The sequence below is a fragment of the Streptomyces alfalfae genome, from assembly GCF_004127445.1.
GTDB lineage: Bacteria > Actinomycetota > Actinomycetes > Streptomycetales > Streptomycetaceae > Streptomyces > Streptomyces alfalfae.
The window spans coordinates 1-228,858 of record NZ_QEXM01000041.1 but is presented as its reverse complement, the minus strand read 5'-3'; the positions used below and the strand labels follow the sequence as shown (position 1 = coordinate 228,858).

Annotated in this window: 200 protein-coding genes, 7 tRNA genes, 1 rRNA gene, 1 pseudogene and 1 riboswitch (1 of these 210 only partly in view); of the genes and pseudogenes, 139 read left to right on the top strand and 70 right to left on the bottom strand. The window is 72.4% G+C overall.

Features of this window, described 5'->3' with window-relative positions; genetic code table 11:
- From pheS to DCW30_RS20525, 5 genes are all read left to right on the top strand, one after another.
- On the top strand, positions 1-143 hold the 3' portion of the coding sequence (gene pheS / locus DCW30_RS20545; protein WP_076687060.1) for a phenylalanine--tRNA ligase subunit alpha. Its footprint begins 991 nt before the window's first position; only the last 143 of its 1,134 coding nucleotides appear in the window; the start codon falls outside the window, past its left edge; its stop codon occupies positions 141-143.
- Entirely contained in the window at positions 143-2,677 is a 2,535-nt protein-coding gene (pheT, locus tag DCW30_RS20540; RefSeq protein ID WP_076687061.1) for a phenylalanine--tRNA ligase subunit beta, read from the top strand. The genes pheS and pheT overlap by 1 nt, the downstream gene beginning before the upstream one ends.
- A gap of 275 nt (positions 2,678-2,952) precedes the next feature.
- Positions 2,953-4,035 (top strand): PP2C family protein-serine/threonine phosphatase, encoded by a 1,083-nt coding sequence (locus DCW30_RS20535; protein ID WP_373569049.1) that lies wholly within the window; start codon positions 2,953-2,955, stop codon positions 4,033-4,035.
- A 274-nt stretch (positions 4,036-4,309) separates the two neighbouring features.
- Positions 4,310-5,659 carry an NsdA family TPR-like regulatory protein gene (locus tag DCW30_RS20530; protein WP_076687062.1) on the top strand — a complete coding sequence of 450 codons (1,350 nt, stop codon included), beginning with the start codon at positions 4,310-4,312 and terminating at the stop codon, positions 5,657-5,659.
- Between the two features lie 122 nt (positions 5,660-5,781).
- Positions 5,782-6,324 carry an NUDIX hydrolase gene (locus DCW30_RS20525; RefSeq protein WP_062779382.1) on the top strand — a complete coding sequence of 181 codons (543 nt, stop codon included), beginning with the start codon at positions 5,782-5,784 and terminating at the stop codon, positions 6,322-6,324.
- 6 nt (positions 6,325-6,330) lie between these two features.
- On the opposite strand, the gene DCW30_RS20520 is transcribed toward DCW30_RS20525, so the two are convergent.
- Both DCW30_RS20520 and DCW30_RS20515 read right to left on the bottom strand, forming a co-directional pair.
- A complete protein-coding gene (locus tag DCW30_RS20520; RefSeq protein WP_076687063.1) occupies positions 6,331-6,588 on the bottom strand; it encodes a hypothetical protein in 258 nt (85 codons plus the stop codon).
- Between the two features lie 275 nt (positions 6,589-6,863).
- On the bottom strand, positions 6,864-7,724 hold the full coding sequence (locus DCW30_RS20515; protein ID WP_062779737.1) for a 3-hydroxybutyryl-CoA dehydrogenase: 861 nt from the start codon (positions 7,722-7,724) through the stop codon (positions 6,864-6,866).
- A 181-nt stretch (positions 7,725-7,905) separates the two neighbouring features.
- Between DCW30_RS20515 and DCW30_RS20510 the strand changes: the two genes are divergently transcribed.
- A complete protein-coding gene (locus DCW30_RS20510; RefSeq protein ID WP_076687064.1) occupies positions 7,906-9,141 on the top strand; it encodes a glycoside hydrolase family 10-like protein in 1,236 nt (411 codons plus the stop codon).
- A 15-nt stretch (positions 9,142-9,156) separates the two neighbouring features.
- Here DCW30_RS20510 and DCW30_RS20505 read toward each other — a convergent pair whose 3' ends face one another.
- Positions 9,157-9,351 (bottom strand): DUF1918 domain-containing protein, encoded by a 195-nt coding sequence (locus DCW30_RS20505; RefSeq protein WP_062779388.1) that lies wholly within the window; start codon positions 9,349-9,351, stop codon positions 9,157-9,159.
- Between the two features lie 96 nt (positions 9,352-9,447).
- Positions 9,448-10,401 (bottom strand): DMT family transporter, encoded by a 954-nt coding sequence (locus DCW30_RS20500; protein ID WP_076687065.1) that lies wholly within the window; start codon positions 10,399-10,401, stop codon positions 9,448-9,450.
- Between DCW30_RS20500 and DCW30_RS20495 the strand changes: the two genes are divergently transcribed.
- Positions 10,400-11,836, top strand: a complete 1,437-nt coding sequence (locus DCW30_RS20495) for an aminotransferase-like domain-containing protein (RefSeq protein ID WP_076687066.1) — start codon at positions 10,400-10,402, stop codon at positions 11,834-11,836. The two genes, DCW30_RS20500 and DCW30_RS20495, sit on opposite strands and share 2 nt — an antisense overlap.
- Here DCW30_RS20495 and DCW30_RS20490 read toward each other — a convergent pair.
- Genes DCW30_RS20490 through DCW30_RS20475 form a run of 4 tightly spaced genes read right to left on the bottom strand, consistent with a single transcriptional unit; the run spans position 11,833 to position 15,535 of the window.
- On the bottom strand, positions 11,833-12,285 hold the full coding sequence (locus tag DCW30_RS20490) for a DUF6314 family protein (RefSeq protein ID WP_062779396.1): 453 nt from the start codon (positions 12,283-12,285) through the stop codon (positions 11,833-11,835). The genes DCW30_RS20495 and DCW30_RS20490 overlap by 4 nt on opposite strands.
- Before the next feature lie 42 nt (positions 12,286-12,327).
- On the bottom strand, positions 12,328-13,317 hold the full coding sequence (locus DCW30_RS20485; RefSeq protein WP_062779739.1) for an aldo/keto reductase: 990 nt from the start codon (positions 13,315-13,317) through the stop codon (positions 12,328-12,330).
- Positions 13,314-14,942: an MFS transporter gene (locus tag DCW30_RS20480; RefSeq protein ID WP_076687067.1), complete on the bottom strand. Its 1,629-nt coding sequence runs from the start codon at positions 14,940-14,942 to the stop codon at positions 13,314-13,316. The genes DCW30_RS20485 and DCW30_RS20480 overlap by 4 nt, the downstream gene beginning before the upstream one ends.
- Positions 14,939-15,535, bottom strand: coding sequence for a TetR/AcrR family transcriptional regulator (locus DCW30_RS20475; protein ID WP_076687068.1), 597 nt, complete (start codon positions 15,533-15,535; stop codon positions 14,939-14,941). Before DCW30_RS20475 ends, DCW30_RS20480 begins: the two co-directional genes overlap by 4 nt.
- 129 nt (positions 15,536-15,664) lie before the next feature.
- Between DCW30_RS20475 and DCW30_RS20470 the strand changes: the two genes are divergently transcribed.
- Positions 15,665-17,884, top strand: a complete 2,220-nt coding sequence (locus tag DCW30_RS20470; protein ID WP_076687069.1) for an NADP-dependent isocitrate dehydrogenase — start codon at positions 15,665-15,667, stop codon at positions 17,882-17,884.
- A gap of 85 nt (positions 17,885-17,969) precedes the next feature.
- Here the strand turns inward: DCW30_RS20470 and DCW30_RS20465 are convergent, their stop codons facing one another.
- Complete coding sequence (locus DCW30_RS20465) at positions 17,970-18,713, bottom strand: LysR family substrate-binding domain-containing protein (protein ID WP_076687070.1); 744 nt, start codon at positions 18,711-18,713, stop codon at positions 17,970-17,972.
- A 58-nt stretch (positions 18,714-18,771) separates the two neighbouring features.
- Between DCW30_RS20465 and DCW30_RS20460 the strand changes: the two genes are divergently transcribed.
- Positions 18,772-19,188, top strand: a complete 417-nt coding sequence (locus DCW30_RS20460; protein WP_076687071.1) for a DUF5997 family protein — start codon at positions 18,772-18,774, stop codon at positions 19,186-19,188.
- A gap of 41 nt (positions 19,189-19,229) precedes the next feature.
- Here DCW30_RS20460 and DCW30_RS20455 read toward each other — a convergent pair whose 3' ends face one another.
- On the bottom strand, positions 19,230-20,765 hold the full coding sequence (locus DCW30_RS20455; RefSeq protein ID WP_079250190.1) for a SpoIIE family protein phosphatase: 1,536 nt from the start codon (positions 20,763-20,765) through the stop codon (positions 19,230-19,232).
- Positions 20,766-20,964: 199 nt separating this feature from the next.
- A complete protein-coding gene (locus DCW30_RS20450) occupies positions 20,965-21,576 on the bottom strand; it encodes an FMN-dependent NADH-azoreductase (RefSeq protein WP_076687072.1) in 612 nt (203 codons plus the stop codon).
- Positions 21,577-21,731: 155 nt separating this feature from the next.
- On the opposite strand from DCW30_RS20450, the gene DCW30_RS20445 reads away from it, so the two are divergent.
- From DCW30_RS20445 to DCW30_RS20420, 6 genes are all read left to right on the top strand, one after another.
- The gene (locus DCW30_RS20445; protein WP_076687073.1) at positions 21,732-22,130 is read left to right on the top strand and encodes a winged helix-turn-helix transcriptional regulator; all 399 of its coding nucleotides are present in this window, start codon (positions 21,732-21,734) and stop codon (positions 22,128-22,130) included.
- A gap of 107 nt (positions 22,131-22,237) precedes the next feature.
- The gene (argC, locus tag DCW30_RS20440; RefSeq protein ID WP_076687074.1) at positions 22,238-23,266 is read left to right on the top strand and encodes an N-acetyl-gamma-glutamyl-phosphate reductase; all 1,029 of its coding nucleotides are present in this window, start codon (positions 22,238-22,240) and stop codon (positions 23,264-23,266) included.
- Entirely contained in the window at positions 23,263-24,414 is a 1,152-nt protein-coding gene (argJ, locus tag DCW30_RS20435) for a bifunctional glutamate N-acetyltransferase/amino-acid acetyltransferase ArgJ (RefSeq protein ID WP_076687075.1), read from the top strand. Before argC ends, argJ begins: the two co-directional genes overlap by 4 nt.
- A complete protein-coding gene (gene argB / locus DCW30_RS20430; RefSeq protein ID WP_076687076.1) occupies positions 24,411-25,343 on the top strand; it encodes an acetylglutamate kinase in 933 nt (310 codons plus the stop codon). Before argJ ends, argB begins: the two co-directional genes overlap by 4 nt.
- Positions 25,340-26,548 (top strand): acetylornithine transaminase, encoded by a 1,209-nt coding sequence (locus DCW30_RS20425; RefSeq protein WP_076687077.1) that lies wholly within the window; start codon positions 25,340-25,342, stop codon positions 26,546-26,548. The genes argB and DCW30_RS20425 overlap by 4 nt, the downstream gene beginning before the upstream one ends.
- Positions 26,549-26,555: 7 nt before the next feature.
- On the top strand, positions 26,556-27,098 hold the full coding sequence (locus tag DCW30_RS20420) for an arginine repressor (protein ID WP_062779421.1): 543 nt from the start codon (positions 26,556-26,558) through the stop codon (positions 27,096-27,098).
- Positions 27,099-27,199: 101 nt separating this feature from the next.
- On the opposite strand, the gene DCW30_RS20415 is transcribed toward DCW30_RS20420, so the two are convergent.
- Together DCW30_RS20415 and DCW30_RS20410 are read right to left on the bottom strand one after the other, a co-directional pair.
- Positions 27,200-28,201 (bottom strand): bile acid:sodium symporter family protein, encoded by a 1,002-nt coding sequence (locus tag DCW30_RS20415; RefSeq protein ID WP_205576625.1) that lies wholly within the window; start codon positions 28,199-28,201, stop codon positions 27,200-27,202.
- 56 nt (positions 28,202-28,257) lie between these two features.
- Complete coding sequence (locus DCW30_RS20410) at positions 28,258-28,908, bottom strand: pyridoxamine 5'-phosphate oxidase family protein (protein ID WP_079250428.1); 651 nt, start codon at positions 28,906-28,908, stop codon at positions 28,258-28,260.
- Between the two features lie 193 nt (positions 28,909-29,101).
- Between DCW30_RS20410 and argH the strand changes: the two genes are divergently transcribed.
- The 4 genes from argH (at position 29,102) to DCW30_RS20390 (ending at position 33,727) form a co-directional block, all read left to right on the top strand.
- Positions 29,102-30,529, top strand: coding sequence for an argininosuccinate lyase (gene argH, locus DCW30_RS20405; protein WP_076687079.1), 1,428 nt, complete (start codon positions 29,102-29,104; stop codon positions 30,527-30,529).
- Positions 30,530-30,608: 79 nt separating this feature from the next.
- A complete protein-coding gene (locus DCW30_RS20400) occupies positions 30,609-31,586 on the top strand; it encodes an aldo/keto reductase (RefSeq protein ID WP_076687080.1) in 978 nt (325 codons plus the stop codon).
- 54 nt (positions 31,587-31,640) lie between these two features.
- Positions 31,641-32,192: a TetR/AcrR family transcriptional regulator gene (locus tag DCW30_RS20395; RefSeq protein WP_062779429.1), complete on the top strand. Its 552-nt coding sequence runs from the start codon at positions 31,641-31,643 to the stop codon at positions 32,190-32,192.
- Positions 32,189-33,727, top strand: a complete 1,539-nt coding sequence (locus DCW30_RS20390; protein ID WP_076687082.1) for an MFS transporter — start codon at positions 32,189-32,191, stop codon at positions 33,725-33,727. Before DCW30_RS20395 ends, DCW30_RS20390 begins: the two co-directional genes overlap by 4 nt.
- Positions 33,728-33,899: 172 nt before the next feature.
- On the opposite strand, the gene DCW30_RS20385 is transcribed toward DCW30_RS20390, so the two are convergent.
- Positions 33,900-34,589 carry a lysophospholipid acyltransferase family protein gene (locus tag DCW30_RS20385; RefSeq protein WP_076689524.1) on the bottom strand — a complete coding sequence of 230 codons (690 nt, stop codon included), beginning with the start codon at positions 34,587-34,589 and terminating at the stop codon, positions 33,900-33,902.
- 374 nt (positions 34,590-34,963) lie between these two features.
- Here DCW30_RS20385 and DCW30_RS20380 point away from each other — a divergent pair, with 374 nt between their 5' ends.
- The 3 genes from DCW30_RS20380 (at position 34,964) to DCW30_RS20370 (ending at position 37,286) form a co-directional block, all read left to right on the top strand.
- Complete coding sequence (locus tag DCW30_RS20380; protein ID WP_062779435.1) at positions 34,964-36,142, top strand: glycerophosphodiester phosphodiesterase; 1,179 nt, start codon at positions 34,964-34,966, stop codon at positions 36,140-36,142.
- A gap of 75 nt (positions 36,143-36,217) precedes the next feature.
- Positions 36,218-36,742, top strand: coding sequence for a sigma-70 family RNA polymerase sigma factor (locus DCW30_RS20375; protein ID WP_062779437.1), 525 nt, complete (start codon positions 36,218-36,220; stop codon positions 36,740-36,742).
- A gap of 40 nt (positions 36,743-36,782) precedes the next feature.
- Positions 36,783-37,286, top strand: coding sequence for a GNAT family N-acetyltransferase (locus tag DCW30_RS20370; protein WP_076687083.1), 504 nt, complete (start codon positions 36,783-36,785; stop codon positions 37,284-37,286).
- A gap of 27 nt (positions 37,287-37,313) precedes the next feature.
- Here DCW30_RS20370 and DCW30_RS20365 read toward each other — a convergent pair whose 3' ends face one another.
- The gene (locus DCW30_RS20365; RefSeq protein ID WP_076687084.1) at positions 37,314-37,757 is read right to left on the bottom strand and encodes a hypothetical protein; all 444 of its coding nucleotides are present in this window, start codon (positions 37,755-37,757) and stop codon (positions 37,314-37,316) included.
- 1 nt (position 37,758) lies between these two features.
- Complete coding sequence (locus DCW30_RS20360; protein ID WP_076687085.1) at positions 37,759-38,118, bottom strand: hypothetical protein; 360 nt, start codon at positions 38,116-38,118, stop codon at positions 37,759-37,761.
- Positions 38,119-38,710: 592 nt separating this feature from the next.
- Between DCW30_RS20360 and DCW30_RS20355 the strand changes: the two genes are divergently transcribed.
- From DCW30_RS20355 to DCW30_RS20315, 9 genes are all read left to right on the top strand, one after another.
- Entirely contained in the window at positions 38,711-39,769 is a 1,059-nt protein-coding gene (locus tag DCW30_RS20355) for a methionine ABC transporter ATP-binding protein (protein ID WP_076687086.1), read from the top strand.
- On the top strand, positions 39,766-40,512 hold the full coding sequence (locus DCW30_RS20350; RefSeq protein ID WP_076687087.1) for a methionine ABC transporter permease: 747 nt from the start codon (positions 39,766-39,768) through the stop codon (positions 40,510-40,512). Before DCW30_RS20355 ends, DCW30_RS20350 begins: the two co-directional genes overlap by 4 nt.
- A 71-nt stretch (positions 40,513-40,583) precedes the next feature.
- Positions 40,584-41,420, top strand: coding sequence for a MetQ/NlpA family ABC transporter substrate-binding protein (locus tag DCW30_RS20345; RefSeq protein WP_062779448.1), 837 nt, complete (start codon positions 40,584-40,586; stop codon positions 41,418-41,420).
- 2 nt (positions 41,421-41,422) lie between these two features.
- Positions 41,423-42,244 carry a MetQ/NlpA family ABC transporter substrate-binding protein gene (locus tag DCW30_RS20340; protein WP_076687088.1) on the top strand — a complete coding sequence of 274 codons (822 nt, stop codon included), beginning with the start codon at positions 41,423-41,425 and terminating at the stop codon, positions 42,242-42,244.
- A 164-nt stretch (positions 42,245-42,408) separates the two neighbouring features.
- Complete coding sequence (locus DCW30_RS20335; RefSeq protein WP_076687089.1) at positions 42,409-43,080, top strand: GNAT family N-acetyltransferase; 672 nt, start codon at positions 42,409-42,411, stop codon at positions 43,078-43,080.
- Positions 43,081-43,232: 152 nt separating this feature from the next.
- Positions 43,233-44,447: a precorrin-6y C5,15-methyltransferase (decarboxylating) subunit CbiE gene (gene cbiE, locus DCW30_RS20330; protein WP_076687090.1), complete on the top strand. Its 1,215-nt coding sequence runs from the start codon at positions 43,233-43,235 to the stop codon at positions 44,445-44,447.
- Between the two features lie 358 nt (positions 44,448-44,805).
- A complete protein-coding gene (cobT, locus tag DCW30_RS20325) occupies positions 44,806-48,588 on the top strand; it encodes a nicotinate-nucleotide--dimethylbenzimidazole phosphoribosyltransferase (RefSeq protein WP_129299905.1) in 3,783 nt (1,260 codons plus the stop codon).
- Positions 48,589-48,841: 253 nt separating this feature from the next.
- Entirely contained in the window at positions 48,842-50,074 is a 1,233-nt protein-coding gene (gene cobA / locus DCW30_RS20320) for a uroporphyrinogen-III C-methyltransferase (RefSeq protein ID WP_076687092.1), read from the top strand.
- Positions 50,075-50,186: 112 nt separating this feature from the next.
- Positions 50,187-51,005 carry a TrmH family RNA methyltransferase gene (locus DCW30_RS20315; protein WP_062779458.1) on the top strand — a complete coding sequence of 273 codons (819 nt, stop codon included), beginning with the start codon at positions 50,187-50,189 and terminating at the stop codon, positions 51,003-51,005.
- A 66-nt stretch (positions 51,006-51,071) separates the two neighbouring features.
- On the opposite strand, the gene DCW30_RS20310 is transcribed toward DCW30_RS20315, so the two are convergent.
- Positions 51,072-52,490: a serine/threonine-protein kinase gene (locus DCW30_RS20310; protein ID WP_076687093.1), complete on the bottom strand. Its 1,419-nt coding sequence runs from the start codon at positions 52,488-52,490 to the stop codon at positions 51,072-51,074.
- Between the two features lie 625 nt (positions 52,491-53,115).
- Here DCW30_RS20310 and DCW30_RS20300 point away from each other — a divergent pair.
- From DCW30_RS20300 to DCW30_RS20290, 3 genes are all read left to right on the top strand, one after another.
- Entirely contained in the window at positions 53,116-53,319 is a 204-nt protein-coding gene (locus tag DCW30_RS20300) for a hypothetical protein (RefSeq protein ID WP_076687094.1), read from the top strand.
- A gap of 240 nt (positions 53,320-53,559) precedes the next feature.
- On the top strand, positions 53,560-54,492 hold the full coding sequence (locus DCW30_RS20295; RefSeq protein ID WP_076687095.1) for an aminoglycoside phosphotransferase family protein: 933 nt from the start codon (positions 53,560-53,562) through the stop codon (positions 54,490-54,492).
- Between the two features lie 114 nt (positions 54,493-54,606).
- Positions 54,607-54,924, top strand: a complete 318-nt coding sequence (locus DCW30_RS20290; RefSeq protein ID WP_076687096.1) for a TFIIB-type zinc ribbon-containing protein — start codon at positions 54,607-54,609, stop codon at positions 54,922-54,924.
- A gap of 84 nt (positions 54,925-55,008) precedes the next feature.
- Here the strand turns inward: DCW30_RS20290 and DCW30_RS20285 are convergent.
- From DCW30_RS20285 to DCW30_RS20265, 5 genes are all read right to left on the bottom strand, one after another.
- Positions 55,009-55,083 (bottom strand) — tRNA-Val (locus DCW30_RS20285).
- 61 nt (positions 55,084-55,144) lie between these two features.
- Positions 55,145-55,216: transfer RNA gene (locus DCW30_RS20280), tRNA-Val, on the bottom strand.
- 49 nt (positions 55,217-55,265) lie between these two features.
- Positions 55,266-55,337 (bottom strand) — tRNA-Val (locus tag DCW30_RS20275).
- A gap of 1 nt (position 55,338) precedes the next feature.
- Positions 55,339-55,412, bottom strand: a tRNA-Cys gene (locus tag DCW30_RS20270).
- 39 nt (positions 55,413-55,451) lie between these two features.
- A tRNA-Gly gene (locus tag DCW30_RS20265) sits at positions 55,452-55,524 on the bottom strand.
- Positions 55,525-55,669: 145 nt separating this feature from the next.
- Between DCW30_RS20265 and DCW30_RS20260 the strand changes: the two genes are divergently transcribed.
- The 3 genes from DCW30_RS20260 (at position 55,670) to DCW30_RS20250 (ending at position 58,492) form a co-directional block, all read left to right on the top strand.
- Complete coding sequence (locus DCW30_RS20260) at positions 55,670-56,737, top strand: chorismate-binding protein (protein ID WP_237283458.1); 1,068 nt, start codon at positions 55,670-55,672, stop codon at positions 56,735-56,737.
- On the top strand, positions 56,734-57,555 hold the full coding sequence (locus DCW30_RS20255; protein ID WP_076687097.1) for an aminotransferase class IV: 822 nt from the start codon (positions 56,734-56,736) through the stop codon (positions 57,553-57,555). Before DCW30_RS20260 ends, DCW30_RS20255 begins: the two co-directional genes overlap by 4 nt.
- 112 nt (positions 57,556-57,667) lie before the next feature.
- Positions 57,668-58,492, top strand: coding sequence for a GNAT family N-acetyltransferase (locus DCW30_RS20250; RefSeq protein WP_076687098.1), 825 nt, complete (start codon positions 57,668-57,670; stop codon positions 58,490-58,492).
- 32 nt (positions 58,493-58,524) lie between these two features.
- On the opposite strand, the gene DCW30_RS20245 is transcribed toward DCW30_RS20250, so the two are convergent.
- Positions 58,525-59,040 (bottom strand): DsbA family protein, encoded by a 516-nt coding sequence (locus DCW30_RS20245; RefSeq protein ID WP_103557529.1) that lies wholly within the window; start codon positions 59,038-59,040, stop codon positions 58,525-58,527.
- A gap of 207 nt (positions 59,041-59,247) precedes the next feature.
- On the opposite strand from DCW30_RS20245, the gene DCW30_RS20240 reads away from it, so the two are divergent.
- The gene (locus DCW30_RS20240) at positions 59,248-59,694 is read left to right on the top strand and encodes a hypothetical protein (protein WP_076687100.1); all 447 of its coding nucleotides are present in this window, start codon (positions 59,248-59,250) and stop codon (positions 59,692-59,694) included.
- A 172-nt stretch (positions 59,695-59,866) separates the two neighbouring features.
- The gene (locus DCW30_RS20235) at positions 59,867-60,067 is read left to right on the top strand and encodes a hypothetical protein (RefSeq protein ID WP_062779477.1); all 201 of its coding nucleotides are present in this window, start codon (positions 59,867-59,869) and stop codon (positions 60,065-60,067) included.
- 46 nt (positions 60,068-60,113) lie between these two features.
- On the opposite strand, the gene DCW30_RS20230 is transcribed toward DCW30_RS20235, so the two are convergent.
- Entirely contained in the window at positions 60,114-60,671 is a 558-nt protein-coding gene (locus tag DCW30_RS20230) for a CGNR zinc finger domain-containing protein (protein WP_076687101.1), read from the bottom strand.
- Positions 60,672-60,888: 217 nt separating this feature from the next.
- Complete coding sequence (locus tag DCW30_RS20225; protein WP_003959770.1) at positions 60,889-61,302, bottom strand: SsgA family sporulation/cell division regulator; 414 nt, start codon at positions 61,300-61,302, stop codon at positions 60,889-60,891.
- Between the two features lie 191 nt (positions 61,303-61,493).
- Here DCW30_RS20225 and DCW30_RS20220 point away from each other — a divergent pair, with 191 nt between their 5' ends.
- From DCW30_RS20220 to DCW30_RS20205, 4 genes are all read left to right on the top strand, one after another.
- A complete protein-coding gene (locus tag DCW30_RS20220; RefSeq protein WP_062779482.1) occupies positions 61,494-61,928 on the top strand; it encodes a TIGR02611 family protein in 435 nt (144 codons plus the stop codon).
- Positions 61,929-61,994: 66 nt separating this feature from the next.
- Positions 61,995-62,066, top strand: a tRNA-Val gene (locus tag DCW30_RS20215).
- 251 nt (positions 62,067-62,317) lie between these two features.
- On the top strand, positions 62,318-62,869 hold the full coding sequence (locus tag DCW30_RS20210; protein ID WP_076687102.1) for an SRPBCC family protein: 552 nt from the start codon (positions 62,318-62,320) through the stop codon (positions 62,867-62,869).
- A tRNA-Val gene (locus DCW30_RS20205) sits at positions 62,860-62,931 on the top strand. The genes DCW30_RS20210 and DCW30_RS20205 overlap by 10 nt, the downstream gene beginning before the upstream one ends.
- 52 nt (positions 62,932-62,983) lie before the next feature.
- Here DCW30_RS20205 and DCW30_RS20200 read toward each other — a convergent pair.
- On the bottom strand, positions 62,984-63,709 hold the full coding sequence (locus tag DCW30_RS20200) for a 3'-5' exonuclease (RefSeq protein WP_076687103.1): 726 nt from the start codon (positions 63,707-63,709) through the stop codon (positions 62,984-62,986).
- A 168-nt stretch (positions 63,710-63,877) separates the two neighbouring features.
- On the opposite strand from DCW30_RS20200, the gene DCW30_RS20195 reads away from it, so the two are divergent.
- The 4 genes from DCW30_RS20195 to DCW30_RS20180 all read left to right on the top strand — a co-directional run bounded on the left by DCW30_RS20195 (position 63,878) and on the right by DCW30_RS20180 (position 68,520).
- Entirely contained in the window at positions 63,878-64,465 is a 588-nt protein-coding gene (locus DCW30_RS20195; protein WP_062779747.1) for a DUF4365 domain-containing protein, read from the top strand.
- Positions 64,462-65,685, top strand: a complete 1,224-nt coding sequence (locus DCW30_RS20190) for a hypothetical protein (RefSeq protein ID WP_076689528.1) — start codon at positions 64,462-64,464, stop codon at positions 65,683-65,685. Before DCW30_RS20195 ends, DCW30_RS20190 begins: the two co-directional genes overlap by 4 nt.
- Before the next feature lie 157 nt (positions 65,686-65,842).
- Positions 65,843-67,825 carry a threonine--tRNA ligase gene (gene thrS / locus DCW30_RS20185; RefSeq protein WP_076687104.1) on the top strand — a complete coding sequence of 661 codons (1,983 nt, stop codon included), beginning with the start codon at positions 65,843-65,845 and terminating at the stop codon, positions 67,823-67,825.
- Positions 67,826-67,953: 128 nt separating this feature from the next.
- The gene (locus DCW30_RS20180) at positions 67,954-68,520 is read left to right on the top strand and encodes an HIT family protein (RefSeq protein WP_062779490.1); all 567 of its coding nucleotides are present in this window, start codon (positions 67,954-67,956) and stop codon (positions 68,518-68,520) included.
- Positions 68,521-68,526: 6 nt separating this feature from the next.
- On the opposite strand, the gene DCW30_RS20175 is transcribed toward DCW30_RS20180, so the two are convergent.
- A complete protein-coding gene (locus DCW30_RS20175; protein ID WP_076687105.1) occupies positions 68,527-70,182 on the bottom strand; it encodes a hypothetical protein in 1,656 nt (551 codons plus the stop codon).
- 213 nt (positions 70,183-70,395) lie between these two features.
- Positions 70,396-72,612, bottom strand: coding sequence for an elongation factor G-like protein EF-G2 (locus DCW30_RS20170; protein WP_076687106.1), 2,217 nt, complete (start codon positions 72,610-72,612; stop codon positions 70,396-70,398).
- 212 nt (positions 72,613-72,824) lie between these two features.
- Between DCW30_RS20170 and pgsA the strand changes: the two are divergent.
- The 15 genes and pseudogenes from pgsA to DCW30_RS20095 form a co-directional block, all read left to right on the top strand.
- Positions 72,825-73,537, top strand: a pseudogene (gene pgsA, locus DCW30_RS20165) (phosphatidylinositol phosphate synthase); the annotation flags it as partial.
- On the top strand, positions 73,534-74,454 hold the full coding sequence (locus tag DCW30_RS20160) for a phosphatidylinositol mannoside acyltransferase (protein ID WP_076687108.1): 921 nt from the start codon (positions 73,534-73,536) through the stop codon (positions 74,452-74,454). The pseudogene pgsA and the gene DCW30_RS20160, both read left to right, overlap by 4 nt.
- Entirely contained in the window at positions 74,451-75,614 is a 1,164-nt protein-coding gene (locus DCW30_RS20155; RefSeq protein WP_076687109.1) for a glycosyltransferase family 4 protein, read from the top strand. Before DCW30_RS20160 ends, DCW30_RS20155 begins: the two co-directional genes overlap by 4 nt.
- Positions 75,615-75,798: 184 nt before the next feature.
- Positions 75,799-76,350, top strand: coding sequence for a LemA family protein (locus DCW30_RS20150; RefSeq protein ID WP_198502170.1), 552 nt, complete (start codon positions 75,799-75,801; stop codon positions 76,348-76,350).
- Positions 76,351-76,520: 170 nt separating this feature from the next.
- Positions 76,521-77,435, top strand: coding sequence for a pyridoxal 5'-phosphate synthase lyase subunit PdxS (gene pdxS, locus DCW30_RS20145; RefSeq protein ID WP_076687110.1), 915 nt, complete (start codon positions 76,521-76,523; stop codon positions 77,433-77,435).
- On the top strand, positions 77,432-78,040 hold the full coding sequence (pdxT, locus tag DCW30_RS20140) for a pyridoxal 5'-phosphate synthase glutaminase subunit PdxT (protein WP_103557530.1): 609 nt from the start codon (positions 77,432-77,434) through the stop codon (positions 78,038-78,040). Before pdxS ends, pdxT begins: the two co-directional genes overlap by 4 nt.
- 86 nt (positions 78,041-78,126) lie before the next feature.
- Positions 78,127-78,879 (top strand): YebC/PmpR family DNA-binding transcriptional regulator, encoded by a 753-nt coding sequence (locus tag DCW30_RS20135; protein WP_062779511.1) that lies wholly within the window; start codon positions 78,127-78,129, stop codon positions 78,877-78,879.
- 103 nt (positions 78,880-78,982) lie between these two features.
- Complete coding sequence (gene ruvC, locus DCW30_RS20130) at positions 78,983-79,585, top strand: crossover junction endodeoxyribonuclease RuvC (protein WP_076689530.1); 603 nt, start codon at positions 78,983-78,985, stop codon at positions 79,583-79,585.
- A complete protein-coding gene (ruvA, locus tag DCW30_RS20125; RefSeq protein ID WP_076687112.1) occupies positions 79,582-80,193 on the top strand; it encodes a Holliday junction branch migration protein RuvA in 612 nt (203 codons plus the stop codon). Before ruvC ends, ruvA begins: the two co-directional genes overlap by 4 nt.
- A gap of 80 nt (positions 80,194-80,273) precedes the next feature.
- A complete protein-coding gene (ruvB, locus tag DCW30_RS20120) occupies positions 80,274-81,371 on the top strand; it encodes a Holliday junction branch migration DNA helicase RuvB (protein ID WP_076687113.1) in 1,098 nt (365 codons plus the stop codon).
- Positions 81,372-81,581: 210 nt separating this feature from the next.
- On the top strand, positions 81,582-82,043 hold the full coding sequence (gene yajC / locus DCW30_RS20115; protein WP_076687114.1) for a preprotein translocase subunit YajC: 462 nt from the start codon (positions 81,582-81,584) through the stop codon (positions 82,041-82,043).
- Between the two features lie 165 nt (positions 82,044-82,208).
- Positions 82,209-83,987, top strand: coding sequence for a protein translocase subunit SecD (gene secD / locus DCW30_RS20110; RefSeq protein ID WP_076689532.1), 1,779 nt, complete (start codon positions 82,209-82,211; stop codon positions 83,985-83,987).
- A 2-nt stretch (positions 83,988-83,989) separates the two neighbouring features.
- Positions 83,990-85,114 carry a protein translocase subunit SecF gene (gene secF / locus DCW30_RS20105; RefSeq protein WP_076687115.1) on the top strand — a complete coding sequence of 375 codons (1,125 nt, stop codon included), beginning with the start codon at positions 83,990-83,992 and terminating at the stop codon, positions 85,112-85,114.
- Positions 85,111-85,659, top strand: a complete 549-nt coding sequence (locus DCW30_RS20100) for an adenine phosphoribosyltransferase (protein ID WP_076687116.1) — start codon at positions 85,111-85,113, stop codon at positions 85,657-85,659. The genes secF and DCW30_RS20100 overlap by 4 nt, the downstream gene beginning before the upstream one ends.
- Before the next feature lie 306 nt (positions 85,660-85,965).
- The gene (locus DCW30_RS20095) at positions 85,966-88,506 is read left to right on the top strand and encodes a RelA/SpoT family protein (RefSeq protein ID WP_076687117.1); all 2,541 of its coding nucleotides are present in this window, start codon (positions 85,966-85,968) and stop codon (positions 88,504-88,506) included.
- Between the two features lie 112 nt (positions 88,507-88,618).
- On the opposite strand, the gene DCW30_RS20090 is transcribed toward DCW30_RS20095, so the two are convergent.
- A complete protein-coding gene (locus tag DCW30_RS20090; RefSeq protein WP_076687118.1) occupies positions 88,619-89,851 on the bottom strand; it encodes a DUF349 domain-containing protein in 1,233 nt (410 codons plus the stop codon).
- A 135-nt stretch (positions 89,852-89,986) separates the two neighbouring features.
- Positions 89,987-90,811, bottom strand: a complete 825-nt coding sequence (locus tag DCW30_RS20085) for a peptidylprolyl isomerase (protein ID WP_076687119.1) — start codon at positions 90,809-90,811, stop codon at positions 89,987-89,989.
- Positions 90,812-90,962: 151 nt separating this feature from the next.
- On the opposite strand from DCW30_RS20085, the gene DCW30_RS20080 reads away from it, so the two are divergent.
- The 5 genes from DCW30_RS20080 (at position 90,963) to rpsD (ending at position 96,087) form a co-directional block, all read left to right on the top strand.
- Positions 90,963-91,676 carry an MBL fold metallo-hydrolase gene (locus tag DCW30_RS20080; protein ID WP_062779529.1) on the top strand — a complete coding sequence of 238 codons (714 nt, stop codon included), beginning with the start codon at positions 90,963-90,965 and terminating at the stop codon, positions 91,674-91,676.
- A gap of 13 nt (positions 91,677-91,689) precedes the next feature.
- On the top strand, positions 91,690-92,952 hold the full coding sequence (gene hisS / locus DCW30_RS20075) for a histidine--tRNA ligase (RefSeq protein ID WP_076687120.1): 1,263 nt from the start codon (positions 91,690-91,692) through the stop codon (positions 92,950-92,952).
- Between the two features lie 130 nt (positions 92,953-93,082).
- Positions 93,083-93,724: a vitamin K epoxide reductase family protein gene (locus tag DCW30_RS20070; RefSeq protein WP_103557531.1), complete on the top strand. Its 642-nt coding sequence runs from the start codon at positions 93,083-93,085 to the stop codon at positions 93,722-93,724.
- A gap of 53 nt (positions 93,725-93,777) precedes the next feature.
- Positions 93,778-95,136 carry a replication-associated recombination protein A gene (locus DCW30_RS20065; protein WP_076687121.1) on the top strand — a complete coding sequence of 453 codons (1,359 nt, stop codon included), beginning with the start codon at positions 93,778-93,780 and terminating at the stop codon, positions 95,134-95,136.
- A 336-nt stretch (positions 95,137-95,472) separates the two neighbouring features.
- Complete coding sequence (rpsD, locus tag DCW30_RS20060) at positions 95,473-96,087, top strand: 30S ribosomal protein S4 (RefSeq protein ID WP_055563995.1); 615 nt, start codon at positions 95,473-95,475, stop codon at positions 96,085-96,087.
- Here the strand turns inward: rpsD and DCW30_RS20055 are convergent.
- Positions 96,075-98,207: an ATP-binding protein gene (locus tag DCW30_RS20055; RefSeq protein ID WP_237283459.1), complete on the bottom strand. Its 2,133-nt coding sequence runs from the start codon at positions 98,205-98,207 to the stop codon at positions 96,075-96,077. The genes rpsD and DCW30_RS20055 overlap by 13 nt on opposite strands.
- Positions 98,208-98,369: 162 nt before the next feature.
- On the opposite strand from DCW30_RS20055, the gene DCW30_RS20050 reads away from it, so the two are divergent.
- The 13 genes from DCW30_RS20050 (at position 98,370) to nusB (ending at position 111,556) form a co-directional block, all read left to right on the top strand.
- Positions 98,370-98,828: a DUF948 domain-containing protein gene (locus DCW30_RS20050; RefSeq protein WP_076687122.1), complete on the top strand. Its 459-nt coding sequence runs from the start codon at positions 98,370-98,372 to the stop codon at positions 98,826-98,828.
- Positions 98,829-98,835: 7 nt separating this feature from the next.
- Positions 98,836-99,198, top strand: a complete 363-nt coding sequence (locus DCW30_RS20045; RefSeq protein WP_062779540.1) for a DUF6167 family protein — start codon at positions 98,836-98,838, stop codon at positions 99,196-99,198.
- Entirely contained in the window at positions 99,198-101,867 is a 2,670-nt protein-coding gene (alaS, locus tag DCW30_RS20040; protein WP_062779542.1) for an alanine--tRNA ligase, read from the top strand. Before DCW30_RS20045 ends, alaS begins: the two co-directional genes overlap by 1 nt.
- Positions 101,868-101,878: 11 nt before the next feature.
- Entirely contained in the window at positions 101,879-102,343 is a 465-nt protein-coding gene (ruvX, locus tag DCW30_RS20035) for a Holliday junction resolvase RuvX (RefSeq protein WP_062779758.1), read from the top strand.
- A gap of 124 nt (positions 102,344-102,467) precedes the next feature.
- Positions 102,468-104,327, top strand: a complete 1,860-nt coding sequence (gene mltG / locus DCW30_RS20025) for an endolytic transglycosylase MltG (protein ID WP_076687124.1) — start codon at positions 102,468-102,470, stop codon at positions 104,325-104,327.
- Entirely contained in the window at positions 104,324-105,154 is an 831-nt protein-coding gene (locus DCW30_RS20020; RefSeq protein ID WP_076687125.1) for a shikimate dehydrogenase, read from the top strand. The genes mltG and DCW30_RS20020 overlap by 4 nt, the downstream gene beginning before the upstream one ends.
- 158 nt (positions 105,155-105,312) lie before the next feature.
- Positions 105,313-106,497 carry a chorismate synthase gene (gene aroC / locus DCW30_RS20015; protein ID WP_076687126.1) on the top strand — a complete coding sequence of 395 codons (1,185 nt, stop codon included), beginning with the start codon at positions 105,313-105,315 and terminating at the stop codon, positions 106,495-106,497.
- Between the two features lie 44 nt (positions 106,498-106,541).
- Entirely contained in the window at positions 106,542-107,024 is a 483-nt protein-coding gene (locus DCW30_RS20010) for a shikimate kinase (RefSeq protein WP_062779760.1), read from the top strand.
- A complete protein-coding gene (aroB, locus tag DCW30_RS20005) occupies positions 107,021-108,130 on the top strand; it encodes a 3-dehydroquinate synthase (RefSeq protein WP_076687127.1) in 1,110 nt (369 codons plus the stop codon). The genes DCW30_RS20010 and aroB overlap by 4 nt, the downstream gene beginning before the upstream one ends.
- 182 nt (positions 108,131-108,312) lie before the next feature.
- Positions 108,313-109,263: an AAA family ATPase gene (locus DCW30_RS20000; protein WP_119271290.1), complete on the top strand. Its 951-nt coding sequence runs from the start codon at positions 108,313-108,315 to the stop codon at positions 109,261-109,263.
- Positions 109,264-109,384: 121 nt separating this feature from the next.
- Complete coding sequence (locus tag DCW30_RS19995; RefSeq protein WP_076687129.1) at positions 109,385-110,491, top strand: M24 family metallopeptidase; 1,107 nt, start codon at positions 109,385-109,387, stop codon at positions 110,489-110,491.
- 61 nt (positions 110,492-110,552) lie between these two features.
- Complete coding sequence (efp, locus tag DCW30_RS19990; RefSeq protein WP_062779556.1) at positions 110,553-111,119, top strand: elongation factor P; 567 nt, start codon at positions 110,553-110,555, stop codon at positions 111,117-111,119.
- Between the two features lie 2 nt (positions 111,120-111,121).
- The gene (gene nusB / locus DCW30_RS19985) at positions 111,122-111,556 is read left to right on the top strand and encodes a transcription antitermination factor NusB (RefSeq protein ID WP_062779558.1); all 435 of its coding nucleotides are present in this window, start codon (positions 111,122-111,124) and stop codon (positions 111,554-111,556) included.
- Between the two features lie 279 nt (positions 111,557-111,835).
- Here nusB and bldD read toward each other — a convergent pair whose 3' ends face one another.
- A complete protein-coding gene (bldD, locus tag DCW30_RS19980) occupies positions 111,836-112,336 on the bottom strand; it encodes a transcriptional regulator BldD (protein WP_055698930.1) in 501 nt (166 codons plus the stop codon).
- 225 nt (positions 112,337-112,561) lie between these two features.
- Here bldD and pyrR point away from each other — a divergent pair, with 225 nt between their 5' ends.
- From pyrR to DCW30_RS19910, 14 genes are all read left to right on the top strand, one after another.
- Positions 112,562-113,134, top strand: a complete 573-nt coding sequence (pyrR, locus tag DCW30_RS19975) for a bifunctional pyr operon transcriptional regulator/uracil phosphoribosyltransferase PyrR (RefSeq protein ID WP_076687130.1) — start codon at positions 112,562-112,564, stop codon at positions 113,132-113,134.
- Positions 113,135-113,231: 97 nt separating this feature from the next.
- Positions 113,232-114,212 (top strand): aspartate carbamoyltransferase catalytic subunit, encoded by a 981-nt coding sequence (locus tag DCW30_RS19970; RefSeq protein ID WP_076687131.1) that lies wholly within the window; start codon positions 113,232-113,234, stop codon positions 114,210-114,212.
- Entirely contained in the window at positions 114,212-115,498 is a 1,287-nt protein-coding gene (locus tag DCW30_RS19965) for a dihydroorotase (protein WP_076687132.1), read from the top strand. The genes DCW30_RS19970 and DCW30_RS19965 overlap by 1 nt, the downstream gene beginning before the upstream one ends.
- Positions 115,495-116,064: a PH-like domain-containing protein gene (locus tag DCW30_RS19960; protein ID WP_076687133.1), complete on the top strand. Its 570-nt coding sequence runs from the start codon at positions 115,495-115,497 to the stop codon at positions 116,062-116,064. Before DCW30_RS19965 ends, DCW30_RS19960 begins: the two co-directional genes overlap by 4 nt.
- Positions 116,061-117,197 carry a glutamine-hydrolyzing carbamoyl-phosphate synthase small subunit gene (carA, locus tag DCW30_RS19955; RefSeq protein ID WP_076687134.1) on the top strand — a complete coding sequence of 379 codons (1,137 nt, stop codon included), beginning with the start codon at positions 116,061-116,063 and terminating at the stop codon, positions 117,195-117,197. Before DCW30_RS19960 ends, carA begins: the two co-directional genes overlap by 4 nt.
- A complete protein-coding gene (gene carB / locus DCW30_RS19950; protein ID WP_076687135.1) occupies positions 117,190-120,498 on the top strand; it encodes a carbamoyl-phosphate synthase large subunit in 3,309 nt (1,102 codons plus the stop codon). The genes carA and carB overlap by 8 nt, the downstream gene beginning before the upstream one ends.
- A 61-nt stretch (positions 120,499-120,559) precedes the next feature.
- A complete protein-coding gene (locus DCW30_RS19945) occupies positions 120,560-121,666 on the top strand; it encodes a quinone-dependent dihydroorotate dehydrogenase (RefSeq protein WP_076687136.1) in 1,107 nt (368 codons plus the stop codon).
- Positions 121,663-122,508, top strand: a complete 846-nt coding sequence (gene pyrF, locus DCW30_RS19940; protein ID WP_076687137.1) for an orotidine-5'-phosphate decarboxylase — start codon at positions 121,663-121,665, stop codon at positions 122,506-122,508. Before DCW30_RS19945 ends, pyrF begins: the two co-directional genes overlap by 4 nt.
- A gap of 337 nt (positions 122,509-122,845) precedes the next feature.
- Entirely contained in the window at positions 122,846-123,169 is a 324-nt protein-coding gene (locus tag DCW30_RS19935; protein WP_005319887.1) for an integration host factor, read from the top strand.
- Positions 123,170-123,207: 38 nt separating this feature from the next.
- Positions 123,208-123,801 carry a guanylate kinase gene (gene gmk / locus DCW30_RS19930; RefSeq protein WP_076687138.1) on the top strand — a complete coding sequence of 198 codons (594 nt, stop codon included), beginning with the start codon at positions 123,208-123,210 and terminating at the stop codon, positions 123,799-123,801.
- Between the two features lie 59 nt (positions 123,802-123,860).
- On the top strand, positions 123,861-124,133 hold the full coding sequence (gene rpoZ, locus DCW30_RS19925) for a DNA-directed RNA polymerase subunit omega (RefSeq protein WP_005319902.1): 273 nt from the start codon (positions 123,861-123,863) through the stop codon (positions 124,131-124,133).
- A 97-nt stretch (positions 124,134-124,230) separates the two neighbouring features.
- Positions 124,231-125,436 (top strand): bifunctional phosphopantothenoylcysteine decarboxylase/phosphopantothenate--cysteine ligase CoaBC, encoded by a 1,206-nt coding sequence (coaBC, locus tag DCW30_RS19920; RefSeq protein WP_237283460.1) that lies wholly within the window; start codon positions 124,231-124,233, stop codon positions 125,434-125,436.
- A 365-nt stretch (positions 125,437-125,801) separates the two neighbouring features.
- Positions 125,802-127,010 (top strand): methionine adenosyltransferase, encoded by a 1,209-nt coding sequence (gene metK, locus DCW30_RS19915; RefSeq protein WP_062779582.1) that lies wholly within the window; start codon positions 125,802-125,804, stop codon positions 127,008-127,010.
- Between the two features lie 102 nt (positions 127,011-127,112).
- The gene (locus DCW30_RS19910) at positions 127,113-129,290 is read left to right on the top strand and encodes a primosomal protein N' (RefSeq protein WP_076687140.1); all 2,178 of its coding nucleotides are present in this window, start codon (positions 127,113-127,115) and stop codon (positions 129,288-129,290) included.
- A 468-nt stretch (positions 129,291-129,758) separates the two neighbouring features.
- Here DCW30_RS19910 and DCW30_RS19905 read toward each other — a convergent pair whose 3' ends face one another.
- A complete protein-coding gene (locus DCW30_RS19905; RefSeq protein WP_076689536.1) occupies positions 129,759-130,328 on the bottom strand; it encodes a hypothetical protein in 570 nt (189 codons plus the stop codon).
- 263 nt (positions 130,329-130,591) lie between these two features.
- Between DCW30_RS19905 and fmt the strand changes: the two genes are divergently transcribed.
- From fmt to DCW30_RS19865, 8 genes are all read left to right on the top strand, one after another.
- Positions 130,592-131,536 (top strand): methionyl-tRNA formyltransferase, encoded by a 945-nt coding sequence (gene fmt / locus DCW30_RS19900; RefSeq protein WP_076687141.1) that lies wholly within the window; start codon positions 130,592-130,594, stop codon positions 131,534-131,536.
- Between the two features lie 56 nt (positions 131,537-131,592).
- A complete protein-coding gene (locus DCW30_RS19895) occupies positions 131,593-133,065 on the top strand; it encodes an RsmB/NOP family class I SAM-dependent RNA methyltransferase (RefSeq protein WP_062779589.1) in 1,473 nt (490 codons plus the stop codon).
- 533 nt (positions 133,066-133,598) lie between these two features.
- Entirely contained in the window at positions 133,599-134,285 is a 687-nt protein-coding gene (gene rpe / locus DCW30_RS19890; protein WP_076687142.1) for a ribulose-phosphate 3-epimerase, read from the top strand.
- Positions 134,286-134,364: 79 nt separating this feature from the next.
- Positions 134,365-135,417, top strand: a complete 1,053-nt coding sequence (locus DCW30_RS19885; RefSeq protein WP_062779595.1) for a sugar-binding transcriptional regulator — start codon at positions 134,365-134,367, stop codon at positions 135,415-135,417.
- 56 nt (positions 135,418-135,473) lie between these two features.
- Complete coding sequence (locus DCW30_RS19880) at positions 135,474-135,812, top strand: barstar family protein (protein ID WP_076687143.1); 339 nt, start codon at positions 135,474-135,476, stop codon at positions 135,810-135,812.
- Between the two features lie 174 nt (positions 135,813-135,986).
- Complete coding sequence (locus DCW30_RS19875) at positions 135,987-137,429, top strand: GuaB1 family IMP dehydrogenase-related protein (protein WP_062779599.1); 1,443 nt, start codon at positions 135,987-135,989, stop codon at positions 137,427-137,429.
- A gap of 300 nt (positions 137,430-137,729) precedes the next feature.
- Positions 137,730-139,184, top strand: coding sequence for an amino acid permease (locus DCW30_RS19870; protein ID WP_129299904.1), 1,455 nt, complete (start codon positions 137,730-137,732; stop codon positions 139,182-139,184).
- A 10-nt stretch (positions 139,185-139,194) separates the two neighbouring features.
- Positions 139,195-139,650, top strand: a complete 456-nt coding sequence (locus tag DCW30_RS19865; protein ID WP_062779603.1) for an Lrp/AsnC family transcriptional regulator — start codon at positions 139,195-139,197, stop codon at positions 139,648-139,650.
- 4 nt (positions 139,651-139,654) lie between these two features.
- On the opposite strand, the gene DCW30_RS19860 is transcribed toward DCW30_RS19865, so the two are convergent.
- Entirely contained in the window at positions 139,655-140,299 is a 645-nt protein-coding gene (locus DCW30_RS19860; RefSeq protein ID WP_079250192.1) for a Repetin, read from the bottom strand.
- Between the two features lie 336 nt (positions 140,300-140,635).
- Here DCW30_RS19860 and DCW30_RS19855 point away from each other — a divergent pair, with 336 nt between their 5' ends.
- A complete protein-coding gene (locus DCW30_RS19855; RefSeq protein WP_076687145.1) occupies positions 140,636-141,433 on the top strand; it encodes a carbon-nitrogen hydrolase family protein in 798 nt (265 codons plus the stop codon).
- Positions 141,434-141,494: 61 nt separating this feature from the next.
- Positions 141,495-143,189 carry a flavin monoamine oxidase family protein gene (locus DCW30_RS19850; protein ID WP_076687146.1) on the top strand — a complete coding sequence of 565 codons (1,695 nt, stop codon included), beginning with the start codon at positions 141,495-141,497 and terminating at the stop codon, positions 143,187-143,189.
- Positions 143,190-143,205: 16 nt separating this feature from the next.
- On the opposite strand, the gene DCW30_RS19845 is transcribed toward DCW30_RS19850, so the two are convergent.
- The 4 genes from DCW30_RS19845 to DCW30_RS19830 form a co-directional block, all read right to left on the bottom strand.
- Complete coding sequence (locus DCW30_RS19845) at positions 143,206-143,910, bottom strand: DUF5995 family protein (RefSeq protein ID WP_076687147.1); 705 nt, start codon at positions 143,908-143,910, stop codon at positions 143,206-143,208.
- A 16-nt stretch (positions 143,911-143,926) separates the two neighbouring features.
- Positions 143,927-145,174, bottom strand: coding sequence for a Cmx/CmrA family chloramphenicol efflux MFS transporter (locus tag DCW30_RS19840; RefSeq protein WP_076687148.1), 1,248 nt, complete (start codon positions 145,172-145,174; stop codon positions 143,927-143,929).
- Positions 145,175-145,406: 232 nt separating this feature from the next.
- Entirely contained in the window at positions 145,407-146,825 is a 1,419-nt protein-coding gene (locus tag DCW30_RS19835; RefSeq protein ID WP_076687149.1) for a uracil-xanthine permease family protein, read from the bottom strand.
- A 127-nt stretch (positions 146,826-146,952) separates the two neighbouring features.
- Complete coding sequence (locus DCW30_RS19830; RefSeq protein WP_076687150.1) at positions 146,953-148,164, bottom strand: MFS transporter; 1,212 nt, start codon at positions 148,162-148,164, stop codon at positions 146,953-146,955.
- 97 nt (positions 148,165-148,261) lie between these two features.
- On the opposite strand from DCW30_RS19830, the gene DCW30_RS19825 reads away from it, so the two are divergent.
- Positions 148,262-149,416 (top strand): ROK family transcriptional regulator, encoded by a 1,155-nt coding sequence (locus DCW30_RS19825; protein WP_076687151.1) that lies wholly within the window; start codon positions 148,262-148,264, stop codon positions 149,414-149,416.
- Positions 149,417-149,507: 91 nt separating this feature from the next.
- Here DCW30_RS19825 and DCW30_RS19820 read toward each other — a convergent pair whose 3' ends face one another.
- On the bottom strand, positions 149,508-151,832 hold the full coding sequence (locus tag DCW30_RS19820) for a chitinase C-terminal domain-containing protein (protein ID WP_076687152.1): 2,325 nt from the start codon (positions 151,830-151,832) through the stop codon (positions 149,508-149,510).
- A 311-nt stretch (positions 151,833-152,143) separates the two neighbouring features.
- Positions 152,144-152,274, top strand: a riboswitch (FMN riboswitch).
- 236 nt (positions 152,275-152,510) lie between these two features.
- Between DCW30_RS19820 and ribD the strand changes: the two genes are divergently transcribed.
- The 10 genes from ribD (at position 152,511) to DCW30_RS19770 (ending at position 161,000) form a co-directional block, all read left to right on the top strand.
- Positions 152,511-153,566 carry a bifunctional diaminohydroxyphosphoribosylaminopyrimidine deaminase/5-amino-6-(5-phosphoribosylamino)uracil reductase RibD gene (ribD, locus tag DCW30_RS19815; RefSeq protein ID WP_076689540.1) on the top strand — a complete coding sequence of 352 codons (1,056 nt, stop codon included), beginning with the start codon at positions 152,511-152,513 and terminating at the stop codon, positions 153,564-153,566.
- A 1-nt stretch (position 153,567) separates the two neighbouring features.
- On the top strand, positions 153,568-154,209 hold the full coding sequence (locus DCW30_RS19810; protein ID WP_076687153.1) for a riboflavin synthase: 642 nt from the start codon (positions 153,568-153,570) through the stop codon (positions 154,207-154,209).
- 44 nt (positions 154,210-154,253) lie between these two features.
- Positions 154,254-154,853, top strand: a complete 600-nt coding sequence (locus DCW30_RS19805; protein WP_076689542.1) for a nicotinamide mononucleotide transporter family protein — start codon at positions 154,254-154,256, stop codon at positions 154,851-154,853.
- Positions 154,850-156,148, top strand: a complete 1,299-nt coding sequence (locus DCW30_RS19800) for a bifunctional 3,4-dihydroxy-2-butanone-4-phosphate synthase/GTP cyclohydrolase II (RefSeq protein ID WP_076687154.1) — start codon at positions 154,850-154,852, stop codon at positions 156,146-156,148. Before DCW30_RS19805 ends, DCW30_RS19800 begins: the two co-directional genes overlap by 4 nt.
- 44 nt (positions 156,149-156,192) lie before the next feature.
- Entirely contained in the window at positions 156,193-156,678 is a 486-nt protein-coding gene (gene ribH / locus DCW30_RS19795; protein ID WP_062779628.1) for a 6,7-dimethyl-8-ribityllumazine synthase, read from the top strand.
- Positions 156,679-156,713: 35 nt separating this feature from the next.
- Positions 156,714-156,986 (top strand): phosphoribosyl-ATP diphosphatase, encoded by a 273-nt coding sequence (locus DCW30_RS19790; RefSeq protein WP_055564821.1) that lies wholly within the window; start codon positions 156,714-156,716, stop codon positions 156,984-156,986.
- A gap of 50 nt (positions 156,987-157,036) precedes the next feature.
- Entirely contained in the window at positions 157,037-157,894 is an 858-nt protein-coding gene (gene hisG, locus DCW30_RS19785; RefSeq protein ID WP_062779630.1) for an ATP phosphoribosyltransferase, read from the top strand.
- A gap of 19 nt (positions 157,895-157,913) precedes the next feature.
- Complete coding sequence (locus DCW30_RS19780; protein ID WP_076687155.1) at positions 157,914-158,354, top strand: PH domain-containing protein; 441 nt, start codon at positions 157,914-157,916, stop codon at positions 158,352-158,354.
- Positions 158,355-158,571: 217 nt separating this feature from the next.
- Complete coding sequence (locus DCW30_RS19775) at positions 158,572-159,912, top strand: hemolysin family protein (RefSeq protein WP_062779635.1); 1,341 nt, start codon at positions 158,572-158,574, stop codon at positions 159,910-159,912.
- The gene (locus tag DCW30_RS19770; protein ID WP_076687156.1) at positions 159,909-161,000 is read left to right on the top strand and encodes a hemolysin family protein; all 1,092 of its coding nucleotides are present in this window, start codon (positions 159,909-159,911) and stop codon (positions 160,998-161,000) included. The genes DCW30_RS19775 and DCW30_RS19770 overlap by 4 nt, the downstream gene beginning before the upstream one ends.
- Positions 161,001-161,027: 27 nt before the next feature.
- Here the strand turns inward: DCW30_RS19770 and DCW30_RS19765 are convergent, their stop codons facing one another.
- Entirely contained in the window at positions 161,028-162,944 is a 1,917-nt protein-coding gene (locus DCW30_RS19765) for an AAA family ATPase (protein ID WP_076687157.1), read from the bottom strand.
- 446 nt (positions 162,945-163,390) lie between these two features.
- On the bottom strand, positions 163,391-164,068 hold the full coding sequence (locus DCW30_RS19760) for a uridine kinase family protein (RefSeq protein WP_076687158.1): 678 nt from the start codon (positions 164,066-164,068) through the stop codon (positions 163,391-163,393).
- Between the two features lie 234 nt (positions 164,069-164,302).
- Between DCW30_RS19760 and DCW30_RS19755 the strand changes: the two genes are divergently transcribed.
- The gene (locus DCW30_RS19755) at positions 164,303-165,658 is read left to right on the top strand and encodes a peptidase C39 family protein (protein ID WP_076687159.1); all 1,356 of its coding nucleotides are present in this window, start codon (positions 164,303-164,305) and stop codon (positions 165,656-165,658) included.
- 64 nt (positions 165,659-165,722) lie between these two features.
- Here DCW30_RS19755 and DCW30_RS19750 read toward each other — a convergent pair whose 3' ends face one another.
- Positions 165,723-167,210 carry a M1 family metallopeptidase gene (locus DCW30_RS19750; protein WP_079250194.1) on the bottom strand — a complete coding sequence of 496 codons (1,488 nt, stop codon included), beginning with the start codon at positions 167,208-167,210 and terminating at the stop codon, positions 165,723-165,725.
- A gap of 199 nt (positions 167,211-167,409) precedes the next feature.
- Here DCW30_RS19750 and DCW30_RS19745 point away from each other — a divergent pair, with 199 nt between their 5' ends.
- A complete protein-coding gene (locus tag DCW30_RS19745) occupies positions 167,410-167,556 on the top strand; it encodes an SCO1431 family membrane protein (protein WP_103557532.1) in 147 nt (48 codons plus the stop codon).
- A gap of 109 nt (positions 167,557-167,665) precedes the next feature.
- On the opposite strand, the gene DCW30_RS19740 is transcribed toward DCW30_RS19745, so the two are convergent.
- On the bottom strand, positions 167,666-168,910 hold the full coding sequence (locus tag DCW30_RS19740) for a glycoside hydrolase family 18 protein (protein ID WP_062779647.1): 1,245 nt from the start codon (positions 168,908-168,910) through the stop codon (positions 167,666-167,668).
- Between the two features lie 408 nt (positions 168,911-169,318).
- On the opposite strand from DCW30_RS19740, the gene DCW30_RS19735 reads away from it, so the two are divergent.
- A complete protein-coding gene (locus tag DCW30_RS19735) occupies positions 169,319-170,491 on the top strand; it encodes an acyl-CoA dehydrogenase family protein (RefSeq protein ID WP_076687160.1) in 1,173 nt (390 codons plus the stop codon).
- Here the strand turns inward: DCW30_RS19735 and DCW30_RS38250 are convergent.
- The gene (locus DCW30_RS38250) at positions 170,454-170,867 is read right to left on the bottom strand and encodes a hypothetical protein (RefSeq protein ID WP_418347321.1); all 414 of its coding nucleotides are present in this window, start codon (positions 170,865-170,867) and stop codon (positions 170,454-170,456) included. The two genes, DCW30_RS19735 and DCW30_RS38250, sit on opposite strands and share 38 nt — an antisense overlap.
- A 160-nt stretch (positions 170,868-171,027) precedes the next feature.
- The gene (locus DCW30_RS19725) at positions 171,028-171,456 is read right to left on the bottom strand and encodes a hypothetical protein (protein ID WP_062779653.1); all 429 of its coding nucleotides are present in this window, start codon (positions 171,454-171,456) and stop codon (positions 171,028-171,030) included.
- 258 nt (positions 171,457-171,714) lie between these two features.
- On the opposite strand from DCW30_RS19725, the gene DCW30_RS19720 reads away from it, so the two are divergent.
- The 4 genes from DCW30_RS19720 (at position 171,715) to fxsA (ending at position 175,835) form a co-directional block, all read left to right on the top strand.
- A complete protein-coding gene (locus DCW30_RS19720) occupies positions 171,715-172,155 on the top strand; it encodes an Lrp/AsnC family transcriptional regulator (protein WP_062779655.1) in 441 nt (146 codons plus the stop codon).
- A 64-nt stretch (positions 172,156-172,219) separates the two neighbouring features.
- Positions 172,220-173,881 carry an amidohydrolase gene (locus DCW30_RS19715; protein WP_076687161.1) on the top strand — a complete coding sequence of 554 codons (1,662 nt, stop codon included), beginning with the start codon at positions 172,220-172,222 and terminating at the stop codon, positions 173,879-173,881.
- A gap of 491 nt (positions 173,882-174,372) precedes the next feature.
- Positions 174,373-175,164 (top strand): polyprenol monophosphomannose synthase, encoded by a 792-nt coding sequence (locus DCW30_RS19710; RefSeq protein WP_062779659.1) that lies wholly within the window; start codon positions 174,373-174,375, stop codon positions 175,162-175,164.
- Between the two features lie 92 nt (positions 175,165-175,256).
- Positions 175,257-175,835 (top strand): FxsA family membrane protein, encoded by a 579-nt coding sequence (fxsA, locus tag DCW30_RS19705; protein WP_076687162.1) that lies wholly within the window; start codon positions 175,257-175,259, stop codon positions 175,833-175,835.
- A gap of 123 nt (positions 175,836-175,958) precedes the next feature.
- Here fxsA and DCW30_RS19700 read toward each other — a convergent pair whose 3' ends face one another.
- The 4 genes from DCW30_RS19700 to yczE all read right to left on the bottom strand — a co-directional run bounded on the left by DCW30_RS19700 (position 175,959) and on the right by yczE (position 179,460).
- Positions 175,959-176,333 carry an RNA polymerase-binding protein RbpA gene (locus tag DCW30_RS19700; protein ID WP_030360404.1) on the bottom strand — a complete coding sequence of 125 codons (375 nt, stop codon included), beginning with the start codon at positions 176,331-176,333 and terminating at the stop codon, positions 175,959-175,961.
- A 256-nt stretch (positions 176,334-176,589) separates the two neighbouring features.
- Positions 176,590-177,936, bottom strand: a complete 1,347-nt coding sequence (locus DCW30_RS19695; protein WP_076687163.1) for an MFS transporter — start codon at positions 177,934-177,936, stop codon at positions 176,590-176,592.
- Between the two features lie 43 nt (positions 177,937-177,979).
- The gene (locus DCW30_RS19690; RefSeq protein ID WP_076687164.1) at positions 177,980-178,747 is read right to left on the bottom strand and encodes a glycerophosphodiester phosphodiesterase family protein; all 768 of its coding nucleotides are present in this window, start codon (positions 178,745-178,747) and stop codon (positions 177,980-177,982) included.
- Positions 178,744-179,460, bottom strand: a complete 717-nt coding sequence (yczE, locus tag DCW30_RS19685) for a membrane protein YczE (protein WP_237283461.1) — start codon at positions 179,458-179,460, stop codon at positions 178,744-178,746. The genes DCW30_RS19690 and yczE overlap by 4 nt, the downstream gene beginning before the upstream one ends.
- Positions 179,461-179,562: 102 nt before the next feature.
- On the opposite strand from yczE, the gene DCW30_RS19680 reads away from it, so the two are divergent.
- On the top strand, positions 179,563-181,062 hold the full coding sequence (locus DCW30_RS19680; protein ID WP_076687165.1) for an SCO1417 family PLP biosynthesis transcription factor: 1,500 nt from the start codon (positions 179,563-179,565) through the stop codon (positions 181,060-181,062).
- Positions 181,063-181,075: 13 nt separating this feature from the next.
- On the opposite strand, the gene DCW30_RS19675 is transcribed toward DCW30_RS19680, so the two are convergent.
- Both DCW30_RS19675 and DCW30_RS19670 read right to left on the bottom strand, forming a co-directional pair.
- Positions 181,076-182,653, bottom strand: a complete 1,578-nt coding sequence (locus tag DCW30_RS19675; RefSeq protein WP_076687166.1) for an ATP-binding protein — start codon at positions 182,651-182,653, stop codon at positions 181,076-181,078.
- Positions 182,654-182,693: 40 nt separating this feature from the next.
- Complete coding sequence (locus DCW30_RS19670; RefSeq protein ID WP_062779671.1) at positions 182,694-182,888, bottom strand: hypothetical protein; 195 nt, start codon at positions 182,886-182,888, stop codon at positions 182,694-182,696.
- A gap of 273 nt (positions 182,889-183,161) precedes the next feature.
- Between DCW30_RS19670 and DCW30_RS19665 the strand changes: the two genes are divergently transcribed.
- Positions 183,162-183,554 carry an ankyrin repeat domain-containing protein gene (locus tag DCW30_RS19665; protein WP_076687167.1) on the top strand — a complete coding sequence of 131 codons (393 nt, stop codon included), beginning with the start codon at positions 183,162-183,164 and terminating at the stop codon, positions 183,552-183,554.
- Positions 183,555-183,853: 299 nt separating this feature from the next.
- Positions 183,854-185,272, top strand: coding sequence for a HEAT repeat domain-containing protein (locus DCW30_RS19660; protein ID WP_076687168.1), 1,419 nt, complete (start codon positions 183,854-183,856; stop codon positions 185,270-185,272).
- 31 nt (positions 185,273-185,303) lie between these two features.
- Here the strand turns inward: DCW30_RS19660 and DCW30_RS19655 are convergent, their stop codons facing one another.
- Genes DCW30_RS19655 through DCW30_RS19635 form a run of 5 tightly spaced genes read right to left on the bottom strand, consistent with a single transcriptional unit; the run spans position 185,304 to position 189,688 of the window.
- Entirely contained in the window at positions 185,304-186,173 is an 870-nt protein-coding gene (locus tag DCW30_RS19655; RefSeq protein WP_076687169.1) for a 5-oxoprolinase subunit C family protein, read from the bottom strand.
- The gene (locus DCW30_RS19650) at positions 186,170-186,796 is read right to left on the bottom strand and encodes a 5-oxoprolinase subunit B family protein (protein ID WP_076687170.1); all 627 of its coding nucleotides are present in this window, start codon (positions 186,794-186,796) and stop codon (positions 186,170-186,172) included. The genes DCW30_RS19655 and DCW30_RS19650 overlap by 4 nt, the downstream gene beginning before the upstream one ends.
- Positions 186,793-187,557 carry a LamB/YcsF family protein gene (locus DCW30_RS19645; RefSeq protein ID WP_076687171.1) on the bottom strand — a complete coding sequence of 255 codons (765 nt, stop codon included), beginning with the start codon at positions 187,555-187,557 and terminating at the stop codon, positions 186,793-186,795. The genes DCW30_RS19650 and DCW30_RS19645 overlap by 4 nt, the downstream gene beginning before the upstream one ends.
- A gap of 29 nt (positions 187,558-187,586) precedes the next feature.
- Positions 187,587-188,390 (bottom strand): putative hydro-lyase, encoded by an 804-nt coding sequence (locus tag DCW30_RS19640; protein WP_076687172.1) that lies wholly within the window; start codon positions 188,388-188,390, stop codon positions 187,587-187,589.
- Entirely contained in the window at positions 188,387-189,688 is a 1,302-nt protein-coding gene (locus tag DCW30_RS19635) for an MFS transporter (RefSeq protein ID WP_076689550.1), read from the bottom strand. The genes DCW30_RS19640 and DCW30_RS19635 overlap by 4 nt, the downstream gene beginning before the upstream one ends.
- Positions 189,689-189,987: 299 nt before the next feature.
- On the opposite strand from DCW30_RS19635, the gene DCW30_RS19630 reads away from it, so the two are divergent.
- The 4 genes from DCW30_RS19630 to DCW30_RS19615 all read left to right on the top strand — a co-directional run bounded on the left by DCW30_RS19630 (position 189,988) and on the right by DCW30_RS19615 (position 197,967).
- Positions 189,988-190,692: a GntR family transcriptional regulator gene (locus DCW30_RS19630; RefSeq protein WP_076687173.1), complete on the top strand. Its 705-nt coding sequence runs from the start codon at positions 189,988-189,990 to the stop codon at positions 190,690-190,692.
- 93 nt (positions 190,693-190,785) lie between these two features.
- On the top strand, positions 190,786-192,312 hold the full coding sequence (locus tag DCW30_RS19625; RefSeq protein ID WP_076687174.1) for a hypothetical protein: 1,527 nt from the start codon (positions 190,786-190,788) through the stop codon (positions 192,310-192,312).
- 70 nt (positions 192,313-192,382) lie between these two features.
- A complete protein-coding gene (locus DCW30_RS19620) occupies positions 192,383-193,276 on the top strand; it encodes a hypothetical protein (RefSeq protein ID WP_076687175.1) in 894 nt (297 codons plus the stop codon).
- A 77-nt stretch (positions 193,277-193,353) separates the two neighbouring features.
- Positions 193,354-197,967, top strand: coding sequence for a hypothetical protein (locus DCW30_RS19615; protein WP_076687176.1), 4,614 nt, complete (start codon positions 193,354-193,356; stop codon positions 197,965-197,967).
- On the opposite strand, the gene DCW30_RS19610 is transcribed toward DCW30_RS19615, so the two are convergent.
- The 5 genes from DCW30_RS19610 to DCW30_RS19590 form a co-directional block, all read right to left on the bottom strand.
- Complete coding sequence (locus tag DCW30_RS19610) at positions 197,924-199,081, bottom strand: aromatic ring-hydroxylating oxygenase subunit alpha (RefSeq protein ID WP_076687177.1); 1,158 nt, start codon at positions 199,079-199,081, stop codon at positions 197,924-197,926. The genes DCW30_RS19615 and DCW30_RS19610 overlap by 44 nt on opposite strands.
- 14 nt (positions 199,082-199,095) lie before the next feature.
- On the bottom strand, positions 199,096-200,250 hold the full coding sequence (gene solA / locus DCW30_RS19605; RefSeq protein ID WP_076687178.1) for an N-methyl-L-tryptophan oxidase: 1,155 nt from the start codon (positions 200,248-200,250) through the stop codon (positions 199,096-199,098).
- A gap of 10 nt (positions 200,251-200,260) precedes the next feature.
- Positions 200,261-202,720, bottom strand: a complete 2,460-nt coding sequence (locus tag DCW30_RS19600; protein ID WP_076687179.1) for a GcvT family protein — start codon at positions 202,718-202,720, stop codon at positions 200,261-200,263.
- Between the two features lie 41 nt (positions 202,721-202,761).
- The gene (locus DCW30_RS19595; RefSeq protein ID WP_062779702.1) at positions 202,762-203,847 is read right to left on the bottom strand and encodes an S-(hydroxymethyl)mycothiol dehydrogenase; all 1,086 of its coding nucleotides are present in this window, start codon (positions 203,845-203,847) and stop codon (positions 202,762-202,764) included.
- Between the two features lie 625 nt (positions 203,848-204,472).
- A complete protein-coding gene (locus DCW30_RS19590; RefSeq protein WP_232626631.1) occupies positions 204,473-205,303 on the bottom strand; it encodes an IclR family transcriptional regulator in 831 nt (276 codons plus the stop codon).
- A gap of 189 nt (positions 205,304-205,492) precedes the next feature.
- On the opposite strand from DCW30_RS19590, the gene DCW30_RS19585 reads away from it, so the two are divergent.
- Both DCW30_RS19585 and DCW30_RS19580 read left to right on the top strand, forming a co-directional pair.
- Positions 205,493-205,816, top strand: coding sequence for a bifunctional 3-phenylpropionate/cinnamic acid dioxygenase ferredoxin subunit (locus DCW30_RS19585; protein WP_076687180.1), 324 nt, complete (start codon positions 205,493-205,495; stop codon positions 205,814-205,816).
- Between the two features lie 20 nt (positions 205,817-205,836).
- Positions 205,837-207,042, top strand: a complete 1,206-nt coding sequence (locus DCW30_RS19580) for an NAD(P)/FAD-dependent oxidoreductase (protein ID WP_076689552.1) — start codon at positions 205,837-205,839, stop codon at positions 207,040-207,042.
- 46 nt (positions 207,043-207,088) lie between these two features.
- Here DCW30_RS19580 and DCW30_RS19575 read toward each other — a convergent pair whose 3' ends face one another.
- A complete protein-coding gene (locus DCW30_RS19575; protein WP_373569043.1) occupies positions 207,089-207,589 on the bottom strand; it encodes a hypothetical protein in 501 nt (166 codons plus the stop codon).
- 437 nt (positions 207,590-208,026) lie between these two features.
- Between DCW30_RS19575 and DCW30_RS19570 the strand changes: the two genes are divergently transcribed.
- The 4 genes from DCW30_RS19570 (at position 208,027) to DCW30_RS19555 (ending at position 212,593) form a co-directional block, all read left to right on the top strand.
- Positions 208,027-210,978: a sensor histidine kinase gene (locus DCW30_RS19570; RefSeq protein WP_076687182.1), complete on the top strand. Its 2,952-nt coding sequence runs from the start codon at positions 208,027-208,029 to the stop codon at positions 210,976-210,978.
- A complete protein-coding gene (locus DCW30_RS19565; RefSeq protein WP_062779710.1) occupies positions 210,975-211,415 on the top strand; it encodes a roadblock/LC7 domain-containing protein in 441 nt (146 codons plus the stop codon). The genes DCW30_RS19570 and DCW30_RS19565 overlap by 4 nt, the downstream gene beginning before the upstream one ends.
- 9 nt (positions 211,416-211,424) lie before the next feature.
- A complete protein-coding gene (locus DCW30_RS19560; RefSeq protein ID WP_079107575.1) occupies positions 211,425-211,886 on the top strand; it encodes a DUF742 domain-containing protein in 462 nt (153 codons plus the stop codon).
- Positions 211,887-211,987: 101 nt separating this feature from the next.
- Positions 211,988-212,593 (top strand): GTP-binding protein, encoded by a 606-nt coding sequence (locus DCW30_RS19555; RefSeq protein ID WP_076687183.1) that lies wholly within the window; start codon positions 211,988-211,990, stop codon positions 212,591-212,593.
- 73 nt (positions 212,594-212,666) lie between these two features.
- Here DCW30_RS19555 and glpK read toward each other — a convergent pair whose 3' ends face one another.
- From glpK to DCW30_RS19530, 5 genes are all read right to left on the bottom strand, one after another.
- Positions 212,667-214,187 carry a glycerol kinase GlpK gene (gene glpK, locus DCW30_RS19550; RefSeq protein WP_076687184.1) on the bottom strand — a complete coding sequence of 507 codons (1,521 nt, stop codon included), beginning with the start codon at positions 214,185-214,187 and terminating at the stop codon, positions 212,667-212,669.
- Positions 214,188-214,229: 42 nt separating this feature from the next.
- Entirely contained in the window at positions 214,230-214,985 is a 756-nt protein-coding gene (locus DCW30_RS19545; RefSeq protein ID WP_076687185.1) for an MIP/aquaporin family protein, read from the bottom strand.
- 448 nt (positions 214,986-215,433) lie between these two features.
- A complete protein-coding gene (locus DCW30_RS19540) occupies positions 215,434-216,624 on the bottom strand; it encodes a lipid-transfer protein (protein WP_076689554.1) in 1,191 nt (396 codons plus the stop codon).
- Complete coding sequence (locus DCW30_RS19535; RefSeq protein ID WP_076687186.1) at positions 216,621-217,067, bottom strand: Zn-ribbon domain-containing OB-fold protein; 447 nt, start codon at positions 217,065-217,067, stop codon at positions 216,621-216,623. The genes DCW30_RS19540 and DCW30_RS19535 overlap by 4 nt, the downstream gene beginning before the upstream one ends.
- Before the next feature lie 94 nt (positions 217,068-217,161).
- Positions 217,162-217,968, bottom strand: a complete 807-nt coding sequence (locus tag DCW30_RS19530; protein ID WP_076687187.1) for a M15 family metallopeptidase — start codon at positions 217,966-217,968, stop codon at positions 217,162-217,164.
- A 51-nt stretch (positions 217,969-218,019) separates the two neighbouring features.
- Here DCW30_RS19530 and DCW30_RS19525 point away from each other — a divergent pair, with 51 nt between their 5' ends.
- On the top strand, positions 218,020-218,574 hold the full coding sequence (locus DCW30_RS19525) for an NUDIX domain-containing protein (protein ID WP_373569115.1): 555 nt from the start codon (positions 218,020-218,022) through the stop codon (positions 218,572-218,574).
- A 113-nt stretch (positions 218,575-218,687) separates the two neighbouring features.
- Here the strand turns inward: DCW30_RS19525 and DCW30_RS19520 are convergent, their stop codons facing one another.
- Complete coding sequence (locus DCW30_RS19520) at positions 218,688-221,048, bottom strand: glycoside hydrolase family 31 protein (RefSeq protein ID WP_076687188.1); 2,361 nt, start codon at positions 221,046-221,048, stop codon at positions 218,688-218,690.
- A gap of 215 nt (positions 221,049-221,263) precedes the next feature.
- Between DCW30_RS19520 and DCW30_RS19515 the strand changes: the two genes are divergently transcribed.
- Positions 221,264-223,249, top strand: a complete 1,986-nt coding sequence (locus tag DCW30_RS19515; RefSeq protein ID WP_076687189.1) for an acetoacetate--CoA ligase — start codon at positions 221,264-221,266, stop codon at positions 223,247-223,249.
- Between the two features lie 85 nt (positions 223,250-223,334).
- The gene (locus tag DCW30_RS19510; RefSeq protein ID WP_076689558.1) at positions 223,335-224,228 is read left to right on the top strand and encodes a hypothetical protein; all 894 of its coding nucleotides are present in this window, start codon (positions 223,335-223,337) and stop codon (positions 224,226-224,228) included.
- 62 nt (positions 224,229-224,290) lie between these two features.
- On the opposite strand, the gene ptsP is transcribed toward DCW30_RS19510, so the two are convergent.
- Together ptsP and DCW30_RS19500 are read right to left on the bottom strand one after the other, a co-directional pair.
- The gene (ptsP, locus tag DCW30_RS19505; protein ID WP_062779729.1) at positions 224,291-225,961 is read right to left on the bottom strand and encodes a phosphoenolpyruvate--protein phosphotransferase; all 1,671 of its coding nucleotides are present in this window, start codon (positions 225,959-225,961) and stop codon (positions 224,291-224,293) included.
- A gap of 77 nt (positions 225,962-226,038) precedes the next feature.
- Positions 226,039-226,488, bottom strand: a complete 450-nt coding sequence (locus tag DCW30_RS19500; RefSeq protein WP_062779731.1) for a PTS sugar transporter subunit IIA — start codon at positions 226,486-226,488, stop codon at positions 226,039-226,041.
- A gap of 692 nt (positions 226,489-227,180) precedes the next feature.
- Here DCW30_RS19500 and DCW30_RS19490 point away from each other — a divergent pair.
- A 16S ribosomal RNA gene (locus DCW30_RS19490) occupies positions 227,181-228,708 on the top strand.
- Positions 228,709-228,858: the final 150 nt, after the last annotated feature.

The following is a 228,858-nucleotide window of genomic DNA, read 5'->3' as shown; positions in this document are numbered from 1 at the left end:
GCGTCGACCCCCAGAAGTACAGCGGATTCGCCTTCGGGTTCGGCATCGAACGGATGCTGATGTTCCGCCACAACGTCGAAGACATGCGAGACATGGTCGAGGGTGACGTCCGGTTCACCCGGCCGTTCGGGATGGAGATCTGATGCGGGTCCCGCTTTCCTGGCTGCGGGAGTACGTGGACCTCCCCGCCACCGAGACCGGCCGTGACGTGCAGGCCAAGCTGATCGAGGTCGGCCTCGAGGTCGAGACCGTCGAGCAGCTCGGCGCCGGCCTGAAGGGCCCGCTCGTCGTGGGCAAGGTCCTCACCATCGAGGAGCTGGAGGGCTTCAAGAAGCCCATCCGCTTCTGCACCGTCGACGTCGGCTCCGCCAACGGCACGGGTGAGCCGCAGGAGATCGTCTGCGGCGCCCGCAACTTCGCCGTCGGCGACAAGGTCGTCGTGGTCCTGCCCGGCGCCGTCCTGCCCGGCGACTTCGCCATCGCCGCCCGCAAGACGTACGGCAAGACCTCGCACGGCATGATCTGCTCCGGCGAGGAGCTGGGCATGGGCGACGACGGCTGGGGGTCCCCCCGGACGGAGTCTGGGGGAGGCATCATCGTGCTGCCGCCCGAGCACGAGGCCGGCACCGACGCCATCGAGCTCCTCGAGCTCGTCGACGAGGTCCTGGACATCGCCGTCACCCCCGACCGGGGGTACGCGCTGTCGATGCGCGGCGTCGCCCGCGAGACCGCCACCGCGTACGGGCTGCCGCTGCGCGACCCGGCGCTCCTCGACGTCCCCGCGCCGAACTCCTTCGGCTACCCGGTCAAGATCGACGACCCGATCGGCTGCGACCGCTTCACCGCGCGCACGGTCACGGGCCTGCGGCCCGAGGCCCGCTCGCCGATCTGGCTCAAGCGGCGCCTGCAGAAGGCCGGCATGCGCCCCGTCTCGCTCGCCGTCGACATCGCGAACTACGTGATGCTGGAGCTGGGCCAGCCCCTGCACACGTACGACCGCTCCCAGATCCAGGGGACGATCGGCGTGCGCCGGGCCGGGCAGGGCGAGAAGTTCACGACGCTCGACGGCGTCAAGCGGGTCCTCGACGCCGAGGACCTGGTGATCACCGACGACCGCGGGCCCATCGGCCTCGCGGGCGTCATGGGCGGCGCCAACACCGAGATCGCCGACCACGACTCCGAGGGCGCCACCACGGACGTCGTCATCGAGGCCGCGCACTTCGAGGCGCTCTCCGTCGCCCGCACCGCGCGCCGCCACAAGCTGGGCTCCGAGGCCGCCAAGCGCTTCGAGCGCGGCGTCGACCCGCAGGCCGCGTCGGCCGCCGCGCAGCGCACCGTCGACCTGCTGGTGCTGCTCGCGGGCGGCACCGCCGAGGCGGGCGTCACCGAGGTCATCGCGCCGACCGCGCCGCGCACGATCACCATGCCCGCCGACCACCCCGACAGGGTCGCCGGTGTGGTCTACGGCAGGGAGACCGTCGTACGCCGTCTCCAGCAGGTCGGCTGCGACGTGTACGGGCAGGACGACCTGACCGTCACCGTGCCGTCCTGGCGGCCCGACCTCGCCGAGCCGAACGACCTCGCCGAAGAGGTCATCCGCCTGGAGGGGTACGAGAACCTGCCCTCCACGCTGCCCAAGCCCCCCGCGGGCCGCGGCCTCACCGAGCGGCAGCGGCTGCACCGCAGGGTCGGCCGCGCGCTGGCCGGGGCCGGTTTCGTGGAGGCGCTGAGCTACCCCTTCATCGGCGAGGGCGTCTTCGACCAGCTCGGCCTGGCCGCGGACGACCCCGCGCGCCGCGTCGTGAAGCTGGCCAACCCGCTCTCCGACGAGGAGCCCGCCCTCCGTACGACGCTGCTGCCGGGGCTGCTCTCCGCGCTCCGCCGCAACGACGGCCGGGGCAGCCACGACCTCGCCCTGTTCGAGACCGGGCTGGTCTTCCTGCCCCGCGAGGAGCTGAAGGTCGCGGGACGGCTCCCCGTCGACCGGCGGCCCACCGACGAGGAGATCGCCTCCCTCACCGAGGCGCTGCCCGTCCAGCCCCGGCACGCCGCCGTCGTCCTCGCGGGCGCCCGCGAGCAGGCCGGCTGGTGGGGCAAGGGCCGCCCCGCGGACTGGGCGGACGCCGTAGAGGCGGCGCGTACCGTCGCCCACGAGGCGGGCGTCGAGCTCATCGTGGAGCAGGGGCAGTACGGCCCCTGGCACCCGGGCCGCTGCGCGGAGCTGCAGGTCGTCGTCGACGGCGCCGCCGTCCGCGTCGGCCACGCCGGTGAGCTGCACCCGCGCGTCGTCAAGGCGCTCGGCCTGCCCGCGCGGACCTGCGCGATGGAGCTGGACCTGGACCGGGTGGAGCAGGCCGGCGACGGCGTGCTCCGGGCGCCGCGGATCTCCACCTACCCCGTGGCCACCCAGGACGTCGCGCTGGTCGTCGACAAGGACGTGCCGGCCGCCGTGGTCGAGCGCTGCCTCACCGACGGCGCGGGCGACCTCCTGGAGTCCATCCGGCTGTTCGACGTCTTCGAGGGCGAGCAGCTCGGCGCGGGCAAGAAGTCGCTGGCGTACGCGCTGCGCTTCCGCGCGGCCGACCGCACGCTGACCGTCGACGAGGCGTCGGCGGCCCGTGACACGGCCGTCGCCCTGGCGGCCGAGCGCACGGGCGCGGTGCTGCGCGGAGCGTAGCCACCGCACGCACCGCGAGACGCGCGCCAGGCGCTAAGAGGGGCTTATCCGCACTGCCGGATAAGCCCCTCACTCATTTGAGTGACTACAGAACGCACTATGGCTCGATAGGCCCATCCGATGGTCAGAATCGATCCGGCCGTGGGGGCCTACCTGCGCGCCGTACACGGTCCTGATGAGGGGGCGTCGGCATGATGCGGATCAAGGCTGGGTCTCCCTGCCGGGCACTGCTCCGGGCCGGGGCGAAGGGTGCGCGCCGGGGAATCCGCCGCAGGGTGCGCCGCACGGGCGAGACCGCCGTGGCCCGGCCGCTCACCGAGGACCGGCGGTCACGGCCGCGATGGGTGCGTGGCCTCGGCCTGCCGACCGGCTGGGGCGCCGTCGCCGTCACGTACAAACTGGCCTGTCCGCTCGCCCAGCAGGACGGTCTCGAGGCGCGGATCGTCAGCAGCGCCGTCTTCCTCGCCGTCGGGACCGGGCTCGTCGTGCACGTCCGCAGGGCGCTGCTGCGGGAACTGCGGGAGCTGCGCGAGGTCGCGGGCGCCGCGCAGAACGTCCTCCTCCGGCCGCTGCCGGCCCGCGTCGCCGGGCTCGCCCTGGCCGCGGGCCGCCTCTCCGCGTCCCGGGGCGCCACGGTCGGCGGTGATCTGTACGAGGTGGCCGCCACCGACCACGGCGTCCGCGTCGTCATGGGCGACGTCCGGGGCCACGGCCTCGCCGCCATCGGCACCGTCGCCGCCGTCCTCGGCAGCTTCCGCGAGGCCGCGCACGACGAACCCGAGCTGCCGCTGGTGATGCGGCGCCTGGAGCGGACCCTCGGCCGCCATCTCAGGGAGAAGGCACGCGCCGAGCATCCCGCGAGCGGCGGCCCCGCGCCGGAGGTCCCGCCTGCCGAGGACTTCGTCACCGTACTGCTCATGGAGATCGGCAAGGACGGCGAGATCTCCGTGCTCAACTGCGGGCACCCCTGGCCGCATCTGCTGAGCGGACACGCGCGGCCCCTCGTGGAGGCCGATCCGCTGCCGCCGCTCGGCCCCTTCCCGCTCCCCGCCGAGCTGGCCGCGCTCTACGCGGGCCGGCTGCTTCCGGGGGAGACGCTCGTCCTGCACACCGACGGCATGGAGGACGCGCGGGACGCGGCGGGAGCCTTCTTCCCGCTGCGGGCGAAGCTCACCGAGGCCGCCCGCGCCAGACCGCTCACCCCGCAGAGCCTCGTGCAGGAGGTCTACGCCCAACTCCTGCGGCACACCGGCCGGTTGCCGTGCGACGACGTGACGCTGCTCGCCCTGCGCAACGACCGCACGAGGGTGCCCGCGCAGCATCCGGAGCCCGGACGGCACGCCGGCACCCTGCGGTGACCCGTCGGGCGAGGGGAGACGGCGCGCGCCGCCCGCCCCGCCATGGAGTTGTCGGGCAGACGGCGGGACGGACGGCGCCCATGGGGGCCGCCGCACTGTACGAGGGGGGAGCCGGCGGCCCGGCCGGCCTCCTCAACTGACGAGGCACCTCAGTCAAGCGAGCCCACACGGCATGCGGCAGAGCGCACACCCCCCGGACGCGGGCACTCCGTTCACACCCCGTGTGAAGGCGCCTCGACTAGTCTGGACGGGACCGAGCCATCGGAGGGCATCCATGCAGCCCAACACTCTGCTCGACGCGATCCTCGACGAAGCCGCCATCTCCCACGCGGGGCTCGCCGCGCATGTGAACCAGGCCGGCAAGTCCCGGGGCCTCGCGCTGCGTTACGAACACACGGCCGTGTCCCGCTGGCTGAAGGGGCAGCGTCCGCGGGGCCAGGTGCCCGACCTGATCTGCGAGGTGCTCGCCGCCCGGTTGCAGCGGCCCGTCACCCTGGACGACATCGGCCTCGGGGTGCCCGGCGTCCCCTCGGCCCGCGTCGGCTCGGCGGCCACGACGCTCTCCGGCTTCGTGGAGCGGGCCACCGCGCTGTGGCGCTCGGACGAACAGCAGCGCCCGCACCTGCTCGGCGCCCCCGCGGTCACCGGCACGCCCGCGGTGATGCCGGTCTGGGAGTGGGAGAACCCGCCGGACGACGTCGACGTCTCGCGCGGCGGCCGGCATCCCGTCAGCACGGCGGACATCGAGATGATGCGGGCCGCCCGCGCGCACTACGAGCAGATGTACCGGAAGACCGGCGGCGTCGCGACCCGCACCCGCATCGTCGGCTTCCTCAACGCAGAGGCGGCGCCCCTGCTGCGCGGAAGCTACACGGACGAGATGGGCCGCCAGCTGCACCGCTCCACGGGCGGCTTGGTGGCGATAGCGGGGATCTGCGCCTACGACTCCGACGCGCACGGCCTCGCCCAGCGCTACTTCCACCAGGCCCTGCGGCTCGCGAAGGCCAGCGGGGACATGGGGCTCGGGGCGTACGTGATCGCGCTGCTCGTCAACCAGTCGCTGTTCATGCGGGAGTACCGCCAGGCGGTGGCGTTCGCCGAGGCGGCGCTGCGGGCCGCGGGCCGTGACCTCACCCCGGCGCTCGCATCGGATCTGTACGCCATGCAGGCCAAGGCGTACGCGCACCTGGGCGACGGCAGGAGCGCGCTGTCGTGCATCAGGCGTGCCGAGGCCGCGGCCGACCGCATCCTGCGCGGCCGGGAGCCGGACGAGACGGGGTATGTGCAGCCCGGCCTCGTCAACGTACAGGTGGCGGAGGCACTGCTCAGCCTCGGGGATCTGACCAGTGCCCGGGAGCACGCCGCGGCGGCCGTGGACACCCCGGCGCACGACCGGGGCCGGGTCCACCGCCTCGCGATGCTCAGCCAGATCGAACTGCGCCAGGGAAACACCGACCGAGCGGTGGCCACGGCCGTCGAAATGGCGGAACAGGCGCGGGGCATGGAGTCGCAGCGGCTGCGCGACCGGCTGCGCGCGGTCCGCGAGCACCTGGTGCGCAGCGACTGCGCGGGTACCGCCGAGGCGGCCGAACTCATCGCGGGGGCGCTGCGCGTCCCGCTGTGACGCGCCGGTGGCGGCCCGGCTCCCGGGGCGTGCCGTCCACACCTCTCCGTGCCTCACACACTCTGCTCCGACCTTCCGCCTGCTGCGATATTGCCAGCAACTCGGCGGAAGGTGGCAGAACCGTGCAATGGACGAAACGAAACGAACAAACTGTATATGGCAATCGGTGGTTCACGGTCAATCTCGCGGATGTCGAACTGCCCGACGGCCGGCATCTGGACCACTTCCTCATACGGATGCGGCCCGTCGCCGTGGCCACCGTCGTCAACGAGGCCAACGAGGTCCTGCTCCTGTGGCGGCACCGCTTCATCACCGACAGCTGGGGATGGGAACTCGCGGCGGGCGTCGTCGAGGACGGCGAGGACATCGCGTACGCGGCGGCACGTGAGATGGAGGAGGAGACCGGTTGGCGGCCGGGCCCGCTGCGGCACCTGATGAGCGTCGAGCCCTCCAACGGGCTCACCGACGCCCGGCACCACATCTACTGGTCCGACGAAGGGACGTACGTGGGCCATCCGCAGGACGACTTCGAGTCGGACCGCCGTGAATGGGTCCCTCTCAAACTCGTGCCCGACATGGTGGCCCGCGGGGAGGTCCCGGCCGCCAACATGGCCGCGGCGCTGCTCCTCCTGCACCATCTGCGCCTCGGCCAGGACGCGCGCTAGCGTCGGCTAGCGCCCGATGGCCTGCCAGACCGCCACGGCCAGTGTCGCGACCGCCGCCAGGGCGACGATCGCGGGCAGCGGCCAGCGCGTGTGCTCCAAGGCGGCGACCCGGGTCTCCAGGGCCTGCACCGTCTTGGCGTTCTGGTCGTCGTGCTGTGTGAGCAACGCCAGCCGTCCGTCGACGCGGGCCAGACCCACGTCCAGGCTACGGCGTAACTCGGCGAATTCTTCCGGGACCACGGCACTCTCGCCGTCGGTGGTCACGAGTGCACTCCTCTCTGTAGTGGCGCGTCCCCCCTTCATCCGCACCGGTAGTGAACTCTCCTGGTGGACAGGGCGGGAGAGTGTGCGATGGGCATATGCGAGCCCGCTGCGCACACGGCGTGTGAACGCCGCGGGCCCGGCACTCGAAGGAGTGCCGGGCCCGTCGGGCACAGCCCGTGCGCGTACGGGGAGTGAATCGCTCCGGATGTCCGGCGCGCGCGGGCCGAACATCCCGGACGGAGCCGGAGAAGCCCCGGACGCGGGGGCAGCGGGCCTCAGACGTAGGTGTAGAAGCCCGAGCCCGACTTCCGGCCCAGGCGGCCCGCGTCGACCATCCGCTGGAGCAGCGGGGGAGCGGCGTACAGCGGCTCCTTGTACTCGGCGTACATCGAGTCGGCGACCGAGGCGACCGTGTCGAGGCCGATCAGGTCGGAGAGCTTGAGCGGGCCCATCGGGTGGGCGCAGCCCATCTCCATGCCGTTGTCGATGTCCTCGCGGCTGGCGATGCCCGACTCGAACATCCGGATCGCGGAGAGCAGATACGGGATGAGCAGCGCGTTGACCACGAAGCCCGAGCGGTCCTGGGCGCGGATCGCGTGCTTGCCGAGCACCTTCTCCACCATGACCTGGGCCCGGCTGATGGTGCCCTCGGACGTGGTGAGCGCGGGGATCAGCTCGACGAGCTGCTGCACCGGCGCCGGGTTGAAGAAGTGGATGCCGATGACCTGGTCGGGACGCGAGGTCGCGACGGCCAGCTTCACCAGCGGGATGGAGGAGGTGTTGGAGGCGAGAATCGCGTCCTGCCGGGTCACCACCTGGTCGAGCACCTGGAAGATCTCGGTCTTGACCTGCTCGTTCTCCACGACGGCCTCGATGACCAGGTCACGGTCGGAGAACTCGCCGAGGTCGGTGGTGAAGCTCAGGCGGGCCAGCGTCGCGTCGCGCTCCTCCTCGGAGATCTTGCCGCGCTCGGCCGCCTTGGAGAGCGAGTTGTACAGCCGCGTACGGCCGATCTCCAGGGCCTCACCGGTGGTCTCCGCGACCTTCACGTCAAGACCGGAGCGGGCGCAGACCTCCGCGATCCCGGCGCCCATCTGGCCACAGCCCACCACTCCGACGCGTGCGATATCGGTCATGGAGTCGGTCACCTCGTGCCTTTCGCTGATTACGGGGCCGGCAGGAACCCCCCGTTCGGACGCGGCGCCTGCCTCGGCCGTGAACGTTACTCCGCGACACGGGGTCCATGGCGTGCCGGGTCGGGCATGCTGTGCGCAACCGGCGACGGAGCCGGACGGATGCGAGCTCAGGGGCGTAACGATGAGGCATATGTCACGTCGGGGATTCTCGGTGCTGGCCGCGGCGACGGTCGCGGGCCTGACGTCGGCGGGGAGCGCGGCGGCGCATCCCGGCCGGCGTCCGCACAAGGGCCGCGAGCTGCGCGGCATGTGGCTGGCGACGGTGGTCAACCGCGACTGGCCCTCGAAGCCGGGGCTCACCGCGCAGGCGCAGCGCGGCGAGCTGCTCGCCTTCCTGGACTCCGCGGTGAACCGCAGACTCAACGCGGTGGTCTTCCAGGTGAGGCCCACCGCCGACGCGCTCTGGCCCTCGCCGCACGAGCCGTGGACGGAGTACCTCACCGGGGTCCAGGGCAAGGACCCGGGCTGGGACCCACTGGGCACCGCGGTGAAGGAGGCGCACAAGAGGGGCCTGGAGCTGCATGCGTGGTTCAACCCCTTCCGCATCGCGAATCACACCGACCCCTCGCGCCTGGTGGCCACCCACCCCGCACGCGTGCACCCCGACTGGGTCGTGCCGTACGGCGGGAAGCTCTACTACAACCCGGGCCTGCCCGAGGTGCGGCGCTTCGTGCAGGACGCGATGCTCGACGCGGTGCGGCGCTACGCCGTCGACGCCGTCCACTGGGACGACTACTTCTACCCGTATCCGGTGGCGGGGCAGGTCTTCGACGACGACGACGCCTTCGCCCGCCACGGCAAGGGATTCCCCGACCGCGCCTCCTGGCGGCGCGACAACATCGACCAGCTGGTGCGCGAGATGTCCGCCCGGGTGAAGAAGGCGCGGCCCGGCACCCGGTTCGGGGTCAGCCCGTTCGCGGTCTGGCGCAACATCGCGACCGACCCGACCGGGTCGGACACCAGGGCCGGGGTGCAGACGTACGACGACCTGTACGCGGACACCCGCGGCTGGGTGAGGAAGGGCTGGCTGGACTACATCGTCCCGCAGGTCTACTGGAACATCGGCTTCGCCGCCGCGGACTACGCCAAGCTCGTCCCGTGGTGGAACGAGGTCGTGCGGGGCACGGGCGTGAACCTGTACATCGGGGAGGCCCTCTACAAGGCGGGCGACCCGGCGCAGCCCGCGCCCTGGCAGGACCCGGCCGAGCTGTCCCGGCACCTCACGTTCGCCGAGCGGTACCGCGAGGTGCGCGGGCACGTCTACTTCTCCGCCAAGGAGGTCGGCGTCGACAAGAACGGCGCGATGGCGCGCGTGGTCGCCGACCACTACCAGAAGCCGGCGAAGCCGCCGCGCTGACGGTCTTGCGCCGAGCTAGCTCGCCGGGTCCTCGTGCCGTACGACGGTGTCGGGGCCCGGCGACAGCAGCGTCTCGTGGCCGTCCTCGAACCGGACGCGGTACGGCGGGCCGCCGTCCGCGCCGAGCACCTCGACGACCTCCGCGGTCCGGTCGTGCTGCCCGACGGTCCTGCCGTGCAGGACCAGCATGTCCCCTACGGTTGCGCGCATCTGGAGTACTCCCTCGTCCCGCTCTGCGGTCGCGATCCGTGGCGTCCAGTCTATGCCGGGAGGCGGCGGCAGGCGCCCGGCCGGACGCCGGACGAGTCAGCCCCGGGCCCTCTGGGTGACGGCGATGCAGACCAGCACGGCGGCCGCCGTGACGGGCGCGGCGACGGGCAGGTGCTCGCCCAGCAGGAACACCGACCAGACCAGCGTGAGCAGCGGCTGGGCGAGCTGGAGCTGGCTGGCCTTGGGCACCCCGATGGCCGCCATGCCCCGGTACCAGACGACCAGGCCGAGGAACTGCGAGCCGATCGCGGCGTAGAGCAGGCCCGCCGTGCTGTGCCCGGTGAGCTGGAACGACTCGTGCCGGAGGGCGACGAACGCCCCCACGGCGTTGAGCGGCAGGCAGAGCATCAGGCCCCAGCCGATGACCTGCCAGCCCGGCATCTCGCGGGCCAGCCGGCCGCCCTCGGTGTAGCCCGCCGCGCAGATCAGGAGCGCGCCGAAGAGGTAGAGGTCGGCGCCGGTCAGGGCGCCGCCGCTCTGCTGCACGGTGAAGGCGATGACGGCGGCGGCCCCGGCGAGCGCCGCCACCCAGAACGTCCGCGAGGGGCGCGCCCCGGTGCGCAGCGCCGACAGGACGGCGGTCGTCAGGGGGAGCAGTCCCACGACGACGGCGGCGTGAGCGGTGGTGGAGGTCTGGAGCGCGAGCGTGGTGAGCAGCGGGAACCCGACGACGACGCCGGCGCCGACCACCGCGAGGCCCGGCCAGTGGCGGCGGTGCGGGACCGGGACGCGCAGGGCCAGCAGGCAGCCGCCGGCGATGAGCGCGCTCAGGGCGCCGCGCAGCGTCACCAGGCTCCAGGGGCCGATGCCCTCCAGGCCCCAGGCGGTGGCGGGGAAGGTGAGCGAGAAGGCGACGACGCCAAGGGCGGCCATCAGGGTGCCGGTCCGGCGTTGGCCGGTGGCGTCGGTGACCGCCGGGCGGTCGGCGGGGCCGGTCGCTGGGGTGACCGCTATCCGCTCCGGGCGGGTAGCGCTATCCTGTGCTGTCATGCATGACGGTAGCAGTGTCGATGAACTGGCGAAACAGCTGAAGAAGGAGCTGGATCGCTACTCCCCCGGTGGAAAGCTGCCGTCGAGCCGGGCGCTCGTCGAGCGGTTCAGGGTGAGCCCCGTGACCGTGTCGCGCGCCCTGGGGCAGCTCGCCGCCGAAGGCCTCGTCGTCACCCGCCCCGGCGCCGGGGTCTTCCGCGCCGAGCCGCAGGCCTCCGCCGCGCCCGCCGGCGACACCTCGTGGCAGGAGGTGTCCCTGAGCGCCGACGCCACGGCGGAGCTGGTGCCGCGCGCCGTCGACGCCTCCGGGGTGCTCGCCACGCTCGCCGCGCCCGCGCCCGGCGTCATCGAGTTCAACGGCGGCTATCTCGACCCCGCCCTCCAGCCCGAGCGCGCGATGGCGGCGGCGCTCGCGCGGGCCGGGCGGCGGCCGGGAGCGTGGGGCAGGCCCCCGATCGACGGGCTCCCCGAGCTGCGGGAGTGGTTCGCGCGCGGCATCGGCGGGGCGATCACGGCCGCGGAGGTGCTGATCACCGCCGGCGGCCAGAGCGGTCTCACCACCGCGCTGCGGGCGCTCGCGCCGCCGGGGGCGCCGGTGCTCGTGGAGTCGCCCACCTATCCGGGGATGCTGGCCATCGCCCGCGCGGCCGGGCTGCGGCCCGTGCCGGTGCCGGTCGACACGGACGGGGTGCGCCCGCATCTCCTGGAGGCCGCCTTCCGGGCCACCGGCGCGAAGGTCTTCGTCTGCCAGCCGCTCTTCCAGAACCCGACGGGGGCCGTGCTCTGCGCCGAGCGGCGCCCGGAGGTCCTGCGGATCGCCCGCGCCGCAGGGGCGTTCGTCATCGAGGACGACTTCGTGCGCCGCCTGGTCCACGAGGACGCGGGCCCGCTGCCGCGCCCGCTCTCCTCCGACGACCACGACGGCGTCGTCGTCCACGTCTGCTCGCTCACCAAGGCCACGTCGCCGAGCTTCCGGGTGAGCGCGCTCGCGGCCCGCGGTCCGGTCCTGGAACGGCTGCGCGCCATCCAGGTCGTCGACCACTTCTTCGTGCCGAGGCCGCTCCAGGAGGCGGCACTCGAACTGGTCGGCTCCCCGGCCTGGCCGCGCCACCTGCGCGCCGTCTCGGGGGAGTTGCGGGTCCGCAGGGACGCCATGGCCGCGGCCCTGCGGCTGCGCGTCCCCGACCTTGCGGTGCCGCACATCCCGGCGGGCGGCTACAACCTCTGGGTGCGGCTGCCCGACGGCGTCGACGAGACGGCCCTCGCCTCGGCGTCCCTGCGCGCGGGCGTGGCCGTGGCCCCCGGCCGCCCCTACTTCGCGGCGGAACCCCCGGCCGCCCACGTCCGCCTCAGCTTCGCGGCGGTCGCGAGCGTCGCCGAGATCCAGGAGGGCGTACGGAGGCTGCGGGCCGCCTGCGACGAGGTGGGCGGCTAACCGCGCACGTAGTCCGTGACGAGCAGGAGGTCCTTGGCCGGACCGCCCACCCGCCAGCGCGAGCGCCAGCGGTCCCGGTCGTACACCTCGAACTCGCCGCGGTAGAGGTCCCGCGCGCACGGGTGGTCGACGGTGTGCCGGCCCGCGCGGAGGTCGAGGCCGTGGAAGAAGCGTCCGTCGGCGAACTCCACGCGGACGGTGCCCGGCTCGTCACCCGCGAGGAACCGCAGGGTCCGCTCGGCGGGGCGCGCGACGCCGCGCCAGGTGAAGGTCCCCGACTCCCGGTGCAGGAGCCCGCTTCCGCCGACGCCGGGCAGCGCGGAGAACACCGTCGTACCGGCGAAACGGCCCTCGGACCCGTCCCCGAGATCGACGACGTCACGGGTGACGAGCCACTCGCCCGCGAGGTGGGCGAGGGCGTCGGGGACGGGGTGGAAGACGGGCGGCATGACCGCAGATTACGCGGCCCGGCCCGCTGGGGCCGCGGGGGCCTAGCTGTCCACCACCGCCATGCTGCGGTCGTCGTACCGGGTACCGGCGACGCGTTCCGCGGGGGCCGCCGCGTCGATCGCCGCGAGGTCGGCGGCGGTCAGTTCCAGGGTGGCCGCCGCCACGTTCTCCAGCAGGTACTTCTCGCGGCGCGTGCCGGGGATCGGGACGACGTCGTCGCCGCGGTGCTGCACCCAGGCGAGCGCGAGCTGCCCGGCGGTGACGCCCTTCTCGGCGGCGAGCGCGTTCAGGGCGTCCACGATGGCGAGGTTCCGCTCCAGGTTGCCGTCGGCGAAGCGGGGCTGCGTGCGCCGCAGATCGTCCTCGGGGAGCCCGTCGAGCGAGGTGTAGCGGCCGGTGAGGAAGCCGCGCCCGAGCGGTGAGAACGGGACGAGGCCGATGCCCAGCTCGCGGCAGACCGGGGCGATCTCCGCCTCCAGGTCCCTGGTCCACAGCGACCACTCGCTCTGCAGCGCGGCGATCGGGTGCACGGCGTGCGCCCGGCGGATCGTGCGCGCACTGGCCTCGGAGAGCCCGAGGTGGCGCACCTTGCCCGCCGCGACCAGCTCGGAGAGCGCGCCGACGGTCTCCTCGATCGGCACGTCCTTGTCGACGCGGTGCACGTAGTACAGGTCGATGTGGTCGACGCCGAGCCGCCGCAGCGAGGCGTCGCACGCCTCGCGCACGTACGCCGCGTCGCCCCGGATGCGCAGCGGTTCGCCGAGGCGGTTCGCGAAGCCGAACTTCGTCGCCACGACGGCCCCCTCGCGCCGCGAACCGGCGAGGGCACGGCCGATGAGCTGCTCGTTGTGGCCGCTGCCGTAGAAGTCGGAGGTGTCGAGGAGGGTGACGCCGAGGTCGAGGGCCCGGTGGATCGTCGCGATCGACTGCGCGTCGTCCGACGTGCCGTAGCCGTGGCTCATCCCCATGCATCCGAGCCCCTGCGCCGAGACGGTCAGCGCGCCGAGCCGACGCGTGGGAAGGCTGCTCATGGTGTACCTCCTGGCTGGTGCTCCGTGGTCGGTCCCGACCCTAGGAGCTGGAGCGGACTCCAGGTCAAGGCGGCGGCCGTACGGGGCTTGCCACAGGGCGGTTGACCGGTCGGCCACCGTGGTCCCGGGCCCGGCCGGAGACGTCGTCCCGCGGGGCGGGAAGCTGCCCGCCACCGACGTGACCGGCGCGAAGCCGAAGGCCCTGCGCCGACGGCGCCCCCGGCGCGGGCGAGCCGTTCGGCGGGGGACGCGCCCCGCGGGAGCCGCCACCCCGCCAGCGCCCCCAGCGCCGCCACCGCCGCGAGGGCCGTCAGCGTCGGGCCCATCGCCGCGAGGAACGCGGCTTCCGGGCCGGTGGCGGGCGGGGCGAAGGCCGTCATCAGGGTGGTCGCCGTGGCGATGCCCAGGACCGGGCCCACGTTCATCGCCGTCTGCTGGAGGCCGCCCGCCACCCCGGCCCACTCCGGCGGGGCCTGCCGGACCACCACCGCCGTCGCGGCCACCATCACCGTGCCGAAGCCCGCGCCGGCCAGCAGGAATCCGCCGCAGGCCGGCACCGCCCCGGAGCCCTCGTCCAGACGGGAGAGGGTGAGGACGCCCAGTGTCAGCAGCGCCATCGCCGTCGTGACCGTCCGCCGCGGGCCCTGCCGCCGCAGCACCACCGCCGCGAGCGGCGCGCTCACCACCATCATGGCCGCGAGCGGCAGCGCCCGTACCGCGCTGTCCAAGGGGTCGAGCGACAGGACGTCCTGGAGGAAGTACGTCGCCACGAAAAGCGTGCCGAACATCGCGGCGGACGCCGCCACCAGGACGGCGAGGGCAGGTCCCGCCGCCGTCGGGCCGAGGAGGCGCGGCGGCACCAGGGGGCTCGCCGTCCGGCGCTCGCGGCGCGCGAACGCCGTGCCCGCCGCCACGGCCACCAGCGCCCCGGCCGCGGTGGCCGCCGTCCAGCCGTGTTCCGGGACGCCGACCAGCGTGTGCACGAGGCAGGCCAGCGTCACCGCGAGGAGCCCGGCCCCCGGCAGGTCGAGGGCGGAAGCGGGGCCCTCGCGCGGCGGTTCCGGCACGCGGACCAGCAGCGCGAGCAGCCCGATCGCCAGCGCGGGCGCCACGCTCAGGAAGAAGACCGAACGCCACCCGAGCCAGGTGGCGAGCGCCCCGCCGAGCAGCGGCCCGGCGGCAGCCGCGAGGCCGATGGCGCTGGTCCGCAGCGCGAGGGGCATGCCGAGCCGCTCCGGCGGGAACGCCGCCCGCAGCATCCCCAGCGTGGCCGGCTGCGACAGCGCGCCGAAGACGCCCTGGGCGACGCGCAGCCCGATGACCCAGCCGACGCCGGGCGCGAGGCCGACGCCGGCCGAGGCGAGCGCGAAGCCGAGCGTGCCGACGGCGAAGAGCCGCCGGTGGCCGTACCGGTCGCCGAGCCGCCCCGCGAAGACGAGCAGGCTCGCCACGGCGATCAGATAGCCGGTGCTGGTCCACTGGACCTCGGCGAACGAGGCGCCCAGATCGCGTTGCAGGGCCGGCTGCGCGACCGTGAGCACGGTGCCGTCCAGGGCGACGACCACGGCGCCGAGGACACCGCACGCCAGGGTCAGGTTCCGCTGGGCCGAGGTGGGCGCGGTCATGGCCGCGCCGGGCCGACGTGCGCGTCCAGCGCGGCGTCGATCAGCGGCTCCACGTCCGCGGCCCCGGAGGCGAGCGCGAGGCTGCCCCAGACCCAGAGCTGCGCGATGCCGTGCAGGTTCGCCCACAGCGCCCCCGCGGCGACCCGCGGCCCGACGCCGTGGCCGCCGGCCTGCGGGCGCGCCTCGGCGACCAGGCCGACCAGGACGTCGAAGAGCGGCAGGCTGGTCTCCCGCAGCCCGAGCCCTTCGCTTTCGAGCAGGTCGTGGCGGAACATCAGCTCGAACATCCCCCGGTGCGCCCCGGCGAAGCCGACGTACGCACGGCTCAGCGCCTTCAGCCGCGCGCGGGCGTCCCCGCGGCCCTTGCCCCCGGCCGCCCGCTCCACCTCCGCCGCGAGATCCGTGAAGCCCCGGCGGGCGATCGCGGAGAGCAGCGCCACGTGGGTGGGGAAGTGGCGCCGGGGCGCCCCGTGCGACACCCCCGCCCTGCGGGCGATCTCCCGCAGGGTCAGCGCCTGCACCCCCTCGGCCTCCACGAGGTCCACGCCGACGTCCACCAGCCGGGCCCGCAGCCCGGAGTCCTGTTCACTCATAGACACTGTCTACCGCACCGCGTAGACAGTGTCTACCAAGATTCGGGCCCCAGGGGCACTGTCCGTGAGGGGGGAGGTACGAGATATCTTGATGTCGAGCAATGTTGCAGACGCGGAGCGGAGCACCCGGTGACTGACTCGACCATCATCTACACCCACACTGACGAGGCCCCGGCCCTGGCGACCCATTCGTTCTTGCCGGTGGTCCAGGCCTACGCCTCGACGGCGGGTGTCAGCGTGGAGACCCGCGACATCTCGCTCGCGGGCCGCATCATCGCGAGCTTCCCCGAGCGTCTCGATGAGGGCCAGCGCATCAACGACGCCCTCGCCGAGCTCGGCGAACTCGCCAAGACGCCGCAGGCGAACATCATCAAGCTGCCGAACATCTCGGCCTCGATCCCGCAGCTCAAGGCCGCGATCGCCGAGCTGCAGGGCCAGGGCTACGCGCTCCCCGACTACCCGGACGACCCGAAGACCGACGAGGAGCGCGACATCCGCGCCCGCTACGACAAGGTCAAGGGCAGCGCCGTCAACCCGGTCCTGCGCGAGGGCAACTCCGACCGCCGCGCCCCCGCGTCGGTCAAGAACTACGCCAAGGCCCACCCGCACCGCATGGGCGCCTGGACGGCCGACTCCAAGACGAACGTCGCCACCATGGGCGAGAACGACTTCCGCTCGACCGAGAAGTCCGCGGTCATCTCCGAGGCCGGCTCCCTGCGCATCGAGCTGACCGGTGACGACGGCTCCACCACGGTCCTGCGCGAGTCCGTGCCGGTCCTCGCGGGCGAGGTCGTCGACGCCTCCGTGATGCGCGTCGCCGCGCTCCGCGAGTTCCTCAAGGAGCAGGTCGCCCGCGCCAAGGCCGAGGGCGTCCTCTTCTCCGTGCACCTCAAGGCCACGATGATGAAGGTCTCCGACCCGATCGTCTTCGGCCACGTGGTCCGTGCCTTCTTCCCGAAGACCTTCGCCGCGTACGGCGACGTCCTCGCCGCCGCCGGCCTGACCCCGAACGACGGTCTCGGCGGCATCTTCAAGGGCCTGGACTCGCTGGCCGACGGCGAGAAGATCAAGGCGTCCTTCGAGGCCGAGCTGGCCGAGGGCCCCGAGCTCGCCATGGTCGACTCCGACAAGGGCATCACCAACCTGCACGTCCCCAGCGACGTCATCGTGGACGCCTCCATGCCGGCCATGATCCGCACCTCCGGCCACATGTGGGGCCCGGACGGCGCCGAGCACGACACCCTCGCCGTCCTCCCGGACAGCAGCTACGCGGGCATCTACCAGGTCGTCATCGACGACTGCCGCGCCAACGGCGCCTTCGACCCGTCGACGATGGGCTCGGTCCCGAACGTCGGCCTGATGGCGCAGAAGGCCGAGGAGTACGGCAGCCACGACAAGACCTTCGAGATCCCGGCCACGGGCACCGTGCGCGTCGTCGACGGAGCGGGCGAGGTCGTCCTGGAGCAGACCGTCGCCGCCGGTGACATCTTCCGCATGTGCCAGACCAAGGACGCGCCGATCCAGGACTGGGTGAAGCTCGCCGTCACCCGCGCCCGTGCCACCGGCAGCCCGGCCGTCTTCTGGCTGGACGAGAGCCGCGCCCACGACGCCGTGCTCATCGGCAAGGTCGAGCGCTACCTCGCCGACCACGAGACCGAGGGCCTGGACATCCGGGTCATGTCGCCGGTCGAGGCCACCGCGTTCTCCCTGGAGCGCATCCGGCGGGGCGAGGACACCATCTCCGTCACCGGCAACGTCCTGCGCGACTACCTCACGGACCTCTTCCCGATCCTGGAGCTGGGCACCAGCGCCAAGATGCTCTCGGTGGTCCCGCTGATGAACGGCGGCGGCCTCTTCGAGACGGGCGCGGGCGGCTCGGCCCCGAAGCACGTCCAGCAGCTCGTCAAGGAGAACTACCTGCGCTGGGACAGCCTGGGCGAGTTCCTGGCCCTCGCGGTCAGCTTCGAGCACCTGGCCACCACCACGGGCAACGCGCGCGCCCAGATCCTGGCCGACACCCTGGACCGCGCCACAGCCACGTTCCTGGAGAACGACAAGTCGCCGAGCCGTCGCCTCGGCGGCATCGACAACCGCGGCAGCCACTTCTACCTCGGCCTGTACTGGGCGCAGGAGCTGGCCAAGCAGACCGAGGACGCGGAGCTCGCCGAGGCGTTCGCCGCCCTCGCCAAGACGCTCTCCGAGCAGGAGCAGGCCATCGTCGACGAGCTGATCGCGGTGCAGGGCAGCCCGGCCGACATCGGCGGCTACTACCAGCCCGACGCGGCCAAGGCCTCCGCGGTCATGCGCCCGTCCGCGACGCTCAACCAGGCGCTGTCGATCCTGGGCTGACGTCCGCGCGCACCGAGGTCCTCGGTACGTGAGAAAGGGGGCCTCCCGCCGACCGGCGGGAGGCCCCCTCCACGTGCGTACGGGGCTACGAGCGCCGGCGGGGCCTGCCGCGCTTGGCGGCCTTGGGGCGGGCCACGGGCTTCTTCTTCGGCTGGGCCGCGCCCCTGGGCTTGGCCTTGGCCTTGTCCTGCGGCTTCTCCTGCGTGGCCGGGGCCTGCGCACGGCCGCGCGAGCTGTTGACGGTGCGGCCGCGGACGATGCCGATGAAGTCCTCGACCTGGTCCGTGGTGGCCGCCTCCGGCCACGACAGGGCCACCCGTGACTCCGGGGCGTCCGTGACGGGGCGGTAGGTGAGGTCCTTGCGGTGGTGCAGCCGGGCGAGGGACTGCGGGACGACGAGTACGCCGATGCCCGCGGCGACCAGTTCGACGGCGTCCTCGGTGGTGGCGGGGCGCTCGTGCGCGGGCAGGCCGGGGCGTCGCTCCCAGGTGAGCGTGTCGTCGAGGGGGTGGAGCACGACCTCGTCGGCGAGGTCCGCCGCGGAGACCTCGTCGACCGCGGCGACGACGTGGTCCTTGGGGATTACGACGACCGTCGTCTCGGTGTAGAGGGGGATCGCGCTGAGGTCCGTACGGTCGACGGGCAGCCGGACGAAGCCGGCGTCGGCGTCGCCCGCCCGCAGCACGTCGGGTGCTTCGGCGGCGGACACCTGCACGAGGGTCAGCGGGACGTCGGGCAGCCGCTCGTTCCAGATCCGCACCCACTTGGTGGGCGTCACCCCCGGGACGTAGGCGAGCCGGAACGAAGGGGTTGTTTCCGAGCCTGTCACGTCGCCAGGCTACCCGCCGTGGTCAGCGGCGGCGCACACGCTCGATACCCTTGACCCCATGACGTCGCACCAGACCACCCAGACCATGAAGCCCGCGACCGCGGCGAAGAAGCTGGGTGTGTACCTTCCGGCCACCCCCGCAGAGTTCCAGGAGGGCGTGGTCTCGCGCGGCGAGCTGAACGCGCTCCAGGCCGACCCGCCCGAGTGGCTGCGCGAGCTGCGCCGCACCGGACCGCACCCCCGCCCCGTCGTCGCCGCCAAGCTCGGCGTCTCCATCGCGGGCCTCGCCCGCGGCGGGGTCACCGAGCCGCTCACCACCGAGCAGATCGAGGCCCTGAAGCAGGAGCAGCCCGGCTGGCTCCGCCAGGAGCGCGCCGTCCAGGCCGACGTCCGCAAGGAAGCGGTGCGGATCAAGGAGAAGCGGGCCGAGCAGGCGGAGCGGGACGCGGCCCGCGAGGACGCCCCCCGCGCCTGAGAGCCCGAGACGCGGGGAGGCCTCCGGCCGGGCCCCGCGGCTCAGCGGTCGCCGGGCTCCGGCTCGTCCGGCCGGACCAGCAGGGTGAACCAGACCGTCTTGCCGGCGGTGTCGGGCCGGGTGCCCCAGGCGTGGGCGAGGGCGTCGACCAGGAGCAGGCCCCGGCCGTCTTCCTCGGTGCTCTCCGCGAGCCGGGCCCTGGGCCGGGGCGTGCTGTGGTCGGTGATCTCCACGCCGAGTTCGCGCGCGCTGTGCCACAGGCGCAGATGCAGCGGCCCCCGCGCGTGACGGACCCCGTTCGTCAGCAGCTCGGAGGTGAGGAGCAGCGCGGAGTCGGTCAGTTCGGCCAGGCCCCACTCGGTGAGCTTCTCGCTCAGGAAGCGCCGCCCGGCGGGGACGGACACGGGCTCGCACGCCAGCTCCCGCGCCGCGATGTCGAGCGGCGCGGTGGGGAACCCGACGAGCAGCAGCGTCACGCCGTCGGCGTGCGACGCGGTGTCGGGGAGCAGGGTGCGCAGGACGTGGTCCGCGGCCCGCTCCAGGTCCTCGGTGGTGTCGAAGACGCCCTCAAGGGCACTGGTCAGCCGGTCGAGCTGCTGGTCGATGTCGGTGCTCGACGTCTCCACGAGGCCGTCGGTGTAGAGGGCGAGGGTCGTCCCCGCCCGCAGCGGCAGCCGCACCTGCTGGTGCGGCACCCCGCCCACCCCCAGCGGCAGCCCCGTCGGCACCGGGAGCTCGCGGACCTTGGAGTCCGGATCGACGAGGAGCACCGGCAGATGACCGGCCGAGCACACGGTGATCTCGCCCTGGGTCGGGTCGGCCTCCAGGTAGAGGCACGTGACGAATGGCTCGGGCAGATCGCGGGTGAACGCGTCGAGGGTCTGCATCAGCTCGCACGCCGGGAGCCCGGCCAGCGCCAGGGCGCGGCCCGCGGAGCGGAGCTGCCCCATCACCACGGCCGCGTCCATGCCGCGCCCCATGACGTCGCCGATGAAGACCCCGACGCGGCCGGCCCCCAGGTCGATCAGGTCGAGCCAGTCGCCGCCGACCCCCTGGCCCTGGGTCGACGGCAGATAGCGGCTCGCGGTGCGGGCGCCCGGGATGCGCTTGGCCGACCCCATGAGGTTGAGGGCCAGCGCGATCTGCCGCTGCTGGGCGTACAGCTCGGTGAGCTCCGCCTCGGCCCTCTTGCGTTCGGTGATGTCGCGCATGACGGAGCAGGCGGTGGTGATGGCGCCGTCGGCGCTGCGGATGGGCCACAGGGTGACGTCGATGTCGAGGACGCGTCCGTCACTGGTGGTCCGGCGGGTCTCGTAGTGCTCGATGCGGATGCCGCGGGCGATCCGGGAGAGGAGATGCGCTTCCTCGTCCTGGAGATCGGGGGGTACGAGCAGGCCGACGTGGCTGCCGATGGCTTGTGCGGGGGTGTATCCGTACAGGCGGTGCGCGGCGGCGTTCCAGAAGGTGATCTCGCCGTCGAGCGTCTTCATGAGAATGGCGTCCTGTGAGGACTCCACCAGCTCCCTGAACAGCTCATGCCGGCCCTCGGCGCCCCGCACGGTTTCCACAGACGTCATCGGTGCCTCGTTTCGCGTGCCTCCTGCCCCCTTGGGTGGCATGAGCGCTACTCCAGCACACGCGCCGCCGCCGGCCCGGGCCTGCGAGAAATTCGCCGTTATCGCTTCGCTGTTGTCGCTTTGTGCACGATGCGGACGGGGTCGGTGCCGCATCGGGACTGCGGGGCCGTGCCCCGCCCCGCAGCCCCGGACCCGTGCTTCAGGCCAGGAGCGCGGCGTGCTCCCGCGCCGACTCGGCGGCCCGCTCCAGGGACTGCCGCGCCGACTCCTCGGCCTGCGGCACCAGCTCGGCCATGGCGGGGTTGACGGCGGCCATCGTGAGCTCGCGCGTGATGACCTCGACCTGGAGGCCGAGCCCGTCGCCGAGCACCTTCTCCAGGTAGTTGGTGTCGAACTCGAAGCCCGCCCGCGGCGTGCCGGGGCGGTAGGAGCCGCCGCGCGAGGACGCGACCACGGCCCGCTTGCCGGACGGGGCCACGTCCGGGCCGAACGTCCGCCCCGCCAGGATGACGTGGTCGAGCCACGCCTTGAGGGTGGAGGGGATCGTGAAGTTGTACATGGGGGCGCCGATGAGGACCACGTCGGCCTTCTCGAACTCGGCGATCAGCTCCTCGCGCAGCGGCGGGACGGACGCGGCGGTGACGGTGGCGGCATCCAGGTGCGGCACGGGGGCGGCGGCCAGGTCGCGGTAGACGACGCTGCCCTGCGGGTGCTCCTCCTCCCAGGCCTTGCGGAAGGCGTCGGTGAGCCGGCGGGAGCCGGAACGCTCCAGGGGGGACAGGGACGAGTCGATGTGCAGCAGAACGGCCATGAGAGGTGCTCCTCGGTGGTGGGCGCGCGTGGCGCGCGGTATGCGGTGGACCGGCGCACGGGAGCGGCGCCGCTCACTGACTTCGTAAGCTGCTTACGAAGTAACAGTAGCGCACTTTTTGTTAGTGACTAAGTGGTAGGCGGTATCATGAAGGCATGGCAGAGGAGTGGCGGGACACGGGGCAGTGCGCAGGAGTGGGTGACGCGGTCGAGCGCGTCTTCCTTCTCCTGGGCAAACGCTGGAACGGCGTGATCCTCGCCAGCCTGATGAGCGGCCCCGGCCGCTTCGCCGAGCTGCGCCGCGCGGTCAACGGGATCAGCGAGCGCATGCTCTCCGACCGCCTCGCCGAGCTCGGAGAGGCCGGCCTGGTCGTCCGCGAAGTGGACGCGGGCCCGCCGCTGCGCGTCTCCTACCGGCTGACTCCCGCGGGCGAGGCCCTGCGGCCGGCCCTGCGGGAACTCGGCGACTGGGCCGAGCGGTTCCTGGGCGCGTCCGAGCGCGGCGGCTGCCCCTCCATGCGGCAGCCGCGGCCCGCGGACGCGCGGAACGCCTAGCGCCCCGGGCAGGCGCGGGGCCTGTCGCCCGGCCCTCGTTGAACAGATCTTCAATTGCATAAAAGTGCGGCTATGCGTATAGTCATGCCATCCAAGAGGAGGGTTCCATGGCGGTACGCGCAGCAGTGGCAGGGGCGAGTGGGTACGCGGGCGGCGAGCTGCTGCGTCTGCTGCTCGTCCACCCCGAGGTGGAGATCGGCGCCCTGACCGGGAACTCGAACGCGGGGCAGCGCCTGGGCGGCCTCCAGCCGCATCTTCTTCCGCTCGCCGACCGCGTCCTCGAACCGACGACCCCCGAGGTCCTCGCGGGCCACGACGTCGTGTTCCTGGCCCTGCCGCACGGGCAGTCCGCGGCCGTCGCCGAGCAGCTCGGCCCCGACGTCCTCGTCGTCGACATGGGCGCCGACTTCCGGCTGGAGGCCGCGGCGGACTGGGAGAGGTTCTACGGCAGCCCGCACGCGGGCACCTGGCCCTACGGCCTGCCCGAACTGCCCGGCCGCCGCGCCGCCCTGGCAGGCGCCAAGCGCGTGGCCGTGCCCGGCTGCTACCCCACCGCCGTCTCGCTCGCCCTCTTCCCCGCGTACGCCGCGGACCTGGTGGAGCACGAGGCGGTGATCGTCGCCGCCTCCGGCACCTCCGGCGCGGGCAAGGCCGCCAAGCCGCACCTGCTCGGCTCCGAGGTGATGGGCAGCATGTCGCCGTACGGCGTGGGCGGCGGGCACCGGCACACCCCCGAGATGGTCCAGAACCTCAGCGCCGCGGCCGGCGCCCCCGTCTCCGTGTCCTTCACGCCGACGCTGGCGCCGATGCCCCGCGGCATCCTCGCCACGTGCAGCGCGAAGGCCAGGGAGGGCGTCACCGCCGACAGCGTGCGGGCCGCGTACGAGAAGGCCTTCGCCGACGAGCCGTTCGTCCGGCTGCTGCCCGAGGGGCAGTGGCCCGCGACCGCCGCGGTGTACGGCTCGAACGCCGTGCAGATCCAGGCGGCGTACGACGAGAGCGCCGGCCGCGTCATCGTGATCAGCGCCATCGACAACCTCACCAAGGGCACCGCGGGCGGCGCCCTGCAGAGCATGAACATCGCCCTCGGCCTCGACGAGGCCACCGGGCTCACAACGATCGGAGTCGCGCCGTGAGTGTGACGGCAGCCAAGGGATTCACGGCGGCGGGCATCGCCGCCGGCATCAAGGAGAACGGCAACCCCGACCTGGCCCTCGTGGTCAACACCGGGCCCCGCCTGGCCGCCGCAGGAGTCTTCACCTCCAACCGCGTCAAGGCCGCCCCCGTCCTCTGGTCGGAGCAGGTGCTCAAGGGCGGCCTCGTCTCCGCCGTCGTCCTCAACTCCGGTGGTGCCAACGCCTGCACGGGGCCGCAGGGCTTCCAGGACACGCACGCCACCGCCGAGAAGGTCGCCGAGACGCTGTCGCTGAACGCGGGCGAGGTCGCCGTCGCCTCGACGGGGCTCATCGGCGTGACGCTCCCCATGGACAAGCTCCTGCCGGGCGTCGAGAAGGCCGCCGGTGAACTCTCCGCGCACGGCGGCGAGAAGGCCGCCATCGCCATCAAGACCACCGACAGCGTGCACAAGACCTCCGTGGCCGCCAGGGACGGCTGGACCGTCGGCGGCATGGCCAAGGGCGCGGGCATGCTCGCCCCCGGCCTCGCCACGATGCTCGTCGTGCTCACCACCGACGCCGACGTGGAGGCCGGTCTCCTGGACACGGCGCTGCGCGACGCCACCCGCGTCACCTTCGACCGGGTCGACTCCGACGGCTGCATGTCCACCAACGACACCGTCCTGCTGCTCGCCTCCGGCGCGTCCGGAGTCACCCCGGAGCACGCCGAGTTCGCCGACGCCGTCCGCGAGGTCTGCGCGGACCTCGGCCGCCAGCTCATCGGGGACGCCGAGGGCGCCAGCAAGGACATCAAGGTCGAGGTCGTGAACGCCGCGAGCGAGGCCGACGCCGTCGAGGTCGGCCGGTCCATCGCCCGCAACAACCTCCTCAAGTGCGCCCTGCACGGCGAGGACCCCAACTGGGGCCGGGTGCTCTCCGCCATCGGCACGACGTCCGCCGCCTTCGAGCCCGACCGGCTCAACGTCGCCATCAACGGCGTCTGGGTCTGCAAGAACGGCTCCGTCGGCGAGGACCGCGACCTGGTCGACATGCGCTACCGCGAGATCGTCGTCACCGCCGACCTCGCGGCCGGCGCCGAGACCGCGACGATCTGGACCAACGACCTCACCGCCGACTACGTCCACGAGAACAGCGCGTACAGCTCATGAGCGCGCGCAAGCACACCGCGCTGCCCAAGGCGCAGATCCTCGTCGAGGCGCTGCCCTGGCTGACCCGGCACCGCGGCAAGACCGTCGTCATCAAGTTCGGCGGCAACGCCATGGTCGACGAGGAGCTGAAGGCCGCCTTCGCCCAGGACGTGGTCTTCCTGCACCACGCCGGCCTCAAGCCCGTGGTCGTGCACGGCGGCGGCCCGCAGATCAGCAAGGCGCTGGACCGGCACGGCATCGTCAGCGAGTTCAAGGCGGGCCTCCGCGTCACCACCGAGGACGCGATGGACGTCGTACGCATGGTGCTCGCGGGACAGGTGCAGCGCGAACTGGTCGGCCTGCTCAACCGGCACGGCCCGCTCGCCGTCGGGCTCACCGGCGAGGACGCGCACACCATCACCGCCACCAAGCACCAGCCGCGCATCGAGGGCGAACTGGTCGACATCGGCCGTGTCGGCGAGATCACCGAGATCGACACGGGCGCCATCGAGGCGCTGCTCGCCGACGGCCGCATCCCGGTGGTCTCCTCGATCGCCCGCTCCGAGGACGACGGACATGTCTACAACGTCAATGCTGATACGGCGGCTGCGGCACTCGCTGCGGCGCTTGGCGCCGAGACCCTGATGGTCCTGACCGACGTCGAGGGGCTCTACGAGGACTGGCCCGACTCCGACGAGGTCATCAGCAGGCTCACCGCGCTGGAGCTCGAAAGGCTCCTGCCCGAGCTGGCCAGCGGCATGGTCCCCAAGATGGAGGGCTGTCTGCACGCCGTGCGCAACGGCGTGAACACCGCCCGGGTCATCGACGGGCGCGTCCAGCACTCGATCCTGCTGGAGATCTTCACCGACGAGGGCATCGGCACCATGGTCGTGCCCGACCGGATCGAGCCCGACCAGGCAGAGCCCGACCAGGCAGTGGGGGAGTCATGAGCAACCAGGAGCTGACCGCGCGCTGGCAGGGCGCGCTCATGGACAACTACGGCACGCCCAAGCTGCCCCTGGTGCGCGGCGAGGGCAGCAGGCTGTGGGACGCCGACGGCAACGCGTACGTCGACTTCGTCGGCGGCATCGCCGTCAACGCGCTCGGCCACGCCCACCCGGCCGTCGTCGAGGCCGTGAGCGCCCAGATCGGCGCCCTCGGCCATGTGTCGAACCTCTTCGTCGCCGAGCCGCCCGTCACGCTCGCCGAACGGCTGCTCCAGCTCTTCGGCCGTGCGGGGCGCGTGTACTTCTGCAACTCCGGGGCGGAGGCCAACGAGGGCGCCTTCAAGATCGGCAGGCTGACGGGCAGGCCGCACATGGTCGCCACCCAGGGCGGCTTCCACGGCCGGACCATGGGTGCGCTCGCCCTCACCGGACAGCCCGGCAAGCAGCAGCCGTTCGTCCCGTTGCCCGGCGAGGTCACGCACGTCCCGTACGGTGACGCCGAGGCGCTGCGGGCGGCGGTCACCACCGACACCGCCTTCGTGATCATCGAGCCGATCCAGGGCGAGAACGGCGTCGTGGTGCCACCCGCCGGGTACCTGAAGGCGGCCAGGGAGATCACCAGGGCCACCGGGACGCTCCTCGTCCTCGACGAGGTGCAGACCGGGATCGGGCGGACGGGGCACTGGTTCGAGCACCTGGCGCACGAAGGCGTCGAGCCCGACGTCGTCACACTCGCGAAGGGTCTCGGCGGCGGTCTGCCGCTCGGTGCGACCGTGGCGTTCGGCGCCGCGGCGGAGCTCTTCAGGCCCGGTCACCACGGCACGACGTTCGGCGGCAACCCCGTCGCGTGCGCCGCGGGGCTCGCCGTCGTCGACACCATCGCCGCGGAGGGGCTGCTGGAGAACACCAAGCGGGCCGGGGAGAAGCTGCGGGACACGATCGAGTCACTCGGTCACCCGCTCGTGAACCACGTCAGGGGCGCGGGCCTGCTGCTGGGTATCGTGCTCACCGAGCCGCTCGCGCCACGGGTGCAGCAGGCGGCTCAGGACGCCGGCTTCCTGGTGAACGTGCCCGCCCCCGATGTCGTACGGCTGATGCCGCCGCTGAACGTGCGCGACGACGAGGTGGACGCGTTCCTCCGGGCGCTGCCCGGCGTACTGGACAAGGCCGCCGAGACGGCCCACGGGGACGGACGATCCGGAGAATGAGACGACGATGAGCCAGGCGCAAGGCAACGAGCACGTCGACCACGCGGGTCCCGCCGTGCCGCAGACCCGCACGGCACGCCACCGCCGGATCGTGGACATCCTCAACCGGCAGCCGGTGCGCTCCCAGAGCCAGTTGGCGAAGCTGCTCGCGGACGACGGTCTGACCGTCACGCAGGCGACGCTCTCGCGGGACCTGGACGAGCTGAACGCGGTGAAGATCCGCAACGCCGAGGGCGACCTCATCTACGCGGTGCCGAGCGAGGGCGGATTCCGCACGCCGCGCGCGCCGCTCGGGGAGTCGGCCAAGGAGGAGCGGATGCGGCGGCTCTCCGCGGAGCTGCTGATCTCGGCGGAGGCGTCGGCGAACCTGGTCGTCCTGCGGACGCCGCCGGGGGCCGCGCAGTTCCTGGCCTCGGCGATCGACCAGGCCGAACTGCACGACATCCTCGGGACGATCGCGGGCGACGACACGCTCATGCTCATCAGCAGGGAACCGGCAGGGGGGCAGGCCCTGGCCGACCATCTCCTGCGGCTGGCCTCGAACGAATAGCGGACCCCTGGCGCTGGGTAGGCGCCTGACCTTGGGCGGGCCCTTCCCCTGGGCGGGCCGGCCTCGGGCGGGGCTCCTCGCCGGCTGCGCCCGGCTCGTCCTCAAAGCCCGGACGGGCTCGATCCGGCTGCCTGGGGTCCGGCCGGCCGGCGGGCCATCCAGGCCGCCACCAGCGCTCCCGACACGTTGTGCCAGACGGAGAAGACCGCCGCGGGGAGCGCGGCCAGCGGGCTGAAGTGGGCCGTGGCCAGCGACGCCGCGAGGCCGGAGTTCTGCATGCCCACCTCGAAGGCCATGGCGCGGGACGCCGGCGGGCCGAGGCGGGAGAGCTTGCCTGCGCCGTAACCCAGGGCCAGGCCGAGGCCGTTGTGGAGGACGACGGCGAGGAGGACCAGGGCCGCTGCCGACTTGATGGCCGCCGCGCTGCCCGCCACGACGATCGTGACGATGGCCGCGATCGTCAGCGCCGACAGCCACGGCAGCGCGCCGAGCACCCGGTCCACGTACCGCCCGAAGAGCAGCCGTACGAGCAGTCCGGCGATGACCGGGAGCAGCACGGTCTTGAGGATGTCCGTGACCATCGAGCCCGCGTCCACCGGCAGGTACTCACCCGCGAGCAGCAGCGTCAGCGGCGGGGTGATCAGGGGCGCGAGCACGGTCGAGACCGTGGCCACCGAGACCGAGAGCGCCACGTCGCCGCGGGCCAGGTACGTCACCACGTTCGAGGCCGTGCCGCTCGGCGCGCAGCCCACCAGGATGACGCCCGCGGCCAGTTGCGGCGAGAGCCCGAGCGCGTGGGCGATGAGCCAGCCGAGCCCGGGCATGATCACGTAGTGCGCGACGAGCCCGAGCGCGACGGCCCAGGGGCGCTTGACCACGCCCTGGAAGTCCAGCGGGGTCATGGTCAGGCCCATGCAGAACATCACCACGCCGAGCAGGTACGGGACGTTCGTGCCCCAGCCCTCGAAGGTTCCGGGCGCGAGGAGGCCGAGGGCGCCGGCCGCCAGGACGAGGACGGGGAAGACCGTGACGGCGCGGCGGGCGGCCTTGTCGGCGGCGCCCGGCGCCTCGGCCGGGTCGTGGAGCTTCTGTTCGGGTTGCACGGCGCGATGCAACGCCCCGGCCGTCCCGCACGCAACCCCGTCTCGGTATGTGGTCGCTACACGGAACCGGTCGGCTCCGGGGCGGCCGGTTCGGTGGCGGCGGGTTCGGGGACGGTCACCCCCGGCGGGGTGGGCGGCAGGGGGAGCGGGAGCCCCGGCAGCCCGTCGATGCTCCGGGCGATGTGCTCCTTCTTCTCGAAGTACGCGTTGAGCGACGCGTCGTCCTCGCGCGCGAACCGCTTGGCGTGCAGATCGCGGTCCTCGTCGTACGACATGAACGGCACCGCGTAGCCGCAGGTGTCGCGGATGAGGTCCGCCGTCACGACGATGACGGCCCGCAGGCCGTGCTGGTCGGGGCCGCTGTCGGGGAAGTGGCCGAGGAGCCCCGGGAAGCGCGGGTCGTCGCGGAAGACGGGCTCGCCTCGGCCGTGCACCCGGACGATGTTGGGCGGGCCCTGGAAGGCGCACCACATGAGGGTGATGCGGCCGTTCTCGCGAAGGTGCGCGATGGTCTCGGCGTTGCTGCCCGCGAAGTCCAGGTAGGCGACGGTCAGTTCGTCGATGATGGCGAAGGAGCCCTTGAGGCCCTTGGGCGAGAGGTTGATCGTGCCGTCGTCGGCGAGGGGCGCGGTCGCCGTGAAGAACATCGGCTGCTCCTCGATGAAGGTGCGCAGCCTGCCGTCTATGCGTTCGTAGGTCTTTCCCATGTCCACGGATTATTCGCCCTGGCTCGGCGGATGTCCGACGACTTCGGTCGACACGTGCCGGCGCGTTCGACCGACGCACGCGGCCGGTCGTCGTCGATTGACGAATCATGCAGAGTTCTGCATACTCATGCATGCATGGTGAGGGGCGGCGTACGAGCCGCCGTGGAGAGCCCGCGCTTCGAAGGAGCACGTAGTGAGCAGCAACAGCGGTGACGTCCGGCTCTGGGGCGGACGGTTCGCCGACGGCCCCGCCGAGGCCCTGGCGAAGCTGTCCGCGTCCGTCCACTTCGACTGGCGCCTCGCGCCGTACGACATCGCCGGGTCCCGTGCCCACGCGCGCGTCCTGCACAAGGCGGGCCTGCTCACCGAGGACGAGCTGACCCGCATGCTGGCCGGGCTGGACCAGCTCGAAGCGGACGTGGCCGACGGTTCGTTCGTCGGCGCCGTCGCCGACGAGGACGTGCACACCGCCCTGGAGCGCGGCCTCCTCGAGCGGCTCGGCCCCGATCTCGGCGGCAAGCTGCGGGCCGGACGGTCCCGCAACGACCAGGTGGCGACGCTCTTCCGGATGTATCTGCGGGACCACGCGCGGATCATCGGCGGTCTCATCGCCGACCTTCAGGGCGCGCTCGTCGGCCTCGCCGAGGCGCACCCGGACGTCGCCATGCCGGGGCGCACGCACCTCCAGCACGCGCAGCCGGTCCTCTTCGCCCACCACGTCCTGGCGCACGTCCAGTCCCTCTCCCGGGACGCCGAGCGGCTGCGGCAGTGGGACGCCCGCACGGCCGTGTCGCCGTACGGCTCGGGCGCGCTCGCCGGGTCGTCCCTCGGGCTCGACCCGGAGGCCGTCGCCAAGGAGCTGGGCTTCGAGCACGGGAGCGCGGGCAACTCCATCGACGGCACCGCCTCGCGCGACTTCGCCGCAGAGTTCGCCTTCGTCACCGCGATGATCGGCGTGAACCTCTCCCGGATCGCCGAGGAGATCATCATCTGGAACACGAAGGAGTTCTCCTTCGTCACCCTCCACGACGCCTTCTCGACCGGTTCCTCGATCATGCCGCAGAAGAAGAACCCGGACATCGCCGAGCTGGCGCGCGGCAAGTCGGGCCGCCTCATCGGCAACCTGACGGGCCTGATGGCCACCCTCAAGGCCCTCCCGCTCGCCTACAACCGCGACCTCCAGGAGGACAAGGAGCCGGTCTTCGACTCCTGCGACCAGCTCGAAGTGCTGCTGCCCGCCTTCACCGGCATGATGGCCACGCTCACCGTCAACCGCGAGCGCATGGAGGAGCTGGCCCCGGCCGGCTTCTCGCTCGCCACCGACATCGCCGAGTGGCTGGTCAAGCAGGGCGTGCCGTTCCGCGTCGCGCACGAGGTCGCGGGCGAGTGCGTGAAGGTCGCCGAGGCGGAGGGCAAGGAGCTCGACGCCCTCACCGACGAGCAGTTCGCGAAGATCTCCGAGCACCTCACCCCCGAGGTCCGCACCGTCCTGAACGTGCCGGGCGCGCTCGCCTCCCGCGACGGCCGCGGCGGTACGGCGCCCTCGGCGGTCGCCGTACAGCTCGCCGAGGTCAAGGCGGACCTGGCGGCCCAGCGGGAGTGGGCGAACGCCCGTACGTGACGTGAGGTCACGGGCGTCGCGGGCCCCGCGGGTTACGTTGTCGGGAACGCCCGTACGACCACCCTCCGAGGAGTCCGCGATGCCCTTCGCCCGGCTGGCCGCAGCCACGACCCCGACCGCGCACCTGGGGCTCGGCCTCGCCGCCGTCGGCAGGCCCGGCTACATCACCCTGGGCAGGGAGGGCGACCTGCCGGTCGCCCGCAGCGTCGAGGCCCTGCGCGAGCGCACCTTCGAACTGCTCGACGCCGCGTACGCGACGGGCGTCAGGTACGTCGACGCCGCCCGCTCGTACGGCCGCTCCGAGGAGTTCCTCGGCGAGTGGCTGCGGGCCAGGCCCGACGCGCGGGACGTCGTCGTCGGCAGCAAGTGGGGCTACACGTACACGGCGGACTGGCGCATCCACGTCGAGGGCCCGCACGAGGTCAAGGACCACGGCGCCGCCGCCTACGACCGTCAGCGCGCGGAGACGGCCGGACTGCTCGGCGACCGGCTCGACCTCTACCAGGTCCACTCCGTCACGCCCGGGAGCCCGGCGCTCGCCGACAAGGAGCTGCACGCCCGGCTCGCCGCGCTGGCCGCCGAGGGCGTGACCGTCGGCCTCTCCGTGAGCGGCCCCGACCAGGCGTCCGCGATCCGCGCCGCCCTCGCGGTGACGGTCGACGGGGAACCGCTCTTCCGCACCGTCCAGGCCACGTACAACCTCCTGGAGACCTCGGCGGGCCCCGCGCTCGCCGAGGCCCATGACGCCGGGCTCACCGTCATCGTCAAGGAAGGCGTGGCCAACGGCAGGCTCGCCGCCGCCCCGCACGCGCCCGCCGCGCTGCGCGAGGCCGCCGAGCGGACGGGGTACGGCTGCGACGCCGTGGCGCTCGCGGCGGTGCTGCGCGAGCCGTGGTCGGGCGTGGTCCTGTCCGGCGCGGCGACCTCGGCCCAGCTGGTGTCGAACCTGCACGCCGCCGCGGTCGACCTCGACGCGGACACCGCCGAGCGGCTGAAGGGGCTCGCGGAGGAGCCGGGGGAGTACTGGGCGCGGCGCGCGGAGCTGCCCTGGCACTGAGAGGCGCACCCCCGTGGTGAGACGTCACTGTCTCACATGTTCTATGGTTGTCTCATGTCAGTCGATCGCGACCAGGTCCTGCGCAGCGCCGCCGCCCTGCTCACCCGCAAGGCCACGTCCACCATGGACGAGGTCGCCCGCGCCGCGGGCATCAGCCGGGCCACCCTGCACCGCCACTTCGCGGGGCGCGACGCGCTCGTCCGCGCGCTGGAGGAGCTGGGACTCCAGGAGTGCGAGGCCGCCCTCGACCGGGCCGAGCTGGACGCGGGCGGTGTGCCGGACGCGCTGCGGCGCCTGGTCGAGGAGATCGAGCCGGCCGCCGGGCTCCTCGCGTTCCTGTACACGGAGAACCAGCTCTTCGAGGGCGACACCCAGCACGACGGCTGGGCCCACATCGACGCCCGCCTGGCCGCGCTCTTCCGCAGGGGCCAGGAGAGCGGGGAGCTCCGCATCGACCTGACGCCCGCCTGGCTCACGGAGGCGTTCTACGGCCTCATCGGCTCCGGCGCCTGGGCCGTGCAGGACGGCCGGGTGGCCGCCAAGGACTTCTCGTACATGATCGCCGAGCTGCTGATCGGCGGCGCACAGCGGAGAGTGGACTCATGACCAGCATCAAGGAGCGGACCAGGCCGGACGCGGAGCGCGGCGCGGCCCGCTGGCTCGCGCTCGCCGTGCTCGTCCTCGCCGTCCTCCTGGTCGCCGTCGACGCGACCGTGCTCGGCCTGGCGACGCCGTACATCAGCGAGGACCTCGAACCCTCCGGCACGCAGCTGCTGTGGATCGGTGACGTCTACTCCTTCGTCATCGCGGGCCTGCTCGTCTCCATGGGCAGCCTCGGCGACCGGATCGGCAGGAAGAAGCTGCTGCTCTGCGGAGCGGTGGCCTTCGGCGCGGTGTCCGTCCTCAACTCCTATGCCACGAGCCCGGAGCTGATGATCCTGGCCCGTGCGCTGCTCGGCGTGGCGGGCGCGACCCTGATGCCGTCCACCCTCGCGCTGATCCGCAACATCTTCCACGACCCGCGCGAGCGGAGCCTCGCCGTCGGCATCTGGGGCGCCATGGCCTCGGCGGGCGCGGCCGTCGGGCCCGTCGTCGGCGGCTTCCTGCTCGAACACTTCTGGTGGGGCTCGGTCTTCCTCATCAACCTGCCGGTGATGGCGGTTCTCGTCCTGGTCGGCATCAAGCTGCTGCCCGAGTCGAAGAACCCGGCGCCGGGCCCCTGGGACCTGCTGAGCGTCCTGCTCTCCCTGGTCGGCATGATCGCCGTCGTGTACGCCATCAAGGAGGCGGCGGCGCACGGGCTCCGCTGGGACGCCGTGGCGGCGGCGGTGGTCGGTGTGGCCGCGCTGACCTGGTTCGTACGCCGTCAGCTCACGCTGCGCGCACCGCTCCTCGACATGCGGCTCTTCAGCAACCGCGGCTTCTCCGGGGCGGTCCTCGCCGACCTGCTGACCGTGCTCGGCCTCTCCGGCCTGGTCTTCTTCCTCTCCCAGTTCCTGCAACTCGTGCAGGGCAGGAGGCCGTTCGAGGCCGGCCTCGCCGAACTGCCCGCCGCCGTGGGGGCGGTCGCCGCGGGCCTGATCGCGGGCGTGGTGGCCCGGCGGTTCTCCGTACGGATCGTGGTCGCGGGCGGGCTCGCGGCGGTGGGGCTCTCGCTCGCCGTGCTCACGGGGCTGAGCCAGCACACCGGCTATCCGCTGCTCGGCGCCTCGCTGCTGGTGGTCGGCATCGGCGCGGGCTTCTCGTTCACCGTGACGGCCGACGTGATCCTCTCCAGCGTGCCCAAGGAGCAGGCGGGCGCGGCCTCCGCGGTCTCGGAGACGGCGTACGAACTGGGCGCGGCCCTCGGCATCGCGCTGCTCGGCTCCATCGTGACGGGCGTCTACCGCGACTTCACGGCGCCGCCGGGCACCCCGTCCGACGTGGCGTCGGCCGCCCACGAGTCACTGGGCGGCGCGGTCGAATCGACGCGGGACCTTCCCCCTCACGAGGCGGAAGCGCTCCTGCACGCGGCCCAGACGTCCTTCGTGGACGGCCTGCGGTTCGCCTCCGGCGTGGGGGCGGTGGTCCTGCTGGCCACGGCCGTGGTGGCGTGGTTCCTGCTGAAGGGCCAGGAACTGGAGGACGGCGTCGAGCACTGAGCGGCCGGGGGCGCGGGGCTCAGTGCCACGAGGCGACGCCCGGGGCAGGGGTTCAGGGGCGCGGGGAACCGCGCGACCAGCGACGACGAACTGGCGGGCGAAAACCGGGCCCGCGAAAACCGGGCCCGCGAAAACCGAAAACCGGGGACGGAGCCGCTCAGGCCCCGCGGGTCTACGCCGCCTTCGCCTTCGTGGCGTACATGTCCACGTACTCCTGGCCCGACAGCAGCATGACCTCCGTCATCACGGAGTCCGTCACGGCCCGCAGCACGTAGCGGTCGCGGTCCATGCCGTCGTACCGGGAGAACTCCATCGCCTCGCCGAAGCGGACCGTCACCTTGCCGGGGCGCGGCACGCCCTTGCCGCCGGGCTGGAGCTTGTCCGTGCCGATCATCGCGAAGGGGACGACGGGCGCGCCGGTCATCAGGGTCAGCCGGGCGATGCCCGTGCGGCCCCGGTAGAGCCGCCCGTCGGGGGAGCGCGTGCCCTCGGGGTAGATGCCGAAGACCCTGCCGTCGTCGAGGATGCGACGCCCCGTCATCAGCGCGGCCACACCGCCGCGGCCGCCGTCGCGGTCCACCGGGATCATGCCGACGCCCGTGAAGAACCACGCCATGAGGCGGCCCTTGAGGCCCTTGCCGGTGACGTACTCGTCCTTGCCGATGAAGTACACCGGGCGGTTGGTCACGAGCGGCAGGATCATCGAGTCGATGAACGTCAGGTGGTTGCCGGCCAGGATGACCGGTCCGGTCCCGGGGATGTTCTCGGCGCCCTCTACCCGTGGACGGAACATCAGGCGCAAGATCGGTCCGAGCACTGCCTTGATGAGCGCTAGACGGGACAACGAGCCCTCCGGGTTCAACGGGTCGACGAGGTGAATGACGGGTAAGTGCAGGTGAGTACGGTACTCGCGGGTCACCGTCTCTCGCACATCGGGTTCACGCCTTCGACACGCGGCGATGACCCGGCCCCGTGCGAAGCCGCCCGGGAGCGTGGCCCTCGCGAAGACGGTATCCCCGTGCGGCGGGTGTGGCCCGAAGCAGTGGTCCTTGTCACGCACACACTTCTCTCCGCGTAGCGAAGGTTCCGTACGCCTGCCCCCTCCATCGTGCGCCCATTCGCCATATCGCGTCATCCTGACGTTCCGTCCAGGGTCTCCCTCTGGTCACTCCCGGCCACCTACGATCAGTCCCGCTTTGTCAGGTGCAAGGCAGCGGTACATCGGGAGGAGCGCCAATGGCGACGCAGGAGTCGGGTCAGCAGCAGCCGGGGACGAACCGGGGTCGGCGAGCGGTACTGGGGGCGGCGGTCCTCGGCGCGGGCGCCGCCGCGATCGGACTGCCCGGCGTGGCGAGAGCCGAGGCGCGGCACGGACACGGGCACGGCGGGGGCGGATACAAGAGCCTGCCGAAGCCGACCGTCGTCGCGCACCGGGGCGCCAGCGGCTACCGGCCCGAGCACACGCTCGGCGCCTACCAGCTCGCCCTGGACATGGGCGCGCACGTCATCGAACAGGACGTCGTGCCCACCAAGGACGGCCACCTGGTGTGCCGTCACGAGAACGACATCACCGCGACCACCGACGTCGCGGCACACCCCGAGTTCGCCTCCCGCAAGACCACGAAGTCCGTGGACGGCGCCTCGCTCACCGGCTGGTTCACCGAGGACTTCACCCTCGCCGAGCTGAAGACCCTGCGCGCCAAGGAGCGCATCCCGGGCACGCGCCGGAACAACACCCTCTACGACGGCCGCTGGGCGGTGCCCACCCTGGAGGAGGTCTTCCGGTGGGCCGAGAAGGAGGGCCGCAAGCGGGGCAGGGAGATCTGGCTGCACATCGAGACCAAGCACCCCACCTACTTCCGCAAGCTGGGCCTCGGCCTGGAGGAGCCGCTCGCCAAGCTGCTGCGCCGCTACGGCCGGCACACGAAGAACTCGCCGAACTTCCTGCAGTCCTTCGAGCCCAGCAGCATCCAGCGCCTGGCCAAGCTGGTCTCCGCGCCGCGCGTCGTCCTGCTGTCCGGTGCGAAGACGCGCCCCTGGGACTTCGTGGAGGCGGGCGACCCGCGCACCGTCGCCGACCTGATCACGCCCAAGGGCCTGCGGTGGATGGCCGGCTACGCGCAGGGCATCGGCCCGACCCTCGACCTGGTCATCCCGCGCACGTCCGACGGCGCCCTCGGCGCCCCGACCACGCTCGTCGAGGACGCGCACGCCGCACGGCTGATCCTGCACCCGTACACGATGCGCAACGAGAACACCTTCCTGCCGGTGGACTTCAGGAAGGGCGCCGACCCGAGCGCCTACGGCGACGCCTTCGGCGCGTTCAAGGCCTACTTCGAGACGGGCATCGACGGCATCTTCTCCGACAACTGCGACACCGCGCTCCTCGCGGCCGCGGACTTCGTCAACGACTGACCGTCCGCACCCCGGTCGGGGTGAGGAAACGCCGCCCCGGAAACCTCCGTCCGGGAGCGGCGCGTCCCGCCGTGCATGACGTACGAGGCCCTGCCCACGCTCATCCTCGCCCTGCGGCCGCTGCTCGCCGCCGAGGCGTCCGCCGAGACCCTCGGCCCCGGCGCCGACCCCGGCGACCTGGAGCAGACGGTGTGGCTGCGGCTCCTGGAGCGCCTGGCGGCCGAGGGGCCGCCCGCCGACCCGGCCCTGTGGCTGCGCGGCACGGTCCGGGCCGAGGCGCGCCGCAGCCGCCGTACCGCCGGACGGGAGACCGCCTACGCGGCGGAGCCCGCCGACGACCACCGGCGCGGCCCCGAGGACCGCGTCCTGGGGGCCGACCGGCGCGCCGCCCTGCACGCGGCGGTCCGCAGACTGCCCGGCCGCTGCCCCCGCCTCATGGCCGCGCTCCTGTCCCCCAGGGACCTCACCTACCGGGAAATCGCAGGAGCGTTGGGAATGTCACAGGGGAGTCTGGGGCCGGAACGTTCCCGCTGCCTGGGATGCCTGCGCAGAATGCTCGCGGCAGAGGTTGCGTCTCCCGGCCCGTGGGGAAGGGAGTGAGGGACAACCGGTGGAGCAGGTGAGCGGGAGGCATGCACACATGGGCATGAGCGTGACCATCTCGGAGGCGGCCGAAGCGGACGCCGAACAGATCCTCAAACTGCAGTACCTCTGCTACCAGAGCGAGGCGGAGCTCTACGGCGACTACTCGATCGAGCCGCTGACCCAGACCCTCGACTCCATCAAGGCCGAGCTGACCTCGGGGACGGTGCTCGTGGCGCGCCTCGGCGACGAGGTGGTGGCCTCCGTGCGCGGCACGGTCGACGCGGACGGCACGGCCCGTATCGGAAAGCTCATCGTCCACCCGCGCATGCAGCGGCACGGTCTCGGCGGGCGGCTCCTCGACGCGGTCGAGCGGCGCCTCGGCGCCGCGGGCGCCGCGAAGTGCTTCCAGCTCCTGTCGGGCCACCGCAGCGAGCAGAACCTCCAGCTCTACCGGAAGCACGGATACGCCCCCGTGGGCACGCAGTACGTGAACGAGCGGCTCACCCGGATCACGCTCGCCAAGGACATCCCGGCCGACGCCTTCGTGACCAGCGCCTAGCGCTCCGCCGCCGGTGTCCCCGCGTCCCTACCGGGGCGCGGTCCGGCGGGCCCTCCGCAGCCAGAAGATCGCCGTCACCGGCAGGATCACCGGGATGAACAGGTACCCCATCCCGAAGTCCGACCAGACCGTGGCGTCGGGGAACGCGGAGGGCTCCGCGAGGGTCCAGGCGCCGACGCCCAGCACGCCGACCAGCTCGGCGGCGCAGCACACCAGCGCCGCCCTGCGGGCCGTGTCCCCGCCACGCACCAGCGAGTACGTGATGAAGCCGTAGACGAGGCCCGCGAGCGCGGAGAGCGAGTACGCCAGCGGGGCCTTGCCGAAGTCCGTGGAGATCTGCACGGCGGAGCGCGACACCGCGCCGACGACCATCACGCCGTACAGCCAGACCAGCAGGATGCCGGGGCCGGTGATCAGCTTCTGCCCGCGGCCCGCGGGCGCCTCGTTCTCCTCGGGCTCGGTCACGGTCATCTCAGCCACCCCAGATGTCGTAGAGCCGCACTTCGAGCACGGCGAGGACCACGCCGCCCGCGGCGACCGTCGCCGAGCCCCAGCGGGTGCGCTCGGCCAGGGACATGAAACCCGCGGCGGGGACGCAGGCGAAGGAGCCGAGCAGATACGCCACGAAGATCGTCGCGCCCTGCTCCGGGTCCTCCCCGCGAGCCAGCCGGACGATGCCCACGATCAGCTGCGCCAGGGCGAGAACGGTCACCACGCCCATGCCGATGAAGTGCCAGTCCTTGGTCGGCTGGTCGCGGTAGGCGGCGAAACCGCACCAGGCGGCGAGGGCGAGCGCGGCCACCGCGGTCGCGATCGTCAGGGCGTCAAGCATGCCCGTGACTTTATTACGGCCCCTTTGACCCGATGCGCGTGCCCCCGGGGTCCCCGGCGGGCCGACCGTGGCGTTGACCACAACGCGCCACGCCCCGAGCCGCCGGCGGACGAGGCCGTCCGGGGCCCTCTCCGCCGCATCGGCGCAGGCCACGGCGGACCGGGCGGGGATCGCGCCCGCCGGACGGACCGCCCGCACCGGTCGTCCGCGCCCGTCCCACGCCTGTCCGCATTCCGGACAGCGGTGGCGGCCCGGCCTCTCACGCGTGTTTTACTTGGCCCATGACCACGACGAGCAGCCGCACCCTTGCGACCGAGGCGATGACGACGCCCGGTGCTCGTTGTATGTGTCGAATGTGCGCCTTCTGAGGGCCCCCGCACCACCTCTGAGCCTCGCGCCCCGAAGCGAAGCCGCTGTGCCGCGCCCCTGCACGACGTACGCGATGTAAGCCGTACCGACGCAGGAAGCGAGCCCGCCCCGCGCACACGTCCTCCGGTTCACCTCGCCACCGCGAGAACCGTGCCGCGTTCCGAACGAATGCCCCGTGCCCGGCCACATCCGCGCCGCGCACTCGACAGTGACGGAATCCCCTGTGATCACCACTTCCGGCCTCACCAAGGTCTACCGCTCACGCGGTCGTGAAGTAACCGCTCTCGACGGAGTCGACCTGCACGTCCGCGAGGGTGAGGTGTACGGCGTCATCGGCCAGTCAGGCGCCGGCAAATCCTCCCTGATCCGCTGCGTCAACCTCCTGGAGCGCCCCACCTCCGGCACCGTGACCGTCGCCGGTCAGGACCTCACCGCCCTCGCCGGCCGCGGCCCGCGCGCGGGCAAGGAGCTGCGCGAGGCCCGCAGCCGCATCGGCATGGTCTTCCAGCACTTCAACCTGCTGTCCTCGCGCACCGTGCAGGACAACGTCGAGCTGCCGCTCGAAATCCTCGGCCTCTCCGGCCAGGCACGCTCCCGCAAGGCCCTCGAACTGCTCGACCTGGTCGGCCTCGCCGACAAGGCCCGGTCCTACCCGGCGCAGCTCTCCGGCGGCCAGAAGCAGCGCGTCGGCATCGCCCGCGCGCTCGCCGGCGACCCCAAGGTGCTGCTCTCCGACGAGGCCACCAGCGCCCTCGACCCGGAGACCACCCGCTCCATCCTCCAGCTCCTGCGCGACCTCAACCAGCAGCTCGGCCTGACCGTCCTGCTCATCACCCACGAGATGGACGTCGTCAAGAGCGTCTGCGACTCCGCCGCCCTCATGGAGAGCGGGCGGATCGTCGAGTCCGGCACCGTCAGCGAACTGCTCGCGACGCCCGGCTCCGAGCTGGCCGCCGCGCTCTTCCCGGTCAGCGGCGACACCACGGGCGACGACCGCACCGTCGTCGACGTGACGTTCCTCGGCGAGGCCGCCACCCGGCCCGTCATCTCCCAGCTCTCCCGCACGTACAACATCGACATCTCGATCCTGGGCGCCGCGATGGACACCGTCGCGGGCAAGCAGGTCGGCCGGATGCGCATCGAGCTGCCCGGCCGCTTCGAGGACAACGTCGTGCCCATCGGCTTCCTGCGCGAGCAGGGCCTCCAGGTCGACATCGCGGGCGAGGACCCCGCGCCGACGCCGGAGAGCGAGCCGCAGCTGGTCAAGGAAGGTGCCAAATGACCTGGTCGGAGATGCAGCCCCTGCTGGAGCAGGCCTGTTGGGACACCCTCTACATGGTGGGCTGGTCGACGCTCATCGCCGTCGTCGCCGGACTGCCGCTGGGCGTCCTGCTCGTCCTCACCGAGCGCGGCGCGCTCCTCCAGAACGCCGTGCTCAACAAGGTCATCGGGCAGGTCGTGAACATCGCCCGCTCGATGCCCTTCATCATCCTGATGGTGGCTCTCATGGGCTTCACCCGCTGGATCACCGGCACCACCATCGGCCGCGAGGCCGCCCTCGTGCCGCTGGCCGTCGGCGCCATCCCGTTCTTCGCGCGCCTGGTGGAGACCTCGATCCGTGAGGTCGACGGCGGTCTCGTCGAGGCCGTGCAGTCGATGGGCGGCTCCACCTGGACCGTCGTGCGCAAGGTCCTCGTCCCCGAGTCGCTGCCCTCGCTGATCTCCGGCGCCACCACCACGATCGTCGCCCTCATCGGCTACTCCGCGATGGCGGGCACGGTCGGCGGCGGCGGCCTCGGCGACCTCGCGCTGCGCTACGGCTACCAGCGCTTCGAGACCGAGCTGATGTGGATCACGGTGGCGATCCTCGCCGTGGTCATCTCGATCATCCAGTTCGTCGGCGACTACACCGCCCGCAGGCTGCACAAGCGCGGCGGCGGCTCGGCCCCGCTGCTGCTCTTCCGGCCGCTGCGCGGCGCGCTGCCCGGCACCGCCACCGCCGAGACGCCCACCAAGACCGGCTGACCGGGGGCGACCCCGCAGTCTTCCCCGCCCACCCGGCGGGGCCGCACCACCCATGGAGAAAGGCACTTTTCGTGCGTAACACCGCCAAGATCACCACCGCTGTCCTCGCCGCCGGAGCCCTCACCCTCGGGCTCACCGCCTGCGGCTCCGACAAGGGCGCCGCCGACAAGGACGGCCCGCTCATCGTCGCCGCCACCCCGACGCCGCAGGGCGAGATCCTGTCGTACGTCCAGAAGAACCTCGCCAAGAAGGCGGGCCTCGACCTCGAGGTCAAGGAGTTCACGGACTACGTCACCCCGAACACCGCCGTCCAGCAGGGCGAGGTCTTCGCCAACTACTTCCAGCACAAGCCGTACCTGGACGACTTCAACAAGAAGAACGGCACGGACATCGTGCCCGTCGCGGGAGCCACGGTTCACCTGGAGCCGCTCGGTGTGTACTCCAAGAGCCTCAAGAAGCTCGGCGACCTGAAGAACGGCTCCACCGTCGCCGTCCCGAACGACACCACCAACGAGGCGCGCGCGCTCAAGCTCCTCGCGGACAACGGCCTCATCGAGCTCAAGAAGGGCGTCGGCTACGAGGCGACCCCCAAGGACATCGCGAAGAACCCCAAGAACCTGAAGTTCAAGGAGCTGGAGGCCCCCACGCTGCCCCGCAGCCTGGGTGACGTCGACGCCGCGGTGATCAACGGCAACTACGCCCTGGAGGCGAAGCCCGCCCTCAGCCCCGCCAAGGACGCCATCGTCGCCGAGAAGGCCAAGGGCAACCCCTACGGCAACTTCCTCGCCGTCAAGAAGGGCGACGAGGACGACCCGCGCGTGAAGAAGCTCGCCAAGCTCCTCACCTCGCCCGAGGTCAAGAAGTTCATCGAGGACAAGTACGACGGCGCCGTCGTCGCGGCGTTCTGACCATGCGTACGTCCCTCATCGCCGCCGCGGCCGGGTCCCTCGCCCTCACGCTGGGGCTCACCGCGTGCGGCGCGGACACGGGCGGCGGCTCGGGCGACACGCTCGTCGTCGGGGCCACCCCGACCCCGGCCGGCGAGGTCCTCGCGTACATCAAGGACAACCTCGCCGAGAAGGCGGGCCTCGACCTGCGGATCACGGAGTTCACGGACTACGTCACGCCGAACACCGCGCTCCAGGAGGGCTCCCTCGACGCCAACCTGTACCAGCACACCCCGTACCTCGAGGACTTCAACGCGTCCAAGAAGACGGACCTGGTCCCGGTGACCGAGGTGTACCTGCCGCCCATGGGCGTGTACGCGAAGAAGACCAAGGACGTGCGGGCGCTCCGCCCCGGCGCGACCGTGGCCGTCCCCAACGACACGACCAACGAGGGCCGCGCGCTCCAGCTCCTCGCCTCCCGGGGCGTCATCGGGCTCAAGAAGGGCGTCGGCGGCGCCGCCACGCCCGGGGACATCACGTCCAACCCGAAGAAGCTGGACATCAAGCCGCTCGACCCGGCGCAGCTCCCGCGCTCGCTCGACGACCTCGACGCGGCGGTCATCAACAACAACTACGCGCTGGACGCCGGGCTCAGCCCCAAGAAGGACGCCATCCTCCTGGAGTCCCCGAAGGGCAATCCCTACAACAACGTCCTCGCGGCCAAGAAGGGCGAGCAGGACGATCCGCGGATCGCGAAGCTGGCGGAACTCCTGACGTCGCCCGAGGTGGAGAAGTTCATCGAGGACGAGTACCAGGGTTCCGTCCTGCCCGTCGCGGGGCGCTGAACGGCGTCCCGCGCGCGGGACGCCCGCACCGCGGCCGCGGGGTCCCCTCCCGGCGAAGGAGAGGACCCCGTGGTGCGTCTGCGCCTGTGCATGCTGCATGCTGGGCACTTCGGAAGGCCTGAAGGTGAAGGTCCTCGAGGTCTAAGACGGTTATGGAGCGGCGCATGACAACAGCCTCCTCGGGCTCCTCCGCACATCAGGTGTTCCCCGACATCTCCATCAGCACGGAGCGGCTGGTGCTGCGCCCCCTCGAAGAGGCGGACGTCCCCGCGTACGCGGAGATGATGAACGACGAACTCGTCACGGCCTGGACCTCCGTGCCCGAGCCCTACACCGAGGAACACGCGCGCACCTGGATCACCCGCCTCGCCCCCGCCGAGCGCACCGAGGGCCGCGGCATCGTCCTCGCCGTCACCGAGTTCCTCACCCAGCGCCTTGTGGGCATCATCCAACTCCGCGCCACCGACTGGCGGGTGCGCTCGACGGAGCTGAGCTACGTCGTCGCCCCCTGGGCCCGCGGCGAGGGCTACGCCTCCGAGGCCGCGCTCGCCACCGCCGAATGGCTCTTCCGCGACCGCGGGTTCGAACGCGTCGAACTGCGCACCGCCGCCGACAACACCGCCGCCCAGCAGGTCGCCCAGAAGATCGGCTGCATCAGCGAGGGCGTCCTGCGCGGCGCCTGGATAGCCCGCGTCAGGAACGGCGGCGACCCCTTCGGCGGCTGGCTCGACGCGCGCACCGACCTCATCGTGTGGAGCCTCCTCCCCGAAGACCTCGAAGGCGTCTCCGAGAGCCTCGCCGAGAGCGGCTTCTCCGCCTTCTCCGACTGGAACTGAACCGGGGCCGCCCCGGCGCACCCGACCCACCCCCGCCACCCGGCGCACACGCTGCGCAGCAGGTACGCTCGCCCCTGGCCGCGTGCGCGGTCGCACCCCGCGTCACCGCCCCCGCACACACGACCCGCGAGAACCCAGGAGACGAAACGACGATGGCCGACCGGGTCACGGTGATCGGCTGGGACGGTACGCCGCTGACCGCCGCGGCACGTTCCGCGCTCAGCGCCGCCACGCTCGTGGCGGGCGCCGCCCACCACCTGGCACTGGACGAGGTCCCCGCCCGCGCCGAGCGGATCCGCCTCGGCAGCGTGAGCCTCGCCGCCCGCCGCATCGCCGCCCACCGCGGCACCGCCGTGGTCCTCGCCGACGGCGACCCCGGCTTCTTCGGAGTCGTACGCACCCTGCGCGCCCCCGAGTTCGGCCTGGAGGTCGAAGTGGTGCCCGCCGTCTCCTCCGTCGCCCAGGCGTTCGCCCGCGCGGGCATGCCCTGGGACGACGCGGAGGTCGTGGTCGCCCACCGCCGCACGCTGCGCCGCGCCGTCAACGTCTGCCGCGCCCACCCCAAGGTCGCCGTCCTCACCTCGCCCGGCGCGGGCCCCGCCGAACTCGGCCTGCTGCTCCAGGGCGTCCACCGCACCTTCGTGATCTGCGAGGAACTCGGCACCGACCGCGAACAGGTCTCCGTCGTCACCTCGGACAAGGCCGCCGACCACTCCTGGCGCGACCCGAACGTCGTCATCGTCATCGGGGGCACCGCCGCCTCGCCCGACACCGGCTGGATCGCCGGGCGCGAACCGGCCACCTCGCCGCGCGGCTGGGCGCTGCCCGCCGCCGAGTACGGCGGTGACGTCTGGCTCGGCGAGGGGGAGAACGACCGGCTGCGCGCCGCCCAGCTCGCCCGCCTCGGGCCACGCCCGGGGGACCTCGTCTGGGACATCGGCTGCGGCAGCGGCGCCTTCACCGCGGAGGCGGCCCGCTTCGGCGCCGCCGTGATCGCCGTCGACCGGGACGCCGACGCCCTCGGCCGCACCACCGCCGCCGTACGCCGCTTCGGGGTCCAGGCGCAGACCGTGCACGGCGTCGCGCCGCACATCCTGGAGGACCTGCCCGAACCCGACGTCGTCCGCGTGGGGGGCGGGGGAGCGGCCGTCGTCTCCGCGGTCGCCGACCGCCGCCCCGAGCGCATCGTGACGCACGCCGCGACACGCGACGCCGCCGAACTCATCGGCAGGGATCTGAGCGAACACGGGTACGGCGTGGAGTGCGCCCTGCTGCAGTCCGTGGAGCTCGACACACGGGCCTGGCGGGAAGAGAAACGGACCGTTGCGTTCCTGCTCACGGGCCGTCTGCAGGACCGTTCCCCGTGACCCTGCCGCACATCGGCGCGGGGTAGGCTGGCCGATCGTTGTACCGCACTCGGGTGCCCGGCGGTCCGTCGGTCGAGGGTCCGGAAAATCCACCCGTATTGGGGGGTGCGTGTGGTACGGCGAGCACCGGGGGACGCGCAACGTGGCGCAGTCCACAGCAGGCCGTGGCCGATCACGCTGCCATGACGGCGGACCGACCGGGACAATACCTCTGTCCGGTGAGCGGTTCGTGCCGCTCGGCGCACACGCTCGTTGAAGGTGACGGGCGGATGGTGCGCCGCTCCGGGCGATGGGGCCTCCCCGGCCGAAGGCGGCGGGGCGGTCGAAGAAGCACTAACCGATGGGCGAGGGGTTACGCATGACCGACACCGGCCAGGTCCCGGGCGAGGGGCTGCCGGAGGGCGCAGGCAACGGTGTGCCTTCCGGGCCCGTGCAGGGCATGGGGGCGCAGCAGCCGGGCGTTCCCGCACCGGGTGCGTATCCGTTCACGGCTCCGGCCGACCCCTCCGCTTCCACCGCCGATGACGACGACCTGCTGTTCATGCCCGGCTCCCAGGGCGCCTGGAGCGAGGCGCAGGCCCGGCCGCAGCCCGCCCACGCCCCCGGCCCGCACGAGACGGCCGGCAGGGACAGCGGTTCCGTCGACCTGAACGGGGTCCGTATGCCCGACGCCGCCTCCCACCCGGGCGCCGCCCGCCGTCCGCTCCACCACGGCCCGACCGGACCGGCGGTGCCCGACGCCACGGCGGGACCGGTGCGTTCGCTCGCCGACCGGGGCCCCGCCGCGCCGACGCGCCCCGCGGGACCGCCGGCGACCGGCCCGGAGTACCTCGACACCCCGCGTGACGACGCCGCCCTGCCCGGACCGCAGCTCGGCGAGGTCCCGCCGCAGGCCGGTACGCCCTGGGGCCCGCCGGAGCCGCAGCCTTCCGCCGCGCAGGAGCAGCCGGAGCAGGCGGCCCAGCCGCAGGCCGAGACCGCCGCTTCGGCGACTGGAGAAACGGTCGTCCCGGACGCCGCACAGGCCTCGTACGACGCTCAGGGCGCGCCGCTCCCGGGCGAACAGCAGCCCGAGCCGTTCCCGGGGGCGGTGCCCGCCGCCGGGCAGCCCGCGTTCGCCGTCGCGTCGGCGCAGCCGTGGGAGAGCGCGCAGGCCGCGCACGTCGAGGAGACCGGGGTCGCCCAGGCCCCGCAGGCACAGGCCGACGGGTTCGGCGCGCAGCCCGGCCTCGCGCCGGAGGGCGGCCACCCGGCCGAGGCCCCGCAGGACTCCTGCGCGCCGGTCGAGGGGACGCTCGGCGGCGCCCAGCCGGCCATGCCGATCGGCGAGTTCGTCCCGGTCGAGGGCACGGTGCCGACCACGCCGCACTTGGCGCCCACGCCTCCGCAGCCGATCGTCGTACCGCAGGAGGAGGCCGCGGCCGGGCCCGCCCAGGAGACGCCCGCCGCCCCGGAGCCCGCTGCCGTGCCGGAGGCTGCCGCCGCTGAGGCTCCCGTGCCTCCGGAGACGCCTGTGGCCGCCGAGGTGCCTGTGGCTGCCGAGGTGCCTGTGGCTCCGGAGGCCGAGCCCGTTCCGGCGGCCGAGCCTGCCCCGACGGCCGAGCCCGCTCCCGCTGTCGAGCCCGCGCCGGAGGCTGTCGTCGCGCCCGAGGCCGTAGCCGCACCGGAGGTTCCCACCGCACCGGAGGCCACCGCCGCCCCCGAAGCCGTAGCCGCCCCGGAGGCCCCCGCCGCCCCCGAGGCTCCGGCCGTTCCGGCAGCCGAGATCACGCCGGAGACCCAGCCCGCCCCCGCAGCCGAGCCCGCCCCGCAGGCGGCAGCCGCCCCAGAGGCCCCTGCCCCGGAGACCGCCCCGCCCGGCGCCGAGCCGCCCGTGGCCCAGCAGGCGCCCCGGCCCGTGGCCGACGCCCCGGAGCAGGACGGTGTCCCGGAGCAGGACGGCGTCCCCGCCTTCGCGCCGCCCGTGGACGCGGCACAGGCCCCCCAGTCCGAGGGCGCCCCGGAGAACCCCGTGGCCGCCGACGACACCCCGGAGACCCCGCGGCCCGCCGTGACCGTGCCGGGACCGCGCGACGGCGCCGAGGCCGAGGCGGGGGCCGAAACCGTCGAGCCCGCCCAGGACCCGGCCGCCGCCGTGGCCCCGGCCGTGTTCCCGGCCGCCGCGGGCGCGGCCGACCAGGCCGAAGAGTTGGACGAGGCCGACGACGTCATCTCGTTCGAACCGATCGAAGCGAACGAAGTGACTGAAGTGACCGAAGTGGCCCAAGCAGCACCCCAGCATGCCGAGGAGCCCGCGGCAGCCGCGACGAGTGAGGCCCCCGAGGCCGTCGCCGCACCGGAGTTCCCCGAGGCGGCGGAGGCGGCAGCCCCCGCACCCCTCGTCGTCGACGAGGAAGCGGCCGAGCCCGGCCCCGCCGCGCCCGGCTACGACGACGCCGAGCGCGAGGCCGTCCTGCGCGTCATGCGCGAGCGCCGCGACATCCGCAACGGCTTCCGCTCCGACCCCATCCCGCACGAGGTGCTGCTGCGCGTCCTCGAGGCCGCGCACACCGCGCCCTCGGTCGGCCACTCCCAGCCCTGGGACTTCGTCGTCATCAAGTCCGCCGAGACCCGGCGCTCGATGCACGACCTGGCCATGCGCCAGCGCGACGCGTACGCCAAGTCCCTGCCCAAGGGCCGCGCGAAGCAGTTCAAGGAACTGAAGATCGAGGCGATCCTCGACACCCCGGTGAACATCGTCGTCACCGCCGACCCCACCCGCGGCGGCCGCCACACCCTCGGCCGGCACACCCAGCCGCAGATGGCCCCGTACTCCTCGGCGCTCGCCGTCGAGAACCTCTGGCTCGCCGCCCGCGCCGAGGGCCTCGGCGTCGGCTGGGTCAGCTTCTTCGACGAGCGCGAGATGGTCCGCGCCCTCGGCCTGCCCGAGCACCTCGAAGTGGTCGCGTACCTCTGCGTGGGATACGTCGACGAGTTCCCCGACGAGCCCGAGCTGATGCAGGCGGGCTGGTCCAAGCGCCGCCCGCTCTCCTGGGTCGTGCACGAGGAGACGTACGGCCGCCGCGCTCTGCCCGGCGAGGACCCGCACGACCTGCTCGCCGAGACCGTCACCAACATCCGCCCGCTGGACGCCAAGGCGCTCGGGGAGGCCTGGGAACGCCAGAAGCGGATGACGAAGCCGCCGGGCGCGCTCGGCATGCTGGAGATCATCTCCGCGCAGCTCTCCGGCCTGTCCCGGATGTGCCCGCCGCCGATCCCGGAGCCCGCGGCCGTCGCGATCTTCGCGGGCGACCACGGTGTGCACGCCCAGGGCGTCACCGCCTGGCCCCAGGAGGTGACCGCGCAGATGGTCGCCAACTTCCTCGGCGGCGGCGCGGTCTGCAACGCCTTCGCCAACCAGGTGGGCGCCGAGGTCTGCGTCATCGACGTCGGCGTGGCCTGCGAACTCCCGGCCACGCCGGGCCTGCTGCCCCGCAAGGTGCGCGCGGGCACCGCCGACATGACCACCGGCCCCGCCCTGACCCGCGAAGAGGTCAAGGCGGCCATCGAGGTGGGCATCGAGACGGCCCGCGACCTCGTGGCGGCGGGCAACAAGGCGCTGCTCACCGGCGAGATGGGCATCGCGAACACCACCGCGTCCGCGGCCCTCATCTCCGTCTACACCGACACCGACCCGGCTGAGGTCACCGGCCGCGGCACCGGCATCAACGACGAGATGCACACCCGCAAGATCGAGGTCGTCCGCCGCGCCCTCGACTTCCACCAGCCGGACCCGGCTGACCCGATCGGCGTCCTCGCGGCCGTCGGCGGCCTGGAGCACGCGGCCATGGTGGGCCTCCTGCTCGGCGGCGCGTCCCTGCGCACGCCGGTGATCCTGGACGGCGTGAGCGCCGGCGCCGCCGCCCTGGTGGCCCGCGCCATCGCCCCCGAGGTCCTGGCCGCCTGCATCGCGGGCCACCGCAGCGCCGAGCCGGGCCACGTGGCGGCCCTGAACAAGCTGGGCCTGCGCCCCCTGGTCGACCTGGACCTCCGCCTCGGCGAGGGCACGGGCGCGCTCCTCGCGCTGCCGGTCGTGCAGAGCGCGGCCCGCGTGATGCACGAGGTGGCCACGTTCGACTCGGCGGGCGTCACCGAGAAGTAGCGCCGCCCGGCGCGGACGCCCGTACCGCCGTGCCCCCCGTTTCGAGGGCGGGCACGGCGAACGGGCGGGCACAGCACGGCCCGAGGCCCGCGGACCACGAGGGCCCCGGGCGCCCGCCGTTTCCGGGCGGGCGCGGCCCAGGGGAACGACACCCCGATCCGCCCGGCCATACTGAACCCGCACGTCACCCCCATCCGCCGCTCCACCGTCGCAGCGGCAGCCGCAACGCCCCCGCACGAGGAGCCGCAGAGCCATGGCCGAACACCCCGCCTACCCCGTAGGTCTCCGCCTCGCGGGACGCCGCGTCGTCGTCCTCGGCGGCGGCCAGGTGGCCCAGCGCCGCCTGCCGGCCCTGATCAAGGCAGGCGCCGACGTCCTCCTCGTGTCCCCCTCGGCGACCCCGTCCGTGGAGGCGATGGCGGACACGGGCGAGATCACCTGGGTCAGGCGCCGCTACGAGGACGGCGACCTGCGGAACGCCTGGTACGCCCTGATCGCCACCAGCGACGACGAGGCGAACACCCGCGCCTCGGCCGAGGCGGAGGCGCACCGCGTCTGGTGCGTCCGCTCCGACGACGCCGAGGCCGCCACCGCCTGGACCCCGGCCACCGGCCGCTCCGAGGGCGTCACCGTGGCCGTCCTCTCCAGCGACGTCCAGGACCGCGACCCGCGCCGCACCGCCGCCATCCGCGACGCGGTGGTGGAGGGCCTGCGCGACGGCAGCCTGGTCGCGCCGCATCACCGCATCCGCACGCCCGGTGTGGCCCTCGTCGGCGGCGGACCCGGCGACCCCGACCTGATCACGGTCCGCGGCCGGCGGCTGCTCGCCGCCGCCGACGTCGTCATCGCCGACCGCCTCGGCCCCCGCGACCTCCTCGACGAGCTGCCGCCGCACGTCGAGATCATCGACGCCGCCAAGATCCCGTACGGCCGTTTCATGGCGCAGGAGGCGATCAACAACGCCCTCATCGAGCACGCCAAGCAGGGCAAGGCGGTCGTCCGGCTCAAGGGCGGCGACCCCTACGTCTTCGGGCGCGGCATGGAGGAGGCCCAGGCGCTGGCCGAGGCGGGCATCGCCTGCACGGTCGTCCCCGGCATCTCCAGCTCGATCTCGGTCCCTTCGGCCGCGGGCATCCCGGTCACGCACCGGGGCGTCGCCCATGAGTTCACCGTGGTCAGCGGCCACGTGGCCCCGGACGACGAGCGCTCCCTGGTCGACTGGGCGGCCCTGGCCAGGCTCCGCGGCACCCTCGTGATCCTGATGGGCGTCGACAAGATCGGCAGGATCGCCGAGGCCCTGATCGCCCACGGCCGCTCGCCCGAGACCCCGCTCGCCCTCGTCCAAGAGGGCACGACGGCCGCCCAGCGTCGCGTCGACGCGACGCTCGCCACGGTCGCCGAGGCGGTCCGCGTCCACGAGGTGCGGCCCCCGGCCGTCATCGTCGTCGGCGACGTCGTGCGGGTGGGCCCCGAACCCCTCGCGTGACGCCCCCAGGACCCCCTGGCGCGCCGCCCTCACACCCCCTCGCGTAACCAGCGGTAACGGAATACTCTCCGCGGCCGTTGGCACCTCACCCCGGACAAGGCAGTATCACCCTGTGGCTGATCTCATCACCGTCGACGACCCCGACGACCCCCGCCTGCGCGACTACACGGGCCTGACCGACGTCGAACTGCGCCGCAGGCGCGAACCGGCGGAGGGCCTGTTCATCGCGGAGGGCGAGAAGGTCATCAGACGGGCCAAGGACGCCGGGTACGAGATGCGCTCGATGCTGCTCTCGGCCAAGTGGGTCGACGTCATGCGCGACGTCATCGACGAACTCCCGGCCCCCGTGTACGCGGTGAGCCCGGAGCTCGCCGAGCGGGTCACCGGCTACCACGTGCACCGGGGCGCCCTCGCCTCGATGCAGCGCAAGCCGCTGCCCACGGCCGGCGAACTGCTCGCCACCACCCGCCGCGTGGTCGTCATGGAGGCGGTGAACGACCACACCAACATCGGCGCCATCTTCCGCTCGGCGGCGGCGCTCGGGATGGACGCCGTCCTGCTCTCCCCGGACTGCGCGGACCCGCTCTACCGCCGCTCGGTGAAGGTCTCGATGGGCGCGGTGTTCTCCGTCCCGTACGCGCGCCTCGAATCCTGGCCGAGGGGACTCGACGGGGTGCGCGAGGCCGGTTTCAACCTGCTCGCCCTCACCCCCGACGAGAAGGCGAAGTCGCTCGACGAGGCGGCGCCCCACCGCATGGACCGCGTCGCGCTGATGCTCGGCGCCGAGGGCGAAGGCCTCTCCCGGCAGGCCCTGGTCGCCGCCGACGAGTGGGTCCGCATCCCGATGGCACACGGTGTGGACTCGCTGAACGTGGGCGCGGCGGCGGCGGTCGCGTTCTACGCGGTGGCGACGGGCCGCCCGGAACTCTGAGAGGCCTGCGCCTGAAGGAAGAGGCGCGGCCGGCCGCACATGACGGTCGGCGCGCCGCCCGCCGGCCTATCCGTACGTGGCGTGGATCGGCTGAGGCGCGACCTGGCCGTGCACCGGCGAGGACGCCGCCCGCTCCCGTACGTCCTGGCCACCGCCGCCCAGACTCCGCGCGGGCCCCTGGCACCCCTGGGCCGCCGCGATGCCGAGCGCGACGAGCAGCGTCACGATGACGAACACCGTGAGCCGCTGCCGCAGGAGGCGCGGGTTGGCGGGCCTGCGCAGCCCGGCCCTCGTGCTGCGCTGACCGGGCCGGCCCGTGCCGCTGCGGGGAGCGGGCCGCTTGCCCGACCGCGTGGAGTCGCGGGGCGCCGAGGTCCGCGATCCGGTACGGGAGGCACCGGCGCGCGAGGAGGTTCCCGTACGCGATGAGCCCCTCGTACGGGACGAGCCGGTGCGCGACGAGCCGGTGCGCGACGCGCCGGTACGGGACGAGCCGGTGCGGGAGGGGCCGCCACGTGGTCCGGCCGGGCGCGGCGGGGGCGTGGCGCCCGGCGGGGAGCGCCGCTGGGTGTGCTGCTCCGCGTAGCTCTCGGCGAGGCGGCCGGTGGGCCGGTCGAGGTCCTGGCGCGGCGCCGGCGGGCGCGGGTCGCCGAGGCCCTGCGCCTCGCGGGCGGCGATCTCCTTGAGCCGGAGCGAGAGCTGCAGCGTGCTGGGCCGCTCCTCCGGGTCCTTGGCGAGGCACGCCCTGATCAGCGGAGCCAGGGAGTCCGGCACACCGCGGAGCTGCGCCTCCTCGTGCACCACCCGGTAGAGCATGACCTCGGAGCTGCCGTGGCCGAAGGGGGAGTCCGCCATGCCCGCGTAGGCGAGGGTGGCGCCGAGCGCGAAGACGTCGGTGGCGGGTGTGACGGCGGCGCCGCGCACCTGCTCGGGCGCGAGGAAGCCGGGCGAGCCGACGGCCGTGCCGACGTGGGTCAGGGTGGAGGCGCCGGTGGCCCAGGCGATGCCGAAGTCGATGATCCGGGGGCCCTTGGGGGACAGCAGGATGTTCGACGGCTTGAGGTCGCGGTGGACGACACCGGCCTCGTGCACGGCCACCAGGCCCTCGGCGAGCGCCGAACCGACCACGGCCACGTCGGCCGCGGCGAGGGGGCCCTCGGCGGCGACCTTGTCGTGCAGCGAGGGGCCGGGGACGTACTGCGTGGCGAACCACGGCCGGTCCGCGTCGAGATCGGCGGCGACGAGCCGTGCCGTGCAGCCGCCCCTGATCCGCCGGGCGGCCGAGACCTCCCGCGCGAACCGCGAACGGAACTCCTGATCCTCCGCCAGATCGGGCCGGATCACCTTCAGGGCGACGCGCTGCCCCCTCCGGTCCGACCCCAGATAGACGACCCCCATGCCGCCGGCGCCCAGGCGCCTGTGCAGCCTGAACGAGCCGACGACACGCGGGTCCTCGCGCCGGAGCCGCATCATCGCCATGTCCATCCCCGCTACCCGGTCCGTTTGACGAGCCACAGCTTACGTTTCCGCGGGCGGGCACGTGCAGAGGCCGCGCCCTCGTGGGCCGACGGATTGTCAGTGCCGGGTGGGAAAACCGAAGCGTGGTCAGAGAGCGTGACGCGCAAGGCCGTTGACGCCGCCCCGTTTCCCAACCCTCCGCCGCCGGAGGGGGATTGATCGCGTGAAGGGTGACCGTGCGGAGCGGGCCGTGGCCGCCGGGGACACGGCTTGGACGGGCGAAGTGGCGGCGGGCCGGGTGGACCGCCGGGGGGAGACGGCGGTGCGCGGGGGAGCGGGGGAAGTGAGCGATGTCACCCGTGGGAGTGCTCCCGCGCTCCGAGGGCCGACCCCCAGGGAGGACGTGCGTCAAGACCACGGCCCCGTCCTCTACGGGAAGACCCTGAGACCTGGGCCCCCGTCTCCAACTACAGGAGTACGCGGACGCGGGCCGCTCATCCTCCGGGAGGCCCGCCAATCGGTACGAGGGCATGACGTGCGGGATCGCCCGCGGACCTAGATTTGAGGTCAAGCGGCGGGTGCAGCACTCGTCCCCCGAGGTCAAGCACCCGCCGCTGCCAGAGCCACATCGAGATCGGTCAGGAGAGGAACCATGGCGGACATCGCACCGCGGACCTTGATCCGCACCCGGGGTCGCAGGGTCTCGGCGTTCGGCGTCCGGCCCTCCGGCACGCGCCACCCCCTGGTGGCGACGGCCATGGTCCTCCCCCTGGCAGCCCTGCTCGTGGTCGTCTTCGGCGGCTGGGACGCAGTGGTCACACAAGCGTCGTCCGTAGGCGTGATGCTGGGGCGCTGAGCGGCGCCCCAGGCCCGGAAGAGCGGTCCGGGCGGGGACATCCGGCCAGGAAACCCCGTGGGGACGGGGGTGCGGCGGACGGCAGAATGCCCGCGCAGCTGGGGAGCTGCGCGGGCATTGCCATGCGCGGGCATTGCCATGCGCGGGCACGGCCCTGCGCGAGGTCGGGCGCCGCCTCCGGCCGCCCGGGAGCCGCCCCTACGCCACCCGGCCCGTCCCCACCGCCTACGCTCGGCTCCCGTGACCACCACCCTGCTGCCCGCGCTCACCTCCGAGGCCCGGAGCGTGGCCCACCGGAGTGCGGTCCGCCCGCCGGGCGGGGCGTGCCCCTGCGGTGGGGGAGCGGCGGACGCCGTGCTCGCCGACCGGGACGACGCCCAGGTCGTACGGCACGCCGACGTGGTCGCCAAGGCGCACGCACCCGGCACCGGCCGGCGGGACCTGACCGTGCGGCTCGCCGTGGCCGCCCGCCTGCCGGAGCTGCTGCTTCCACCCCTGCGCGAGGCGCCCACCGCCCTGCACGGGCGCCTGATCACCTTCTGGCCGCACGGCGTCCCCGTGGACCGCGGCGACCCCGACGCCGCCCCCTGGGAGGCCGCCGCCACGCTGCTCGCGGGCCTGCACGCCACCGACCCCGCGGCCCTGCCGCAGCCGCTGCCGCAGATGCGCGGGCCCGCCAAGGCCGCCCGCGCCCTGGCCCGGCTCCGCGCCGCCGGCCCGCATCCCGCCGCGCCCCCGGTGCTGCGCGCCTGGGCGGCCCTGCCGGACTGGGCCCGCGGCGAGGCCCCCGCCCCGGCCGGACGGCGCGGGCTGTGCCACGGGGACCTGCACCTCGGCCAGCTCGTACGCGCCGAGGGCCGCGGCTGGCGGCTCATCGACGTGGACGACCTCGGCACGGGAGACCCCGCCTGGGACCTGGCGCGCCCCGCGGCCTGGTACGCCTGCGGGCTGCTCTCCCCCGAGGAGTGGACCCGCTTCCTGGACGCCTACCGCCGGGCGGGAGGCCCCGCGCTCCCGGCGGTCGGGGCCGCCCCGTGGCCGGTGCTCGACGTCCCGGCCCGCGCCCTGACCGCGCAGACCGCGGCCCTGGCGGTCGCCAAGGCGGTCGCCGCGGGTCGCCCCCTGGACGAGATCGAGCAGGCCCTGGTCGACGCCTGCGGCCGGATGGCCTAAGTGAGCGCCGTCCCGGCGGAGTTGGCGCCGAAGGTGACGAAGTAGGGTGCGACGGACCGAAGCCGGACAGAAGCCCGGCGAAGCAGTCACCACCGGCGAGGAGTTGAGCCGTCCATGCAGTGCCCCAAGTGCCACGCACCGATGCACACGTACAACCGCAATGGCGTCCAGATCGAGCAGTGCGCCAACTGCCGCGGCATCTTCCTGGACTACGGCGAGCTGGAGTCCCTGACCCGGCTCGAGAACCAGTGGGGCCAGCAGGCTCCGCCGCCCCCGGCCGTCCCGCAGGCCTACCCCCCGGCTCCGGGCGCCCCGCAGGCCTACCCCGCCGCCCCGGCCCCCGCCTGGGGCGCCCCGCATGGCGGCCACGGCGGTCACCACGGCCACCACCAGCGGCACAAGAGCTTCGGCCACATGCTCTTCTCGTCCTGAACGGCGTGGGCGTTCTGGCCTGACTGTCCCGGTGGCGCGCACGACGAAGCCCCCGGCCGTGGAGACGGCCGGGGGCTTCGTGGGTGGTGCGCGATACTGGGATTGAACCAGTGACCTCTTCCGTGTCAGGGAAGCGCTCTCCCGCTGAGCTAATCGCGCGGGGTTTCCTGCGTGTGCTGCGCACGGTGTCCGCCGTCTCCGGCTTCCACTGCGTACTGCGTGCGCGATACTGGGATTGAACCAGTGACCTCTTCCGTGTCAGGGAAGCGCTCTCCCGCTGAGCTAATCGCGCGGGACGATCTCCATGAAGCCGATCTTCGTCGGCTCTCACCAAGATCCAGTGGACGATACTGGGATTGAACCAGTGACCTCTTCCGTGTCAGGGAAGCGCTCTCCCGCTGAGCTAATCGTCCTTGGAGGTGGAGACGGGATTTGAACCCGTGTAGACGGCTTTGCAGGCCGTTGCCTCGCCTCTCGGCCACTCCACCAGGAGTGCGGGGGTTCGGGAAGATCCCCCTCTTCCTGCGAGCGGACGACCAGGTTCGAACTGGCGACCTCAACCTTGGCAAGGTTGCGCTCTACCAACTGAGCTACGTCCGCTTGTCTTTCCCGGTCCGCTTGCGCGTCCCGGCGACGTGTTGAACTCTAGCGGATTCCTGGGCCAGTACAAAAACGCGTTTGCGCAGCGTGCTGCGCTGTCGTCGCCCCGGGGCGCGCCCGGAGCGCCGGTCATAGACTCGCAGCCGTGTCCAACCCCGCTCTGACGTCGTCTTCGACGCTCCCTCCCCTGGCGCGCTTCGGCGGCCGTGTGGCCACCGGTCTGCGCGATGTGACCAGCGACCCCGCCGCCCTGGACTCCACCGGCTTCTGGGCGGTGACCGCCGACTTCGAGGGCGGCCTGGTCTGCGCCCGCTTCGACGACGTCCGCGAGGAGGCGGTGCCGCTGCCCGTCCCCGGCGGGTGGCGCGGACCGGCCACCGGTGACTGGACGTCGTCCCTCGACCGCGCCGCGTACACCGCGGGCGTGCGGCGGATACGGGAGTACATCGCGGCCGGCGAGGTCTACCAGGCGAACCTCTGCCGCGTCCTCTCCGCGCCCGTCCCCGCCGACGCCGACGTCGACGCCCTGACCGCCCTGCTCGCTCGCGGGAACCCCGCCCCCTATGCGGGAACGATTCGCCTGCCCGAGCACGGCGTCGAGACGGCCACCGCCTCGCCCGAGCTGTACCTGCGCCGCGCGGGCCGTGCCGTGGATTCGGGCCCCATCAAGGGCACGGGCAGGACCGAGGCGGACCTCCTGGACAAGGACTACGCCGAGAACGTCATGATCGTGGACCTCGTCCGCAACGACCTCGGGCGCGTCTGCGCCACCGGCTCCGTGACCGTCCCCGAACTCTGCGTGGTCGAGAAGCACCCGGGCCTCGTCCACCTCGTCTCCACCGTCCACGGCGAGCTGCGCCCGGACGTGGGCTGGCCGGAGCTGCTCGACGGGACGTTCCCGCCCGGCTCCGTCACCGGGGCCCCGAAGTCGAGCGCCCTGCGGATCATCGAGGAGCTGGAGACCGCGCCCCGCGGCCCGTACTGCGGAGGCATCGGCTGGGTCGACGCCGACCGCGGCACGGGCGAGCTGGCCGTCGGCATCCGCACCTTCTGGATCGACCGCGCCGAGGGCCTGCTGCGCTTCGGCACGGGAGCGGGCATCACCTGGGGGTCCGACCCCGAGGGGGAGTGGCGGGAGACCGAGCTGAAGGCCGCGCGGCTGCTGGCGGTAGCGTCGGGGGCGTACGAAGCGAGTGGAGGAAACCCGACGTGAAGATCTGGCTCGACGGCGGACTGCGGGACGCCGACGCCGCCCGTGTCTCCGTGCTCGACCACGGCCTGACGGTCGGTGACGGCATCTTCGAGACGGTCAAGACGGTCGAGGGCAGGACCTTCGCCCTCACCCGCCACCTGGCCCGGCTCGCCCGCTCGGCGCGCGGTCTCGGGCTGCCCGAGCCGGACCTCGACGAGGTGCGCCGGGCCTGTGCCGCGGTCCTCGAAGCCAATCCGCTGCCGCTGGGCCGGCTGCGGATCACCTACACCGGCGGCCTCTCGCCGCTCGGCTCGGACCGCGGCGACCGGGGCGCCACCCTGGTCGTGGCGCTCGGCGAGGCCCAGCGGCGCCCCGACTCCACGGCCGTGGTCACGGTGCCGTGGACCCGCAACGAACGCGGGGCGCTGAGCGGCCTGAAGACCACCTCGTACGCGGAGAACGTCGTCGCCCTGGCCCGCGCCCGCGAGCGGGGCGCCTCGGAGGCGCTGTTCCCGAACACGGTCGGGCGGCTCTGCGAGGGCACGGGGTCGAACGTCTTCGTGGTGCTCGACGGCGAGATCCACACCCCGCCGGTGGCCTCGGGCTGCCTCGCGGGCATCACGCGCGAGCTGGCCGTCGAGTGGACGGGCGCCAAGGAGACCGACCTGCCCATGGACGTCCTCGACCGCGCCGACGAGGTCTTCCTGACGTCGACGCTCCGCGACGTGCAGGGCGTCCACCGCGTGGACGGCCGCGAGCTGCCCGGCGCGCCCGGGCCCGTGACGGCCAAGGCGATGCGCGCTTTCGACGAGCGGGCGGCCGACGACCTCGACCCCTGAGCCCGGACCACGTCCGGGCAACCGTGCCCGGGCCCGGACCGGGCCCGGGTGCGGGCACGTCCGGGGGAAACCCCGGTGACGCGGTGGCCGCGGGGCGGGTAGAACACCTGTGATGACCACGACCCTGCGGCCGACCGGGCCGCTTCACCGGAGCGCCGACGGTTCCAAGGCGCGCACGTTCGACGTCTGTGTGAACAGCCGTCCGGTGGGCTCCATAGCCCTCGCCACCCACGACGTCTTCGGGCCGGAGGTCTGCCGCGTCGTCGAGCTGCGCGTCGACGAGCCCGACCGCGGCCGTGGCCGCGGCACCGTGGCCGCGCTGGCCGCCGAGGAGGTGGCGCGGGGCTGGGGCTGCCGACGCATCGAGGCGGCCGTCCCCGCCGAGTCGACGGGGGCCCTGCGCCTCGCCACCGCGCTCGGGTACGTGGAGCGCAACCGCAACATGGCCAAGCGCCTGGCGGCCGAGCCGGCCCCGCTGCCCGAAGGGGTGCGGGGGCGGTCGATGACCGAGGACGAGTACGCGGCCTGGCTGGCGCAGGCGAAGCTGTCGTACGCGCGCACCTGGATCGAGCGCGGCGTGCCCGAGGCCGAGGCCCGCGCCAAGTCCGAGGCGGACCACGGGAAGAACCTGGCGCAGGGCCTCGCCACCCCCGGCGTCTTCCTGAGCGTGCTCACCGTGGAGGACGAGAGGGTCGGCAGCCTCTGGCTCAAGGTGAACGACGACGCCGGGTTCGTCTTCGACGTCCGGGTCGACGAGCGGTGCCGCGGGCGCGGCCACGGCCGGTCGCTGATGCTCCTGGCCGAGGCGCAGACCCGGGCGGAGGGCAGGGACAGCCTCGGCCTCAACGTCTTCGCGGGGAAGATCCCGGCCCTGCGCCTGTACGAGTCACTCGGCTACGAACCGCGTACGTACCACCTGTACAAGCCCCTGCTCTAGCGGCTCCTCCGGCGCTCCGGGCGGCCGGGGGCTCAGCCCTCGGCGTCCAGCAGGCCGTCGATGATCTTCTCGACGCGCTCGCGCAGGCCGTCCTGGCTCTTGCCGCCGTCCAGACGCTCACCGCCGACGACGTACGTGGGCGTGCCGGTGACGCCGATCGCCTTGCCCTCGGCCTGGTCGGCGTCGACGATCAGGATGTGCCGGCCGTCGACGAGGGCGGTGTCGACCTCCTCGGCGACCAGGCCGAGTTCGCGGGCGCTCGCCACCAGGAAGGGCTCGCCCGCGCGGTCCAGCTCCTCGACCCGGCCGAGCACGGCCTCCACGTACGGCCAGCCCTTGCCCTGCGCGAAGGCCTCCTCGGCGGCCTGCGCGGCGGCGAAGGAGTGCTTGTGCTTCTCCAGGGGGAAGTGGCGCAGACGCAGCTCGACGCGGTCGCCGTAGCGGGCGCGCAGGGCGCGTACGTCGTCCAGGGCGGTACGGCAGTCGGGGCACTGCAGCTCGCACCAGACGTCGAGGACGACGGGGTGGGCGGGGGTGGAGTCAGTCATGGGCACAGTCTTCCAGAGCCCGGGACGTCACCCGGGCCGCACGGGATGGCCCGCCGACCGGGACCTGGGGAGTAGGGCGGACCCGGAGATGACCCGGAGATGTCCCTGAATCCCCTCGGGACGATGGCTCCGCGCCACCCTCACGAGGCAGGATGGAGGGGACGACAGACCCATGGACGACGTAAGCCTGTAAGCCTGGAGGGCCGGATGATTGCCGAGACCATCTGTTCCGCCGTGTCCGCGGCCGGCCTCGGCATCGCCGCGGTGTCGGCCTATCGCAAGCGCTTCTTGACCGCCGCCCGCCTCGCGGCGTACTCACTGGTGCCGATCGGGCTCGTGCTCACGGGTGTCGTGGGCTGGGCGGCCGACACCGCGTTCAGCCTCAAGGCGTGGATCGGCTTCGGCGTGCTCGGCGCGGCCTGGCTGATATTCCTCGGGGCGCGCGCGGTCGAGCGCCGCTCCGGGGGCACCCGCAAGGAGCGCAAGGCCGCGAAGGCGGCCCGGCGCGAGGCGGTGGCCCCCACCGCTTCCGCGCCCTCGCTGGGGCAGGGCACGCGCCCTGCCGCCGCGAGGCCCGCCGAGAAGCCGCGGTCCGCCGCGCCGACGGAGGACTTCAGCGACATCGAGGCGATCCTGAAGAAGCACGGCATATGAAGCTTCCGTCAACAACCGTCTGCGTCCCGGGGCCGCGGCGCTAACTCGTTCGAGTGCGGGCGGCGCCGCCGGGCCGTGCGGCGGCGGGCCCCCGCGGCCTGGTCGGAACACGCCGGACGCTGGACTTTCGCCTGCCCAGGACGGGCGGGGCGGACGCCCGGCGGCGGGTTCCTTGGTCATCGGCGCCGTCGGGCTGCGGCATCATCACGACGAGATGCTGGACACCACCAATGAGGGCGGCACCGCTCCGCCGGACGACGAGGAACGGCAGGGCTGTCTCTTCGCCCTCTCCCAACCGCCCCTGATGATTTTCCTGACCGTGATCGGCACCCTGATCCTGCTGGCGTCGCTGCACGACCTGCTGCTGCTCTGACGGCTCCACCCGGCCCGCCGCTCCCTCTCGGCCGGCGGCCTCCCTTTCAGCCCGCTGCTTCCTTGCGGCGGGCGCGGTAGGCGGCGACGTGCAGGCGGTTGCCGCAGGTGCGGCTGTCGCAGTAGCGCCGGGAGCGGTTGCGGGAGAGGTCGGCGAAGGCGCGCCGGCAGTCCGGGGCCTCGCAGCGCCGCAGCCGGTCCTGCTCCCCGGCGACCACGAAGAAGGCCAGGGCCATGCCGCAGTCGGCGGCCAGGTGGTCGGCGAGGGAGGCGCCGGGGGCGAAGTAGTGGACGTGCCAGTCGTATCCGTCGTGGTCGGTGAGGCGGGGCGTGGTGCCCGCCGTCGCGATGAGCTCGTTGAGGACGGCGGAGGCGGCCTTCGGCTCCGGGTTGGCGAAGACCTCCGCGAAGCGGGCGCGGATCCGGTGCACGGCCGTGAGGTCCTCCTCGGTGAGCACCCCGATGTCGCTCACCTCGTGGCCGCGTGCGAAGTCACCGAGCGCCGCCACGTCCGGTAGTCCGTCGGCGCCGCCGTCCTCCGGCGCGGTGTTCACCAGATCGACCACGGCGTCGAGGGAACACCGGGTGTCGTGGGTGATCAGCACGATGCGCTCCCTGGCCTGGGGGTCGGGCCGGTGCCCGCCGATGCTGGCCGATGCTAGCGCCATCCCGGGCGAAGACAGTGGCGCCGTCGCAGCGGAAGGAACTCCGCGACGACGGCGCCGGTGTCTGAATCTCTGCGGCGAGCGTCTCGTGCCGTGACCGTTCGCGCCGTCGCCCCGAGTCGGACGGCGTGAGGGGATCCCGACGCGCCTGGCGCGGCTAACTTTCCGCCAGGATGTGAGAGAGCTCGGTGTCGAGATCGAAGTGACGGTGCTCCGTGCCGGGGGGCACCGCCGCGTCGGTCCGCTTCAGGAAGGACTCCAGGGCCCGCGCCGGGGCCTCGAGCAGAGCCTCGCCCTCCGGGGAGCTCAGGGCGATGCATACGACGCCCTGACCATGGCTCCGGGACGGCCAGACTCGGACGTCGCCGGTACCGGTGGGCCGGTGCAGGCCCTCGGCGAGGAGATCGCGGGCGAAAACCCACTCGACCGTCTCCTCGGCTCCGGTGTGGAAGGTGGCGTGCACGGCATAGGGATCGGCCGTGTCATACCGCAGTCCTGCGGGAACAGGCAGTGAGGACTCGCTCGACACAACGAGGCGCAGGTGCAGCTCGCAGCTGACCGTGGTGTTCATAAGCGCCAGGGCCTTTCGCTCAGTGTGCGCTCGGGGATTCGCACGTCGGCGAAATCGACATGCCACCTACGGTGCCGTTGTAAACCCCTCTGAGTGTTTTGCGTGTCTTTAGGTAGCTCTTTTGGCGGGTTGTCTCTCCTGGCCGTGCGGCCATTCCGGTGACGGGTTTCCGTCCGGTAGGGTTTGGCCGTATGAATACGGGGAGTAACGAATCGGCGGAGGCCGTGGAGCCCGTCGGCGGGACGGACGCGGAGCCGGTCCTCGGGTCGCGCGCGCCGCAGTACGTCCAGTCGCGCCGGGTGCTGCACCTGAGCTGGCAGGTGGGCGTGTTCATCGTGGGGCTCGCTGTGGTCGTCGCGGGCATCATCATGCTGCCGCTGCCCGGTCCCGGATGGCTGGTGATCTTCGGTGGCATGGCGATCTGGGCGACCGAGTTCGTCTGGGCCCAGCTGGTGCTGCGCTGGACGAAACGCAAGGTCACCGAGGCCGCACAGCGTGCGCTCGACCCCAAGGTGCGCCGCCGGAACATCATCCTGACGACCATCGGCCTGGTCATCGTCGCGGTGCTCGTCGCCGTGTACGTCTGGAAGTTCGGCATCACGATGCCGTGGAAGATCAAGGAGTGACCCGCGGGTGACTCCGGGGCGGTCGGGGGCACCCGCTGACATGCGGTAATGTTCTCCATGCGCCCGGGGCGATTAGCTCAGTGGGAGAGCGCTTCGTTCACACCGAAGAGGTCACTGGTTCGAACCCAGTATCGCCCACCCCGGATTACGGCCCGGAGGCTTTTCAGCCTCCGGGCCGTTGTCGTATTCGCTTATGCGGTAAGGGAATTGACGGGTCCACATACGCGCGCGCGACCGGTTTTCGCCGTATTCGGGCCGGGGCTTTCCCGGAACCGGCCTGTCCCGTACGGCGGTTGTGCGAACTCGTCGCGGATGGCGTGAAACGACTCCCGCGCGTAAGACGGCGGCCACCGGTGGGACCGCGCGTCCGCCGCGGGCAGACTCGGACCATGAACTGGTGCCGATACCGCTTCCACACCCGCTGGGACCTGCCCGCCGCCCCCGGCGACGTCTACGCCGCCCTGGAACGGGTGCAGGACTATCCGCTGTGGTGGCCCCAGGTGCGCGAGGTGGCGTCGGCCGACGGCCGCAGCGGCGTGGCCCGCTTCCGGTCCTTCCTCCCGTACGACTTGGTGGTGGGCGCGCGGGAGGGCCGCCGTGATCCCGGCGCCGGGGTCCTGGAGATCCGGATGACCGGGGATCTGGACGGATGGGCGCGCTGGACGGTCGGGGCAGCGCCCGCGGGGACGTGCGCCGTCTACGACCAGGAGGTCGAGGTGCGCAGGCCGCTCATGCGGCGCTTCGCCGTGCCGGGGCGGCCGTTCTTCGTCCTCAACCACACCCTGATGATGCGGGCCGGACGGCGCGGGCTCACCGGCCGTCTCGTCGCCCGGGACCGCTCCATAGCCGGCCCGCCGGCGACGGCGGCGGGGAGCGGGGGAAGGCGGTTTGAAGGAAGGGCGTCGGGACCTGTATTGTTCAGTGCGTTCCCGGGCGATTAGCTCAGTGGGAGAGCGCTTCGTTCACACCGAAGAGGTCACTGGTTCGAACCCAGTATCGCCCACCGGAGAACGCCGGTCCGTCAGCAGACGGACCGGTTTTTTCTTGCCCGCACATCAGGCGGCGGCCCGCAGTTCGGGGCGCAGGGGCCAGGCCGGGTCCACCGTCTCCGGTGTGCCGCTCTTGGCGAACCAGGCCTGCAGTCCGCGCGCCTGCGCCGCGTGCCAGACCGCCTGGAGCGTGTGCAGCTCGGCCGGTGACAGGCGTTCCAGACGGGACGCGAAACGGCGCCCGATCGCCCGTACGACGTCCAGGGCCGCCTGGGCGTCCGCCGCCGCGTCGTGGGCCTCGGACAGCTCCACCTCGTAGTGCGCGCACAGGTCGGTGAGCGTGCGGCGGCCCTTGCGGTAGCGGTCCAGGTGCTTGTCGAGGACCCGCGGGTCGATCACACAGAGGGCGGAGCCCTCCATGTAGCGGCCGAGCGACGAGGCGCGGTGCCTGCGCAGCTCCCGGTCGAGCATCGTCAGGTCGAATGGCGCGTTCATCACCACGATCGGCCGGCCCGCGGCGCCCTGCTCGGCCAGATCCCGTGCGATCTCCTCCATCACCGGCGCCGGCCAGCGGCCGGTGCGCTGCAGGTGATCCTCCGTCAGCCCGTGCACCGCGGTGGCCTCCTCGGGCACCGGAACGCCCGGGTTGACCAGCCAGCGGCTTATGCGCGGCCGGGTGCCCGCGCCCTGCTGGACGACGACGGCGGCCGACACTATGCGGTCGGTCTCGACGTCGACGCCCGTGGTCTCCGTGTCGAATGCGGCCAAGGGCCCCTCGTACCAGCACGTCATGGTCGTGCAACTCCTCGCTCAGTCCCGGCAGATGACGTCGGTCCTCCGCCCACACCGGTGATACCCGGGCCGTTTGCGCCGTACGCGGGCCGGAGACAACAGAGGTACGGGGCCCTTGACATGACGGCCCGCGCCGGGAACTGCCCTTTTGCGGAAGGCCTGTTGGACATGGCGCTCGCGCAGCCCGAACAGGGCGGGCTGCTGCCCGAGCGGATCGCACCGCCGCGCGGCACACTCGCCACCACCGCCTGTATGGAGACCCTTCAGGTGGGCTACCTCCACGCCGTCGCGGCGGCCGCCGGGTGCTCGCTCTCCCAGCCCTTTCCCGACAACGGCATCGACTGGCACGTCAGCCACAGCGCCCCCGGGCACACGGTCGACGACGAGGTCACCATCAAGGTCCAGCTCAAGTGCACCTACCAAGTGCCGCCCGTCCCGGTGTCCCCGGACGACGGGAGCGCCCGGCCCGCCTTCTCCTTCACGCTCGACAACGCGCACCTGGAGAAGCTGGCCCGCACACCGGTCGCGGTGCACAAGATCCTGGTCGTGATGATCGTGCCCAGATCCCCCGACGACTGGCTGCGCGCCGGTCACGACCGGCTCGACCTGCGGCACTGCTGCTACTGGACCAACCTCGCCGGCCACCCCGTGACCGGCAGGCGCAGGACCACCGTGCGCGTCCCCACCTCGCGGATCTTCGACGACCGAGCGCTCCGCGAGATCATGACGCGGGTGGGAAGGGGAGGGAGACCCTGATGCACCGCCCCCACGAAGACCCCCTGGCACCGGCTCGCCCCCACCCGGTGCCGGACGCCGGCCCGTGGCCGGAGCCGCCCGTGCCCGGCCAGGTCGACCCCGCGGTGCTCGGCGCGCTGCTCGCCCGGCACGGCTGGCGCCGGCGCGGCGGAGCCCCCGGGCGCTACGCGCGCTGGACGCCGCCGGAACCCGGTGGCGGCGGCACCAGCCTGCTCGTCCCCGAGAGCCGGGCCTTCCCCGACTGCGAGGACCTCCTCGGCGAGGCCCTCGTCGCGCTCGCCCGCAGCGCCTGCCCGACCGCCCGCGACATCCTCGTCGGCCTCGCCGTGCCCAGCGACGAGATCCACTGGTGGCGCGACGTGCCCGAAGGGCCCGCGGGCGCCGCGACCTGGCCGGCCGAGGAGCGGCTGCGCTCGGCGGCACGGCAGATGCTGCTCGCCGGGGCGCTCGCCGCCCGTGAGCGCGCCGGGTACCACGGGGCGCGGCGCCGCAGGGCCGCGGCGGCCGCCCTGGAGACCGTGCTCGTCGGGCCCGCGCCCGGCGGCCGGAGGCTCACCGCGTACGTGCCGGTCGAGGCCGGGCGGCCGCTAGCCGTCCGGCTCCACCAGGCGCTGTGCGCGGTCCGCGAGGCCGTCGACTACCAGCGCGCCACGGGCGGCATGGACGCCTTCGACGGGGCGGTCGCGGCGGGCGCCGGCCATGAGCTGACCGAGGCCGTCGTCGCACTGGTGCACGGCACGGAGGGGGCGCGCGTGGCGGTGGAGTGGGCGCCGGGCGCGGGGGTGCCCGAAGGGTGCGCGGCGAGCGCGGAGCCCGTGGAGTTCTCGCCCGGCGACCTGGCGGCGCTGCGCGCGGCGAGCGCCCGCTATCTGCGGGACGAGCCGTCGGCGCCGGTGCGGATCACCGGAGCCGTGGTGCGGATGCGGCGCTCGTCGCCGCGCGGGCCCGGCACGGTGCGGGTCAGGGTGCTCGCCGGGGCCGACGTCCCGCAGGTGCGGATGGTCCTGGACGAGGAGTCCTACCTCGTGGCCGTCCAGGCCCACCTGGTGGGGCTGCCGATCCGGGTGCGGGGACGTCTGGAGAGCCGGGGCGGGTTCCGCAGGCTGACGGGGGCGAACGGCGTGACGCCCGTGCAGGTGGACGAGGCGGAGCGGGACCGGCTGATGAAGTCGCTCCAGGAGAACATCGACTTCTTCGAGGAGGCGTGCGGCACGGACTGAGGACGTGCGTCGTCGCGCCGCGTGGGGGAGCGGGGCGGAGGGGGCCCTTCCGGGCGGCCGGGGAGATCCGTTTCGCGGGGGGAGCCCCCGGCTCGGTACGATCCCTCTTGGCGGCGCGTGAGAAAGCGCCGCACCCCCCTTCAGCTAGGAGAGACCGGTGTCAGACGTCCGTGTGATCATCCAACGCGATTCCGAGCGGGAAGAGCGCGTGGTGACGACGGGCACTACGGCCGCCGAGCTCTTCCCCGGTGAGCGCGCCATCGTCGCCGCCCGCGTGGCCGGCGAGCTGAAGGACCTGGCCTACGCCGTGGCCGACGGCGACGAGATCGAGCCCGTCGAGATCTCCTCCGAGGACGGCCTGAACATCCTGCGCCACTCCACCGCGCACGTCATGGCGCAGGCCGTGCAGGAGCTCTTCCCCGAGGCCAAGCTGGGCATCGGCCCGCCCATCAGGGACGGCTTCTACTACGACTTCGACGTCGCGGAGCCGTTCACCCCCGAGGACCTCAAGCGCATCGAGAAGAAGATGCAGGAGATCCAGAAGCGGGGCCAGAGGTTCTCGCGCCGCGTCACCACCGACGACGACGCCCGCGAGGAGCTGGCCGGCGAGCCGTACAAGCTGGAGCTCATCGGCCTCAAGGGCAACGCGGCGGGCGCCGCCGAGGGCGCGGACGCCGAGGTGGGCGGCGGCGAGCTGACCATCTACGACAACCTCGACGCCAAGACCGGCGAGCTGTGCTGGAAGGACCTCTGCCGCGGTCCGCACCTGCCCACCACCCGGAACATCCCCGCGTTCAAGCTGATGCGCTCGGCCGCCGCCTACTGGCGGGGCAGCGAGAAGAACCCGCAGCTCCAGCGCATCTACGGCACCGCGTGGCCGTCGAAGGACGAGCTGAAGGCGCACCTGGAGTTCCTCGCCGAGGCCGAGAAGCGCGACCACCGCAAGCTCGGCTCCGAGCTGGACCTCTTCTCCTTCCCCGAGGAGCTCGGCCCGGGTCTCGCGGTCTTCCACCCCAAGGGCGGCGTGATCCGCAAGGAGATGGAGACCTACTCCCGCAAGCGGCACGAGGACACGGGCTATGAGTTCGTGAACACGCCGCACATCTCCAAGGAGCGTCTCTTCGAGATCTCCGGGCACCTGCCGAACTACTCCGACGGCATGTTCCCCGCCATCGAGTTCGACGAGCAGAACTACCGCCTCAAGGCGATGAACTGCCCGATGCACAACCTCATCTTCAAGGCGCGCGGCCGCTCCTACCGCGAACTGCCCCTGCGGCTCTTCGAGTTCGGCACGGTCTACCGCTACGAGAAGTCCGGCGTCGTGCACGGCCTGACCCGCTCGCGCGGCTTCACCCAGGACGACTCGCACATCTACTGCACCAAGGAGCAGATGGCGGGCGAGCTCGACTCGCTCCTCACCTTCGTGCTCGACCTGCTGCGCGACTACGGCCTGAACGAGTTCGAGCTGGAGCTGTCCACCCGCGACCCCGAGTCGGACAAGTTCATCGGCGAGGACGCGGAGTGGGAGGAGGCCACCGAGGCGCTGCGCCAGGCCGCCGCCAAGCAGGACCTCCCGCTGGTCCCCGACCCGGGCGGCGCCGCGTACTACGGCCCGAAGATTTCCGTGCAGGCCAAGGACGCGATCGGCCGGTCCTGGCAGATGTCGACCATCCAGGTCGACTTCCAGCAGCCGAAGCGCTTCGGTCTGGAGTACACCGCCTCCGACGGCACCAAGCAGCAGCCCGTCATGATCCATCGGGCGCTCTTCGGCTCCATCGAGCGGTTCTTCGCCGTGCTCCTGGAGCACTACGCGGGCGCCTTCCCGGTGTGGCTGGCCCCCGTGCAGGCGCTGGGCATCCCGATCGGCGACGCCCATGTGCCCTACCTCCAGGAGTTCGCCGCCAAGGCGAAGGAGCGGGGCCTGCGCGTGGACGTCGACGCGTCCTCGGACCGCATGCAGAAGAAGATCCGCAACGCCCAGAAGTCCAAGGTGCCCTTCATGATCATCGCGGGCGACGAGGACATGGCCAACGGCGCCGTCTCCTTCCGCTACCGCGACGGCTCGCAGGAGAACGGCATCCCGGTCGACGAGGCCATCGCGAAGATCGCCAAGGCCGTCGAGGACCGCGTCCAGGTCTGAGCCGGGCATACGGTCGAAGGCCCCCGAGGCGTGCCCTCGGGGGCCTTCCCCCGTACGGCGCCTGGCGCGGCCTTTCGTGCGGCGGTGCGGATCTGCCCCGCCGACGCGTTCCGTACGGGTGAAGTCATATGCTGCACCTCATGACGAGTGAGCCGGAGCAGCAGATCGGAGTGGGGACGCAGGACGCGTTCCAGCGCCTGTGGACGCCCCACCGGATGGCGTACATCCAGGGCGAGAACAAGCCGACGGGCCCAGGGGCCGACGACGGCTGCCCCTTCTGCTCCATCCCGGCCAAGTCCGACGAGGACGGCCTGGTGATCGCGCGGGGCGAGCACGTCTACGCGGTGCTGAACCTCTACCCGTACAACGGCGGCCACCTGATGGTGGTGCCCTACCGGCACGTCGCCGACTACACCGAGCTGACCGCGCCCGAGACGGCCGAGCTGGGCGAGTTGACCAAGCAGGCGATGACGGCCCTGCGCACCGCGTCGGGCGCGCACGGCTTCAACATCGGCATGAACCAGGGAACCGTGGCGGGCGCCGGCATCGCCGCGCACCTGCACCAGCACGTCGTGCCCCGCTGGGGCGGCGACACCAACTTCATGCCCGTCGTCGGGCACACGAAGGTGCTGCCGCAGCTCCTCGCCGACACCCGCAAGATGCTCGCCGACGCCTGGCCGGTCCAGGCCGCCTGAGCCGGCTCACGCGTCGTAGACGTCCGCCTTCCTCGGCGTCGGGTCCTGGATAGCCCCGCTGAGGAAGCCGGAGCGGGCGCCGAACTTCTCGGTGTTCACGCCGTTCTCCTCCAGGACCTTGATCGCCGCCGAGTGCACCACGCGCAGCACGGGTGTGGCGGCGCGCAGCGCGTCGTCGGCCATGAAGCGGTGCCGCCACGGCTTGTCGGCCCAGGCGTGCCGCAGGCCGAACGGCTCGGGCAGGACCAGCTTGCCGCCGAGGTGGTCCAGGAGCGGCGGATACCAGGTGAAGGGGGCGCGGACGGCGAGTCGCACCACCTCGTCGGCGTCGACCAGGGGCAGACTGCGGTCCACGGTCTCCCAGAACCTGATGGGCTTGGCGACCGTCTTGGTCTTCGGGTCGGGCTTGCTGGTGAACAGCGAGTGCACGGGGCCGAGGGCGTGCCCGGTGACCTCGATGCGCAGCGTCTCGTGCAGCACGGTCACCGTGATCAGCATCGTGATGACCAACTGGCCGTCCCAGAGTGTGAACTGGACGCCCAGATAGTGCCGCTCGCCGCTGCCGAACTGCTGTTCGTTGCAGATCCGCTGCACCTCGTGGCCGCGGATCTGGAAGGCCTCCACGTCCGTGCCCGAGGGGCGGGCCACCGCCTTGGCGTTCTCCCCGATGGGGGAGACGATCCAGTGGTTTATCTGCGGCTTGGTGAAGCCGCCGGTGTGCAGCGGGCCGCGCTCCAGGAGGCGGAGCTGGTCGTGCACCGCGCGTATGACGTCCCAGCTGCGGAAGGGGTGGATCTCCTTGCCGGGCACGGCGGGCACCAGCTCCTCGGCCAGCTGCCAGCTGCCCCAGCGCGTGCCCATGCCCAGTATGCCCTTGGGCCCGGCGTAGAACACGGAGTTGCTCTGCTGCTCGGCGGAGAGCCGCGCCAGGCCCTGGCGCAGCCGCTCGGCGGCCGTCTCGCCGGGGCTGCCGGGCACCGCCTCGGGGATCTTGGCGCCGATGCCGCCGCCGGAGAGCAGGGCGGACCAGCGCTCGCGCATGTCCTTGGCCGTGCGCTCGGCGAGCTGCTTGGCCCAGAACCAGCCCACGACGGGCAGCACGATCGAGGCCCGCAGATACCAGGCCCAGAAGCCGCCGAACGGCAGCTTGATCAGGGCGAGGGCGGCCAGCACCCCCACGGCGACCAGGACGGCGGCGGCGAGCGCGCCCGTGCGCTTGTTCTCGCTCTTGGCGACCTGGCGCCGGATGGTGAAGACCGCGAGCCAGACGATGAGACCCGGCAGGAACAGCACACCGCACAGGACCATCACGGCCGTGAGCCAGCTGTCGCGCTCCTTGCGGATGCGGTTGGCCGCGAGGCAGTGCTCCACGACCACCTGCGGCTCGATGCCGAAGGACTGGATGAGCGGCTTGCGGCCGCCGCCGAGCATCCGCACCTGCACGGTCCGCGCGAAGGCCTCACCGAGGCTCGGCTTGAACAGCGACCATATGCCGGGCTTCACCTCGGACTTGTGCCACTCGTTGTTCGCCTTGAGGATCTCGGTCACGTCGCTGTCGCGATACGCGGCCGAGGCCAGGGCATGCGTCGCCGCCGTCTGGCCCGCGGCTCCCGAGAGCGGGACCTGGGCCCCGGGCCTGAAGTCGAATACATCGTCCGCCACTGCCGCCCCCTTGCCGCGACGCCTTCGCTGATGCGGCTCTTCCCGACTTCCCTGTCCGGCACACCTGTTGACGTCCGGCGCATCTGTTGATCAGGTCATCAGCGTATCGGGGAGCGCCGACATCCGGCAGTGGGCAAAGGTGCGCCGCCCGCGCGCCGGGGCGCGACGGGCGGCGTCCCTCCCCGCGTCGGCCACGCGACCGCCACACGTCAACTACGAAGTCGCCTCCGCGCGTTCACGGATCTTCTCCGAGAGGTGCGGGGGCATCGGCTCGTGGCGGGCGTACGCACGGCTGAAGCGCGCGGTGCCCTGGGAGAGCGAGCGCAGGTCCACCGCGTACCGGCCGATCTCGATCTCGGGCACCTCGGCCCGCACCAGCGTGCGGCCGCCGGGCGCCTGCTCGGTGCCGACGACCCGGCCGCGGCGCCCCGACAGGTCGCTCATCACCGCGCCGACGTGGTCGTCACCGACGAGCACCCGCACCTCGGCGACGGGTTCGAGCAGATGGACGCGGGCCCCGGCCGCAGCCTCCCGCAGCGCGAGCGCGCCCGCCGTCTGGAACGCGGCGTCGGAGGAGTCCACCGAGTGCGCCTTGCCGTCCAGGAGCGTCACGCGTACGTCGATCAGCGCGTAGCCGGCGGCGACGCCCCTCGCCGCCTGGGCCCGTACGCCCTTCTCGACGGACGGGATGAACTGCCGGGGCACCGCGCCGCCGACGACCTTGTCGACGAACTCGATGCCGCTGCCGCCGGGCAGCGGCTCCACCTCGATCTCGCAGATCGCGTACTGGCCATGTCCGCCGGACTGCTTCACGTGGCGTCCGCGGCCCGCCGACCTGCCCGCGAACGTCTCGCGCAGGGAGACCTTGTGCGGCACCACGTCGACCTGCACGCCGTAGCGGCTGCGCAGGCGCTCCAGGGCGACGTCGGCGTGGGCCTCGCCCAGGCACCACAGGACGACCTGGTGGGTGTCCTGGTTGTGTTCGAGCCGCATCGTCGGATCCTCGGCCACCAGGCGCGACAGCCCCTGGCTGAGCTTGTCCTCGTCCGCCTTGCTGTGCGCCTGGACGGCGAGCGGCAGCAGCGGGTCGGGCATGTCCCAGGGCTCCATGAGGAGCGGGTCGTCCTTGGCCGACAGGGTGTCGCCGGTCTCCGCGCGGCTCAGCTTCGCCACACACGCCAGGTCGCCCGCGACGCACCGCGTGAGGGCGCGCTGCTGCTTGCCGAACGGCGCGGACAGCGCGCCGATCCGCTCGTCGGCCTCGTGCAGCGGACGCGGCTCGCGGCCGAGGTCGGTCAGGCCGTGCCCGGAGACGTGCACGGTCTCGTCGGGCCGCAGTGTGCCGGAGAAGACCCGAACGAGCGACACGCGCCCCACGTAGGGATCGGACGCCGTCTTCACCACCTCGGCGGCCAGCGGGCCCTCGGGGTCGCAGGTCAGCGCCGGGCGGGCCGCGCCGCTCGGCGTGGTGACGGCGGGCGCGGGGTGTTCGAGCGGCGTGGGGAAGCCGCCGGTGATGAGTTCGAGGAGCTCGACGGTGCCGATGCCCTGGCGGGCGCCGTCCGCCGCGGGCGCCGCCGCGAGCACGGGGTGGAAGACGCCGCGGGCCACGGCCCGCTCCAGGTCCTCCACGAGGGTCTTGTGATCGATGTCCTCGCCGCCGAGGTAGCGGTCCATGAGGGACTCGTCCTCGCTCTCGGCGATGATCCCCTCGATCAGTCCGTTCCGGGCCTCCTCGATCAGCGGGAGCTGGTCGTCGCCCGGCTCGGACTCCTTGCGTTCGCCCGACGCGTAGTCGAACACCCGCTGCGAGAGCAGCCCGATCAGGCCGGTCACGGGCGCGTGCCCGTCGGGGCCCTGCTCGCCGTACAGCGGCAGGTACAGCGGCAGCACGGCGTCCGGGTCGTCGGCGCCGAACGCCTCGGCGCACGTCCGCGTCATCCCGGCGAAGTCCGCGCGGGCCGACTCCAGGTGCGTCACCACGATGGCGCGCGGCATGCCGACCGCCGCGCACTCCTCCCACACCATGCGGGTCGCGCCGGAGATGCCCTCGGCGCCCTCCGCCGCCGAGACGACGAAGAGGGCCGCGTCCGCCGCACGCAGCCCGGCCCTCAACTCCCCGACGAAGTCGGCGTATCCGGGAGTGTCCAGTAGGTTGATCTTGTACCCGCCCCATTCGACGGGCACCAGGGAGAGCTGCACCGAGCGCTGCTGCCGGTGCTCGATCTCGTCGTAGTCCGAGACGGTGCCGCCGTCCTCCACGCGGCCCGCCCGGGCCACCGCCCCCGCGGTGAGCGCGAGGGCCTCCACCAGGGTCGTCTTGCCCGATCCGCTGTGGCCGACCAGCACCACATTCCGTACGGACGCGGGGTGGTCGGCCGATGCCGCCCTGCCGGCGGCTCCGGGGTGTGCGTTCGCCTTGTCGCCCATGCCTTGGCCTCCCGGTCACGTGCACGGTGAGGAGGCTCGGCCCCCTCGGGGATGCTGGCTGTTCGCGGGCGCGCGGTACCGGTGCGGGGCGGCTCCGACGGCGCCCGTAGCGCTTTCGAGCTTTCCACCAGGGTCACTCTGCGTCCATACGTCGTACGCGATGGTGAGGGGGCGAGCCCGCCGGTGAGGGGCGTGACTACGATGGGCCAGCCGGTGGCCAACGGGGTCACGCGGCCACCGACCCCTCGGGAAGGCCATGCTGAACAAGTACGCGCGTGCATTCTTCACGCGTGTCCTCACACCGTTCGCCGCGTTTCTCATCCGCCGCGGGGTCAGCCCCGACGCGGTCACCTTCATCGGCACGGCCGGTGTGGTGGCGGGAGCGCTGGTCTTCTTCCCCCGTGGCGAGTTCTTCTGGGGCACGGTCGTCATCACCCTGTTCGTCTTCAGCGACCTCGTCGACGGCAACATGGCCCGTCAGCTCGGCCGCTCCAGCCGCTGGGGCGCCTTCCTCGACTCCACCCTCGACCGCGTGGCGGACAGCGCCATCTTCGGCGGGCTCGCCCTGTGGTACGCCGGTTCCGGTGACGACAACATCCTGTGCGCCGTCTCGATCTTCTGCCTCGCCAGCGGCCAGGTCGTCTCGTACACCAAGGCGCGCGGCGAGGCGATCGGCCTGCCCGTGGCCGTGAACGGCCTGGTGGAGCGCGCCGAACGGCTGGTCATCTCGCTGGTCGCCGCGGGCCTCGCGGGACTGCACGACTTCGGCGTCCCCGGCATCCAGGTCCTGCTGCCCATCGCCCTGTGGATCGTCGCCGCCGGCAGCATGGTCACCCTGGTCCAGCGGGTCGTCACGGTCCGCAGGGAGTCCGCCGAGGCGGACGCGGCCGGGGGCGCCGCGCAGGAGAGTGAGGCCACGCAGTGAGGGACCGACTGACGGACGCGCTCTACGGAGCCGGCTGGAGCACCGTCAAGAAGCTCCCCGAGCCGGCCGCCCAGCGGCTCGGCCGGACCATCGCCGATCTGGCCTGGAAGCGCCGCGGCACGGGCGTCCTGCGCCTGGAGGCTAACCTCGCGCGCGTGGTGCCCGACGCCACCCCCGAACGGCTCGCCCAGCTCTCCCGTGCGGGCATGCGCTCCTACCTGCGGTACTGGATGGAGTCCTTCCGGCTGCCGTCCTGGAGCGAGGACCGTGTCAGGAACGGCTTCGAGGGGACGGACCTGCACCACCTGACCGACGGCCTCGCCGCGGGCAAGGGCGTCGTCCTCGCCCTGCCGCACCTCGCCAACTGGGACCTCGCGGGCGCCTGGGTCACCACCGAGCTGAAGACCCCCTTCACGACCGTCGCCGAGCGCCTGAAGCCCGAGACGCTCTACGACCGCTTCGTCGCCTACCGCGAGAGCCTCGGCATGGAGGTCCTGCCGCACACCGGCGGCTCCGCCTTCGGCGCCCTCGCCCGGCGGCTGCGCGCGGGCGGCCTCGTCTGCCTCGTGGCCGACCGCGACCTCTCCGCGTCCGGCGTCGAGGTGAAGTTCTTCGGAGACACCGCCCGGATGCCCGCGGGGCCCGCGATGCTGGCCCAGCAGACCGGGGCGCTGCTCCTGCCGGTCACCCTCTGGTATGACGGGACCCCCGTCATGAAGGGACGCGTCCACCCGCCGGTCGACGTGCCCGAGACAGGTACGAGGGCCGAGAAGACGTCTGCCATGACACAGGCGCTGGCAGACGCCTTCGCCATCGGTATCGCCGACCACCCGGAGGATTGGCACATGCTGCAGCGACTGTGGCTCGCCGACCTGGAACCCCGCCCCGAGCAGGACCCGGCGGGGGAGACGTCGTGAAGATCGGCATCGTCTGCCCGTACTCGTGGGACGTGCCGGGCGGCGTCCAGTTCCACATCCGCGATCTGGCGGAGCACCTCATCCGCCTGGGGCACGAGGTGTCCGTCCTCGCCCCCGCGGACGACGAGACCCCCCTCCCGCCGTACGTGGTGTCGGCGGGGCGAGCCGTTCCCGTGCCGTACAACGGCTCCGTCGCGCGGCTCAACTTCGGCTTCCTGTCCGCCGCGCGGGTGCGCCGCTGGCTGCACGACGGCACCTTCGACGTCATCCACATCCACGAGCCGGCCTCGCCCTCGCTGGGCCTGCTCGCGTGCTGGGCGGCACAGGGGCCGATCGTCGCCACCTTCCACACGTCCAACCCGCGCTCCCGGGCCATGATCGCCGCCTATCCGATCCTGCAGCCCGCCCTGGAGAAGATCAGCGCGCGCATCGCCGTGAGCGAGTACGCGCGCCGCACCCTCGTGGAACACCTGGGCGGCGACGCGGTCGTCATCCCCAACGGCGTCGACGTCGGCTTCTTCGCCGACGCCGAGCCGCGGCCCGAGTGGCAGGGCGAGACCATGGGCTTCATCGGCCGCATCGACGAGCCCCGCAAGGGTCTGCCCGTCCTCATGAAGGCCCTCCCGCAGATCTTCGCCGAGCGGCCGAACGCCCGCCTGCTCGTCGCGGGCCGCGGCGATGAGGAGGAGGCGGTGGCCTCGCTCCCCGCCGAGCTGCGCCCCCGGGTGGAGTTCCTCGGCATGGTCAGCGACGAGGACAAGGCGCGGCTGCTGCGCAGCGTCGACCTGTACGTGGCGCCCAACACCGGCGGCGAGAGCTTCGGGATCATCCTGGTCGAGGCGATGTCCGCGGGCGCGCCCGTCCTCGCCAGCGACCTGGACGCCTTCGCCCAGGTCCTCGACCAGGGCGGGGCGGGCGACCTCTTCAACAACGAGGACGCCGACTCCCTGGCCAAGTCGGCGATCCGCCTGCTGTCCGACCCCGAACGCCGCGAGGGCCTCCGCGACCGCGGCGGCGCCCACGTACGCCGCTTCGACTGGTCGACGGTGGGCGCGGACATCCTCGCGGTCTACGAGACGGTGACGGACGGCGCGGCCTCCGTGGCGGAGGACGAACGGGTGGGGCTGCGGGCCCGCTTCGGCCTGGCGCAGCGGGGCTAGCGCGGGGCCGGCCGGTCGCGGGTGGAGAGCCAGCCCGTGTGGGACGAAGAACCATCCGGGCCGGGGGCGAAAAAGCAGCCCGTCCGGCGTTTGAGGGACGAAGTCCGGGGCGGAGCCCCGTGAGGGTGCCCGGGAGGGGCGGCCAGGGGCCGCGCGGCGGGACACGTGCTCCCCGGCGGTAGCCTTGCCGCCCGTGACCACACTGATCTGGATCGCCGCGGCACTCTTCGCGATCGGCCTGTACCTGAGCTGGACCGCGGGCCGGCTCGACCGGCTGCACGCCCGCATCGACGCTGCCCGCGCCGCCCTCGACGCGCAACTGCTGCGCCGCGCCTCGGTCGCCCAGGAGCTCGCGACCTCCGGAGTGCTCGACCCGGCCGCCTCGATCGTGCTCTACGAGGCGGCGCACGCAGCACGCCAGGCCGAGGAGGAGCAGCGCGAGGTCGCCGAGAGCGAACTCAGCCAGGCCCTGCGGGCGATCTTCGGCGAGGCCGCGCAGGTCGAGGCGGTGCGCGAGGCCCCTGGCGGTGACGAGGCGGCCACCGAGTTGGCCGCGGCCGTGCGCCGGGTGCCGATGGCCCGCCGCTTCCACAACGACGCCGTACGCGCGGCACGCGCCCTGCGCAGGCATCGCACGGTGCGCTGGTTCCGGCTCGCGGGGCACGCGCCCTTCCCGCTGGCGTTCGAGATGGACGACGAGCCTCCGGTGGCTCTCGCCGACCGGGCCACCGCGTAAGGCCCTGACCAGGCACGCAGCGGTGTCCGGAGCCGGGAACGCGGCGACGCCCCGAGCGGGAGGGCGACGGAAAATGAGCCACCGGTCACCTATTGGCCCTTGCTGTGGACTGGTCGCCGGGAGTTTCCTCGGAGTCGCAGAAGCCGTCTCCCTCGAGTGAGGTCACCCCCGTGTCCAGCACCCCCGCCAGCAGCAACCCGTCCACCGAGACCGGCACCGCGCGCGTGAAGCGCGGCATGGCCGAGCAGCTCAAGGGCGGCGTGATCATGGACGTCGTCAACGCCGAGCAGGCGAAGATCGCCGAGGACGCCGGCGCCGTGGCCGTCATGGCGCTGGAGCGGGTGCCCGCCGACATCCGCAAGGACGGCGGCGTGGCCCGGATGTCCGACCCCAACATGATCGAGGAGATCATCGAGGCCGTCTCGATCCCGGTCATGGCCAAGTCCCGCATCGGCCACTTCGTCGAGGCCCAGGTGCTGCAGTCCCTCGGCGTCGACTACATCGACGAGTCCGAGGTCCTCACCCCGGCCGACGAGGTCAACCACAGTGACAAGTTCGCCTTCACGACCCCCTTCGTCTGTGGCGCCACCAACCTGGGCGAGGCCCTGCGCCGCATCGCCGAGGGCGCGGCCATGATCCGCTCCAAGGGCGAGGCCGGCACCGGCAACGTCGTCGAGGCCGTCCGCCACCTGCGCCAGATCAAGAACGAGATCGCCCGCCTGCGCGGTTTCGACAACAACGAGCTGTACGCCGCCGCCAAGGATCTCCGCGCCCCCTACGAGCTGGTCAAGGAGACCGCCGAGCTGGGCAGGCTGCCGGTCGTCCTGTTCTCCGCCGGTGGTGTCGCCACCCCCGCCGACGCCGCGCTGATGCGCCAGCTCGGCGCCGAGGGCGTCTTCGTCGGCTCCGGCATCTTCAAGTCCGGCGACCCGGCCAAGCGCGCCGCCGCCATCGTGAAGGCCACCACCTTCTACGACGACCCGAAGATCATCGCGGATGCCTCCCGCAACCTGGGCGAGGCCATGGTCGGCATCAACTGCGACACCCTCCCCGAGACCGAGCGCTACGCGAACCGGGGCTGGTGATGACCACTCCCGTCGTGGGCGTCCTCGCCCTTCAGGGGGACGTGCGGGAGCACCTGATCGCCCTGGCCTCGGCGGACGCCGTGGCCAGGCCGGTCCGGCGCCCCGAAGAGCTCGCCGAGGTCGACGGCCTGGTCATCCCCGGCGGCGAGTCCACCACCATCTCCAAGCTCGCCACCCTCTTCGGCCTGATGGAGCCGCTGCGCGCACGCGTGCGTGACGGCCTGCCGGTCTACGGCAGCTGCGCCGGAATGATCATGCTCGCCGACAAGATCCTCGACCCGCGCTCGGGCCAGGAGACGGTGGGCGGCATCGACATGATCGTGCGGCGCAACGCCTTCGGGCGGCAGAACGAGTCGTTCGAGGCCGCCGTCACCGTCACGGGTGTCGAGGGCGACCCCGTCGAGGGAGTCTTCATCCGGGCGCCCTGGGTGGAGTCGGTCGGCGCGCGCGTGGAGGTGCTCGCCGAGCACGAGGGCCACATCGTCGCCGTGCGCCAGGGCAACGCGCTGGCCACCTCGTTCCACCCCGAGCTGACCGGCGACCACCGCGTCCACGCGCTGTTCGTGGAGATGGCACGGGGCAACCGGCGCGTGGGAGCCTTGTAGGATCTCCGGGGATCTGATCCCCCCCGGGGCCTTAAGGTCTGGGAGAGTTCGTACTGGTTGTTGGGTAACGCGAAGGAGACAGGCAGATGTCCGGCCACTCTAAATGGGCTACGACGAAGCACAAGAAGGCCGTGATCGACGCCAAGCGCGGCAAGCTCTTCGCGAAGATGATCAAGAACATCGAGGTCGCGGCCCGCACGGGCGGCGCCGACGTGTCCGGTAACCCGACCCTCTTCGACGCCATTCAGAAGGCCAAGAAGAGCTCGGTCCCGAACAAGAACATCGACTCCGCGGTCAAGCGCGGCGCCGGCCTCGAAGCCGGTGGCGCCGACTACGAGACGATCATGTACGAGGGCTACGGACCGAACGGCGTCGCGGTGCTCATCGAGTGCCTCACCGACAACCGCAACCGTGCCGCGTCCGACGTCCGGGTGGCCATGACCCGCAACGGCGGCTCGATGGCCGACCCGGGCTCCGTCTCGTACCTCTTCAACCGCAAGGGCGTCGTGATCGTCCCCAAGGGCGAGCTGTCCGAGGACGATGTGCTCGGCGCGGTCCTCGACGCGGGCGCCGAAGAGGTCAACGACCTCGGCGACACCTTCGAGGTGCTCAGCGAGGCCACCGACCTGGTCGCGGTCCGCACCGCGCTCCAGGAGGCCGGCATCGACTACGACTCGGCCGACGCCAACTTCGTCCCGACCATGCAGGTCGAGCTGGACGAGGAGGGCGCCCGGAAGATCTTCAAGCTGATCGACGCCCTGGAGGACAGCGACGACGTGCAGAACGTCTTCGCCAACTTCGACGTCTCCGACGAGGTCATGGCGAAGGTCGACGCATAGGCGCTCCGCCGCGTTGAACGGGCCGACGGGACACACCCGTCGGCCCGTCGCGTTGTCAGAGGGACCCGATAGCCTGCACGGACAGGCGATGGGAGGGGCTTACGTGCGCGTGCTGGGGGTCGACCCGGGACTGACCCGGTGCGGTGTCGGTGTCGTCGAGGGCGTCGCCGGACGGCCGCTGGCCATGCGCGGCGTCGGCGTCGTGCGGACCCCGGCCGACGCGGAGCTCGGCCACCGCCTGGTCGCCATCGAGCAGGGCATCGAGCAGTGGCTCGACGAGCACGAGCCGGAGTTCGTCGCCGTGGAGCGCGTGTTCAGCCAGCACAACGTCCGCACGGTCATGGGCACCGCCCAGGCCAGCGCGGTCGCCATGCTCTGCGCCTCCCGCCGCGGCATCCCCGTGGCCCTGCACACCCCCAGCGAGGTCAAGGCCGCCGTCACCGGCAGCGGCCGGGCCGACAAGGCGCAGGTCGGGGCGATGGTCACCCGCCTCCTGCGGCTCGACGCACCGCCCAGGCCCGCGGACGCCGCGGACGCCCTGGCCCTCGCCATCTGCCACATCTGGCGCGCGCCCGCGCAGAACCGCCTCCAGCGGGCGGTCGCCCAGAACCGCCTGCAGCAGGCGGTCGCCGAGAACCGCCTCCAGCAGGCCGCCGCCCCGCAGGCGGCGAAGACCCCCACAGCCCGGAAAGGCCGTACCGCATGATCGCCTTCGTCAGCGGCCCCGTCGCCGCACTCGCACCCGACACCGCGGTGATCGAGGTCGGCGGCATCGGCATGGCCGTCCAGTGCGCGCCGAACACGCTCTCCACGCTCCGCGTCGGCCAGCAGGCCAAGCTCGCCACCTCGCTGGTGGTCAGGGAGGACTCCCTGACGCTGTACGGCTTCGCCGACGACGACGAGCGCCAGACCTTCGAGCTGCTCCAGACCGCGAGCGGCGTCGGGCCCCGCCTGGCCCAGGCGATGCTCGCCGTGCACAGCCCCGACGCCCTGCGCCGCGCGGTCTCCACCGGGGACGAGAAGGCCCTGACCGCCGTGCCGGGCATCGGCAAGAAGGGGGCCCAGAAGCTGCTCCTGGAGTACAAGGACCGCCTCGGCGAGCCCCTGGGCACCGGCGGCCAGGTCCGCGGCGGCGCCCCCGCCGCCGGCTGGCGCGACCAGCTCCACGCCGCCCTGATCGGCCTGGGGTACGCGACGCGGGAGGCCGACGACGCCGTCGCCGCCGTCACCCCGCAGGCCGAGGCCGCCGAAGGCACACCGCAGGTGGGCCAGCTCCTCAAGGCGGCGCTCCAGACCCTGAACCGCACCCGCTAGCCGGACCGTGGCCGCAGCCGCCGGCCACCCGTACGGCACCACCCGACCGCACCTCTGAACCGCATCGCGAGGCACACCGCATGAACTGGGACGACACGACCGACGAAGCTGCCGACGCGGCCGAGCGGCTGGTCGGACCCGCCGCGGAGCGGCTGGTGGACTCCGGCGCCGACGGCGAGGACCAGGCCGTCGAGGCCGCCCTGCGCCCCAAGGACCTCGGCGAGTTCATCGGCCAGGAGAAGGTCCGCGAGCAGCTCGACCTCGTCCTGCGCGCGGCCCGCGCCCGGGGCGCCACCGCCGACCACGTCCTGCTCTCCGGCGCCCCGGGGCTCGGCAAGACCACCCTTTCGATGATCATCGCCGCCGAGATGGGCGCCCCGATCCGCATCACCAGCGGCCCCGCCATCCAGCACGCGGGCGATCTCGCGGCGATCCTCTCCTCCCTCCAGGAGGGCGAAGTCCTCTTCCTCGACGAGATCCACCGCATGTCGCGGCCCGCCGAGGAGATGCTCTACATGGCGATGGAGGACTTCCGTGTCGACGTCATCGTCGGCAAGGGCCCCGGCGCCACCGCCATCCCGCTCGAACTGCCGCCCTTCACCCTGGTCGGCGCCACCACGCGCGCGGGACTGCTGCCGCCGCCGCTGCGCGACCGCTTCGGCTTCACCGCGCACATGGAGTTCTACGAACCCGCCGAGCTGGAGCGCGTGGTGCACCGCTCCGCGACGCTGCTCGACGTGGAGATCGACCCGGACGGCGCCGCCGAGATCGCGGGCCGCTCCCGGGGCACGCCCCGCATCGCCAACCGTCTGCTGCGCCGCGTGCGGGACTACGCCCAGGTCAAGGCGGACGGCGTGATCGACAGGGGCATCGCGGGCGCCGCCCTCGCCGTGTACGAGGTCGACGAGCGGGGCCTCGACCGCCTCGACCGGGCCGTCCTGGAAGCCCTGCTCAAGCTGTTCAGCGGCGGTCCGGTCGGTCTGTCGACCCTCGCGGTCGCCGTGGGGGAGGAGCGGGAGACGGTCGAGGAGGTGGCCGAGCCCTTCCTCGTGCGCGAGGGACTGCTCGCCCGTACGCCCCGCGGGCGCGTCGCCACCCCGGCGGCCTGGGCGCACCTGGGCCTCGTACCACCGCGCCAAGCGGGCGGAAAGGGGCAACAGGATCTGTTCGGGGCGTGAGGGCGGCGGTGCGGGGGCTTCGCGGTGGCGCAAGCTCGACGGAACGGCGCGGATAGTCGCGGGGTCAGGAACCCCGGTGCCATGCTGAGCGTTGTTCGTTAGGTGCGGACTCGCTTAGACTCCGCCGATGCCGCCCTTGTGGGCGGCGTGCCCACCCCCATCCAGTAGGCCGCTTTTACCCGCGCGGTCGTGCGAAGGAAATTCCGTCCCGTGAATATCGTGACCCTCCTCCCGTTCATCGTGCTCATCGGGGCCATGTTCCTGATGACCCGGTCGGCGAAGAAGAAGCAGCAGGCCGCCGCGCAGATGCGCAACGAAATGCAGCCCGGCACCGGCATCCGCACGATCGGCGGCATGTACGCCACCGTCAAGGAGGTCCACGACGACGCCGTCCTCCTTGAGGTGGCCCCCGGTGTCCACGCGGTTTACGCCAAGAACTCGATCGGCGCCGTTCTCGCCGACGACGAGTACAACCGCATCGTTCACGGCACCGAGGACGACCTGAAGGAGGACACCCCCGTCGTTCCGGACGACGCCTCCTCCCTGACCGAGACCGACGAGCCCGCCGCCGCCTCCGACGACTCGCGCATCGACCTCGGCAAGAAGGACGCGGCCGCCGAGGCCGACGACGTGGAGCCGAAGAAGACCGACGGCGAGTCCGACGCGAAGTAGTCACGACCGGGGCTTGCGGGGCGCGCCGCTCGCGCGCCACGGGCCCCGGACCCCGTGCATATCGCGCCGAGTCTCGACACCACTTCATGGCCGCCCGCCCGGGTCCTCCCCGCAACCGCCGGGGCCGGACCGGACGCCGGGCGGTTGGACAGGGAGAACGAGAAGGTGGCAGCACCGAAGAAGGGCCGAAGGCAGAGCGCACCGGGCAAGCCGGGCCGCGCACTGGCCTTCATCCTGATCGCCCTCGTGGCGCTGACCGGGGGAATGTTCCTTTCCGGGCACACCACGCCGCGTCTGGGCATCGACCTCGCGGGTGGCACGAGCATCACGCTCGAGGCGAAGAACGAGCCGGGTCAGAAGAACGCGATCAACCCGACCAACATGAACACCGCGGTCGACATCATCAACAACCGTGTCAACGGTCTGGGTGTCTCCGAGGCCGAGGTACAGACCCAGGGCGATCGCAACATCATCGTCAACATCCCCAAGGGGACGAACGAGAAGCAGGCGCGCGAGCAGGTCGGCACGACCGCTCAGCTCTTCTTCCGTCCGGTGATCACGCAGGCCGCCGGCGCGGCGACTCCCGACCCGTCCGCCACTCCTCCCGGCGCGGACAAGGAGAAGGACAAGGCCACCGACAAGGCGACGGACAAGGCCACCGACAAGGCCACGGACGGAGCGGACTCCCCGAGCTCCTCCGCGTCGCCGCAGGGCCGCGCCCTGACCGACGCCCTGAAGGACGACCCGACGCCCGGCGCCTCGGACAAGGCCGAGGACGGCAAGAAGGACGACGGGAAGAAGGACGAGACCCCGGCACCCGACCCGGCGACGGCCAAGCTCCAGGAGCAGTTCGCCAAGCTGGACTGCACGGACAAGAAGCAGCGCGCCGAGGCCGGCCGCGGCATCAAGGCCTCCGAGACCACCATCGCCTGCGGCAAGAGCGCCGACGGCAAGACGTGGGACAAGTTCATCCTGGCCCCGGCCGAGGTCAACGGCAAGGACGTCGACGAGGCCGAGGCGACGATCAGGCAGGACACCGGCGCCTGGATCGTCAACATGGAGTTCACCAAGGGCGGCGCGAAGAAGTTCTCCGACGTCACGAGCAAGCTGTCGCAGCAGCAGCCCCCGCAGAACCAGTTCGCGATCGTCCTCGACGGCGACGTCGTCTCGGCCCCCAGCGTCAACACGACCCTGAGCAAGAACGCCGAGATCTCCGGCAGCTTCACGCAGCAGTCCGCGAAGGACCTCGCGAACGTCCTGTCGTACGGCGCCCTGCCGCTCACTTTCCACGAGCAGAGCGTCACCACGGTCAGCCCGGCCCTCGGCGGCGAGCAGCTGCAGGCGGGCCTCATCGCGGGCGCCATCGGCCTCGCACTGGTCGTCATCTACCTGGTGGTCTACTACCGCGGTCTCTCGCTGATCGCGATCGCGAGCCTCCTGGTCTCCGCGGCGCTGACGTACACGATCATGACGCTGCTCGGCCCGACCATCAAGTTCGCGCTGAACCTGCCCGCGGTCTGCGGCGCCATCGTCGCGATCGGCATCACGGCGGACTCGTTCATCGTGTTCTTCGAACGCGTACGTGACGAGGTCCGCGAGGGCCGCACGCTGCGCCCCGCCGTCGAGCGCGGCTGGCCGCGGGCCCGGCGCACCATCCTGGTCTCCGACTTCGTGTCGTTCCTCGCCGCCGCCGTGCTCTTCGTGGTCACGGTCGGCAAGGTCCAGGGCTTCGCGTTCACGCTCGGCCTGACCACGCTCCTCGACGTCGTCGTGGTCTTCTTCTTCACCAAGCCGCTGATGACGCTCATGGCACGCAAGAAGTTCTTCGCGAGCGGCCACAAGTGGTCCGGCTTCGACCCGGTGCGACTCGGGGTCAAGCCCCCGATCCGCCGGGCCCGCCGCGCCCCCGGCTCCGCTGGCCCTGTCGACCCGAAGGAGGCCTGAGAGTGTCGAAGCTCGGTAATCTCGGCGCCAGGCTCTACCGCGGCGAGGTCGGCTACGACTTCGTCGGCAAGCGCATGCTCTGGTACGGCCTCTCGATCCTGATCACGATCACGGCCATCGTCGGCCTCGCGGTGCGCGGCCTGAACATGGGCATCGAGTTCGAGGGCGGCGCCGTCTTCAACACCCCGAAGACGAGTGCCTCGGTCTCGAAGGCCGAGGAGTCCGCGGAGAAGGCGGCCGGCCACGACGCGATCGTCCAGAAGCTGGGCGAGGGCGAGATGCGCATCCAGATCGCGGGTGTGGACATCGAGAAGTCCGACCAGATCAAGAGGGCGCTCGCCGAGGACCTCGACGTCAAGGCCGGCGACATCAACGCCGACCTGGTCGGCCCCAGCTGGGGCGAGCAGATCGCCAACAAGGCCTGGCAAGGCCTGGCGATCTTCATGGTCCTCGTGGTGATCTACCTGGCCATCGCCTTCGAGTGGCGCATGGCGCTCGCGGCGCTCATCGCGCTCATCCACGACATCACCATCACCGTGGGTGTGTACGCACTGGTCGGCTTCGAGGTCACGCCCGGCACGGTGATCGGTCTGCTGACCATCCTCGGTTACTCGCTGTACGACACGGTGGTGGTCTTCGACAGCTTGAAGGAGCAGTCGAAGGACATCACCAAGCAGACCCGCTTCACCTACAGCGAGGTCGCCAACCGCAGCATCAACGGCACCCTGGTGCGCTCCATCAACACCACGGTCGTCGCGCTGCTCCCGGTGGCCGGCCTGCTCTTCATCGGTGGCGGCGCCCTGGGCGCGGGCATGCTCAACGACATCTCGCTCTCGCTGTTCGTCGGCCTCGCGGCCGGTGCGTACTCCTCGATCTTCATCGCCACGCCGCTCGTCGCCGACTTCAAGGAGCGCGAGCCGCAGATGAAGGCCCTCAAGAAGCGGGTGCTCGCCAAGCGCGCGGCGGCCGCGGCCAAGGGCGAGTCCGCGGAGGCGCCGCACACCGCGGACGACGTGCCGCACGACGATGAGTACGAGGACGACGCCGCCCCGGCGGTCGTCGGCCCCCGCAGCCAGCCCGCGTCGCGCGGCCGCGGCAAGGGCCGTCCCTCGGGGAAGCGCCGATGACCGAGCAGACGGACGTCACACAGCTGCTGCTCAGCCGCATCCGTGACGTCGTGGACTATCCGGTGCCGGGCGTGATGTTCAAGGACATCACCCCGCTCCTCGCCGACCCCGCGGCCTTCGCGGCGCTGACGGAGACGCTCGCCGACCTGTGCGTGCGGCACGGCGCCACGAAGATCGTCGGCCTGGAGGCCCGCGGCTTCATCCTGGGCGCCCCCGCCGCGCTCCGCGCCGGGCTCGGCTTCATCCCCGTGCGCAAGGCGGGCAAGCTCCCCGGAGCGACGCTCAAGCAGAGCTACGACCTGGAGTACGGCAGCGCCGAGATCGAGGTGCACGCCGAGGACCTGGCGGCGGGCGACCGCGTCATGGTCATCGACGACGTCCTCGCCACCGGTGGCACCGCCGCCGCCTCGCTCGACCTGATCCGGCGCTCCGGCGCCGAGGTGGCCGGGGTCGCCGTGCTCATGGAGCTCGGTTTCCTCGACGGCCGCCGGAAACTGGAGGGCGCGCTGAACGGCGCGCCCCTGGAAGCGCTGATCACCGTCTGAGCGTGACCGCCGTCGGTGTGCGGCACTGTGCGACGGGCGTTCCGGCCATCGGTCGGGGCGCCCGTCGCCGTTTCGGCCGGTTCCCGCTCTGGACGGCGTCCGCCCGCACCGGCAGGCGCCGACCGGACGCGGGCCGGGGCGGGCGACGGGCGGTGCGCGCCGGCGGCGGGAATCGACGCCACGCCCCCTGCGTTTCCCCAGTACAGCGCCGTCTCACCGGCCCAAGGCGAGCCGAAGGCCCAGGATCGATACCATGGACACTTCGGGGCCTGCCCGGGGGACCCCGATCGCGCACAGGGAGCGCTCTTGCCAGACGAGTCCCAGCCACTCACCGCCGCCAAGGCCGCCCAGAAGGGGCAGCAGGCCTCGGCGGACTCCGTCGCGCCCGCGAAGAAGGCTGCGGGCGGGCAGGGCGGCACGTCCGCGCAGCGCGCCCAGGGAGAGGTCTCCCGGGGCGGCAAACCGGCCGAGCAGCCGCGCCCGAAGCCGCCGGCGGACCACCATCCGACGGCCCCCGCGATCCGCCCCGCCACGGGGCAGCCCTCGCGCTCCGGCTCCTCCAACCGCGTGCGGGCCCGCCTCGCCCGCCTCGGCGTGCAGCGTTCGAACCCGTACAACCCGGTTCTCGAACCCCTGCTGCGGATAGTGCGCAGCAACGACCCGAAGATCGAGACGTCGACGCTGCGGCAGATCGAGCGGGCCTACCAGGTCGCCGAGCGCTGGCACCGCGGGCAGAAGCGCAAGAGCGGCGATCCGTACATCACGCACCCGCTCGCCGTGACGACGATCCTCGCCGAGCTGGGCATGGACCCGGCCACCCTGATGGCGGGGCTCCTGCACGACACCGTCGAGGACACTGAGTACGGCCTCGACACCCTCAAGCGCGACTTCGGCGACCAGGTCGCGCTGCTCGTCGACGGCGTCACCAAGCTGGACAAGGTCAAGTTCGGCGAGGCCGCGCAGGCCGAGACCGTGCGCAAGATGGTCGTCGCCATGGCCAAGGACCCCCGCGTCCTGGTCATCAAGCTCGCCGACCGCCTGCACAACATGCGCACGATGCGCTATCTCAAGCGCGAGAAGCAGGAGAAGAAGGCGCGCGAGACCCTGGAGATCTACGCGCCGCTCGCCCACCGCCTGGGCATGAACACCATCAAGTGGGAGTTGGAGGACCTCGCCTTCGCGATCCTCTACCCCAAGATGTACGACGAGATCGTGCGCCTGGTCGCCGAGCGCGCCCCCAAGCGCGACGAGTACCTCGCCATAGTGACCGACGAGGTTCAGGCCGACCTGCGCGCCGCCCGCATCAAGGCGACCGTCACCGGACGCCCGAAGCACTACTACAGCGTCTATCAGAAGATGATCGTCCGCGGCCGGGACTTCGCGGAGATCTACGACCTGGTGGGCATTCGCGTCCTCGTCGACACGGTCCGCGACTGCTATGCCGCCCTCGGCACGGTCCACGCGCGATGGAACCCGGTCCCCGGCCGGTTCAAGGACTACATCGCGATGCCGAAGTTCAACATGTACCAGTCGCTGCACACGACGGTCATCGGCCCCAACGGCAAGCCCGTCGAGCTCCAGATCCGCACGTTCGACATGCACCGCCGCGCCGAGTACGGCATCGCCGCGCACTGGAAGTACAAGCAGGAGGCCGTCGCCGGCGCCTCCAAGGTGCGCACGGACGTACCGAAGAAGGCCGGCGGCAAGGACGACCACCTCAACGACATGGCGTGGCTGCGCCAGCTCCTGGACTGGCAGAAGGAGACCGAGGACCCCAGCGAGTTCCTGGAGTCGCTGCGCTTCGACCTCTCGCGCAACGAGGTCTTCGTGTTCACGCCGAAGGGCGACGTCATAGCGCTCCCGGCGGGCGCCACCCCCGTCGACTTCTCGTACGCGGTGCACACCGAGGTCGGCCACAGGACCATAGGGGCGCGGGTCAACGGCCGTCTCGTACCGCTGGAATCGACCCTGGACAACGGCGACCTGGTGGAGGTCTTCACCTCCAAGGCGGCCGGCGCGGGCCCCTCCCGCGACTGGCTCGGCTTCGTCAAGTCGCCCCGGGCGCGCAACAAGATCCGCGCGTGGTTCTCCAAGGAGCGCCGCGACGAGGCCATCGAGCAGGGCAAGGACGCCATCGCGCGGGCCATGCGCAAGCAGAACCTGCCGATCCAGCGCATCCTGACCGGCGATTCCCTGGTCACGCTCGCGCACGAGATGCGCTACCCCGACATCTCGTCGCTGTACGCCGCGATCGGCGAGGGCCACGTCACCGCGCAGTCCGTCGTGCAGAAGCTCGTGCAGGCGCTCGGCGGCGAGGAGGCCGCCAACGAGGACATCGCCGAGAGCGCCCCGCCCTCGCGCGGACGCAGCAAGCGCCGCTCGAACACCGACCCGGGCGTCGTGGTCAAGGGCGTCGAGGACGTGTGGGTCAAGCTGGCCCGCTGCTGCACGCCCGTGCCCGGCGACCCGATCATCGGCTTCGTCACGCGCGGCAGCGGCGTCTCCGTGCACCGCAGCGACTGCGTGAACGTCGACTCCCTGTCGCGGGAGCCCGAGCGCATCCTCGAGGTCGAGTGGGCGCCCACCCAGTCCTCCGTCTTCCTGGTCGCCATCCAGGTCGAGGCACTGGACCGCTCGCGCCTGCTCTCGGACGTCACGCGCATCCTCTCGGACCAGCACGTGAACATCCTGTCGGCGGCGGTGCAGACCTCCCGCGACCGCGTCGCCACGTCCCGCTTCACCTTCGAGATGGGCGACCCCAAGCACCTGGGGCACGTGCTCAAGGCCGTCAGGGGCGTCGAGGGCGTGTACGACGTCTACCGGGTCACGTCGACGCGACGGCCGTGACCCCGGCCGCGACCCGGCCGTCGGGCCGGCCGCCGGGCCGTGAACCGGACACTGCGCGGAGGGGCTCCCGTACACGATGTACGGGAGCCCCTCCGCGCAGTGGACCGAAGACTCAGCCGCCGAACTCGTGCAGACCCTTCAGCGCCTGGTCGAGCAGCGCCTGGCGGCCGTCGAGCTCCCGCTGGAGCTTGTCGGCCTTCGCGGTGTTGCCCGCGGCACGCGCGTTCTCGATCTGGCCGTGCAGCTTGTCCACGGCCGCCTGCAGCTGGCCCGTGAGGCCCTCCGCACGCGCGCGTGCCTCCGGGTTCGTGCGGCGCCACTCGGCTTCCTCGGACTCCTGGATGGCCCGCTCCACGGCGTGCATACGGCCCTCGACCTTCGGGCGCGCGTCACGCGGGACGTGACCGATGGCCTCCCAGCGCTCGTTGATCGAGCGGAAGGCGGCGCGCGCCGACTTCAGGTCCTTCACCGGGAGCAGCTTCTCGGCCTCCTCGGCCAGCTCCTCCTTCAGCTTCAGGTTCTCCGTCTGCTCGGCGTCGCGCTCGGCGAACACCTCGCTGCGCGCCGCGAAGAAGACGTCCTGGGCGCCGCGGAAGCGGTTCCACAGGTCGTCCTCGTGCTCGCGCTGCGCGCGGCCCGCCGCCTTCCAGTCCGCCATCAGCTCGCGGTACCGCGCGGCCGTCGGACCCCAGTCCTTCGAGCCGGACAGCGCCTCGGCCTCGGCGACCAGCTTCTCCTTGGCCTTGCGGGCCTCCTCGCGCTGCGCGTCCAGCGAGGCGAAGTGCGCCTTGCGGCGCTTGGAGAACGCCGAGCGGGCGTGCGAGAAGCGGTGCCACAGCTCGTCGTCGGACTTGCGGTCGAGCCGGGGCAGGCCCTTCCACGTGTCCACCAGGGCCCGCAGCCGCTCGCCGGCCGCCCGCCACTGCTCGCTCTGGGCCAGCTCCTCGGCCTCGACGACCAGGGCCTCCTTGGCGTGCCTGGCCTCGTCGGACTGCTTGGCCTTCTGGGCCTTGCGCTCCTCGCGACGGGCCTCGACGGTCTCGACCAGCTTGTCGAGCCGCTTGCCCAGGGCGTCCAGATCGCCGACCGCGTGCGCCTCGTCCACCTGCTGGCGCAGGTGCTCGACGGCGGTCATGGCGTCCTTGGCCGACAGGTCGGTCGTCTTCACCCGGCGCTCGAGAAGTCCGATCTCGACGACCAGACCGTCGTACTTGCGCTCGAAGTAGGCGAGGGCCTCATCAGGAGATCCTGCCTGCCACGAACCGACCACTCGCTCGCCGCCGTCGGCCGTACGCACGTACACGGTCCCCGTCTCGTCGACGCGGCCCCACGGGCTGCTGCTCACAGCGCCTCCTCCACATGATGCCTGCGCAGGGCCTTGGGGCCCCCGGCATCGTCCACAGTTTCGTCACCGCCAACATAGGCGACCGGCGGGGCGGCTGTCCGCATCCCGCACGACCGAAGTTTGCCCGCGCGGACTTCAGGACCTGGTGACGGTCGCCTTGTCGATGACGACGGTCGCGTTCGGGCTGCCGTCGCCCTGACCGGTGTTCTCACCGGCGTCGGCGATCTTCTTGAGCACCTTCATGCCGGAATCGGAAATGGTCCCGAACGGTGTGTAGTCGGGCGGGAGCTGGCTGTCCTGATAGACGAGGAAGAACTGGCTCCCGCCGGTGTCGCGGCCCTTCTTCGTCTGGGCGTTGTACTGGTTCGCCATGGCGACCGTGCCCGCCGGATACACGTTCCCCTTCAGGCGCTTGTCCTTGAGGTTCTCGTCCGGGATGGAGTACCCCGGGCCGCCCTCGCCGGTGCCCTTGGGGTCGCCGCACTGCAGGACGTTGACACCGCCCGTGGTCAGGCGGTGGCACGTGGTGTGGTCGAGGTAGCCCTTGTCGACCAGGAACTTAAACGAGTTCACCGTGTGCGGGGCCTTCGCCGCCGACAGGTCGAGACCGATGTCCCCGCACGTCGTCTTCAGGTCCATCGTGTAGTCGGCGGACTTGTCGATGGTGAGCGCGGGCTCCTTCTCGAAGCTCAGCGGCTTCACCTTGCCGGGAGCCGGCTTCTCGCACGGGTCCTTCGGCGTGCTGGTCGGCCGTGCGGCGGCCTCGTCGTCCTTCGTCCCGCCGCCGTCGAAGGCGCCCGCCACGTACGACACCGCGCCCCCCGCCAGCGCCACCGCGAGCGCCCCCGCGATCACCGCGTTGCGCATCCGCGCCCTGCGCCGGGCGGCCTCGCGCCGCTGCTGTTGACGCTCGAACTTCTCACGGGCGAGCTGCCGCCGCCGCTGATCGTTGCTGACCACCGGGTTCTCTCCCCTTTCCGGGTGACCGCCTGAGTTGCCCGTACCGTATATGGGTTACCTGTGGAATCGGCAGCGCCGGTAGGCTCTGATCTGCCGTGATCCTCCGCCGGGGGCGCGGCCCATCCCGCCGGACGACGAACGAAGGACGATCGTGCTCATTGCCGGGTTCCCCGCCGGGGCCTGGGGGACCAACTGCTACCTGGTCGCCCCCGCCGCCGGCGAGGAGTGCGTGATCATCGACCCGGGCCACCAGGCCGCCCAGGGAGTCGAGGACGCACTCAAGAAGCATCGGCTCAAGCCCGTCGCGGTCATCCTCACCCATGGCCACATCGACCACGTCGCCTCGGTCGTCCCGGTCTGCGGAGCGCACGACGTGCCCGCGTGGATCCACCCCTCCGACCGGTACATGATGAGCGACCCCGAGAAGGCCCTCGGCCGCTCCATAGGGATGCCGCTCATGGGCGAGCTGACGGTGGGGGAGCCCGACGACGTGCGGGAGCTGTCCGACGGGGCGGGGCTGAAGCTGGCGGGGCTCGACTTCTCCGTCGCGCACGCGCCGGGCCATACGAAGGGGTCGGTGACCTTCCGGATGCCCGAGACGGCCGAGATCCCCTCGGTCTTCTTCTCGGGCGATCTGCTCTTCGCCGGCTCCATCGGACGCACCGACCTGCCCGGCGGCAGCCACACCGAGATCCTTGAGTCGCTGGCACGCGTGTGCCTGCCGCTCGACGACTCGACCGTGGTGCTGTCGGGCCACGGCCCCCAGACATCCATCGGCCAGGAGCGCGCCACCAACCCGTATCTGCGGCAGGTGGCCGCCGGCCTGGGTCCGGACGACACGTCCGCCCCGCGACGAGGAATGTGACGAGAGAACTCCCGTGAGCACCTTCAAGGCCCCCAAGGGCACCTACGACCTGCTTCCCCCGGACTCCGCGAAGTTCCTCGCGGTCCGCGAGGCGATCGCCGCGCCGCTGCGCAACTCCGGCTACGGCTACGTCGAGACGCCCGGATTCGAGAACGTCGAGCTGTTCGCACGCGGTGTCGGCGAGTCCACCGACATCGTCACCAAGGAGATGTACGCCTTCACGACCAAGGGCGGCGACGAGCTCGCCCTGCGCCCCGAAGGCACCGCCTCCGTGCTGCGCGCCGCCCTGGAGGGCAACCTCCACAAGGCGGGCAACCTCCCGGTCAAGCTCTGGTACTCCGGCTCGTACTACCGCTACGAGCGCCCCCAGAAGGGCCGCTACCGCCACTTCTCGCAGGTCGGCGCCGAGGCGATCGGCGCCGAGGACCCAGCGCTCGACGCCGAGCTGATCATCCTGGCCGACCAGGCGTACCGCACGCTCGGCCTGCGGGACTTCCGCATCCTGCTGAACTCCCTCGGCGACAAGGAGTGCCGTCCGGTCTACCGGGCCGCGCTCCAGGACTTCCTGCGCGGCCTCGACCTGGACGAGGAGACACGCCGACGTATCGACATCAACCCGCTCCGGGTCCTCGACGACAAGCGCGCCGAGGTGCAGAAGCAGCTCGTGGGCGCCCCCTCGCTCCGCGACTACCTCTGCGACGCGTGCAAGGCGTACCACGAGCAGGTGCGCGAGCTGATCACCGCGGCCGGCGTCGCCTTCGAGGACGACGAGAAGCTCGTCCGCGGCCTGGACTACTACACCCGCACCACCTTCGAGTTCGTCCACGACGGCCTCGGCTCGCAGTCCGCGGTCGGCGGCGGCGGCCGCTACGACGGCCTGTCCGAGATGATCGGCGGCCCCTCGCTGCCCTCGGTCGGCTGGGCGCTCGGCGTGGACCGCACGGTCCTCGCCCTGGAGGCGGAAGGCGTCGAGCTCGAACTACCGGCGTCCACCAGCGTCTTCGCGGTCCCGCTCGGCGACGAGGCCCGCCGGGTCCTCTTCGCCAAGGTGACGGAGCTGCGCAAGGCGGGGGTGGCGGCCGACTTCAGCTACGGCGGCAAGGGCCTCAAGGGGGCCATGAAGAACGCCAACCGCTCCGGCGCCCGCTTCACCGTCGTCGCGGGCGAGCGCGACCTCGCCGAGGGCGTGGTCCAGCTCAAGGACATGGAGTCCGGCGAGCAGACGGCCGTCGCGGTGGACGAGATCGTGGCCGAACTGACGGCGAAGCTCGCGTAACGGCGCGAGCACGGCGCTCTCCCACGCGGGGTCCGGAAACGGACCCCGCGATGCCGTTCCGGGGACGGACACACAGGTGCGTACGGCACAATGTCCCTGCCCTCGGCCCCACAAGCGACGGAACGGCGTGATGAGCGAAACGATGTCAGTGAAGGACGACGCCCCGGACCGTGCGGAGCGGGTGACCGCTCCCGGGAGTGTCGGGGGGAGCCGCGCGCTCGCCCTGCTCCTGGTGATCACGGGCGCCGCCGGTGTGCTCGCCTCCTGGATCATCACCATCGACAAGTTCGAGCTCCTCAAGGACCCGAACTTCCAGCCGGGGTGCAGCATCAACCCGGTGGTCGCCTGCGGCAGCATCATGAAGAGCGAGCAGGCGGAGGTCTTCGGCTTCCCCAACCCGATGCTCGGCCTGGTGACCTACGGCATCGTGATCTGCGTCGGCATGAGCCTGCTGGCGGGGGCCCGCTTCCCGCGCTGGTACTGGCTGACGTTCAACGCGGGCACGCTCTTCGGTGTCGGATTCTGCACCTGGCTGATGATCCAGTCGCTGTACCACATCAACGCGCTCTGCCTCTGGTGCTGCCTCGCCTGGACCGTCACGCTCCTGATGTTCTGGTACGTCACGTCGTTCAACATCCGCCACGGCTTCCTGCCCGCGCCCCGCTGGGCCAAGGGCTTCCTGGAGGACTTCACCTGGGCCCTGCCGGTGATGCACATCGGCGTCATCGCCATGCTGATCCTCACCCGCTGGGGCGCCGACCTCTGGGCCTGAGCGCCCGGACGCTCCCGGCGGGATTGTCAGTGGCGTGACATAGGGTTCTGGACGTGGAGCCCGACCTGTTCACCGCCGCAGCCGAAGACCGCCAGGAGAAGGACCCGTCCAGCAGCCCCCTGGCCGTCCGGATGCGCCCGCGCACCCTCGACGAAGTCGTCGGCCAGCAGCATCTGCTCAAGCCGGGCTCGCCCCTGCGCCGCCTCGTCGGCGACGGCGGCGGCCCCGCCGGACCCTCCTCGGTCTTCCTGTGGGGCCCGCCCGGCATCGGCAAGACGACCCTCGCGTATGTGGTCTCCAAGGCGACGAACAAGCGCTTCGTGGAGCTCTCCGCGATCACCGCGGGCGTGAAGGAGGTCCGGGCGGTCATCGACGGCGCCCGCAGGGCGATGGGCGGCCACGGCAAGGAGACCGTCCTCTTCCTCGACGAGATCCACCGGTTCAGCAAGGCCCAGCAGGACTCCCTGCTCCCGGCCGTCGAGAACCGCTGGGTGACGCTCATCGCGGCGACCACCGAGAACCCGTACTTCTCGATCATCTCCCCGCTCCTGTCCCGCTCCCTGCTGCTCACGCTCGAACCGCTCACCGACGACGACCTGCGCGGCCTGCTGCGCCGCGCCGTCACCGACGAGCGGGGCCTCGGCGGCGCGGTCGCGCTCCCCGAGGAGGCGGAGGAGCATCTGCTGCGCATCGCCGGCGGCGACGCCCGGCGCGCGCTCACCGCCCTGGAGGCCGGCGCGGGCTCGGCCCTCGCCAAGGGCGAGCAGGAGGTCACCCTCCAGACGCTGGAGGAGTCCGTCGACCGGGCCGCCGTGAAGTACGACAGGGACGGCGACCAGCACTACGACGTCGCCAGCGCCCTCATCAAGTCCATCCGCGGCTCCGACGTGGACGCGGCCCTGCACTATCTGGCCCGCATGATCGAGGCGGGCGAGGACCCCCGCTTCATCGCCCGGCGCCTGATGATCTCCGCGAGCGAGGACATCGGCCTCGCCGACCCGACGGCGCTGCCCACGGCCGTCGCCGCCGCGCAGGCCGTCGCCATGATCGGCTTCCCGGAGGCCGCGCTCACCCTCAGCCACGCCACGATCGCCCTCGCCCTGGCCCCGAAGTCGAACGCCGCGACGATCGCCATCCAGCAGGCCCAGGCCGACGTCCGCGGCGGCCTCGCCGGACCCGTCCCGCCCCACCTGCGGGACGGCCACTACAAGGGCGCGGCCAAGCTCGGCCACGCCCAGGGGTACGTGTATCCGCACGACGTCCCCGGTGGAATCGCCGCCCAGCAGTACGCCCCGGACACCATCGACGGCAAGCGGTACTACCAGCCGACGAGGTACGGCGCCGAGGCGCGCTATGCCGACGTGGTCGAGCGCGTCCGCGCCCGGCTGAAGGGCGAGCAGCCCGAGGGCTGAGGCATCGCGCCGCACCCGGTACACTTGTCGCCAGTGCTGCGTCCCGTGCCGGTCTCGTGCCGGCGCCACCAGATCGGGACATCCAGCCGGAACCCCACCGCCGCGAGGCAAGGGGGATCCAGGAGCGTCGCGCACCGTTGAAGGTGTCGCGGGCAGCCCACCACCATCTCGCACGCGGGAATCGGTCGGTGGGCCACTCGCGTGCTGCACATAGTGCCCAGACCAGGGAGCGGCTGCCTTGTGGGCCCATGGGCCCGTGAGGTTTCCCAGGCTGCGGATGCGACCTCCCCTAACCACTGGTGAAGCCGAATTCACAATGAACAGAGAGGTTGGTTCATGCCGAACCAGTCCCGCCCCAAGGTCAAGAAGTCGCGTGCCCTCGGCATCGCGCTGACCCCGAAGGCCGTCAAGTACTTCGAGGCCCGTCCCTACCCGCCGGGCGAGCACGGCCGTGGGCGCAAGCAGAACTCGGACTACAAGGTCCGTCTGCTCGAGAAGCAGCGGCTGCGCGCGCAGTACGACCTCTCCGAGCGCCAGCTCGTCCGTGCCTACGAGCGCGCGTCCAAGACGCAGCTCAAGACCGGTGAGGCCCTGGTCATCGAGCTGGAGCGTCGTCTCGACGCCCTGGTTCTGCGTTCGGGCATCGCCCGCACGATCTACCAGGCCCGCCAGATGGTCGTGCACGGCCACATCGAGGTCAACGGCGGCAAGGTCGACAAGCCGTCGTACCGCGTCCGTCCCGACGACGTCGTGATGGTCCGCGAGCGCAGCCGTGAGAAGCCGCTGTTCCAGGTCGCGCGTGAGGGTGGCTTCGCCCCCGACGGCGAGACCCCGCGCTACCTCCAGGTGAACCTGAAGGCCCTGGCCTTCCGCCTGGACCGCGACCCGAACCGCAAGGAGATCCCCGTGATCTGCGACGAGCAGCTCGTCGTCGAGTACTACGCCCGCTGACCCGGACGTAGCTCACCCTGCTTCAGCCCGTCGCCTCCCCGCCCTTCCCGGCGGGGCGGGCGGCGGGTTTTCGCATGTCCGCGCCCGGCGCGCAGCGCCCGCGCCACCGCCGCCTCGGGCCCGAGCCCGGCGCCCGTGCGCAGGCATTCCTCGTACCGCTCGTCGCCGAGCGCCTCGCGGATCCGCTCCTCGCACACCACGTGCGGCCCGCCGAAGTTCCCCGAGCCGAACAGCGGCAGTCCCACCGACGGCCAGACGCGGGACGCGGCTCCCTGCAGCACCGCCGCCTCCGCCGCGTCGCCGTCCTCCGCCGTGAACAGCGCGAGCAGCTCGACGGCCAGGGCGGTGCCGAGCAGATCGCGGAAGCGGTGGTTCAGGTCCAGGGACCGGACGACGAGATCGCTCGCCGTCTCCGTCTCGCCCCGTGTCCAGGCCGCGTACCCGAGCACGTACAGGGCGTACGCGAGGGTCCAGCGCTCGCCGTGGTCCTCGCAGACCCGCCGCACGTCCTCGCACAGCTCCACCGCGCCCTCCACATCACCGCGGAACGCCAGGGCCATGGCCAGCTCGACCTGGCCCATCAGGACGTTGCTGTTGAGCTCGCCGACCTCCTGGTAGCGGTCGAGGGCCGAGCGCAGCAGCGTCTCGGCGCGCGGGATGTCGTCGGTGACCAGGGCGAGGCAGCCGATGCGGTGCTCCGCGTACGCCGCGGCGACCGCGCTGCCCGACAGCTCGGCGCCCTCGCGGCACTCGTGCAGCGCGGCCAGGGCGGCGATCGTGTCGCCCTGGAGCACCGTCACGTAGCCGAGCACCCAGAGCGCCTTGAGCCGCGAGTCCGCGTGACCGCCGTCGAGTTCCAGCGAGCGGTCCAGCCAGTGCCTGCCCTCCGCGAGCCGGCCGCAGCCGACCCAGTAGAACCACAGTGTGCCCGCGAGGTACTGCCCCAGGTGCGCCTCGCCGCGCTCGGTCAGGCAGAACTCCAGGGCGGCGCGCAGATTCGGCAGCTCCATCTCGACCAGCTCGGCGACCGCGGCCTGGCGCGGCGAGAACCAGTCCAGCTCGCACCAGGTGGCGAGACCCAGGTACCAGTCGCGGTGCCTGCGCCGCAGCCGCGCGGTCTCGCCCGCCGCCTCCAGCCAGTCCAGGCCGTACGCCTTGACCGTGTCGAGCATTCGGTAGCGGACGCCCGCGGCGCTCTCCTCGCGGGCCACGACGGACTGCGCGAGGAGTTCGTCGAGGACGCCGAGGACGTCCTCGGCGCGCAGCCCGTCCCCGGCGCAGACGTACTCGGCCGCCTCCAGGTCGAACTGCCCGGCGAACACCGAGAGCCGCGACCACAGCAGCCGCTCCGCGGGCGTGCACAGCTCGTGGCTCCAGCCGATGGCCGTGCGCAACGCCTGATGGCGCGGCGGAACGTCCCGGCGTGCGCCCGTCAGCAGGCCGAACCGGTCGTCGAGCCGGGCGAGGAGCTGGGCGGGGGAGAGCGCCCGCAGCCTGCCCGCCGCCAGCTCCACGGCGAGCGGGATGCCGTCCAGGCGTCGGCAGAGCTCCGCGACGTCCTCGCGGTTGCCGTCGTCCAGGGCGAAGCGGGGCAGGCCTGCCACCGCCCGGTCGGCGAACAGCTCGACGGCCTCCGCCTCGGGCATCGGCGCCAGCGTGAGGAGCCGTTCGCCCGCGGTCTCCAGGGGCCTGCGCCCCACCGCGAGGACGCGCAGCCCGGGGGAGTGCGCCAGCAGGTCGTGCACCAGCGGCGCGCACGTCTCGACGAGATGCTCGAAACCGTCGAGCACGAGCAGCAGCTCCCGCTCGGCGAGCCGCCCGCGCAGCACCTCGCGCGACGGCCTGCCCGTGTGGTCGGTGAGCCGCAGCGCCTCGGCGACGGCGTGCTCCACGAGGTCCGCGTCCCGCAGCGCCGCGAGCTCCACCAGCCAGGCGCCGTCCCGCGGCGGGCTCTCGGCCGCGGCGCGCAGGGCGAGCCGCGACTTGCCGATGCCGCCGACGCCGGTCACGGTCACGAGCCGCGCGGCCCCCAACGCCTCGGTCAGCTCGGCGAGTTCACGAGCGCGTCCGACGAAGGCGTTGAGTTCCAGCGGCAGGTTGCCGGGTCGAGGAGAAGGCATGAGGTACGGAGGGTACTCATCCGCATGCGGTCCGTACAATCGGCCCGCACCACTCCCGTCACACCGAGGGGCCACGCGGTAGGGAGCGGCTGCCCCGGCGCGATAGGCTCGGGAAACGACTTTTCGATGTTCAGGGACGATGTCTCAGGGGAGCGGTGCCAAGTGTCCGGTGGAGAGGTTGCCGGGATCTTGGTGGCCGTCTTCTGGGCGATCCTGGTCTCCTTCCTCGCGGTGGCGCTCGCGAGGCTGGCCCAGACGCTCAGGGCGACCACCAAGCTCGTCGCGGACGTGACCGAGCAGGCGGTGCCCCTGCTGGCCGACGCCTCCACCGCGGTGCGCTCGGCGCAGACGCAGATCGACCGCGTCGACGCCATCGCCTCCGACGTCCAGGAGGTCACGTCGAACGCGTCGGCCCTGTCCACGACGGTCGCCTCCACCTTCGGCGGCCCGCTCGTCAAGGTGGCCGCGTTCGGCTACGGCGTACGCAGGGCCATCAGCCGCAAGGCAGCGCCCGAAGCAGGGGAAGTGCCCGCCAAGCCGTCCCGTCGTACGGTGATCGTGGGCCGCACGGTGCCGTCCGCGCGCCAGAAGAAGCGGGACACCCGGAATAAGAGGGGCTGACACAGCGATGTTCCGCCGTACATTCTGGTTCACCGCGGGCGCGGCCGCCGGTGTGTGGGCCACCACCAAGGTCAACCGCAAGCTCAAGCAGCTCACGCCCGAGAGCCTGGCCGCGCAGGCCGCGGACAAGGCGATCGAGGCGGGTCACAAGATCAAGGACTTCGCGCTCGACGTCCGCGACGGCATGGTCCAGCGCGAGGCCGAGCTGGGCGAGGCCTTGGGCCTCAACGCCCACCCCGACGCGCTTCCCGCACGCCGCTTCGCGGTGATCGAGAACCGCAGTCCCGCCAAGCACGACAGCAGCAACGACAACAAGACGAAGTACATCGAGAACCCGACGTACTCGTACAACCGGAATGAGGACCACTGATGGAGTCGGCTGAAATCCGCCGCCGCTGGCTGAGCTTCTTCGAGGAGCGCGGGCACACCGTCGTCCCTTCGGCGTCGCTCATCGCGGACGACCCGACTCTGCTGCTGGTCCCCGCGGGCATGGTGCCCTTCAAGCCCTACTTCCTCGGTGAGGTCAAGCCGCCCGGACCGCGCGTCACCAGCGTGCAGAAGTGCGTGCGCACCCCCGACATCGAAGAGGTCGGCAAGACCACGCGGCACGGCACGTTCTTCCAGATGTGCGGCAACTTCTCCTTCGGCGACTACTTCAAGGAAGGCGCCATCAAGCTGGCCTGGGAGCTGCTGACCAGCTCCGTGGCCGACGGCGGCTTCGCCCTCGACCCGGAGAAGCTCTGGATCACCGTCTACCTCGACGACGACGAGGCCGAGCGGATCTGGCACGAGGTCGTCGGCGTGCCCAAGGAGCGCATCCAGCGCCTGGGCAAGAAGGACAACTTCTGGTCCATGGGCGTGCCCGGACCCTGCGGCCCGTGCTCGGAGATCAACTACGACCGCGGCCCCGAGTTCGGCGAGGAGGGCGGCCCCGCCGTCAACGACGAGCGCTACGTGGAGATCTGGAACCTGGTCTTCATGCAGTTCGAGCGCGGCGCCGGCGACGGCAAGGAGGACTTCCCGATCCTCGGCGAGCTGCCCTCGAAGAACATCGACACGGGCCTCGGCCTCGAACGCCTCGCCATGATCCTGCAGGGCGTGCAGAACATGTACGAGACGGACACCCTCCGCGTCGTCATGGACAAGGCCACCGAGCTGAGCGGCGTGCGCTACGGCGCCGACGCCGGCTCGGACGTCTCCCTGCGCGTCGTCGCGGACCACATCCGCACGTCGGCCATGCTCATCGGCGACGGCGTCACGCCGGGCAACGAGGGCCGCGGGTACGTGCTGCGCCGCATCATGCGCCGCGCCATCCGCAACATGCGCCTGCTCGGCGCCACCGGCCCCGTCGTCAAGGACCTCATCGGCGTCGTGATCGACACGATGGGCCTGCAGTACCCGGAGCTCATCGCCGAGAGCAAGCGCATCGAGACCGTCGCCCTCGCCGAGGAGGCCGCCTTCCTCAAGGCACTCAAGGGCGGCACCAACATCCTCGACACCGCCGTCACGGAGACCAAGGCCGCGGGCGGCAAGGTGCTCTCCGGCGACAAGGCGTTCCTGCTGCACGACACCTGGGGCTTCCCGATCGACCTCACCCTGGAGATGGCCGCCGAGCAGGGCCTCTCCGTGGACGAGGACGGCTTCCGGCGCCTGATGAAGGAGCAGCGGGACCGCGCCAAGGCCGACGCGAGGGCCAAGAAGACCGGCCACGCCGACCTGCACGCCTACCGCGAGATCGCCGACACCGCCGGCGCCACCGACTTCACGGGCTACGCCGACACGGAGAACGAGGCCCGCATCGTCGGCCTGCTGGTCAACGGCGTCTCCTCGCCCGCCGCCACCGAGGGCGACGAGGTCGAGATCGTCCTCGACCGCACCCCCTTCTACGCCGAGGGCGGCGGCCAGATCGGCGACACCGGCCGCATCCGCCTGGACAGCGGCGCCGTCGTGGAGATCCGCGACGTGCAGAAGCCGGTGCCCGGCGTGCACGTCCACAAGGGCGTCGTCCAGGTCGGCGAGATCACCGTCGGCGCCCCGGTGTGGGCCTCGATCGACGCGCACCGCCGCCGCGCCATCGCCCGCGCCCACTCCGCCACGCACCTCACGCACCAGGCGCTGCGCGACGCGCTCGGCCCCACGGCCGCCCAGGCCGGTTCGGAGAACCAGCCCGGCCGCTTCCGCTTCGACTTCGGCTCGCCGTCCGCCGTGCCCACGGCCGTGATGACGGACGTCGAGCAGAAGATCAACGCGGTCCTCTCCCGTGAGCTGGACGTCCAGGCCGAGGTCATGTCGATCGACGACGCCAAGAAGCAGGGCGCCATCGCCGAGTTCGGCGAGAAGTACGGCGAGCGCGTGCGCGTCGTCACCATCGGCGACTTCTCCAAGGAGCTGTGCGGCGGCACGCACGTGCACAACACCGCCCAGCTCGGCCTGGTCAAGCTGCTCGGCGAGTCCTCCATCGGCTCCGGCGTGCGCCGCATCGAGGCCCTGGTCGGCGTCGACGCGTACAACTTCCTCGCCAAGGAGCACACGGTCGTCGCCCAGCTCCAGGAGCTGGTCAAGGGCCGCCCCGAGGAGCTGCCCGAGAAGATCTCCGGCATGCTCGCCAAGCTGAAGGACGCCGAGAAGGAGATCGAGAAGTTCCGCGCGGAGAAGGTCCTCCAGGCCGCCGCCGGTCTGGTCCAGGGCGCCAAGGACGTACGCGGTGTCGCCGTCGTCACCGGTCAGGTGCCCGACGGCACGGGCGCCGACGACCTGCGCAAGCTGGTCCTCGACGTGCGCGGACGCATCCCCGGCGACCGCCCCGCGGTGGTCGCCCTGTTCACGACGGCCAACGGCAAGCCGCTCACGGTCATCGCCACCAACGAGGCCGCCCGTGAGCGCGGCCTCAAGGCCGGCGACCTGGTCCGTACGGCCGCCAAGACCCTCGGCGGCGGTGGCGGCGGCAAGCCGGACGTCGCCCAGGGCGGCGGTCAGAACCCGGCCGCCGTCGGCGACGCCATCGCCGCCGTCGAGCGCCTCGTCACCGAGACGGCCTGATGGCCGAGCCCATGCGCAGGGGCCGGCGTCTGGCCATCGACGTCGGTGACGCCCGTATCGGGGTCGCCTCGTGCGACCCCGACGGGATCCTCGCCACGCCGGTCGAGACGGTGCCGGGACGTGACGTCCCGGCCGCCCAGCGCCGGTTGAAGCAGCTCGTCGAGGAGTACGAACCGATCGAGATCGTCGTCGGCCTCCCTCGCTCCCTCAACGGGGGCGAGGGCCCGGCGGCCGCCAAGGTCCGTGCCTTCACCCAGGACCTCGCCCGCATGGTCGCCCCCATCGCGGTGAGGCTCGTGGACGAGAGGATGACCACAGTGACGGCCGGTCAGGGCCTGCGCGCCTCGGGCGTGAAGTCCAAAAAGGGCAGGTCTGTCATCGACCAGGCGGCAGCCGTGATCATCCTCCAGCAGGCACTGGAGTCCGAACGGGCGTCAGGTAAAGCTCCGGGCGAGGGCGTCGAAGTGGTCATCTGATCGCGATACGGTAACGTTCCGCGCGATGCGGCGGCGTTCGAACAGCTGCCGCACAGCATCAAGAGGCGGAATGGTTGCCCGGCCCACCAGACGGCGGCCCCGCCTCGCGGCATGTAGGGGATCGATGACTGAGTATGGCCGGGGCCCAGGCTCCGAACCGTGGCATCCGGAGGACCCGTTGTACGGGGACAGCGGATGGGGAGGACAGCAGCCCGCGGGCGGCCAGTCCACCTACGGCGGCCAGGAGCAGTACCACCAGCCGCACCAGCATCAGCAGCACCAGCAGTCGCAGCAGGGGCAGTACGGCGGTGACTGGAACACCGGTCAGCAGGCCGTCCAGGGCCAGTCGGCCTACGGCGACGGCCGGCAGATGTACGAGGGCGGGCCGGCCCAGGCGTACGGCGGTGATCCGGGGCAGGGGTACGGCGGCCAGGGCCAGGGCCACGGTCACCCTCAAGGCCAGGGCCAAGGTCATCCTCAAGGCCAGGGCCAGGGCCAAGGCCAGGGCCAAGGTCATGACGGCGGCTCCGAGTCCGGTTACCCGGCCGGGCCCGAGTCCGGCTACGGCGGGGGCCACGACACCTACGGCGGCGGTGGCTACGACACCGGGCAGCAGCCGCGGGCCCCGTACGCGGGCGACCCGATGGACCCCTATGGCGGCCGGCCCGCGGACTACGCCCAGGAGAACCCCGACTACTACGCGACGCCGGACGCGTACGAGCCGCCCGAACCGCCGGGCCGCCGCCGTCCGGCGGAGCCCGAGGCCGAGCCGGGGGCCGAGACCGACTGGGACCCGGGTCCCGACCGGGGCGAGCACGCCTTCTTCGCGGGCGGCGACGACGATGACGACGTCGACGACGAGCCGGGCCGCAAGGGCGGACGTGGCGACCGGCGCGGCGGCAAGAAGCCGAAGAAGCGCCGCAGCGGCTGCGCCTGTCTGGTCGTCACCCTGGTCTTCGGCGGCGGCCTGGCCGGCGTCGGCTACTTCGGCTACCAGTTCTACCAGGATCGTTTCGGCACGGCGCCGGACTACGCGGGCGACGGCTCGGGCGCGGTCACGGTCGACATCCCCGAGGACTCCACCGGCTACGAGATCGGCGCCAAGCTGAAGGAGGCCGGTGTCGTCAAGAGCGTCGACGCGTTCGTCTCGGCCCAGGGAAGGCGCCAGGACCAGTCGATCCAGTCGGGCGTCTACACGCTGAAGAAACGCATGTCGGCGGCGAGCGCCGTTGATCTCATGCTGAACCCCAAGAGCCGCAGCAATCTCGTCATTCCCGAGGGCAAGCGGAACGCGTGGGTCTATCAGCAGATCGACACGCGCCTCCAACTGGACGAGGGCACCACCGAAAAGGTCGCCAAGAAGGACTGGAAGAAACTCGGGCTGCCCGACTGGGCGAATACGAGCAAGGACATCAAGGACCCGCTGGAAGGATTCCTTTATCCCTCCAGCTATCCGGTCGCCAAGGGCCAGAAGCCCGCGGACGTCCTCCGGAAGATGGTCGCCCACGCCAATGAGAAGTACGAGCAGCTCGGCCTTGCGTCGAAGGCCGCGGAACTGAAGCTGAAGGACCCGCTCCAGGTCCTGACCGTGGCGAGCCTGGTCCAGGCGGAGGGCAAGTACAAGCACGACTTCGAGAAGGTCGCGACGGTCGTCTACAACCGCCTCAAGCCCACGAACACCGAGACGTACGGCCTGTTGGACTTCGACTCGACGGTGAACTACCTCAAGGGCGAGTCCAAGCTCGGCACGGGCACGGTCGACGAGCTGCGCAGGATCGAGGACCCGTACAACACGTACAAGGTGAAGGGCCTGCCGCCCGGACCGATCGGCAATCCGGGCGAAGTGGCGCTGACTTCGGCGCTGCACCCGGCCGAGGGCGACTGGTATTACTTCGTCTCCATTCCCCACGAGGACAAGACGTACTTCGCCGAGACGAACGAAGAGCAGAACCGGAACCGCGAGAAATACCTGAAGGGGCAATGAGCGCGCAGAAGCGTCGAGCCGCAGTCCTCGGCTCCCCGATCGCCCATTCCCTCTCCCCGGTGCTGCATCGCGCGGCATACGAGGAGCTGGGTCTGAGCGACTGGTCGTACGACCGTTTCGAGATCGACGAGGCCGCGCTGTCCGCATTCATGGGGGAACTCGGGCCCGAATGGGCGGGACTCTCGCTGACGATGCCGTTGAAGCGGGCGGTCATCCCGCTGCTCGACGAGATCAGCGCGACCGCCGCCTCCGTCGAGGCGGTGAACACGGTCGTCCTCACCGAGGACGGCCGAAGGACCGGCGACAACACCGACGTCCCCGGCATGGTCGCCGCCCTCCGCGAACACGGCATCGAGCAGGTCGAGTCCGCGGCGGTCCTCGGCGCGGGCGCCACGGCGTCCTCCGCGCTCGCCGCCCTCGCCCGGATCTGCGCCGGCGAGGTCGTCGCCTATGTGCGCAGCGACGCGCGGGCGGCGGAGATGCGGCAGTGGGGCGACCGGCTCGACGTCGAGGTCAGGACCGCCGACTGGGCGGACGCCAGGGAGGCGCTCGACGCCCCCCTGGTGATCGCCACGACCCCGGCGGGCGCCACCGACGAGCTGGCCGCGGCCATCCCGGAATGCCCGGCCACCCTCTTCGACGTGCTGTACGACCCGTGGCCCACCACCCTCGCCGCGCGCTGGTCGGCGTACGGAGGAGCGGTGGTCAGCGGCCTCGACCTGCTCGTGCACCAGGCGGTGCTCCAGGTCGAGCAGATGACCGGCCGCCCGTCCGCGCCGCTCGACGCCATGCGCAGGGCGGGCGAGCACGCGCTCGCGGAGCGCTAGCGACGGGCGTCCGCCTGGCGGGCACGGCGTCCGTCTGTTGGACCTGGGGCCGGTTCCGCCCCCGGATCGTGGGAGGATCGGGGCAAGGCGGGCCAGGGCCGCGCACCCGGCCGCGCCGTCGAAGACCGCAGTTCCAGGCGCGAGCATGAGGAGCACCGTTGAGCAGGTTGCGCTGGCTGACCGCTGGGGAGTCCCACGGACCCGCACTTGTCGCGACGCTGGAGGGACTTCCCGCCGGCGTGCCGATCACCACGGAGATGGTGGCGGACCACCTGGCCAGGCGACGGCTCGGCTATGGACGCGGCGCGCGCATGAAGTTCGAGCGCGACGAGGTCACCTTCCTCGGCGGCGTCCGGCACGGCCTGACCATGGGCTCGCCCGTGGCCATCATGGTGGGCAACACCGAGTGGCCCAAGTGGGAGCAGGTCATGGCGGCCGACCCGGTCGACCCGGCCGAACTCGCCGAGCTGGCGCGCAACGCCCCGCTGACCCGCCCCCGCCCCGGCCACGCCGACCTCGCGGGCATGCAGAAGTACGGCTTCGACGAGGCACGGCCGATCCTGGAGCGCGCCTCCGCCCGCGAGACGGCGGCCCGCGTCGCGCTCGGCGCGGTCGCCCGCTCGTACCTCAAGGAGACGGCCGGCATCGAGATCGTCAGCCATGTGACGGAGCTGGCGGCGGCCAAGGCCCCCTACGGCGTCTACCCGACCCCCGCCGACGTCGACAGGCTCGACGCCGACCCGGTGCGCTGCCTGGACGCCGACGCGTCGAAGGCGATGGTCGCGGAGATCGACCAGGCCCACAAGGACGGCGACACCCTCGGCGGCGTCGTCGAGGTCCTCGCCTACGGAGTGCCGGTCGGCCTCGGCTCGCACGTGCACTGGGACCGGCGGCTCGACGCGCGGCTCGCCGCCGCGCTCATGGGCATCCAGGCCATCAAGGGCGTCGAGGTCGGTGACGGCTTCGACCTCGCGCGCGTGCCGGGCTCCAAGGCGCACGACGAGATCGTGTCCACCGAGGACGGCATCCGGCGCGCCTCCGGCCGCTCCGGCGGCACCGAGGGCGGCCTGACCACCGGTGAACTGCTGCGCGTACGCGCCGCCATGAAGCCCATCGCGACCGTGCCGCGCGCCCTCGCCACCGTCGACGTGGCGACCGGTGAGGCCACCACGGCGCACCACCAGCGCTCCGACGTGTGCGCCGTCCCGGCGGCCGGCATCGTCGCCGAGGCGATGGTCGCGCTCGTCCTCGCCGACGCCGTCGCCGAGAAGTTCGGCGGCGACAGCGTCCCCGAGACCCGGCGCAACGTGCGGTCCTACCTCGACAACCTGCAGATCCGGTGACCGGCCCGGCAACCGGCGGCCCGCGCGTCGTCCTCGTCGGGCCCATGGGCGTGGGCAAGACGACGGTCGGCGAGCTGCTCGCCGACCGGCTCGGGACCGCGTTCCGCGACACCGACGCCGACATCGTCGCCGCGCAGGGCCGCGAGATCGCCGACATCTTCGTCGACGAGGGCGAGCCGTACTTCCGTGACCTGGAGCGGCGGGCCGTGCGCGCCGCCGTCGAGGAGCACGACGGCGTCCTCGCGCTCGGCGGGGGAGCGATCCTCGACGACGGCACGCGCGCGTTGCTCTCGGCGCACCCCGTCGTCTACCTCTCGATGGACGTCGAGGAGGCCGTCAAGCGCACCGGCCTCAACCAGGCGCGCCCGCTGCTCGCCGTCAACCCGCGCAAGCAGTGGCGCGAGCTGATGGACGCCCGCCGCCATCTGTACGCCGAAGTCGCCCGCGCGGTCGTCGCCACCGACGGCCGCACCCCCGAAGAGGTCGCCCAGGCGGTCCTCGACGCACTGGAGTTGAAGGAAGCATGACCACGGAGCAGACGACGGAGCAGGCCCCCACCCGCATCCACGTCGGCGGGACCGCCGGCACGGATCCGTACGAGGTGCTGGTCGGTCGGCAGCTCCTCGGCGAGCTGCCGGGGCTCATCGGCGACCAGGCCAAGCGGGTCGCCGTGATCCACCCCGAGGCGCTCGCCGAGACCGGTGACGCGCTCCGCCAGGACCTCGCCGACCAGGGCTACGAGGCCGTCGCCATCCAGGTGCCCAACGCCGAGGAGGCCAAGACGGCCGAGGTCGCGGCGTACTGCTGGAAGGCGCTCGGCCAGTCCGGCTTCACGCGCAGCGACATCATCGTGGGCGTCGGCGGCGGCGCCTCCACCGACCTCGCCGGGTTCGTGGCCGCGACGTGGCTGCGGGGCGTCCGCTGGATCGCCGTGCCGACCACCGTGCTCGGCATGGTGGACGCGGCGGTCGGCGGCAAGACCGGCATCAACACCGCCGAGGGCAAGAACCTCGTGGGCGCCTTCCACCCGCCGGCCGGCGTCCTCTGCGACCTGGCGGCGCTCGACTCGCTGCCGGTGAACGACTACGTCTCCGGGCTCGCGGAGATCATCAAGGCCGGTTTCATCGCCGACCCGGTGATCCTGGAGCTCATCGAGGCCGACCCGCAGGCCGCGCGCACGCCCGCCGGGCCGCACACGGCCGAGCTCATCGAGCGCTCCATCAAGGTCAAGGCCGAGGTCGTCTCGGGTGACCTCAAGGAGGCCGGGCTGCGCGAGATCCTCAACTACGGGCACACGCTCGCGCACGCCATCGAGAAGAACGAGCGCTACAAGTGGCGGCACGGCGCCGCCGTCTCCGTGGGCATGCTCTTCGCCGCCGAACTCGGCCGTCTGGCGGGGCGCCTGGACGACGCGACCGCCGACAGGCACCGCAGCGTCCTGGAGTCGGTGGGCCTTCCGCTGACGTACCGCTACGACCAGTGGCCGAAGCTCCTGGAGACCATGAAGGTCGACAAGAAGTCCCGCGGTGACCTGCTGCGCTTCATCGTCCTCGACGGCCTCGGCAAGCCCACCGTCCTGGAGGGCCCCGACCCGGCGGTGCTGCTCGCCGCCTACGGCGAAGTGGGCCAGTAAGGGGTCCCGCGGCCACGCTGATCCGGCCACGGGCACTTCGCGGCCGCCCCGGCCGTTCACACAACGGCGGCCGGGGACGGTACCGTTCGGCAAGAGCCTGGCCGGGGTTGCCGCACAGGCTCTGACGGGCGGCCCGGCCGCCGCCCGACCAGCGTCAGTCGCACGAGACGGAGTGGCACCGGATGCAGCACGCAGTGGGGTCTCCGCTGCCGCCCCATCAGCCGGGGCATGGACCGGCCACCGGCTGGTCCCCGGCCGCACATCACCCGAGCGCCCCACCCCAGGGAGCCGCCCCGCACGGTGGACCGCCGCCCCCGCCGGGCTTCACGGGCGGCCACGCCCCCCAGCCCCCCGGCCAGGCGCCGCACGCCCAGGCCCCGCAGGCTCCGGGCCAGGCCCCGCACGCCCCTCACGCGCCCAGCCAGGCCCCGCACGCGCCCGGCCGGCCGCCGGTCCCGCATCCGCCGGGGCCCGTGCCGCCCGCGCCGGAGGCCACCGGGCACGTCCGGCTCCCGCCGGGCGGCCCCGTGGCGATGCCGAGTCCGCCGCAGGACACGGCCCAGGCCGACCCGGGGGCCACCACGCTCGCCGTGCTGCTCATCGGCCCCGCGGGCGCGGGCAAGACGAGCGTCGCCAAGTACTGGGCGGAGCACCGGCACGTGCCGACGGCCCACATCAGCCTCGACGACGTACGCGAATGGGTGCGCTCGGGCTTCGCCGACCCGCAGTCGGGATGGAACGACCACTCCGAGGCGCAGTACCGCCTGGCCCGCCGCACCTGCGGCTTCGCCGCGCGGAACTTCCTGGCGAACGGCATCTCCTGCATCCTCGACGACGCCGTCTTCCCCGACCGCCCGGTCGTCGGCCTCGGCGGCTGGAAGCGCCACGTCGGCCCCGGCCTGCTGCCCGTCGTCCTCCTGCCGGGCCTGGAGATCGTCCTTGAGCGCAACGCCCGGCGCAGCGGCAACCGCCGCCTCACCGACGAGGAAGTGGCCCGTATCCACGGCCGCATGGCGGGGTGGTACGGCTCGGGCCTGCCCATCATCGACAACTCCCAACTGGACGTCCCCGGCACGGCCCGACTCCTGGACGACGTCCTGACCAGAGCCATCGCCAGCCCACCGCAGTGGTAGCGGGGCCCGCGGACGGGTGAGCGCCTGAGCCCCCGCGCCGGACGGACCGGCCCGGCGGCCCGGACGCCCGGTCGGACGCGCTGGCCGGGCCGGACCGCCGCGGCGCTCATAGGCTCGCCCCATGTCTGAGGTCTACGCGGTCCGCAGGGAGCGGGTGAGGGAGCGGTGCGCCGCCGGCGGGGGCGCCGCGGCGCTGGTGTCCCGGCCCGCCAACGTCCGCTATCTCGCGGGAGCGGCGCCGCTGGGCGCCGTGCTGCTCGTGGGCCAGGGCGAGGACGTCCTGCTGTGCGGGAGACCGCCCAGCGACCAGCACGGCGAAGGGCGGCCCGACGAGGCGCTGCGGATGCGGCTGCTGTCCGAGCCGGGCGCCGACCCCGCCGTGGCGGCCGCCGGGCTCGCGGCCGGCCAGGGAGCGGAGTCGCTGGCCGTGGAGGAGCACCATCTGACCGTCGCCCGGCACCGGGCCATCGGCTCCGTCGCGCCCCGGCTGCGCCTGGTGGACCTCGGCGGCGCGGTCGAGCAGCTGCGCTTCATCAAGGACGAGGAGGAGATCTCCTGCCTGCGGATCGCCGCCGAGATCGCCGACCAGGCCCTCGGAGAACTCCTCGAATCCATCCTCGTCGGCCGGACCGAGCGGCATCTCGCCCTGGAGCTGGAGCGGCGGCTCGTGGACCACGGGGCCGACGGGCCCGCCTTCGCCACCTCGGTCGGCACCGGTCCGAACTCCGGACGAAGCGGGCACCGGCCGTCCGACCGGAGGGTGGAGGAGGGCGATTTCCTCTCCGTCTGCCTGGGGGCCGCCTACCGGGGCTACCGGTGTGAGATCGGGCGTACGTTCGTCATCGGCACCTCTCCCGCCGACTGGCAGATCGAGCTGTACGACCTCGTCTTCGCCGCCCAGCGAGCGGGCAGGGAGGCCCTCGTGCCCGGCGCCGCCTGCCGCGACGTGGACCGCGCGGCCCGTCATGTGATGGACTCGGCCGGGTACACGGACGGACTCGGTCCGGTGACCGGTCACGGTGTGGGGCTCGAAATCGACGAGGACCCTCAATTGGCGCCCGCGGCCATGGGTAAACTGGACGCTTGCGTGCCGGTCACCGTCGAGCCGGGGGTTCACCTCCCGGGCAAGGGCGGAGTCCGGATCGATGACACGCTCGTCGTACGCCCCGAGGCGGACGGCGGACCCGAGCTACTCACCATTACGACCAAGGAGCTGCTCGCGCTCTAGCCTTCGAGGCTGTGCGCGTGCGCCGGGGTCGTCCACGTCAGTCCAGGAGATTGAAGCAACCGTGGCTTCCACGAACGACCTCAAGAACGGCCTGGTGCTCAAGCTCGAAGGCGGCCAGCTCTGGTCCGTCGTCGAGTTCCAGCACGTCAAGCCCGGCAAGGGCCCGGCCTTCGTGCGCACCAAGCTGAAGAACGTGCTCTCCGGCAAGGTCGTCGACAAGACGTTCAACGCCGGCGTCAAGGTCGACACGGCCACGATCGACAAGCGCGACATGCAGTTCTCCTACATGGACGGCGAGTACTTCGTCTTCATGGACATGGAGACCTACGACCAGCTGCACGTCGACAAGAAGGCCGTCGGCGACGCCGCCAACTTCCTGATCGAGGGCTTCACGGCCACCGTCGCGCAGCACGAGGGCTCGGTGCTCTTCGTCGAGCTGCCCGCCGCCGTCGAGCTCGTGATCCAGGAGACCGAGCCGGGCGTCCAGGGCGACCGCTCCACCGGTGGCACCAAGCCCGCCACGCTGGAGACCGGCCACCAGATCCAGGTCCCGCTCTTCATCACCACCGGCGAGAAGATCAAGGTCGACACCCGTGACAGCAGCTACCTCGGCCGGGTGAACAGCTAACCGTGGCTGCTCGTAACACGGCCCGTAAGCGCGCCTTCCAGATCCTCTTCGAGGCCGACCAGCGCGGCACCGACGTCCTGACGGTCCTCGCTGACTGGGTGCGCCACTCGCGGTCCGACACCCGGCAGCCGCCGGTGAGCGAGTACACGATGGAGCTCGTCGAGGGCTACGCGGAGCATGAGCGCCGCATCGACGACCTCATCTCGCAGTACGCCGTGGGCTGGACCCTGGACCGGATGCCGGTCGTGGACCGCAACATCCTGCGGCTCGGTGCCTATGAACTGGTCTGGGTCGACGGCACCCCCGACGCGGTGGTGCTCGACGAGGCGGTGCAGCTCGCCAAGGAGTTCTCCACGGACGAGTCGCCGTCCTTCGTGAACGGCCTGCTCGGCAGGTTCAAGGACCTCAAGCCGTCCCTGCGCCGCGACGAGGCGTAAGCACCACGAGGCGTAGGACCGACGGAGGCGCGGAGCCTCCGTGACGGTCACCCGGAGGGCCCGCGGCAACCGCCGCGGGCCCTCCGGGTTTTCGCGCGCAAAGGCGCTTATGCGTCCATGGCGGGGCCACACGCCAAACCGGCGCGCACGAGAACGCGCGAAAAGTACGCCCCCGAGCGAAGGCCAAAGCTTTGGGCACAGCAGAAACCGCCGGGGTGGCCGCGGCCTTTCGGCTGCGGCCACCCCGGCGGCACGTTTCTGCTCGGTGTGAGGCTCTGGTCAGACCTCTTCGTGAGCGACGGCGCGGCGCGCGTCCGCGTCCAGGACGCCCCAGCTGATGAGCTGCTCGGTCAGGACCGAGGGGGACTGGTCATAGATCACGGCGAGGGTGCGCAGATCGTCCTGGCGGATCGAGAGCACCTTGCCGTTGTAGTCACCGCGCTGCGACTGGATCGTGGCGGCGTAACGCTGGAGCGGGCCCGCCTTCTCGGCCGGCACATGGGCGAGGCGCTCCAGGTCGAGGACGAGCTTCGGCGGCGGCTCGGCGGCGCCACCGGGGGCGGTGCCGGGCAGGAGCTCCTGCACCGGGACGCCGTAGAAGTCCGCCAGCTCGGCGAGGCGCTGCACGGTCACGGCACGGTCACCGCGCTCGTACGACCCCACCACGACCGCCTTCCAGCGTCCCTGGGACTTCTCCTCGACTCCGTGGAGGGAAAGGCCCTGCTGGGTACGGATCGCACGGAGCTTGGCTCCGAGCTGCTTGGCGTATTCGCTGGACATATAGCTCCCCGGACGCTGCGACAATCAGGCGGCTCCGCCGCGTGGCTGGTAACTCACTGTGAGGTTACGCAGCGTTACTTGCCTGCGTCAAGCCGAATGGTCTCTACCGCCCCTTCGGTGGAGCCCGATGTCGTACTCGGTCACCAGTGCTGGTAACGTGACTGGCGCAATTTCGACGTCCTTTAAAGTCCGTCCCGTGAGGCGGAGAAGGAGGTCCGTTTTCATATGGACACGCAGGAAACGCATGACTCCGGTGTCGCGCGCCCCGTTCTCGAGGGCCCCGACATCGCGCGGGTGCTGACCCGCATCGCCCACGAGATCGTCGAGCGCGCCAAGGGCGCCGACGACGTGGTCCTCCTCGGCATCCCCACCCGTGGCGTCTTCCTCGCCCGACGGCTCGCCGAGAAACTCCAGGGCATCACCGGACGCGAGGTCCCGGTCGGCTCTCTCGACATCACCATGTACCGCGACGACCTGCGCATGCACCCGCCGCGCGCGCTGGCCCGCACCGAGATCCCCGGTGACGGCATCGACGGCCGCCTGATCGTCCTCGTCGACGACGTCCTCTTCTCCGGCCGCACCATCCGCGCCGCCCTCGACGCGCTGAACGACATCGGGCGCCCGCGCGCGGTGCAGCTCGCCGTGCTCGTCGACCGCGGCCACCGCGAGCTGCCGATCCGCGCCGACTACGTGGGCAAGAACCTCCCCACGTCGCTGCGGGAGACGGTCAAGGTCCAGCTCACCGAGGAGGACGGCCGCGACGCCGTGCTGCTCGGCGCCAAGCCCGCCTCCGCCTGAAGGGCCGGCTCCCTCCCGCACGGGACAGCACGGGTCCAGGGCACACCCCTGCGCGCCCGCTTGCCCGCAGACCTCCACACACCGGAGTACACCCCCGATGATGCGACACCTCATCTCGGCCGCCGACCTCTCCCGCGACGACGCCGTCCACATCCTCGACACGGCCGAGGAGATGGCCCGGGTCGCCGACCGGCCGATCAAGAAACTGCCCGCCCTGCGCGGCCGCACCGTCGTCAACCTCTTCTTCGAGGACTCGACGCGGACCCGGATCTCCTTCGAGGCCGCCGAGAAGCGCCTGTCCGCCGACGTCATCAACTTCGCCGCCAAGGGCTCGTCCGTCTCCAAGGGCGAATCCCTCAAGGACACCGCGCAGACCCTGGAGGCGATGGGCGTCGACGCCGTCGTCATCCGGCACGGCGCCTCCGGCGCGCCCTACCGCCTGGCCACCTCCGGCTGGATCGACGCCGCCGTCATCAACGCCGGCGACGGCACCCACCAGCACCCCACCCAGGCCCTGCTCGACGCCTTCACCATGCGGCGCCGCCTCGTCGGACCCGACGAGGGGCTCGGCAAGGACCTGGCGGGCAAGCGCATCACCCTCGTCGGTGACGTCCTGCACAGCCGCGTGGCCCGCTCCAACGTCGACCTGCTCCACACGCTCGGCGCCGAGGTCACCCTCGTCGCCCCGCCCACCCTGGTGCCGGTCGGCGTCGAGCACTGGCCCTGCGACGTCTCGTACGACCTCGACCGCGTGCTGCCGAAGTCCGACGCCGTGATGATGCTGCGGGTCCAGCGCGAGCGCATGAACGCCGCGTTCTTCCCCACCGAGCGGGAGTACTCACGCCGCTACGGCCTGGACGGCGAGCGCATGGCGAAGATGCCCGCGCACGCCATCGTGATGCACCCGGGCCCCATGGTCCGCGGCATGGAGATCACCGCCGAGGTCGCCGACTCCGACCGCTGCACGGTCGTCGAACAGGTCGCCAACGGCGTCTCCATCCGCATGGCCGTCCTCTATCTGCTCCTTGGCGGCAACGAGCCGGCCGCCGCCCACACCCGTACCGAGGAGAGCAAGTAATGAGCAAGACCCTGATCCGCGGTGCGAAGGTGCTCGGCGGCGACGCGCAGGACGTCCTGATCGACGGCGAGACCATCGAGGCCGTCGGCACGGGCCTCTCCGCCGAGGGCGCGACCGTCGTCGAGGCCGGCGGCGCGATCCTCCTGCCGGGCCTCGTCGACCTGCACACCCACCTACGCGAGCCCGGCCGCGAGGACTCCGAGACCGTCCTCACCGGCACCCGCGCCGCCGCCTCTGGCGGCTACACCGCCGTGTTCGCCATGGCCAACACCTTCCCCGTGGCCGACACCGCGGGCGTCGTCGAGCAGGTCTACCGGCTCGGCAAGGAGTCCGGCTACTGCGACGTGCAGCCCATCGGCGCCGTCACCGTCGGCCTCGAGGGCAAGAAGCTCGCCGAGCTCGGCGCCATGCACGAGTCCGCGGCCGGCGTCACCGTCTTCTCCGACGACGGCAAGTGCGTCGACGACGCCGTGATCATGCGCCGCGCCCTGGAGTACGTGAAGGCCTTCGGCGGCGTCGTCGCCCAGCACGCGCAGGAGCCGCGGCTCACCGAGGGCGCCCAGATGAACGAGGGCGTCGTCTCCGCGGAGCTGGGGCTCGGCGGCTGGCCCGCGGTGGCCGAGGAGTCGATCATCGCGCGCGACGTCCTGCTCGCCGAGCACGTCGGGTCCCGCGTGCACATCTGCCACCTCTCGACCGCCGGGTCCGTGGAGATCGTGCGCTGGGCCAAGTCGCGCGGCATCGATGTGACCGCCGAGGTCACCCCGCACCACCTCCTCCTCACGGATGAGCTGGTCCGCTCCTACAACCCCGTCTACAAGGTCAACCCGCCACTGCGCACCGAGCGCGACGTCATGGCGCTGCGCGAGGCCCTGGCCGACGGCACGATCGACATCGTCGCCACCGACCACGCCCCGCACCCGCACGAGGACAAGGACTGCGAGTGGGCCGCGGCCGCCATGGGCATGGTCGGCCTGGAGACCGCGCTCTCCGTCGTCCAGCAGACGATGGTGGAGACCGGCCTGCTGACCTGGGAGGCCGTCGCCGACCGCATGTCGGCCAAGCCCGCGGAGATCGGCGGGGCCACCGGCCACGGACGCCCCGTCTCGGCAGGTGAGCCCGCGAACCTCGTCCTGGTCGACGCCGATTACCGTGGGGAAGTGGACCCCGCGAGCTTCGCCTCGCGCAGCCGCAACACTCCCTACGAGGGCCGCGAGCTGCCGGGCCGCGTCACGCACACGTGGCTCCGGGGTCGGGCCACGCTCGTCGACGGGAAGCTCGCGTGACAACTTTTGTGGAACTGGCCGCCGAGAAGGAATCGGCGGACGTGACCGACTGGGCCGCACGGCTCGGCTGGGTCGTCGGACTGCTGCTCTTCATCGCGCTCGTCTACTGGCTGATGCGCGAGGGCTGGAAGTGGCGGGGCACGCTCCAGAGCGACCTGCCCGAGCTGCCCGCCGCGCCGTCCGACCCGGGCCCCGCCACACTTGAGCTGAGCGGCCGCTACCACGGCTCCACCACGGCGGGGCAGTGGCTCGACCGCATCGTGGCGCACGGCCTCGGCGCCCGCAGCCGCGTCGAGCTGACCCTCAGCGACGCGGGGATCGACGTCGTGCGCCCCGGCGCGAGCGACTTCTTCATCCCGGCCGGGCAGCTGCGCGAGGCCCGCCTCGACAAGGGCATCGCGGGCAAGGTCCTCGCCGAGGGCGGTCTGCTGATCGTCACGTGGGAACACGGGGAGAAGCTGCTCGACTCCGGCTTCCGCTCGGACCACGCGGCCGAGCAGGCCGAGTGGGTCGAGGCCATCAACACCATGATCAAGACCAGCACTACGGAAGGCACCGCACGATGACGACCTCCACAAGGGGAGCCGGAAAGGCTCCTGCCGTACTCGTCCTGGAGGACGGCCGCATCTTCCGCGGGCGCGCCTACGGGGCCGTGGGGGAGACCTTCGGCGAAGCGGTGTTCTCCACCGGCATGACCGGCTACCAGGAGACGCTGACCGACCCCTCGTACCACCGCCAGGTCGTCGTCATGACGGCCCCGCACGTCGGCAACACCGGAGTCAACGACGAGGACCCCGAGTCCCGGCGCATCTGGGTCGCCGGCTACGTGGTGCGCGACCCCGCGCGCGTGCCCTCCAGCTGGCGCTCCCGGCGCACCCTGGACGACGAGCTCACCGAGCAGGGCGTCGTCGGCGTCAGCGGCATCGACACCCGGGCGCTCACCCGCCACCTGCGCGAGCGCGGCGCCATGCGCGTCGGCATCTTCTCCGGGGAGTCGCTCGCCGACGACGCGGCGCTGCTCGCCCGCGTCAAGGAGGCCCCCCAGATGGTGGGCGCCAGCCTCTCCGCCGAGGTCGCCACCACCGAGTCCTACGTGGTCCCCGCGATCGGCGAGAAGAAGTTCACCGTCGCCGCCCTGGACCTCGGCATCAAGGGCATGACCCCGCACCGCATGGCCGAGCGCGGCATCGAGGTGCACGTGCTGCCCGCCACCGCCACGCTCGACGAGGTGTACGCGGTGAACCCGGACGGCTTCTTCCTGTCCAACGGCCCCGGCGACCCCTCGACGGTCGACCTCACCGTGGTCAAGGGCGTCCTCGAGCGCAAGACGCCGCTCTTCGGCATCTGCTTCGGCAACCAGATCCTCGGCCGCGCCCTCGGCTTCGGCACGTACAAGCTGAAGTACGGCCACCGCGGCATCAACCAGCCGGTGCAGGACCGCACGACCGGCAAGGTCGAGGTCACCGCGCACAACCACGGCTTCGCGGTCGACGCCCCGCTCGACAAGGTCTCCGACACGGCCTACGGACGCGCCGAGGTCTCCCACGTCTGCCTGAACGACCAGGTGGTGGAGGGGCTCCAGCTGCTCGACCAGCCGGCGTTCAGCGTCCAGTACCACCCCGAGGCGGCCGCGGGCCCGCATGACGCCGCGTACCTCTTCGACCGTTTCGTCACCCTGATGGAGGGCCAGCGTGCCTAAGCGCACCGATATCCAGTCCGTCCTGGTCATCGGCTCCGGCCCGATCGTCATCGGCCAGGCCGCCGAGTTCGACTACTCAGGCACCCAGGCGTGCCGCGTCCTCAAGTCCGAGGGCCTGCGCGTCATCCTCGTCAACTCCAACCCGGCGACGATCATGACCGACCCGGAGATCGCCGACGCCACGTACGTCGAGCCGATCACCCCGGAGTTCGTCGAGAAGATCATCGCCAAGGAGCGCCCCGACGCGCTGCTGCCCACCCTCGGCGGTCAGACGGCCCTGAACACGGCCATCTCCATGCACGAGCAGGGCGTCCTGGAGAAGTACGGCGTCGAGCTGATCGGCGCCAACGTCGAGGCCATCAACAAGGGCGAGGACCGCGACCTCTTCAAGGACGTCGTCGAAGAGGTCAACAAGAAGATCGGCCACGGCGAGTCCGCCCGCTCGGTCATCTGCCACTCCATGGACGACGTCCTCAAGGGCGTCGACGAGCTCGGCGGCTACCCCGTGGTCGTCCGCCCCTCCTTCACCATGGGCGGCGCCGGTTCCGGCTTCGCGCACGACGAGGAGGAGCTGCGCCGCATCGCCGGACAGGGCCTCACGCTCTCGCCGACCACCGAGGTGCTCCTGGAGGAGTCCATCCTCGGCTGGAAGGAGTACGAGCTGGAGCTGATGCGCGACAAGAACGACAACGTCGTGGTCGTCTGCTCCATCGAGAACTTCGACCCGATGGGCGTGCACACCGGTGACTCGATCACCGTCGCCCCGGCGATGACGCTGACCGACCGCGAATACCAGATCCTGCGGGACGTCGGCATCGCGATCATCCGCGAGGTCGGCGTCGACACCGGCGGCTGCAACATCCAGTTCGCGGTGAACCCCGAGGACGGCCGGGTCATCGTCATCGAGATGAACCCGCGCGTGTCGCGCTCCTCCGCGCTCGCGTCCAAGGCCACCGGCTTCCCGATCGCGAAGATCGCTGCCAAGCTGGCCGTCGGCTACACGCTGGACGAGATCCCGAACGACATCACCGAGAAGACGCCGGCCTCCTTCGAGCCGACCCTCGACTACGTGGTCGTCAAGGCCCCGCGTTTCGCCTTCGAGAAGTTCCCCTCGGCGGACTCGACCCTGACGACCACCATGAAGTCGGTCGGCGAGGCCATGGCCATCGGCCGCAACTTCACCGAGGCCCTCCAGAAGGCGCTGCGCTCCCTGGAGAAGAAGGGCTCGCAGTTCACCTTCGTCGGCGAGCCCGGCGACAAGGCCGAGCTGCTGGCCGAGGCCATCCGGCCCACCGACGGCCGCATCAACTCCGTCATGCAGGCCATCCGCGCCGGCGCCACCCCCGAGGAGGTCTTCGCGCACACGAAGATCGACCCGTGGTTCGTCGACCAGCTCTTCCTGATCAAGGAGATCGCGGACGAGCTGGCCGCCGCCGAGCGCCTGGACGCCGACCTGCTCGGCGAGGCCAAGCGGCACGGCTTCTCCGACGCCCAGATCGCCGAGATCCGCGGCCTGCGCGAGGACGTCGTCCGCGAGGTGCGCCAGACCCTCGGGGTGCGCCCGGTCTACAAGACGGTCGACACCTGCGCCGCCGAGTTCGCCGCGAAGACGCCGTACTTCTACTCCTCGTACGACGAGGAGAGCGAGGTCGCGCCCCGCGAGAAGCCCGCCGTGATCATCCTCGGCTCGGGTCCGAACCGCATCGGCCAGGGCATCGAGTTCGACTACTCCTGCGTCCACGCCTCCTTCGCGCTGAGCGACGCGGGCTACGAGACCGTGATGGTCAACTGCAACCCCGAGACCGTCTCCACGGACTACGACACCTCCGACCGGCTCTACTTCGAGCCGCTCACCCTGGAGGACGTCCTGGAGATCGTCCACGCCGAGGCGCAGGCCGGGCCGATCGCGGGCGTCATCGTCCAGCTCGGCGGCCAGACCCCGCTGGGCCTCTCGCAGGCGCTCAAGGACAACGGCGTGCCCGTCGTCGGCACCTCGCCCGAGGCCATCCACGCCGCCGAGGACCGCGGCGCCTTCGGCCGCGTGCTCGCCGAGGCCGGGCTCCCCGCGCCGAAGCACGGCACCGCGACGACGTTCGCCGAAGCAAAGGCCATCGCCGACGAGATCGGCTACCCCGTCCTCGTACGCCCCTCGTACGTGCTCGGCGGCCGCGGCATGGAGATCGTGTACGACGAGACCCGCCTCGCCGCGTACATCGAGGAGTCGACCGAGATCAGCCCCTCGCGGCCGGTCCTCGTCGACCGCTTCCTCGACGACGCCATCGAGATCGACGTGGACGCGCTCTACGACGGCGCCGAGCTCTACCTCGGCGGCGTCATGGAGCACATCGAGGAGGCCGGCATCCACTCCGGCGACTCGGCGTGCGCGCTGCCCCCGATCACGCTCGGCGGCTTCGACATCAAGCGCCTGCGCGCCTCCACGGAGGGCATCGCCAAGGGCGTCGGCGTGCGCGGCCTGATCAACATCCAGTTCGCGATGGCCGGCGACATCCTGTACGTCCTGGAGGCCAACCCGCGCGCCTCACGCACCGTCCCCTTCACCTCGAAGGCGACCGCCGTCCCGCTGGCGAAGGCCGCCGCCCGCATCTCGCTGGGCGCGACCATCGCCGAGCTGCGCGAAGAGGGGCTGCTGCCCCGGCACGGCGACGGCGGCACGCTTCCCATGGACGCGCCGATCTCCGTCAAGGAGGCCGTCATGCCGTGGTCGCGCTTCCGCGACATCCACGGCCGCGGCGTCGACACCGTCCTCGGCCCGGAGATGCGCTCCACGGGCGAGGTCATGGGCATCGACTCGGTCTTCGGCACCGCCTACGCCAAGTCGCAGGCGGGCGCCTACGGCCCGCTGCCGACCGGTGGCCGCGCCTTCATCTCCGTCGCCAACCGCGACAAGCGCTCGATGATCTTCCCGGCGCGCGAACTGGTCGCGCACGGCTTCGAGCTGTTCGCCACGTCCGGCACGGCGGAGGTGCTCAAGCGCAACGGCATCAACGCCACCGTCGTGCGCAAGCAGTCCGAGGGCGAGGGCCCGAACGGCGAGAAGACGATCGTCCAGCTCATCCACGACGGCGGCGTCGACCTCATCGTCAACACCCCGTACGGCACCGGCGGCCGCCTCGACGGCTACGAGATCCGCACGGCGGCCGTGGCCCGCTCGGTGCCCTGCCTCACGACGGTCCAGGCGCTCGCCGCGGCCGTCCAGGGCATCGACGCGCTGGGCCGCGGCGACGTCAGCGTGCGCTCACTGCAGGAACACGCGGAACATCTGACCGCGGCTCGCGACTAACGGCCGACAGACCCTGGGGGGACACCGATCCGGTGTCCCCCTTCTGGTGAGGACACCTCTCATGTACAAGCTCTTCTTCCGCCTCGTCTTCCGGCGCATGGACCCGGAGCAGGCCCACCACCTGGCCTTCCGCTGGATCCGCCTCACGGCCCGGGTGCCGGTCCTGCGCACCTTCGTCGCGGCCGTCCTCGCGCCGCGCCACAAGGAGCTGCGCACCGAGGCCCTCGGGCTGCGGATGCACGGTCCCTTCGGGCTCGCGGCGGGCTTCGACAAGAACGCGGTCGCCATCGACGGCATGTCGATGCTCGGCTTCGACCACATCGAGATCGGCACCGTCACGGGGGAGCCGCAGCCCGGCAACCCCAAGAAGCGTCTCTTCCGCCTCGTCGCCGACCGCGCGCTGATCAATCGCATGGGCTTCAACAACGAGGGCTCCGCCGCCGTCGCCGCGCGCCTCGCCGCCCGCAGGCCGGTCTTCAGGACGGTCGTCGGCGTCAACATCGGCAAGACCAAGGTCGTCTCCGAGGAGGCGGCCGCCGCCGACTACGTGAAGTCGGCCGAGCGGCTCGCACGCCACGCCGACTACCTCGTCGTCAACGTCTCGTCCCCGAACACCCCGGGTCTGCGGAACCTCCAGGCCACCGAGTCGCTGCGCCCCCTGCTCACCGCCGTGCGCGAGGCCGCCGACCGCGGCGCCGAGGGCCGCCGCGTACCGCTCCTGGTCAAGATCGCGCCCGACCTCGCCGACGAGGACGTCGACGCCGTGGCCGACCTCGCGGTGGAGCTCGGCCTGGACGGCATCATCGCCACGAACACCACCATCGCGCGCGAGGGCCTCGGCCTGAAGTCCGACCCGGCCCTCGTCAAGGAGGCCGGCGGGCTCTCCGGCGCGCCGGTCAAGGAGCGCTCCCTCCAGGTGCTGAGGCGCCTCTACGCGCGCGTGGGCGACCGGATCACCCTCGTGGGCGTCGGCGGCGTCGAGAACGCCGAGGACGCCTGGCAGCGCATCCTCGCGGGCGCCACCCTCGTCCAGGGGTACAGCGCCTTCATCTACGAGGGCCCCTTCTGGGCCCGCGCCATCCACAAGGGCCTCGCCGCGCGGCTGCGCACGAGCCCCTACGCCACCCTCGCCGACGCGGTCGGCGCCGACGTGAGGAAGTCCGCATGAGCGGCCAGGAGACCTTCGGCACACGCCTTCGCCGCGCCATGGACGAGCGCGGTCCCCTGTGCGTCGGCATCGACCCGCACGCCTCGCTGCTCTCCGCGTGGGGCCTGAACGACGACATCGCGGGCCTCGAGCGCTTCACGGGCACGGTCGTGGAGGCCCTCGCCGGGTCCGTCGCCGTCTTCAAGCCGCAGAGCGCGTTCTTCGAGCGCTTCGGCTCGCGGGGCGTCGCCGTCCTGGAGAAGGCGGTCGCGGAGCTGCGGTCGGCGGGCGCCCTGGTCGTCATGGACGCCAAGCGCGGCGACATCGGCTCGACCATGGCCGCGTACGCCGAGACCTTCCTGCACAAGGACTCGCCGCTGTTCAGCGACGCGCTCACGGTCTCGCCCTACCTCGGGTACGGGTCCTTGAAGCCGGCCGTCGACCTCGCGCGCGAGAACGGCGCCGGGCTCTTCGTGCTCGCCCTGACCTCCAACCCCGAGGGCGCCGAGGTCCAGCACGCGGTCCGCGGGGACGGGCGCACGGTCGCGGCCACCATCCTCGGCCACCTCGCCGCCGAGAACGCGGGAGAGACGCCCCTGGGGTCCTTCGGCGCGGTCGTCGGCGCGACGCTGGGCGACCTGTCCGCGTACGACCTCGCCGTCAACGGCCCGCTGCTCGCCCCCGGCATCGGGGCGCAGGGCGCGACCTCCGCCGATCTCCCCGCCGTCTTCGGCGCGGCCGTGCGGAACGTCGTGCCGAACGTCAGCAGGGGGGTGCTGCGGCACGGACCCGACGTCATGGGCCTGCGGGAGGCCGCGGAGCGCTTCGCGGGAGAGATCCGGGTCGCGGTCGAGGGGGCCTGAGAGCCGGTGTCGTCACCCCGGCCGGGGCGACGACACCGGCTCCGAGCGGGACGCAAGGCGGCGCGCCCAGGTCCTACTGACGACATGTCAGCGGAAATCGGGGGTGAAATGTCTGGTTTGCCTAGCTCGACAGAGGCTGACCAGGACTTTTCGTCTGTTCTCGCTGACTCTGGCGGCCATGGCCGCTAGTCTCCGTCGGGTGGGGGATACCCCCCACACCCTCAAGGTAGTGGGGGGAGAGCGGGCAAGCGCATTGCACGTTGCTCCCCCAGGTGTGGGGCGACTAGGTTCCTCACCGGTCCGTATCCGACAGTTCGACATCCGAGGTGACGTAGGCGTGGCTCTTCCGCCCCTTACCCCTGAACAGCGCGCAGCCGCGCTCGAAAAGGCCGCCGCGGCTCGCCGGGAGCGGGCCGAGGTCAAGAATCGACTCAAGCACTCCGGTGCCTCTCTTCACGAGGTCATCAAGCAGGGCCAGGAGAACGATGTCATCGGCAAGATGAAGGTCTCCGCCCTCCTGGAGTCCCTGCCGGGCGTGGGCAAGGTCCGCGCCAAGCAGATCATGGAGCGTCTTGGCATCTCCGAGAGCCGCCGCGTGCGCGGTCTCGGCTCCAACCAGATCGCGTCTCTTGAGCGCGAGTTCGGTGGTGGCGCTGCCTGACGTTCTCAGGCACTCCTGAGAACCTGGATAATCGCTGCATGGCTGCAACATCCCGGGGGACGACCCCCGTACCCCCGGACGTACGTCCGCGGCTGACCGTGCTCTCCGGCCCCTCCGGGGTCGGCAAGAGCACGGTCGTCGCTCATATGCGCAAGGAGCACCCCGAGGTCTGGCTCTCGGTCTCCGCCACCACGCGGAAGCCGCGCCCCGGTGAGAAGCACGGTGTCCAGTACTTCTTCGTCTCCGACGACGAGATGGACAAGCTGATCGCCAACGGTGAGCTCCTGGAGTGGGCCGAGTTCGCGGGCAACCGCTACGGCACCCCGCGCGACGCGGTGCTGGCCCGTCTGGAGGCGGGCGAGCCCGTCCTCCTGGAGATCGATCTGCAGGGCGCGCGCCTGGTGCGCGAGTCCATGCCCGAGGCGCAGCTCGTCTTCCTCGCCCCGCCGAGCTGGGAGGAGCTGGTCCGCAGGCTCACCGGCCGGGGGACCGAGGCGCCCGAGGTCGTCGAACGCCGGCTGGCCGCGGCGAAGATCGAGCTCGCCGCCGAGGCCGAGTTCGACGCCACCCTGGTCAACACCTCCGTCGAGGACGTGGCGCGTGAGCTGCTAGCCTTGATGAAAGTCCTTTAGATCTCCACCCCGTCCCGGCCCCGGCCGGGACATCACTTGAACCCATCGGAAGGCAGAGAGTGTCCTCTTCCATCACCGCGCCCGAGGGCATCATCAACCCGCCGATTGATGAGCTGCTCGAAGCCACCGACTCGAAGTACAGCCTCGTGATCTACGCCGCCAAGCGCGCGCGCCAGATCAACGCGTACTACTCGCAGCTCGGTGAAGGCCTCCTGGAGTACGTCGGCCCCCTGGTGGACACGCACGTCCACGAGAAGCCGCTCTCGATCGCGCTCCGCGAGATCAACGCGGGCCTGCTGACGTCCGAGGCCATCGAGGGCCCGGCGCAGTAAGCGGTTCGTCACTTCACCACAGGCCCGGCAGCACGACTGCCGGGCCTGTGGTGTGTCATGGAGCAGTAGACATCCGAGCGCTGGGGAGACGAAGGCAGTGGCCGAGAAGCCGAAGGTGGTCCTGGGGGTCAGTGGCGGCATCGCCGCCTACAAGGCGTGCGAGCTGCTGCGGCGGCTGACCGAGTCCGGGCACGACGTACGCGTGGTGCCGACCGCGTCCGCACTGCACTTCGTCGGCGCCGCGACCTGGTCCGCGCTCTCCGGTAACGCCGTGTCGACCGAGGTCTGGTCCGACGTCCACGAGGTCCCGCACGTCCGCATCGGCCAGGGCGCCGACCTCGTCGTCGTCGCGCCCGCCACCGCCGACATGCTGGCCAAGGCGGCCCACGGCCTCGCCGACGACCTGCTCACCAACACGCTCCTCACGGCGCGCTGTCCCGTGGTCTTCGCCCCCGCCATGCACACCGAGATGTGGGAGCACCCGGCCACCCAGGAGAACGTCGCCACGCTGCGCCGCCGCGGCGCCCTGGTCGTCGAGCCCGCCGTCGGCAGGCTCACGGGCGTCGACACCGGCAAGGGCCGCTTCCCCGACCCCGTGGAGCTCTTCGAAGTCGTCCGCCGCGTCCTCGCCCGCGGGGACCTGGCCCAGGATCTGGCCGGGCGGCACGTCGTGGTCAGCGCGGGCGGCACCCGCGAGCCCCTGGACCCGGTCCGCTTCCTGGGCAACCGCTCCTCCGGCAAGCAGGGCTACGCGCTCGCCCGCTGCGCCGCCGCGCGCGGCGCCCGCGTCACGCTCGTGGCGGCCAACGCGGCGCTGCCCGACCCCGCAGGCGTGGACGTCGTGCCGGTCGGCACGGCCGTGCAGCTGCGCGAGGCGGTCCTCAAGGCCGCTGCCGACGCCGACGCCGTGGTGATGGCCGCCGCCGTGGCCGATTTCCGCCCCGAGACCTACGCGGCGGGCAAGATCAAGAAGAAGGACGGCGAGGAGCCCGCGCCCATCGCCCTGGTCCGCAACCCGGACATCCTCGCCGAGATCGCGGGAGAGCGCCCGCGCCCCGGCCAGGTGATCGTGGGCTTCGCCGCCGAGACGGACGCCGTCCTCGCCAACGGCCGGGCCAAGCTCGCCCGCAAGGGCTGCGACCTGCTGGTCGTCAACGAGGTCGGCGAGCGCAAGACCTTCGGCGCCGAGGAGAACGAGGCCGTGGTGCTCGGCGCCGACGGCAGCGAGACGCCGGTGCCGCACGGCCCCAAGGAGGCGCTGGCGGACACCGTGTGGGATCTGGTGGCGCGGCGGCTGGTCTGAGGCCGGGCGGAGCGGCCGGTCCGGGGTCTTTCCCGTTCTGGGGTCTTTCCCCTTCTGGCGGAACCGTGGTGGAACTCGGCCAGGTTCCGACGCGTTACTTGACGGGGCGTTCGTCCCGAGGGCTCAATGTCACTTTCGTCCCATCGAGGGCCGCGAAACCGGGGTGAATCGGGCGCGTGGCCCTCTGGTGGAGACTGATCGTCTTGACGCACAATGCAGTGCCGCAGGTCACAGGGCTCCCAAGTGGCGAGACATGTGGTCCGGCGGACGAGTGTGACCGATAAACTGGTCTCGGACGAGCCGGGCGCAGCTCCCGGCAGTCCACCAATGATCAGCCAGCAGCCGCTGCAACCACAGGGAGCGATGTGTCCCGGCGCCTCTTCACCTCGGAGTCTGTGACCGAGGGTCACCCCGACAAGATCGCTGACCAGATCAGCGACACCATTCTCGACGCGCTTCTGCGGGAGGACCCGACGTCCCGGGTCGCCGTGGAGACGCTGATCACCACCGGCCTCGTCCACGTGGCCGGCGAGGTCACGACGAAGGCGTACGCGCCGATCGCGCAGCTCGTGCGCGACAAGATCCTCGAGATCGGATACGACTCCTCGAAGAAGGGCTTCGACGGCGCCTCCTGCGGCGTCTCGGTGTCCATCGGCTCGCAGTCCCCCGACATCGCCCAGGGCGTCGACACGGCGTACGAGAAGCGCGTCGAGGGCGACGAGGACGAGCTGGACAAGCAGGGCGCGGGCGACCAGGGCCTGATGTTCGGCTACGCCTGCGACGAGACCCCGGAGCTGATGCCGCTCCCGATCCACCTCGCGCACCGCCTCTCGCGGCGCCTGTCCGAGGTGCGCAAGAACGGCACCATCCCCTACCTGCGTCCCGACGGCAAGACCCAGGTCACCATCGAGTACGACGGCGACAAGGCCGTCCGCCTCGACACGGTCGTGGTCTCCTCGCAGCACGCGTCGGACATCGACCTGGACTCGCTCCTGGCCCCCGACATCCGTGAGTTCGTCGTCGAGGCCGAGCTGAAGGCCCTCCTGGACGACGGCATCAAGCTGGACACCGAGGGCTACCGCCTCCTGGTCAACCCGACCGGACGCTTCGAGATCGGCGGCCCGATGGGCGACGCCGGCCTCACCGGCCGCAAGATCATCATCGACACGTACGGCGGCATGGCCCGCCACGGCGGCGGCGCCTTCTCCGGCAAGGACCCGTCCAAGGTGGACCGCTCCGCGGCGTACGCGATGCGCTGGGTCGCCAAGAACGTCGTCGCGGCCGGCCTCGCGGCCCGCTGCGAGGTCCAGGTGGCCTACGCCATCGGCAAGGCCGAGCCGGTCGGCCTCTTCGTCGAGACCTTCGGCACGGCCACGGTCGACACGGAGAAGATCGAGACGGCAATCAGCGAGGTCTTCGACCTGCGCCCCGCCGCGATCATCCGCGACCTCGACCTGCTCCGCCCGATCTACTCCCAGACCGCCGCGTACGGCCACTTCGGCCGCGCGCTGCCCGACTTCACCTGGGAGCGCACGGACCGCGTGGACGCGCTGCGCAAGGCGGCGGGGCTGTAGTCCCCGCCTCCATGACCGGCTCGGGCCCGGCTCTTCCCTCGGGAGGGGCCGGGCCTTCGCGCGCTGTCGGCGGTGTCAGTCCCTTCTGGTAGGAATGCTGCTGTGAGCAGGGAGAACGGGGCCGGTGTGGGTGAAGGCGGGGGCGGGGCGCCCGAGCCCGAGCAGCTCGCGCTGATCCGGGAGAGCGTGCGCAAGGCCAAGGTGCCGCGGGCCAAGCCCCGCACCTGGCGGGGGGCCGCGCTCGCCAAGGAGCTGCCCGTGGCCAGGGTCCTCGTCGACAAGGGCGTGCTGCACCTCGACCGGTACTTCGACTACGCGGTGCCGGAGGAGCTGGACGAGGCGGCGCAGCCCGGGGTGCGGGTCAGGGTCCGCTTCGGGGCCGGCTCGCGGAACGTGCGGGAGGGCCGGCGCGAGGGCGGCGGTCTGATCGACGGGTTCATCGTCGAGCGCCGCGCCGAGACCGAGTACACGGGGCCGCTGGCCGCGCTCGCCCAGGTCGTGTCGCCCGAGCCCGTGCTCGGCGCGGAGCTGCTCGACCTCGCCCGGGCCGTCGCCGACCGCTATGCCGGGAGCCTCGCCGACGTGCTGCAGCTCGCCGTTCCGCCCCGGCACGCGCGGGCCGAGTCACGGGCCGCCGTGCCGCCCCCGGCGCCGCCCGCCCCGCCCGGCGCCGGGAGCTGGCGGCGGTATGCCCACGGGGAGGAGTTCCTCTCCGCGCTCGCCTCCGGGGCCTCCCCGCGTGCGGTGTGGACCGCGCTGCCGGGGCCCCAGTGGGCGGAGGAGATCGCCCGCGCCGTGCGGGCCACGCTGGCCTCCGGGCGCGGCGCGCTCGTCGTCGTGCCGACCGGGCGGCCCGCCGCGCGCGTGGACGCCGCGCTGACCGAGCTGCTCGGCGAGGGGCAGCACGCGCTGCTCACCGCCGACGCCGGGCAGGAGCGGCGCTACCGCGAATGGCTCTCCGTGCGGCGCGGGGAGGTGCGGGCCGTCGTCGGGACGCGGGCCGCGATGTTCGCGCCCGTGCGGGACCTCGGGCTCGTCGTCGTCTGGGACGACGGGGACGCCAACCACAGCGACGACCGGGCTCCCTTCCCCCATGTGCGGGAGGTGCTCGAGCTGCGGGCCACGCGGGACAGGTGCGGCTTCCTCCTCGGCGGCTGGAGCTGCACGGTCGAGGCCGCCCAGCTCGTCGAGAGCGGCTGGGCCGCGCCGCTCGTCGCCGACCGGGAGCAGGTGCGCGGGGCCGCGCCGCTGGTGCGGACCGTGGGCGACGGCGATCTGGCGCGGGACGAGGCGGCACGGGCCGCGCGGCTGCCGACGCTGGCCTGGCGTGCCGTCAGGGAGGGGCTGCGGCACGGGCCCGTCCTGGTGCAGGTGCCGCGGCGCGGCTATGTGCCGCGCCTCGCCTGTGAGCGCTGCCGGGAGCCCGCCCGCTGCCGCGGGTGCGCGGGGCCGCTGGAGGCGCAGGACAGCGGGGCCGCGCTGCGGTGCGGCTGGTGCGGGGTGGAGGAAGGCGCCTGGCACTGCGGGGAGTGCGGCGGGTTCCGGCTGCGGGCGCAGGTCGTCGGGGCGCGGCGGACCGCGGAGGAGCTGGGGCGGGCGTTTCCCGCCGTGCCGGTGCGGACCTCGGGGCGCGAGCAGGTGCTCGACACCGTGCCGGGCACGCCGGCCCTGGTGGTGAGCACGCCCGGGGCGGAGCCCGTCGCCGATGGCGGCTATGCGGCGGCCCTGCTGCTCGACGGCTGGGCCATGCTGGGGCGGCCGGATCTGCGGGCCGGTGAGGACGCGCTGCGGCGGTGGATCGGCGCGGCGGCGCTCGTGCGCTCGCAGAACGCGGGCGGCACGGTCGTCGTCGTGGCGGAGGCGACGCTGCGGCCCGTGCAGGCCCTCGTGCGGTGGGACCCCGTGGGCCACGCGGTGCGGGAGCTGGGGGAGCGGGCCGAGCTGGGGTTCCCGCCGGTCTCCCGGATGGCCGCGGTCTCCGGCAGGCCCGAGGCCCTCGCCGAGTTCCTCGCGGCGGCGGAGCTGCCGCCGGACGCGGTGGTGCTCGGCCCCGTTCCGGTGCGCGAGGCGGCGCCGGGTCCCTCGCGGCGGCCCGGCGCGGCGCCGCCCGGCGAGCAGTGGGAGAGGGTGCTGATCCGGGTCCCGCCGGGCAGCGGCGCGGCACTGGCCGCCGCCCTGAAGGTCGCACAGGCGGCCCGCATGGCCCGCGGAGCGAAGGGCACACGCGAGGGCCCGGCCGAAGCGGTGCGCATCCGGGTGGACCCGCTGGACATCGGCTGAGGGAACGGGACGGAGCGAAGGGCCGCGGGGCTCCTACAGGCCGCCTACAGGCCCGCCGGAGCCGTGCCGAAGGGCCGTGGGCGGAGCCCTGCCAAAGGGCCTCGCTCGAACGACCCGTCCTGGGTCTGCCAGAGCCGCGTCGAGGGGTCTTGGGTGGAGTCCTTGCCCCAAGAGCCCGCCCAAGGCCCGCCAGAGCCGCGTCGAGGGGCCTCGGTCGGAGCCCTGTGCCCCAAGACCCCGCCCAAGGCCTGCCAGAGCCGCGTCGAGCTTAGCGGTAGGGCCTTGACTGAAGGGCTCGCCCAAGGCCCGCCGAAAAGCCCCGGCCGGAGGTCTGCCAGAGGACCGCCAAAGCCGTGCCGAAGAGCCCCGGCCCAAGCCCTGCCCAAGGGCCCCGCCCACGGCCCGTGGAAACACCCCCGCCCCCAAGCCGTGGGGCGAGGGGGCGGGATATGGGTTGGTGCTCTGGGGTCAGCCGTTGCGGGGGCCGGGGAAGGCGGGGGGCCTGGGGTCCTCGCGGAGGGTGGGGCTGCCGGCCGTCGGCTGGGTCGGCATCGTGCGCGCCGCGGGGACGGACGGCAGGGGAGCGCCGACCGGCACCGGGCGGGTGACCGCGGCCGTGGTCGACGCCGCCGCGGCGGCCGGAGCCGGCGCCTCCGTCGCCCGCTCCGCCTCGGCGGCGGCCTGCGCGGTGGCCCGCCGCGCGCCGTACCGGCGGTGGACCGCCTGCTTGGTGACCCCGAGGGCGGAGCCCACCGCGTCCCACGAGAAGCCGAGCGAGCGGTCGAAGTCCACCGCCGCCGTGACCAGCGTCTCGACGCTGTCCCGCAGTTCCTGGGCCAGGCGCACGGTCGGGGCGGGGGCCCGGCCGTAGACGACGAAGCCCGCGGAGGGGCTCGAACGGCGCGGGCGGTAGACGTTTCCGAGCTGGGCGGTGAGCGTGCGCAGTGCGTCCACCTGCCGGCGGACCCGCTCGATGTCCCGTACCAGAAGGTGCAGGCTGGCCCGAGCCTGGGCGTCGTGGGTTGCGTGGTCGGCCATGAACAAGCCTCTCGAACCGGCGTTGAAAAGGATCGGGCCACCTGTGCGGCCCTTTGTGGTCAACTCTTTCTTGACCAACGCGCTAGCTCCTGCGGGGTCACGGTGCAGGGGCGTATGCGCATATGCACAGGGCGCACGGCGCTCCGTACGCCCCGGGGGCGTCGACGGAACCCGCCCGGAAGCGCCCCCGGACGGCGCCTGCGGGCGGCCCATAGACTGGTGCGCTGCCGTCGCCCCCTCCAGAGATCCGAGGTACCCCCACCGTGAAGCTCGTCTTCGCAGGCACTCCCGAGGTCGCCGTCCCCGCGCTGGACGCTTTGATCGCCTCCGAGCGGCACGAGGTGGCCGCCGTCGTGACCCGCCCCGACGCCCCCGCGGGCCGTGGCCGCAGGCTGGTCGCGAGCCCGGTCGCGCAGCGGGCCGAGGAGGCGGGCATCGAGGTGCTGAAGCCGGCGAAGCCGCGGGACGAGGACTTCCTGGCACGGCTGCGGGAGATCGCGCCCGACTGCTGCCCCGTCGTCGCCTACGGCGCGCTGCTGCCCCAGGTCGCGCTCGACGTGCCGGCGCACGGCTGGGTGAACCTGCACTTCTCGCTGCTGCCCGCCTGGCGCGGCGCCGCCCCGGTGCAGCACGCGGTGATGGCGGGCGACGAGATCACCGGGGCCTCCACCTTCCTGATCGAGCAGGGCCTCGACTCCGGCCCCGTCTACGGCACGGTGACCGAGGAGGTGCGCCCGACCGACACCAGCGGTGACCTGCTGACGCGGCTGGCCCTCGCGGGCTCCGGGCTGCTCGTCGCCACCATGGACGGCATCGAGGACGGCAGCCTGAAGGCGGTGCCGCAGCCCGCCGACGGCGTCACCCTCGCCCCGAAGCTCACCGTCGAGGACGCCGAGATCGACTGGGCCACGCCCGCCCTGCGGATCGACCGCGTGGTGCGCGGCTGCACCCCCGCGCCGGGCGCCTGGACCGTCTTCCGCGGTGAGCGGCTGAAGATCGTCCAGGCCGCGCTCGTCGCCGACCGCGCCGACCTCGCGCCGGGCGAGCTGTCCCCGGCCAAGAACAACGTGTGCGTGGGCTCGGGCTCGCACGCCGTCGAACTGCTCTGGGTGCAGCCCCAGGGCAAGAAGCCGATGCGCGGCGCCGACTGGGCCCGCGGCGTGCGCATCGCCCCCGGCGAGCGCGTGGGCGCGGGCGACGTAGGCTAGATGGGTTCGACCCACGGCACCGGACGGGTCCGGCCCACACCAGCAGCGGAGCACCTTTGAACGACCAGCCGAACCGGCGTCCCCGCAAGACGACAGGCAAGCCCGCGGGCAGGCCGGGGAAGTCGGGCAAGCCCTACCGCCGTCCCCAGAAGGACCCCGTCCGCTTCCTCGCCTTCGAGGCGCTGCGGGCCGTGGACGAGCGCGACGCCTACGCGAACCTCGTCCTGCCGCCGCTGCTGCGCAAGGCCAGGGAGAAGGAGGGGCCCGAGAAGTTCGACGCGCGGGACGCCGCCCTCGCCACCGAGCTGGTCTACGGGACGCTGCGCCGCCAGGGGACGTACGACGCGATCGTGGCGGCCTGCGTCGACCGGCCGCTGCGCGAGGTCGACCCGCCGGTCCTCGACGTGCTCAACCTCGGTGTGCACCAGCTCCTCGGCACGCGCATCCCGACGCACGCCGCCGTCTCCGCCTCGGTGGAGCTGGCACGCGTGGTGCTCGGCGACGGCCGCGCCAAGTTCGTCAACGCCGTGCTGCGCAAGGTCGCGCAGGACGACCTCGACGGCTGGGTGGCGAAGGTCGCGCCGCCCTACGACGAGGATCCCGAGGACCACCTCGCCGTCGTGCACTCGCACCCGCGCTGGGTCGTCTCGGCCCTGTGGGACTCGCTCGGCGGCGGCCGCGCCGGTATCGAGGACCTGCTCGAAGCCGACAACGAACGCCCCGAGGTCACGCTCGTCGCCCGGCCCGGACGCTCCACCGCCGACGAGCTGCTCGACTCGGTGGGCGAGGAGTCGGCGCTGCCCGGCCGCTGGTCCCCGTACGCGGTGCGGCTCAGCGAGGGCGGGGAGCCCGGTCTCGTCGAGGCGGTGCGCGAGGGCCGCGCGGGCGTGCAGGACGAGGGCAGCCAGCTCGTCGCGCTCGCCCTGGCCAACGCCCCGCTGGAGGGCCCCGACACGAAGTGGCTCGACGGCTGCGCCGGTCCCGGCGGCAAGGCGGCCCTGCTCGCCGGGCTCGCCGCCCAGCGCGGTGCGACCCTGCTCGCCTCCGAGAAGCAGCCGCACCGGGCCGGGCTCGTCGCCCAGGCGCTCACGGGCAACCCCGGGCCCTACCAGGTCATCGCCGCCGACGGCACCCGCCCGCCGTGGCGGCCCGGCACCTTCGACCGCGTCCTGATGGACGTGCCGTGCACCGGCCTCGGCGCGCTGCGCCGCCGCCCCGAGGCCCGCTGGCGCCGCCGCCCGCAGGACCTGGACGGCTTCGCCCCGCTCCAGCGCTCCCTGCTGCGCACGGCCCTGGAGTCGGTGCGGATCGGCGGGGTCGTCGGCTACGCCACCTGCTCGCCGCACCTGGCGGAGACCCGCGCGGTCGTCGACGACGTCGTCAAGCACGCGGCGGGCGCCGAACTCCTCGACGCGCGGCCCCTCATGGGGAACGTCCCCGGCCTCGGCGACGGCCCCGACGTCCAGCTGTGGCCGCATCTGCACGGCACGGACGCGATGTACCTGGCGCTGATCCGGCGCACCGCCTGACCCCGCCGCGCCCTGCTCCGGCGGACCGCCCGGACCCTGCGAGACCGGCCCCGGCGGCCCGGCCGCGCCCCGGTCCGGGCCGGTCCGGCGCACGTCCTCGCGTATCCGGCCGCGGCCGGCCGCGGTAAGGCTGCCCTCGCGGGCGTCCACGACGATCGCGGGGACCACCTCGGGCCTGAACTCACCGGAGGAGCCGCGGACTTGGGTGGACTCGGCGGAACCGGGCAGCCAGCAGTCCGCGTCGTTCTCCTGGGCGTCTCGGTCAGCTGCTGGGCGAGCGGCGCGGCGACGACGATGGCGAGCGGCCAGAAGAGCACCACAGCCACGTGGTGCGCCGTCCGCACACCAGCCGGGTGACTCCACGCCGCTCCTGCCGCCCCCGTGCGTCCGCCATGGCTTGGCCCTCCGCCGGGCCGTGACCGCGGCGCCGACGGGCCGCTCAGCGTGGCACGAGGCGCGGCCCCGGGGGAGGCGCTGCGCCCGGGGCGCGGACCGCGGTCCGCGAGCGGCGTCGGGCATGGCAGGCTTGGGGCATGGCCCCGCAGATCAACCCCAGCATCCTGTCCGCGGACTTCGCGCGCCTTGCCGAGGAGGCACAGGCCGTGGAAGGCGCCGACTGGCTCCATGTCGACGTGATGGACAACCACTTCGTCCCGAACCTCACCCTCGGGGTGCCGGTCGTGGAGTCGCTCGCCCGCGCGACGCACACGCCTTTGGACTGCCACCTGATGATCGAGGACCCCGATCGCTGGGCGCCGCAGTACGTCGAAGCGGGCGCCGGATCGGTCACCTTCCACGCGGAGGCCGCCGCCGCGCCCGTGCGCCTGGCCCGCGAGATCCGCGCCAAGGGGGCCCGCGCCTCCATGGCGCTGAAGCCCGCGACGCCCGTCGAGCCGTACGAGGACCTGCTCGCCGAGCTCGACATGCTGCTGATCATGACCGTCGAGCCGGGCTTCGGCGGCCAGGCCTTCCTCGACATCATGCTGCCCAAGATCCGCCGCACCCGTGAGCTGATCAGCAAGCACGGCCTCGAACTCTGGCTCCAGGTCGACGGCGGCGTCTCGGCCTCGACCATCGAGCGCTGCGCCGAGGCGGGCGCGGACGTCTTCGTCGCGGGCTCCGCGGTCTACGGCGCCGACGATCCCGCGGAGGCGGTACGTTCATTGCGTGCCCAAGCGGCGGCAAAGACCGCGTCAAGCGCCTGGGCATGCGGCCACTGAGCCACGGGAACGTGAACGCAGTCCCTTCAGGGCTGATCAACTGGGCCGGATCTGCAAGGATGAACGGCGTACGCACTTTGTGAACAGCAGTGAGGAGAGCGCCGTGTCGGCCATGTCGGCGGGTCGGTCAGCCATGCGGATGGGACCCGCGGAGCTGGTGCAGGCGGCGGCCATGGCCCGCCGCTTCTACCTCGAGGGCAAGTCCAAGATCCAGATCGCCGAGGAGTTCGGCGTCAGCCGCTTCAAGGTGGCCCGGGTCCTGGAGACCGCCCTGGAGCGGGATCTCGTACGCATCGAGATCAGGGTCCCGGCGGAACTGGACGCCGAGCGCTCCGACGCGCTGCGGGCGCGCTACGGCCTGCGGCACGCGGTCGTCGTGGAGTCGCCCGCGCCCGCCGACGAGATCGACGAGTCCCCGGACCCGGAGAACCTCGGCGAGGTCGCGGCGGACCTGCTCGGCGAACTCGTCCACGAGGGCGACGTGCTCGGCCTTGCCTGGGGGCGCTCGACCATCCACATGGCCGCCGCGCTCGACCAGTTGCCGCCCTGTACGGTCGTGCAGCTCACCGGCGTCTACGACGCGGGCACCGCCGAGCGCGGCTCCGTCGAGGCGGTCCGCCGCGCGGCCCAGGTCTCCGGCGGCGAGGCCCACCCCATCTACGCGCCGATGCTGCTGCCCGACCCGGCCACCGCCGCGGCGCTGCGCAACCAGACCGGCATCGCGCGGGCCTTCGAGTACTTCGACAAGGTCACGGTCGCCGCGGTCTCCATCGGCTCCTGGGAGCCGGGGATCTCCACCGTCCACGACATGCTCAGCGACGAGGAGCGCGCGCACTACGCCTCGCTGGGCGTCGCCGCCGAGATGTCGGCGCACCTCTTCGACGCCGAGGGGCGCCGGGTCGGCCGGGACCTCGGGGAGCGGTGCATCACCGTCGAGGCCGACCGGCTCCGGCGGATTCCCGAGGTCGTCGCCATCGCCGGGGGCCGGCGCAAGGCCGCCGCCATCGACGCGGTGCTGCGGTCGGGGCTCGTCACCAGCCTGGTCACGGACACGGCTGCCGCGGATCAGCTGCTCGTGGCGGGGCCCGCGCCCCGGCACGCCCTCGACCGGGCCGACCCGGACGGGCTCTGAGACCGCCCGCCGGACTCTCCGCGCCCCCTCGGGGCCCGTGTGGCAGCATCTGGCCCATGGTGACCGGTGACGACCCCGTGGTGCTCTCCCTCGTCGGGGTGCGGGACAAGGCCGCGTTCATGGAGCGGTGTGCGCGGGCCTTCCGGCTGCCCGACTGGTTCGGGCGGAACTGGGACGCCCTGGCCGACTGCCTGACCGACCCCTCGTGGACGCCGGGCGTGCGGGGGCGGCTCGTCGTCTCCGGCTGGCAGGAGTTCGCCGAGGCCGCGCCGGGGGAGTGGGAGATGGCGCGGCAGGTCTTCGCCGACGCCGTGGCGCACTGGCGTGGCGTGCCGGGCGCCCGTCCGGAGCTCGTCCTCGCCCCCGACGCGGACACCCCGCGTGACGGGAGCTGAACGCACCGTTCCGGCCGCCCGGCCCCCTTGGACGATCCGACCAGGGGCTCCGCCGCCCGCCTGGGTGATCGTCCCAGGACACGCGGGCCCCACGTCATGGGACACTGAAGTACGTGCTTTTCCCTCGGGCTAACTGTCCGGGGGCCACCTCTGATCGACTGGGATGAGCAGCACGTGCGCTTCCTCAATGACATCCAGCCTGCGTACGACCTGACGTACGACGACGTCTTCATGGTCCCGAGGCGCTCCGCCGTCGGTTCCCGCCAGGGCGTGGACCTCTCGTCGCCCGACGGCACCGGCACCACGATCCCGCTGGTCGTCGCCAACATGACCGCGATCGCCGGCCGCCGCATGGCCGAGACCGTCGCCCGCCGCGGCGGACTGGTCGTCATTCCGCAGGACATCCCGATCGACGTCGTCACCGAGGTCGTCTCCTGGGTCAAGACGCGCCACCACGTCCTGGACACCCCGATCGTCCTCGCCCCCGGCCAGACCGTCGCGGACGCGCTCGCGCTGCTGCCCAAGCGCGCGCACGACGCCGGTGTCGTGGTCGACGAGGACTCCAAGCCCGTGGGCGTCGTCACGGACGCCGACCTGAACGGCGTGGACCGCTTCACCCAGCTCTCCGAGGTCATGTCCCGGGACCTGCTGCTCCTCGACGCCGACATAGACCCGCGCGACGCGTTCAACAAGCTGGACCAGGCCAACCGCCGGTACGCCCCGGCCGTGGACAAGGACGGCCGCCTCGCGGGCATCCTGACCCGCACGGGCGCCCTGCGCGCGACCCTGTACACCCCGGCCGTGGACGCCAACGGCGGGCTGCGCGTCGCCGCCGCCGTCGGCATCAACGGCGACGTCGCGGGCAAGGCCAAGCAGCTCCTCGACGCGGGCGTCGACACCCTCGTGGTGGACACCGCCCACGGCCACCAGGAGTCGATGATCTCCGCGGTCAAGGCCGTGCGGGCGCTCGACCCGCAGGTGCCGATCGTCGCGGGCAACATCGTCGCCGCCGAGGGCGTGCGCGACCTCATCGAGGCCGGCGCCGACATCATCAAGGTGGGCGTCGGTCCCGGGGCCATGTGCACCACGCGCATGATGACCGGCGTGGGCCGCCCGCAGTTCTCCGCCGTCCTCGAATGCGCCGCGGAGGCCAAGAAGTTCGGCAAGCACGTCTGGGCCGACGGCGGTGTCCGCCACCCGCGCGACGTCGCCATGGCGCTGGCCGCCGGCGCGTCGAACGTCATGGTCGGCTCCTGGTTCGCCGGGACGTACGAGTCCCCGGGCGACCTCCAGCACGACGCCCAGGGCCGCGCGTACAAGGAGTCGTTCGGCATGGCCTCCGCCCGCGCGGTGAAGAACCGCACGAGCGAGGAGTCGGCGTACGACCGGGCCCGCAAGGCGCTGTTCGAGGAGGGCATCTCCACCTCCCGCATGTTCCTCGACCCGGCCCGTCCCGGCGTCGAGGACCTGATCGACTCGATCATCGCGGGCGTCCGCTCCTCCTGCACCTACGCGGGCGCGGCGTCCCTGGAGGAGTTCGCCGAGCGTGCCACGGTCGGCGTCCAGAGCGCCGCGGGCTACGCCGAGGGCAAGCCGCTGCACGCCAGCTGGAGCTAGTCGCCACCCGTAGCCGCTCACCTGCGGTTCCCCCGCGCCCCCCTGGGGCGCGGGGATCTTTTTTGTCCGGTGCGCGCAACGGACGAAACGGACCGCGCAACGAAGAGGCGCATATGCCGGAAGTGCGCAATGATCAACTGGCGTTGCGCAAGGTTGCTGCATTACGGTCGGGAAGGCGCTGACCTTAGAGTCAGGCGCTGAACGTGAGTGGCGGGGACTGCCTGCTCGGCGGTTCCCCACCTCTGGTGCGGGTCCCACGGGTCCTCGCCGCCTGACCGGCAGCGATGAAGGAGCCAGCGCGTGCTCGACCAAGGCGCACCACCGCAGAACCCACCGAGCCCGCGGGCGCCCACCGGGCTCGGTGGCCGCCTGATGCGCCGCAAGCCGGTGGAGAGCCTGGTCGCTGAGGGCGGCTCACTGAGGCGTTCCCTCGGCATGTGGCAGCTCACCATGATCAGCATCGGCGCCACCCTCGGCACCGGCATCTTCGTCGTCCTCGGCGAGAGCGTCCCCAAGGCCGGGCCCGCCGTGACCCTGTCCTTCGTGATCGCCGGGCTCACCGCCCTGTTCTCGGCCCTCTCGTACGCCGAACTGGCCGGCTCCATACCGGTCGCGGGCTCCTCCTACTCGTATGCGTACGCAACGATGGGCGAACTCATCGCCTGGATCTGCGGCTGGTGCCTGGTCCTGGAGTACGGCGTGTCCGTCGCCGCCGTGGCCGTCGGCTGGGGCGAGTACCTCAACGAACTGCTCGACGGCACCATCGGCGTGACGATCCCGGACGTGCTCTCCGCCGCGCCCGGCGAGGCCGACGGCGCCATTGTCAACCTGCCGGGCCTGCTCGTGGTGCTCCTCGCCATGGTCTTCCTGCTCGGCGGCGCCAAGGAGTCCGCGCGCGCCAACACGATCATGGTCATCGTGAAGATCGCCGCCCTCGTGCTCTTCTGCTCCATCGGCTTCATGGGCTTCAAGTCCGGCAACTACGCCGACTTCATGCCGCTCGGCATGGCCGGCGTCAGCGCCGCGGGAGCGAGCCTCTTCTTCTCCTACATCGGCTTCGACGCCGCCTCCACCGCCGGCGAGGAGGCCAAGAACCCGCAGCGCGACCTGCCGCGCGCGATCATGCTCTCGCTGATCATCGTCACCGCGCTCTACGTCCTGGTCGCCGCCGTCGCCGTCGGCGCCTGGAACTGGAAGGACTTCGAGGGCTCCGAGGCCACGCTCGCCGCGATCATGAACGACGTCAGCGGCCAGACCTTCTTCGGCACGCTGCTGGCCGCCGGCGCCGTCATCTCCATCGCCTCCGTCGTCCTCACCGTCCTGTACGGCCAGACCCGCGTGCTCTTCGCCATGTCCCGCGACGGCCTGGTCCCCAAGGCGTTCGGCAAGGTCAGCAAGAAGACCGGCACGCCCCGCGTGAACACCGTCATCGTCTCGCTGTTCTGCGGCGCCCTCGCCTCGGTCATCCCGCTCGGCAAGCTCGTCGACGCCACCAGCATCGGCACGCTCTTCGCCTTCGGCCTGGTCAACATCGCCGTCATCGTGCTGCGCAGGACGCGCCCCGACATGCCCCGCACCTTCCGGGTCCCGCTCGGCTGGCTCTTCCCGGTCCTCGGCTTCGCCTTCTGCGCGTACAACATGTTCAGCCTCGACTCCGTGACCTGGATCGTCTTCGGTGTCTGGATGGCCGTCGGCCTCGTGTTCTACTTCGGGTACGGCATGCGCCGCTCCCGACTGGCCACAGCAGAGAAGTGATCCACCCGCCGTGCGACTGAACGAACTCGACGAACGCATCGTGCACGCCCTCGCCGAGGACGCCCGCCGCTCCTACGCCGACATCGGCCAGCTGGTCGGTCTCTCCGCGCCCGCCGTGAAGCGGCGCGTGGACAGGCTGCGGGCGACGGGCGCCATCACCGGGTTCACCGTACGGGTGGACCCGGCGGCCCTCGGCTGGGAGACCGAGGGGTTCATCGAGATGTACTGCCGCAGGAACACCTCGCCGGAGGCCATCAAGCGCGGCCTCGAGCGGTATCCCGAGGTCGCGTCCGCGTCCACCGTGACCGGGGACGCGGACGCCATCGTGCAGGTCTTCGCCGCCGACATGCGGCACTTCGAGCGGGTCCTCGAACGGATCGCGGGCGAGCCGTTCGTGGAGCGGACGAAGTCCGTGCTGGTGCTCTCGCCGCTGATGCGGAGATATTCGTCCGGGTCGCCCGCCTGACCCGTCAGGCCGTCGGGTACGGGACCTTCCACGGCAGGACGTGGAAGTCGCCGGTGCCCTTCTCGACCTTCTCGAACGGGGCGGCGCTGTTGCACTTCGACAGCTTCTTGGTGCCGTCCGGGCCGCCCGTCGCGGCCCAGCTGTAGCCGACGCGGTCGTGCTTGCCCTGGTCGTGGACGCTGAAGCCGACGCGGCCGCCCTTGAGCGACCGCATCCGGGCGTCGGGGCTCGTCTCGGTGATGATGCCCGTCGCCGTGGCCACCTTGCCGCCCGTGACCAGGCAGTCGATCCGGCCCTTCGCCCAGCCGCCCTCGCCGCCCGGCTTGTCCAGGTGCACGAACTCGAACGTGCCGGTCGCCTTGTCGGGGCGCTTGTCGTCCGCGGCGGCCAGATGCGCGTCGAAGGTGAACCTCACGTCCTCGGTGGTCTTCCTGAACATCTTCGCCGTGCCCGTGAGGGCGGCGGCCTCCCGCTTCCCCGCGCTCGCGGGGGCCGCCGGACGCGCGCCGTCCGCACCGTCCCCACCGGCCGCGACCGCGACGCCCGCGGCCCCCGCGGTCAGCAGCAGCGCCGCGGCCACGGCGAGGGCCCGGCCGGGGCGGCGGACGCGCGTGCCGGCACGGGTGCGGTCGGTGGTCATGCGGTTCATGGGAGTCCTCCGTCTGCGAGGCGTTCACCCGGCGTCTCCGGGTGGGATCACGCTCTCGCGGAACGGGCCTTCGCCGCGTCGGGCCACGGGCGGCACTCCGCTTCCGCCGCGCGGCGGGGGCCGGCCCGTACGCTGTGCGACCCGAGGCGGACGGCCCCGATACCCGGGGCGCACGCCCCCGCCCGGCCGCCGCGCAACGAATCGCCGCCCCCGGGCCGCCACGCGCAACGGATCGTGCGGCTGCCCGCAACACTCGCGCCTTGTCCGGGTACGGCCGCCGACCGTACCGTCTAACGGACCCCACAAGCCCCTTTTCGCACGTCACGAGGATCCGCCATGCCTGCGCTCCGCACCGCCCTGCTCCAGAGCTCCGGGCAGCCCGGGTCCGTCGACGCGAACCTCGCGGAGCTGGACGGGGCCGCGGGGCGCGCCGCCGCCGCGGGCGCCGGGCTCCTCATGGCGCCGGAGCTGTTCCTCACCGGGTACGCGATCGGCGACGACGTGGCCCGCCTCGCCGAGCCCGCCGACGGCGCGTCGGCCACGGCCATCGCCTCGATCGCGGCACGGCACGGGGTCGGTGTCGCCTACGGCTACCCCGAGCGCGACGGCGACACCGTCTACAACTCCGTCCAGCTCATCGGTCCCGACGGCACGCGGCTGGCGAACTACCGCAAGACCCACCTCTTCGGTGACTTCGAGCGCGGCGCCTTCACCCCGGGCGACGAGTCCGTCGTCCAGGCCGACCTCGGCGGCGTCCGCGTGGGCCTCATGATCTGCTATGACGTCGAGTTCCCCGAGAACGTCCGGGCGCACGCCCTGGCCGGCACCGACCTCCTGGTCGTCCCGACGGCGCAGATGCACCCCTTCCAGTTCGTCGCCGAGTCCGTCGTCCCGGTGCGGGCCTTCGAGAACCAGATGTACGTCGCCTACGTGAACCGGGTCGGCCAGGAGGGCGCGTTCGAGTTCGTCGGGCTCTCCACGCTGGCGGGCCCCGACGGCGTGCCGCGCGCCCGCGCGGGACGCGGCGCCGAGCTGGTCGTCGGCGACGTCGACCCCGGCTTCCTGAGCGCCTCCCGCGCGGCCAACCCGTATCTGAGCGACCGGCGCCCCGGGCTGTACGCCTCGCTCGCCTGACCGCGCCCGCGCCCTCCCCCCTCACTTCGTTCTTCAGTCCGCGCAAGGAGTCCGTACCCCCATGACGTCCACGGTGCCCACCGCCATCCAGCACACCGACGCCCAGCCGCCGATCACCATGTTCGGCCCGGACTTCCCGTACGCGTACGACGACTTCCTCGCGCACCCGGCGGGTCTCGGCCAGATACCCGCGACCGAGCACGGCGCCGAGGTCGCCGTCATCGGCGGCGGGCTCTCCGGCATCGTCGCCGCCTACGAGCTGATGAAGATGGGCCTCAAGCCCGTCGTCTACGAGGCCGACCAGATCGGCGGCCGGCTGCGCACCGTCGGCTTCGAGGGCTGCGACCCGTCGCTGACCGCCGAGATGGGCGCCATGCGGTTCCCGCCGTCGTCCACCGCGCTCCAGCACTACATCGACCTGGTGGGCCTCACCACCCAGCCGTTCCCCAACCCGCTCGCCGAGTCGACGCCCTCCACCGTCGTCGACCTCAAGGGCGAGTCGCACTACGCGGAGACCGTCGCCGACCTGCCGCAGGTCTACCGCGACGTGGCGAAGGCGTGGAACGACTGCCTGGAGGAGGGCGCCGACTTCTCCGACATGAACCGCGCGCTGCGCGAGCGCGACGTGCCGAAGATCCGCGAGATCTGGTCGAAGCTGGTCGAGAAGCTCGACAACCAGACCTTCTACGGCTTCCTCTGCGAATCCGAGGCCTTCAAGTCCTTCCGGCACCGCGAGATCTTCGGCCAGGTCGGCTTCGGCACCGGCGGCTGGGACACCGACTTCCCCAACTCCATCCTGGAGATCCTGCGCGTCGTCTACACCGAGGCCGACGACCACCACCGCGGCATCGTCGGCGGCAGCCAGCAGCTGCCGCTGCGCCTGTGGGAGCGCGAGCCGCAGAAGATCGTGCACTGGCCGGCGGGCACCTCCCTCAGCTCGCTGCACGCGGCGGGCGAGCCGAAGCCGGCCGTGACCCGGCTGCACCGCACCGCGGGCAACCGCGTCACCGTCACGGACGCCTCGGGCGACATCCGCACCTACCGGGCGGCGATCTTCACCGCCCAGTCCTGGCTGCTGCTCTCCAAGATCGAGTGCGACGACTCGCTGTTCCCCATCGACCACTGGACGGCGATGGAGCGGACCCACTACATGGAGTCCTCCAAGCTGTTCGTCCCGGTCGACCGGCCGTTCTGGCTGGACAAGGACGAGCAGACGGGGCGTGACGTCATGTCGATGACGCTCACCGACCGCATGACGCGCGGCACCTACCTGCTCGACGACGGCCCGGACAGGCCCGCCGTCATCTGCCTCTCCTACACCTGGTGCGACGACAGCCTGAAGTGGCTGCCGCTCTCGGCGAACGAGCGCATGGAGGTCATGCTCAAGTCGCTCGGCGAGATCTACCCGAAGGTCGACATCAGGAAGCACATCATCGGCAACCCGGTGACCGTGTCCTGGGAGAACGAGCCCTACTTCATGGGCGCCTTCAAGGCGAACCTGCCGGGCCACTACCGCTACCAGCGGCGCCTGTTCACCCACTTCATGCAGGACAGGCTCCCCGAGGACAAGCGCGGCATCTTCCTCGCGGGGGACGACATCTCCTGGACGGCGGGCTGGGCCGAGGGCGCCGTCCAGACCGCGCTGAACGCGGTCTGGGGCGTGATGCACCAGCTCGGCGGCGCCACGGACCCGACCAACCCGGGCCCGGGCGACGTGTACGACGAGATCGCGCCGGTGGAACTGCCGGAGGACTGAACCGCGGAGGCCCGGCTCAGTCCGGCAGCGGGGTGAGCAGGACGCGGCCGACGAGGCCCACCGCCCCGTCGAGCCGCTCCCCGAACTCCGCCGCCACGCCGGGCAGATGGCGCAGCGCCCACAGGGCGCGCGCCGTCGCCCACGCACCGTCCCTGGCCCGCTCCAGGCTCCAGGAACCGGCCAGGTGCGTCAGCGGATCGCCGATCTGGAGCAGGTCGGGCCCCGGCATCAGCTCCTCGCGGATGCGCTCCTCCAGGGATACGAGGATGTCGCCCACGGCGTCGAACTCGTCCTCCAGCTCGGCCGGTTCGCAGCCGAGCGCGTGGCAGGAGTCCACCAGGGCGAGCGCCAGGTCGTGGCCGATGTGCGCGTTGATGCCGGCGAGCGCGAACTGCAGCGGGTGCACGCCGGGATGGCGGCGGTACTGCAGGAGCGGGCGCCAGCAGGCGGGAGCGCGGCGGCCCTCGGGCCCGGGTTCGACGGCCCTCAGATAGCGCTCGGCGAACCGGACGTCCAGCGTGGCGGCGCTGCGCCCGTCGGGGAAGGCGCCGGCGCCGAGCTGTCGGGCGACCTCCTCGGTGACCGACAGATAGACCCGGTTGAAGACGGCCACCCCGTCCCGCGGCGGCCATCCGTCGCCCAGCGCACGCATCCGTGCCACCACGCCGTCAACCCCGTGCGCCGGGGCCCTGCACTCCGCGAACCGCTCCAAAGGCGCCATGGCGGCAGGGTCCCAGCTACGGGCGGGGCGGGGCGCCCCCGCACCGGCCGCTTCCCCGAAACGAGGGAACGGACGGCGCGGGGGCCGTGGCCCTCCGCCGCCGGGCGAGCGCCGTGCCGCCGACGGCCAGGGCGACGCCGACGAGGAGGGCGCTGACCCAGACCGGGGCGCGGTGGCCGAGCCCCGCGGAGAGCACGAGGCCGCCGCACCAGGGGCCGAGCGCGCCGCCCACGTTGAACGCCGCCGTGGCGAAGCCGCCCGCGAGGGTGGGGGCCTCGCTCGCCGCGTAGAGGACCTGCGAGATCAGTGTGGCGCCGACGCCGAACGACAGGGCGCCGAGCACCAGGACGAGCACCACCGTCGCCGCCGGGTGCGCGGCCGTCACGGCGAACAGCGCCCAGCCGCCGAGCAGCGCGCACGAGCCGCCCACCAGGAGCGGCAGCGGCCGTACGTCGGCGACGCGTCCGGCGAGGCTCACCCCGGCGAACGAGCCGATGCCGAAGAGCGCGAGGACCACGGGGACCCAGTCGGAGCCGAGCCCGGTGACCCGGGTGACCAGCGGTTCCAGGTAGGTGAACGTGCAGAAGGTGGCGCCGTTCACCAGCGCGCCGAGCAGCAGCGTCAGCCGGAGCCGCGGCGAGCGCAGCGCCCGCAGCTCACCGAGGACGCTCGGCCGGGCGTCGTCCGGTCCCGCGGCGTCCGGCCCCACGCTGTCCGGCGGCCCCGCGGGCACCGCCCAGGCGATGGCGGCCAGCGCCGGGAGGGAGAGCAGGGCCACGGCCCAGAACGCCGACCGCCAGCCCCAGACCTCGCCGAGCAGGGCGCCGGCGGGCACGCCCGCGACGCACGCGACGGTCACGCCGCCGAGCAGCGCGGAGGTCGCGCGCCCCTTGGCGTGGGGCCCGGCCAGGTCCGCGGCGGTGATGAGGGCGACCGCGAGGAACCCGGCGTTGGCGAGCGCGCCGACCACGCGGGTCGCGAGCAGCACGGCGAAGCTCGTCGTGAGCGCGCCGGTCACATGGACGGCGAGGAAGGTGACGAGGAAGGCCAGCAGGGCGCCCCGGCGCGAGAAGCGCCGGCTCAGGATGGCCATCAGCGGTGCCCCGACCACCATGCCCACGGCGAACGCCGAGGTCAGATGGCCTACGGCCGGAATGGAGACGCCCAGGTCCCCGGCGATGCCGGAGACCAGTCCTGACAACATGAATTCGGAGGTGCCTTGCGCGAAGACGGCAAGGCCGAGCAGATGGATGGCAAAGGGCACAGCGGGACTCCGCAACCACGAGGTGCAGCAAGGGATCAGGGCACGGGGCGGTGATCCGGTGGTGGCGGTGCCAGGGGTCGCGGACGGCCGCTCGCCGGGGCGGCGGGAGCGTCAGCGCGACAGCACGGGAAGCCACCGGACGACCGGTGGCCCGATTCTTGACGCCTCGGGGCTGGACATGGTGCGCAACCCTAGCCAGGGCCGCCCACCACGTCCAGTGGATAACCGCCGCTCAGCGCTTGGCGTCCGCGCCGCCGGCGCCGGGGTTGTCGGCGGCGGCCTCCGCGTCGTACGCGGAGGTGCCCGCGTCGAGCAGCGGCTCCTGCGACTTGAGGTGCGGCGGGGCGAAGGCGCGCAGCACGTGGTAGCCGGTGATGACCACGATCGTGCCGAGGGCGATGCCGCTCAGCTCGAAGTTGTCGGTGAACTTCAGCGAGACGCCGCCGACGCCGATGATGATGCCCGCGGCGGCGGGGACGAGGTTCAGCGGATTGCGCAGATCGACCTTGGCGTTGATCCAGATCTGCGCGCCGAGCAGGCCGATCATGCCGTACAGGATGACGGTGATGCCGCCGAGCACCCCGCCGGGGATCGCGGCCACGACGGCGCCGAACTTGGGGCAGAGTCCGAAGAGCAGCGCGAAGCAGGCCGCGGCCCAGTACGCGGCCGTGGAGTAGACGCGGGTCGCCGCCATCACGCCGATGTTCTCGGAGTACGTCGTGTTGGGCGGGCCGCCGACCGCGGTGGAGAGCACGGAGGCGGCGCCGTCGGCGGAGATCGCGGTGCCCAGCTTGTCGTCGAGGTTGTCGCCGGTCATCTCCCCGACGGCCTTGACGTGCCCCGCGTTCTCCGCGATCAGGGCGATGACGACGGGCAGCGCCACGAGGATCGCGGACCACTCGAAGCCCGGCGCGTGGAAGGAGGGCAGACCGATCCAGTCGGCCTGGCCGACGGCGGACAGGTCCAGGCGCCAGTGGTCGACGACCTTGCCGGAGGCGTCCGCCGAGTGGATCTTGCCGAAGACCTGGTCGAAGACCCAGGAGATGCCGTAGCCGAAGATCAGGCCGAGGAAGATCGCGATGCGCGACCAGAAACCGCGCAGGCACACCACGGCCAAACCGGTGAAGAGCATCACCAGGAGCGCCGTCCACTGGTCCTGCGGCCAGTAGGTCGAGGCGGTGACCGGCGCCAGGTTGAAGCCGATCAGCATGACGACCGCGCCGGTCACGATCGGCGGCATCGCCGCGTGGATGATCCGCGCGCCGAACTTCTGCACGGCGAGGCCCACCAGGAACAGCGCCGCGCCGACCACGAGGACCGCGCCGGTCACGGTCGCGCTGGAGCCCCCCTGGGCCCGGATGACGGCGGCGACGCCGACGAAGGAGAGCGAGCAGCCCAGGTAGCTGGGGACCCGGCCGCGCGTCGCGAGCAGGAAGATGGCGGTCGCGACGCCCGACATCATGATGGCCAGGTTCGGGTCGAGACCCATCAGGACGGGCGCGACGAACGAGGCGCCGAACATGGCCACCACGTGCTGGGCGCCGAGCCCGAAGGTCCGCGGCCACGACAGGCGCTCGTCGGGCCGTACGACCGCGCCCGGGGCGGGGGTGCGGCCGTCGCCGTGGAGTTTCCAGCGCACGCCGAGATCCATGGTGAGTGTCGCTTTCTGTGCGCTGAGCGGGCCGTGTCGCGTGGCCCGAAATGATCGACGCCATGTTAATGCGACGCACGTGCGACTTCTCCCCGGTCCGGTTCCCGGGCGGCCGCGGGGGAGTGGATCAGGACGTGCGGTCGGGCGTCGCCGCGTCCGCCGTCGAGCCCTGCGCCGCCTCGCGGCCGTCCGTGCGCAGCACGTTCGCGAAGACCACGAGGCCGCAGGCGAGCAGCGTCACCAGGCCGAAGGAGGTCACGAGGCTCGTGGCGTCCGCCAGCGTCCCGATCGCCGACGGCGCGATAAGACCCGAGGTGTACGTGATGGTGGCGACGCCCGCGATGGCCTGGCTGGGGTTCGGGCCGCTGCGCCCGGCCGCGGCGAAGGCCAGCGGGACCACGACCGCGATGCCGAGGCCGAGCAGGGCGAAACCGGCCATGGCCATCAGCGGGTGCGAGGCGATGACCACGAGCAGCCCGCCGAGCACCGCGAGGACGCCGCCCGCGCGCACGGTGCGCACCGCGCCGAACCGGTCGACCACCGCGTCGCCCGCGAGCCGCGCGACCGCCATGGTGAGCGTGAAGCCGGTGGTCGACGCGGCGGCGACGCCCGCCGACGTGTCGAGCACGTCCCGCAGGTAGACCGCCGACCAGTCCAGGCTCGCGCCCTCCGCGAAGACCGCGCAGAAGCCGACCGCGCCGATGAGCAGCGCCGACTTCGGCGGCAGCGAGAACCGCGGCGGCGCCTCCTCCTCGGGCTCCGCCTGGACGTCGAGCACGCCCTGGCAGGCCACGAGGCCGAGCGCGGTGAGCGCGGCGGCGGCGAGGGCGTGGTGCAGGCGGGCGTCGGAGCCGAGGTGGGCGGCGACCGTGCCGGCCGCCGAGCCGATCAGGGCGCCGACGCTCCACATGCCGTGCAGACCCGACATGATCGACTTGCCGATACGGGTCTCGGTCTCGACGCCGAGGGCGTTCATCACCACGTCCGACATGCCCGAGGAGGCGCCGTACACGAAGAGCGCCAGGCAGAGCGTGAGCAGGTTGGGCGCGAGCGAGGGCAGGATCAGGGACAGCGTCCACATCGCGAGCAGCCCGCGCAGCGCGGTGCGCGCGCCGAAGCGGTGGCTGATCCTGCTCGCGAGCGGCATCGCCACCGAGGCGCCGATCGCGGGGAAGGCGAGGGCGAGGCCCAGCATGCCCGCGCTGACCGACGCGTGCTCCTGGATCCAGGGCACCCGGGTCGCGAAGGAACCGGTGACCGCTCCGTGCACGCAGAACACGGCCGCCACGGCGATCCGCGCCCGCCGCAGCCGCGCCTTGTCGTAGACCACTTCACTCATCCCGTTCCGCCCCTCCCGAGGACTGCCCCGATACGGCGACGTAAACTATCAGGAACCCTGCCTGATAAATAGAAGCGCCGTGTGGAAGGATCCCGGCATGCCTGCCTCACCGAGTACCGCTCGGGCCATCAACGACCGGCTCGCGCTGGGCCTCCTGCAGAGCGAAGGGCCCCTGACGGCCAACCAGTTGAAGCAGCTCACCGGCCTCTCCAGGCCCTCCGTGGCCGATCTCGTCGAACGGCTCCAGGGCTCCGGGCTCATCACCGTCGTGGGCGAGGCGGGCGCCCGGCGGCGCGGGCCCAACGCACGGCTGTACGGGATCGTCGCGGACCGGGCCCACCTCGCCGCGCTCGACGTCCGCACGGACAGCGTCTCCGTCGTCGTCACGGACCTGCTCGGCGCGGTCCTCGCCGAGGCCTCCGCACCCGTCGGCGGCGACACGGACACCGCCCTGGAGCACGCCCTCGGCCTCGTCGCCCGCACCGCGAGCGGCGGCGGCGTCCAGCGGCTGCACACGGTCGGCGTCGGCGCGCCGGGCCTCATCGACCCCGCCACGGGCGACCTGCACGACACCACGTCCCTGCCCGCCTGGCACCGCGGGCTCGCGGGCGCCCTCCATGAGCGGCTCGGCGCCCGCGTCCTGGTGGAGAACGAGACGAACCTCGCGGCCCGCGCCGAACAGCGGGACGGCGCCGCGCACGGCACGGACACGTTCGTGCTGCTCTGGCTGGGGGAGGGCGTGGGGGCCGCCGTCGTGCTCGACGGCACGCTGCGCAGGGGCGCCTCGGGCGGCACAGGGGAGATCGGCTTTCTGCCGGTGCCCGGCACGGGCGGCCTGCCGTCGGCCACCGCCTGCGAGGGCGGCTTCCACTCGCTGGCCTGCGCGGCGGCACTGCTGCGCCTGGGCGCGGAGCACGGGCTGCCGGCCGCGGGGACGTCCGCGTCCGACCTCGTGCGGCACGCGGTGGAGACCGGCGCGGACGCCTTCCTGGACGCCCTCGCGGACCGCGTCGCCGTGGGCGCGGCGGCCATGGCGGCGATCCTCGACCCCGGCTGCGTCGTCCTCGGCGGCGAGGTGGGCCGCGCGGGCGGTGCCGCGCTCGCCGCCCGGGTGGAGGACCGCGTCACCGCCATGTCCCCACTGCGCACGGAGGTGCGCGCGAGCGCGCTCGGCGGTTCGGCGGTCCTGCGGGGCGCGCTGCTCGCCGCACGGGACGCGGCCCAGGACGAGCTGTTCGGCCCGGGGGTCTGAGCGGACGGCGGAAACCCGCTCACGCCGGGACGGGTGGAAGCCGCTCACGCCCACCGGGGCGGACCGGTGGGCGTGAGCGGCGGTCAACGGTTCAGCAGGCGCCGAGGTCCTGCCAGACGCCCCACTCGCCGCCGGCGCCGGGCTCGTCGCCCTTCGTCCACCACTTGGCCTTCCAGGTGTGGGACTTGTGGGAGACCGTCTTGCCGGAGCCGTACTCGGCCGACGCGCTCCACGCCGGGGCCGTGCACGTGCCGGGCGGGTCCGTCGGTCCCGGCGGGTCGGTCGGCCCCGGACCCGTGCCGGGCTCGACCAGCGTGGTGCCGCGCGCCAGGTCGCCGGCGAGCGTGTACTTCGTGCCGCTGATCTCGACGGTCCAGTTCCACGGCGTCGACACCGGCAGGTAGTAGTTGAAGGAGAGGTCCACCGAGGCCCCGGGCGCGAGCGACTGCCAGGCCGGCAGCTTCAGCGAGACGCGGTGGAAGTCGCCCTTCAGCCCGCCGACGTTGCCGCCGGTGTGGTCGCTGCTGATCACCTTCGTGCCGAATCCCGACTGGTCGGAGGCGTTGCCGGGGGCCGAGGTGGAGTAGTCGAACTGGAACTCCGTGCCGCCGGGCAGCGTCGTCTTCGTGTTGTTGGTGATCTTCACCTTCGGGGTGATCGGGTAGTTGGAGTCACCGAGCTTGAAGTCGCCGAACTCGACGCCGATGTCCACCGCCTTGGTGGGCAGCTCCTTGTTCGAGACCTTCGCGCCGTAGGGCTTGGCGGTCTTGAACTTGTCGTACATCAGCGAGGTGAGCGTGTCGCCGATCTCGTACTGGCCCTTGGCCGCGTTCCAGCGGTAGTCGCCCGCCATCTCCCAGACCATGGTGCCGCCGATGCCCCGGTCCACCACGTAGTCGGCCTTCTCGGCCACCGACGTCTCGTCCTCGGTGGACAGGAACACCTTCTTCTCTGCGTTCCACAGCCACGGGGCGACCAGCTTCGCGTCGTACTTGCGCGCGTAGGTGCCGGTCAGCTTGGTGTCCGCGGGGAAGCCGTACTTGGTGACGTAGTCGCCGACGATCCCCTTCTCCAGGTTCTTCGCGTGCCACATCGGGTTGGAGCCCGCCGGGGACTCCTTGCCGTTGTCGTCCTTGTCGTGCCAGAGGTTGTCGATGCCGACCGCGCCGTCACCGCACTTGGTCAGGCCGGAACCGGCGGGGCAGGTGCTCGCCGCGGCCTTGCCCCACAGTCCGTCGACGCCGCCCTGCACGTTCTTGTGGCCGCGGGTGTAGTACGGCAGGCCGATGTTGATGCGGCCGGCCGGCATCGAGCCGCGGAAGTAGTGGTAGGCCCAGTCGGTGTTCAGATAGCCGATGCCGCCGTACTGCTGGCTGCCGTAGACGTTCGCGGCCGCGAGCTCCGCGTCCTTGCCGTCGTCGAAGAGCGAGGCGTTGGGGCCGACGTACTCGTTCCAGGCGCCGTGCAGGTCGTACGACATGATGTTGACGTAGTCCAGGTACTTCTGTACCTGGAAGGTCTCCATGCCGCGCAGCAGATAGCCGGACGAGGGGGCCGCCACGGTGAGCATGTAGTGCCTGCCGTCGGCCGCGCCCGCCTTGTCGAGCTTCTCGCGCAGGCTCTTCATCAGCGCCGCGTAGCCCTTGACCAGCCCGCCGCGCCGGGCGTTGGAGAGGGGGAAGTCGGCGGGGTGGCCCGCGTCCTTCATCGAGGTCGGGTACTCGTAGTCGATGTCGACGCCGTTGAAGCCGTACTTCTTGATGAAGGCGACCGCGGAGTCCGCGAAGGTGTCGATGCCCGCGTGGTTCACCGAGCCGTCGGCGTTGGTGGCCATCGAGTAGAAGCCGCCGGAGTTCACGCGCTTGCCGTCGTCGCCGAAGTAGCCGCCGGTCTCGGCCCAGCCGCCCACCGAGATCAGCGTCTTGACGTCCGGGTGCTTCTTCTTGAACTTGTTCAGCAGGTTGAAGTGGCCCTTGTAGGGCAGCGACGGGTCCATCTCGGCGCCCGCGACGCCCGGCCAGGTCATCCCGGTCGCGGCGTTCTTCTCGCCGTCGCCGCCGACGGAGAGCTTGTTGTCCTTGTCGATGTGGCCGAAGGCGTAGTTGACGTGGGTGACCTTGTCCCACGGGATGTCCGGGGCGAGGTAGGCGGGCTCGCCGTTCTTGCCCGTGCGCCAGCCGGTGAAGTAGCCGATGACGCGCCGCTGGTGGTCGGCGCCCATCTTCTCCCGTCCCTCGCCGTCGTAGACGGAGCAGTACGGGACGTCGACGCCCGGGGTCTTGTAGAGCCCGTCGGGGCGGCAGGACGCGTCGTCGGCGGCGTGCGAGGCGCCGCCGGAGACCAGGCCGAGCAGCAGTCCGCCGACGGCGGCGCCGGTCGCGAGCAGCGTGGGTCTCGCGCGGATGAGGGACGGCATGGGGAACCTCCAGGTGCGGGGGTGGTGCGCGAACGGGGCGGAACACACGGGCGATGACGTGAAACGTGCCGGGGCCCGGTGTGCGCACACCGTCGGCTCCCGCTCCTCGGAGGTGACGCAGAGATTAAGAGGACTAGACCAAAGCGTCAATAGGTCTGGACCAAAGTCGTCCCGCCGGGGAGCGCGCCCCGGGGCCCGGGTGGCGGCTGGGGCGGGGGAGGTCTTATGCCCGGAACGCCTGTGAGTCAGCCCACAGGCCGCCGCCCGACGGGCCGACGATCAGACGTGGCACACTGGCCTCGTACCAGAAGCAGCGCACTCCGGGGTCGGTGTAATTCCGAACCGGCGGTTACAGTCCGCGACCCGGTCGCCTCCAGCGGCCGGTTGACCAGGTGAAATTCCTGGACCGACGGTGAAAGTCCGGATGGGAGGCAGTGCGCGGCGGGCGGGCATCCTTGCGCGCCGCCGTAGTTGCTTGTTCCTGGCCTCGTACGAGGCCGGGGGCGGTTCTCGGGTTTCCCGGGAGCCGGTGCCCGGGCGATCCCGGGAGCAGGTGTCATCGGCGTCGGCGTCGCCACAGGTGCCTCGCCCGTACGTGTCGTCTTTCGACAGCCCCGGAGTCCGTGCCCGAAGAGGCAGGAGGACCCGGTGGCCACCGCCGCAGCCGAAGAAGCCGCCATGCGGCGCGCGCTCGCGCTCTCAGCGCTCGGCCTCGGAGCCACGAGCCCCAATCCCGTCGTCGGGTGCGTCGTCCTCGACGCCTCCGGCGAGGTCGCGGGCGAGGGCTGGCACCAGCGCGCGGGAGGCCCGCACGCCGAGGTCAACGCCCTGCGCGCGGCCGGTGGCCGGGCCCGCGGCGGCACCGCCCTCGTCACCCTCGAACCCTGCAACCACACCGGCCGCACCGGTCCCTGCGCCCAGGCCCTCATCGAGGCGGGCGTCGCCCGTGTCGTCTACGCGGTCAGCGACCCGAACCCCGCCGCGACCGGCGGCGCCGAGACCCTCCGTGCGGCCGGGATCTCCGTCGAGCAGGGCCTGTGCGAGGCCGAGGCCGCCGAGGGGAACGCCGCCTGGCTGACCTCCGTGCGGCTCGGCCGCCCCCACGTCACCTGGAAGTACGCCGCCACCCTGGACGGCCGCATCGCCGCCGCCGACGGCACCAGCCGCTGGATCACCTCCGCCGAGGCCCGCGCGGACGTCCACCGGCTGCGCGCCGAGTGCGACGCCGTGGTCGTCGGCTCCGGCACCCAGCGCGCCGACGACCCCCACCTCGCCGTGCGCGGCGTCGCGGGCGCCGTCCAGCCGCTGCGGGTCGTCGTCGACACGAGCGGCACCGCCGTCACACCCGGCGCCCGTGTCCTGGACGACGCGGCGCCGACCCTGATCGCCGTCGCCGACGACGTCACACCGGCCGTCACCGCCGAGACCGTACGGCTGCCGCGCGCCGACGGCGGCCTCGACGTCCCCGCGCTGCTCGACGCCCTGCACACGCGCGGGGTGCGCTCCGTACTCCTCGAAGGCGGCCCGACGCTCGCCGGGGCCTTCGTCGCCGCGGGCGCCGTCGACCGCGTCGTCGGCTACCTCGCCCCCGCCCTGCTCGGCGCGGGCCCCCCCGCCCTCGCGGGCGGCGGAATCACCACCATCACCCAAGCGTTGCGGCTCGACGTGAGCGAGATCCGCCGCCTCGGACCCGACCTGCGGATCACCGCGACCCTCGTAGCGAAGGAGCACTGACGTGTTCACCGGAATCGTCGAAGAGCTGGGCGAGATCACCGCCGTCGAGAACCTTCCCGACGCCTCCCGCTTCCGCCTGCGCGGCCCCGTCGTCACCGAGGGCGCCAAGCACGGTGACTCCATCGCGGTCAACGGCGTCTGCCTGACGGTCGTGGAACACGAGGGCGAGGAGTTCACCGCCGACGTCATGGCGGAGACCCTGAACCGCTCCAGCCTCGGCGCGCTCACGGTCGGCTCCCGCGTCAACCTGGAGCGCCCCACCGCCGTCGGCGCGCGCCTCGGCGGACACATCGTGCAGGGCCACGTCGACGGCACCGGCGAGATCGTCGCGCGCGAGCCGTCCGAGAACTGGGAGGTCGTCAAGGTCTCCCTCCCCGCCGGCCTCTCGCGCTACGTCGTGGAGAAGGGCTCCATCACCGTCGACGGCGTCAGCCTCACCGTCGTCGAAGCGGGCCGCGACTTCTTCACCATCAGCCTCATCCCCACCACCCTCGCGCTGACCACGCTCGGCATCAAGCAGCCCGGCGACCCGGTCAACCTCGAAGTGGACATCATCGCCAAGTACGTGGAGCGCCTCATCGGCGACCGCGCCCACGCCCCCGGTCAGGAGGCCGTCACCCCGGCTCAGGAGGCCACCAAGTGAACTGGCTCAACTCCGAGGCGTTCACCGCCTTCGACCAGCACATCATGTGGTCCGACATGATCGGCAACACCGTCGGCCTCATCGCCCTCGCGCTCGGCTGGCGGCGCTCCATATGGACCTGGCCCGCCCAGCTCCTCTCCGGCGCCATCCTCGTCGCCGCCTACGCCTCCGCGCAGCTCTCCGGCGGCGTCGGCAAGCAGCTCCTCGTCATCGGCGTCGCGGTGTGGGGCTGGCGGCAGTGGACGCGCGGCAGGCAGCAGGCGCAGGACGGCTCCATCGCCATCCGGTTCGCCACCTGGAAGGAGCGGGGCGTCCTGCTCGGCGGCACCGCCGTCGGCACGCTCGCGGTCGGCGCCCTCTTCAGCGCCGTACCCGACCTGTCCTGGAACCCCTGGCCCGACGCCTACATCTTCGTCGGCACGCTCGCCGCCATGGTCGCCCAGGCCCGCGGCCTCGTCGAGTTCTGGTTCGCCTGGCTGCTCGTCGACGTGGTCGGCGTGCCGCTCGCCTTCAGCAGCGGCCTGGCCTTCTCCGGCCTCGTCTACGTCATCTACCTCGCCCTCGTCCTCTGGGGCATGCGCGACTGGTGGCTGCGCTCGCGCGCGGCGGCCTCCCGGCCCGTCATGGAAGGAGCCCCGGCATGAGCGCGGCGCCCGTTTGGTACAGCACGGCCCACGGCGAGGACGCCCCGGACCTCGCCCTCGACCCCGTCGAGCAGGCCATCCGCGACATCGCCGCGGGGCGGCCCGTCGTGGTCGTCGACGACGAGGACCGCGAGAACGAGGGCGACCTCGTCGTCGCCGCCGAGATGGCGACCCCCGAGATCATCGCCTTCATGATGAGCGAGTGCCGCGGCCTGATCTGCGCGCCCATGGAGGCCGACGAGCTCGACCGGCTGCGGCTGCCGCAGATGGTCGAGCACAACACCGAGTCGATGAGCACCGCCTTCACCGTCTCCGTCGACGCCTCGGCCGCGCACGGCGTCAGCACCGGCATCTCCGCCGCCGACCGCGCGGCCACGCTCCGGCTCCTCGCCGGCGGCGAGGCGGGCCCCGACGACTTCGTGCGCCCCGGGCACATCTTCCCGCTGCGCGCCCGGCCCGGCGGCGTCCTCGCCCGCAACGGCCACACCGAGGCCGCCGTCGACCTCGCCCGCCTCGCGGGCCTGCGCCCGGCCGGGGCCATCGTGGAGATCGCCGGCGAGGACGGCAGGATGCTCCGGCTGCCCGAGCTGATCCCCTTCGCCCGCAAGCACGGCCTGACGGTCATCTCCATCGAGGACCTGATCGCCTACCGCCGCTCCTCGGAGCCCACCGTCCGCCGCGAGGCCGAGGTCCGGCTGCCCACCGCCTTCGGCGACTTCACCGCGTACGGCTACCGCTCCACCGTCGACGGCGTCGAGCACGTCGCCCTCGTCCACGGCGACATCGGCGACGGCGAGGACGTCCTGGTGCGGCTGCACTCCGAGTGCCTGACCGGCGACGTCTTCCACTCCCTGCGCTGCGACTGCGGACCGCAGCTCCAGGCGTCCATGGAGCGCGTCACCGCGGAGGGCCGCGGCATCGTCGTCTACCTCCGCGGCCACGAGGGGCGCGGCATCGGCCTGCTCTCCAAACTGCGCGCCTACGAACTCCAGGAGCGCGGCAGCGACACCCTCGACGCCAACCTGGAGCTCGGCCTGCCCGCCGACGCCAGGGACTACGGCGCGGGCGCCCGCATCCTCGCCGACCTCGGCGTGCGCGGCGTCCGGCTGATGACCAACAACCCCGACAAGACCGACGCGGTCCTGCGGCACGGCCTGAAGGTCACCGGGCGCGAGCCCATGCCGGTCAAGGCCGGTGAGCACAACCTGCACTACCTGCGCACCAAGCGGGACCGGATGGGCCACGACCTCCCCTGGCTCGACGCCCCCGGCGTCTCCGCCTGCGGCAACCAGTAAGCACCACCCCGCACCGTCAACAGACCCGACCGAAGGAGAAGCGCGTGAGCGGCAAGGGCGCACCCGAACTGAGCGTGAAGAACTGCGGCGACCTGCGGGTCGCGGTGATCGCCGCGCAGTGGCACGAGAAGGTCATGGACGGCCTCGTCGACGGCGCCCTGCGCGCCCTGACCGAGCTCGGCATCAGCGAGCCGACCGTCCTGCGCGTGCCCGGCAGCTACGAACTGCCGGTCGTCGCGAAGGTCCTCGCCGGACGCGGGTACGACGCGATCGTCGCGCTGGGCGTCGTCATCCGCGGCGGCACCCCGCACTTCGAGTACGTGTGCCAGGGCGTCACCCAGGGCCTCACCCAGGTCTCCGTGGACACCGGGGTGCCGATCGGCTTCGGCGTGCTGACCTGCGACACGGAGGAGCAGGCGCTCGACCGCGCCGGTCTCGTGGGGTCCACCGAGGACAAGGGGCACGAAGCGGTCACCGCGGCCGTCGCCACCGCGACCACGCTGCGCACCGTCTCCGAGCCCTGGCGCTGAGCGGCGCCGCCCGGGCGCGTAGAGTGAACGGCATCATGTCCAAGAAGACTTTCGAGGAGCTCTTCACCGAGCTCCAGCACAAGGCCGCCAACGGCGACCCCGCGACCTCCCGCACCGCCGAGCTGGTGGACAAGGGCGTCCATGCCATCGGCAAGAAGGTCGTCGAGGAGGCCGCCGAGGTCTGGATGGCCGCCGAGCACGAGGGCAAGGAAGCCGCCGCCGAGGAGATCTCCCAGCTCCTGTACCACGTCCAGGTGATGATGGTCGCCCGCGGCATCTCCCTCGACGACGTGTACGCCCACCTCTGAGCCGCCACCCCGGCTCGTCCCACCCACACCACGCAAAGGAATCCGACCTCATGCTGCGCATCGCCGTCCCCAACAAGGGTTCACTGTCCGGACCTGCGTCGGCGATGCTCCATGAGGCCGGATACCAGCAGCGCAAGGAGTCCAAGGAACTCGTCCTCGTCGACCCCGAGAACGAGGTCGAGTTCTTCTACCTGCGCCCCAAGGACATCGCGATCTACGTCTCGGCGGGCCGCCTCGACATCGGCATCACCGGCCAGGACCTGCTCGTCGACTCCGGCGCCGGCGCCGAGGCCATCCTGCCGCTCGGCTTCGCCCGCTCCACCTTCCGCTTCGCCGCCAAGCCGGGCACGGCCACCGCCGTCGAGGACCTCGCGGGCAGGACCGTCGCGACCTCGTACGAGGGCATCGTCGCCAAGCACCTCGCGGAGCACGGCGTCGACGCCTCCGTGGTCCACCTCGACGGCGCCGTCGAGACCGCCATCGAGCTGGGCGTCGCCCAGGTCATCGCGGACGTCGTCGAGACCGGCACCTCCCTGCGCAACGCGGGCCTGGAGGTCTTCGGCGAGCCCATCATGAAGTCGGAGGCGGTCGTCATCCGGCGCACCGGGGCCGACACCTCCGACCCGGCCCAGCCCAAGATCGAGCAGTTCCTCCGCCGCCTCCAGGGCGTCCTCGTCGCCCGCTCGTACGTGATGATGGACTACGACTGCCGCGCCGAGCACCTGGAGCGCGCCGTCGCCCTCACCCCGGGCCTGGAGTCGCCGACCATCTCACCACTGCACAACGAAGGCTGGGTCGCCGTGCGCTCCATGGTCCCCGCCAAGGAGGCCCAGCGCGTCATGGACGACCTGTACGCCCTCGGGGCGCGGGCCATCCTGACCACGGCGATCCACGCCTGTCGCCTCTGACCGGCAGGAGAACCGCCGCATGTCCGAGCTTCCCGAGCTCCCCGTCACCTTCAGGCCGAGGCGGACCCGGACGGTCCTGCTCAGTGCGGGCGCCGTGATGTTCGCCGTCCTCACCGTGATCGCCTTCCTGCTGCCGAACCTCAGCCCCGGCGAGCGGACCAGCTTCGTCTTCACCGGCGCGCTGCTCTTCGGCGTCCTCGTCCTGCTCGCCAGGCCCAAGGTCGTCGCCGACGAGTCCGGCGTGCACGTCGTCAACATCGCGACCAGTCGGCGTCTGGAGTGGGCGCAGGTCGTGCAGGTCACCCTGCGCCCCGGCGACCCGTGGGTCTTCTTGAACCTCAGCGACGGCACCAGCCTCCCCGCCCTCGGCATCCAGCCGGGCATCGCCAGGCAGCAGGCCGTCGCCGACGCCAAGGCCCTGCGCGCCCTCGTCGAGGCCCGCGCCCCGCTGGGCGACTGACGCTCCGCCCGGGGGTCTGACCAACCCCGCCCGACTCTGATTAATCTGTTGGCGGGGCGGCCCGGTGTGCCGCCCCGCCCCTGACGGGCCCGCCAGGCTCCCAGGGGCTCCTGCTATCCGAGGAGTGACTCCCTCCAGCGATGGACGGATCGTCCTGTAGTACCTGCGCCGCCCCCTCCCGACATACCGGGACCCGTACGACAGGGGAGGCGGCGGCATGACAGTCCCGCTGCTGCTCCTCGGGGCGGCATTCCTGCTGATTCTCGCCAACGGCTTCTTCGTGGCGGCCGAGTTCGGTCTCGTCACCGTGGAGCGGCCCGACGCGGAGAAGGCCGCGGCCGACGGCGACCGCCGGGCCCGCACGGTCGTCCAAGCCCTCAAGGAGCTGTCGTTCCAGCTCTCCGGCACCCAGCTCGGCATCACGATCACCTCGCTCGTCGTCGGCATGCTCGCCGAACCGGCGCTCGCCGAGCTGCTCGCGCCCCCGTTCACCGCGATCGGCGTCCCCGAGGGCGCCGTGGGCGGTGTCTCCGTGGTGGTCGGCATGCTGCTCGCGTCCGCCGTGCAGATGGTCATCGGCGAGCTGGTCCCCAAGAACTGGGCGGTCTCCAGGCCGCTCCAGGTCGCCCGGTTCGTCGCGGGCCCGCAGTACGCCTTCGCACGGCTCCTGCGGCCCGTGATCGCCCTGCTCAACGCCGTCGCCAACCGCCTGGTGCGGATGCTGGGCGTGGAGCCCGCCGAGGAGCTGGCCTCCGCCCGCACCCCCGGCGAACTGGTGTCCCTGGCCCGGCACTCGGCGCGGGCCGGCGCCCTGGAGCAGGACACCGCGGACCTCTTCGTACGCACCCTCTCGCTCGGGGAGCTGACCGCGCAGCACGTGATGACGCCACGCGTGAAGGTCAGCGCGCTCCAGTCGTCGGCGACGGCCGAGGACGTGGTCAATCTGACCCGCGCCACCGGCCTGTCCCGCTTTCCCGTGTACCGCGAGCGGATCGACGAGGTCGTCGGCGTGGTGCACCTCAAGGACGCCCTCGCGGTGTCCGCGCACGAACGTCTCCGCACCCCGGTCGGCCGCATCGCGCAGCCGCCGCTCCTGGTCCCCGAGACGCTGCCCGTGAAGCCCCTCCTGGAGCGGCTGCGCAGCGAGCAGCCCATGGCCGTCGTCGTCGACGAGTACGGCGGCACGGCCGGCGTCGTCACCCTGGAGGACATCGTGGAGGAACTCGTCGGCGAGGTCCGCGACGAGCACGACCTGCACGACCTGCCCGAGCTGTGCGCGGCCCCGCCGGAGGACGGCAGGCCGAGCTGGGACGCCGACGGCGGCTGCCGGGTCGACACGCTGCGGCGCATCGGACTCGACGTGCCCGAGGGCCCGTACGAGACCGTCGCGGGCCTGGTGGCCGACCTGCTCGGCCGCATCCCCGTCCCCGGCGACCGGGCCGAGCTGCCGGGCTGGCGGCTCTCGGTGCGCCAGGTCGGGCACTACCGCGCCGAGCGGGTCAGGATCGTCAGGGTGGCGGACGTCTCGGTCCCCGTAGCCGCGGAGGCACGTCGATGAGCCTGTTCCAGCTTCTCTTCGCCGTCCTGCTCGTGCTCGCCAACGGCTTCTTCGTGGGCGCCGAGTTCGCGCTCGTCTCCGTGCGCCGCAGTCAGATCGAGCCCCTGGACTCCAAACGGGCCCGCCAGGTGCTCTACGGGCTCGAACACCTGCCGCAGATGATGGCCGCCGCCCAGTTCGGCATCACCGTCTGCTCGCTGACGCTGGGCGCGGTCGCCGAGCCCACCGTCGCGCACCTCCTCGAACCGCTGTTCGTGGCGGCCCATCTGCCCGAGGGCATGATCCACCCCCTCGGCTATGTGATCGCCCTCGCCGTCGTCGTCTTCCTCCACCTCGTCATCGGCGAGATGCTGCCGAAGAACCTCGCGATGGCGGCGCCCGAGAAGACCGCGCTCTGGTTCAGTCCGGGACTCGTCGCCTTCGCACGGCTGTGCCGCCCGGTGACGGTGGCGCTCGGCGCGTGCGCGCGGGTCGTCCTGCGGCTGTTCCGGGTGGAGCCCAAGGACGAGGTGGAGGCCGTCTTCACCAGCGAGCAGCTCAACCGGCTCGTGGAGGACTCGGGCCAGGCGGGCCTGCTCGACCCCGAGGAGCAGGAGCGTCTGGAGGACGCCCTGGAGCTGGGCTCGCGCCCGGTGACGGACGTGCTGCTCGACCGGGCGTCACTGGTGACCGTCGACGCCTCGGTCACCCCGGGCCAGGTCGTCGAGCTGACCGGACGCACCGGCTTCTCCCGCTTCCCCGTCCGCGCGGAGAACGGCGCCTTCATGGGCTACCTCCACGTCAAGGACGTCCTCGACCTGGAGGAGAGCGACCGCGCCGTGCCGCAGCAGGTGTGGCGGCCGATGACGACGCTCAGGGCGGAACTGCCGCTGGACGACGCCCTGACGGTGATGCGCCGCGCCGCCACGCATCTGGCCCAGGTCGCCGACGCGTCGGGCAAGGTGCTCGGCCTGGTCGCCCTGGAGGACGTCCTCGAACTCCTCGTCGGCGAGGTCCGCGACCCGGCGCACCGCGTGGCGGCCGTGCCGCGCCCGCAGGCCGAGACCGAGGACGCGCCCGAGAACCTGGACGGCGCCCTCGTCGGGTGAGCCGGCGGCCGCAGGACGCGCCCGGGGTCAGCCCCCCGGCGCGTCCTGCGGCCCCCGCCCCGAAAGGACCTCCCCGTAGGCCTGCATCAGATCCGGCAGGCGCAGCGTGGCGAGGTCGTCGCGGGACGGCTCGCCGGGATAGCCGGAGAGCCGCAGATCGCGGTAGGCGCAGCTCTTCTCGTACAGCGTGCGCAGGAACCGGCCGTTGCCCAGCTCGTCGATCCAGCCCTGGTCGACGACGTGCCCGCTGATGGAGCGCAGCTCATCGAGCGCCTCCTCGTCCCACACGTCGCCGTTCTCGGCCGCGAGCACCTCACCGATGGCGGTCAGCTCCAGCGGGCGGTACGAGGGGAAGTCGACGCGCGTCGTGAAGCGCGAGGACAGGCCGGGGTTGGCGGCGAGCAGCCGGTCCATGCCCTCGGGGTAGCCCGCGAGGATCACGACGAGGTGGCGCCGGTTGTCCTCGGCCCGTTTGAGCAGCACTTGCAGGGCCTCGTCGCCGTAGGCGTCGCCCTTGCCGTACCCGGAGTTGGACAGGGAGTAGGCCTCGTCGACGAAGAGGACGCCGCCGATCGCGGAGTCGATGAGTTCGTTGGCCTTCACGGCGGTCTGGCCCAGGTACTCGCCGACCAGGTCGGCGCGCTGCGCCTCCACCAGGTGGTCGCCGCCGAGCAGCCCGAGCGCGTAGAAGACCCGGCCGAGGATGCGGGCCACGGTGGTCTTGCCGGTGCCCGAGGGCCCGGAGAAGACGAAGTGTCGTTTCGGCGGCTGCACCGGCAGGCCCTGGGCGGCCCGCAGACGCGCCATGTTGAGCTGTGCGGAGAGGGCCTTGACCTGCCGCTTCACGGGCTCCAGGCCGACCATGCCCTCCAGTTCGGCGAGGGCGGCCTCCAGCAGCGCGGGGTCGGTGGAGCCCGGCGGGAGCTGCGGGGCGCCGTCCGGCTTGACCGGGAGGATCGCCTTCTCGCGGACCGCGTCGGAGGGCCCCGAGGGACCGCTGCCGCCGCCCGGACCCTGCGGGCCCGGCGCGCCGCCGGCCGCGGGGGGCTGGCCGTCGGTCACCTTCACGTCGCGGCCCTCGCCGCCGAAGAACATGTCGATCCCGTCCGGCCCTTCGAGGGCGTCCTGCCCGGCGCCGGCCAGGCTGATCGCGGCGGCGAGGTCGGCCGCCTCGTCGTAGCCGTCGCCCTCGGCGATGGCGGCGAGCCGAGCCGAGGTGTCCATGAAGGAGGCGTCGACCCGGTGCACCGCGCGGTACAGCGGGAGCGCCGCGGCCGAGCGCCCCGTGCCCTCGTGCGCCCTGGCCAGCCAGTACCGCAGCTCCTTGCGCTGCGGCTGTTCGCTGCGGCAGCGCATCAGGGCGGCGGACAGCAGCGGCTCCGCCTGCCCGTACATCTCCAGGCGCACCCGGGCCATGCCGCCGAAGAGACCGGCCTCGATGCCCAGCATCGGATCGTCGACCAGCGGGTCGGTGTGCCGCACGAGCTGGTCCCAGTCCTTGACGAGATAGGCGCGGCAGGCGTGCAGGAAGCGGACCTGCGGGTCGGCGTCGACCGGCGGCAGCCCCGCGAGCGCCCGGTCGAGCTCGGGGACGTGGCGGCCGTCGAGCCAGTGCGAGGCGTGCGCGAGGAGCAGGTCGCGGGTGCTCTCCAGGACGGGCTGGACCCACCAGCCGAGCCAGTACCAGGAGTTGAGGGTGCGCGCGTGCCGCCTGCGCTGCTCGCCGAACCGCTCGCGGTACTGGAACATCCGCAGCAGTGCCGTCGTCGTGTCGATGCGCAGCGCGTGCAGCCCGAGCCAGCCGTCGGCCATGCCGGGATCGATGCGGACCGCGGAGCGGAACTCCTCCTCCGCCTGCGGATAGGCGCCCATCGTGTAGGCGTCGACGCCCCTCAGCCAGGCGAGGTCGGCCGGGGCGGGTGTGCCCACCGCGTCGAAGTCCATCACGTCCCCCACAAACCGTGCCCCCGTGTGCGAACCGCCGGACCGGTGCCCGTCGGCCACTTCGTCGAACCGCCGTGCTGTGGACGGGAGTTGTCTCGGTGCACAGAGCAGCCGTCCGGAAAAGGCGCACCGATGGGCATCGTACCTGCGGGGGAGCGGTCGGCCGTAGGGTGCCGCACCGCGAGATCGGCCGGGAGCGGCTGCGGGGGAGTGCGCTCGATGGTGACCGAGGGTGAGCGAATGACGGCGCGTGGCGGCCGAAAACAGGGGGCCGGAGGCAGAACGAAGCCCCCGATCACGGGGGAACAACCGGGGGCTTCGCGTCTGCGGTCGGTCCCTCGGGACCGCACATTCAGAACGTAAGTCCTGTAAGGCCCCCGGGTCAAGCAGAGTTGGGGCACTCGTGGAAAAGTCTCGCGCCCAACTGGAAGGCGCTTTCCGGAGGTTCAGCGGACCGCCGATGGACCCTCACACTCCGTGACCAGTTGGGTCCCTGCTGGTGTCCCACAAGGCCCTTGCCGTAGCTCGTATCCCTCGGGGAACTGCCGCACCACAACGTCGGCGAAGGGCCGTGAGGGGTCCTCGGTGAAGTGCTGGAGCTCCGCGGGTTCCCATCCGTCCCAGAAGTCCCGCTGGACCGTCCCGTCCCGCAGGCGTCCGCGCGCCCACGCCGTCTCCCGCGCCACGTCCATCCACAGCACGGCGGCGAGGTGCGGCCGCAGCGCCTCGCGGCCCGCCCCGACCCCCTCGACGATCACCACGGGCGCGGGCGGCAGCGTCAGCTCGCCGGGACCGAACCGGCGCGTGACCCAGTCGTACGCCGGGAAGCGCGCCGCCTCGCCGCGGGCGAGCGGTGCGATGACCCACCGCCGCAGCCGGTCCGTCCAGCCGAACAGCTCGTCGTGGCTGGCGATGTCGTCGAGCCGCAGGACGGGCGCGCCGTCGAGCGCCCCGGCGAGCCGCCGCGCGAACGTGGACTTTCCCGAGCCGGCGTGCCCGTCCACGGCGACGAGCCGGACGGGGCCGCAGGAGGGCGGCAGGCGGCGCAGGGCGTCGGCGAGGCGGGGGAGCGGGGGCAGCGGAGCGCGCGGCTCGGGCGCCTTCGCGGGCGGGTCGGGGTTCATCACGGCAAGCGTACGACCGCGGAAGGAGGTGTTCCGCGCGCCGCCGCAGGTCATGCCATTGGTTGAGGCCAATATAAGTGGGTGCGGCGGTGCCCGAAGCGCTGGCAGAAGGCGGCGGGGAGCGGCCATAGTTGGCCCACTTCCGCGCACCGGACCGAGTCATCCCGCAGGAAACCACGTCGACTGGGGGTCCCCTTGATGGACCGAGCTGACCGACCCGACCGAGCTGACGCCATGTCCCGCAGATCCGTCCTGGCCGCGGCCGCCGCCATGGCCGCCCTCGCGGCGAGCGCGGGCCCCGCGCCCGCCGTGCCGGGCGCGGGGCAGGGGCACGGCCGCCCGCGCGCCGACCGGCACGTGGACAACCGCTTCTGGACCACGGCCGCGGACTGGCGCACCGGCACCGCCGAGGGCACGGCCGTCACCGCCGGGGCCAGGCCCGGGCTGCGTGTCGCCAGGGCCGCGGGCCGCACCGACTACGCGGACCCGCACACCGGCAAGACGGCCACCTGGGAGTACGCCCGGTGGACCTCGCCCGTGCACCGCTCCACCGTCCCCGCGACGGAGCTGATCGCCTCCTGGAACGCGGACACGCCGAAGGGCACCTGGCTCCAGACCGAGCTGCGGGGCACGTACGACGACGGGAAGAAGACCCCCTGGTACGTGATGGGCCGCTGGGCCTCGGGGGACGACAAGGACAAGGACATCCGGCGGACCTCCGTCGACGACCAGACCGACGGCAGGTCCACGGTCTGGACGGACACGCTCTCGCTGGACGGCGCCGCGGCCGGGCCCCGCGTCGTCTCGTACCAGCTGCGGCTCACGCTGTACCGCAGGCCGGGGACGACCGTGACGCCCACGGTCTGGCGGGCCGGCGCGATGGCCTCCGCGGTGCCCGACCGCTTCACGGTCCCGGCCTCGGAGCCGGGGCTCGCCAAGGAGCTGAAGGTCCCGCGGTACTCCCAGGAGATCCATGCGGGCCAGTACCCCGAGTACGACAACGGCGGCGAGGCCTGGTGCAGCCCCACCTCCTCGCAGATGATCATCGAGTACTGGGGCCGCAGACCCACCCCCGCCGACCTGGCCTGGGTCGACCCCTCCTACGCCGACCCGCAGGTGTGCCACGCGGCCCGACAGACGTTCGACTACCAGTACGACGGGTGCGGCAACTGGCCCTTCAACGCGGCGTACGCGGCCACGTACAAGGATCTCCAGGGCGTCGTGACCCGCCTCGCCTCGCTGACGGAGCTGGAGACGCTGATCGCCGCCGGCATCCCGGCCATCACGTCGCAGTCCTTCCTCAAGGAGGAGCTGACGGGCGCCGGCTACGGCACGGCGGGCCATCTGATGACCGTCGTCGGCTTCACGGCGGACGGCGACGTCATCGCCAACGACCCGGCGTCCCCCAGCAACCCGGCGGTGCGCCGCGTCTACCAGCGCCGGGAGTGGGAGAACATCTGGCTCCGCACCAAGCGCAAGAACGCCGCGGGCAAGGTCGTCTCCGGCACCGGCGGCGTCTGCTACCTGTACTTCCCGACGAAGCTGAGCGCGGCCCAGCGCAGGGCGCTGGCGGCCGTCGGCGTCAGGTGACCGGCTGACCGGCCGGGGATGCGGGCCGTCCACGTCCGCACCCCCGGCGCCCCCGGCCCCTGCGTCACGTCACCGGGTCGACCACCCAGTCGGGGCGCCCCGGCATCGGCGGCGTCTTCGAGCCGTACAGCCACGGGCGGAGGAAGCCTTCGAGGTCCTCGCCCGCGACCTTCGACGCCAGGGCGATGAACTGCCGTGTGCCCGCCGCGCGGCCCTGGTAGCCGCTCACCCAGGCGCGCTCGATCTTCTGGAACGCGGCCTCGCCCACCTTCTCGCGCAGCGCGTACAGGACGAGCGCGGAGCCGTCGTACCGCATGCGCTTGAAGAGGTTGGGCTCGGTCGGCTCGGCGGGGGCGCCGAAGTCCTTGCGCCACTGGTCGTGCGCCGCGTAGGCCGTCTTCATCGCGGCCTCGAAGCTGTCCCCGCCGTGAGCCTCGGAGTACAGCCGCTCGTAGAACCGGGCGTGCCCCTCGCTCACCCAGAGGTCGGACCAGCTCTTGAGGGCCACGCTGTCGCCGAACCACTGGTGGGCCAGCTCGTGCACCATGTTCCGCTCGGCGTCGACCTTGCCGCCGAGCAGGTCGGCCTTGGGGACGAGCGAGAGCGTCTGCGTCTCCAGGGCCACGCCGAGGTCGGTGTCGCCGACCAGGATGCCGTAGCGGTGGAAGGGGTAGGGGCCGAGCCGCTCCTCCAGCCACTTCAGATGGTCGGGCGTGAGCGCGCGGTACGCGGCGGTCGGCTCGACGAGGGACTCGGGCACGACGTCCCGCAGCGGGAGACCACCGGGTCCCTCGCTCTCGACCAGCTCGAACGTGCCCACGGCGAGCTGGACGAGCTGCGTGGAGAGCGGCTGCTCGGAGTCGTACGTCCAGCGCAGCCGGTCGCCGGGGACCCGGGTGCGCGAGACCAGCCTGCCGTTGGCGACGGCCGTGCGGTCGCCGGGCGTGGTGATGCGGAAGGTGATCGGCGCGCGCTGACCGGGGTGGTCGTTGCCGGGGAAGATCAGCCGGGAGCCGTTGGGCTGCGGGTAGACGACCGTGCCGTCGGGGGTGGGTATCCAGCCGTAGTCCTCGATGGCGTCGTCGCGGTGCCGGGTCTGCGTCGGGTCGGCGGTGTAGGTGACCTTGACGGTGAAGGAGGCGCCGTCGGCGATCGGGGACCTCGGCGTCACGGTCAGCTCGTCGCCGTCCCGTGCGGCGTCCGCCTTCGCGCCGTTCACCGTCACGGCGTGCAGGGTGTTGCCCGCGAAGTCCAGGTTGAAGCGCGAGAGCGCCTGGGTGGAGGTCGCGCGGATGGTGGTCGCCGCCTCGAACGGCGTCTTCGGCGCCTGCCAGTCGAAGTCCAGGTAGTAGCGGTCCACGCGGTAGCCGCCGTTCCCGTCCAGCGGGAACAGCGGGTCGCCGAGGCCGGGCGCGCCCGGCGCGGGCTTCTGGACGGGGGTGTCGGCGGTCACGGCGGCCCGGGCGACGGGGGCGGTGAGGGCGGCCGTCACGGTGATCGCCGCCGCGAGGGCGAGCCGTGCTGTGCGGTGGGACGTCCGGCAGGTGTTCATCGGGAACCTCTCGGTCGGATGCCGCCCCGGTCGCGCGCGGTGTCTCGTCTCTCGTCCGGGACGCGTCGTGTCCCGTCTTAGACGCGCGGCGGACGCCCGCAGTTGTGGGGTGACCAAGCTCTCTCCCACAACGGGCGCGGCGGCTGGCAAGGTGGAGGGGTCCCGTGGGGGGAAGCCAGTCGAACGTCAGTGAGAGAACATGACCGCGACCTCTGCCACCGCCGTGCGCGTCCAGGCCCGTACCGGCGGCCCCAAGGAAGACGGACCGAAGCTGCTGGAACACCTCGCGGGCTGGGCGCTCGTCGTCGTCCTCGCGATGCTCGTCACGCAGGCCGGCCTGCTGTGACCGGTGCCACGCCGCGCGTCGCGGCGTGCGCGGGGCGCTGACCGGGTGAACGCCGAAGGGGCGGCAGCCGCTGTCCGGCTCCCGCCCCCTGGTGCGTCCGCCTACCGGGTCAGTTGATGGCCTTGATCAGCTCACCGTCGGCCGTGTCGCCGCTGAGCTCCCAGAAGAACGTGCCGCCGAGGCCCTGCTGGTTCTTGTAGGTCATCTTCCCCGCGATGGTCGCCGGGGTGTCGTAGCTCCACCAGTTGTTGCCGCAGTGGGCGTACGCGGTCCCGCCGACCGTGCCGTTGGCCGGGCACTTGGTCTTGAGCACCTTGTAGTCGTCGATGCCCTGCTCGTACTTGCCCGCCGCCGGGCCCGTCGCGGTGCCGCCGGGCGCCTTCTGCGTGACGCCCGTCCAGCCGCGGCCGTAGAAGCCGATGCCGAGCAGCAGCTTGTTCGCGGGGATGCCGAGGCCCTTGAGCTTCTTGATGGTGGCGTCGGAGTTGTAGCCGTCCTTCGGTATGCCGCTGTAGGAGGTGAGCGGCGAGTGCGGCGCGGTCGGCCCCTTCGCGTCCCAGGCGCCGAAGTAGTCGTACGTCATGGGGTTGTACCAGTCGACGTACTGGGCGGCGCCCGCGTAGTCGGCGGCGTCGAGCTTGCCGCCGGCCGAGGCGTCGGCCGGGATCGCCGCGGTCACGAGGTTGCCGCCGCCGAACTTCGAACGGACCGCGGACATCAGCTTCTTGTACGCGTCGCGCCCGCTGGTGTCGCACGTCAGGCCGCAGGCGTTCGGGTACTCCCAGTCGATGTCGATGCCGTCGAAGACATCGGCCCACTTGGAGTTCTCGACCAGGTCGTAGCAGGACTTGGCGAACGCCTCGGGGTTCTTCGCGGCCTCGGTGAACCCGCCCGACCAGGTCCAGCCGCCGAACGACCAGAGCACCTTGAGGTCCGGGTGCTTCTTCTTCAGCTTGCGGAGCTGGTTGAAGTTGCCGCGCAGGGGCTGGTCCCAGGTGTCGGCGACGCCGTCCACCGACTGGGCGGCGGTGTAGGCCTTGTCGGTGGCCGCGTAGGCGTCGCCCATCGCGCACTTGCCGCCCTGGACGTTGCCGAAGGAGTAGTTGATGTGCGTCAGTTTGGCCGCGGAACCGGACGTCTCGATGTTCTTGACGTGGTAGTTCCGGTCGTAGACGCCCCACTCGGTGAAGTAGCCGACGACCTTGGAGCCGGCGGCGGCCTTCTGCTCCGGGGCGGCGCTCTGCCCGGCGGACGCGGTGCCCGCGCCGGCGAGCAGGCCCGCGCCGAGGACGGCGGAACAGGCGGTGGCGACGAGGGCCCGGAAGCCGGTGCGGGAGGTGTGCGGTCTGAGCATCGTGTCTCCTCGTGGGGGGAGGGAGGACCCTGCGAAGGGGAAGGGGGATGTGGTGCTGTGGACCTGTACCGCGCCAGGCGTGGGAGGACCCGCTCGGCATGACTCCCACGCTTGGCATGAACGCGGTGAAACGTTCGGGGGAACAGTAGGAGGACTAGACCAGTGCGGTCAATGGTGCGTACCAATGCGGCGTCTTCGGCGGCCTTGGCGGCGATCTCGCATCATCTTTCGAGTAAGCGGTCGTTAACTAGTGACTGGCTGCCGCCGATCGGGCATACTCAACGCGCCACAGCCGCTGGTCAGCCGCTTCCGTGACCCGGAAGGAGACCCTGGCTCGGCATCGTTTCTCGGCGGCGCCGCCTCACCCTGCGCGGGCGTCCGTCGTAGCCCCACAGGGAGGAGAGCGACATGCCCGACCACGCCTTGCAGCCGGTGGAACGTCAGCTGCCCACGGACGAGGCCAGGGATCTGCTCTCGCTCGTCCGGGACATCGTCCGGCGCGAGATCGCACCGAAGGCGGCCGAAGAGGAGGACGCCGGGCACTTCCCGCGCGACCTCTTCACGCTGCTCTCCGACGCGGGCCTGCTCGGCCTGCCCTACGCGTCCGAGTTCGGCGGCGGCGATCAGCCCTACGAGGTCTACCTCCAGGTGCTCGAAGAACTCGCCGCGGCCCGCCTGACGGTCGGCCTCGGCGTCAGCGTCCACTCCCTGTCCTGCCACGCGCTGGCCGGGTACGGCACCAAGGAGCAGCGGGCCGCGCACCTGCCCGACATGCTCGGCGGCGGCCTGCTCGGCGCCTACTGCCTCTCCGAGCCCTCGTCGGGCTCCGACGCCGCCTCGCTGCGCACCAAGGCCGTGCGCGAGGGCGACGACTGGGTGATCACCGGCACCAAGGCCTGGATCACGCACGGCGGCGTCGCCGACTTCTACACCGTCCTCGCCCGCACCGGCGGCGAGGGCGCCCGCGGCGTCACGGCCTTCCTGGTGCCGGGCGACGCCGAGGGCCTGTCCGCCGCCGCGCCCGAGAAGAAGATGGGCATGAAGGGCTCGCCCACCGCCCAGATCCACTTCGACGGCGTACGCGTGCCCGATTCCCGGCGGATCGGCGACGAGGGCCAGGGCTTCGCCATCGCGCTCTCCGCGCTGGAGTCGGGGCGGCTCGGCATCGCGGCCTGCGCGATCGGCGTGGCCCAGGCGGCGCTCGACGAGGCGCTCGCGTACGCCACGGAGCGGCGGCAGTTCGGCCGGCCCATCGCGGACTTCCAGGGGCTCCGCTTCATGCTCGCGGACATGGCGACGCAGATCGAGGCGGGCCGCGCGCTCTATCTGTCCGCGGCGCGGCTGCGTGACGCGGGCCGGCCGTTCTCCAAGCAGGCGGCGATGGCGAAGCTGCTCTGCACGGACGCCGCGATGAAGGTGACGACCGACGCCGTGCAGGTCCTCGGCGGGTACGGCTACACCGCGGACTTCCCCGTCGAGCGTTTCATGCGCGAGGCGAAGGTGCTCCAGATCGTCGAGGGCACCAATCAGATCCAGCGCATGGTCATCGCGCGTCACCTCGCGGGTCCCGACTCCCGCTGAACGCCTCGCGCGGCGCCGTGAGCATGCACCACTCCGGGTCGTGGCGCCCCGGCAGGGTCCGGTCGCGGTCGGCCCAGATCCGGATCAGGGCGCGGTAGATCGGCGGGTCCTGGAGGTGCGGCTGTGGCGGCTGCGGCACGACCGGGGGTGGCTGGTAGGCGATGTGCTGCGCCTGCGGGTACATGGCCCGGTACGTCTGCTGGGGCTGCCGTGACGGGCGGGACTGCCGCTGCTGCTGCGGCAGTTCGGCCTGCGGAGCCTGCGAAGTCCGCCGCGTCCCTCGGGTAACCGATTCTGCGGAGGCGGGCACCATCACCAGGGTCCGTCGCCGGTGGCCGGTGGGGACGTGCGTCGGACCACTGTCCGTAGAGGTCATGCCGGGCCAACGCCCGCCGCGCCCCCGAAGTCACCGCTTCCCGGAATCGGGCGTCAGTTCAGGGGGTGTGCGGGTGGTGGCGGCGTGCCCGACCGCGCCGCGGCGGCCCGGAGGCCGTGGCGCTGGTCGGGCACGCCGGTGGCGGGCCGCGCCCGGCGGCTCAGGCCGCGGGCCGGTCCTGCCGCGGCACGCGGAAGGGGCGCGAACCGGGGCCGCCCACGTGCGAGAAGGGCTGCGTCCGCCAGTCGAGTCCCTGGGGGAGCGTCAACAGCAGGGCGGTGTCCTGCTCCTGAGCCTCCATCGTCTCGTCGGCGGGCTTCGCGTCGGTCGCCGCGCGTCCGGTGCCCGCGCAGACCGTGAGCCCGAACGGGTTCCACGGAGTGGGGCACAGCGCGTGCTCCGGCAGGACGTCCTCGTCGGCCAGGAGCGCGATCGGCTGCCCGCAGTCGGGGCAGTTCACGCGGTACATCTCGAAGGTGTCGTACGCGTCGAGAAGGGCGTCAGCCGGTTCGACACCCTCCGGCTCGGGCTCTGCGACCGGCTGCTGCTTCGCGCGGGCAGCACGGGCGGGACGCTTCAGATTCTGCATGGGACTCTCCCCCTTGGGTGGGCCGACAAGGCGCCGCGGCCTCGACCACAGCAAGCACTTCCCGTCCCGTCGTAGGGGTAATCGTGACATCTCTCGGGACACGGTCGAAGGGGTGTGTCCTTCGTCACATGCCGGGGGGAGTTGCCTGGCAGGAGGCGTCCCGGTGGCCACCCGGGGAACAGGGGCGTACGCGCGTCACGCACGCGCCTCGTGCCGCTCGGGTATCCGGGGGGATCACGGGCCCTGTAGGTTCACGGCATGGAGGAGCTGGACCGACAGATCGTGCAGCTGCTCGTCAAGGACGGGCGGATGAGCTACACCGACCTGGGCAAGGCCACGGGCCTGTCCACGTCGGCCGTGCACCAGCGGGTACGCCGCCTGGAGCAGCGGGGCGTGATCCGCGGCTATGCCGCGGTCGTCGACCCCGAGGCCGTCGGGCTGCCCCTGACCGCCTTCATCTCGGTGAAGCCGTTCGACCCCAGCGCCCCCGACGACATCGCCGAACGCCTCGCGGGCGTCCCGGAGATCGAGGCCTGCCACAGCGTCGCGGGCGACGAGAACTACATCCTCAAGGTGCGGGTCGCCACCCCGCTGGAGCTGGAGCACCTGCTCAGCAGGTTGCGCGCGCTCGCCGGCGTCTCCACGCGCACCACCGTCGTGCTCTCCACGCCCTACGAGGCCCGCCCGCCGCAGCTCTGACCCCGGCACGCCCGGTGGGCCACCCCGGCGTCGGGCGCCCGCACGCAGGGGCGAGACTGGACCCATGAGTGAGAGCATCGCCCCCGGGGCCGACCCGCGGGACCCCGACGCCCCCCAGGAGCACCGCACCGTGCTGCTGCGCGGCGGCGACGTCCACAGCCCCGCCGATCCGTTCGCCACCGCGATGGTCGTCGAACGCGGGCATGTCGCCTGGGTCGGCTCCGAGGGCGCGGCGGACGCCTTCGCGAGTGGCGTCGACGAGGTGGTCGACCTCGAAGGCGCCCTGGTCACCCCGGCGTTCACGGACGCCCACGTGCACACCACGGCCACCGGCATCGCGCTGACGGGACTCGACCTCTCCGGGGCCCGTTCCCTGGCCGAGGCACTCGTTCTCGTACGCGAACACGCCGCCGCGAGGCCGCACGACGAGGTGCTGCTCGGCCATGGCTGGGACGCCGCCCGCTGGCCCGGCGGCCGTCCGCCCACGCGCACGGAGCTCGACGAGGCCGCCGGCGGTCGGCCGCTCTACCTCTCCCGCATCGACGTCCACTCGGCCGTCGCCACCACCGCCCTGCTCGACCTGGTGCCCGGCGTCACCGCGCGGACCGGCTTCCACCCGGACGCCCCGCTGACCGACGACGCCCACCACGGGGTGCGGGCCGCGGCCCTCGCCGCCGTCACCCCGGCCCAGCGCACGGAGGCCCAGCGCGTCGCCCTGCGGCACGCCGCCTCTCTCGGCATCGGCTCCGTCCACGAGTGCGGCGGGCCCGAGATCTCCGACGAGGACGACTTCACCGGGCTGCTGCGGCTCGCCGCCGACGAGGCGGGGCCGCGCGTGATCGGCTACTGGGCCGAACAGGGCCCCGAAGGCGTGGCACGCGCGCGCGAGCTGGGCGCGGCGGGCGCCGCGGGCGATCTCTTCGTGGACGGCGCCCTGGGCTCGCACACCGCCTGCCTGCACCAGCCCTACGCGGACGGCGACCACACCGGCACGGCCCACTTGGACGCCGCCGCCGTCGCGGCCCACGTCGTGGCGTGCACCGAGGCGGGGCTCCAGGCGGGCTTCCACGCCATCGGGGACGCCGCCGTGAGCGCCGTGGCCGACGGCATGCGCCGGGCCGCCGAGAAGCTCGGCCCGGCCCGCGTGCGGGCCGCCAGGCACCGCGTGGAGCACGCCGAGATGCTCACGCCGGAGACGGTCGCCGCCTTCGCCGAGTTCGGCCTCACCGCGTCCGTGCAGCCCGCCTTCGACGCCCTGTGGGGCGGCGACGACGGCATGTACGCCCAGCGCCTCGGGGCCGAGCGCGCGCGCACCCTCAACCCGTTCGCGGCCCTGCTGCGCGCGGGCGTGCCCCTGGCCTTCGGCTCCGACAGCCCGGTCACACCCCTCGACCCCTGGGGCACGGTCCGCGCCGCCGCCTTCCACCGCACGCCCGAGCACCGCGTCTCGGCGCGGGCCGCGTTCACCGCCCATACGCGGGGCGGCTGGCGGGCGGTCGGCCGCGACGACGCGGGCGTCCTCGTGCCCGGCGCGCCCGCGGACTACGCCGTGTGGCGCACCTCCGATTTGGTGGTCCAGGCCCCGGACGACCGCGTCGCCCGCTGGTCGACCGACCCGCGCTCGGGCACGCCCGGCCTTCCCGACCTGTCGCCGGGGGCCGAACTCCCCGTCTGCCTGCGCACGGTGGTGGCCGGACGGCAGGTCTACGTGCGGCCACAAGAGTGATGTCACGGCGGTGCGCGGCGCCGCTCACGGCCCCGCGCGGCTGCGTACTGCCGGGGAATCCCGGGCGCTGACCTGGCGGCCCCAAAGGACACCGCAGTTCACGGGGCTATTGACAGGAAGCCGTCGCGGGCCGGTAGGTTCGGCCGGGTCCACCACAGGACGTCCGACCGGCGAACCTCCACGCGGTCGTCGAACGCCGCTGGGTCACGGGCGGTGTGCCGCACCGGCGCACCACCACCGGGAGCCAGGTCCAGCGCCCGCGACGCGGAGAAGAGGGAACGCATCAGCCGGCCGGCAGGTGGAACTCGGGTGGGGCCCGGACGCTCAGTAGACAACGGCTCTCGGTCGATCCGCAGCCAGCGGGTCCCAGGCCGGCCCGAAGGGCGCCGGGCCCTGATCCGCACGTCCTGCCCACCCCGACCCCGTGCCGACGCTGCGGCGCAGGCCGCGGCCACTATGGTGGTCCTCTGCGTACGAACGAAGGGGCAGTAGTGAACGACGGCGGTCGGGTCTCCGAAGCGGGGGACCAGGGGAGGCAGTTCGGCTCGCTCGGCACGGCCTTGGTGATCATTCCGACCTACGACGAGGCGGAGAACATCAAGTCCATCGTCGGCCGGGTGCGGGCCGCGGTCCCGGACGCGCACGTCCTGGTGGCCGACGACAACAGCCCCGACGGCACCGGCAAGATCGCCGATGAGCTCGCGGCCGACGACGAGCAGGTGCACGTGCTGCACCGCAAGGGCAAGGAAGGGCTCGGCGCCGCCTATCTGGCGGGCTTCCGCTGGGGCCTGGAGAACGACTACGGCGTCCTCATCGAGATGGACGCCGACGGCTCCCACCAGCCCGAGGAGCTGCCGCGGCTGCTGACCGCGCTCAAGGGCGCCGACCTCGTGCTCGGCTCGCGCTGGGTGCCCGGCGGCCGGGTGGTCAACTGGCCCAAGCACCGCGAGTTCATCTCGCGGGGCGGCAGCACGTACTCGCGCCTCCTGCTCGACGTGCCCATCCGCGACGTGACCGGCGGCTACCGCGCCTTCCGGCGCGAGACCCTCGAAGGCCTCGGCCTCGGCGAGGTCGAGTCGCAGGGCTACTGCTTCCAGGTCGACCTGGCGCGCCGCGCGGTCAAGGCGGGGTACCACGTCGTGGAGGTGCCCATCACCTTCGTCGAGCGGGAGCTCGGCGACAGCAAGATGAGCCAGAACATCGTGGTCGAGGCGCTGTGGCGGGTCACCGCCTGGGGCGTCGGCGAGCGCGTGGGCCGGGTCATCGGCCGCAAGGAGCCCTGAGCCGTCACAGCAGCCCCGTTCCCGACCCGGGCGGGCGCTTGATGATCATCCCCCTTATCCCGGTCTGAGGCGGGGCCAGGCACACTGGGAGCATGACGAATGGCGCACCGCCTCCCCTCCGCCCCGCCGGGTCCCGCCGCCGCTCGGGACCGCTGAGGTATCTGCCGCTCGGCGTCGCCGCGTGGCTGGTCCTGGAGATCTGGCTGCTCACGGTCGTGGCGGGCGCCACGAGCGGGCTCGTGGTCTTCCTGCTCCTGGTGGGCGGCCTGCTGCTCGGCTCCGCCGTGATCAAGCGGGCGGGGCGCAGGGCGTTCCGCAAGCTCCAGGAGGCCGTGCAACAGCAGCAGAGCGGCATCACGCCCGCCGAGGAGCGCCAGAGCGGTGGCGGCGCCCTGACGATGCTGGGCGGCCTGCTGATCATCCTGCCGGGGCTGATCTCGGACGCCCTGGGGCTGATCCTGCTCGTGCCGCCGGTCCAGAAGGCGCTGGGGCGGTACGCGGAGCGCACGCTCGAGCGCAAGGTCCGCGAGGCGACGCCCGGCGGCTTCGGGGACGCCTTCCAGCAGGCCCGGATGCACCGCCCCGACGGCAAGGTCGTCCCCGGCGAGGTCATCAGGGAGGACGAGCCGCCCCGCGGCCCGCGCCCGGACGACCCGAGCCTCCCGCGCTGACGCCGGGAGGGGCGGAGCCCGGAGCGGCGGCACGCGAAAGAGGGCCGGGGCCACTGCTGAGCAGTGGCCCCGGCCCTCTTTGATGCGCTTGATGCGTGGTGCGGTTGTGCGCCGGGTCCGTTGTCAGGCGGACTTGCGGCTGTCCCGCGGATGCACCGCGATGTTCATGGCGCCGGACCGGAGAACCGCCAGGCGCTCCTCCAGGACCTCCTCGAGTTCTTCTCGAGTACGCCGCTCCATGAGCATGTCCCAGTGCGTACGCGCCGGCTTGCCCTTCTTCTCCTCAGGTCCGTCGCCGTCCACCAGGAGTGCCTGGGCCCCGCAGACCTTGCACTCCCACTCCGGCGGGATCTCCGCCTCGACCGAGAACGGCATCTCGAAACGATGTCCGTTCTGGCATGCGTACTCCACGGCCTGGCGTGGAGCCAGGTCGATGCCGCGGTCGGTCTCGTAGCTTGTCACCACGAGGCGCGTGCCGCGAAGAGCTCGCTCACTCATGAATCGTGCCTCCCGGGCTTGTCGCCCACAGGACAGGTGTCGCTGTCGTCGTCATCCGGTCAACGTCCGGTCGGCGGTAAAGATTCCCGTTCAGGGTCATGCGTCGCCGTCGTATGCCGCCCCTTGTTGTACCCACCAGCGCCCGGTTTGTCACATCTGGCAGGAGATGTCACCCAGCGTTCTTGACACTTCAGCTCGCAGTAACGGTCCGCCTGGCAGGCCAAACGCGTACACTACCGGCCTTTGGCCCCAGTTGCTAAATCCGCTCGGGTACGGGATTTCCCGCGTCGCGCACCGCACGCCGCACCGGCACCCTCGCGAGCAGGGCGAAACCCAGCAGGAAGAAGACCACGAGGGAGACGATGGCGTCCCGGTAGCTGCCCGTGAGCTGGTAGGTGAGCCCGAAGATCAGGGGCCCCAGCCAGGCCATGCCGCGGTCGCTGATCTCGTACGCCGAGTAGTACTCGGCCTCCTTGCCGCGCGGGACGAGGTGCGAGAACAGCGCGCGGGAGAGCGCCTGGGTGCCGCCGAGCACGAGGCCGATGCCGGCGGCCAGGACGAAGAACCAGACGGGCGCGCCCGCCGGCAGGAAGTACCCGGCCCCGATCGTCGCCGTCCAGGCGAGCAGCGAGCCGAGGATGGTCTTCTTGGCCCCGTGGGTGCGCGCGAGCCTGCCCATGCCGAGCGCCCCGCCGACGGCGAGCACCTGCACGAGCAGGACCGCCACGATCAGCGTGGACTGGCCGAGCCCCAGCTCCTCCGAGCCGTAGACGGACGCCTGCGAGATCACCGTCTGCACGCCGTCGTTGTAGACCAGGTACGCCAGCAGGAACGCCAGCGTGTGCGGATGGCGGCGCATGTCCCGCACCGTCGACACCAGCTGCCGCAGCCCTCCGCGCGCGGCGGCCCCCGCGGGCGTCACCCGCCGGTCCCGCAGCCGCTTCAGGGGGACGAGGGCGAAGGCGCCCCACCACACGCCGGCTGTGGCCAGGCAGATGCGGACCGCCGTGCCCTCCGAGACGCCGAAGCTGTCGTGGGCCAGGAACAGCACCAGGTCCGCCACCAGGACGAGCGCGCCCGAGGCGTAGCCGAAGGCCCAGCCGCGCGAGGAGACCGCGTCCCGTTCGTGGGGGAGGGAGATCTGCGGCAGGTAGGAGTTGTAGAGGACCATCGAGACCGCGAGCGAGGCGTTGGCGACGATCAGCAGGAAGCCGCCCAGGAGGTAGCGGTCGCCGTCCAGGAAGAACATGCCCGTCGTCGCGGCGGCGCCCAGATAGGCGGCCACCGCGAGGAGGGGCTTCTTGCGGCCCGAGCGGTCGGCGGACGCGGCCGCCATCGGCATCACGAAGACCGAGAGGAGCACGGACGCGGAGACGGTGTACGCGAAGAACGATCCGGCGCTGACCGGGATGCCCAGCGGATGGACGTGGCCCTCGGTGTCCGCGGCGGCCTTCGCGATCTCCGTCAGATAGGGCCCGAGGAACACGGTCAGGACGCTCGTGGAGTACACCGAGCACGCCCAGTCGTACACGTACCAGCCCTGCTGCTCGCGGCGCCGTCCGGCGCTCTCGGCAGCCGTCTCCCGCACGCTGTCGGTGCTCACCCGTGACCTCGTCGTTCCCCGTGGCGCGCCGCCCTTGCGGCGGTCAGACCCAGGTCCCCCGGTCCTTCAGCACCTCGCGCAGCGTCTCGATGTGATCGGAAACTACGCCATCCACCCCCAGGTCGAGAAGGGCGGTCATCCTGTCGGCGTCGTTCACCGTCCACACGTGCACCTGGAGCCCGCGCGCGTGGGCCGCCCGGACGAAGCGGCGGTCGACCACGCGGACGCCGGCGTGGGTCTCGGGCACCTGCGCGCAGACCGCGGAACGGCGCGGGGCGGCGGGCACGCCGTACGAGAGCAGGCGCAGCGCCGCCACGCCCCGGGTGCCGAGGGAGGTGGCGAGGCGCGGGCCCGCGACGCGCCGCGCCCTGGCCACCCGGGTCTCGGAGAACGAGCCGACGCAGACGCGGTCCCAGCAGCCGGTGCGGTCGAGCAGGTCGAGGAGGGGCAGGAGCGCGGACTCCGCCTTCATGTCGACGTTCCAGCGCACCTCGGGGAACTCCACGAGCAGGTCCTCGAAGAGGGGCACCGGTTCGCGGCCGGCCACGCGCGCGTGGCGCACCTCGCTCCAGGGGAGGTCGACGATGCGCCCCGCCGCGTCCGTCACGCGGTCGAGCGTCGCGTCGTGAAAGGCCACGAGGCGGCCGTCGGACGTGGCGTGCACGTCCGTCTCGATGTAGCGGTAGCCGAGCCCGACCGCCCGCCGGAAGGCGGCGGCGGTGTTCTCCAGGCCGTCCGCGGCGCCCCCGCGGTGGGCGAGGGCGAGAGGGCCCGGATGATCGAGGTAAGGATGGCGTACGCGCGAGGTCACGGCTGCAGTATCGCCCGCTCCGCGAGACCGCCTGTGGCCGCCACGTGTCCGGCGTCCCGCGAGGGCAGGGCGAACAGGCGCAGGAAGTACTGGGCGAGCGGGCCGATCGACAGGGCGTAGAGGACCGTGCCGACGCCGACGGTGCCGCCCAGCGCGAACCCGGTGGCGACGACCGTCACCTCGATCGAGGTCCTGATCAGCCGCACCGAACGCCCGGTACGCGCGTGCAGACCCGTCATGAGGCCGTCCCTCGGTCCCGGACCGAAGGCGGCGGAGATGTAGAGCCCGGTCGCCACTCCGTTGAGGAGGATGCCGGCGGCCAGCAGGGGGACGCGGACGGCGAGCGTGCGGGTGTCCGGCAGCAGCGCGAGGACGGCGTCCATGGCCAGGCCGCAGACGATGACGTTCGACACCGTGCCGAGGCCCGGCCGCTGGCGCAGCGGTATCCACAGCAGGAGCACGGCGGCGCCCACCACGATCGACACGACGCCGATGGAGCGGCCGGTCAGCTCGGACAGGCCCTGGTTGAGGACGTTCCACGGCTCGGGGCCGAAGCCCGCCTCGATCATCAGTCCGGAACTCACGCCGTACAGGGCGAGACCTCCGTAGAGCTGGACCAGCCGTCGGGGAAGGAGCGACCGCGGATGCGGCGCCGTAGCGGGCTTCGAACCAGGCTTGGCGCCGGGCTGCGCGCCGGGCTTCGTACCGGACAAGGAAAGGCTCCCCCTGTAGTGCTGTTGGGTCGACACATGACACTCTGTGGCGTGGAAGCAGGCCAAAACCATGGCCAATTCGGGGAAGGTGGACCGGTCATCATGGCTCAGTGGACCTCGGCGATGGGCTCGACCCAGCTCGCCAGACTCCTCGCGTCCCAGCAGTCCAGGCCGAGCGGCACGGGCACGCGCAGGCCGCCCGCCTACCGGGCCCTGGCCGACGGCATCCGGCTGCTCGTCCTCGAAGGCCGCGTCCCGGTCGCCGCCCGCCTGCCCGCCGAGCGGGAGCTCGCCGTGGCGCTCGCCGTCAGCCGCACCACCGTCGCCGCCGCCTACGAGGCGCTGCGCACCGAGGGGTTCCTCGAATCCCGCAGGGGAGCCGGGAGCTGGACGGCCGTCCCCGCGGGCAACCCCCTGCCCGCGCGCGGCCTCGAACCGCTGCCGCCCGAGGCGCTCGGCTCCATGATCGACCTGGGCTGCGCCGCCCTGCCCGCGCCCGAGCCCTGGCTCACCCGCTCCGTGCAGGGCGCCCTCGAAGCGCTGCCGCCGTACGCGCACACCCACGGCGACTACCCCGCCGGGCTGCCCGCGCTGCGCGAGATGCTCGCCGAGCGCTACACCGCGCGCGGCATCCCTACCATGCCCGAGCAGATCATGGTGACCACGGGAGCGATGGGCGCCATCGACGCCATCTGCCACCTCTTCGCGGGGCGCGGCGAACGCATCGCCGTCGAGTCCCCCTCGTACGCCAACATCCTCCAGCTGATGCGCGAGGCCGGGGCGCGGCTCGTGCCCGTGGCCATGGCCGAGGGGCTCACGGGCTGGGACATGGACCGCTGGCGGCAGGTCCTGCGCGACGCCGCGCCCCGGCTCGCCTATGTCGTCGCCGACTTCCACAATCCCACCGGCGCGCTCGCCGACGAGGACAAGCGCAGGCAGCTCGTCGACGCCGCGCGCTCGGCGGGCACGGTCCTCGTCGTCGACGAGACGATGAGCGAACTGGGGCTCGACACGGACCTGGAGCCGCCGCGCCCCGTCTGCGGGTTCGACCCGGCGGGCTCGACGGTCATCACGGTCGGCTCGGCGAGCAAGGCGTTCTGGGCGGGCATGCGCATCGGCTGGGTGCGGGCCGCCCCCGACGTGATCCGCAGCCTCGTCGCCGCCCGCGCCTACGCCGACCTCGGCACCCCGGTGCTCGAACAGCTCGCCGTGAACTGGCTCCTGAACACCGGCGGCTGGCAGGCCGCCGTCGACCTGCGCAGGGACCAGGCCAGGGAGAACCGAGACGCGCTGGTCGCCGCCGTCCGCCGCGAGCTGCCCGACTGGGAGTTCGAGGTGCCGCGCGGCGGCCTGACGCTCTGGGTGCGCACCGGGGGGCTCTCCGGGTCCCGCCTCGCCGAGGTCGGCGAGCGCGTCGGCGTACGGGTGCCGTCGGGGCCGCGCTTCGGGGTCGACGGCGCCTTCGAGGGGTACGTACGGCTGCCGTTCACCGTGGGCGGCGCGGTGGCCGACGAGGCCGCGGTGCGGCTCGCCGCGGCGGCCCGCCTGGTGGAGACGGGGGCCGGCGCGGGCGCCGAGGTCACGCACCCCTTCGTGGCCTGAACACCGCCGGGGCTCAGCCCTCCGCGGCGGCCGGCTGCTCGGTCGGGTCGGCGGTCCTCGCCGCGGGCGCGCTCCCCGTCGGGCCGCTCCGCGGCGGCAGCAGGTCCATGACCGCACGGCGGTGCGCCTCGCTGGTGGCGTCGTCGTAGGGATCGGGCGTCGCGGGCACCTGGAGGCGGTGCACCGGCCCCGTGCCGAGCCGCGCGTAGCCCCGGCCCGGCGGGACGTCCTGGGTGGGGGTCGTGTGCGGCGGCGTGCCGAGGACTTCCGCGAGCTGGTACGGGACGGCTGGCCCGAGCACGACACGCGCGCGTGTGTGCTGCCGTACGGCGTCGCTCAGGGCGTCGAGGCAGTCGAGCTGGTCGGCCACCACCACCGTCACGTTGGCCGCCCTGCCGTGCCGCAGCGGGACGTCCAGCAGCGACTGGGGGTCCCCGCGGCCGTCGGCGGCGGCCAGGTGGCCGAGCGCGCTCGGCCGGTCGACGAGCAGCCACAGGGGGCGCTTGACGTCCTCGGGCTGGGAGTGGCCCGTCTGTCGGGCGCGGTTGGCGGCGATGAGCCTGCGCTCGGTCTCGTGCGCCGCCCATTCGAGGCTCGCCCGCGCCCCCGCGAGGCCGCACTCGATGGCGAGCACCCCGTCGCGGCCCGCCAGGCACGCGTAGTCGCCGGTGCCGCCGCCCTCGACGATCAGGACGTCGCCGTGCCGGAGCGCCTGGAGGGCAATGGAGCGCAGCAGCGTCGTGGTGCCGCTGCCCGGCCGGCCCGCGATCAGCAGGTGGGGCTCGGTGGACCGGACGCCGGTGCGCCACACGACGGGCGGCGCGTCGCGCGTGTCGTCGCCGACGGTCACCGGCAGGGTGCGCTGCACGCCGGTCTCGTCGGTGAAGCCGAGGACCGTCTCGCCGGGGCCGGTGACGAAGGGCTGGGCCGCGATGTCGGTGGGCAGGGGCGCCAGCACGGTGACGGTCAGTTCGTTGGCCTCCTCGTCCCACGCGAAGTGGTACTCCCGACCGCGGCCCGCCTTCGCGTGCAGCAACGCCTCCACGCGCGCGCGGGACTCCAGGTCGCCGTCGGCGAAGTACGCGGGGTAACTCACCCGGAGGCAGGAGACGCGGCCGGTGTCGTCGAAGGCGTAGGAGGTGAGGGCCGCCTCCCAGTCGCCGCCGTGGGCGTAGAGCGGGGCGGGGTCCTCGGGGACCGAGAAGTAGGGCACGAGCGCTTCGTAGAAGGTCCGCAGCCGCTGCGCCTGCGCCTCGTCGGGGCCCTCGGGGACGGGCTCGGCGCGCTCGCGGCCCGCCCAGGCCGCCGCTCCCATCAGGCAGACGAGGGCCAGCATGCCCCCGTAGGGCACGAGCGCCACCACGAGGACCACGGACGCGGCCATGAACAGCAGGGGCCCGCGCCTGTCCTTGGGCGTCTCGGTCCACTTGCGCCGCCCGGCCCCCGCGAGGCGGCGCAGTCCGCGGGTGATCGTGATGAGGGGGTGGAGGACGTCGGTGGCGCTGTCGGCGGCCGACCGTGCCAGCTCCCGGCTCCGCGCGAGGGACGCGGTGCCGTTGCTCAGAATGCGGGGGAGTGGGCGCCTGGCCACGTCTGTCTCCTGGAGGTGCGTACGGGAGGCGGCGGGGAGGTCAGAACTTGATCCCGCCGAGAAGGCTCGCCAGGCTCGCGCCGCTCGCCTTGATGCTCGGTGCGAGGGCGGTGCCCGCGAGGTAGAAGCCGAAGAGGGCGCAGACGAGGGCGTGGGAGGCCTTGAGTCCGTCCTTGCGGAAGAAGAGGAAGACGATGATTCCGAGCAGCACGACACCTGAGATGGACAGGATCATGAGGGTTCTCCTGGTTCGCGGGACAGTCACCATGAGGTGTTCCAGGCTCACAGCATGTATCCATACGACAAAAGGTGCAAAAGGGTGAAATCGGTATGATTTCCCTCGAATGGCGGAGGGCTCCAGGGCCACTCGTGGGCAGGTCAGGGCGGTGATGGCAGCTGCGCGGACCTCCGTCACGGCCGGGCCGCGCCATGCGCCCGTCAGGGCAGTACCCTGTCGATTCACTCGTACGGCTGCACACGCAGCGCACCCAGAAAGGCGGACGCCCCCATGAGCGAAGCCCATGACCCCGAGGTCGTGGAGCTGGCGACCAAGATCTTCGATCTGGCCCGCCAGGGCGACACCGCGGCGCTCGCGGCATACGTCGACGCCGGTGTCCCGGCGAACCTCACGAACGACAGCGGCGACTCCCTGGTGATGCTCGCCGCCTACCACGGGCACGCCGAGGCCGTCCGGGCCCTCCTGGAGCGCGGCGGCGACGCCAACCGCGCCAACGACCGGGGGCAGACCCCGCTCGCCGGAGCCGTCTTCAAGGGCGAGAACGAGGTGATCCGCGCGCTCCTCGACGGCGGCGCCGATCCCGCCGCGGGCACGCCGTCGGCGATCGACACGGCCAGGATGTTCGCGAAGACCGAGCTGATCGAGCTGTTCGGGGCCGCCTGAGCGGGTACGCGACCAGCAACGACGGGGGCGCTGGAAATGTGGTCGCGGCGGGCACTACCGCCGGGTCATCATGACGACGTGATTCACGGACGCGACGGCGGGGCAGGTTCTGCCGCACCGCGTGGGCCGTGAGCGGCCCGCCCCCGGACCTCCGTCCGGGACCCGCGGGGCCACTGATGAGAGGCAGAGGAAGATGGTCTTCGACAAGCAAGAGACGGCGGGCGGCCCGACGTGTTGGCGTGCGGCCAGGTAATGCGTGATTCCCGGTTGCGTCGACGCTTGATGTGAGGCTGTTTCCCATGTTCGATCCGGTCATAGCGCCCAGCGGTACGCTGCTCGGCCTGCTGCAGCGGGGCCGCGGCGACGGCACCCTGCACGCCCTCACGGCACCCCGGCACGAGGCGCTGGCCGCCCTCGACCACTGCGTGCTGAACGATCCACGCCACGACTGGCAGGTGGAGAACCGTTCGCTGTACTACGCCCGGCTCTACCTCGACCTGAACGGCGGGCTCGGCGAGATCGAGCGGCACCTCTTCGACTCCGAGGACGTCCTGGACACCGAGGACTCACGGACCGGGCTCGCCCTCGCGGTCCTCGGCCACCTCGCCTCCTACGGCCGCCACGACGCCCTGAAGCTCCTGCGCGACTACGCGCGAAGCGGGGCGAACTGGGCCTGGGCCCTCGACGAACTCGCCCTGCGGGACGACGACGCGCACCTGCGCGCCCTCGCCGCGCCCGTGCTCGCCAGGTTCCCCGCCGACGCCGAGGGCGGGGCCGAGCTGGCCGCCGCCGTCCGCGACGCCTACGAACCGCGCCCCTGGCGGCTCTGGGAGGAGGACCCGCGCCCCGAGATCGGCGCCCGCGTGCGGGCCGCGCGGGAGCAGGGCTCCTTCGACCGATGGCAGCGCCAGATGCGCCCGTCGGGGCCCCGCCCCGGCTGGAGCGTCCAGGCCGTCCTCGACTGGGCCCAGGAGGGACTCGACCGCGGCGCCGTGCTGCACGTGCCGGCCGCCCGCTGCCTGTCCGCCGTCGCCGGGCCCGAGGACCGGCCCCAGATCATCGAGGCCGCCCGCGACGGCTCCGACGGGGCCCGCGGCACCGCCCTGCGCTATCTGGCCGACGCCCAGGACCCCGCCGTCCTCGACCTCATCGAGCACGCCGTGGAGAGCCCGTCACGGGCCGTGGCAGACGCCGCCCTGGAGGCCTTCGAACGGATGCGGAGCACCGCCGCCGTCGAGCGCGCCCGGCGCTGGGCCTACCGCCCCGACGCCCTCGGGGCCGCCGCCGGGCGCGTGCTCGCCTGCCGGGGCGGCGCACAGGACAGCAAGCCGGTCCTCGCCGCGCTGCGCGAGGCCGTCAGGGGTGAGGGCCCCGACGCGCCGACGCTGTGGAGCCTCGTCGACGGCGCGGGACGCCTCGGCATCGCCTGCGCGGCCCCCGTGCTGCGCCACGTCTACCGCGAGACCGCCTCGTCCCAGCTCCGCGGCCGCGCCGCCCGCGCGCTCGCCGCCACCGATCCCTCCTTCGCCGTCGGATTCGCCGTCGAGTGCCTCTGGGACTGCGAGGAGTCCACCCGCGAGGTCGCCGCCCGGCACGCCGAGACCGGCGACGCCCGCGTCGTCAACCGCCTCCGCAGGCTCGCGGCCGACCCCGCAGAGGAGGACGAGGTGCAGACCGCCGTCCGGAGCCGCATCGGGCCCGACGCCCCCGCGGTGTAGCGGGAGCGCAGGGGCCCGCGGCTCCCATGGCTCAGCGGCGGCCGACGCGGACGAAGCGCACCGGCGTCCCCGGCGGCGCCTGGGCGGCCGCCGCGAGGTCCGCCTCGCGGACGACCGCGACCACCGGGTAGCCCCCGGTGGTGGGGTGGTCGGCGAGGAAGACCACCGGCCTGCCGTCGGGCGGCACCTGGACGGCGCCCAGCACCATGCCCTCGCTCGGCAGCTCGCCGTCGAGGGCGCGTTCCAGGGCGGGCCCCTCCGTCCGCAGCCCGATGCGGTTGCTCGCCGACGACACGCGGTACGCGCGCGTGGCCAGCGTGCGCAGGGCCGCCGGGGTGAACCAGTCAGCCCGTGGCCCGAGCGTCACCCCCAGCACCAGTTCTGCGGGCGGCGAGGACTGCGGAACGGCGTCCACGCGTGCGTGCGGGCCGCTCGGGTCGCCGAGCGGCAGGACGGCGCCCGTCGCGAGCGGCGGCGGACCGAGCCCGGAGAGCAGATCCGTCGAGCGGCTGCCCAGCACCGCGTCGACGGCCACGCCGCCGTCGAACGCGACGTAGCAGCGCACTCCGGAGACGACGGGCCCGACATCGAGGAGCGCTCCCGCCGGCACCCGCAGCGGCGCTCCCCACGGGGCGGGGCGGCCGTCCACGGTCACCGGGCAGGGGGCGCCGCCCACCGCGACCGTCACCGGGCGGCGGGGGCGTACGGCGCAGCCGTCCAGGGTGGTCTCCAGGACGGCCGCGTCGGGGCCGTTGCCCACCAGCCGGTTCAGCAGGCGCGCCGTGGCCGGGTCGAGGGCCCCCGAGCGGGGCACCCCGAGGTGGGCGTGGCCGGGGCGTCCCAGGTCCTGCACGGTGGTCAGGGCCCCGGGCCGCACGACGCAGAAGGCACGGTCGGTCATGGGGCCTCCGGTGCGCCGGCCGCGACGAAGCGGACGCGCACGCCGGGGGAGAGCAGGGCCGCGGGCACGCGCGCATGGTCCCACAGCACGACGTCCGTCGAGCCGATGAGCTGCCAGCCGCCGGGCGAGGCGCGCGGGTAGACGCCCGTATAGGGCCCGGCGAGCGCGACGCTGCCGCGCGGGACGGTGGTGCGGGGCGTGGCCCGGCGGGGCACTTCGTAGCGTTCGGCGAGGCCCGTCAGATAGCCGAAGCCGGGCGCGAACCCGCAGAAGGCGACGCGGAACTCGGCCGCCGAGTGGATGCGCGCCACCTCGGGCACGTCCACTCCCCAGAGCGCCGCCACGTCGGCCAGGTCGGGGCCGTCGTAGCGCACCGGGATCTCCAGGACGGCGCCCTCGCGCGGCGGCAGCGGCGGGACCTCCCAGCGGGGCAGCTCGGCCCGGAGGCGCGCGGGTTCCTCCAGGCCGTCCAGGAGCACCGTGCGGGCCGCGGGCACGATCTCCCGCACCCGGAGGGCGCCCGTGGCCCTCCGGCGCAGCAGCTCGGCGTGGAGGGCCTGGGCCTCGGTCCCGTCGGCCAGTTCGACCAGCAAGGCGTGCTCGCCCACCGGCAGGGCCCTCACGCGAAGGCCGCCACGCGCACGCCCGCCGACTCCAGCCGCGAGCGGACGCGCCGGGCCAGGTCCGCGGCCCCCGGGGTGTCGCCGTGCAGGCACAGCGACCGCGCGCGGACCGCGATCTCGCGCCCGGAGAGCGAGGTGACGGCGCCGGCCCCGGCCATGCCGAGCGAGCGCTCGACGACCGCGTCCGCGTCCGTGATCACCGCACCCTCCTCGCCGCGCGGGACGAGGGTGCCCTCGTCGGTGTAGGCGCGGTCCGCGAACGCTTCGGTGACGACCGGGAGCCCGGCCTCTTGCGCCGCCTCCAGGAGCCGTGAACCGGGCAGCCCCAGGAGGGGCATCGCCTCATCCGCGAGGAGGACCCCCTCGATGACCGCGCCCGCCTGGTCCTCGTCGTGCACCACGCGGTTGTAGAGGGCGCCGTGCGGTTTGACGTACGCCACGCGCGTGCCCGCCGCCCGCGCGAAGACCTCCAGAGCGCCGATCTGGTACGCCACTTCGGCCGCGAGCTCGGCGGCCGGCACGTCCATGGCGCGCCGGCCGAAGCCCGCCAGATCGCGGTAGGAGACCTGCGCCCCGATCCGCACCCCGCGTTCCGCGGCGCGCTCGCAGACCCGGCGCATGGTGGCCGGGTCGCCCGCGTGGAAGCCGCAGGCCACGTTGGCGCTGGTGACGACGGACAGCAGCTCGTCGTCGTCGGTCAGGCGCCAGCGGCCGAAGCCCTCGCCGAGGTCGGCGTTGAGGTCGATGGTCGGGGTGCTCATGTGCGTCATTCTCCTGTGGTCCACGTCGGTCACGCCACGCGGTACTGCTCGTCGCGGGCGTCGGTGACGAACATCCGGCCGGGCGCGTGCGTGATCGCGAAGGGCGGCGCGGACGCCATCACCGCGGCCTGCGGCGTCACCCCGCAGGCCCAGAAGACCGGGATGTCACCGGACCGCAGGACCACCGGGTCGCCGAAGTCGGGCCGGCCCAGGTCGGCGATGCCGAGCCCCGCCGGGTCGCCGCAGTGCACCGGGCTGCCGTGCACCGCGGGCATCAGGGAACTCTCCCTGATGGCGTCGTCCAGGTACTCGGGCGGCACGGGCCGCATGGAGACCACCATGGGGCCGTGCAGCCGCCCCGCGGGGCGGCAGGGGCGTTCGGTCACGTACATCGGGACGTTGCGGCCCTGCTCGATGTGGCGCAGGGGAACCCCCGCGTCGGCGAGCGCCCACTCGAAGGTGAAGCTGCACCCGATCAGGAACGACACCAGGTCCGCACGCCAGTGGCCGACGACGTCGGTGGGCTCGCCCAGCAACTCGCCGTGCTCCCAGACGCGGTAGCGCGGCAGGTCCGTGCGCAGGTCGGCGCCCGGGGCCAGGGGAGTGGTCCAGGAGCCCGCGTCGGTGACGTCGAGCACCGGGCAGGGCTTGGGGTTCCGCTGGCAGAACAGCAGCATCTCGTACGCCCAGTCGGCGGGGACCGAGATGAGGTTGGCCTGCGTGTACCCGGCCGCGCAGCCCGCGGTCGGCCGCGACTCGCCCGCGCGGAAGGCCGCACGCGCCTCGGCGGCGCTGCGGTACACGGGGGGAGCGGAGTGCTTCTGTCCCGTCACAGCAGCTCCCTCCCCCGCGTCTCCGGGAGGCCGAACAGCGCGAGGACGGCGAGGGCGTAGCCGAGCGCGCCGAACACCAGCGCGCCGCCGACGCCCCAGCTGTCGGCGAGGAAGCCGACCATGGTGGGGAACACGGCGCCGATCGCGCGGCCGGTGTTGTACGTGAAGCCCTGCCCCGTGCCGCGCACGGCGGCCGGGTACAGCTCGCTGAGGAACGAGCCGAAGCCGCTGAAGATCGCCGACATGCAGAAGCCCAGCGGGAATCCGAGCACCAGGAGAAGGCCGTTGGCCCCGTCGGGGATGTTCGTGTACGCCAGGATGCAGGCCGCGGAGAGGAAGGCGAAGAGTGTGATGTTCCGCTTCCTGCCGAGGATGTCGGTGAGGTAGCCGCCCGCCAGGTAGCCGATGAAGGCGCCGGAGATCAGGAAGGCCAGATAGCCGCCGGTGCCCACGACGGTGAGGCCGCGGTCGCTCTTCAGATACGTCGGCACCCAGGTGGCCAGCGTGTAGTAGCCGCCCTGCACACCCGTGGACAGCAGCACCGCGAAGAGCGTGGTGCGCAGCAGCCCCGGTTTGAAGATGGCCGTGAACGAACCCTTGTCGGCGCTCCTGCGCCGCTGCTCGGCGGCCTCCGGCGCGTCGTGCACGTTGCGGCGCACGTAGATGATCAGCAGGGCGGGCAGCGCGCCCGTCCAGAACATCACGCGCCAGGCGATGTCCTCGTCGAGGAACTGGAAGACCACGGTGTAGACGACCACCGCGAGCCCCCAGCCCACGGCCCAGGAGCTCTGGATCGCGCCGAGGGTGCGCCCGCGGTTCTTGGCGGTGGCGTACTCGGCGACGAGGATCGCGCCGACCGCCCACTCCCCGCCGAAGCCGAGGCCCTGGAGCGCCCGGAAGACCAGCAGGGTCTCGTAGTTGGGCGCGAAGCCGCAGGCCACGGTGAAGACGGCGTAGGTGATGACCGTGATCATCAGCGCCTTGACCCGGCCGATGCGGTCGGCGACGACGCCCGCGACGGCGCCGCCCACGGCGGACACGACGAGGGTCACGGTGGTGATGAGGCCGGTCTGGCCGCTGTCGAGGCCGAAGTAGGCGGCGAGCGCCACCATGCTCAGCGGCAGCGTGAAGTAGTCGTAGGAGTCGAGGGCGTAGCCGCCGAAGGCTCCGGCGAAGGCCCGGCGGCCGCGCGGGCCGAGCGCGCGGAGCCAGCCGAACACGCCGTCGTCGCCGGGTGGTACGTCCTTTTCGGGGCCTATGTCGGCCGGAGCGGCCTGGGTGGGAGGAGTCGTGCTCATGGGCACCTCGCAGATGAGGGACGGAGGGTGCTGGAGCGGGTCGAGCCGGAGCAGGTCGAGCCGGAGAGAGCCGTACGCGAGCGGGTCGTCCGCGAACGGTCTCGTGCGCGAGCGGGTCGTGTGCGGACGGGTCGTGTGCGGAGGGATTGTGCGCGAGCGGGTCGTGTGCGGACGGTTCGAGCCGGGAGGTTCGAGCGCGGGGCCCGGTTGGCGAGCCGTGCCCGCCAAGGTAGAGGATCGTTGAACGATCCCTCAATACCCATGTTGTCTCGTTCTTGCATCTGCGATTGAATCCCGACATGGCGGAGGGGATGACTGAAGTGAGCGGCCTGGCCGACGACCGTGCGCTCCTCGGGCGCACCAGCACGGCCGAGCGGGTGTCGGACATCCTCCGGAGCCGCATAGCCGAGGGCTACTTCCCGCCCGGCACCCGGCTCTCCGAGGACGCCATCGGCGGGGCGCTCGGCGTCTCCCGCAACACGCTCCGCGAGGCCTTCCGGCTGCTCACGCATGAACGGCTCCTCGTCCACCGGCTCAACCGCGGCGTCTTCGTGCGGGTGCTCACCATCGAGGACGTCGAGGACATCTACCGCACCCGCCGCCTCGTGGAGTGCGCCGTCGTCCGCGGGCTCGGCGACCCCCCGTACGCGCTCGACGGCGTCGCCGGCGCCGTCGCGGACGGCGTGGCCGCCGCCGCGGACCAGCACTGGAAGGGCGTCTCCACCGCCAACATCCACTTCCACCGCGAACTCGTCGCCCTCGCGGGCAGCGCCCGCACCGACGAGCTGATGCGCAGCGTCTTCGCCGAACTGCGCCTGGCCTTCCACGTCGTGGACGACCCGCGCCGCCTCCACGAGCCCTACCTCGAACGCAACCAGCGGATCCTCGCGACCCTGCGGGAGGGCGACGCCGCACGGGCCGAACGGCTCCTGGCCGCCTACCTGGAGGACTCGCTCGCCGGCCTGGTCGAGGTGTACGGGCGACGGGTGGGCGAGGGCGCCTGACCCGTGCGGCCGGCCGGTGGCGGAAGCGCCGGGTCCGCCGAGGGTTCTGCGCCGTTTCGACCGTTGTCAGACCGAGGACCTAGTCTGTGCACCGTGACTTCGCCTGCCGTTACGGACACCGCTCCGCCCCAGCTCAGCGCGGGGCCGAGGCCCGCTCAGGGCCCGGCCGCCGACGAGGGCCTGGCGCGCCGCCTGCGCGCCCTCGCCTGCACGGCTCCGCTGCACGACCTCGACGTGCGCAAGGCCAACCTCGCGGGCGAGTACACGGTGTACGCGATGGCGGAGGTGGCCCTGTCCGCCATCGACCTCGTCACGCTGAACATGGACTTCGACACCGGCGCCGACCACGAGCAGATCGTCGCCAGGCTGCTGCCGCGCGTCGCCGCCCAGGCCCCGCGCCGCCCGGCCGCCGAGCACGAGCGGGTGGCCCGCTGGGTCCTGGAGAACCTGATCAACGTCGGCAGCGTCGACCGCGGCTTCCGCGCGGTGTACGGCACGTTCGCGCCCGACGGGACGTATGTCCGCAGGGACTACGACTTCAAGCTCCTCGAAGAGGTCCCGGGGTACGGCGGCGGCGTCTATCTGCGCACGACCGACGAGGCGGTCAACGTCCTGGTGGGCGCCCTCGACACCGACGTCACCAGTGCCCAGATCGCCGCCGAGGTGAAGCTGGAGGTCCTGATCAACCGCGGCAGGCTCGCCGACGCGCAGCTCGCCGCCGAGCAGGCGCGCTACCGCACGGTGCAGTATGCGGAGACGCTGCGCAAGGCCCTCGACGCCACCCGGCGCAACGTCCGCGCGGTGGACTGGCTGCGGGCCGTCCCCGACATGATCGCCGAGGCGCTCGACCACGTGGCCGACCGCTACCGCCACGAGAACGCGATCCTCACCAACATCCGCAAGGCCCGCGACGAGTCCGAGGACCCCGAGCAGAAGCGCCGCGCCGCCGAGCTGGTCGACATCGTCAAGGACTGCATCCGCCGCCACACCCAGCTGCAGTCCCGACTCCTCGAAGCGGGCCCGCTGTTCCGCGCCGAGCAGGACCGCCAGGCCTTCGCGGCGCCCACCGCGCGCGCGGGCCTCGACCTGTACGGGCAGCTCCTCGCCCCGCTCCTGCCGCTCCCCGCCGAGCGGGCCACCCGCGTGACGGACGCCTTCTTCGCCCGCGGGACCGGCCTGCGCACACCCGTCTCCGTCCGCGTCGGCGACCTCGTCGACCTCCTGCTCACACCCCCCGTGGAGCGCGAACACCTCGGCGCGGAGATGCCCGAGCCCGACCTGATCGCCACCCCGGACGACAGCCGCTTCAGCGAGGAGCAGCTCGCGAGCGCCATGGACCTGCTCGACCTGCCCTCCGACGCGCCACGACGGCTCTCCGGGCTGCTCGCCGAGGCCCGCCTCCACGACCCCGAACTGCCGTATCTGGTCGCCCTCCTGGCCGTCCACGCGGCGAGCCCGCCGGTCGGCACCGCCTACCGCCAGGGCGAGGAGAAGCTGCTCTTCGCCGTGGACGACGGCACCGAACTCGACGACGAGGAGTTCGGCGGCGCCGACCTCATCGTCGGCACCGCCCTCCTGGACGCCGCCGGCATGGCGGCCGACCGGACGGAGGCGGCATGACCCCGGCCCGAACCCCGCCGCGCCACCCCGGCGCCGCCTTCCCGCACAGCCCCACCAAGGAGCACACGCCGTGACCGACCACCCCGCAGAGCACGCCGCGTGGGGCGAGCCGGACTCCACGACGGCCCCCGCCGCCACCGCGCCCGTCACCCCGGCGGACGCCGCCGACGCCGCACGGCTCGTCGCCTTCGGCCTCCAGCCCAAGCTCCAGCCCGCCCGCGACCAGGAGTACGGCGAGCTCCTGCGCCGGTACCGCGAGGACCCGCCCTTCGCCCGGCTGGCCGACGCCGTCGCCACGGGGCTCGGCCTCGTCGTCCTCGAGGTGTCCCCGCGCGCGGGCATGGCCGTGACCGCCGCCGAGGACTCCCTCTTCGCCGTCCGCATGGGCGACTACGCCCGCCGCGCCGCCACCGACTCCACCGACCGCTTCCTGCACGGTCTCGCGCACCTCGCCGTCGCCGCCCTGGCCTTCCCGCGCCCCGAGGACCTCGCCGACGACGGATACATCGGCCGGGTCACGGTCAACGGCGTCGACGCGTTCGTCCGCCAGGCCTGCCACCGCCTCGAGGAGCGCGCCGAGGAGCAGGGCGAGAACACCGATCCGGCCACCGACGCCCCCGGCCTGGAGGCTGCCTGGCGGATCTGGGCGCGACGCAGCTCCACCGGCGCCACCAAGGACGCCCGCCGCCTCGCCGGTTCCACCACCGGCATCGTCGCCAAGGCGGTCGCCTTCCTCACCGACTCCGGGTTCCTCCAGCGCACGGGCGACGACTCCGGAGGGACGTACCGCACCACGGCCCGCTATCAGCTCCAGGTGCGCGACATGGCGGGCAGCGCCGCCATGGCCGAACTGCTCGATCTCGGCGTCGTCCCGGTCACCGACGGCTCGGCGACGCTGCTGCCGCCCGAAGACACCGACGACCTGGAGCTGGCCGCGGACGCGGGACTGCCCTTCCACTCCTGACCCCCTCCGGCCCGCACACCGGGCCCGCCCCGCTCCTCCCCGCCCCTCCCCACGACTTACGACGAGAGTCCGCCGCCATGTACGAGCTGTCCCGGATCCGCCTCTACTCCATCGGTCCGGCCGGTGCGCGCTACGCCGACACCGTGCTCGACCTGCGCGGCGTGGGCGCGGAGGTGCCCGACCCCGCGCCCACGCAGGCGGAGTTCTTCGAGGACGAGCCGGTCGGACCGCCGCGCCGCCCGGCCCCCGCAGGCGTGCTCTTCCTGGAGAACGGCGGCGGCAAGTCCGTCCTGCTCAAGCTGATCTTCTCGGTGATGCTGCCGGGCCACCGCAACACGCTCGGCGGCGCCAGCTCCGGAGTGCTGCGCAAGTTCCTGCTCGCCGACGACTGCGGGCACGTCGCCCTGGAGTGGCAGCACACCCTGACCGGCGAGTGCGTGGTCGTCGGCAAGGTCAGCGAGTGGCGCGGCCGGCAGGTCTCGAACGACCCGCGCAAGTTCGCCGAGGCCTGGTACTCCTTCCGGCCCGGCCCCGGCATGAGCCTGGACTCCCTGCCGGTCGCCGAGTCCACCGCGGTCCGTCCCTCCGCCGAGGGCGCGTCGGGCGCCCAGGGCCGCCGACGCACCATGAAGGGCTTCCGCGACGCCCTGACCGAGGCGGGCAAGGCCTACCCCCATCTGGAGGTGCACTGGGAGGAGATCCACGACCGGTGGAACGAACACCTCGGCGACCTCGGCCTCGACCCCGAACTCTTCCGCTACCAGCGCGAAATGAACGCCGACGAGGGCGAGGCCGCGGGCCTCTTCGCCGTCAAGAAGGACTCCGACTTCACCGACCTGCTGCTGCGCGCCGTCACCGACACCCGGGACACCGACGGCCTCGCCGACCTCGTCCACGGCTTCGGCAACAAGCTGGGCCGCAGGGCCGAGCTGATGGCCGAGCGGGACTTCACCGCGGGCTCGGTGGATCTGCTCGGGCGCATCGTGGAGGCCGCGGAGGCGCGTTCACACGCGCGTGACGTGCACGCGGGCGCCGAGCGCAGGACCCGCACCCTGGCCCGCAGGCTCGCCGCCCGCGCCGTCGAGGAGCGCGGCCGCGCCGCCACGCTCGCCGAGCAGGTCACGGCCGCCGCGCACACCGTCACCGAGGCCGAGCGCACCCGCGGCAGGAGCGCCCTGATCTCCGCCGAACTGGCCTACCGCCACGCCTCCCTGGCCCTCACCGTCGCCGAGAAGGCCGCCGCGGCCCAGCGCCGCGAGCTGGCCGACGCCCGCACCCTGCACTCCGCCTGGCAGGCCGCCGAAGCCGTTCTCCGGCACCGCGCCGCCGCCGACCGCTCCGCGCGCGTGGCCGCCGCGATCCGCGAGGCCGAGCGCGACGCGGCGCCCGCGCTCGCCGCCCGCGCGCAGGCCGCGTCCGACCTCGTACGGGCCCTGCACACCGCGGCCGAGGGCGCGGAGAACCTCGCCAACGAAGAGGAGGAGCGCTCCGCCGCCCTCCAGGAGACCGGCGAGACCGCGCACCGCGACGCCACCGCCGCCGCCACCGAGGCCCAGCGGGCCCGCAGCGAGGCGGGACACCTGCGCCAGCGCCTCACCGAGGTCGAGCAGGAGACCGCCGAGGCGGTCCGCGCCGGCTGGCTCGACGACACCGCACCCGACGCCGACCCGGCCCGCGCCGCCCTGGCCGCGAGCGACGCCGAGAAGAGCGCGGTCGCCGCCTGGGACACCGCGCGTGAGGCCGCCCGCCGGGCCGCCGACCAGGCCAGGGAGGCCGCCGCCGCCGAAGCGCGCGCCGAGCTGACGGCCGCCCGCGCCTCTGACGCCGCGACCGCCGCCGAGGCCGCCCACGACGCCGAGCGCCGGGCCGCCGAGTCCATCGCGGGGGACGAGCGCCTCGCCGAACTGCTCAGCCTGCCCGCCGCGGAGGGCGGCAGCACGGTGCCGAGGCCCCGCCGGGGGACCGAGGACCCGACGCCGGGCAGCACCCTCACCGTGGCGGAGCTCGACCGCTCCGCCGAGGACCTGCGCGCCCTCCTGGAGGAGAGCGTCACCTCCGCCGAGCGGCAGCTGTTCGACCTGCGCACCGCCGCGGCCGACGACTCCCGCATCCTCGGCGCCCTCGGCGACGGCGGACTGCTCCCGCCGGGCCCCGACGTCCTCGCCACCGTCGAGTTCCTCGGCGAGCACGGCATCCCCGCCCTGCCCGGCTGGCGCTATCTCGCCCAGGCCGTCGACCCCGCCGACCACGCGCGCGTCCTCGCCGCACGGCCCGAGCTGGTCGACGGTGTGGTCATCACCGACCCGGCCACGCACGCCCGCGCCCGTGAAGCCCTCGCCGACGCCGCGCTGCTGCCCCGCTCCGCCGTCGCCGTCGGCACCGCCGCGGCTCTCCTCGCCCCCACCCCGGGCGAGGAGAGCACGGACAGCGGCGTCTTCCTCGTGCCGCCGAACCCGGCCATGCACGACGAGCACGCCGCCGACGAGGAGCGGCAGGCCCTGCGCGCGCGGGCCGCCCGGCGCGACGAGGAGATCCGGGCGCTCGCCGTCCGGCTCGCCAAGGACCGCGAGCTGGCCGCCCGCCTCACCTCCTGGCGCGCCGGCTGCCCGAGCGGACGCCTCGCGGAGCTGGCCACCGCCGCCGAAGAGGCGCGCGCCTTCGCCGAGGAGGCCGAGGCCGAGCTGACCGAGGCCCGCACCGCGCGCGCCGAGGCCGACGAGGCCGCCGGTGAGGCGGCACGCGTGCGGGACGAGCGCCAGGAGGCCGCCCAGCGCGCCCGGCGCGCCGCCGACGCCCTCGCGGGCCTCGCGTTCCGTCTGCGTGAGCGGGCCGGCTGGCAGACGAAGCTGCGCGAACTGGCCGACGACGCCGTCGAATACGAGGCCCGCGCCCAGACCTGCCTGGACCGCGCCCGCGCGGCCGACGAGGACCGCCGTGCCGCCCAGCGCGCCGCCGACGACGCCCGCCGCACCGCCCGCGCCCTGCGCGCCGAGCGGGCTGAGATCGCCGGCGCCCCCGAGGACGTCCCGGCCGACCCCGAGGCGCCGAAGACCTCGCTGCCCGCGCTCCGCGAGGCCTACCGCGCGGCCTCGCAGCTCTACGAGAAGGTGGGCGTCGGCGCCGACCTCCGCGCCGAGCAGGCCCGCGCGGAGGGCGACGAGAGCGCCGCCCTCGCCGAGCTGAACCGGCTCAGCAACAAGGTCCGCACCCGCGCCGCCCAGCTCCTCGAAGGCACCGACGGCTCCGACGGGCCGTCCCGGCAGGCCGCCGCCGCGCGCGCGGAGGCCCAGGTCCAGCTCATCGAGGCCCGCGCCGCCACCGCGAGCGAGCAGCTCGGCCGGCTGCGCGGCGAGGCCGAGCGGCACGCCCCCGAGGACGGCGAGGCGCACACCGAGCTGCCCGACGACCTCGTCCCCGCCGACGCCGAGCGGGCCCAGGCGCTGCTGCGCACCGCCACCGGCGACCTCGCCGCGCACACCGAGGCGCTGACCGCCGCCAAGGAGGCCCACGCCGCGCTGCTGCGCACCCACCGGGCCACCGAGGACGCCGCGGGCGGCTTCGACGAGACCGCGGCCCTCCTGCGCGACCTGCTGCGCGAGCACCAGGAGGACACCGAGGAGGAGCCCGAGCCCTACCCCGGCACCCTGGAGGAGGCCCGCCAGGCCGCCGCCGAGGCCCGCCGCTCGCTGCGCGGCTGCGCCGCCGACCTGTCCACCGCCGAGTCGGCCGTCCGCGAGGCGAGCGACATCCTCGTACGGCACGCCAACGCCACGCGGTACGAGCAGGTCCGCACCCCCGCCCGGCAGCAGATCAGGGAGCTGCCCGCCTCCGCGCTGCCGGAACACGCCAAGAAGTGGGCCGACGCGTTCGCGCCCCGGCTGCGCGTCCTCACCGACGAGCTGGAGCAGCTGGAGCGCAACCGCGACAGCATCGTCGACCGCCTCCGCGGCCTCGTGGAGTCCGCCCTCGCCACGCTCCGGTCCGCCCAGCGCCTGTCGCGGCTGCCCGAGGGGCTCGGCGAGTGGTCGGGCCAGGAGTTCCTGCGCATCCGCTTCGAGGAGCCCGACCAGGCCACGCTCGTCGAGCGGCTCGGCGAGGTCATCGACGAGGCCACGCGCGCGGCGGTGAAGAAGAACTCCGACATGCGGCGCGACGGCATGTCCCTCCTGCTGCGCGGCGTCCAGGCCGCCCTGGAGCCGCGCGGCGTCGCCGTGGAGATCCTCAAGCCGGACGCCGTGCTGCGCGCCGAGCGGGTGCCGGTCGGGCAGATGGGCGACGTGTTCTCCGGCGGGCAGCTCCTCACCGCGGCCATCGCCCTGTACTGCACGATGGCCGCGCTGCGCAGCAACGACCGGGGCCGAGACAAGCACCGGCACGCCGGCACGCTCTTCCTGGACAACCCCATCGGCCGCGCCAACGCCACGTATCTCCTGGAGCTCCAGCGGGCCGTTTCCGACGCGCTCGGCGTGCAGCTGCTCTACACGACCGGCCTCTTCGACACGACGGCGCTCGCGGAGTTCCCGCTGGTCATCCGGTTGCGCAATGACGCGGACCTGCGGGCGGGCCTGAAGTACATCAGCGTCGAGGAGCACCTGCGTCCTGGCCTGCCGCAGCAGGACCCGGACGGTGAGACGGTGCACGGGGAGATCACGGCGACGCGTATGTACAAGCGTCCGGCGGCGACTGCGTAGCGAGCCTCTTGGTGAGCCACTCGTGGAAGAGGCCGATGTGGTGCTCGGTCGGCACGAGCACCCCGCCCGCGCGGTAGGCGCGTGACGCCATCGCGGGCTGGGTGCGCTCGCAGGCCGCGAAGTCCTGGGCGTTGACCCGGTGGAAGAGTTCCACGGACTTCGACAGGTCGGCTCCGGAGGCGACCACGTCGGGTGCGTACAGCCAGTCGCACTCGACGGTCGTGCGGTCCTCGGCCAGCGGGAACATCCGGTGCAGGATCACGTGGTCGGGGACGAGGTTGACGAACACGGTCGGCTTCACGGTGATCGCGTAGTAGCGACGGTCCTGGTCGTCGTCGACCTCGGGCAGACGGCCGAACCCCGCGCTGCCGTCGACCGTGAAGCCGCGGGCCTCCTCGGCGAACGCGGCTCCGTGCCCCACGTAGTACTGCGCTGCGAACCCGTCCGCGAACTCCGGCAGCACGTCCGTCAGTTCGGGGTGGATCGTCGCGCAGTGGTAGCACTCCATGAAATTCTCGACGATCAGCTTCCAGTTGGCCCGTACGTCGTACGTGACGCGCTTGCCGAGCGCGAGCCGTTCGACGCCGTAGCGCTCGATGGACGCCGCGTCGCCCAGCCGTTCGACCGCCGAGCCGATGACGGTCTCCTCGAAGGAGGGCGGCTCCTCGGCGAGACAGACCCAGGCGTAGCCTAGCCACTCCCGCAGGGCCACCGTGACCAGGCCGTAGGAGGAGCGGTCCACGTCCGGCATCCTGGTCAGGTTGGGCGCGGCGATCAGCTTGCCGTCGAGGTCGTACGTCCAGGCGTGGTACGGGCACTGGAGCGCCCGGCGGACCTGCCCCGACTCCTCGGTGCACAGCCGCGCGCCCCGGTGGCGGCACACGTTGAGGAACGCGCGCAGCTCACCGGTGCGGGAGCGGGTGAGCAGCACGCTCTCGCGGCCCACCCGCACGGTGCGGAAGGCGCCCGGCGCGGCCAGGTCGGCGGAGCGCACCACGCAGAACCACAGGGACTCGAAGACGTGCTCCTGCTCCTGCCGGAAGATCTCCGGATCGGTGTAGTAGTGGCCGGGGAGGGTCGCGATGAGGCTCGGCGGCAAGGGGGTCGTCGTCACGGTTCTCGTACTCCTCAAGCGGGCGCGGCGGCCAGGCGGGCGGGGTCGAAGAGCTCGATGGGGTGGCCGGTGGCGCCGTCCAGGGCCAGGTCGGCGACGATCTCCCCGACCACGGGCACGAACTTGAACCCGTGCCCCGAGAAGCCGGCCGCGACGGTCACCGAGCCGGGGTGCGCCGGATGGCGCGCGACGACGAAGTGCTCGTCGGGGGTGTTGGAGTACATGCAGGTCGCGGCCTTGAGGAAGCGGCCGGGCAGTGACGGGAGCAGCCGTCCCACCTGGTCGGCCATCGCGGCCACCTCGTGGTCGTGGACCGTCCGTTCGATGGTCTCCGGTGTGCAGGGCGTGCCCTTGCGGAAGAATGCCACCTTCGCGCCGAGGTCCGGTCCGTCGATGGACGGGAAGCCGTAGACCTGGACGCCGTCGGTGTCCTCCCAGATGTAGATCGGATGGTTCTCCGGCAGGAACGGCCGCACGCCACCGGTCGGCTGGAACCAGTACATGACCTGCCGCTCGATCGTGAACGGCACCCCCAGGTCCGTGAGCAGCTCCGGCGCCCACGCACCCGGGCAGAGCACGAGCTGCCCGGCCGTGTACACGTCCTCGGCGGTGTGCACGCGCACGCCGTCCCGGTACGGCTCCCACCGGGTCATCGGCTCGTCGAAGTGCAGGTCGGCGCCGTGCCGGGTGGCGAGCTGGAGGTGGGCGGCGACGGTGTTCTCGGGGCGTACGAGACCCGCCCGCGCCTCGTACAGGCCCACGTCGTCGTCGTGGGGCGCGAGGGTGGGGAAGCGGCGGCGGATCTCCTTGGCGTCGAGCAGCTCGTGCGGCAGGCCCCACCGCTCGGCGGAGAGCAGCGACCCGGAGACGGGGCGGCTCTCGGGGCGGCCGAGCATCACACCGCCGCAGAGCGTGGCGATCTCGCGGCCGGTGTCCTGTTCGAGGCGGTCGTACAGCTCGTAGGAGCGCAGCAGCAGCGGTACGTAGGCGGGGTCCTCGAAGTAGGACTGCCGGGTGATGCGGGAACCGCCGTGGCTGGATCCGCGCCGGTGGACGGGGCCGAACTTCTCCAGGCCGAGGACGCGGGCGCCGCGCGCGGACAGATGGTGCGCCGCGGCGCCGCCCATGCCGCCGAGGCCGATCACGATCACGTCGTAGGTGGGGGACACCGGGAGCCTCCTAGCGGCGGATGCGGGTCATCTCGGGGTCGAACAGCGGCTCGTCGGCGACCGTGGCGGGCACCTTCTCGCCGAAGTACTCGATGCCGACGCCCGAGCCGGCCGTGAGCGGCGGCAGCCAGGCGTACGCGACGCAGCGGCCCAGCGTGTAGCCGTACGCGGCGCTGGTCACATACCCGGCGGGGACGCCGTCGACGTACACCGGTTCCTTGCCGAGGACGACGGCGGCGGGGTCGTCGAGGAGCAGCGGGGTCAGCCTGCGCCGCGGCGGACCCAGGGCCTCCAGCGCCGCGCGGCCCACGAAGTCGCCCTTGTCCATGCGGACGGCGAAGCCGACCCCCGCCTCGTAGGGGGTGTGTTCGGTGGTCATGTCATGGCCCCAGGCGCGGTAGCCCTTCTCCAGGCGCAGGCTGTTGAAGGCGGAACGGCCCGCCGCCACCACGCCGTGCTCGCGCCCCGCCTCCCAGAGCGTGTCCCAGAGGTGGAGCCCCAGGTCCGCGGTGGTGTACAGCTCCCAGCCCAGTTCACCGACGTAGCTCAGGCGCATCGCGGTCACCGGGACGTGTCCGACATAGGTCTCCATGGCCCTGAAGTAGCCGAACGCCTTGTGCGAGAAGTCGTCGCGGGTCAGCGGCTGGACGAGGGCGCGGGCCAGCGGCCCCCACACGCCGACGCAGCACGTCCCCGAGGTGATGTCCCTGACGTGGACGCCGGCGGGGGCGCACCGGAGCAGCCGGTCCAGGTCGGCGGGGGAGTTGGCGCCCACCTGGAAGCGGTCGGGCCCGAGCCGTGCCACCGTCAGATCGGAACGGATGCCGCCGGCCTCGTCGAGCAGCAGGGTGTAGGTGACCGAACCCGGCCGCTTGGCGAGGTTGTTGGTGGTCATGTGCTGGAGGAAGGCGAGCGCGCCGGGCCCCACGACCTCCAGGCGGCGCAGCGGCGTCATGTCGTAGAGGGCGACCCCTTCGCGGGTGGCGCGCGCCTCGGCCGCCGCGACGGGGGACCAGTGCCTCGCCGCCCATTCATCGCGCCCCGGCACTTCGATGCCCTCGGCCAGGGCGGCGTTGGCCTCGTACCAGTGTGGGCGCTCCCAGCCGCCGCCCTCCAGGAAGACCGCGCCGAGCTCCCGCTGGCGGACGTGGAAGGGGCTGACCCGTAGGGGACGCGGATGGTCCGGGGGTTGGAGCGGGTGGATGACGTCATAGACCTCGACGAACTGCCGCGCTCCGCGCTCGGCCACGTACGCCGGGGAGCGCTGGGCGTCCTCGAAGCGCGTCAGCTCGCATTCGTGCAGGTCCAGCGAGGCCCGCCCGTCGACCATCCACTCGGCGACGGCCCTGGCGACGCCCGCAGAGTGCGTGACCCACACCGCCTCGGCCAGCCAGAAGCCGCGCAGCGCACGGGACTCGCCGAGCACCGGCATGCCGTCCGAGGTGAACGAGAAGACGCCGTTGAATCCCTCCGCGATCTCCGCCGCCCGCAGCGAGGGGATGAGCCGGCGGCAGTCCTCCCAGCTCGGCGCGAAATCGTCCTCCGTGAAGGGGTAGGAGGACGGCATCGCGGCGGCGTCGTCGAAGGCGGGGACCGCGAACGGGTCGACGGGCAGCGGGCGGTGCGCGTACGAGCCGATGCCCAGGCGGTCGACGTGCTCGCGGACGTACAGGTCGCGGTCCTGATGGCGCAGGATCGGCCGCGAGGCCTCCGCGAGCGGGTCGTTGACCCCGGCGAGCTCCGGCAGGGGAGCGGTCTTCGCGTACTGGTGGGCGAGTGGCAGCAGCGGCACGTCCACCCCGGCCATACGCCCGATCACCGGGCCCCAGAAACCGGCCGCGGAGACCACGTGGTCCGCGGGGAAGGTGCCGCGGTCGGTGACGACGGCGGTGACGCGGTCGCCGTCCCTCTCGATGCCGGTCACCGTGTGCCGGTCCAGGAATCGCGCGCCACGCGTGCGTGCCCGTGCCATCTGCGCACGGCAGGCGGGCACCGCGCGGGCGAGACCGTCGTCCGGCGTGTGGAACCCGCCGTACACCTGGCCCTCGTCGATCAGCGGCCACAGCTCCCTGCAGCGCCCGGGGCCGACGAGTTCGGCGCGCACGCCCCAGGAGGCGGCGAGTCCGGCCTTGCGGTGCAGATCGGCCCATCGCTCGGGCGTGGTGGCCAGTTCGAGGCCGCCGACCGGGGTGAAGCAGGGCAGTCCGTCGGCATCGAGGGAGCCGAACTTCTCCACGGTGTACTTCGCGAACTCCGTCATCGTCCGGGAAGGCCCTGTACGGAAGACCAGACCCGGCGCGTGCGAGGTGGAGCCGCCCGGCGCGGGCAGCGGCCCTTGTTCGAGGACGGTGACGTCGGTCCAGCCGCGCGCGGTCAGCTCGTCGGCGAGGGAGCAGCCGACGATGCCCGCGCCGATGACGACGACGCGCGGCCCTCGACTCGGTGCGGGGCTCGTCCGTGCGAGGCTCATCGGTTCGGGGCTCGTCCGTGCGGGGTTCGTCCGTGCGGGGCTCACAGGACCACCACCGAACGCAGCACCTCGCCCCGCCGCATCCTGGCGAAGGCCTCCTCCACCTGGTCGAGGCCGATCGTCTCGGAGACGAAGCCGCCCAGGTCGAGGCGGCGGCTCAGATACTGGTCGACCAGGATCGGGAAGTCCCGGGTGGGCAGGCAGTCCCCGTACCAGGACGACTTGAGGGCGCCGCCGCGCGAGAACAGATCGATCAGCGGCAGCTCGACCACCATCTCCGGATCGGGCACCCCCACCTGCACGAGGACACCCGCGTGATCGCGCATGTAGAAGGCCTGTTTGTACGTGGACGGGGTGCCGACCGCGTCGATCGCGACGTCGACCCCGTGGCCGCCGGTCAGTTCGCGGACGGCCTCGACCGGGTCGGTGCCGCGCGAGTTGACCGTGTGCGTGGCGCCGAAGCGGGTCGCGCCGTCCAGCTTGGCGTCGTCGATGTCGACGGCGATGACGCGGCGGGCCCCGGCCAGCGACGCCCCGGCGACCGCGGCGTCGCCCACGCCGCCGCAGCCGATGACCGCGACGGTGTCGCCGCGGCCCACCTGCCCGGTGTGCACCGCGGCCCCGTAGCCCGCCATGACGCCGCAGCCGATCAGGCCGACGGCCTCGGGGCGCGCGGCCGGGTCGACCTTCACGGCCTGCCCGGCGGCGACCAGCGTCTTCTCGGCGAAGGCCCCGATGCCCAGGGCCGGGCTCAGGGCGGTGCCGTCCAGGAGCGTCATGGGCTGCCGGGCGTTGCGTGAGTCGAAGCAGTACCAGGGGCGTCCGCGCAGGCAGGAACGGCATGTCCCGCAGGGGGCGCGCCAGGCGATGACCACGTAGTCGCCGGGGGCCAGGTCAGTGACGTCCGCGCCGACCGCCTCGACCGTGCCCGCCGCCTCATGGCCGAGCAGGAACGGGAAGTCGTCGTTGACGGCGCCCTCCCGGTAGTGCAGATCCGTGTGGCAGACCCCGCAGGCCTGCACGGAGACGAGCACCTCACCCGGGCCGGGGTCCGGCACGACGATCGTCTGGACCTCGACGGGCGCGCCCTTTTTCACGGCGACGACGGCACGGACCTCGTGGGGCACGGCCAGACTCCTCTGCTGTTGCGCATGGCTCGATGGCATGGGGACGTACGACTGCTCTACGACGCTGTTGCGTACTGCACGATCGGTTGCGCTATGAGAGACATAGTGAGAACGCCATCGAGAGGGCGTCAAGAGGGTGGAGCCAAGCGTCCGCAAAACGGCGGAGACCGGTCGATCCGGCCGCCCGGACGCGCGTGGGCGGGGCCAGGAATCCCTGACCCCGCCCACGCGCGGGTGCGCTCACCACCGGCTGGGGGCCGCAGGGCCGCGGGCTGCGGTCGCCGGGCGGTGGGGGGTCACCGGGCGGCGAGGCCTTGCCGGGCGGTGGGTGCCTGCCGTGCGGTGCGTGCCTGTAGGGCGGCGAGGTCCTGCCCGGCGGTGGGTGCCTGCCCGGCGGTGGGTGGCTGCCGTGCGGCGAGCGCCTGCCGTGCGATGAGGCCCTGCAGGGAGGCGAGGCCCTGCAGGGAGGCGAGGGCCGCCAGGCGGCCAGGTCCTGCCGGGCGGTGAGCGCCTGCCTAGGCTGCCGGTACGGTCGGCGTGCTCGGCGTCACCGTCACCGCCGCCATGGCGGACACCGCCGCCGTCCCGGTCCTCGCGGCCGCGATCCTCGCCGCCGCCTCCGTCGTCAGAAGCCGTACCCCATCCGCCGCGACAGCTCCACGGCCGCCGTCACCGTCCGCTTGGCGACCTCGGTGAGGCGCTCCTCGGTCAGCCGGTACACCGGGCCCGAGGCGCTGAGCGCCCCGATGACCTTGCCGTCGTGCGCGCGCACCGGCGCGGCCACCGCGGCGAGGCCGACCTCCAACTCCTCCACGGCGACGGCGAAGCCCCGCTCCACGACGGTCTCCAGCTCGCCGCGCAGCGCCACCGTGCCGGTCACCGTGTGCTCGGTGAGGCGCGGCAGCGTGCGCGCCACCATGCCCTCGCGCAGCGTGGTGGGCAGATGCGCGAGCAGCACCTTGCCGCTGGACGTGGCGTGCAGCGGGGTGCGCCGGCCGAGCCAGTTCTGCGCGGTCACCGAGGCCGGGCCGCGGGCCTGCATGATGTTGACGGCCGCGTCGTCGTCGAGGACCGCGATGTTGACCGTCTCGCCCAGCTCGTCCGCGAGTTCGCGGCAGACCGGGGCGCCCTCCTGCGAGATGTCCATGCGCACTGCCGCCGCCCCCGCGAGGCGGAGTACGCCGGCGCCCAGGAAGTACTTGCCGCGATCCTTGGCCTGCCCCACCAGGCCCCGGTTCTCCAGGACGCCGAGAAGGCGGAAGGCCGTCGACTTGTGCACCCCCAACTCGTCGGCGATCTCGGTGACCCCGGCCTCGCCGTGGCGCGCCAGGATCTCCAGGACGCTCACCGCACGGTCCACGGACTGGACGGATCCGGCGGCTCCCTTGGGCTGCCTCTCCCGCGTCCCCCGCTCCGGCTCACTGCCGTGATCAGCCTGTTTCCGTGTGCCGGTCATATCTCGACTCTCACCACCTGGCGGCTGTCGTGAGCCGCGTCTTCGGGGAGCCCTTGACGTGACGGGCACCCCGACCGGATTCTGTTGCGTATAGCGCTCCCTCGTGCGCCATGTGAAACATCATGTTACCGAAGGGTCTTGACCCCAGAAGGGGTCGGGACCGGGCCGAATGACACCAGAGGGGGGCCCATGATTTCCGTATGCCGCCTCGAAGACCTCCCCGCGGGCGAATCCGTCCGCGTCGACACGACACCGCCCGTCGCGGTGTTCAACGCCGACGGTGAGCTCTTCGCCGTCGACGACACGTGCAGCCACCAGGACGCGTCCCTGTCCGAGGGATGGCTGGAGGGCTGCCTGATCGAATGCCCGCTGCACGCCGCCACGTTCGACCTCCGCACCGGACACCCCACCTGCCTGCCCGCGCGCAGGCCCGTCCGCACCCACCAGGTGTACGTCGAGGACGGCATGGTCCTCGTCAGCCTGGCCACCGCCGAGGAGGGGTCCGCCGCATGAGCGCGGCCACCGGGGACCGCATGCGCGCCGTCACCGTGGTCGGCGCCTCGCTCGCCGGCCTGTACGCGGCGCGCGAGCTGCGCGCCCAGGGCTTCGACGGACGCCTGGTCGTCGTCGGAGCCGAACCCCACCAGCCGTACGACAGACCGCCGCTCTCCAAGGACTTCCTCACCGGCGGGACGGACGAGGGCGGACTCGCCCTGACCGACCCCGAGGAGACGGCGGACCTGGACGCCGAGTGGATTCTCGGCGTCCGCGCGCGAGCCCTCGACGCCCGCGGACGCACGGTCGTCCTCGACGACGGCCGGACGCTGCCGAGCGACGGCGTGGTCATCGCCACCGGGGCCTCGGCGCGACGGCTCCCCGGCCCCGCGCTCGCGGGCGTCCACACCCTGCGGACCCTCGACGACGCCCGCGCCCTGCGGGCGGCGCTCGTCCGAGGCCCCCGCCGCGTGGTCGTGATCGGCGGCGGTTTCATCGGGGCCGAGACGGCGTCCTCGTGCGCGGCGCTCGGGCACGACGTCACGGTCGTCGAGGCGGCGCCGGTCCCGCTCGCCGCCCAACTCGGCGCCGAACCCGCGCAGGCCTGCGCCCGGCTGCACGCGAGCGCCGGCACACGCCTTCTGACGGGCGTCGGCGTCACCGCGCTGCGCGGCGCCTCGCGAGGACCCGCGGCGGCGGCCCACATCACCTCCGTGGAACTGACCGACCGGCGCGTGCTCCCCGCGGACCTGGTCATCGTCGGCATCGGGGCCACGCCCCGTACGGACTGGCTCGCCGGCTCTCCCCTCTCTCTGGACGACGGCGTGCTCTGCGACGACGGCTGCGTCACCGCGCTGCCCCATGTCGTGGCCGTGGGCGACGTCGCCCGCCCGGGCGGCGTCCGCGCCGAACACTGGACGAGCGCCACCCAGCAACCCCGCGTGGCCGTACGGAACCTGCTCGCCGGACGCACGGTCGAGACGGCGCGCCCCCTGCCGTACTTCTGGTCGGACCAGTACGGCGCCCGCGTCCAGTTCGCAGGGCGGCGGCGCGAAGGCGACACCGTCCGCCTCGTCGAAGGCTCCCTGGAGGCTCCGGACGAGGGCTTCCTGGCCGTCTACGAACGCGCGGGCCGCACCGTGGCCGCGCTCGCGGTCGGCCGCACCCGGCCGTTCATGAAGCTGCGCAGGACTCTCATGGCGGCCTGGGCCGCTGACCCCGCGGGGGAGCCCGTGGCGATCTGAGTCCGGCCGCCCACCCGGTCCCCGTGGCGCTCCGCGCTGAACCGGCTCAGGAGTGCGACAACTGCCCGGCTCCGCCGCGCCCACGTATGCGTATGCGTGTCTTGCCGCGGGCCGCGACCCTGGCCTGCCTGCGGGCCCTGCGCCGCTCACGCCGCAGCTGCCGCGCCGTGCTGCTCGGCATCGACACCACACCGTGCCGCTGATTCCACACCTGCCGGGTCACCCATACGTCAAGGACGCCCCAGGTGGCCACCACGGTGCTGGCCACACTGCTCAGCACCATCGGGAAGGCGAGCCAGGAGCTCGCGAGCGTCGCCAGGACGGCGACCATCGCCTGCACCAGCGTGACCGCCACTATGATCACGGCCCGCACGGCCGCCGTCCGCACCGGATCGGGCAGCCGCCTCCTGCGGGCGGGCTCCTCGACCCACAACGGCGGGCGGGAGTCCACGTCCACCGCCTCTTCCCACCGGGCGGCCTCCCGGGCCTCCCCGGCCCCTATGGCCCCGCTGCTCCCCGACGCCCTGTGGCGCTCTGCCGTGCCCATCATTTCGTCACTCCCCCCGCTGCTTCGCGGCCGTTCACGAACGCACTGCGGGCCCCGGGCAGGAAGCCCTTTGGATCAACTCACCTCTGGGTGCCCGGTTCGCCGCGCTATACACCGCCTGCCGACGGCCTGCCCTCTGCATGAAGGACGAACGAGAGATCGGAAAGATTCCCCGTCCGGTTCCGCACAGCGAAGAAAATCGGCCAACTGGCATACAAGGCACGGGGGATGGGGGCGGGTGGCGTGCGCCGCTCGGTGGGACGCAATAGTCCGTAATGAAGGGACAACTGCTGACGTCCTTTTCGCGTCACGGCCGAAAAGCGTTCGGATGCGTCTTCGAGTTGCTCGTGAGTCAGTAGTAGGCTCGCGCCGTTTGTTGACGCACATGTGTGCCCCTGGCCCATGCACGGTCGCAGGGGGCCGATCTGGGGGAGGCCATGCGCTTTCGCGGGAAGTCCATCCGCCGGAAGATCGTGGCACTGCTGCTCGTGCCGCTGGTTTCCCTGACCGCGATCTGGGGTTTCGCCACCGCCATCACCGGCCGTGAGGCCGGCAGGCTCCTCGACACCGCCAACGTCGTCGAGAAGATCGGCTATCCGATCGAGGACGCGATCCGCGTCGTCCAGCAGGAACGCCGCCAGACGCTGGTGTACCTGGCCGATCCGCGCGCGTCCGACGCCCTCGCGGCGCTGCGCCGCAGCCGGACCGCGACCGACGACGTGCTCTCCGAGGTCCGCGAGAACAGCAGGGACTCCGACGTCCTCGACAGCATCGACGGCAACTCGCACACCCGCCTCACCGCGCTGGTGGACGCCTTCGACGGCATCGCGTCGCTGCGCCGCACCGTCGAAGAGGGCACGATCTCCCGGTCCGGCGCCCTGAAGATGTACACCAAGCTGATCGACCCCTGCTTCAGCCTGCTCACCACCCTCAACGGCTTCGCCGGCCTGGAGGATGTGAGCTTCGACCAGCAGGGCCGCGCGCTCGTCGGCGTCTCACGCGCGCGTGAACTGCTCTCCCGCGAGGACGCGATGGTCGGCTCGGCGCTCGTCGCCCGGCGGCTCACCAAGTCCGAGATCCAGCAGGTCGCGGAGCTCAGGGCGCAGCGCACCCTGCTGTACGAAGTGAACCTCGCGCCCCTCTCCCAGGACGAACGCGGCCGTTACGAGCGCTACTGGAACGGCGCGGAGACCACTCAGCTTCGCAAGGCGGAGAAGGACATCGTCGCCTCCACGCCCGGCGCCCCGCACAAGGTGACGTCCGCCCACTGGGACGAGACGGCCGGCCGGGTCCTCAAGCAGCTCGCCGAGCGCGACGTCGCGGCGAGCGACCGCTTCAAGGACCGCGTGGAACCGGCCGCCTTCGACGTGGTCGTGCGCCTCGTCCTGGCCGGAGTGCTCGGCCTGCTCGCCCTCCTCGTGTCGATCTTCGTCTCCGTCCGCATCGGCCGCGGTCTCATCCGCGACCTGCGCCGCCTTCGCCTGGAGGCCCACGAGGCCTCCGGCGTCCGGCTGCCCGGCGTGCTGCGCCGCCTGGCCGCGGGTGAACAGGTGGACGTCGAGACCGAGGCGCCCAGGCTCACGTACGAGAAGGACGAGATCGGGCAGGTCGGCCAGGCGCTCAACACCCTGCAGCGCGCCGCGGTCGAGGCCACCGTCAAACAGGCCGACCTGCGGCGCGGCGTCTCCGAGGTCTTCGTCAACCTCGCCCGCCGCAGCCAGGTCCTGCTGCACAAGCAGCTCACGCTCCTGGACACCATGGAGCGCAGGACGGAGGACACCGACGAACTGGCCGACCTCTTCCGCCTCGACCACCTCACCACCCGCATGCGCCGGCACGCCGAGGGCCTGGTCATCCTCTCCGGCGCCGCACCCTCGCGGCAGTGGCGCAAGCCCGTCCAGCTCATGGACGTCGTCCGCGCGGCCGTCGCCGAGGTCGAGGACTACGAGCGCATCGAGGTCCGCAGGCTGCCCCGCATCGCGGTCACCGGCCCCGCCGTCGCCGACCTCACGCACCTCATGGCCGAACTCCTGGAGAACGCCACGGTGTTCTCGCCGCCGCACACCGCGGTGCAGGTCCTCGGCGAGCACGTCGCCAACGGCTTCACCCTGGAGATCCACGACCGGGGCCTCGGCATGACCGCGGACGCCCTGCTCGACGCCAACCTCCGGCTCGCCGAGACCCCCGAGTTCGAACTGTCCGACACCGACCGGCTCGGCCTGTTCGTGGTCAGCCGGCTCGCCCAGCGCCAGCGGGTCCGCGTCTCCCTGCAGCCCTCGCCGTACGGCGGCACCACCGCCGTCGTCTTCATCCCCGAGGCCCTGCTCACCGACGACGTCCCCGACACCGGCGGCGTCGGCTTCCGGCTCGACCGCCCGCAGGCCAAGGAGCCCGCGCCGGGCGCCGACAGGGCCGCGGACCGCACCGCCGCGCTCTCCCAGGTCCCCGTGCGACTGCCCGGACTGCCCGCCTCCGTGCTCGACGGCCCCGTGGAGCTGGAGGCCCCCGTCGGCATGGCGGACCTCGACCCCTTCCCCGGTGCGCTCGGCGACGACGACAGCGAGCGCGGCGGCCTCTTCCGCCCGCGCCGCCGGGTCGCCGGCGCCCCCGGTGAGCAGCACCAGCAGGCCCGCGACGTCCGCGAGCCCGGCCGCGCCGAACCCACCCGCGCCGACGCCGCGCAGATCCGCGAGGACGATTTCGACGAGGACGCCCACACCGGCGGCCTCGTGCCGCTGCCGCGCCGCAGGACCCCGAAGCTCGTCAGGTCCAACGGCCGCCCCGTCACGCACAGCAGGCCGCAGGACGGCCGGTCCAGGGAGGGCAGGACCTCGGAGAGCCGGACGCAGGACAGCCGGTTCCCCGACGGGTTCCCCCTGGCCCCCGCGCCGGCGGACGAGACCCCGGAGCCCCCGCGGGCGTCCGGACCGCACTCCGCCTGGCCCGACCTGTCCCCGCCGCACCGCGACGTCACCGGCGACGGCACGGCGCCCGGCCTGCCCCGGCGCACCCGCCGCACCGGCCCGCAGGGCGGCGCGGTCACCGACCGCCTCGCGCAGGGCCGCGGCGCCCCGGCCGAGACCGGGCCGCGTCCCGTCCCGGCGCCCGTGGCCGACGCCGACCAGGACCGGAGCACTCCCATGACCGCCCCGGGCGGGCTGCCCCGCCGTGTCCGGCAGGCCAACCTCGCCCCGCAGTTGAAGGACGGACCCGACCTCCGCTCCGACCGCGCCGAGACCCGGCCGGAGGAGCGGGACGCCGACGAGGTACGCAGCCGCATGGCCTCGCTCCAGCGGGGCTGGCAGCGCGGCCGCGACGAGAACGCCGCGGGCGACCACGCCACCGACGGCACAGCACCAGGAACGACATCTGAGGGGGACGGTCGATGACCGCACCGAAGGCCGACGCACGCATCGCCACGACCGGGGCGGTCAGGGAGCTGAACTGGCTCCTCGACGACTTGGTGCAACGCGTCGCCAGCATCCGCAAGGCGCTCGTCCTCTCCGGCGACGGGCTGCCCACCGGCGTGTCCAAGGACCTGACCAGAGAGGACAGCGAGCACCTCGCCGCCGTCGCCTCCGGGTTCCACAGCCTCGCCAAGGGCGTCGGCAGGCACTTCGAGGCGGGCAGGGTCCGCCAGACTGTGGTCGAGCTCGACGACGCCTTCCTCTTCGTCACGGCCGCGGGCGACGGCAGCTGCCTCGCTGTCCTCGCGGACGCCGACTCCGACGTCGGCCTCGTGGCGTACGAGATGACGTTGCTGGTCAAGAGGGTGGGTGTGCACCTGGGTACGGCGCCGCGCACGGACCTGCATACGGGAGGGTAGTGGGAGGGCATGAGCCACGACGGTCGAGGAACGCAGAGGACCAACGCACTGTGGGGGACGTCTGGTACGGCCGGGACCCCGGGGACGCAGGAGACGCACCGCTGGTTCGACGACGAGGCCGGACCCGTGGTGCGCCCGTACGCCATGACGCGCGGGCGCACCACGAGCCCGGGTCAGCACCGCCTCGATCTCATCGCCGTCGTGATCGCCGAGACGCAGGTCCCCGGCGACCACGACGCGGACCGGACGCTGTCCCCGGAGCACGTGGACATCGTCGAACTCTGCCGTGACACCCCTCAGTCGGTCGCGGAACTCGCGGCCGAACTCGATCTGCCCATCGGGGTGGTGCGGGTGCTGATCGGGGATCTCGTCGACGACGAACTGGTGCACGTGACCCGTCCCGTGCCCCCGGCCGAGCTGCCGGACGAGAGTATTCTGCGCGACGTGATCAGCGGCCTACGGGCGCTCTGACCGGCGCGGCGGCGGGAGTGAGAACGTGACTGGCCGGCGGTTGCGGGGCGGCGGCAACGGACCGGCCCCGCGCGACACCACTGATGCAGGAGAAGTGAGCGATGATCTTCAGGCGTTCTGAGCGCGCCAAGGCCTCTGTCGAGCCGGTCACGCTGAAGATCCTGGTGGCCGGGGGCTTCGGCGTCGGCAAGACGACCCTGGTCGGCGCCGTCAGCGAGATCAAGCCGCTGCGCACCGAGGAGACCCTCAGTGAGGCGGGCCGCCCCGTCGACGACACCAGCGGCGTCGCGGGCAAGCACACCACCACGGTGGCCATGGACTTCGGCCGCATCACCCTGCGCGAGGACCTGGTCCTGTACCTGTTCGGCACCCCGGGCCAGGACCGCTTCTGGTTCCTCTGGGACGAGCTGGCCACCGGCGCGCTCGGCGCGGTGGTCCTCGCCGACACCCGCCGCCTCGAGGACTGCTTCGCCGCCGTCGACTACTTCGAGCGGCGCGACATTCCGTTCGTGATCGGCGTCAACTGCTTCGACGACGCCTCGCGTTACCCCGCCGAGGCCGTCCGGCAGGCCCTCGACATCGACGAGGGCGTACCCGTCGTGCTGTGCGACGCCCGGGACCGCGAGTCCGTCAAGGAAGTGCTCATCAGCGTCGTCGAACACGCCATGGCCGCCGCCGCGGCAGTCCGCGAGCCCGCCACCACCTGACCGCACGGGCGCCGCGGCGCGGGCACGGCCCGTACCCCCGCCGACCGGGGTACGGGCCGCGGCCCCACCCGGCTCAGCCCTGCCCGTCCTCCAGCCAGCCGAAGCTCCGTTCCACGGCCTTGCGCCAGTTGTGGAACTCCTTGTCCCGCGCGGTCGCCTCCATCCGCGGCGACCACTCGACGTCCCGCTGCCAGTGCGCCTTGAGTTCGTCGAGGTCGTTCCAGACACCGGTCGCGAGCCCGGCCGCGTAGGCGGCGCCCAGACATGTCGTCTCGGACACCTTCGGCCGGATCACCGGCACCCCGAGGACGTCCGCCTGGTGCTGCATCAGCAGATTGTTCTTGGTCATGCCGCCGTCCACCTTCAGGGTGGTGATCCGCACCCCGGAGTCCTGGTACATGGCGTCGACGACTTCACGGGTCTGCCAGCTCGTGGCCTCGAGGACCGCGCGCGCCAGGTGCGCCTTGGTGACGTACCGGGTCAGGCCGGTGACGACACCGCGCGCGTCCGAACGCCAGTACGGGGCATAGAGGCCGGAGAACGCCGGGACGATGTACGCTCCGCCGTTGTCGTCCACGCTCGCCGCGAGGGTCTCGATCTCGTCCGCGCTGCGGATGATGCCGAGCTGGTCGCGGAACCACTGCACCAGGGCGCCCGTGATCGCGATGGACCCCTCCAGGCAGTACACGGGCGCCTCGGAGCCGATCTTGTAACCCATGGTGGTCAGCAGCCCGTTCTTGGAGGGGACGGGCCGGCTGCCGGTGTTGAGCAGCAGGAAACTGCCGGTGCCGTACGTGTTCTTGGCCGTCCCCGTGTCGTAGCAGGCCTGCCCGAAAACGGCCGCCTGCTGGTCGCCGAGGGCGGAGGCCACGGGCACCCCGGAGAGCTGCCCCACGGCCGTCCCGAACACCTCCGAGGACGACCTGATCTCCGGCAGGACCGCCTCGGGCACGTTCATCGCCGACAGGATCGACGCGTCCCACTGGAGGGTCTCCAGGTTCATCAGCATGGTGCGGCCCGCGTTGGTGACGTCGGTGACGTGCTTGCCGCCGTCGGTGCCGCCCGTGAGGTTCCAGATCAGCCAGGAGTCGATGGTGCCGAAGGCGATCTCCCCGCGCTCCGCGCGCGCCCGCAGCCCGGGTACGTTGTCGAGCAGCCAGGCCGCCTTGGGCCCGGAGAAGTAGCTGGCGAGCGGCAGTCCGGTCCGCTCGCGGAAGCGGTCCTGGCCGTCCGTGCCGCCCAGTTCGTCGCAGAGTCCCGCGGTGCGGGTGTCCTGCCAGACGATGGCGTTGTGCACGGGCTTGCCCGTGGCCCGGTCCCACAGCACGGTCGTCTCGCGCTGGTTGGTGATGCCGAGCGCGCTGAGCTGGTCGGCGCGGAGCCCGGCCTTGGCGATCGCCCCCGCGACCACCGCCTGCACCTTGGACCAGATCTCGGTGGCGTCGTGCTCCACCCAGCCCGGCTTGGGGAAGATCTGGCGGTGCTCGCGCTGGTCCACGGCGACGATCGCGCCGTCCTGGTCGAAGATGATGCAGCGACTCGAAGTGGTGCCCTGGTCGATCGCGGCGACGAATTTCCCGTTGCTCTCCGGCATGGCTACCCCTTGATGGCCCTTGATGACCTGTGACGGGAAGACTCAGAAGGCTGCGGTGTAAATGAGACCCGCGAGGGCTCCGCCGATCAGCGGCCCCGCCACCGGGACCCAGGCGTAGCTCCAGTCGGACGTGCCCTTGTTGGGGATCGGCAGGAACGTGTGCACGATGCGCGGACCGAGGTCGCGCGCCGGGTTGATGGCGTACCCCGTGGGCCCGCCCAGCGAGAGACCGATGCCGACGACGAGGAACGCCACGATCAGCGTCTGTACGCCCGACTCGCCGAGCCCCTTGGTGAGCCCGAAGGCGAGGATGGGCAGCACCAGCGCGACGGTCGCGATGACCTCGGTGACGACGTTGGCGACGGGGTTCCGGATCTCCGGGATGGTGGAGAAGATGCCCAGCGTGGGCGTCGGCTCATGCCCGCTCGTCACCTTGTCCTTGACGCCGCGGGTGACGTTGGCGTTGAACTGCGCGAGGTACACGAGGTACGCCAGCACGGCGCCGAGCATCGCGCCGACCATCTGGCCGAGCACGTAGAGCCAGACCTTGTCCCACGTGCCGGTGTCGATGGCGATGCCGAGCGTGACGGCCGGGTTGAGGTGGCCGCCCGAGAGCGGGCCCGCGGTGTAGGCGCCCGCGAGCACGCCGAAACCCCATCCGAAGGCGATGACGACCCACCCGGAGGACTTCGCCTTCGAGTGGCTGAGCGTGACGGCGGCGCACACGCCGGCGCCGAGCAGGATCAGGATCGCGGTGCCGATGACCTCACCGATGAAGATGTCCCCGTTTGAGTACATGGCGGCTCCTAGGCCCTCGCCCGGGGCGGTGCGCCCCGGTACTCCGTGCAGGGTGCAGTTCCCACGACCGCTGCCTGGATGGGCCCGGCTGTCGGAGCCGGGGGCGGAAGTCTCCCGCATCCCGCCCGGCGTCCATGGACCAGCGCGCCGTGGCAGTCGCATCGCCGATGGGGGATACCCGGTTGACCAGGGCCTTCGTACGGGCCCTTCGCGCGCAGAGGCTCTGAGCGCCGGAGCCGAGGCGCGGCGACGCCGACTGACACCCGGAAGTGTTCACCGGCGGTGATGGAGCGTCAAGGCCGCGGACGTCAACGGTTGACCGGTGCGGACGCTTCCCCCTGACGCCCACCCTGAACGGTCCCCCGGCGTCCGTGATGGCGAGCCGCGTCCGGCGACCCGGGCCCTGCCCAAGACTTCGGCGCTCGGTGACCGCCGAGGGGCGGTGTGCCTAGCGCACGGCGATTACCGAGGACCCGTGGCCGAAGAGGCCCTGGTTCGCGGTGACCCCGACACGGGCCCCCGACACCTGCCTGGCCCCGGCAGCGCCCCGCAACTGCCAGGTCAGCTCGCACACCTGGGCGATGGCCTGCGCGGGGACCGCCTCGCCGAAGGAGGCGAGGCCTCCGCTGCTGTTCACCGGGACGCGTCCGCCCGGGGCCGTCGCCCCGTCGTGCAGCAGCTTGGCCCCCTCACCCTCGCCGCAGAGCCCCAGATCCTCGTACCACTGCAGCTCCAGCGCGGTGGACAGGTCATAGACCTCCGCCAGGGACACGTCTTCGGGGCCTATGCCCGCTTCCTCGTAGGCCGCACGCGCGATGGACGCGCGGAACGTCCGGCCGGCGGGGGCGACGGCGGCGGCCGAGTCCGTGGCGATGTCCGGCAGGTCGAGCACCGTGTTCGGATAGGTGGGCGTGACGGTGGAGACCGCGCGGACGCGCACGGGATCGGGCGCCCCGTGCCGCCGCGCGAACTCCATGCTGGACAGGACGAGGGCGGCCGCCCCGTCCGATGTGGCGCAGATGTCGAGCAGCCGCAGCGGGTCGGCGACGACGGCCGACGCGGCGACCTCGTCGGCCGTGACGGGCTTGCGGTAACGCGCGTACTCATTGAGCGCGCCCGACGCCGCGTTCTTCACCTTGACCTGCGCGAAGTCCTCCAGCGTGTCGCCGTGCACGGCCATTCTGCGCCGTGCGTAGAGCCCGAAGTAGGCGGGGTTGGTCGCGCCGAGGACGCGGAAGCGCAGCCAGTCGGGATCGTCCGGCCTGTCCCCGCCGGCGGGCCGGAAGAAGCCCTTCGGCGCCGCGTCGGCGCCGACGACCAGCACGACGTCGGCCATGCCCGCGAGGATCTGCGTACGAGCGGTGGAGATGGCCTGGGCGCCGGACGCGCACGCCGCGTACACGCTCGACACGCGTGCCCCCTGCCAGCCGAGCGCCCTGGCGAACGTGGCCCCTGCCACATACCCCGGATAGCCGCCCCTGACCGTGTCCGCGCCGACGACGGAGCCCACGGAACGCCAGTCGACCCCGGCGTCCGCGAGCGCGGCGCGGGCCGCCACCACTCCGTACTCGACGAAGCCGCGGCCCCACTTGCCCCAGGGGTGCATGCCCGCGCCGAGCACCGCCACCTCGCCGGTCACGCGCTCGCCCCCACGGGCCGCCAGTGCCAGGTCGTCCACGTCGTCTCGCCGTCCTCGTGCAGCACGCCGGGGACGACCTCCACCTCCATGCCGACCTCCAGGTCGTCGACATGGACGCCGGGAGCCGCCTGCCCGAGCACCACCATGCGCTCCGCCTCCAGCTCCACAGCGATCAACGTGTAGGGCCGCCAGGGAAGTTCCGGGTCGGAGACGTAGGGCTCGGGAGGGCGGTAGCGGCCGTCGGTGTACGACCAGACGAGGCCGCGTCGCGACAGCGGCGCCTCGGCGAGATCGCCGCCCCCGCAGCCGGGGTTGCGGCAGTGGACGTCCTCGCGGGGGAAGAACACGGCGGCACACGCCGAGCAGCGCGTGCCGAGCAGACGGAATCCCTCCCCCTCCCCGGTGAACCAGTTGGCCACTACGGGTGTGCGCGTGCGCGACACGGCTCCTCCTGGCGGCTCCGACGTCGACTGACGGCCCGTCAGAAGTGTGCCACGGGCGCTCCGATTCCGTCAGGGGGCCGTCCGCCATGAGCCGCTACCTGCCCTGCAGCGACCTCCGCGCGACGGGGAAGTCGAAGTAGGTGTCGGGGAACGGCTCGGGCTTGTACGTGAAATGCCACCACTCCTCGGGGAGATTGACGAACCCCTGTTTGGCCAGCGCGTTCCGCAGCAGGTCCCGGTGGGCGCGCTGGGCGCCCTTGATGCGCGGGTCGTCCGTGTGCGACAGCGTGTCGAAGCAGTCGAACCCCGTCCCCATGTCCACGGAGTTGTCCGGGAAGCGCTCGCCCCGGGGCCCGAAGCACGGCTTCAGCGGCTCACCGGGGATGTACGGGCGCGTGGGCAGGGCCGGGAGCCGCACGATCGTCAGATCCAGCGTCGAGCCGCGACTGTGACCGGACTTCTCCGCGATGTAGCCGTCCGCGAAGAGCCGGGACTTGTCGACATGGGGATAGAACTCCTTCTTCATGCGCTCGTCGCCCAGATCCTCGGCCCAGCGCACGAAGTGATCGACGGCCCGCTGGGGCCGATAGCAGTCGTAGACCTTCAGGGAGTAGCCCTTGCGGAGGAGTGAACGCTGCGCCTTGTGCAGCGCCTTCGCCGCGGGCTCGGTCAGGATGCACATCGGCTTCTTGTAGCCGTCGATGGGCTCGCCCACGAAGTTGTGCGGCGTGGTGTACCGCATCTCCTGGATGATCGTCGGGTCGACGTCGCGCAGCGCGACGAACTCTTCCGGAGCCTTCGGTTCGGGCTTCGCCTGCGCGGGGGAGGAGGCGGCGGCCACGGCCAGCAGCGCGACGGCGGACACGGTGAGATTCCGCAGAGCGGGGACAAAAGCTGTCATGCTCCCTGCATCTATCAGGGCCTCGGCCCACCAGGGAAGACCGACGCCACGATGATCGGATACAGTCCGCGCGTGTCCGAATCCCCACACCCAGCCAACTCCGTCCAGGGCTCCCACTGTTCGAGCTGTGGAGCACCCTACGAAGGCCATGTCTCCGGCTGGCCCCGCACCTGCGCCGCCTGCGGAGCCGTGGCCTACCGCAATCCGCTGCCCGTGGCAGTGGCCCTCCAGCCGGTGTACGACCGACAGGGCACCGGCCTCGTCGTCGTGACCCGGACGATCGCTCCCGCGCTCGGAGGCGTCGCCCTGCCCGGGGGCTTCGTCGACGACCGGGAGGACTGGCGGGACGCCGTCGTCCGTGAGCTCAAGGAAGAGACCGGCATCTGCGCCCAGAGCCGTGACGCCCGCCTGGCCGACGCCATGAGCGCACCCGACGGCTACCTCCTGCTCTTCGGCCTCCTCCCCGAGCGCCCGGTGGCCGACCTGCCGGCCAGCACGCCGACGGACGAGACGGAGGGCTGGGACGTACTGCGCCACCCGGACGAGCTGGCCTTCCCGCTGCACACGCTGGCCGCGCGGGCGTTCTTCGAGGGGCGCTACATCTGAGTCCCGCCCGCTGAACCGGCCCTGCCCCGTGCTGTGCGGGGCAGGGCCGGGGAGTGGACTCGGAAGGGCGGGCCGCTGCTCAGCCCCCGTCGCGGGGCCCGGCCGGGCTCCGCTCAGTCACCCAGCCCCCGCACCCGCACCGGCAGCCCCACGGGCCGCTCGCCCTCGGCGCCCTCCCTCTCGACGAGCACACGGCCCCCGCTCCAGCGGGCCGTGAAGCGTTCGAGTTCCGCTTCCTCCCACCCGTCACCGGCGTCGGCGACCAGAAGGCCGCCGCCCGTGCCGCCCGGCACCGGGGCCCACACCTCCAGTTCGACGCCGCCGTCGCCGCGCACCGGGATCACGGCGCCCGCGCGCGCGAGCACCGGGACACGCGACAGCGGCGCGTCGAGACGGACCCGCCCGGGCCCCTCGTACGCCCTGCCCGTCACCGTGTCGTACCAGCGCCCGCGCGGCAACCGCACCGCCCGCTCCCGCGCCCCGTCCTCCAGGACCGGCGCCACCAGCAGGGAGTCACCGAGCAAGAACGCGTCCTCGCAGTCGCGCAAAGCCCTGTCGTCGGGGCAGCCCCACCACACGGGCCGCACATACGGAGCGCCCGTACGCCGCGCCAGATGCGCCAGCGTCACGAAGTAGGGCAGCAGCCGCCTGCGCTCGTCGAGCGCCACGCGTGCGTGCCCGAGCACCTCCGTACCGAACTCCCAGGGCTCACGCCGCCCGGCGTCGATCGCCGCGTGCGTACGGAACAGCGGCAGATAGGCCCCCAGTTGGAACCAGCGCAGATACAGCTCCGGAGAAGGGCTCCCGTCGAAGCCGCCCACATCAGGGCCCGAATACGGAACACCGCACAGGCCGAGCCCCAGCACCAGCGACAGTGACGCCCGAAGCCCCGGCCACCCCGTGGAGACATCGCCGGACCACGTCCCTCCGTAGCGCTGCATTCCCGCCCACCCCGAACGCGAGAACACGAAGGGCCGCTTCTCGGGGAGCAGCGAGCGCAGCCCCTCGTACCCGGCACGCGCCATCGCGAGGCCGTACACGTTGTGCGCCTCACGGTGGTCCCCGCCGAGCCCCTCCAGGGAGTGCCGTGCCGAACGGGGCAGCGTGGCCTCGCCGAACGCGGCGAACGACACGGGTTCGTTCATGTCGTGCCAGAACCCGGCGAACCCCTGCTCCAGTCGCTCCTCGTACAGACCGGACCACCACTTACGCGCGCGTGGGTCGGTGAAATCCGGAAACACCGACTCACCCGCCCACACGACACCGCGCACCGGCCGCCCCGCCGCGTCCCGCACGAAGGCCTCGGCCTTCACCCCGCTGTCGTACAACTCGACGCCCGGCTCCGCCTTCACCGCCGGATCGACGATCGAGACGAGCTTGATCCCGCTCTCGCGCAGCTCCCGCGCCAGCTTCGGCAGCGCCGGGAAGCGCTCCTTGTCGACGGTGAACACCTGATGCGCTGCGTAGTGGTCGATGTCCAGATGCACGGCGTCCAGCGGCAGCCCGCGCTCCCGGTAGCCCGCGACGACCCGGCGCACCTCCCGCTCGCTGCCGAACCCCCACCGCGCGTGATGGTGCCCGAGCGCCCATGTCGGCGGCAGCGCGGGAGGACCGGTGAGCGAGGCCCAGGTGTGCAGCACGCGCGCGGGGGTGCCGACCACGGCCCAGCACCGCAGCGGACCGCCGTCCATCCGCACCTCGCACGCCCCGGCCCGGTCATGGCCCGAACCCGCGCCGACCGCGCCCTCACGCAGCGAGACGGCGCCCTCCCACGTGTTGTCGTGGAAGACCAGATGCGTCCCCGCGTCGGCCACCACCATCTGCACCGGCATCGTGATGTACAGCGGATCGTCCCCGGGCCCGAAGGAGCCCCCCGGATCGGTGTTCCACAGCTGGTACGTGCCGCTCCGCAGCCGCGGCCCCCCGGACCGCCCGCCGAGGCCGAAGAACCGCGCGTCCGCCGCCACCTCGGAGCGCTGCACCCAACGCGCCTCGCCGCCCCCGGCCGGCTCCCACCAGCGGGGCGGCAGATCACGCCGCAGCATCACGCCGCCGGGGGTGCGCAGTTCCACGGAGCCGTGCCGCGACACCACCACGGTCGTGCGCTCCGAGACCACCCGCCAGCCGCCCTCCTTGTCCGGTTCGAGGACCGCCCGCGGATCGGGCTCCGGACTCCCGCACGCCAGCGCGTACGACGGCTCGGGCTCCGCGCCGTCCCAGCCCCAGAAGACGGCGCCGCCGGTCGTCACCCGCACCCGCAGCTCGGACCGGGCGAACCGCACCACACCACCACCCGGCCCCGGCTCCACCTTCGTCACCGGGCCCGGCACCCGCGCGCGCTCGGCATTCCGGGCGGACAGACCGGCCGCGTCAGCCCGCCATCTGCGCCACGACGAGCGCACCGTGCGCAACCTCCGCGCCGTGCCGACCATGCCGACCGCCTTCACCGAACGCACCAGGTCACGACCGTCCATGGTGCTCACCTTGCCATCGAAAAGGCCTCCCGCATGCTCCGTTAAGCAGCCGTTCACCTGGGGTGCAGACACATGACCCGGGAGCCGACTGTGTGAGGCAGACCCTGGTGCGGCAGTCGATCACATGGCATCGTCCCCTTCAGCCGTGTTCACGCGCACATCCAGCACGTGCGCACCCCACACGCATACGACGCGTACAGTCCGGGAGCCGCCCCATGACGTCCTCAGCGAACCCTGCGCCGCTCTGGCAGCCGAGCCCGGAGAGGATCGCGGAAGCGCAGGTCACCCGCTTCCAGGCATGGGCCGCCGAGCACCACGGAGCCCCCGCCGAGGGCGGTTACGAAGCGCTGCACCGCTGGTCGGTCGCCGAGTTGGACACGTTCTGGAAAGCCGTCACCGACTGGTTCGACGTCCGCTTCGCCACCCCTTACGCGCGCGTGCTGGGCGAGCGCACCATGCCCGGCGCCGAGTGGTTCCCCGGATCGACCGTCAACTACGCCGAGCACGCCCTGCGCACCGCGGAGGACCCCGCGCGAGCGGATACCCCCGCGCTCCTGCACGTCGACGAGAGCCACGACCCGCGGCCCGTCACCTGGGCCGAGCTGCGCCGCCAGGTCGGCTCCCTGGCCGCGGAACTGCGCGCCCTCGGCGTGCGCCCCGGCGACCGCGTCAGCGGCTACCTGCCGAACATCCCGCAGGCCGTCGTCGCCCTCCTGGCCACCGCCGCCGTCGGCGGCGTCTGGACCTCCTGCGCCCCCGACTTCGGCGCCCGCAGCGTCCTCGACCGCTTCCAGCAGGTCGAGCCGGTCGTCCTGTTCACCGTCGACGGCTACCGCTACGGCGGCAAGGAACACGACCGCCGCGACACCGTCGCCGAACTCCGCTCCGAACTGCCCACCCTCCGCGCGGTCGTGCACATCCCGCTGCTCGGCACCCACGCCCCCGAAGGCACCCTGGAGTGGTCGGCCCTCACCTCCGCCGACGTGGCACCCGCCTTCGAAGCGGTGCCCTTCGACCACCCCCTGTGGGTGCTGTACTCCTCCGGCACCACAGGCCTGCCCAAAGCCATCGTCCAGTCCCAGGGCGGCATCCTCGTCGAGCACCTCAAACAACTCGGCCTGCACTGCGACCTCGGCCCCGACGACCGCTTCTTCTGGTACACCTCCACCGGCTGGATGATGTGGAACTTCCTCGTCTCCGGCCTCCTGACGGGCACCACGATCGTCCTGTACGACGGCAGCCCCGGCCACCCCGACACCGGTGCCCAGTGGCGCATCGCCGAACGCACCGGAGCCACCCTCTACGGCACATCGGCCGCCTACGTCATGGCCTGCCGCAAGGCCGGCGTCCACCCGGCCCGCGACTTCGACCTCTCGCGCGTCAAGTGCGTCGCCACGACCGGCTCCCCCCTGCCCCCCGACGGCTTCCGCTGGCTGCACGACGAGTTCGCCGGCACCCCGGGCGGCCTGTGGACGGCCTCGGTCAGCGGCGGCACCGACGTCTGCTCCTGCTTCGCGGGCGCCGTGCCCACGCTCCCCGTCCACATCGGGGAACTCCAGGCGCCCTGCCTCGGCACGGACCTCCAGTCCTGGGACCCCCAGGGCAAGCCGCTCGTCGACGAGGTCGGGGAACTGGTCGTCACCAACCCGATGCCGTCCATGCCCATCCGCTTCTGGAACGACCCGGACGGCACCCGCTACCACGACAGCTACTTCGACACCTACCCCGGCGTCTGGCGCCACGGCGACTGGATCACCCTCACCTCACGCGGCTCGGTGATCATCCACGGCCGCTCCGACTCCACGCTCAACCGCCAGGGCGTCCGCATGGGCTCCGCCGACATCTACGAAGCCGTCGAACGCCTCCCCGAGATCCGCGAGTCCCTCGTCATCGGCGTCGAACAGCCCGACGGCGGCTACTGGATGCCGCTCTTCGTCCACCTCGCCCCGGGCGCCACCCTCGACGACACCCTGCGCGACCGCATCAAGCGCATCATCCGCGAACAGCTCTCCCCGCGCCACGTCCCCGACGAGGTCATCGAGGTCCCCGGCGTCCCGCACACCCTCACGGGCAAGCGCATCGAGGTCCCGGTCAAGCGCCTCCTGCAGGGAACCCCGCTGGACAAGGCGGTCAACGCGGGCTCGGTCGACGACCTCGACCTCCTGCGGTTCTACGAGGACCTCGCCCGCAACCGCCCCTGACAGCCGTCCCCGCAGCTCAGCGCCTGTTGTCAGTACCGCCGGTTACGGTGAGTGAGCATTGATCGACCGAGCGCAGGGGGACAAGATGGCGCCCACCCGTCACGACACGATGCGACGCGCACTGCGCCGCGAAGTCGCCGGAACCATCGGCCTGTTGGCCGACGAGGAGGACTTCGCGGCCATGCGCCGCTACCGCACCTTCACCTTCGACGACCACGAGACCTACCTCCAGCAGGTCGAAGCCCTGCTCAGAACCCTCGCCGCCCAGGGCCGCCACACCGCCGTCGTCCTCTTCGACCCCGAGGAGTACGAGGAGTACTGCGCGGAGGCCGGCCTGAACCCGGACACCCCCGACAGCCGCACCCGCTTCACCGCCGAACTGGCCTCGGGCGGCCCCACCGTCCCGTACGAGGGCCAGCCCCTCACCGACCTCCTGCCCGACCTGGTCGACGAGGCGGTCCGCAAGGCCACCTGGGAGTACGCGACGATGGCGCTCGCCCGCAGCGGCACCTGCGCCACCTGCGGCGAGGACATCGGGCAGGCCGCCTTCGCCCGCGCCTCACAGCTGATCACCCGCGCCGTGGACACCTCTGCCCCCGGCACCCGGCACCTGGTGTGCAGCGTCCCCGCGGAGAACCAGACCCTCCTCGCCGCCCTGCACATCGAGATCGACGCGGACGGCGGCGCCCGGCTCGACGACACCGAGGTCCTGGAGTTCGCCACGGTCCTCGCGGTCGGCGTCGCCACCCGGCGCGCGGCCGGCATGGTGCTCCGCACCAGCGCCGAGGGCGCCCGGGACCGCGTCCAGGGCTGGCGCATGCACGAAGGGAGCTTCCGGCCCCTCACCGCGGCCGAGGTCTTCGACGCCTACTGCACCGACGCCATCACCGGAGAGCTGATCTCCCCGGAGTCCGGCGTCGACTACTGCGCGGCCTTCGCCCTGGAGGACGAGACGCCCGAGGGAGGACACACCCACTGAACGCCCGAGGGGCGCCCCACCCCCTCGGGTGGAACGCCCCTCGGCGACACGGAACGGCTCGGCTACTCGCCGGACAGCACCGCCTGGGCGGCCTTGCGGGCTTCCTCGGCGGTGTCCACGGCACGCGCCGCCGACGCGGCGCGCTCGCACTGCGCCAGCGTGTACTTGCCGAGCGTCGCCCGCACATAAGGAATGGACGCCGCACCCATCGACAGGGAGGTGACACCCAGGCCGGTGAGGACACAGGCGAGCAGCGGGTCGGACGCCGCCTCACCGCACACGCCACAGCTCTTGCCCTCGGCACGCGCCGCCTCGGCGGAGAGCGCGACCAGGTCGAGCAGCGCGGGCTGCCACGGGTCCTGGAGACGGGACACGGCACCCACCTGCCGGTCGGCGGCGAAGGTGTACTGTGCCAGGTCGTTCGTGCCCAGCGACAGGAACTCGACTTCCTGGAGGATCGAGCGAGCCCGCAGCGCCGCCGAGGGAATCTCGACCATGGCTCCGAACTTCGCCCGCAGGCCCGCTTCGCGGCACGCGTCCGCGAACGCCTTGGCGTCCGTGCGGTCCGCGACCATCGGGGCCATGACCTCGAGGTAGACGGGCAGCCCCTCGGACGCCTTGGCCAGCGCGGTGAGCTGCGTGCGCAGCACCTCCGGGTGGTCGAGCAGCGACCGCAGGCCACGCACACCGAGCGCCGGATTCGGCTCCTCGCCCGGTGTCAGGAAGTCCAGCGGCTTGTCCGCTCCGGCGTCGAGCACGCGCACGACGACACGACCCTCCGGGAAGGCCTCGAGCACCTTGCGGTACGCCTCGACCTGAGTCTCCTCCGACGGAGCCTTGCTGCTGTCGTCGAGAAAGAGGAACTCGGTGCGGAACAGACCCACGCCTTCGGCGCCGGCCTCCACCGCGGCGGGCACGTCGGCGGGACCGCCGACGTTCGCGAGCAGCGGCACCTTGTGGCCGTCGGACGTGGCGCCCGGACCGGTCGACGCGGCCAGCGCGGCCTTGCGCTCGGCGGCGGCGGACTCGAGCTGCGCGCGCTTCTCCGCGCTCGGCTCCACGAAGATCTCACCGGTGCTGCCGTCGACGGCGACGACGCAGCCCTCGGCCAGCTCCCCGGCGCCCGGCAGCGCCACGACGGCCGGCACACCGAGCGCCCGCGCGAGGATCGCGCTGTGGCTGGTGGGCCCGCCCTCCTCCGTGACGAAGCCGAGGACGAGAGCCGGGTCGAGCAGCGCGGTGTCCGCGGGAGCGAGGTCACGCGCGATCAGTACGTACGGCTCGTCGCTGTCCGGCACACCCGGCATGGGAACACCGAGCAGCCGGGCGACGATGCGGTTCCGCACGTCGTCGAGGTCCGCCACGCGCCCGGCCATGTACTCGCCGGCGCCGGCCAGCAGCTCGCGGTAGTGGGAGAACGCGTCGTAGACGGCACGCTCGGCCGTGCTGCCGACGGTGATGCGCCGGTCGACGTCGGCGATGAGCTCCGGGTCCTGGGCGATCATGGCCTGCGCCTCCAGCACCGCCTGCGCCTCACCCCCGGCCAGATTGCCGCGCGCCATCAGGTCGGCGGCCACAGCTTCCACGGCCTGGCGGGCGCGCCCCTGTTCGCGCTCCGCCTCCTCCGCGGGAATCTGCTTGGCCGGCGGCTCGAGAACGGCCGTCCCCATGTGCCGAACCTCGCCGATCGCCACACCGTGGCTGACACCGACGCCTCGCAGCGTTGTCTCCATCAAACCCGTCTCCGATAGTGCGGCGGACCCGGCCGCCGCGGTGGTTGTACTGTCCGCCGTCAGCGACGGCGATGACGTCACTGCCAGCTGAAGAGTTCGTCGCCGGACTTGACGTCGCCGGCCTCCACCAGCCCGGAGAGGGACTCGGCCGTGGCTTCGAGCGCCACGACCGGGCAGACCGGGGACTTGCCGGCGGCCTCGACGGCGGCCGGGTCCCAGCGGACCACGGACTGACCGCGCCGCACGGTGTCCCCCTTGTTGACGAGAAGCTCGAAGCCCTCACCATTGAGCTGGACCGTGTCGATGCCGAGGTGGGTGAGGACGCCGTGACCCTGGTCGTCCACCACCACGAACGCGTGCGGGTGGAGGGAGACGACGATGCCGTCCACCGGGGAGACCGCGTCGGAAGCCTCGCGCACGGGGTCAATGGCAGTGCCCGGACCGACCATCGCGCCTGAGAACACGGGATCCGGTACTGCGGGGAGTCCGATGGCGCGTCCTGCAAGCGGAGATGAAACGATGGTCATGGCAAGCCTCCCAGGGGGTGGAGATTCGTGGCCGTCGTCGCTACCTGTCCCGGACGACGCGCGCTGTTCAGAAGCGTAAGTCATAAGAAGTCCCAGTTCCGCATGAGTGGTCCCGGTTGGCAGACGTAGAAGCACAGCACGAACGATTTGCGCCCACACGGGACGCGATGTAGAGTCGTAGACCTGCTTGAGGCCATGGAGCGCGGTCAAGCGCCCCGCCTCGGCGGCATCCATCAGTTCAGATCCTATCCCTGAGTCTGGTTCCGCATGTCTGCGGTGATCGTGGTCAGAGAGACGAACAAGACCTGATAAAGTCTGAACCGCCGGAAAGGGAAACGCGAGAGCCGAAAGGCCGAGCGGGAACCGGAAAGGCACCGAGGAAATCGGACACGAAAGAGTCTGATAGAGTCGGAAACGCAAGAACAAAAGAAACACCGAAGGGAAGCGCCCGGAGGAAAGCCCGCAAGGGTGAGTACAAAGGAAGCGTCCGTTCCTTGAGAACTCAACAGCGTGCCAAAAGTCAACGCCAGATATGTTGATACCCCGACTCACTTCGGTGAGTTGAGGTTCCTTTGAAAAAGTCCTGTACGGCATGACCGTGCAGGCAGCACAGCGAGGACGCTGTGAACCGGGGGGATTATTCCTCTCCCTGGTTCCGCTCTCGTGGTGTTCATCCCGGTAACGGGAAAACATTCACGGAGAGTTTGATCCTGGCTCAGGACGAACGCTGGCGGCGTGCTTAACACATGCAAGTCGAACGATGAAGCCCTTCGGGGTGGATTAGTGGCGAACGGGTGAGTAACACGTGGGCAATCTGCCCTTCACTCTGGGACAAGCCCTGGAAACGGGGTCTAATACCGGATAACACTCTCTCTCGCATGGGAGAGGGTTGAAAGCTCCGGCGGTGAAGGATGAGCCCGCGGCCTATCAGCTAGTTGGTGAGGTAGAAGCTCACCAAGGCGACGACGGGTAGCCGGCCTGAGAGGGCGACCGGCCACACTGGGACTGAGACACGGCCCAGACTCCTACGGGAGGCAGCAGTGGGGAATATTGCACAATGGGCGAAAGCCTGATGCAGCGACGCCGCGTGAGGGATGACGGCCTTCGGGTTGTAAACCTCTTTCAGCAGGGAAGAAGCGAAAGTGACGGTACCTGCAGAAGAAGCGCCGGCTAACTACGTGCCAGCAGCCGCGGTAATACGTAGGGCGCAAGCGTTGTCCGGAATTATTGGGCGTAAAGAGCTCGTAGGCGGCTTGTCACGTCGGTTGTGAAAGCCCGGGGCTTAACCCCGGGTCTGCAGTCGATACGGGCAGGCTAGAGTTCGGTAGGGGAGATCGGAATTCCTGGTGTAGCGGTGAAATGCGCAGATATCAGGAGGAACACCGGTGGCGAAGGCGGATCTCTGGGCCGATACTGACGCTGAGGAGCGAAAGCGTGGGGAGCGAACAGGATTAGATACCCTGGTAGTCCACGCCGTAAACGGTGGGAACTAGGTGTGGGCGACATTCCACGTCGTCCGTGCCGCAGCTAACGCATTAAGTTCCCCGCCTGGGGAGTACGGCCGCAAGGCTAAAACTCAAAGGAATTGACGGGGGCCCGCACAAGCGGCGGAGCATGTGGCTTAATTCGACGCAACGCGAAGAACCTTACCAAGGCTTGACATACACCGGAAAGCATCAGAGATGGTGCCCCCCTTGTGGTCGGTGTACAGGTGGTGCATGGCTGTCGTCAGCTCGTGTCGTGAGATGTTGGGTTAAGTCCCGCAACGAGCGCAACCCTTGTCCCGTGTTGCCAGCAAGCCCCTTCGGGGGTGTTGGGGACTCACGGGAGACCGCCGGGGTCAACTCGGAGGAAGGTGGGGACGACGTCAAGTCATCATGCCCCTTATGTCTTGGGCTGCACACGTGCTACAATGGCCGGTACAATGAGCTGCGATACCGCGAGGTGGAGCGAATCTCAAAAAGCCGGTCTCAGTTCGGATTGGGGTCTGCAACTCGACCCCATGAAGTCGGAGTCGCTAGTAATCGCAGATCAGCATTGCTGCGGTGAATACGTTCCCGGGCCTTGTACACACCGCCCGTCACGTCACGAAAGTCGGTAACACCCGAAGCCGGTGGCCCAACCCCTTGTGGGAGGGAGCTGTCGAAGGTGGGACTGGCGATTGGGACGAAGTCGTAACAAGGTAGCCGTACCGGAAGGTGCGGCTGGATCACCTCCTTTCTAAGGAGCACTTCTAGGCTGCTTCGGCAGTCCAGGGGCCAGTTCATCAGCGAACGTCTGATGCTGGTTGCTCATGGGTGGAACGTTGACTACTCGGCCTGGTTTCCGGGTCGGAGGCTGCAAGTACTGCTCGTCAGAGCGTGGAAAGCA

Bases quoted from the DNA above. Each gene is read 5' to 3' on its own strand.
- DCW30_RS19525 (WP_373569115.1), top strand. From the start codon at position 218,020: ATGATCGGATACAGTCCGCGCGTGTCCGAATCCCCACACCCAGCCAAC.
- DCW30_RS20225 (WP_003959770.1), bottom strand. From the start codon at position 61,302: ATGAACACCACGGTCAGCTGCGAGCTGCACCTGCGCCTCGTTGTGTCG.
- DCW30_RS20135 (WP_062779511.1), top strand. From the start codon at position 78,127: ATGTCCGGCCACTCTAAATGGGCTACGACGAAGCACAAGAAGGCCGTG.
- mltG (WP_076687124.1), top strand. From the start codon at position 102,468: ATGACTGAGTATGGCCGGGGCCCAGGCTCCGAACCGTGGCATCCGGAG.
- alaS (WP_062779542.1), top strand. From the start codon at position 99,198: ATGGAGTCGGCTGAAATCCGCCGCCGCTGGCTGAGCTTCTTCGAGGAG.
- DCW30_RS20000 (WP_119271290.1), top strand. From the start codon at position 108,313: ATGCAGCACGCAGTGGGGTCTCCGCTGCCGCCCCATCAGCCGGGGCAT.
- DCW30_RS19905 (WP_076689536.1), bottom strand. From the start codon at position 130,328: ATGGCCGACCACGCAACCCACGACGCCCAGGCTCGGGCCAGCCTGCAC.
- DCW30_RS20300 (WP_076687094.1), top strand. From the start codon at position 53,116: ATGGCGGACATCGCACCGCGGACCTTGATCCGCACCCGGGGTCGCAGG.
- DCW30_RS20055 (WP_237283459.1), bottom strand. From the start codon at position 98,207: ATGCCTTCTCCTCGACCCGGCAACCTGCCGCTGGAACTCAACGCCTTC.
- cobA (WP_076687092.1), top strand. From the start codon at position 48,842: ATGGCCGAACACCCCGCCTACCCCGTAGGTCTCCGCCTCGCGGGACGC.
- DCW30_RS20210 (WP_076687102.1), top strand. From the start codon at position 62,318: ATGAACTGGTGCCGATACCGCTTCCACACCCGCTGGGACCTGCCCGCC.
- gmk (WP_076687138.1), top strand. From the start codon at position 123,208: ATGGCTGCAACATCCCGGGGGACGACCCCCGTACCCCCGGACGTACGT.
- DCW30_RS19745 (WP_103557532.1), top strand. From the start codon at position 167,410: ATGACCGCGACCTCTGCCACCGCCGTGCGCGTCCAGGCCCGTACCGGC.
- DCW30_RS19585 (WP_076687180.1), top strand. From the start codon at position 205,493: ATGATTTCCGTATGCCGCCTCGAAGACCTCCCCGCGGGCGAATCCGTC.
- DCW30_RS20400 (WP_076687080.1), top strand. From the start codon at position 30,609: ATGCCCTTCGCCCGGCTGGCCGCAGCCACGACCCCGACCGCGCACCTG.
- DCW30_RS19655 (WP_076687169.1), bottom strand. From the start codon at position 186,173: ATGACCGACCGTGCCTTCTGCGTCGTGCGGCCCGGGGCCCTGACCACC.
- DCW30_RS20310 (WP_076687093.1), bottom strand. From the start codon at position 52,490: ATGGACATGGCGATGATGCGGCTCCGGCGCGAGGACCCGCGTGTCGTC.
- DCW30_RS19945 (WP_076687136.1), top strand. From the start codon at position 120,560: ATGTACAAGCTCTTCTTCCGCCTCGTCTTCCGGCGCATGGACCCGGAG.
- DCW30_RS20200 (WP_076687103.1), bottom strand. From the start codon at position 63,709: ATGACGTGCTGGTACGAGGGGCCCTTGGCCGCATTCGACACGGAGACC.
- fxsA (WP_076687162.1), top strand. From the start codon at position 175,257: ATGACGAATGGCGCACCGCCTCCCCTCCGCCCCGCCGGGTCCCGCCGC.
- DCW30_RS19800 (WP_076687154.1), top strand. From the start codon at position 154,850: ATGAGCGCGGCGCCCGTTTGGTACAGCACGGCCCACGGCGAGGACGCC.
- DCW30_RS20365 (WP_076687084.1), bottom strand. From the start codon at position 37,757: ATGACCGTGACCGAGCCCGAGGAGAACGAGGCGCCCGCGGGCCGCGGG.
- DCW30_RS19520 (WP_076687188.1), bottom strand. From the start codon at position 221,048: ATGGACGGTCGTGACCTGGTGCGTTCGGTGAAGGCGGTCGGCATGGTC.
- DCW30_RS20460 (WP_076687071.1), top strand. From the start codon at position 18,772: ATGACGTCGCACCAGACCACCCAGACCATGAAGCCCGCGACCGCGGCG.
- DCW30_RS19700 (WP_030360404.1), bottom strand. From the start codon at position 176,333: ATGAGTGAGCGAGCTCTTCGCGGCACGCGCCTCGTGGTGACAAGCTAC.
- cobT (WP_129299905.1), top strand. From the start codon at position 44,806: ATGACCGACACCGGCCAGGTCCCGGGCGAGGGGCTGCCGGAGGGCGCA.
- DCW30_RS19570 (WP_076687182.1), top strand. From the start codon at position 208,027: ATGCGCTTTCGCGGGAAGTCCATCCGCCGGAAGATCGTGGCACTGCTG.
- DCW30_RS19780 (WP_076687155.1), top strand. From the start codon at position 157,914: ATGTCCGAGCTTCCCGAGCTCCCCGTCACCTTCAGGCCGAGGCGGACC.
- DCW30_RS19645 (WP_076687171.1), bottom strand. From the start codon at position 187,557: ATGAGCACCCCGACCATCGACCTCAACGCCGACCTCGGCGAGGGCTTC.
- DCW30_RS19575 (WP_373569043.1), bottom strand. From the start codon at position 207,589: ATGGGCACGGCAGAGCGCCACAGGGCGTCGGGGAGCAGCGGGGCCATA.
- glpK (WP_076687184.1), bottom strand. From the start codon at position 214,187: ATGCCGGAGAGCAACGGGAAATTCGTCGCCGCGATCGACCAGGGCACC.
- DCW30_RS20070 (WP_103557531.1), top strand. From the start codon at position 93,083: ATGAGCGAAACGATGTCAGTGAAGGACGACGCCCCGGACCGTGCGGAG.
- DCW30_RS19660 (WP_076687168.1), top strand. From the start codon at position 183,854: ATGTTCGATCCGGTCATAGCGCCCAGCGGTACGCTGCTCGGCCTGCTG.
- hisG (WP_062779630.1), top strand. From the start codon at position 157,037: ATGCTGCGCATCGCCGTCCCCAACAAGGGTTCACTGTCCGGACCTGCG.
- DCW30_RS20370 (WP_076687083.1), top strand. From the start codon at position 36,783: ATGGGCATGAGCGTGACCATCTCGGAGGCGGCCGAAGCGGACGCCGAA.
- DCW30_RS19880 (WP_076687143.1), top strand. From the start codon at position 135,474: ATGGTGACCGGTGACGACCCCGTGGTGCTCTCCCTCGTCGGGGTGCGG.
- DCW30_RS20100 (WP_076687116.1), top strand. From the start codon at position 85,111: ATGACCGAGCAGACGGACGTCACACAGCTGCTGCTCAGCCGCATCCGT.
- cbiE (WP_076687090.1), top strand. From the start codon at position 43,233: ATGGCCGACCGGGTCACGGTGATCGGCTGGGACGGTACGCCGCTGACC.
- aroB (WP_076687127.1), top strand. From the start codon at position 107,021: ATGACCACGGAGCAGACGACGGAGCAGGCCCCCACCCGCATCCACGTC.
- DCW30_RS19510 (WP_076689558.1), top strand. From the start codon at position 223,335: ATGGCGCCCACCCGTCACGACACGATGCGACGCGCACTGCGCCGCGAA.
- DCW30_RS20500 (WP_076687065.1), bottom strand. From the start codon at position 10,401: ATGACAGCACAGGATAGCGCTACCCGCCCGGAGCGGATAGCGGTCACC.
- DCW30_RS20340 (WP_076687088.1), top strand. From the start codon at position 41,423: ATGCGTACGTCCCTCATCGCCGCCGCGGCCGGGTCCCTCGCCCTCACG.
- DCW30_RS20180 (WP_062779490.1), top strand. From the start codon at position 67,954: ATGCTGCACCTCATGACGAGTGAGCCGGAGCAGCAGATCGGAGTGGGG.
- DCW30_RS20445 (WP_076687073.1), top strand. From the start codon at position 21,732: ATGGCAGAGGAGTGGCGGGACACGGGGCAGTGCGCAGGAGTGGGTGAC.
- DCW30_RS19555 (WP_076687183.1), top strand. From the start codon at position 211,988: ATGATCTTCAGGCGTTCTGAGCGCGCCAAGGCCTCTGTCGAGCCGGTC.
- DCW30_RS20380 (WP_062779435.1), top strand. From the start codon at position 34,964: ATGGCGACGCAGGAGTCGGGTCAGCAGCAGCCGGGGACGAACCGGGGT.
- DCW30_RS20195 (WP_062779747.1), top strand. From the start codon at position 63,878: ATGGCGCTCGCGCAGCCCGAACAGGGCGGGCTGCTGCCCGAGCGGATC.
- DCW30_RS20505 (WP_062779388.1), bottom strand. From the start codon at position 9,351: ATGCGCGCAACCGTAGGGGACATGCTGGTCCTGCACGGCAGGACCGTC.
- DCW30_RS19770 (WP_076687156.1), top strand. From the start codon at position 159,909: ATGAGCCTGTTCCAGCTTCTCTTCGCCGTCCTGCTCGTGCTCGCCAAC.
- DCW30_RS19530 (WP_076687187.1), bottom strand. From the start codon at position 217,968: ATGACAGCTTTTGTCCCCGCTCTGCGGAATCTCACCGTGTCCGCCGTC.
- DCW30_RS19670 (WP_062779671.1), bottom strand. From the start codon at position 182,888: ATGATCCTGTCCATCTCAGGTGTCGTGCTGCTCGGAATCATCGTCTTC.
- DCW30_RS19740 (WP_062779647.1), bottom strand. From the start codon at position 168,910: ATGCTCAGACCGCACACCTCCCGCACCGGCTTCCGGGCCCTCGTCGCC.
- rpsD (WP_055563995.1), top strand. From the start codon at position 95,473: ATGCCGAACCAGTCCCGCCCCAAGGTCAAGAAGTCGCGTGCCCTCGGC.
- DCW30_RS20360 (WP_076687085.1), bottom strand. From the start codon at position 38,118: ATGCTTGACGCCCTGACGATCGCGACCGCGGTGGCCGCGCTCGCCCTC.
- DCW30_RS19830 (WP_076687150.1), bottom strand. From the start codon at position 148,164: ATGAGTGAAGTGGTCTACGACAAGGCGCGGCTGCGGCGGGCGCGGATC.
- DCW30_RS20250 (WP_076687098.1), top strand. From the start codon at position 57,668: ATGACCACGACCCTGCGGCCGACCGGGCCGCTTCACCGGAGCGCCGAC.
- DCW30_RS20020 (WP_076687125.1), top strand. From the start codon at position 104,324: ATGAGCGCGCAGAAGCGTCGAGCCGCAGTCCTCGGCTCCCCGATCGCC.
- bldD (WP_055698930.1), bottom strand. From the start codon at position 112,336: ATGTCCAGCGAATACGCCAAGCAGCTCGGAGCCAAGCTCCGTGCGATC.
- DCW30_RS19565 (WP_062779710.1), top strand. From the start codon at position 210,975: ATGACCGCACCGAAGGCCGACGCACGCATCGCCACGACCGGGGCGGTC.
- DCW30_RS19750 (WP_079250194.1), bottom strand. From the start codon at position 167,210: ATGAACACCTGCCGGACGTCCCACCGCACAGCACGGCTCGCCCTCGCG.
- DCW30_RS19515 (WP_076687189.1), top strand. From the start codon at position 221,264: ATGACGTCCTCAGCGAACCCTGCGCCGCTCTGGCAGCCGAGCCCGGAG.
- DCW30_RS20170 (WP_076687106.1), bottom strand. From the start codon at position 72,612: ATGGGCGACAAGGCGAACGCACACCCCGGAGCCGCCGGCAGGGCGGCA.
- DCW30_RS20475 (WP_076687068.1), bottom strand. From the start codon at position 15,535: ATGAGTGAACAGGACTCCGGGCTGCGGGCCCGGCTGGTGGACGTCGGC.
- DCW30_RS20335 (WP_076687089.1), top strand. From the start codon at position 42,409: ATGACAACAGCCTCCTCGGGCTCCTCCGCACATCAGGTGTTCCCCGAC.
- ptsP (WP_062779729.1), bottom strand. From the start codon at position 225,961: ATGGAGACAACGCTGCGAGGCGTCGGTGTCAGCCACGGTGTGGCGATC.
- argC (WP_076687074.1), top strand. From the start codon at position 22,238: ATGGCGGTACGCGCAGCAGTGGCAGGGGCGAGTGGGTACGCGGGCGGC.
- DCW30_RS19965 (WP_076687132.1), top strand. From the start codon at position 114,212: ATGAGCAAGACCCTGATCCGCGGTGCGAAGGTGCTCGGCGGCGACGCG.
- DCW30_RS19845 (WP_076687147.1), bottom strand. From the start codon at position 143,910: ATGGCGCCTTTGGAGCGGTTCGCGGAGTGCAGGGCCCCGGCGCACGGG.
- DCW30_RS19600 (WP_076687179.1), bottom strand. From the start codon at position 202,720: ATGAGCCTCGCACGGACGAGCCCCGCACCGAGTCGAGGGCCGCGCGTC.
- DCW30_RS20510 (WP_076687064.1), top strand. From the start codon at position 7,906: ATGAGGCATATGTCACGTCGGGGATTCTCGGTGCTGGCCGCGGCGACG.
- DCW30_RS20010 (WP_062779760.1), top strand. From the start codon at position 106,542: ATGGGCGTGGGCAAGACGACGGTCGGCGAGCTGCTCGCCGACCGGCTC.
- DCW30_RS19615 (WP_076687176.1), top strand. From the start codon at position 193,354: ATGTACGAGCTGTCCCGGATCCGCCTCTACTCCATCGGTCCGGCCGGT.
- DCW30_RS19860 (WP_079250192.1), bottom strand. From the start codon at position 140,299: ATGAACCGCATGACCACCGACCGCACCCGTGCCGGCACGCGCGTCCGC.
- DCW30_RS20420 (WP_062779421.1), top strand. From the start codon at position 26,556: ATGAGCCAGGCGCAAGGCAACGAGCACGTCGACCACGCGGGTCCCGCC.
- DCW30_RS19775 (WP_062779635.1), top strand. From the start codon at position 158,572: ATGACAGTCCCGCTGCTGCTCCTCGGGGCGGCATTCCTGCTGATTCTC.
- DCW30_RS19805 (WP_076689542.1), top strand. From the start codon at position 154,254: ATGTGGTCCGACATGATCGGCAACACCGTCGGCCTCATCGCCCTCGCG.
- DCW30_RS19500 (WP_062779731.1), bottom strand. From the start codon at position 226,488: ATGACCATCGTTTCATCTCCGCTTGCAGGACGCGCCATCGGACTCCCC.
- DCW30_RS20290 (WP_076687096.1), top strand. From the start codon at position 54,607: ATGCAGTGCCCCAAGTGCCACGCACCGATGCACACGTACAACCGCAAT.
- DCW30_RS19995 (WP_076687129.1), top strand. From the start codon at position 109,385: ATGTCTGAGGTCTACGCGGTCCGCAGGGAGCGGGTGAGGGAGCGGTGC.
- DCW30_RS20350 (WP_076687087.1), top strand. From the start codon at position 39,766: ATGACCTGGTCGGAGATGCAGCCCCTGCTGGAGCAGGCCTGTTGGGAC.
- DCW30_RS20220 (WP_062779482.1), top strand. From the start codon at position 61,494: ATGAATACGGGGAGTAACGAATCGGCGGAGGCCGTGGAGCCCGTCGGC.
- DCW30_RS20410 (WP_079250428.1), bottom strand. From the start codon at position 28,908: ATGGGAAAGACCTACGAACGCATAGACGGCAGGCTGCGCACCTTCATC.
- pheT (WP_076687061.1), top strand. From the start codon at position 143: ATGCGGGTCCCGCTTTCCTGGCTGCGGGAGTACGTGGACCTCCCCGCC.
- DCW30_RS19665 (WP_076687167.1), top strand. From the start codon at position 183,162: ATGAGCGAAGCCCATGACCCCGAGGTCGTGGAGCTGGCGACCAAGATC.
- DCW30_RS19850 (WP_076687146.1), top strand. From the start codon at position 141,495: ATGACGTCCACGGTGCCCACCGCCATCCAGCACACCGACGCCCAGCCG.
- DCW30_RS20455 (WP_079250190.1), bottom strand. From the start codon at position 20,765: ATGACGTCTGTGGAAACCGTGCGGGGCGCCGAGGGCCGGCATGAGCTG.
- ruvX (WP_062779758.1), top strand. From the start codon at position 101,879: ATGCGCAGGGGCCGGCGTCTGGCCATCGACGTCGGTGACGCCCGTATC.
- DCW30_RS19590 (WP_232626631.1), bottom strand. From the start codon at position 205,303: ATGACCGGCACACGGAAACAGGCTGATCACGGCAGTGAGCCGGAGCGG.
- DCW30_RS19715 (WP_076687161.1), top strand. From the start codon at position 172,220: ATGAGTGAGAGCATCGCCCCCGGGGCCGACCCGCGGGACCCCGACGCC.
- ribD (WP_076689540.1), top strand. From the start codon at position 152,511: ATGCGGCGCGCGCTCGCGCTCTCAGCGCTCGGCCTCGGAGCCACGAGC.
- DCW30_RS20390 (WP_076687082.1), top strand. From the start codon at position 32,189: ATGACCAGCATCAAGGAGCGGACCAGGCCGGACGCGGAGCGCGGCGCG.
- DCW30_RS20395 (WP_062779429.1), top strand. From the start codon at position 31,641: ATGTCAGTCGATCGCGACCAGGTCCTGCGCAGCGCCGCCGCCCTGCTC.
- DCW30_RS19560 (WP_079107575.1), top strand. From the start codon at position 211,425: ATGAGCCACGACGGTCGAGGAACGCAGAGGACCAACGCACTGTGGGGG.
- DCW30_RS20515 (WP_062779737.1), bottom strand. From the start codon at position 7,724: ATGACCGATATCGCACGCGTCGGAGTGGTGGGCTGTGGCCAGATGGGC.
- DCW30_RS19765 (WP_076687157.1), bottom strand. From the start codon at position 162,944: ATGGACTTCGACGCGGTGGGCACACCCGCCCCGGCCGACCTCGCCTGG.
- DCW30_RS19680 (WP_076687165.1), top strand. From the start codon at position 179,563: ATGGCTCAGTGGACCTCGGCGATGGGCTCGACCCAGCTCGCCAGACTC.
- DCW30_RS19790 (WP_055564821.1), top strand. From the start codon at position 156,714: ATGTCCAAGAAGACTTTCGAGGAGCTCTTCACCGAGCTCCAGCACAAG.
- argB (WP_076687076.1), top strand. From the start codon at position 24,411: ATGAGCGCGCGCAAGCACACCGCGCTGCCCAAGGCGCAGATCCTCGTC.
- DCW30_RS19735 (WP_076687160.1), top strand. From the start codon at position 169,319: ATGCCCGACCACGCCTTGCAGCCGGTGGAACGTCAGCTGCCCACGGAC.
- DCW30_RS19755 (WP_076687159.1), top strand. From the start codon at position 164,303: ATGTCCCGCAGATCCGTCCTGGCCGCGGCCGCCGCCATGGCCGCCCTC.
- DCW30_RS19825 (WP_076687151.1), top strand. From the start codon at position 148,262: ATGCCTGCCTCACCGAGTACCGCTCGGGCCATCAACGACCGGCTCGCG.
- DCW30_RS20045 (WP_062779540.1), top strand. From the start codon at position 98,836: ATGTTCCGCCGTACATTCTGGTTCACCGCGGGCGCGGCCGCCGGTGTG.
- DCW30_RS19760 (WP_076687158.1), bottom strand. From the start codon at position 164,068: ATGAACCCCGACCCGCCCGCGAAGGCGCCCGAGCCGCGCGCTCCGCTG.
- DCW30_RS20480 (WP_076687067.1), bottom strand. From the start codon at position 14,942: ATGACCGCGCCCACCTCGGCCCAGCGGAACCTGACCCTGGCGTGCGGT.
- DCW30_RS20450 (WP_076687072.1), bottom strand. From the start codon at position 21,576: ATGGCCGTTCTGCTGCACATCGACTCGTCCCTGTCCCCCCTGGAGCGT.
- pyrF (WP_076687137.1), top strand. From the start codon at position 121,663: ATGAGCGGCCAGGAGACCTTCGGCACACGCCTTCGCCGCGCCATGGAC.
- DCW30_RS20490 (WP_062779396.1), bottom strand. From the start codon at position 12,285: ATGCCGCCCGTCTTCCACCCCGTCCCCGACGCCCTCGCCCACCTCGCG.
- DCW30_RS20425 (WP_076687077.1), top strand. From the start codon at position 25,340: ATGAGCAACCAGGAGCTGACCGCGCGCTGGCAGGGCGCGCTCATGGAC.
- DCW30_RS19580 (WP_076689552.1), top strand. From the start codon at position 205,837: ATGCGCGCCGTCACCGTGGTCGGCGCCTCGCTCGCCGGCCTGTACGCG.
- DCW30_RS20485 (WP_062779739.1), bottom strand. From the start codon at position 13,317: ATGAGCAGCCTTCCCACGCGTCGGCTCGGCGCGCTGACCGTCTCGGCG.
- DCW30_RS38250 (WP_418347321.1), bottom strand. From the start codon at position 170,867: ATGACCTCTACGGACAGTGGTCCGACGCACGTCCCCACCGGCCACCGG.
- DCW30_RS20245 (WP_103557529.1), bottom strand. From the start codon at position 59,040: ATGACTGACTCCACCCCCGCCCACCCCGTCGTCCTCGACGTCTGGTGC.
- DCW30_RS19970 (WP_076687131.1), top strand. From the start codon at position 113,232: ATGATGCGACACCTCATCTCGGCCGCCGACCTCTCCCGCGACGACGCC.
- DCW30_RS19545 (WP_076687185.1), bottom strand. From the start codon at position 214,985: ATGTACTCAAACGGGGACATCTTCATCGGTGAGGTCATCGGCACCGCG.
- DCW30_RS20240 (WP_076687100.1), top strand. From the start codon at position 59,248: ATGATTGCCGAGACCATCTGTTCCGCCGTGTCCGCGGCCGGCCTCGGC.
- ruvA (WP_076687112.1), top strand. From the start codon at position 79,582: ATGATCGCCTTCGTCAGCGGCCCCGTCGCCGCACTCGCACCCGACACC.
- DCW30_RS19720 (WP_062779655.1), top strand. From the start codon at position 171,715: ATGGAGGAGCTGGACCGACAGATCGTGCAGCTGCTCGTCAAGGACGGG.
- rpe (WP_076687142.1), top strand. From the start codon at position 133,599: ATGGCCCCGCAGATCAACCCCAGCATCCTGTCCGCGGACTTCGCGCGC.
- ruvB (WP_076687113.1), top strand. From the start codon at position 80,274: ATGAACTGGGACGACACGACCGACGAAGCTGCCGACGCGGCCGAGCGG.
- DCW30_RS20375 (WP_062779437.1), top strand. From the start codon at position 36,218: ATGACGTACGAGGCCCTGCCCACGCTCATCCTCGCCCTGCGGCCGCTG.
- carA (WP_076687134.1), top strand. From the start codon at position 116,061: ATGACGACCTCCACAAGGGGAGCCGGAAAGGCTCCTGCCGTACTCGTC.
- DCW30_RS19725 (WP_062779653.1), bottom strand. From the start codon at position 171,456: ATGCAGAATCTGAAGCGTCCCGCCCGTGCTGCCCGCGCGAAGCAGCAG.
- DCW30_RS20495 (WP_076687066.1), top strand. From the start codon at position 10,400: ATGCATGACGGTAGCAGTGTCGATGAACTGGCGAAACAGCTGAAGAAG.
- DCW30_RS19630 (WP_076687173.1), top strand. From the start codon at position 189,988: ATGGCGGAGGGGATGACTGAAGTGAGCGGCCTGGCCGACGACCGTGCG.
- DCW30_RS19635 (WP_076689550.1), bottom strand. From the start codon at position 189,688: ATGAGCACGACTCCTCCCACCCAGGCCGCTCCGGCCGACATAGGCCCC.
- DCW30_RS19855 (WP_076687145.1), top strand. From the start codon at position 140,636: ATGCCTGCGCTCCGCACCGCCCTGCTCCAGAGCTCCGGGCAGCCCGGG.
- DCW30_RS19835 (WP_076687149.1), bottom strand. From the start codon at position 146,825: ATGGATCTCGGCGTGCGCTGGAAACTCCACGGCGACGGCCGCACCCCC.
- DCW30_RS19820 (WP_076687152.1), bottom strand. From the start codon at position 151,832: ATGCCGTCCCTCATCCGCGCGAGACCCACGCTGCTCGCGACCGGCGCC.
- DCW30_RS20530 (WP_076687062.1), top strand. From the start codon at position 4,310: ATGCAGCCCAACACTCTGCTCGACGCGATCCTCGACGAAGCCGCCATC.
- pyrR (WP_076687130.1), top strand. From the start codon at position 112,562: ATGGACACGCAGGAAACGCATGACTCCGGTGTCGCGCGCCCCGTTCTC.